209 protein-coding genes, 1 tRNA gene, 1 other RNA gene and 2 pseudogenes are annotated in these 210,426 nt (G+C 66.3%); 98 read left to right on the top strand and 115 right to left on the bottom strand.

Translation table 11 applies throughout. The annotated features are described in order from the left end of the window. The first annotated feature begins 558 nt into the window (after positions 1-558). The 3 genes from J0I99_RS10645 (at position 559) to J0I99_RS10635 (ending at position 1,440) form a co-directional block, all read left to right on the top strand. The gene (locus tag J0I99_RS10645) at positions 559-765 is read left to right on the top strand and encodes a cold-shock protein (protein WP_291397493.1); all 207 of its coding nucleotides are present in this window, start codon (positions 559-561) and stop codon (positions 763-765) included. A gap of 81 nt (positions 766-846) precedes the next feature. Further along, a complete protein-coding gene (locus tag J0I99_RS10640) occupies positions 847-1,101 on the top strand; it encodes a hypothetical protein (RefSeq protein ID WP_291389958.1) in 255 nt (84 codons plus the stop codon). 96 nt (positions 1,102-1,197) lie between these two features. After that, entirely contained in the window at positions 1,198-1,440 is a 243-nt protein-coding gene (locus J0I99_RS10635) for a DUF465 domain-containing protein (RefSeq protein WP_291397492.1), read from the top strand. Positions 1,441-1,449: 9 nt separating this feature from the next. Here the strand turns inward: J0I99_RS10635 and J0I99_RS10630 are convergent, their stop codons facing one another. Next, entirely contained in the window at positions 1,450-1,908 is a 459-nt protein-coding gene (locus J0I99_RS10630) for an NUDIX domain-containing protein (RefSeq protein WP_291397490.1), read from the bottom strand. A 152-nt stretch (positions 1,909-2,060) separates the two neighbouring features. Between J0I99_RS10630 and J0I99_RS10625 the strand changes: the two genes are divergently transcribed. Together J0I99_RS10625 and J0I99_RS10620 are read left to right on the top strand one after the other, a co-directional pair. Continuing rightward, positions 2,061-2,513, top strand: coding sequence for a hypothetical protein (locus J0I99_RS10625; protein WP_291397488.1), 453 nt, complete (start codon positions 2,061-2,063; stop codon positions 2,511-2,513). A gap of 88 nt (positions 2,514-2,601) precedes the next feature. Further along, positions 2,602-3,306, top strand: coding sequence for a gamma-glutamylcyclotransferase (locus J0I99_RS10620; RefSeq protein WP_291397486.1), 705 nt, complete (start codon positions 2,602-2,604; stop codon positions 3,304-3,306). Positions 3,307-3,309: 3 nt separating this feature from the next. Here J0I99_RS10620 and J0I99_RS10615 read toward each other — a convergent pair whose 3' ends face one another. Next, positions 3,310-3,618, bottom strand: a complete 309-nt coding sequence (locus tag J0I99_RS10615; protein ID WP_291389578.1) for a DUF1905 domain-containing protein — start codon at positions 3,616-3,618, stop codon at positions 3,310-3,312. A gap of 102 nt (positions 3,619-3,720) precedes the next feature. On the opposite strand from J0I99_RS10615, the gene J0I99_RS10610 reads away from it, so the two are divergent. Further along, positions 3,721-4,140: a VOC family protein gene (locus J0I99_RS10610; protein ID WP_291397484.1), complete on the top strand. Its 420-nt coding sequence runs from the start codon at positions 3,721-3,723 to the stop codon at positions 4,138-4,140. 239 nt (positions 4,141-4,379) lie between these two features. Next, positions 4,380-5,606, top strand: a complete 1,227-nt coding sequence (locus J0I99_RS10605; protein WP_291397481.1) for an MFS transporter — start codon at positions 4,380-4,382, stop codon at positions 5,604-5,606. A gap of 50 nt (positions 5,607-5,656) precedes the next feature. On the opposite strand, the gene J0I99_RS10600 is transcribed toward J0I99_RS10605, so the two are convergent. Then, entirely contained in the window at positions 5,657-6,481 is an 825-nt protein-coding gene (locus J0I99_RS10600) for a metallophosphoesterase (RefSeq protein ID WP_291397480.1), read from the bottom strand. A 150-nt stretch (positions 6,482-6,631) separates the two neighbouring features. Between J0I99_RS10600 and J0I99_RS10595 the strand changes: the two genes are divergently transcribed. Together J0I99_RS10595 and J0I99_RS10590 are read left to right on the top strand one after the other, a co-directional pair. Continuing rightward, a complete protein-coding gene (locus J0I99_RS10595) occupies positions 6,632-7,654 on the top strand; it encodes an LLM class flavin-dependent oxidoreductase (protein ID WP_291397478.1) in 1,023 nt (340 codons plus the stop codon). A gap of 67 nt (positions 7,655-7,721) precedes the next feature. Continuing rightward, complete coding sequence (locus J0I99_RS10590) at positions 7,722-8,300, top strand: SOS response-associated peptidase (RefSeq protein ID WP_291397476.1); 579 nt, start codon at positions 7,722-7,724, stop codon at positions 8,298-8,300. Here J0I99_RS10590 and J0I99_RS10585 read toward each other — a convergent pair. From J0I99_RS10585 to J0I99_RS10575, 3 genes are all read right to left on the bottom strand, one after another. Then, positions 8,297-9,316 carry a TerC family protein gene (locus tag J0I99_RS10585; protein WP_291397474.1) on the bottom strand — a complete coding sequence of 340 codons (1,020 nt, stop codon included), beginning with the start codon at positions 9,314-9,316 and terminating at the stop codon, positions 8,297-8,299. The two genes, J0I99_RS10590 and J0I99_RS10585, sit on opposite strands and share 4 nt — an antisense overlap. A gap of 144 nt (positions 9,317-9,460) precedes the next feature. Beyond that, positions 9,461-10,714 carry an FAD-binding oxidoreductase gene (locus J0I99_RS10580; protein WP_291397472.1) on the bottom strand — a complete coding sequence of 418 codons (1,254 nt, stop codon included), beginning with the start codon at positions 10,712-10,714 and terminating at the stop codon, positions 9,461-9,463. Positions 10,715-10,774: 60 nt separating this feature from the next. Then, a complete protein-coding gene (locus J0I99_RS10575) occupies positions 10,775-11,251 on the bottom strand; it encodes an Lrp/AsnC family transcriptional regulator (RefSeq protein ID WP_291390587.1) in 477 nt (158 codons plus the stop codon). Positions 11,252-11,374: 123 nt separating this feature from the next. Between J0I99_RS10575 and J0I99_RS10570 the strand changes: the two genes are divergently transcribed. From J0I99_RS10570 to J0I99_RS10535, 8 genes are all read left to right on the top strand, one after another. Further along, on the top strand, positions 11,375-13,738 hold the full coding sequence (locus J0I99_RS10570) for a transketolase (protein WP_291397470.1): 2,364 nt from the start codon (positions 11,375-11,377) through the stop codon (positions 13,736-13,738). A 277-nt stretch (positions 13,739-14,015) separates the two neighbouring features. Next, entirely contained in the window at positions 14,016-15,626 is a 1,611-nt protein-coding gene (locus J0I99_RS10565) for an ABC transporter substrate-binding protein (protein ID WP_291390585.1), read from the top strand. Between the two features lie 340 nt (positions 15,627-15,966). Then, entirely contained in the window at positions 15,967-17,562 is a 1,596-nt protein-coding gene (locus J0I99_RS10560; RefSeq protein ID WP_291397468.1) for an ABC transporter substrate-binding protein, read from the top strand. Positions 17,563-17,620: 58 nt separating this feature from the next. Then, positions 17,621-19,390 (top strand): ABC transporter ATP-binding protein, encoded by a 1,770-nt coding sequence (locus J0I99_RS10555; RefSeq protein ID WP_291397466.1) that lies wholly within the window; start codon positions 17,621-17,623, stop codon positions 19,388-19,390. Positions 19,391-19,403: 13 nt separating this feature from the next. Beyond that, on the top strand, positions 19,404-20,336 hold the full coding sequence (locus J0I99_RS10550; protein ID WP_291390582.1) for an ABC transporter permease: 933 nt from the start codon (positions 19,404-19,406) through the stop codon (positions 20,334-20,336). Further along, positions 20,333-21,232, top strand: a complete 900-nt coding sequence (locus tag J0I99_RS10545; RefSeq protein WP_291397464.1) for an ABC transporter permease — start codon at positions 20,333-20,335, stop codon at positions 21,230-21,232. Before J0I99_RS10550 ends, J0I99_RS10545 begins: the two co-directional genes overlap by 4 nt. 1 nt (position 21,233) lies before the next feature. Then, a complete protein-coding gene (locus J0I99_RS10540; protein WP_291397463.1) occupies positions 21,234-22,439 on the top strand; it encodes an aminotransferase class V-fold PLP-dependent enzyme in 1,206 nt (401 codons plus the stop codon). A gap of 51 nt (positions 22,440-22,490) precedes the next feature. Next, the gene (locus tag J0I99_RS10535; protein WP_291397462.1) at positions 22,491-23,207 is read left to right on the top strand and encodes a FadR/GntR family transcriptional regulator; all 717 of its coding nucleotides are present in this window, start codon (positions 22,491-22,493) and stop codon (positions 23,205-23,207) included. Positions 23,208-23,210: 3 nt separating this feature from the next. Here the strand turns inward: J0I99_RS10535 and J0I99_RS10530 are convergent, their stop codons facing one another. Then, entirely contained in the window at positions 23,211-23,672 is a 462-nt protein-coding gene (locus tag J0I99_RS10530; RefSeq protein ID WP_291397506.1) for a YaiI/YqxD family protein, read from the bottom strand. A gap of 566 nt (positions 23,673-24,238) precedes the next feature. Between J0I99_RS10530 and J0I99_RS10525 the strand changes: the two genes are divergently transcribed. Then, positions 24,239-24,700 (top strand): L-2-amino-thiazoline-4-carboxylic acid hydrolase, encoded by a 462-nt coding sequence (locus J0I99_RS10525; RefSeq protein ID WP_291397459.1) that lies wholly within the window; start codon positions 24,239-24,241, stop codon positions 24,698-24,700. 113 nt (positions 24,701-24,813) lie between these two features. Here the strand turns inward: J0I99_RS10525 and J0I99_RS10520 are convergent, their stop codons facing one another. Both J0I99_RS10520 and J0I99_RS10515 read right to left on the bottom strand, forming a co-directional pair. Beyond that, complete coding sequence (locus J0I99_RS10520) at positions 24,814-25,821, bottom strand: P1 family peptidase (protein ID WP_291397457.1); 1,008 nt, start codon at positions 25,819-25,821, stop codon at positions 24,814-24,816. Between the two features lie 30 nt (positions 25,822-25,851). Beyond that, on the bottom strand, positions 25,852-27,144 hold the full coding sequence (locus tag J0I99_RS10515; protein ID WP_291397455.1) for a tetratricopeptide repeat protein: 1,293 nt from the start codon (positions 27,142-27,144) through the stop codon (positions 25,852-25,854). Between the two features lie 120 nt (positions 27,145-27,264). Here J0I99_RS10515 and J0I99_RS10510 point away from each other — a divergent pair, with 120 nt between their 5' ends. Then, positions 27,265-28,071 (top strand): alpha/beta hydrolase, encoded by an 807-nt coding sequence (locus J0I99_RS10510; RefSeq protein WP_291397454.1) that lies wholly within the window; start codon positions 27,265-27,267, stop codon positions 28,069-28,071. On the opposite strand, the gene J0I99_RS10505 is transcribed toward J0I99_RS10510, so the two are convergent. The 8 genes from J0I99_RS10505 to J0I99_RS10470 all read right to left on the bottom strand — a co-directional run bounded on the left by J0I99_RS10505 (position 28,028) and on the right by J0I99_RS10470 (position 37,383). After that, a complete protein-coding gene (locus tag J0I99_RS10505) occupies positions 28,028-28,768 on the bottom strand; it encodes an SDR family oxidoreductase (protein ID WP_291397505.1) in 741 nt (246 codons plus the stop codon). The genes J0I99_RS10510 and J0I99_RS10505 overlap by 44 nt on opposite strands. A 4-nt stretch (positions 28,769-28,772) precedes the next feature. Next, positions 28,773-30,227, bottom strand: a complete 1,455-nt coding sequence (locus tag J0I99_RS10500) for an aldehyde dehydrogenase family protein (protein ID WP_291397453.1) — start codon at positions 30,225-30,227, stop codon at positions 28,773-28,775. Between the two features lie 152 nt (positions 30,228-30,379). Next, entirely contained in the window at positions 30,380-32,002 is a 1,623-nt protein-coding gene (locus J0I99_RS10495; protein WP_291397452.1) for an ABC transporter ATP-binding protein, read from the bottom strand. After that, positions 32,002-32,859: an ABC transporter permease gene (locus tag J0I99_RS10490; RefSeq protein ID WP_291397503.1), complete on the bottom strand. Its 858-nt coding sequence runs from the start codon at positions 32,857-32,859 to the stop codon at positions 32,002-32,004. The genes J0I99_RS10495 and J0I99_RS10490 overlap by 1 nt, the downstream gene beginning before the upstream one ends. A 5-nt stretch (positions 32,860-32,864) precedes the next feature. Then, complete coding sequence (locus J0I99_RS10485; protein WP_291397451.1) at positions 32,865-33,812, bottom strand: ABC transporter permease; 948 nt, start codon at positions 33,810-33,812, stop codon at positions 32,865-32,867. Between the two features lie 186 nt (positions 33,813-33,998). Then, entirely contained in the window at positions 33,999-35,489 is a 1,491-nt protein-coding gene (locus J0I99_RS10480) for an ABC transporter substrate-binding protein (protein WP_291397450.1), read from the bottom strand. Positions 35,490-35,628: 139 nt separating this feature from the next. After that, a complete protein-coding gene (locus J0I99_RS10475) occupies positions 35,629-36,945 on the bottom strand; it encodes an acetylornithine deacetylase/succinyl-diaminopimelate desuccinylase family protein (protein ID WP_291397449.1) in 1,317 nt (438 codons plus the stop codon). Between the two features lie 54 nt (positions 36,946-36,999). Next, on the bottom strand, positions 37,000-37,383 hold the full coding sequence (locus J0I99_RS10470; protein ID WP_291397447.1) for a VOC family protein: 384 nt from the start codon (positions 37,381-37,383) through the stop codon (positions 37,000-37,002). An 81-nt stretch (positions 37,384-37,464) separates the two neighbouring features. Between J0I99_RS10470 and J0I99_RS10465 the strand changes: the two genes are divergently transcribed. After that, positions 37,465-38,100 (top strand): 5'-methylthioadenosine/S-adenosylhomocysteine nucleosidase, encoded by a 636-nt coding sequence (locus J0I99_RS10465; protein WP_291397446.1) that lies wholly within the window; start codon positions 37,465-37,467, stop codon positions 38,098-38,100. Positions 38,101-38,103: 3 nt separating this feature from the next. Here J0I99_RS10465 and J0I99_RS10460 read toward each other — a convergent pair whose 3' ends face one another. After that, on the bottom strand, positions 38,104-38,421 hold the full coding sequence (locus tag J0I99_RS10460; protein WP_291394195.1) for a hypothetical protein: 318 nt from the start codon (positions 38,419-38,421) through the stop codon (positions 38,104-38,106). A gap of 220 nt (positions 38,422-38,641) precedes the next feature. Between J0I99_RS10460 and J0I99_RS10455 the strand changes: the two genes are divergently transcribed. The 3 genes and pseudogenes from J0I99_RS10455 to J0I99_RS10445 form a co-directional block, all read left to right on the top strand. Then, positions 38,642-39,451 carry a DUF2189 domain-containing protein gene (locus J0I99_RS10455; RefSeq protein ID WP_291397445.1) on the top strand — a complete coding sequence of 270 codons (810 nt, stop codon included), beginning with the start codon at positions 38,642-38,644 and terminating at the stop codon, positions 39,449-39,451. A 153-nt stretch (positions 39,452-39,604) separates the two neighbouring features. Then, positions 39,605-39,934 (top strand): hypothetical protein, encoded by a 330-nt coding sequence (locus tag J0I99_RS10450; protein WP_291394193.1) that lies wholly within the window; start codon positions 39,605-39,607, stop codon positions 39,932-39,934. A 179-nt stretch (positions 39,935-40,113) separates the two neighbouring features. Then, positions 40,114-40,473, top strand: a pseudogene (locus J0I99_RS10445) (cell wall hydrolase); the annotation flags it as partial. A 54-nt stretch (positions 40,474-40,527) separates the two neighbouring features. Here the strand turns inward: J0I99_RS10445 and J0I99_RS10440 are convergent. Continuing rightward, the gene (locus tag J0I99_RS10440; RefSeq protein WP_291397444.1) at positions 40,528-41,181 is read right to left on the bottom strand and encodes an exopolysaccharide biosynthesis protein; all 654 of its coding nucleotides are present in this window, start codon (positions 41,179-41,181) and stop codon (positions 40,528-40,530) included. 51 nt (positions 41,182-41,232) lie between these two features. Beyond that, a complete protein-coding gene (locus J0I99_RS10435; RefSeq protein WP_291397443.1) occupies positions 41,233-41,817 on the bottom strand; it encodes a DUF2076 family protein in 585 nt (194 codons plus the stop codon). Positions 41,818-41,979: 162 nt separating this feature from the next. Between J0I99_RS10435 and J0I99_RS10430 the strand changes: the two genes are divergently transcribed. Further along, positions 41,980-42,636 carry a sulfite oxidase-like oxidoreductase gene (locus tag J0I99_RS10430; protein ID WP_291397442.1) on the top strand — a complete coding sequence of 219 codons (657 nt, stop codon included), beginning with the start codon at positions 41,980-41,982 and terminating at the stop codon, positions 42,634-42,636. Positions 42,637-42,640: 4 nt separating this feature from the next. On the opposite strand, the gene J0I99_RS10425 is transcribed toward J0I99_RS10430, so the two are convergent. Together J0I99_RS10425 and J0I99_RS10420 are read right to left on the bottom strand one after the other, a co-directional pair. After that, positions 42,641-43,144, bottom strand: a complete 504-nt coding sequence (locus tag J0I99_RS10425; RefSeq protein ID WP_291397441.1) for a DUF1993 family protein — start codon at positions 43,142-43,144, stop codon at positions 42,641-42,643. Positions 43,145-43,177: 33 nt separating this feature from the next. Next, entirely contained in the window at positions 43,178-43,711 is a 534-nt protein-coding gene (locus tag J0I99_RS10420; RefSeq protein WP_291397440.1) for a hypothetical protein, read from the bottom strand. A 390-nt stretch (positions 43,712-44,101) separates the two neighbouring features. Here J0I99_RS10420 and J0I99_RS10415 point away from each other — a divergent pair, with 390 nt between their 5' ends. After that, positions 44,102-45,577: an AMP nucleosidase gene (locus tag J0I99_RS10415; RefSeq protein ID WP_291397438.1), complete on the top strand. Its 1,476-nt coding sequence runs from the start codon at positions 44,102-44,104 to the stop codon at positions 45,575-45,577. A gap of 229 nt (positions 45,578-45,806) precedes the next feature. Here J0I99_RS10415 and J0I99_RS10410 read toward each other — a convergent pair whose 3' ends face one another. The 5 genes from J0I99_RS10410 to aspS form a co-directional block, all read right to left on the bottom strand. Then, positions 45,807-46,010: a type II toxin-antitoxin system HicB family antitoxin gene (locus J0I99_RS10410; RefSeq protein WP_291397436.1), complete on the bottom strand. Its 204-nt coding sequence runs from the start codon at positions 46,008-46,010 to the stop codon at positions 45,807-45,809. A 59-nt stretch (positions 46,011-46,069) separates the two neighbouring features. Further along, positions 46,070-46,360, bottom strand: coding sequence for a Dabb family protein (locus J0I99_RS10405; protein WP_291391506.1), 291 nt, complete (start codon positions 46,358-46,360; stop codon positions 46,070-46,072). Further along, positions 46,360-48,654 carry an NADP-dependent malic enzyme gene (locus tag J0I99_RS10400; RefSeq protein WP_291397434.1) on the bottom strand — a complete coding sequence of 765 codons (2,295 nt, stop codon included), beginning with the start codon at positions 48,652-48,654 and terminating at the stop codon, positions 46,360-46,362. The genes J0I99_RS10405 and J0I99_RS10400 overlap by 1 nt, the downstream gene beginning before the upstream one ends. 198 nt (positions 48,655-48,852) lie before the next feature. Further along, positions 48,853-50,448 (bottom strand): EAL domain-containing protein, encoded by a 1,596-nt coding sequence (locus J0I99_RS10395; RefSeq protein ID WP_291391504.1) that lies wholly within the window; start codon positions 50,446-50,448, stop codon positions 48,853-48,855. A 219-nt stretch (positions 50,449-50,667) separates the two neighbouring features. Continuing rightward, positions 50,668-52,437, bottom strand: coding sequence for an aspartate--tRNA ligase (gene aspS, locus J0I99_RS10390; RefSeq protein ID WP_291397501.1), 1,770 nt, complete (start codon positions 52,435-52,437; stop codon positions 50,668-50,670). Between the two features lie 234 nt (positions 52,438-52,671). Here aspS and rnd point away from each other — a divergent pair, with 234 nt between their 5' ends. After that, on the top strand, positions 52,672-53,838 hold the full coding sequence (gene rnd / locus J0I99_RS10385; protein ID WP_291397432.1) for a ribonuclease D: 1,167 nt from the start codon (positions 52,672-52,674) through the stop codon (positions 53,836-53,838). Positions 53,839-54,118: 280 nt separating this feature from the next. On the opposite strand, the gene gndA is transcribed toward rnd, so the two are convergent. Then, positions 54,119-55,537 (bottom strand): NADP-dependent phosphogluconate dehydrogenase, encoded by a 1,419-nt coding sequence (gndA, locus tag J0I99_RS10380; RefSeq protein WP_291397431.1) that lies wholly within the window; start codon positions 55,535-55,537, stop codon positions 54,119-54,121. A 179-nt stretch (positions 55,538-55,716) separates the two neighbouring features. Here gndA and J0I99_RS10375 point away from each other — a divergent pair, with 179 nt between their 5' ends. Beyond that, complete coding sequence (locus tag J0I99_RS10375; RefSeq protein WP_291391501.1) at positions 55,717-56,487, top strand: glucose 1-dehydrogenase; 771 nt, start codon at positions 55,717-55,719, stop codon at positions 56,485-56,487. Beyond that, positions 56,456-57,016 carry a gluconokinase gene (locus J0I99_RS10370; protein WP_291397429.1) on the top strand — a complete coding sequence of 187 codons (561 nt, stop codon included), beginning with the start codon at positions 56,456-56,458 and terminating at the stop codon, positions 57,014-57,016. The genes J0I99_RS10375 and J0I99_RS10370 overlap by 32 nt, the downstream gene beginning before the upstream one ends. 28 nt (positions 57,017-57,044) lie before the next feature. Here J0I99_RS10370 and J0I99_RS10365 read toward each other — a convergent pair whose 3' ends face one another. Both J0I99_RS10365 and J0I99_RS10360 read right to left on the bottom strand, forming a co-directional pair. Continuing rightward, positions 57,045-57,533, bottom strand: coding sequence for a methylated-DNA--[protein]-cysteine S-methyltransferase (locus J0I99_RS10365; protein WP_291397427.1), 489 nt, complete (start codon positions 57,531-57,533; stop codon positions 57,045-57,047). A gap of 94 nt (positions 57,534-57,627) precedes the next feature. After that, positions 57,628-58,191 (bottom strand): TetR/AcrR family transcriptional regulator, encoded by a 564-nt coding sequence (locus J0I99_RS10360; protein WP_291397425.1) that lies wholly within the window; start codon positions 58,189-58,191, stop codon positions 57,628-57,630. Between the two features lie 67 nt (positions 58,192-58,258). Between J0I99_RS10360 and J0I99_RS10355 the strand changes: the two genes are divergently transcribed. After that, positions 58,259-58,786, top strand: a complete 528-nt coding sequence (locus J0I99_RS10355; protein ID WP_291397423.1) for a dihydrofolate reductase family protein — start codon at positions 58,259-58,261, stop codon at positions 58,784-58,786. A gap of 112 nt (positions 58,787-58,898) precedes the next feature. Here J0I99_RS10355 and J0I99_RS10350 read toward each other — a convergent pair whose 3' ends face one another. From J0I99_RS10350 to J0I99_RS10315, 8 genes are all read right to left on the bottom strand, one after another. After that, entirely contained in the window at positions 58,899-59,204 is a 306-nt protein-coding gene (locus J0I99_RS10350; RefSeq protein ID WP_291391514.1) for a hypothetical protein, read from the bottom strand. Positions 59,205-59,615: 411 nt separating this feature from the next. Beyond that, complete coding sequence (locus tag J0I99_RS10345; RefSeq protein ID WP_291397421.1) at positions 59,616-59,966, bottom strand: DUF1304 domain-containing protein; 351 nt, start codon at positions 59,964-59,966, stop codon at positions 59,616-59,618. 107 nt (positions 59,967-60,073) lie between these two features. Next, the gene (locus J0I99_RS10340; RefSeq protein ID WP_291391496.1) at positions 60,074-60,256 is read right to left on the bottom strand and encodes a CsbD family protein; all 183 of its coding nucleotides are present in this window, start codon (positions 60,254-60,256) and stop codon (positions 60,074-60,076) included. 151 nt (positions 60,257-60,407) lie between these two features. Next, complete coding sequence (locus J0I99_RS10335; RefSeq protein ID WP_291397419.1) at positions 60,408-60,911, bottom strand: hypothetical protein; 504 nt, start codon at positions 60,909-60,911, stop codon at positions 60,408-60,410. Continuing rightward, positions 60,908-61,195, bottom strand: a complete 288-nt coding sequence (locus tag J0I99_RS10330) for a hypothetical protein (protein ID WP_291397417.1) — start codon at positions 61,193-61,195, stop codon at positions 60,908-60,910. The genes J0I99_RS10335 and J0I99_RS10330 overlap by 4 nt, the downstream gene beginning before the upstream one ends. A 16-nt stretch (positions 61,196-61,211) precedes the next feature. Beyond that, positions 61,212-61,297 (bottom strand) — tRNA-Leu (locus J0I99_RS10325). Positions 61,298-61,390: 93 nt separating this feature from the next. Beyond that, positions 61,391-61,885 carry a xanthine phosphoribosyltransferase gene (gene gpt / locus J0I99_RS10320; RefSeq protein WP_291391491.1) on the bottom strand — a complete coding sequence of 165 codons (495 nt, stop codon included), beginning with the start codon at positions 61,883-61,885 and terminating at the stop codon, positions 61,391-61,393. 61 nt (positions 61,886-61,946) lie between these two features. Then, positions 61,947-62,720 carry a molybdopterin-binding protein gene (locus tag J0I99_RS10315; protein WP_291397415.1) on the bottom strand — a complete coding sequence of 258 codons (774 nt, stop codon included), beginning with the start codon at positions 62,718-62,720 and terminating at the stop codon, positions 61,947-61,949. A gap of 158 nt (positions 62,721-62,878) precedes the next feature. Here J0I99_RS10315 and map point away from each other — a divergent pair, with 158 nt between their 5' ends. Continuing rightward, positions 62,879-63,706 carry a type I methionyl aminopeptidase gene (map, locus tag J0I99_RS10310; protein ID WP_291397499.1) on the top strand — a complete coding sequence of 276 codons (828 nt, stop codon included), beginning with the start codon at positions 62,879-62,881 and terminating at the stop codon, positions 63,704-63,706. 3 nt (positions 63,707-63,709) lie between these two features. Continuing rightward, a complete protein-coding gene (radC, locus tag J0I99_RS10305) occupies positions 63,710-64,432 on the top strand; it encodes a DNA repair protein RadC (RefSeq protein ID WP_291397413.1) in 723 nt (240 codons plus the stop codon). 59 nt (positions 64,433-64,491) lie between these two features. On the opposite strand, the gene J0I99_RS10300 is transcribed toward radC, so the two are convergent. Together J0I99_RS10300 and J0I99_RS10295 are read right to left on the bottom strand one after the other, a co-directional pair. Beyond that, a complete protein-coding gene (locus J0I99_RS10300; protein WP_291397411.1) occupies positions 64,492-64,767 on the bottom strand; it encodes a hypothetical protein in 276 nt (91 codons plus the stop codon). A gap of 106 nt (positions 64,768-64,873) precedes the next feature. After that, entirely contained in the window at positions 64,874-65,611 is a 738-nt protein-coding gene (locus tag J0I99_RS10295) for a cytochrome c biogenesis protein CcdA (RefSeq protein WP_291397409.1), read from the bottom strand. 236 nt (positions 65,612-65,847) lie between these two features. Here J0I99_RS10295 and rpe point away from each other — a divergent pair, with 236 nt between their 5' ends. The 4 genes from rpe (at position 65,848) to J0I99_RS10275 (ending at position 68,742) form a co-directional block, all read left to right on the top strand. Beyond that, the gene (rpe, locus tag J0I99_RS10290) at positions 65,848-66,525 is read left to right on the top strand and encodes a ribulose-phosphate 3-epimerase (protein WP_291397408.1); all 678 of its coding nucleotides are present in this window, start codon (positions 65,848-65,850) and stop codon (positions 66,523-66,525) included. A gap of 34 nt (positions 66,526-66,559) precedes the next feature. After that, positions 66,560-67,882: an adenylosuccinate lyase gene (purB, locus tag J0I99_RS10285; RefSeq protein WP_291397406.1), complete on the top strand. Its 1,323-nt coding sequence runs from the start codon at positions 66,560-66,562 to the stop codon at positions 67,880-67,882. After that, positions 67,882-68,430, top strand: a complete 549-nt coding sequence (locus tag J0I99_RS10280) for an alpha/beta hydrolase (protein WP_291397404.1) — start codon at positions 67,882-67,884, stop codon at positions 68,428-68,430. Before purB ends, J0I99_RS10280 begins: the two co-directional genes overlap by 1 nt. 69 nt (positions 68,431-68,499) lie before the next feature. Then, the gene (locus J0I99_RS10275; RefSeq protein WP_291397402.1) at positions 68,500-68,742 is read left to right on the top strand and encodes a hypothetical protein; all 243 of its coding nucleotides are present in this window, start codon (positions 68,500-68,502) and stop codon (positions 68,740-68,742) included. Between the two features lie 4 nt (positions 68,743-68,746). Here the strand turns inward: J0I99_RS10275 and J0I99_RS10270 are convergent, their stop codons facing one another. Next, positions 68,747-69,073 carry a DUF1476 domain-containing protein gene (locus J0I99_RS10270; protein ID WP_291393256.1) on the bottom strand — a complete coding sequence of 109 codons (327 nt, stop codon included), beginning with the start codon at positions 69,071-69,073 and terminating at the stop codon, positions 68,747-68,749. 241 nt (positions 69,074-69,314) lie between these two features. Between J0I99_RS10270 and purC the strand changes: the two genes are divergently transcribed. From purC to grxD, 13 genes and pseudogenes are all read left to right on the top strand, one after another. Next, positions 69,315-70,079: a phosphoribosylaminoimidazolesuccinocarboxamide synthase gene (gene purC / locus J0I99_RS10265; RefSeq protein WP_291393258.1), complete on the top strand. Its 765-nt coding sequence runs from the start codon at positions 69,315-69,317 to the stop codon at positions 70,077-70,079. A 43-nt stretch (positions 70,080-70,122) separates the two neighbouring features. Next, positions 70,123-70,365, top strand: a complete 243-nt coding sequence (gene purS, locus J0I99_RS10260; RefSeq protein WP_291393260.1) for a phosphoribosylformylglycinamidine synthase subunit PurS — start codon at positions 70,123-70,125, stop codon at positions 70,363-70,365. A gap of 634 nt (positions 70,366-70,999) precedes the next feature. Next, positions 71,000-72,088, top strand: a complete 1,089-nt coding sequence (locus J0I99_RS10255) for an acyltransferase family protein (RefSeq protein ID WP_291397400.1) — start codon at positions 71,000-71,002, stop codon at positions 72,086-72,088. 86 nt (positions 72,089-72,174) lie between these two features. Further along, positions 72,175-72,837, top strand: coding sequence for a phosphoribosylformylglycinamidine synthase subunit PurQ (gene purQ, locus J0I99_RS10250; protein ID WP_291397398.1), 663 nt, complete (start codon positions 72,175-72,177; stop codon positions 72,835-72,837). 110 nt (positions 72,838-72,947) lie between these two features. Continuing rightward, complete coding sequence (locus J0I99_RS10245) at positions 72,948-73,595, top strand: Pr6Pr family membrane protein (RefSeq protein WP_291397396.1); 648 nt, start codon at positions 72,948-72,950, stop codon at positions 73,593-73,595. Between the two features lie 107 nt (positions 73,596-73,702). Further along, positions 73,703-74,578, top strand: coding sequence for a CHAD domain-containing protein (locus J0I99_RS10240; RefSeq protein WP_291397394.1), 876 nt, complete (start codon positions 73,703-73,705; stop codon positions 74,576-74,578). Then, positions 74,579-75,049, top strand: coding sequence for a CYTH domain-containing protein (locus J0I99_RS10235; protein WP_291393270.1), 471 nt, complete (start codon positions 74,579-74,581; stop codon positions 75,047-75,049). It begins immediately after the preceding gene. A 69-nt stretch (positions 75,050-75,118) separates the two neighbouring features. Continuing rightward, a complete protein-coding gene (gene purL / locus J0I99_RS10230; RefSeq protein WP_291397392.1) occupies positions 75,119-77,350 on the top strand; it encodes a phosphoribosylformylglycinamidine synthase subunit PurL in 2,232 nt (743 codons plus the stop codon). Next, positions 77,347-77,478, top strand: a pseudogene (locus tag J0I99_RS10225) (LysR family transcriptional regulator); the annotation flags it as partial. The gene purL and the pseudogene J0I99_RS10225, both read left to right, overlap by 4 nt. Before the next feature lie 83 nt (positions 77,479-77,561). Continuing rightward, complete coding sequence (gene msrA, locus J0I99_RS10220; RefSeq protein ID WP_291393501.1) at positions 77,562-78,074, top strand: peptide-methionine (S)-S-oxide reductase MsrA; 513 nt, start codon at positions 77,562-77,564, stop codon at positions 78,072-78,074. Between the two features lie 110 nt (positions 78,075-78,184). Next, complete coding sequence (locus J0I99_RS10215; RefSeq protein ID WP_291393500.1) at positions 78,185-78,418, top strand: BolA family transcriptional regulator; 234 nt, start codon at positions 78,185-78,187, stop codon at positions 78,416-78,418. Positions 78,419-78,469: 51 nt separating this feature from the next. Beyond that, positions 78,470-79,096 (top strand): HAD family hydrolase, encoded by a 627-nt coding sequence (locus J0I99_RS10210; protein ID WP_291397391.1) that lies wholly within the window; start codon positions 78,470-78,472, stop codon positions 79,094-79,096. Between the two features lie 121 nt (positions 79,097-79,217). Then, positions 79,218-79,553, top strand: a complete 336-nt coding sequence (grxD, locus tag J0I99_RS10205; RefSeq protein ID WP_291393498.1) for a Grx4 family monothiol glutaredoxin — start codon at positions 79,218-79,220, stop codon at positions 79,551-79,553. Here grxD and J0I99_RS10200 read toward each other — a convergent pair. Beyond that, positions 79,537-79,848 carry a Dabb family protein gene (locus J0I99_RS10200; protein WP_291393497.1) on the bottom strand — a complete coding sequence of 104 codons (312 nt, stop codon included), beginning with the start codon at positions 79,846-79,848 and terminating at the stop codon, positions 79,537-79,539. The genes grxD and J0I99_RS10200 overlap by 17 nt on opposite strands. Positions 79,849-80,011: 163 nt before the next feature. Here J0I99_RS10200 and J0I99_RS10195 point away from each other — a divergent pair, with 163 nt between their 5' ends. Together J0I99_RS10195 and J0I99_RS10190 are read left to right on the top strand one after the other, a co-directional pair. Beyond that, on the top strand, positions 80,012-81,241 hold the full coding sequence (locus tag J0I99_RS10195; protein WP_291397389.1) for an MFS transporter: 1,230 nt from the start codon (positions 80,012-80,014) through the stop codon (positions 81,239-81,241). Positions 81,242-81,347: 106 nt separating this feature from the next. Continuing rightward, entirely contained in the window at positions 81,348-82,604 is a 1,257-nt protein-coding gene (locus J0I99_RS10190; protein WP_291397387.1) for a multidrug effflux MFS transporter, read from the top strand. 8 nt (positions 82,605-82,612) lie between these two features. On the opposite strand, the gene J0I99_RS10185 is transcribed toward J0I99_RS10190, so the two are convergent. The 3 genes from J0I99_RS10185 to ttcA all read right to left on the bottom strand — a co-directional run bounded on the left by J0I99_RS10185 (position 82,613) and on the right by ttcA (position 85,218). Further along, positions 82,613-83,332 carry a cyclopropane-fatty-acyl-phospholipid synthase family protein gene (locus tag J0I99_RS10185; RefSeq protein ID WP_291397384.1) on the bottom strand — a complete coding sequence of 240 codons (720 nt, stop codon included), beginning with the start codon at positions 83,330-83,332 and terminating at the stop codon, positions 82,613-82,615. A gap of 32 nt (positions 83,333-83,364) precedes the next feature. Then, a complete protein-coding gene (locus tag J0I99_RS10180) occupies positions 83,365-84,186 on the bottom strand; it encodes an inositol monophosphatase family protein (RefSeq protein WP_291397383.1) in 822 nt (273 codons plus the stop codon). 171 nt (positions 84,187-84,357) lie between these two features. Continuing rightward, on the bottom strand, positions 84,358-85,218 hold the full coding sequence (ttcA, locus tag J0I99_RS10175; RefSeq protein ID WP_291397381.1) for a tRNA 2-thiocytidine(32) synthetase TtcA: 861 nt from the start codon (positions 85,216-85,218) through the stop codon (positions 84,358-84,360). A gap of 139 nt (positions 85,219-85,357) precedes the next feature. On the opposite strand from ttcA, the gene J0I99_RS10170 reads away from it, so the two are divergent. Next, on the top strand, positions 85,358-86,731 hold the full coding sequence (locus J0I99_RS10170) for a putative transporter (RefSeq protein WP_291393488.1): 1,374 nt from the start codon (positions 85,358-85,360) through the stop codon (positions 86,729-86,731). 27 nt (positions 86,732-86,758) lie between these two features. Here the strand turns inward: J0I99_RS10170 and J0I99_RS10165 are convergent, their stop codons facing one another. From J0I99_RS10165 to J0I99_RS10120, 10 genes are all read right to left on the bottom strand, one after another. Continuing rightward, on the bottom strand, positions 86,759-87,643 hold the full coding sequence (locus J0I99_RS10165) for a hypothetical protein (protein WP_291397379.1): 885 nt from the start codon (positions 87,641-87,643) through the stop codon (positions 86,759-86,761). A 16-nt stretch (positions 87,644-87,659) separates the two neighbouring features. Beyond that, entirely contained in the window at positions 87,660-87,929 is a 270-nt protein-coding gene (locus J0I99_RS10160; RefSeq protein WP_291393486.1) for an acyl carrier protein, read from the bottom strand. After that, a complete protein-coding gene (locus tag J0I99_RS10155) occupies positions 87,926-89,362 on the bottom strand; it encodes a class I adenylate-forming enzyme family protein (RefSeq protein ID WP_291397377.1) in 1,437 nt (478 codons plus the stop codon). The genes J0I99_RS10160 and J0I99_RS10155 overlap by 4 nt, the downstream gene beginning before the upstream one ends. Further along, positions 89,359-90,732, bottom strand: a complete 1,374-nt coding sequence (locus tag J0I99_RS10150; protein WP_291397375.1) for a class I adenylate-forming enzyme family protein — start codon at positions 90,730-90,732, stop codon at positions 89,359-89,361. The genes J0I99_RS10155 and J0I99_RS10150 overlap by 4 nt, the downstream gene beginning before the upstream one ends. A gap of 130 nt (positions 90,733-90,862) precedes the next feature. After that, positions 90,863-91,480: a 30S ribosomal protein S4 gene (rpsD, locus tag J0I99_RS10145; protein WP_291392328.1), complete on the bottom strand. Its 618-nt coding sequence runs from the start codon at positions 91,478-91,480 to the stop codon at positions 90,863-90,865. Positions 91,481-91,661: 181 nt separating this feature from the next. Next, positions 91,662-92,906, bottom strand: coding sequence for an MFS transporter (locus J0I99_RS10140; RefSeq protein ID WP_291397373.1), 1,245 nt, complete (start codon positions 92,904-92,906; stop codon positions 91,662-91,664). 118 nt (positions 92,907-93,024) lie between these two features. Then, positions 93,025-93,435 carry a c-type cytochrome gene (locus J0I99_RS10135; protein ID WP_291392331.1) on the bottom strand — a complete coding sequence of 137 codons (411 nt, stop codon included), beginning with the start codon at positions 93,433-93,435 and terminating at the stop codon, positions 93,025-93,027. Between the two features lie 121 nt (positions 93,436-93,556). After that, entirely contained in the window at positions 93,557-94,360 is an 804-nt protein-coding gene (locus tag J0I99_RS10130; RefSeq protein ID WP_291392332.1) for an RNA methyltransferase, read from the bottom strand. A 169-nt stretch (positions 94,361-94,529) separates the two neighbouring features. Then, on the bottom strand, positions 94,530-95,123 hold the full coding sequence (locus tag J0I99_RS10125) for a GNAT family protein (protein WP_291397371.1): 594 nt from the start codon (positions 95,121-95,123) through the stop codon (positions 94,530-94,532). Between the two features lie 92 nt (positions 95,124-95,215). Continuing rightward, complete coding sequence (locus J0I99_RS10120) at positions 95,216-95,785, bottom strand: GNAT family protein (protein WP_291397369.1); 570 nt, start codon at positions 95,783-95,785, stop codon at positions 95,216-95,218. 71 nt (positions 95,786-95,856) lie between these two features. On the opposite strand from J0I99_RS10120, the gene J0I99_RS10115 reads away from it, so the two are divergent. Beyond that, on the top strand, positions 95,857-96,294 hold the full coding sequence (locus J0I99_RS10115) for a GFA family protein (protein WP_291397368.1): 438 nt from the start codon (positions 95,857-95,859) through the stop codon (positions 96,292-96,294). Beyond that, positions 96,294-96,638 (top strand): TfoX/Sxy family protein, encoded by a 345-nt coding sequence (locus J0I99_RS10110; RefSeq protein WP_291397366.1) that lies wholly within the window; start codon positions 96,294-96,296, stop codon positions 96,636-96,638. Before J0I99_RS10115 ends, J0I99_RS10110 begins: the two co-directional genes overlap by 1 nt. 98 nt (positions 96,639-96,736) lie before the next feature. On the opposite strand, the gene fabF is transcribed toward J0I99_RS10110, so the two are convergent. Continuing rightward, positions 96,737-98,026 (bottom strand): beta-ketoacyl-ACP synthase II, encoded by a 1,290-nt coding sequence (gene fabF / locus J0I99_RS10105; RefSeq protein ID WP_291392340.1) that lies wholly within the window; start codon positions 98,024-98,026, stop codon positions 96,737-96,739. A gap of 63 nt (positions 98,027-98,089) precedes the next feature. Continuing rightward, positions 98,090-98,506 carry a MarR family winged helix-turn-helix transcriptional regulator gene (locus J0I99_RS10100; RefSeq protein ID WP_291397364.1) on the bottom strand — a complete coding sequence of 139 codons (417 nt, stop codon included), beginning with the start codon at positions 98,504-98,506 and terminating at the stop codon, positions 98,090-98,092. A 160-nt stretch (positions 98,507-98,666) separates the two neighbouring features. Between J0I99_RS10100 and J0I99_RS10095 the strand changes: the two genes are divergently transcribed. From J0I99_RS10095 to J0I99_RS10075, 5 genes are all read left to right on the top strand, one after another. Next, on the top strand, positions 98,667-99,353 hold the full coding sequence (locus J0I99_RS10095) for an outer membrane beta-barrel protein (RefSeq protein ID WP_291397362.1): 687 nt from the start codon (positions 98,667-98,669) through the stop codon (positions 99,351-99,353). A gap of 149 nt (positions 99,354-99,502) precedes the next feature. Next, entirely contained in the window at positions 99,503-100,717 is a 1,215-nt protein-coding gene (locus tag J0I99_RS10090; protein WP_291397360.1) for an NADP-dependent isocitrate dehydrogenase, read from the top strand. Positions 100,718-100,884: 167 nt separating this feature from the next. Further along, a complete protein-coding gene (locus J0I99_RS10085) occupies positions 100,885-102,426 on the top strand; it encodes a hypothetical protein (protein WP_291397358.1) in 1,542 nt (513 codons plus the stop codon). A gap of 218 nt (positions 102,427-102,644) precedes the next feature. Next, positions 102,645-103,613, top strand: a complete 969-nt coding sequence (locus J0I99_RS10080; RefSeq protein WP_291392347.1) for a DMT family transporter — start codon at positions 102,645-102,647, stop codon at positions 103,611-103,613. Further along, positions 103,614-104,573 carry a DMT family transporter gene (locus J0I99_RS10075; RefSeq protein WP_291397356.1) on the top strand — a complete coding sequence of 320 codons (960 nt, stop codon included), beginning with the start codon at positions 103,614-103,616 and terminating at the stop codon, positions 104,571-104,573. A gap of 9 nt (positions 104,574-104,582) precedes the next feature. Here J0I99_RS10075 and alaS read toward each other — a convergent pair whose 3' ends face one another. Then, positions 104,583-107,222 (bottom strand): alanine--tRNA ligase, encoded by a 2,640-nt coding sequence (gene alaS, locus J0I99_RS10070; protein ID WP_291397354.1) that lies wholly within the window; start codon positions 107,220-107,222, stop codon positions 104,583-104,585. 499 nt (positions 107,223-107,721) lie between these two features. Further along, the gene (gene recA, locus J0I99_RS10065; RefSeq protein WP_291390093.1) at positions 107,722-108,798 is read right to left on the bottom strand and encodes a recombinase RecA; all 1,077 of its coding nucleotides are present in this window, start codon (positions 108,796-108,798) and stop codon (positions 107,722-107,724) included. Between the two features lie 269 nt (positions 108,799-109,067). Between recA and araD1 the strand changes: the two genes are divergently transcribed. Both araD1 and J0I99_RS10055 read left to right on the top strand, forming a co-directional pair. Further along, positions 109,068-110,060: an AraD1 family protein gene (gene araD1 / locus J0I99_RS10060; RefSeq protein WP_291397351.1), complete on the top strand. Its 993-nt coding sequence runs from the start codon at positions 109,068-109,070 to the stop codon at positions 110,058-110,060. A gap of 135 nt (positions 110,061-110,195) precedes the next feature. After that, the gene (locus J0I99_RS10055; protein WP_291397349.1) at positions 110,196-111,227 is read left to right on the top strand and encodes an aldo/keto reductase; all 1,032 of its coding nucleotides are present in this window, start codon (positions 110,196-110,198) and stop codon (positions 111,225-111,227) included. A 155-nt stretch (positions 111,228-111,382) separates the two neighbouring features. Here the strand turns inward: J0I99_RS10055 and J0I99_RS10050 are convergent, their stop codons facing one another. After that, complete coding sequence (locus J0I99_RS10050; RefSeq protein WP_291397347.1) at positions 111,383-112,612, bottom strand: SAM-dependent methyltransferase; 1,230 nt, start codon at positions 112,610-112,612, stop codon at positions 111,383-111,385. Positions 112,613-112,704: 92 nt separating this feature from the next. Here J0I99_RS10050 and J0I99_RS10045 point away from each other — a divergent pair, with 92 nt between their 5' ends. Next, on the top strand, positions 112,705-113,445 hold the full coding sequence (locus J0I99_RS10045; protein WP_291393638.1) for a copper homeostasis protein CutC: 741 nt from the start codon (positions 112,705-112,707) through the stop codon (positions 113,443-113,445). Here the strand turns inward: J0I99_RS10045 and cckA are convergent, their stop codons facing one another. The 7 genes from cckA to flgB form a co-directional block, all read right to left on the bottom strand. After that, complete coding sequence (gene cckA / locus J0I99_RS10040) at positions 113,446-116,004, bottom strand: cell cycle histidine kinase CckA (protein ID WP_291393640.1); 2,559 nt, start codon at positions 116,002-116,004, stop codon at positions 113,446-113,448. 130 nt (positions 116,005-116,134) lie between these two features. Beyond that, the gene (gene flhB / locus J0I99_RS10035) at positions 116,135-117,220 is read right to left on the bottom strand and encodes a flagellar biosynthesis protein FlhB (protein WP_291397345.1); all 1,086 of its coding nucleotides are present in this window, start codon (positions 117,218-117,220) and stop codon (positions 116,135-116,137) included. After that, the gene (gene fliR / locus J0I99_RS10030; protein WP_291397343.1) at positions 117,221-117,988 is read right to left on the bottom strand and encodes a flagellar biosynthetic protein FliR; all 768 of its coding nucleotides are present in this window, start codon (positions 117,986-117,988) and stop codon (positions 117,221-117,223) included. Between the two features lie 2 nt (positions 117,989-117,990). Beyond that, positions 117,991-118,257 carry a flagellar biosynthesis protein FliQ gene (gene fliQ, locus J0I99_RS10025; RefSeq protein ID WP_291393646.1) on the bottom strand — a complete coding sequence of 89 codons (267 nt, stop codon included), beginning with the start codon at positions 118,255-118,257 and terminating at the stop codon, positions 117,991-117,993. A 236-nt stretch (positions 118,258-118,493) separates the two neighbouring features. Next, the gene (fliE, locus tag J0I99_RS10020; RefSeq protein WP_291393648.1) at positions 118,494-118,820 is read right to left on the bottom strand and encodes a flagellar hook-basal body complex protein FliE; all 327 of its coding nucleotides are present in this window, start codon (positions 118,818-118,820) and stop codon (positions 118,494-118,496) included. Between the two features lie 16 nt (positions 118,821-118,836). Further along, positions 118,837-119,250: a flagellar basal body rod protein FlgC gene (gene flgC / locus J0I99_RS10015; protein ID WP_291397326.1), complete on the bottom strand. Its 414-nt coding sequence runs from the start codon at positions 119,248-119,250 to the stop codon at positions 118,837-118,839. 4 nt (positions 119,251-119,254) lie between these two features. Further along, positions 119,255-119,653, bottom strand: a complete 399-nt coding sequence (flgB, locus tag J0I99_RS10010; RefSeq protein WP_291397323.1) for a flagellar basal body rod protein FlgB — start codon at positions 119,651-119,653, stop codon at positions 119,255-119,257. A 194-nt stretch (positions 119,654-119,847) separates the two neighbouring features. Here flgB and J0I99_RS10005 point away from each other — a divergent pair, with 194 nt between their 5' ends. Together J0I99_RS10005 and fliP are read left to right on the top strand one after the other, a co-directional pair. Further along, positions 119,848-120,456, top strand: a complete 609-nt coding sequence (locus J0I99_RS10005; protein ID WP_291393654.1) for a flagellar biosynthetic protein FliO — start codon at positions 119,848-119,850, stop codon at positions 120,454-120,456. A gap of 55 nt (positions 120,457-120,511) precedes the next feature. Continuing rightward, positions 120,512-121,201 (top strand): flagellar type III secretion system pore protein FliP, encoded by a 690-nt coding sequence (fliP, locus tag J0I99_RS10000; RefSeq protein WP_291397498.1) that lies wholly within the window; start codon positions 120,512-120,514, stop codon positions 121,199-121,201. A gap of 206 nt (positions 121,202-121,407) precedes the next feature. Here fliP and J0I99_RS09995 read toward each other — a convergent pair whose 3' ends face one another. The 5 genes from J0I99_RS09995 to J0I99_RS09975 all read right to left on the bottom strand — a co-directional run bounded on the left by J0I99_RS09995 (position 121,408) and on the right by J0I99_RS09975 (position 128,190). Beyond that, positions 121,408-124,740, bottom strand: coding sequence for a hypothetical protein (locus J0I99_RS09995; RefSeq protein ID WP_291397321.1), 3,333 nt, complete (start codon positions 124,738-124,740; stop codon positions 121,408-121,410). Positions 124,741-125,139: 399 nt separating this feature from the next. Then, on the bottom strand, positions 125,140-126,126 hold the full coding sequence (locus J0I99_RS09990) for a hypothetical protein (protein ID WP_291397319.1): 987 nt from the start codon (positions 126,124-126,126) through the stop codon (positions 125,140-125,142). Then, complete coding sequence (locus tag J0I99_RS09985; RefSeq protein WP_291397317.1) at positions 126,126-126,557, bottom strand: DUF6468 domain-containing protein; 432 nt, start codon at positions 126,555-126,557, stop codon at positions 126,126-126,128. The genes J0I99_RS09990 and J0I99_RS09985 overlap by 1 nt, the downstream gene beginning before the upstream one ends. After that, the gene (gene fliM, locus J0I99_RS09980) at positions 126,557-127,597 is read right to left on the bottom strand and encodes a flagellar motor switch protein FliM (protein WP_291397497.1); all 1,041 of its coding nucleotides are present in this window, start codon (positions 127,595-127,597) and stop codon (positions 126,557-126,559) included. The genes J0I99_RS09985 and fliM overlap by 1 nt, the downstream gene beginning before the upstream one ends. A gap of 107 nt (positions 127,598-127,704) precedes the next feature. After that, positions 127,705-128,190, bottom strand: coding sequence for a flagellar basal body-associated FliL family protein (locus J0I99_RS09975; protein ID WP_291397315.1), 486 nt, complete (start codon positions 128,188-128,190; stop codon positions 127,705-127,707). 275 nt (positions 128,191-128,465) lie between these two features. On the opposite strand from J0I99_RS09975, the gene flgF reads away from it, so the two are divergent. From flgF to flgH, 4 genes are read left to right on the top strand one after another with little or no spacing between them, the layout of a single operon-like run. Further along, on the top strand, positions 128,466-129,203 hold the full coding sequence (gene flgF / locus J0I99_RS09970; protein WP_291397313.1) for a flagellar basal-body rod protein FlgF: 738 nt from the start codon (positions 128,466-128,468) through the stop codon (positions 129,201-129,203). An 11-nt stretch (positions 129,204-129,214) separates the two neighbouring features. Next, positions 129,215-130,000: a flagellar basal-body rod protein FlgG gene (gene flgG, locus J0I99_RS09965; protein ID WP_291391773.1), complete on the top strand. Its 786-nt coding sequence runs from the start codon at positions 129,215-129,217 to the stop codon at positions 129,998-130,000. Between the two features lie 14 nt (positions 130,001-130,014). Next, positions 130,015-130,959, top strand: a complete 945-nt coding sequence (gene flgA / locus J0I99_RS09960) for a flagellar basal body P-ring formation chaperone FlgA (RefSeq protein WP_291397311.1) — start codon at positions 130,015-130,017, stop codon at positions 130,957-130,959. 20 nt (positions 130,960-130,979) lie between these two features. Beyond that, positions 130,980-131,720, top strand: coding sequence for a flagellar basal body L-ring protein FlgH (gene flgH / locus J0I99_RS09955; protein WP_291391775.1), 741 nt, complete (start codon positions 130,980-130,982; stop codon positions 131,718-131,720). 233 nt (positions 131,721-131,953) lie between these two features. Here flgH and J0I99_RS09950 read toward each other — a convergent pair whose 3' ends face one another. Further along, the gene (locus J0I99_RS09950) at positions 131,954-132,643 is read right to left on the bottom strand and encodes a hypothetical protein (RefSeq protein WP_291397309.1); all 690 of its coding nucleotides are present in this window, start codon (positions 132,641-132,643) and stop codon (positions 131,954-131,956) included. A 476-nt stretch (positions 132,644-133,119) separates the two neighbouring features. Here J0I99_RS09950 and J0I99_RS09945 point away from each other — a divergent pair, with 476 nt between their 5' ends. Both J0I99_RS09945 and J0I99_RS09940 read left to right on the top strand, forming a co-directional pair. Next, positions 133,120-134,226, top strand: a complete 1,107-nt coding sequence (locus J0I99_RS09945; RefSeq protein WP_291397307.1) for an aminotransferase class V-fold PLP-dependent enzyme — start codon at positions 133,120-133,122, stop codon at positions 134,224-134,226. 15 nt (positions 134,227-134,241) lie between these two features. Then, positions 134,242-134,766, top strand: coding sequence for a hypothetical protein (locus J0I99_RS09940; RefSeq protein WP_291397305.1), 525 nt, complete (start codon positions 134,242-134,244; stop codon positions 134,764-134,766). Between the two features lie 71 nt (positions 134,767-134,837). On the opposite strand, the gene J0I99_RS09935 is transcribed toward J0I99_RS09940, so the two are convergent. Continuing rightward, positions 134,838-135,140, bottom strand: coding sequence for an alkylphosphonate utilization protein (locus J0I99_RS09935; RefSeq protein WP_291397303.1), 303 nt, complete (start codon positions 135,138-135,140; stop codon positions 134,838-134,840). A gap of 136 nt (positions 135,141-135,276) precedes the next feature. Here J0I99_RS09935 and J0I99_RS09930 point away from each other — a divergent pair, with 136 nt between their 5' ends. Beyond that, positions 135,277-136,899 (top strand): ABC-F family ATP-binding cassette domain-containing protein, encoded by a 1,623-nt coding sequence (locus tag J0I99_RS09930; RefSeq protein WP_291397301.1) that lies wholly within the window; start codon positions 135,277-135,279, stop codon positions 136,897-136,899. Between the two features lie 7 nt (positions 136,900-136,906). Here J0I99_RS09930 and J0I99_RS09925 read toward each other — a convergent pair whose 3' ends face one another. Both J0I99_RS09925 and gyrA read right to left on the bottom strand, forming a co-directional pair. Then, positions 136,907-137,278 carry a hypothetical protein gene (locus J0I99_RS09925; RefSeq protein ID WP_291391781.1) on the bottom strand — a complete coding sequence of 124 codons (372 nt, stop codon included), beginning with the start codon at positions 137,276-137,278 and terminating at the stop codon, positions 136,907-136,909. A gap of 204 nt (positions 137,279-137,482) precedes the next feature. Beyond that, positions 137,483-140,242, bottom strand: a complete 2,760-nt coding sequence (gene gyrA / locus J0I99_RS09920; RefSeq protein WP_291397299.1) for a DNA gyrase subunit A — start codon at positions 140,240-140,242, stop codon at positions 137,483-137,485. A 283-nt stretch (positions 140,243-140,525) separates the two neighbouring features. Between gyrA and J0I99_RS09915 the strand changes: the two genes are divergently transcribed. The 3 genes from J0I99_RS09915 (at position 140,526) to J0I99_RS09905 (ending at position 145,400) form a co-directional block, all read left to right on the top strand. Further along, the gene (locus J0I99_RS09915) at positions 140,526-142,823 is read left to right on the top strand and encodes an MMPL family transporter (RefSeq protein ID WP_291397297.1); all 2,298 of its coding nucleotides are present in this window, start codon (positions 140,526-140,528) and stop codon (positions 142,821-142,823) included. Then, positions 142,820-143,353 carry a hypothetical protein gene (locus tag J0I99_RS09910; protein WP_291391784.1) on the top strand — a complete coding sequence of 178 codons (534 nt, stop codon included), beginning with the start codon at positions 142,820-142,822 and terminating at the stop codon, positions 143,351-143,353. Before J0I99_RS09915 ends, J0I99_RS09910 begins: the two co-directional genes overlap by 4 nt. Before the next feature lie 163 nt (positions 143,354-143,516). Continuing rightward, positions 143,517-145,400 carry a diguanylate cyclase gene (locus tag J0I99_RS09905; RefSeq protein WP_291397295.1) on the top strand — a complete coding sequence of 628 codons (1,884 nt, stop codon included), beginning with the start codon at positions 143,517-143,519 and terminating at the stop codon, positions 145,398-145,400. Between the two features lie 74 nt (positions 145,401-145,474). On the opposite strand, the gene ssb is transcribed toward J0I99_RS09905, so the two are convergent. Next, positions 145,475-145,966 (bottom strand): single-stranded DNA-binding protein, encoded by a 492-nt coding sequence (gene ssb / locus J0I99_RS09900; protein WP_291391788.1) that lies wholly within the window; start codon positions 145,964-145,966, stop codon positions 145,475-145,477. A 176-nt stretch (positions 145,967-146,142) separates the two neighbouring features. Next, entirely contained in the window at positions 146,143-146,451 is a 309-nt protein-coding gene (locus J0I99_RS09895) for an antibiotic biosynthesis monooxygenase (protein ID WP_291397293.1), read from the bottom strand. 263 nt (positions 146,452-146,714) lie between these two features. Between J0I99_RS09895 and uvrA the strand changes: the two genes are divergently transcribed. The 5 genes from uvrA to trmFO all read left to right on the top strand — a co-directional run bounded on the left by uvrA (position 146,715) and on the right by trmFO (position 153,012). Then, positions 146,715-149,603 carry an excinuclease ABC subunit UvrA gene (gene uvrA, locus J0I99_RS09890; RefSeq protein WP_291397291.1) on the top strand — a complete coding sequence of 963 codons (2,889 nt, stop codon included), beginning with the start codon at positions 146,715-146,717 and terminating at the stop codon, positions 149,601-149,603. Positions 149,604-149,726: 123 nt separating this feature from the next. Beyond that, positions 149,727-150,779 carry a dipeptidase gene (locus J0I99_RS09885; protein ID WP_291397289.1) on the top strand — a complete coding sequence of 351 codons (1,053 nt, stop codon included), beginning with the start codon at positions 149,727-149,729 and terminating at the stop codon, positions 150,777-150,779. Positions 150,780-150,983: 204 nt separating this feature from the next. Beyond that, positions 150,984-151,130 (top strand): hypothetical protein, encoded by a 147-nt coding sequence (locus J0I99_RS09880; RefSeq protein ID WP_291397287.1) that lies wholly within the window; start codon positions 150,984-150,986, stop codon positions 151,128-151,130. A gap of 189 nt (positions 151,131-151,319) precedes the next feature. After that, the gene (locus tag J0I99_RS09875) at positions 151,320-151,469 is read left to right on the top strand and encodes a DUF1127 domain-containing protein (protein ID WP_291397285.1); all 150 of its coding nucleotides are present in this window, start codon (positions 151,320-151,322) and stop codon (positions 151,467-151,469) included. A 157-nt stretch (positions 151,470-151,626) separates the two neighbouring features. After that, complete coding sequence (gene trmFO / locus J0I99_RS09870) at positions 151,627-153,012, top strand: methylenetetrahydrofolate--tRNA-(uracil(54)-C(5))-methyltransferase (FADH(2)-oxidizing) TrmFO (RefSeq protein WP_291397284.1); 1,386 nt, start codon at positions 151,627-151,629, stop codon at positions 153,010-153,012. A gap of 175 nt (positions 153,013-153,187) precedes the next feature. On the opposite strand, the gene J0I99_RS09865 is transcribed toward trmFO, so the two are convergent. From J0I99_RS09865 to yajC, 4 genes are all read right to left on the bottom strand, one after another. Next, complete coding sequence (locus J0I99_RS09865; RefSeq protein ID WP_291397283.1) at positions 153,188-154,036, bottom strand: phytoene/squalene synthase family protein; 849 nt, start codon at positions 154,034-154,036, stop codon at positions 153,188-153,190. Then, positions 154,033-154,422, bottom strand: coding sequence for an MTH938/NDUFAF3 family protein (locus tag J0I99_RS09860; protein ID WP_291397281.1), 390 nt, complete (start codon positions 154,420-154,422; stop codon positions 154,033-154,035). Before J0I99_RS09860 ends, J0I99_RS09865 begins: the two co-directional genes overlap by 4 nt. Before the next feature lies 1 nt (position 154,423). After that, positions 154,424-156,982, bottom strand: coding sequence for a protein translocase subunit SecD (gene secD / locus J0I99_RS09855; RefSeq protein WP_291397279.1), 2,559 nt, complete (start codon positions 156,980-156,982; stop codon positions 154,424-154,426). Positions 156,983-157,096: 114 nt separating this feature from the next. Next, a complete protein-coding gene (yajC, locus tag J0I99_RS09850) occupies positions 157,097-157,450 on the bottom strand; it encodes a preprotein translocase subunit YajC (RefSeq protein ID WP_291397277.1) in 354 nt (117 codons plus the stop codon). Positions 157,451-157,636: 186 nt separating this feature from the next. Here yajC and J0I99_RS09845 point away from each other — a divergent pair, with 186 nt between their 5' ends. Together J0I99_RS09845 and J0I99_RS09840 are read left to right on the top strand one after the other, a co-directional pair. Continuing rightward, positions 157,637-158,512 carry an ATP-binding protein gene (locus tag J0I99_RS09845; RefSeq protein ID WP_291397276.1) on the top strand — a complete coding sequence of 292 codons (876 nt, stop codon included), beginning with the start codon at positions 157,637-157,639 and terminating at the stop codon, positions 158,510-158,512. Positions 158,513-158,793: 281 nt separating this feature from the next. Further along, positions 158,794-159,774 carry a hypothetical protein gene (locus tag J0I99_RS09840; protein ID WP_291397275.1) on the top strand — a complete coding sequence of 327 codons (981 nt, stop codon included), beginning with the start codon at positions 158,794-158,796 and terminating at the stop codon, positions 159,772-159,774. Between the two features lie 200 nt (positions 159,775-159,974). On the opposite strand, the gene J0I99_RS09835 is transcribed toward J0I99_RS09840, so the two are convergent. The 9 genes from J0I99_RS09835 to J0I99_RS09795 form a co-directional block, all read right to left on the bottom strand. After that, positions 159,975-160,826, bottom strand: coding sequence for a M23 family metallopeptidase (locus J0I99_RS09835; RefSeq protein ID WP_291391391.1), 852 nt, complete (start codon positions 160,824-160,826; stop codon positions 159,975-159,977). An 896-nt stretch (positions 160,827-161,722) separates the two neighbouring features. Continuing rightward, positions 161,723-162,487: a 5'/3'-nucleotidase SurE gene (gene surE, locus J0I99_RS09830; protein WP_291391392.1), complete on the bottom strand. Its 765-nt coding sequence runs from the start codon at positions 162,485-162,487 to the stop codon at positions 161,723-161,725. Further along, positions 162,484-163,956: a serine--tRNA ligase gene (gene serS / locus J0I99_RS09825; RefSeq protein ID WP_291397274.1), complete on the bottom strand. Its 1,473-nt coding sequence runs from the start codon at positions 163,954-163,956 to the stop codon at positions 162,484-162,486. The genes surE and serS overlap by 4 nt, the downstream gene beginning before the upstream one ends. A 280-nt stretch (positions 163,957-164,236) precedes the next feature. Beyond that, complete coding sequence (locus tag J0I99_RS09820) at positions 164,237-164,995, bottom strand: pyridoxine 5'-phosphate synthase (protein ID WP_291397273.1); 759 nt, start codon at positions 164,993-164,995, stop codon at positions 164,237-164,239. A 162-nt stretch (positions 164,996-165,157) separates the two neighbouring features. Then, positions 165,158-166,045, bottom strand: a complete 888-nt coding sequence (locus J0I99_RS09815; RefSeq protein WP_291397272.1) for a DMT family transporter — start codon at positions 166,043-166,045, stop codon at positions 165,158-165,160. 47 nt (positions 166,046-166,092) lie between these two features. Beyond that, entirely contained in the window at positions 166,093-166,647 is a 555-nt protein-coding gene (gene ilvN, locus J0I99_RS09810) for an acetolactate synthase small subunit (RefSeq protein WP_291391396.1), read from the bottom strand. Positions 166,648-166,658: 11 nt separating this feature from the next. Further along, positions 166,659-168,428, bottom strand: a complete 1,770-nt coding sequence (locus J0I99_RS09805; RefSeq protein ID WP_291397271.1) for an acetolactate synthase 3 large subunit — start codon at positions 168,426-168,428, stop codon at positions 166,659-166,661. Positions 168,429-168,660: 232 nt separating this feature from the next. Further along, positions 168,661-169,038, bottom strand: coding sequence for a DUF2200 domain-containing protein (locus J0I99_RS09800; RefSeq protein WP_291397270.1), 378 nt, complete (start codon positions 169,036-169,038; stop codon positions 168,661-168,663). A gap of 57 nt (positions 169,039-169,095) precedes the next feature. Beyond that, a complete protein-coding gene (locus tag J0I99_RS09795; RefSeq protein ID WP_291397269.1) occupies positions 169,096-169,434 on the bottom strand; it encodes a YciI family protein in 339 nt (112 codons plus the stop codon). Positions 169,435-169,643: 209 nt separating this feature from the next. Here J0I99_RS09795 and J0I99_RS09790 point away from each other — a divergent pair, with 209 nt between their 5' ends. The 4 genes from J0I99_RS09790 to J0I99_RS09775 all read left to right on the top strand — a co-directional run bounded on the left by J0I99_RS09790 (position 169,644) and on the right by J0I99_RS09775 (position 173,524). Further along, complete coding sequence (locus J0I99_RS09790; protein ID WP_291391400.1) at positions 169,644-170,522, top strand: phytanoyl-CoA dioxygenase family protein; 879 nt, start codon at positions 169,644-169,646, stop codon at positions 170,520-170,522. Between the two features lie 52 nt (positions 170,523-170,574). Continuing rightward, positions 170,575-171,453, top strand: coding sequence for a sugar phosphate isomerase/epimerase (locus J0I99_RS09785; protein WP_291397268.1), 879 nt, complete (start codon positions 170,575-170,577; stop codon positions 171,451-171,453). Beyond that, the gene (locus J0I99_RS09780; protein ID WP_291397267.1) at positions 171,450-172,205 is read left to right on the top strand and encodes an NAD(P)-dependent oxidoreductase; all 756 of its coding nucleotides are present in this window, start codon (positions 171,450-171,452) and stop codon (positions 172,203-172,205) included. Before J0I99_RS09785 ends, J0I99_RS09780 begins: the two co-directional genes overlap by 4 nt. 104 nt (positions 172,206-172,309) lie before the next feature. Then, on the top strand, positions 172,310-173,524 hold the full coding sequence (locus J0I99_RS09775) for an enolase C-terminal domain-like protein (protein ID WP_291397266.1): 1,215 nt from the start codon (positions 172,310-172,312) through the stop codon (positions 173,522-173,524). Between the two features lie 138 nt (positions 173,525-173,662). On the opposite strand, the gene J0I99_RS09770 is transcribed toward J0I99_RS09775, so the two are convergent. The 3 genes from J0I99_RS09770 to J0I99_RS09760 form a co-directional block, all read right to left on the bottom strand. After that, positions 173,663-174,445 carry an orotidine 5'-phosphate decarboxylase / HUMPS family protein gene (locus J0I99_RS09770; RefSeq protein ID WP_291397265.1) on the bottom strand — a complete coding sequence of 261 codons (783 nt, stop codon included), beginning with the start codon at positions 174,443-174,445 and terminating at the stop codon, positions 173,663-173,665. 126 nt (positions 174,446-174,571) lie between these two features. After that, positions 174,572-175,846: an aminotransferase class I/II-fold pyridoxal phosphate-dependent enzyme gene (locus J0I99_RS09765; RefSeq protein WP_291397264.1), complete on the bottom strand. Its 1,275-nt coding sequence runs from the start codon at positions 175,844-175,846 to the stop codon at positions 174,572-174,574. Positions 175,847-175,995: 149 nt separating this feature from the next. Continuing rightward, complete coding sequence (locus J0I99_RS09760; RefSeq protein ID WP_291397263.1) at positions 175,996-176,901, bottom strand: S1C family serine protease; 906 nt, start codon at positions 176,899-176,901, stop codon at positions 175,996-175,998. Positions 176,902-177,276: 375 nt separating this feature from the next. On the opposite strand from J0I99_RS09760, the gene motA reads away from it, so the two are divergent. Both motA and J0I99_RS09750 read left to right on the top strand, forming a co-directional pair. Next, on the top strand, positions 177,277-178,140 hold the full coding sequence (gene motA / locus J0I99_RS09755; RefSeq protein WP_291391407.1) for a flagellar motor stator protein MotA: 864 nt from the start codon (positions 177,277-177,279) through the stop codon (positions 178,138-178,140). A 10-nt stretch (positions 178,141-178,150) separates the two neighbouring features. Further along, positions 178,151-179,065, top strand: coding sequence for a flagellar motor protein MotB (locus J0I99_RS09750; protein ID WP_291391408.1), 915 nt, complete (start codon positions 178,151-178,153; stop codon positions 179,063-179,065). Positions 179,066-179,129: 64 nt separating this feature from the next. Here the strand turns inward: J0I99_RS09750 and J0I99_RS09745 are convergent, their stop codons facing one another. After that, entirely contained in the window at positions 179,130-179,414 is a 285-nt protein-coding gene (locus J0I99_RS09745; protein ID WP_291397262.1) for a YMGG-like glycine zipper-containing protein, read from the bottom strand. 129 nt (positions 179,415-179,543) lie between these two features. On the opposite strand from J0I99_RS09745, the gene J0I99_RS09740 reads away from it, so the two are divergent. Further along, positions 179,544-180,959, top strand: a complete 1,416-nt coding sequence (locus tag J0I99_RS09740) for an MATE family efflux transporter (RefSeq protein WP_291391410.1) — start codon at positions 179,544-179,546, stop codon at positions 180,957-180,959. A 4-nt stretch (positions 180,960-180,963) separates the two neighbouring features. Here the strand turns inward: J0I99_RS09740 and miaA are convergent, their stop codons facing one another. Then, positions 180,964-181,845 carry a tRNA (adenosine(37)-N6)-dimethylallyltransferase MiaA gene (miaA, locus tag J0I99_RS09735; protein WP_291397261.1) on the bottom strand — a complete coding sequence of 294 codons (882 nt, stop codon included), beginning with the start codon at positions 181,843-181,845 and terminating at the stop codon, positions 180,964-180,966. 25 nt (positions 181,846-181,870) lie between these two features. Between miaA and serB the strand changes: the two genes are divergently transcribed. Further along, positions 181,871-182,743 carry a phosphoserine phosphatase SerB gene (serB, locus tag J0I99_RS09730; protein ID WP_291397260.1) on the top strand — a complete coding sequence of 291 codons (873 nt, stop codon included), beginning with the start codon at positions 181,871-181,873 and terminating at the stop codon, positions 182,741-182,743. Then, a complete protein-coding gene (locus J0I99_RS09725) occupies positions 182,740-183,285 on the top strand; it encodes a GNAT family N-acetyltransferase (protein ID WP_291397259.1) in 546 nt (181 codons plus the stop codon). The genes serB and J0I99_RS09725 overlap by 4 nt, the downstream gene beginning before the upstream one ends. Here J0I99_RS09725 and J0I99_RS09720 read toward each other — a convergent pair. From J0I99_RS09720 to J0I99_RS09685, 8 genes are all read right to left on the bottom strand, one after another. Beyond that, the gene (locus tag J0I99_RS09720) at positions 183,272-184,774 is read right to left on the bottom strand and encodes a Do family serine endopeptidase (protein ID WP_291391414.1); all 1,503 of its coding nucleotides are present in this window, start codon (positions 184,772-184,774) and stop codon (positions 183,272-183,274) included. The two genes, J0I99_RS09725 and J0I99_RS09720, sit on opposite strands and share 14 nt — an antisense overlap. A gap of 189 nt (positions 184,775-184,963) precedes the next feature. Further along, a complete protein-coding gene (gene hflC, locus J0I99_RS09715; RefSeq protein WP_291397258.1) occupies positions 184,964-185,977 on the bottom strand; it encodes a protease modulator HflC in 1,014 nt (337 codons plus the stop codon). A gap of 3 nt (positions 185,978-185,980) precedes the next feature. After that, positions 185,981-187,102: an FtsH protease activity modulator HflK gene (gene hflK, locus J0I99_RS09710; RefSeq protein WP_291397257.1), complete on the bottom strand. Its 1,122-nt coding sequence runs from the start codon at positions 187,100-187,102 to the stop codon at positions 185,981-185,983. A 61-nt stretch (positions 187,103-187,163) separates the two neighbouring features. Further along, positions 187,164-187,688: a dihydrofolate reductase gene (locus J0I99_RS09705; RefSeq protein ID WP_291397256.1), complete on the bottom strand. Its 525-nt coding sequence runs from the start codon at positions 187,686-187,688 to the stop codon at positions 187,164-187,166. Next, positions 187,685-188,164, bottom strand: coding sequence for a GNAT family N-acetyltransferase (locus J0I99_RS09700; RefSeq protein ID WP_291397255.1), 480 nt, complete (start codon positions 188,162-188,164; stop codon positions 187,685-187,687). The genes J0I99_RS09705 and J0I99_RS09700 overlap by 4 nt, the downstream gene beginning before the upstream one ends. A 4-nt stretch (positions 188,165-188,168) precedes the next feature. Beyond that, complete coding sequence (locus J0I99_RS09695) at positions 188,169-189,197, bottom strand: DUF4424 domain-containing protein (protein ID WP_291397254.1); 1,029 nt, start codon at positions 189,195-189,197, stop codon at positions 188,169-188,171. Then, positions 189,194-189,988, bottom strand: a complete 795-nt coding sequence (locus J0I99_RS09690) for a thymidylate synthase (RefSeq protein ID WP_291397253.1) — start codon at positions 189,986-189,988, stop codon at positions 189,194-189,196. Before J0I99_RS09690 ends, J0I99_RS09695 begins: the two co-directional genes overlap by 4 nt. A 68-nt stretch (positions 189,989-190,056) precedes the next feature. Beyond that, positions 190,057-190,761, bottom strand: coding sequence for a TIGR02594 family protein (locus J0I99_RS09685; RefSeq protein ID WP_291397252.1), 705 nt, complete (start codon positions 190,759-190,761; stop codon positions 190,057-190,059). A gap of 110 nt (positions 190,762-190,871) precedes the next feature. Here J0I99_RS09685 and ssrA point away from each other — a divergent pair. From ssrA to J0I99_RS09670, 3 genes are all read left to right on the top strand, one after another. Beyond that, positions 190,872-191,225, top strand: a transfer-messenger RNA (tmRNA) gene (gene ssrA / locus J0I99_RS09680). 92 nt (positions 191,226-191,317) lie between these two features. Beyond that, positions 191,318-191,806 carry an SspB family protein gene (locus tag J0I99_RS09675; RefSeq protein ID WP_291397251.1) on the top strand — a complete coding sequence of 163 codons (489 nt, stop codon included), beginning with the start codon at positions 191,318-191,320 and terminating at the stop codon, positions 191,804-191,806. Positions 191,807-191,813: 7 nt separating this feature from the next. After that, the gene (locus J0I99_RS09670; RefSeq protein WP_291397250.1) at positions 191,814-192,023 is read left to right on the top strand and encodes a ribbon-helix-helix domain-containing protein; all 210 of its coding nucleotides are present in this window, start codon (positions 191,814-191,816) and stop codon (positions 192,021-192,023) included. Positions 192,024-192,221: 198 nt separating this feature from the next. Here J0I99_RS09670 and J0I99_RS09665 read toward each other — a convergent pair whose 3' ends face one another. Continuing rightward, entirely contained in the window at positions 192,222-195,884 is a 3,663-nt protein-coding gene (locus J0I99_RS09665) for an AsmA-like C-terminal region-containing protein (RefSeq protein ID WP_291397249.1), read from the bottom strand. Positions 195,885-196,096: 212 nt separating this feature from the next. Here J0I99_RS09665 and J0I99_RS09660 point away from each other — a divergent pair, with 212 nt between their 5' ends. After that, positions 196,097-196,261, top strand: a complete 165-nt coding sequence (locus tag J0I99_RS09660; protein ID WP_291390340.1) for a DUF1127 domain-containing protein — start codon at positions 196,097-196,099, stop codon at positions 196,259-196,261. Between the two features lie 165 nt (positions 196,262-196,426). On the opposite strand, the gene J0I99_RS09655 is transcribed toward J0I99_RS09660, so the two are convergent. Together J0I99_RS09655 and J0I99_RS09650 are read right to left on the bottom strand one after the other, a co-directional pair. Continuing rightward, entirely contained in the window at positions 196,427-196,624 is a 198-nt protein-coding gene (locus J0I99_RS09655) for a hypothetical protein (protein WP_291397248.1), read from the bottom strand. Then, the gene (locus tag J0I99_RS09650) at positions 196,624-197,433 is read right to left on the bottom strand and encodes an MBL fold metallo-hydrolase (RefSeq protein ID WP_291397247.1); all 810 of its coding nucleotides are present in this window, start codon (positions 197,431-197,433) and stop codon (positions 196,624-196,626) included. The genes J0I99_RS09655 and J0I99_RS09650 overlap by 1 nt, the downstream gene beginning before the upstream one ends. A 97-nt stretch (positions 197,434-197,530) precedes the next feature. Between J0I99_RS09650 and J0I99_RS09645 the strand changes: the two genes are divergently transcribed. Both J0I99_RS09645 and J0I99_RS09640 read left to right on the top strand, forming a co-directional pair. Then, a complete protein-coding gene (locus J0I99_RS09645) occupies positions 197,531-198,148 on the top strand; it encodes a TetR/AcrR family transcriptional regulator (protein ID WP_291397246.1) in 618 nt (205 codons plus the stop codon). Between the two features lie 30 nt (positions 198,149-198,178). After that, a complete protein-coding gene (locus tag J0I99_RS09640; protein ID WP_291397245.1) occupies positions 198,179-198,670 on the top strand; it encodes a DUF1003 domain-containing protein in 492 nt (163 codons plus the stop codon). A 37-nt stretch (positions 198,671-198,707) separates the two neighbouring features. Here the strand turns inward: J0I99_RS09640 and ilvC are convergent, their stop codons facing one another. The 5 genes from ilvC to J0I99_RS09615 form a co-directional block, all read right to left on the bottom strand. Further along, positions 198,708-199,727, bottom strand: a complete 1,020-nt coding sequence (ilvC, locus tag J0I99_RS09635; RefSeq protein ID WP_291397244.1) for a ketol-acid reductoisomerase — start codon at positions 199,725-199,727, stop codon at positions 198,708-198,710. Between the two features lie 175 nt (positions 199,728-199,902). After that, on the bottom strand, positions 199,903-200,550 hold the full coding sequence (locus J0I99_RS09630; RefSeq protein ID WP_291397495.1) for a TetR/AcrR family transcriptional regulator C-terminal domain-containing protein: 648 nt from the start codon (positions 200,548-200,550) through the stop codon (positions 199,903-199,905). A gap of 467 nt (positions 200,551-201,017) precedes the next feature. Continuing rightward, positions 201,018-201,557 carry a hypoxanthine phosphoribosyltransferase gene (gene hpt, locus J0I99_RS09625; RefSeq protein ID WP_363278490.1) on the bottom strand — a complete coding sequence of 180 codons (540 nt, stop codon included), beginning with the start codon at positions 201,555-201,557 and terminating at the stop codon, positions 201,018-201,020. A gap of 2 nt (positions 201,558-201,559) precedes the next feature. After that, entirely contained in the window at positions 201,560-202,435 is an 876-nt protein-coding gene (locus J0I99_RS09620) for a carbohydrate ABC transporter permease (protein WP_291393545.1), read from the bottom strand. Beyond that, entirely contained in the window at positions 202,432-203,394 is a 963-nt protein-coding gene (locus tag J0I99_RS09615; protein ID WP_291397243.1) for an acetylxylan esterase, read from the bottom strand. The genes J0I99_RS09620 and J0I99_RS09615 overlap by 4 nt, the downstream gene beginning before the upstream one ends. A 169-nt stretch (positions 203,395-203,563) precedes the next feature. On the opposite strand from J0I99_RS09615, the gene J0I99_RS09610 reads away from it, so the two are divergent. The 3 genes from J0I99_RS09610 (at position 203,564) to J0I99_RS09600 (ending at position 206,799) form a co-directional block, all read left to right on the top strand. Next, entirely contained in the window at positions 203,564-205,027 is a 1,464-nt protein-coding gene (locus tag J0I99_RS09610) for a DHA2 family efflux MFS transporter permease subunit (RefSeq protein WP_367115377.1), read from the top strand. Positions 205,028-205,116: 89 nt separating this feature from the next. Further along, positions 205,117-206,241: an NADH:flavin oxidoreductase/NADH oxidase gene (locus tag J0I99_RS09605; RefSeq protein WP_291397242.1), complete on the top strand. Its 1,125-nt coding sequence runs from the start codon at positions 205,117-205,119 to the stop codon at positions 206,239-206,241. A gap of 135 nt (positions 206,242-206,376) precedes the next feature. After that, on the top strand, positions 206,377-206,799 hold the full coding sequence (locus J0I99_RS09600; RefSeq protein WP_291397241.1) for a hypothetical protein: 423 nt from the start codon (positions 206,377-206,379) through the stop codon (positions 206,797-206,799). A 21-nt stretch (positions 206,800-206,820) separates the two neighbouring features. Here the strand turns inward: J0I99_RS09600 and J0I99_RS09595 are convergent, their stop codons facing one another. The 3 genes from J0I99_RS09595 to J0I99_RS09585 form a co-directional block, all read right to left on the bottom strand. Continuing rightward, a complete protein-coding gene (locus J0I99_RS09595) occupies positions 206,821-208,737 on the bottom strand; it encodes a potassium transporter Kup (protein WP_291397240.1) in 1,917 nt (638 codons plus the stop codon). Positions 208,738-208,952: 215 nt separating this feature from the next. Beyond that, complete coding sequence (locus tag J0I99_RS09590) at positions 208,953-209,561, bottom strand: NADPH-dependent FMN reductase (protein ID WP_291397239.1); 609 nt, start codon at positions 209,559-209,561, stop codon at positions 208,953-208,955. 253 nt (positions 209,562-209,814) lie between these two features. Then, complete coding sequence (locus J0I99_RS09585) at positions 209,815-210,186, bottom strand: hypothetical protein (protein ID WP_291393556.1); 372 nt, start codon at positions 210,184-210,186, stop codon at positions 209,815-209,817. Between the last annotated feature and the right edge of the window lie 240 nt (positions 210,187-210,426).

Genomic DNA, 210,426 nt, shown 5'->3' with positions numbered 1-210,426 from the left:
AGGCCCAAAACCCCGATCGGCCGGCGAGGCGTGAGCCTCATTCATTCTGCGGACTACCGCGAGGGGCAAAGGCCCCGCCGGCCCGTTCGCTTCATCCCCCGCAAAGGGGATGGCTCTTTGACAAACTCCGAAGCCGCAGGGCTGTCGGATGCATCGGCACGTCCGGCGCTTGCCGAGGGATGGGTCCGCGGATCAAGTCCGCTGATGACGGCGCTTCAACGCGCGGCCGGAGCCCTTGGCGAACAGAGATCAGCCAGGACACTGCCCGAGCCCCCGTCCACCGTCATCCGCGGACTTGATCCGCGGACCCATGCGAGGATGCCGTTCACGCCGGCGCGCAAACATGCATGGCACCTTCGCGCGCCCCGGCCTTGCAAATGGCGCCGCGAACGTGCATATTCCCATTCCACGCTTCGCTGACATCTCGCGATACCCCTCGGGCTAAGTCCCCCGGCTACTCCTTGATATTGTGAACGTTTAGGCCGGGTTGGCATGTTGCCAGCCGGGAACGGGCGTTTGCACTCGTGCTCTCGCCACATATCAAGAAAGGCGCCTCAAATGATCGAGGGCACCGTGAAATTCTTCAACACCACCAAGGGCTTCGGCTTCATCCAGCCGAACGACGGCAGCAAGGACGCGTTCGTCCACATCTCCGCTGTCGAGCGCTCGGGCCTGTCGACGCTGAACGAAGGCCAGAAGGTCAGCTATGACCTCGAGAAGGGCCGCGACGGCAAGGTCTCCGCGACCAACCTGTCACTGCTCTAAGCTCGCCCCCGACCCGTCGGGACCGACATTCAGGGGCCACGGATCCCAGGTCCGTGGCCTCATTCTCATGAGAGGCACGACATGACTCATCGCTTTCGCGTCGGCCAGATCGTCGAACTGCGCGCCGCCCCCCGCACCAGCAACCGGCGCGCCGGCCCGTGCGAGGTGCTGTTCTGCCTCCCCCACGATCGCGGCCCCCTGCTCTATCGCGTCCGCCCCCTCGACGAGGGCAGCGAGCGGGTCGTCGACGAAGCCGACCTGTCGCCGAGCGAGGCCACCAAGCCCGATGCCGGCGCCGATGGCAAGCCGTTCAGCATCGCCATCACCCGGCGCTGACCCCGTCCCGCCTCCCCGGCGGCGGAAGATTGATCGAAATCAAAGACATCCGGTGTGCGCCGGCCGATGCTAGCCCCATTAGGCAAGGAACCACGAATGTCCAATACTCCGCATACCCTCGGCGACGAATTCCCCGGCCAGCTCGATGCCATCCACGCGCTCAAGGCGCGCGACCCGGCCTTTGCGACGCTGCTGCGCGACTATGACGACGTCAACGACAAGGTCCACCGCGCCGAAACGCGCCTCGATACCGTGAGCGAAGCGACCGAGCAGGCCCTGCGCAAGCAGCGCCTCGCCATCAAGGATGCTATCGCCGCCGCCCTCGCCCGCGCCGGCTGACCGCCACGCCTAGCCAATCGCCCTGACCAGCGCATCGACCAGCACCCGCTGGCCGATGTGCAGCTTGCTGCGCGCCGCCTCGAGCCCGAACCAGCCGGCCCGGTCCACCTCGACGAAGCTCTGCCGGCGCCCCGAGTGCGGCGGCCATTCCATCTCGAACACGTTCGACCTGAGCGTCGCCGGATCGAAGTCGCCCTCAAGCGCAAACGCCGCGAGGAGCTTGCCGCTCGAGATGCGGAACTCCCCCAGCGGCACCAGTTCGCCCTCCGGCACGGCTCCCACCTCCTCGGCGAACTCCCGCCGCGCCGCCGCCTCCCGCACCTCGCCGGGGTCGATCAGCCCCTTGGGGATCGACCACGCCGCCTCGTCCCGCTTGGCCCAGAACGGTCCGCCCGGGTGGACCAGCAGCACTTCGCGCCCCCCCGGACCGAGGCGATGCAGCACGATCCCGGCGGAGATTTCAGGCATGGCGGGCCCCGGAACGTCGTCGACGGCACCACCCTAGCGCCGTTTCCTCAGCCGCCGAAGCGACATGCACCATCGGCGGACGCCACCAGCGAGGGATTGCCCGACCGGCGCGATCCCCATATTCCTGCCGCCCTTGCCACCGGGGCTCCGCCGTGCGCCTGATTCTCCTCGCCGCCACCCTGCTTGTCGCCTGTGCCGGCCATGCCGTCGCCGCCCCTCGCCTCGGCGGCCAGACGCAACTGAGCTTCGCGCCCGGACAGGGCATGCAGGTCGAGTACCTCGGCACCGATGGCCATAGCTGGCTCTGGCATCCCGGCAACCAGGCGGTGCTGGCCGGCACCTGGAAATTCGAGGAAGCCGACATCTGCTTCCGCTACGGCGCCGGCAGCTACGACCCGGCGGCGGGCGAGCGCGGCGGCAGCTGGAATTGCGTGCCCTACGAGCTCTACCGCATCACCATCGTCGAAAGCCGCAGAGGCGATACCTTCGCCCTCCGGGACCGCAAGCAGGTTCCCTTCGCGCTGCCCCGCAAGCGCCTGTCGCACGATCAGCTGCAGATCCTCGCCCGCGGCGGCAACGGCGTCGCCAGCCGCACCGGCAGCTGAACTTCCGCACCATCGGTACACTTGATCCGCGCCTGCTGCTCCCGCATATCCCGTCCATCCTCGCGGGGGGCGCCGCAGGAGATGGACGATGCCGCCGCGTCCCCAGCTGGAACTGACCGCCGATCTCGTCGCGCTGGTCGAGCGCTCCGAACCCGATCCGGGGCCCCTGCCAGGCACCCGCGAGCCGAGCGAGGCCGAACTGCGCGCCATGGCAGCGCGCGTCCTGGCCCACCGGCCTCCCGGCCCGCTCTGGCTATTCGCCTACGGCTCGCTGATCTGGAAGCCCGAACTTGCGCACCTCGAGGCCCGCCGCGCCCGCGCCCATGGCTGGCATCGCCGCTTCTGCATGCGCCTCACCCGCTGGCGCGGCACCCGCGAGGTCCCCGGGCTGATGATGGCGCTTGAGCGCGGCGGCTCCTGCTCAGGCCTCGCCTACCGCCTCGCCGATGCCGATCCGTTCGACCAGGTGCTGCGGCTGCTCGCTCGCGAGACCGATGACGTGCGCCCCACCAACGTGCCGCGCTGGCTCGATCTTGCGACCCCTACGGGCCCGCTCCGCGCCCTCGCCTTCGTCGCCTCACCCTCGGGCGTCAACTACGCCGGCCGTCTTGCACCCCAGGTCGTCGCGCAGACCCTGGCCCGCGCTGCCGGCCACTGGGGCTCGGGCGCGCAATACCTGCACAACACGGTCGTGCAACTGGATGCCCACGGCATCCGCGACCGCAACCTGTGGGTGCTGCAGGCGCTGGTCGCCGGCGAGATCCGCAGCCTCGCCCTGCCCCGCGCCGCCTGAGACTCACAAGTCCGGCTCGCGGGGAGGGCGCCCGACCACCATGGCCACGGCCACGCGGTCGTCGACCGTCACCCCGATCCGCCGACGCACCACATCACGGAGCGGCAGCAGGTACGTGCCGTCCTTCGGGAACAGCGACGTCCTGAAGGTGACGCCATTGATCGTCGCCTCCACCGGAATGACGCCCCAGCCATAGGTCACGGCCTTCCGGACCCGACTGATTGCCGCCCCTGCCTCCTCGGGAATGCGGGCGTAGAAGAACGGCGCCGGTCCGCGCCAATGGATCACTTCCGCAGTGAACTCGAGTTCCATCCCCGCACCCTTGCGGCTGGCGTATCCTGCCTGACGGCCAGGTAGTCTTGTTCCGGTCACCCTGTGTAGCTAGCGTCGGCCCGTCAAGAAGGAGGAGTTACCATGCCTACGCGCCTCAACCCCTACCTGAACTTCAACGGCAATGCCCGCGAGGCCATCCAGTTCTATCACTCCGTGTTTGGCGGCGAGCTCACCATGAGCACCTTCGCCGAGGGTGGCATGCCGCACGAGCCCGCCGACAAGGACAAGATCATGCATGCCCAGTTGGTCTCTCCGTCCGGCTACTGGATCATGGCCTCCGACACCCCGCCCGGCGTCCAGTCCAACCCGGGAAACACCATCACCGTCTCGCTGAGCGGCGACGCGGAGGATGAGCTTCGCGGCTACTGGAACAAGTTGGCCGACGGCGGCACCGTTATGATGCCGCTCGCCAAGGCGCCATGGGGCGACAGCTTCGGCATGCTCACCGACAGGTTCGGCACCCCCTGGATGGTCAATATCGGTGCCGCCGGGAACGGCTGAACCACTCGGGCGAGGGGCACCGCTCCCTCCCCCCGATCGGGAGTGCAGTGGGTCCGGGCCGCGGCCGCAGCATCGTGGCCCGACGTACCACAAGTGTGCGGGCGCAAATAGTAAAGCATTTACTTAAGCATTGGCAGCCTGTACGGATCGCGCAGGCAATCTATCCTGCGGGCCGTCTGTCGAAATGCTCGCCTCTCGTTCGTCTAGGACACAGAATGCCGAAGGGGAGGAAGAGCAAAATGGGAAACCGCTACGGCTGGGTGGTCGTCGCCGCCGGCGCCATCATCACCTGTGTTGCCATGGGAGCGATGTTCGCGCTGCCCGTCTATCTGCAGCCGATCGCCGAGGAGACTGGCTGGACCCGTGCCGGCATCTCCGGCGCGATGACGGTCGGCTTCATCGTCATGGGGTTTGCCGGTTTCGGCTGGGGCACGCTGAGTGACCGCATCGGGGCCAGGCCGGTGGTGCTGATGGCCGCCGCCCTGCTCGGCGCAGGCCTTGTTCTCGCGAGCCAGACGCGCGATCTCGTCGTCTTCCAGTTCGCCTATGGCGGCCTCGTCGGTGCCTCGGGCGGCGCGTTCTTCGCGCCCATCATCTCGGCAACCCTGGGCTGGTTCGACAAGAACCGCAGCCTTGCGGTTTCGCTCGTCTCGGTCGGCGGCGGCATCGCGCCGATGACGATGAGTCCGCTGGCGGGCTATCTGATCGAGACAATCGGCTGGCGCGCCGCGATGTTCTGGATCGCTGTCGGCGCCATGGTCGTAGTGGTCCCCGTCGCGCTCCTCATCCGCCGCGCTCCCGGCGCTACCGATGTTCCGGCCCCTGCCGCCGGCGCTGCTGCGCCCGTCGCCGGGGAGCAGTCCGGCTTTGCCGTTCTGCGGACCCCGCAGTTCCTCGTCCTCGCCGGTACCTTCTTTCTCTGCTGCGCCGCCCACTCCGGCCCGATCTTCCACACCGTCAGCTACGCCATGATCTGCGGCGCGACGCTGACCGCCGCCACCGGCATCTACGCCATCGAAGGCGTCGCCGGCTTGTTCGGCCGCATCCTGTTCGGCACGCTCGCCGACCGGATCGGCGTGCGCAAGGTGATCGTCGCCGGCCTCGCGCTGCAGGCGGTGGGCATCTACGCCTACATCTATCTCAGCGAGATCACGCAGTTCTACATGCTGGCCTCGGTACTCGGGCTCGCGTACGGGGGGGTCATGCCGCTCTATGCGGTGCTGGCGCGGGAGTATTTCCCGCCCCGCCTGCTCGGCACCGTGCTCGGCGCCGCTACCATGACCTCTAGCATCGGCATGGCGTTCGGACCAGTCGGTGGGGGCTGGCTCTACGACACGTTCGGCACGTATCACTGGCTCTACATCGCCTCGGCGGCGGTCGGTATCGCGGCGGCCGCCATGGCCCTCGCCTTCCCGCCAGCCACGCGCGACGAAGGCGATCGGCCCAGCCAGATGCAGCCCGCCTGATCCAGTGAAGCTCCCGGGGACAGATCCGGGAGCTTCGCGATTTTCGTTGGCTACGCCGCCTCGAAGTCTTCCGCCCGCTTCCGCGGCGCCAGCGCGATTTCGGCGTTGCCGTCGATGAAGTCCTCGAACAGCACCGTGGTCCGGTCCTCGGTGCCGATGATGACAGCCATCTGGCCCGGCCCGGTCAGGCGGCGGAAGGGCGCCGTGGGTTGGTCGACGTTGAAGCCGACCGAGTAGTGCCCGCCCGCCAGCGTCGTGAACGGCAAGCCGCGATAGTTCGCCGTCGAGGTCAGGTGGACGTGCCCAGCGATGACCTGGCGGATATCGGGATGTGTCTTCAGCGCCTCGATGAACGCGTCGGGTTCCAGGATGCGGATGTCGTCCGACGCGATGTGCAGGGCGTTGGCGTTGTGATGCAGCACCACGATCACCGGACGGTCCGCGGCTTCGGCCAGGCGTGCCTTGAGCCAGTCGATCTGCTCGGCCTCGAGCACGCCATCGACGCGGCCAGGCTCGGCGCTGTCGAGCACGATGACCCGATAGCCCTTGCTGTCGATCACCTTGTCGACCTTGCCCGTATCGGCCGCATGGCCGGCGCCGAACACGTCGAGGAAGGTCGACCGGTCGTCATGGTTGCCGAGCGTGATGTGCACGGGGATCGGCATCCGCTCGATGATACGCTGCAGCCGCTCATAGGCCGCCGTCTGCCCCAGGTCCGCCAGGTCGCCGGCGACAATGCAGAAGTCGGCATCACCATAGCGCGCGATCACGTTGTCGACAGCCGCTTCAAGCCGCGCACCGGCATCGAGCGTCATCGACAGTTCGCCCTCGGGCACCAGGTGCAGGTCGCTCATCACGATGAATTTCAGTGTCATTTTCGCCTCTAGCAGGAATTTGCATGTGACTAGCGACCATGCATGACCCGTGGATGACAGCAGCCCAGCCATCCTCGAACGCGGGTGGCGGATGGCCGGGAAAAGGAGTACCGCCATCGCTTTCCCGCAACCAATCTCCAGGCGATCGCCATGAAAAAGATCGGCTTCCTCTCCTTCGGCCACTGGACCCCCTCGCCGCATTCCGAGACCCGCTCGGCCTCTGACACCCTGCTGCAGTCCATCGACCTGGCCGTTGCCGCTGAAGAACTCGGTGCAGATGGAGCCTACTTTCGCGTCCACCACTTCGCGCGGCAGCTCGGCTCGCCCTTCCCGTTGCTTGCCGCGGTCGGCGCACGGACCAGCCGCATCGAGATCGGTACCGCGGTCATCGACATGCGCTACGAGAACCCGCTCTACATGGCCGAGGATGCCGGCTCGGCTGACCTCATCTCCGGTGGCCGGCTCCAGCTCGGCATCAGCCGCGGTTCGCCGGAACAAGTGATCGATGGCTGGCGCCATTTCGGCTACGCCCCCGCCGAAGGTGAGACTGATGCGGACATGGCGCGTCGACATGCCGAGGTTTTCCTCGACGTCATCCAGGGCAAGGGCTTTGCCCAGCCCAATCCGCGTCCGATGTTCCCCAATCCGCCCGGCCTGTTGCGCCTCGAGCCGTATTCGGCCGGCCTGCGCGACCGCATCTGGTGGGGCGCTGCGACAACCCCCACGGCAGAGTGGGCCGCCAGGCTTGGCGTCAACCTGCAAAGCTCGACCCTTGTCATGGCCGAGTCCGACAAGCCGTTCCACATCCAGCAGGCCGAGCAGATCGCAGCCTATCGCAAGGCTTGGGCCGATGCCGGCCACGAGCGGACGCCGCGCGTGTCCGTGAGCCGCAGCATCTTCGCCATCGTCAACGAGCTCGACCGCAGGTACTTCGGCGGCCCGGGCGACAGCCAGGACCACTTCGGCTATATCGAGCCGGGCAAGCAGGCCGTCTTCGGCCGCAGCTACGCGGCCGAGCCGGACGAACTGATCAAGCAGCTGGCGGATGACGAGGCTATCAAGGCGGCGGACACGCTGCTGCTCACCGTGCCGAACCAATTGGGCGTCGCCTACAACGCCCATGTCATCGAGAGCATCCTCAAGCACGTGGCCCCGGCACTCGGCTGGCGCTGAGCCGCCCTCGCCATGGTTCGAAGGGTTGCCGTTCGACCATCGGCGTTCAACCGGCTAGGCTGGCGGCATGTGCAACGCCTACGAGCAGCAGGTGACCTACGCGCAGTACCGCGACGCCATTCGCGCCGCGGAACTGGTGACACCCGACTCGGAGTCCGAATCCGACCTGCCGAGAGCCGAAATCCGCATCGGCGACATGGGCCCGGTGCTGCGCGCCGCCGGCAACGGCGCGAAACTTGTGCTGATGCGCTTCGGCTGGCCGGCCTCGCGTCCCAAGGCGCCACCCGTCTTCAACTTCCGCTCGGACAACCGCCACTTCGACGAGTCGAGGCGCTGCGTCATTGTCCTCTCCGGTTTCTTCGAGTTCACCGGCTCGAAATCGCCCAAGACCAAGCACCGCTTCCGCCTCAAGGATTCGCCGGTGATGGGGATCGCGGGGCTATGGAGCGAGGACGACGAGGGCGCCCTAAGCTTTACCCTGCTCACCACCGCCCCCGGGCCTGACATCGCTCCGATCCACGACCGCCAGGTCTGCGTCCTGCGCCCGGAGCAATGGGCTCATTGGTTGTTCCTGACGAAGCCGGAAGCGGAACTGCTCGTCCCGCTCCCCGAAGGCACTCTCACCGTCGAGATCGTCCGGCCCTAGGGCTCGAGCCGTCCCTGCTCGGGATGCTCGGCGGCGCTGATGTCCCGCTCACCGCGCGTCTTCCACAGCGAGTACAGCACGCCGCCAGCCAGTACGCCCAGTGTCACCAGCAGCGACAGCAGCGTGTCGATCTTCACGCCGAACGGCACCAGCGCCACCTTGAGTCCGATCAGCACCAGCACGATTGCCAGCGAAATCTGCAGGTAGCGGAACCGGTTCATCGCCGCGGCCAGCGCGAAGTAGAGCGCACGCAGGCCCAGGATCGCGAAGATGTTGGAGGTGTAGACGATGAACGTATCCTGCGTCACCGCGAACACGGCGGGGACCGAGTCGACCGCGAAGATCAGGTCGACTGTCTCTACCATGATCAGCGCCACGCCCAGTGGCGTGAGAACCGTCACCAGCTTGCCCGTCTTGCTGTCCATCATCCGCGTCAGGAATCGCCGGCCGTCCAGATTGGGCGAGATGCGGAAATGCTTGCGCAGGAACATGAAGATCGGATTGGCCTCGATATCGGCCTGTTCGTCCTTGTGCGAAAACATCCTGACGCCAGTGAAGATCAGGAAGCCGCCGAACAGCACCAGCACCCAGTTGAACGAGTGGACCAGCGCCGCGCCCAGGCCGATCAGGATGGCCCGGAATACGATCACGCCCAGGATGCCCCAGAACAGCACGCGGTGCTGGTAGAGCCGGGGGATCGCGAGGAAGCCGAAGATCGTCGCGATGACGAACATGTTGTCCATCGCGAGGCTCTGCTCGATCAGGTAGCCGGTGTAGAATTCGAGGCCGGCCTCGGCGCCTCGGCTGAACCACACCCAGACACCGAACAACGCCGCCACGAGCACGTAGCCGGCATAGAGCGTCAGGCTCTCCTTGGTGGAGATTTCGTGCTCGTTGCGGTTGAGGATGCCCAGGTCGAAGACCAGCAATCCGACCACGATGGTCAGGAACGCCACCCAGAAATAGACAGGGGTACCGAGAAAATCGCCGGTCAGGGCACTAAGCAGCATATCCATGCCGGACCTCTCCATGTGAACATTGGAGCAGTTCCGACATCACGGGGCATTGTCGCCGCCGTCAGAGGGGCCCGGTAACCGCGCAGCTAAAATAGCGCTTCCGTTGCCGCCTTCAAGCCCTGGTCGAGCGGCAAAATGCTGCGACTAGAGGAATCGCGTCGCCGAGAATGCCCCGGGATCGATGAAGGGCGTTTCTCCGCTCATCATCTCTGCGATCAGCCGTCCGGTGGCCGGCCCGAGCGTCATGCCGTGATGCGCGTGTCCGAAGGCGAACCACAGGTCCTTGTGACGCGGCGCCGGGCCGATGATGGGCATCATGTCCGGCGTCGCGGGCCGCGCCCCGCGCCACGGCTCGGCCTCGACGCGGCCGCCAAGGCCAGGAAACAGCTCCCTGGCGAAGACCTCGTCGCGATCGACCTGCACCGGGGTCGAGGGCGCATCGCGCAGCGCAAACTCGGCCCCGCTGGTCAGCCTGATCCCCTTCACCATCGGCGTCAGCAGGTAGCCGTACTCTGCATCGAGGATCCAGTTGCTCAATGGCCGTGCCGCCGGCTGCCCATAGTGCATGTGGTAGCCCCGCTTCACCCCTAGCGGCAGCCGATATCCCAGCTGCTCCGTAAGGTCACCGGCCCACGGCCCGAGCGCGATCACCACATCCCTGGCTTCCACGACTCCATCGGCGACCGGCAACCGCCATCCGGCCCCCGAAGCTCGCGCCGTCAGGCGCATCGCATCGGCATTGACGAAGGTCCCGCCTAGAGATTCGAACAGCTTGAGATACCGCTTCACCAGCCCGCCCGGATCGCGGATGCTCCACGGATCGGTCCAGTGCAGCGCTCCCGCGAGGTCGATCCCGAGCCCCGGCTCCCTCGCGCGCATCGCCGCATTCTCGACCTTCTCGTGCCCAACGCCGAAATCCCGCTGCAGCCATTCGGCCTCGGCAAAGGCCTCGTCGCGATCCTTCGCGTTCCGATAGAGCAGGTACCACCCCTTCCGCTCGATGAGGTCGTCCGCCCCTGCCCGCTCGATCAGCGGCGCATGCTCGCTGACCGCGGCCGCGATCAGCGGCGCGTAGGCCGTAACGATCCGGCGGTAGCTGTCCGGCCGCGAATGCCACCAGTACTGCGCCAGGAACGGCGCGATCCGCGGCAGCGCCGCCAGATGGTAGTGCATGTCCGTCCGGTTGCTCAGGCCGTAGCGGAACAGGGCGCCGAGCCCTTGCGGAAACGAATGCGGCAGCACGCCCTCGCGCTGGATCAGCCCGGCATTGCCGTAGGACGTCTCCTCCCCGGCGCCGCGCCGGTCGACCAGAACCGTGTTTCGCCCACGCATCTGCAGGTGCAGCGCAACCGACACGCCCACGATGCCCGCGCCAAGAACGATGCTGTCTGCCTGCATGAGAGGAGAATCCGTTTTCGTGACTATAGCTTAGCGGGCGACGACGGGGCCGTCGCTGCGTCAGATGGGCAGGACCCGCGAGAATTTCACCTGTCCCAGCGAGAAGCTGGATTCGATCGAACTAACCCCGGCCACCTGCGTAAGTTTCTGGCGCAGGAACTGCTCGTAGGCAGCAAGGTCCGCGCACACCACGCGCAACAGGAAGTCGAACTGCCCCGTCATCAGGTAGCACTCCATCACCTCGGGCCAGCCCGCGATGGCTTCGCCGAAGCGATCGAGTTCCTCGGCGCGCTGCCGTTCCAGCTTGATCGAGATGAACACCGACACCGGCAGGCCGACCGAGCGCTGCTCCACCACGGCGCTGTAGCCGGAGATGATCCCGGCCTGCTCCATCTGGCGTATCCTGCGCAGGCATGGTGAGGCCGACAGGCCAACCCGATCGGCCAGCGCCTGGATGGTCATGCGGCCATCCTCCTGCAAGGCACGCAGAATCCGCCGGTCTACTTGGCTCAGGTCCGTCTTGGCAGAAACCGTCATTCCTCAGGCCAAACCATAGGGAAAATTGCGCAGGATGATGTCAATACCGGCACAATAGGCAGGAAACGCCGCCAAGGCTAGCGCAGTCTAAATGTCAGACAACTGGCGCCACGCGGAGGGGAAATGGCGACGGACCGGATAGCGGCGATCGAGGCGCTGGCGACCAAGTCGCTCTGGCTGGCGAGCTGGATGATTCACCACGCCAACCACATCCGCGCGAACCCTGACGGGGTCAAGGTCGGTGGCCACCAAGCCTCCTCGGCCTCCATGGCGCAGATCCTGGCCGCACTCTATTTTGGCGTCCTTCGACCCGAGGACCGCGTCGCCGTCAAGCCGCATGCCGGCCCCGTCTTCCACGCCATCCAGTACCTGTTCGGCAAGCAGACACTCGACAAGCTCGAGGCGTTCCGCGGCTATCACGGCGCGCAGTCCTATCCCTCCCGGACCAAGGACAGCGACGACGTCGACTTCTCCACCGGCTCGGTCGGCCTCGGCGTCGCCTTCACTGCCTTCGCCTCGATGGTCCAGGACTACGTGCGCGCCAAGCCCTGGGCGAGCAAGCGCCCTGAAGGCCGGATGATTGCGCTTGTCGGCGACGCCGAACTCGACGAGGGCAACGTCTACGAGTGCCTGCTCGAGGGGTGGAAGCACAACCTGCGCAATTGCTGGTGGATCATCGACTACAACCGCCAGAGCCTCGACGGCGTCGTCCGCGAGGGCCTGTACGAGCGCATCGAGGCGATCTTCACCGCGTTCGAGTGGAACGTCGTCACGCTCAAGTACGGCGCCAAGCAGCGCCGCGCCTTCGCCGAGCCAGGCGGCGAAAAACTCCGGCAGTGGATCGACGCCTGCCCCAATGCGATCTACTCGGCCCTGATGTTCCGCGGCGGTGCGGCGTGGCGCGAGCGGCTCACCGATGAGATCGGGGACCAGGGCCCGGTCACCGCGCTGCTCGAGCGCCGCACCGACGCCGAGCTGGCCGAGCTGATGGCCAACCTCGGCGGCCACTGCGTCGAGAGCCTGCTCGAGCAGTTCGAGGCGATCACCGACGACCGGCCGACCGTGTTCATTGCCTACACGGTCAAGGGCTGGGGCACCCCGCTCGCCGGCCACAAGGACAACCACGCCGGCCAGATGACGGCGGCACAGATCACCAGCCTCAGAACATCGCTCAAGATTCGCGAAGGTCATGAATGGGACCGCTTCGAGGGCCTTGGCCACTCCCGCGAAGAACTCGAGGCCTTCCTGGCCGCCGTGCCATTCAACACCGCTCAGCCGCGTCGCCTGGCTTCGCCGGCAGTGCCCGCCATTGGCCCGCAATATGTCGGCTCCGCCCCGACCTCGACCCAGACTGCCTTCGGCAAGATCCTCGACGCACTCGCCAAGACCGACAGCGAATTGGCGCGCCGCATCGTCACCACCTCGCCCGACGTTACCGTCTCGACCAATCTCGGTACCTGGGTCAACCGTCGCCACCTGTTCGGCCGCGAGATGCCGGATATCTTTCAGAAAGAGCGCATCCCGAGCGCGCAGAAGTGGCAGTTCACCCCGGAGGGGCAGCACATCGAGCTGGGCATCGCCGAAATGAACCTGTTCCTGCTGCTCGGCGCGGCAGGGCTCAGCCACTCGCTGTTCGGCGAACGCCTGCTCCCGATCGGCACCCTCTACGACCCGTTCATCGCCCGCGGACTCGATGCGCTGAACTACGCCTGCTACCAAGATGCCCGCTTCCTCCTCGTCGCCACGCCCTCGGGAGTCTCGCTGGCCGGCGAAGGGGGCGCGCATCAGTCGATCGGCACGCCCTTGATCGGCATGGCCCAGGACGGACTCGCCGCCTTCGAGCCCGCTTTCGCCGACGAGCTCGCCGTCATCATGGACTGGGGCTTCGACTACATGCAGCGCGACGGCAGCGATCGCGCCGACCTTGCCGCCTGGCCCCGCGATGTCTCGGGCGGTTCGGTCTACCTGAGGCTCTCCACCCGCGTCATCGATCAGCCGCCTCGTCCCGTCACGCCCGCCCTCGCCGATGACATCATCCGCGGCGCCTACTGGCTCGTGCCACCCACCCCGAACTGCGAAGCGATCCTCGCCTACCAGGGCGTTGTCGCCAGCGAGGCTGTCGCTGCCGCCGGTATGGTCGGTGGCGACCGCCGCAATGTCGCGGTGCTGGCTGTGACCTCGGCCGATCGCCTCAATGCCGGCTGGCACGGCGCCCAGCGAGCCCGTCTGCACGGCGCGGCCGATGCGACCTGCCATGTCGAGACTCTCCTGGCTGCCGCCCCCGATACCGCCGCCCTCGTCACAGTCATCGACGGCCATCCGGCGACGCTCGGCTGGCTCGGCAGCGTCCGTGGCCACCGCGCCATAACGCTCGGCGTGGAGCACTTCGGCCAGACCGGCACGGTCAGCGATCTCTACCGCCACTTCGGTATCGACGCCGAGGCCATCGCAACCGCCGCGCGGAGCCTGTTCGGTGGTCGCCGATGAGCCAACCGAGCCTGTTTGTCCCACACCCGGCGGGATGCAGCAGTCTTTGCCGAGCAACCCGCGAAAACGTCTTGCCAAGCCAAATCGGAGTTGTCAGACATATGTCATATAGCAGCGTTTCTTCGAGGGATGACGCTGCTTGAAATCGGCTTCCGGGCTCGGGCGTCTCGAGTCCGGCCGCCGCTTTCTGCCCCGCAAGGAACCTTCTTCATGCGTTGGTTCCGAGCGGCAAGAGGGGACGCCAAGGCAAACCGGCTCTGCATCAAGGAGGGAGCATATGAACGCGTTGCTGAAATTCGTCGGCGCGGTTGCGCTGGCTGCGGGATTGACCGCAGTTCCAGCGCTCGCCGAGTCTAAACTGACGGTACCGGGTGGTTCGACCACCGGCACCTACATGGACTACATGAAGACCGTCTATGCACGAGCCTCGGGTGCCGAGCTTCTGCAAGTCCCGCTGACCAGCTTTGACAACGAGTACCAGTTGACGCCGCTCGCGGCGGAAAGCTGGGAACAGTCGGCTGACGGGCTCACCTGGACCTTCCACCTGCGCGATGGCCTCAAGTGGAGCGACGGCGTGCCGCTCACGGCAAGCGACTTTGCGTTTGCCCTGCAGCATGCAGCGACGTCCGGCTACGACTTCGCCTGGTACTGGGGCTTTGCCGGCGGCATCAAGAACTGGGACGAGGTGACGAGCGGCAAGGCCGACGTCTCGACCCTCGGCGTCGGTGCCCCCGACGACAAGACCCTGACCATCACGACCAACGCGCCCAAGCCCTATCTGCCCGGCGTGGTTTCGCTGTGGTACCCGGTACCCAAGCACCAGTTCGACAAGTTCGGTGACGACTGGTCGACCAATGTCGCCAACGTCCTGTCGTCCGGCCCCTTCCTGCTCAAGTCCTGGGAAAAGTCGAACAACTCGGCCGTTCTGACCAAGAATCCGGACTACACCGGCCCCTGGCCGGCGGAAGTCGATGAACTGACCATCGATCCGTCCGTTGGTTCGCCGGAAGTGGGCATGCCTGCATTCCTCGCCGGTGACCTGGCCTTCACGTGGCTGAACGCCGGCCAGATCCCGGTGGTCAAGCAGCGCTTCCCGGACTCGATCCGCACCAACACGGTCTTTGCCACATCCTATCTGGCGTTCGACCTGGAGAAGGCGCCGTTCGACAATGTCGACGTCCGGCGCGCCCTCTATTACGCCGTCAATCGTGACGAACTGACCCAGACCGTGCTCAAGGACATCGCCATCCCGGCGCACTCGATCCTGGCGCCCGGCTATCCTGGGTACAGCGAGAAGATCGCCTCCGAGGCGGTGTTCGATCCGCAGAAGGCCAAGGACTTCATGGCCAAGGCCGGCTACCCGGACGGCAAGGGCTTCCCCACGGTTGAAGTCTGGTTCCGTGAGGAAGGTGGCTACAACGGCGCCATCCTGCCCCCGATGGCCCAGTACCTGCAGGCCCAGTTCAAGGACATCCTTGGCATTACCATGAACATCAAGGTCATGCCGGGTAAGGACTGGATGGAAGGCATGCTCGCCCGCAAGAACAACCTCTATCTTGCGCCCTACGAGTACGACTATCTCGACCCGTCCAACTTCTACGGCCTGTTCTACAATGGTGGGCGTCACAGCTACCATGTGGCCGAGTACGACAAGCTCGTCGCCGAAGCCGACAAGGCGCCCAAGTGGGAAGACCGTGTGGCCCTCTACGAGCAGGCCGAGCAGGTCATGATCGACCAGGGCCTGATCGTGCCGCTGGTGCATCCGATCATCATGGCTGCTGTCAGCGACAACATCAGCGGCCCAGGCGTGTCGCCCAACTCCAAGGGCTTCACCCCGCTCGATCGTATCGGCAACTTCCTCTACTCGCACATCACCGTGAAGCAGTAGTCCGCATCGGTTCCCCGCCCTCTCGGCGGGGAACCACTCCCAACCCTCGCGGCGACTGGCGCGATGCGCACCAGCCTCCTCGTGGGTTGGCCGGATCGTGTCCGGCAGCAGCAAATGCCCCGAATCCGGGGAGACGTGTCGAAGACGGCCCCCAGCTTTCGTCTTGCTAACGCAGGAGAGAATTGTCGGAAATAATAGGAAGGTGCGCGGCGGACTGGACAATCAACATCCCGAACAACGGGAGCGCAGGGGAAATCGCACTTTCTTGGCACGAGCTATCACATCGGGACGTTGCCCGAAACGACATCGCTTTTCGACGCGATAATCAGGAGGAAAATATATGCATAGACTACTGAAATGGGTCGGCGCCTTGGCGCTGGCCGCCAGCGTGAGTTCGCCCGGACTTGCGCAGACTGTGACCGTGCCCGGTCAGTCTACTACGGGCACCTACATGGACTACATGAAGACGGTCTACGCCCGCGCCGCCGGCTCGGACATGATCCAGATCGGCCTCACTGCCTTCGACAAGGACTTCAACCTCACGCCGATCGCGGCGGAGAGCTGGTCGCAGTCGGCCGACGGCCTCACCTGGACTTTCAAGATTCGCCCCGAACTGACCTGGAGTGATGGCGAGCCATTGACCGCCGAAGACTTCGTGTTCGCGCTGCAGCATGCTGCCACGACGGGGTACGATTTCGCCTGGTACTGGGGCTTCGCCGGCGGCATCAAGAACTGGGATGACGTGACGGCCGGCAAGGCCGATGTCTCCACGCTTGGCCTCAAGGCGGTCGATGACAAGACGCTCGAGGTCACCACGAACGCGCCCAAGCCGTACCTGCCGAGCGTCGTCTCGCTCTGGTACCCGGTGCCCAAGCACCAGTTCGACAAGTATGGCGATGAGTGGTCGACCAACGTCGACACGATCGTTTCGTCGGGCCCCTGGGTGGTCAAGGACTGGGTGAAGTCGAACAACACCGTTACGCTCGAGAAGAACCCGACCTACAAGGGGCCGTGGATTCCGCAGATCGACGAAGTCGTAATGGACTCCTCGCTCGGCCTGCCGGAAGTGGGTGTCCCCGCCTTCCTCGCCGGGGACGTCGACATGACCTCGCTGAATACCGGGCAGGTCGCGTCAATGCGCCAGCGCTTCGCCGACCAGATCCACACCAACCCGGTGTTCGCGACCGCCTACATCGCCTACGACCTGGAGAAGGCGCCGTTCGACAATGTCGACGTGCGCAGGGCGTTCTACTACGCCGTCAACCGTGACGAGTTGACCTCGACGGTGCTCAGGGACATCGCCATCCCGGCCCACTCGATCCTGCCGCCCGGCTTCCCTGGGTACAGCGAGAAGATCGCGGCCGAGGCAGTGTTCGATCCGCAGAAGGCCAAGGACTACATGGCCAAGGCCGGCTATCCGGACGGCAAGGGCTTTCCGACCGTCGAGATCTGGTTCCGTGAGGAAGGCGGCTACAATGGCGCCATCCTGCCCCCGATGGCCCAGTACCTGCAGCAGCAGTTCAAGGACATCCTGGGAATCACCATGAATATCAAGGTGATGCCGGGCAAGGACTGGATGGAGGGCATGCTCCAGCACAAGAACAACCTGTACCTGGCGCCCTACGAGTACGACTATCTCGACCCGTCGAACTTCTACGGCATCTTCTACAATGGCGGCCGTCACAGCTACCATATCGCCGAGTACGACAGGCTGGTTGCCGAGGCCGACAAGGCGCCCAGCTGGGATGAGCGCGTGAAGCTCTACGAGCAGGCGGAACAGGTCATGATCGACCAGGGCTTGATCGTGCCGCTGACCCATCCGGTCACCATGAACGTCGTTTCCGACAAGCTCGGCGGCGATGCCATGACGCCCAACAAGCAGGGCTTCTACCCCAACTGGTCGGGTTACGTTTTCACCCACCTGACCAAGAACTAGTCGCACCACCAATCCCGCACCTCCGGCCCGGCCGGGGGTGCACAGTCCGGGGCAGCGTATGACTCTCGTAGATATCAGGGGCCTGAAGGTCAGCTTCCGCCAGCATGGCGGCCAGATCGAAGCCGTTCGCGGCGTCGACATCCAGCTCGCCGACGGCGAAAGTCTCGGCATCGTCGGCGAGTCCGGCTCTGGCAAGTCCGTGACCTGTCTGGCGCTGATGCGCCTTCTCGCCAACACTGCAACCATCACCGCCGACCGGCTCGAGCTTGACGGCGTCGACGTACTCAAGGCCAAGCCTCGTCAACTCGCCTCGTTGCGCGGCAAGGTCGCGGCGATGATCTTCCAGGATCCGGCCACCGCGTTCGACCCGGTGTTCACCATCGGCCACCAGATCTCCGAGACCATCCGGATGCACCGCGATGTGAGCAAGGCGGCGGCAATGACCGAGTCCGAGCAGCTGTTGCTCAAGGTCGAGATCAAGAACGCCAAGGACGTGCTGGGCTACTACCCGCACCAGCTTTCCGGCGGCATGCTTCAGCGCGCGATGATCGCAATGGCGCTGTCGTGCCGGCCCAAGCTGCTGATCGCCGACGAGCCGACCACGGCGCTCGACGTGACGATCCAGGCTCAGATTCTCCAGCTCATCAAGGGCCTGCAGGCCGAGATGGGCATGGCGATGATCATGATCACCCACGATCTCGGTGTCATCGCCGAAACCGTCGACCGCGTCGTCGTCATGTACGGCGGCCGGGTGATGGAGGAAGGCCCGGTTGGCGAGATCTTCGACAACCCCAAGCACAGCTACACCCAGTCGCTGCTCGCCAGCCTCAGGGCGGGTGAGGCGCGCCAGCCCGAGCCCGCGTCGGCCGAGCCCATCGCCCCTGCCCTCGAGTTGCGCAACCTGTCGAAGGTCTACAAGCTCCGCCGCCGCGGCAAGGTATTCTCGCGCTACATCGACTTCCCGGCCGTGCGCGGCGTCGACCTCGTGCTGCCGCGCAACAAGATCGTCGGTCTCGTTGGCGAGTCCGGATCGGGCAAGAGCACGACGGGCATGATGGCGATGCGGCTGCTCGACCCGACCTCGGGTCAGATCCTCGTTGACGGCACCGACATTTCGGGCCTTGACGTCGCCAGCCTCAAGACCTTCCGCCGGCGCATGCAGGTGGTGTTCCAGGACAGCTACTCGGCACTCGATCCGATGATGACGCTCGCCCAGATCATCGCCGAGCCCCTGCACATCCACGGGGTGAAGTCATCGCGCGAGCAGACCGAGGAAGCCCTCTCCTGGCTCGAACGCGTCGGCATGGACCGCAGCTTCGGCAACCGCTACCCGCACGAACTGTCGGGCGGCCAGCGCCAGCGCGTGGCCATCGCTCGGGCCCTGATCCTGGGCCCCTCCGTTCTGGTCGCGGACGAGCCCACCTCCGCGCTCGACGTGTCGGTCAAGGCGCAGATCATCACGCTGCTCAAGCAACTGCAGCAGGAGATGGGATTGTCCATGCTGTTCATCAGCCACGACCTCGGCGTGGTGCGCTCGCTGACCGACAGCGTGGTGGTGATGTATCGCGGCCGCGTCGTCGAACAGGCGCCGACAGCCAACATCTTCGCCAATCCGCAGCATCCGTACACACGCTCGCTGCTCGACGCGATACCGGTCACCAATCCGAACGACCGGCGGCAGCGCAGCTTCATTACGGCCGAGCAGATCGAGGCGAACACGCCTCGGCTCTCGCGCTCTGGCCTCGCGGCCGATGTGCCCGTGGCCGACGTGCCGCAGCTTATCAGCGTTGCACCGGGCCATCTCGTCGAAGCGATCGTCACGAACTGAGGGAGCGAGCGCCATGATCGTCTACATTCTCAAACGCCTGATCTCGGTCGCGGTGACGTTCTTCATCGTCTCGCTGGTCGTGTTCCTGATGATGCACGCCGTTCCCGGCGGCCCTTTCGACGGCAACGACATGCCGGTGTCCGAGGCGGTGCGCGCCAAGCTGATGGCCCGGCTCGGGCTCGATCAGCCGCTCTGGGTGCAATACGTCAACTACATGGCGGGCGTGCTGACCTTCGACTTCGGCGTGCCCTACCAGAGCCCGGGTGAAACGGTGGTGAGCCTGCTCGGACAGGCCTGGCTGCCAAGCCTAATCCTCGGCGGCTCGGGCGTGATCATCGGCGCCACGCTTGGCATCCTGCTCGGCATGGCGGCCGCGCTCAACCGCAACAGCTGGATCGACTACCTCGCCTCGACCCTGTCGGTGCTGGGGCTCACCATCCCGGTTTTCGTCATCTCGATGCTGCTGATCCTGATCTTCGCAGTCGGGCTCAACTGGCTGCCTGCGAGCGGCTGGGGCAAGCCGGAGCGATGGATCCTGCCGATCATCGCCTACTCCGCGATCCCGCTGGCAACCTATGCGCGCTACACCCGCTCGGCGATGCTGGACAACCTCAACCGTCCGTTCGTTACGGCGCTGCGCGCCAAGGGCCTGAGCGAAAGCAAGATCATCTTCCAGCATGTGTTGCGGAACTCGGCGATCCCGATGGTCACGGTGTTCCTGCCCATGTTCATCGGCACGGCGACCGGCTCGATCTTCGTCGAGGCGATGTTCCGCATCCCGGGGCTGGGCTCGTATTTCGTGTCCTCGATCACCAACCGTGACTATCCGCTGGAGATGGCGCTGGTGTTGATGGTGACCGTCGGCATCTGCCTCGCCTACCTCATTTCCGACATTGCCTACGCGTGGCTCAATCCCCGCATCCGCCTTGGAGACGACGAGCAATGACCACCCAGATCGAAGCCGCTCCGCTCGCCGTTCCGCCGGCCCATACTCAGCGCAGTCCCGCCTATTTCGCCTGGCGCCGCTTCGTTGCCAACAAGGCGGCGGTTGCCGGCGGTGCGGTGCTGGCCATCATCGTGCTGGCCGCGATCCTGGCGCCGCTTTTCACCAAGACCGACCCGTCGGCGCAGGCCTATCTGACCCAGTCGCTGGCCTTCCCGTCGGCCGAGTTCTGGTTCGGCGTCGACGACCTCGGACGCGACTTCTTCACGCGCGTCGTCTATGGCGCGCGGGTGTCGCTCTCGATCGGCTTTGCCGCCGCCACCTGCAGCCTGCTGATCGGCATTCCGATCGGCGCGGTCGCAGGCTATTTCGGCGGCAAGATCGACTGGTTCATCATGCGCATCATCGAGATCTTCTCGGTGGTGCCGCCGCTACTCGCAGCGATGCTGCTCGGCGCACTGACCGGTGGTGGCTATTTCACCATCATCATCATCGCGTCGGCTTTCGGCTGGTTCGGCGTATGCCTGCTCGTCCGGGCGCAAGTGAAGGCGTTCCGCGAGAAGGAGTTCGTGCGGGCGGCGCGGGCGCTGGGCGCCTCACCGTGGTACATCCTCCGCCGACACCTGATCCCCAATTCGCTGTCGCCGATCATCGTGGGCTTCGTGCTCTCCATGCCCGGCGCCATGATGCTCGAGGCCTCGCTCAGCTTCCTCGGCATCGGCGTTGCGCCGCCGACCCCGAGCTGGGGCCAGATGATCAACGTGGGCATCAACTTCATGTTCTTCTATTGGCACATGGCCGTGTTCCCCACGGCAGCGCTCGCCATCACCGTGCTCGCGACCACGCTCTTCGGCGACGGCCTCCGCGATGCCCTCGATCCCACCCTGAAAGGCCGTTGACGTGTCCTCGAACCTAGCCAAGCACTTCCTCCTGCGTGAGGATGTGACCTTCCTGAACCACGGCTCGTTCGGTGCCTGTCCGCGCCCTGTGTTTGAGACCTATCAGCGTTTCCAGCGCGAGCTCGAGAGCGAGCCCGTCGACTTCCTCGGCCGCCGGCTTACCGAGCTGATGAAGCCGCCGCGCGAGGCGCTGGGCATGTTCCTCGGCACCACTGCCGACAACGTCGTCGGCGTGGTCAATGCCACAAGCGGCCTCAATATCGTCGCCCAGTCGCTGCCGCTGCAGGAAGGCGACGAGATCCTCACCACCGACCACGAGTACTCGGCGCTCGAAAAGACCTGGGCGTATGTAACCCGCCGAACCGGCGCGAAGGTCGTCGTCGTGACGGTTCCCATGCCGTTTGTCTCCGAAGTGGCGTTCACCGACGCCATCGTCGCGGGCATGACCGAGCGCACCAAGGTGCTGTTCCTCAGCCACATCACCTCCCCCACGGCGCTGGTCTTTCCCATCGAGCGACCGATCGCCGAGGCCAGGAAGCGCGGCATCTGGACCGTCATCGACGGCGCCCACACGCCGGGCCACATCCCGCTCGACCTGCCCGGGCTCGACGTCGATTTCTACTCGGGCAACTGCCACAAGTGGATGATGACGCCCAAGGGCTCGGCGTTCCTCTATGCGCGCCCGGAACTGCAAGTGATGCTGAATCCGCTCGTGATCAGCCACGGCTGGACCGCCGACAACAAGGAGCCCGGCGTGCAGGGCCCGTTCGGCAACTCGCCGTTCATCGACGAGATCGAGATGCAGGGCACGCGCGATCCCTCCGCCATGCTCGCCATTCCCTCCGCGATTGCCTTCCGCGACGAGCATGACTGGGCCTCGGTGCAGCGTGCCTGCACGGCGCTGGCGCAGGAAACCGCGCGCCGCCTCGGCGAGCTCACCGGCCTGCCGCCGCTTTCGGCCCCCGAGTTCTCGGCGCCGCAGATGGTTGCCATGCCCATTCCCGAATGCGATCCGCAGGAGATCCACAAGCAGTTGTGGGAGCGCTTCAAGATCGAGATCCCGGTCTTCAAGTGGCAGGACCACTACATCGCCCGCCTGTCGGTTCAGGGCTACAACAGCAAGCCGCAGACGGACTATCTGCTGGAAGCCCTTGCAGAACTGCTGAATTTGGGCGCAGAGCCAGCGCGAAAGCGTCAGCATGGCTGACAAACTCGTGGAACTGTGGTGAAGCTGCGTCGAAGACCTTGAGGTGCCGGCGTGGGACGTGACGGAGCACTGAACTATCTCGAGCCCATCGAGACCCGCACGCGCGGCGTGGCGGTGCTGGATGCGCTTGCCGACATGATCGAGCGCGCCGGCCTGACGGTCGGCGACAGGCTGCCGCCTGAGATCTCGCTCGCCTCCACCCTTGGCGTCGGCCGCTCCACCATCCGTGAAGCCCTGAACCGCTGGGAAGGGCTCGGTATCATCAAGCGCCGCCGGGGCGATGGCACCTACCTCGCGGCACGTGTCCAGACCTCCAAGGGGCTTGTCCCCACGATGATCCGGCTCGAGGGTGAGGCTCTGCTGCGCCTGATCGAGGTTCGCCGGGCTCTGGAAAAGGACGTGGTCCGCAAGGCCACGGTCAATGCTACGCCGTCCCAGCGCGCCGCGATCTCGCGCCTGTGCGACATCCTGATCGCGGACGTCGACGCGCGCCGCAACTGGCATCAGGCCGACCACGCCTTTCATGGCGCCATCTACGAGGCGTCCGGCAATCCAATGTTTGGGCAGATCCTGCACCGGCTGGACGATGCGCTGGAGCGCTCGAACGAATCCCCGTTTGGCCGGGACGATTTCGGCCTCGATTCGTTTCCGCCGCACCGCGAACTCGCCGACGCGATCGTTGCCGCCGATCCGGAAGCTGCCGTTCGCGCCATCAACAAGATCCTCGACCTGGTCGAGGCCGACGTCCGCACTATCATTACCGGCTGAACGCTAACCGGCCTTGTGCTTCGCCCTCTGCACTGCAGCATCGAACACCTGCAGGAAGGCGCTGCGTTCCCTGCTCGTGAACCCCGCGTTGTAGCCCTTGCTCTCGCCTGTCTCCCGCAGATGCTGGTTCAGGTCTCGCATCGCCAGCGCCATGCCAATGGACTGCTCGGTGAAAGGCTTGCCCGTCGGGCCGATCACTGTTGCCCCCTTCTTGAGCGCGCGGCCGGCCAGGGGAATATCCGACGTCACCACCAGATCGCCGGCATCGACCTGCTCGACGATCCAGTCATCCGCCGCATCGGCGCCCTGCGGCACCATCACGCTGCGGACCATCGGATCGCGCGACGGCCTGAGCCCGAAATTGGCGACGAACGTCACCACCAGCCCATGCCGCTCGGCGACGCGGACCACCTCATCCTTCACTGGACACGCATCGGCATCCACGTAGATTTGCGGTACAGGCACGCCGCGACACTCCCCTTGCACAATCGCGCCGCAAATGGGGCGCAACCCTGCCGACACAATAGCAACGACACCGGATTCGCCGATGCGCCTTTCGACACTCAGCCTGCTCCTCGCCCTGCCGCTTCTCGCTGCCTGCGACAGCAGCACCCCAAAGGCACCCGCCAGCAGCTCCACGACCCCGGCTGCAACCACCACGGCTGCCGCCTCCCCGCCACCAGCCGTTCCTGCGACTTTCCCGATCGGCGCCCGCCCCATGCTCGGCACCTGGGCCGCAGACTTGGCCAGTTGCGGTGACGCTGCAAAGGTCACGACGATATCGGCCACGAGTTACCTCGTTGGTGGCAAGTCCTGCGATCTCACCCTCAAGGACAACAAGGACGGCTCGTTCACCGCAACCTGCGGTAAGCAGGCGATGACGATGACACCCATCTTCGGGCCGACTGGCGAAGGTATCCGCATCAAGGCAGGCGACGCCAAGCCCACCAACGTCTTCCGCTGCCGGCGTTGACCGGGGTTTCCGATTTCGGCCTATCCTGCCATCATCGCGCCCTCTAGGAGACCGGCCGATGACCCCGTTTGAGCGCATTACTATCCAGGTCCAGGCCCAGATTCCGCTGGTTCGCGCCATGGAATCTGCCTTGGGCAAGGAAGCAGCCCACAAGCTGGTGCGCGACGCGCTCGACAAGGCCAACCGGGCCCTTGTCGCCCAGCGCGGCTCGCTGCTCGACATCCCGACACTCGCCGCCGAATTCGCCGGCTTCGGTGAAGGCATCCGCTACGAGTTCGAAACCCTCGAGCAGACGGACACCCTGCTTCGCAATCAGGTCAACCATTGCGACTATGCCGAGTTCATGGAGCAGATCGGCGCCAGGGACCTGGGCGAACTGCTCATATGCAACTCCGACTTCGCCATGGCCGACGAACTTGGCCTCAGGCTCGAGCGCAACAAGACCTGCATGAACGGCGATGGCATGTGCAACTTCTGCTACCACCTCAAGGCCGAGCGGCAGGCAAGCACGGCACCCTAGACACTGCCCTGCCCGTCCCCACCGAATCATTCCCGCACCAGCGGGAATCTCCAATTTTCGCCGCATGGACGCGGATTCCACGGTGCGAGTGACCGACCCTTGGGGCGGGGCTGCTACTTCCCCCCCCATTTCTCCTGCCAGGTCGGCACGATGTCGTTCGCGGCCGGCGTCGCCAGGTAGATTGCCCGCGCTATGGCGCGGCTGAGGCACACCGCCGCCGCATGCCCCAGCTGCAGGGCGTTCAGCACCGGCGTCTCGATCGGCTTGGCACCCGTTGACACCGAGAAGATCAGGTCGCCATCGACCTGCGTGTGCGCGGGGCTGGCGCCGCGGCCGATCCCGTCCTGCGCCGCCACGGCCAGCCGCTTGAGCTGCGCCTTCGTCAGGTCCGCATCCGTCGCGACAATGGCGATCGTCGTGTTCGAGATCGGTGTGACCCAGTCGCGCTTCGACCGCGATGTCTGCTCGAACGTCATGGGCGTCGGTAGCGGTCCGAGGCCGCCGAACTCGTCGCCGACCTCGAACGGCGCCGCCCAGAAATGCCGGGTATCACCCATTGTCACGCTGCCGGTCGGGTTGGCCACCACCAGCGCACCAACGGTATAGCCGCCGGGAATGACCAGCGAGGCCGAGCCGAGCCCACCCTTGAGATTGGCCGTCAGCGCCCCGACGCCCGCCCCGGCCGTGCCCAGCGCGAAGTCCGTGCTCGCGTTCGCCAGCGCAGCTGCCCCCAATGCACGATAGGGGTTCTCCTGCCAGTCTTTGTCCCCCTGGTTGAGAAGATCGAAGATGATCGCTCCCGGCACGATCGGGACCGTCGCCGTTTCGACCTTGAAGCCGCGGCCGAGCCTTCTCAGTCCGTCCGAGACTCCGGATGCGGCATCCAGGCCGAAGGCCGACCCGCCGGAGAGCACCAGCGCATCGACATCCTCCACCAGCTTGTCCGGCGCCAGCAGTTCGGTCTCACGCGAGCCGGGCGACCCTCCCATTACGTCGACCGAGGCCCGGAACGGCTTGTCCGCCACGAGCACCGTGGCTCCGGTCTTGATCCGGTGGTCCTCGGAATTGCCGACGCGAAGCCCTTCGACATCGGTGATCAGATTGCGCGGTCCGGTTCGCATCCGGGCTCCCTTTTCTCGTTCCGTTTCCGTTCAGGCAGCGTTCAGCTTCTTGTCAACCAGCGCTAATGCACGGTTCAGGGGAACCCCGTCGGGGTCCCAGATACGCCGCATTTCCAGCATCCGCCGGGCCACGGCCCAGTTGCCGAGCTTGAGGTGTGCATCGAGCAGCAACTGCCCGAACAGGTCGCGCTGCGCGTGGCTGCCGCCGATCTCCGTCATCCGCGGATTCGCCACCGAAAGCCACTTCGCCGCCGCGGCGTACTCTCCGCGCGCATGCGCGAGCACCCCCCGCGCTGCCGGAAGGGCCACCTCTTGCCACACCAGCCTGTCCCAACCCTTTGTTGTTGCGGCACGATCCTCAACTGCCTGCATCAGGTGGTCGGCCTCCGCCCGCTCCGCCCGCGCTAGCCCGTAGAGGTACTGCAGCGTCAGGAACGGCAGCGTCGTGTCGTGCGCCCTGCCCTTCATGTGCTCGGCGACATCCTCCCAGCGATGGCCGACATCCATGCCCGCCACCTCCATCCGCGCCAGCAGCGACACGGCGCCGATCTGGTCCTGCGGCAGGTCGGGCTCGATCCCCCAGACGTGGTTGTCATAGGCGTCGAACACCGCGGCGTTGTCGCCCGCGCTGATATGGAATAGCGCCTTGTGCCACCAGTTGTGCGTGTACATGAACGAGTTGAGGTCGACCCAGGTCCTCTGCGCTTCGCCCAGGAACGCGACGCCCTCAGCCACACGTCCCTGTCCCAGCATCACATGCGCAAGCGCATGCTGCGCCCAGGGCTCCTTTGTCTTGAGCTTCAGCGCCCGTCGCGCTTCTCGTTCGGCCGCCTCGAGCTCGTGCATCTGCTCGTAGCCGAATGCCAGCATGCCGTGGATATGCGGATTGTCGGCGTTTTCCCGCTCCACCGCCCGGGCGATCCGCAACATGTTCTTGGCATCGCCGCGGTTGAAGCTGAAATACTGGTGCAGCTTCACCGACGCGAGGTCGCGCGGATAGCGCGCCGCAATCTCGTCGCCGATCGCCTGCGCCCCGGGGACATCATCGGCAATCCAGCGCTCGAGCTGCGCGAGGATCATCCGCTCCCTCTCGTTCGCACCCGCCTCCGCGGACTTTGCCCGATTCAGGTAGGCCGAGGCCACTTGCGTCGCGCCCTCGGCCTCCAGCATCATCCACAGGACACCGGCATAGGCATTGGCCAGCACCGAGTCCGGTTCGGCGTCGGCGGCAGCGATGATATTGCTGGCCCGCTTCTCGTAGCCGAGAAACCCGCCGACGAAATCGTCGATCCCCTTGAGCGTCGCATCCGACGCCCGGCTCACTTCATTTCCGAGGGCATCCTGTGCCATGGTCGAAACGCCATTTTGTCCGATCGGTCAAACATATACCCGCCATCGTGTGAGTCCACGCCGCGGCTGAGCAATTGCGTTGAGGATACCGACATGCCGCAGTTCCAGAACGGCGCCGCCAGCGTGCACTACGAAATCGTCGGCTCGGGCCGCCCGATTCTGCTGATTGCCGGTACCGCCAGCGATGGCGCCAGCTGGGGACCTCTGCTGCCCCTGCTTCCCAACCGCCAACTGATCCTGATCGACAATCGCGGTGCCGGTCAGACCAGGGTCGACGGCCCCATCGAGCTCGACGAGATGATCGAGGATTGCTCCGCGCTGACCGAGCACCTCGGGCTCGGTGCCGTCGATATCGTGGGCCACTCCCTCGGCGGCCACCTCGGCCTCGGCGTTGCTGCGGCGCACCCGGACAAGGTCAACCGCCTCGTCACGCTCGGCACCGGCATCATCGATGCCAAGGCGCGCGTCCTGTTCCGCGACCTCTCACGGCTCTACTTCACCATTCCGCCCGAGGATTGGTTCCGCCTGTTGTACCAGTGGCTGTTCTCGGCCCCGTTCTTCAGGAGCGAAGAGACCGTGGCCAATGCCGCGGCGGCCTCCGCGGCTTATCCCCACCGCCAGTCGCCCGGCGACTTCGCCCGCCAGGTCGCCGCGCTGGATCATGCGACGCCAACCGATCTCTCGACCGTGTGCTCGCCATTTCCGGCGATCTCGACCTTCTCGCCCCGCCCGGTGCCGTCGAGGGCTATCACGTCAGGCTGCCAAGCCTCACCCAGGCGATCATCCCCAACGCCGCCCATTCCCTCCACTGGGAAGCGCCGCAAGCCGTGGCCAGGGAGATCACTGGCTTCCTCCGCTAGATCACCCGACCGCCATCGACTTCCAGCGCCACGCCAGTGATCATCGAGGCCTCGTCCGAGCACAGGAAGCACGCTGCGTTGCCCATGTCCTCGGGGGTCGAGAAGCGGCCGAGCGGAATCGTCGACAGGAACTTGGCCCGCATCTCCGGCGTGTCTTCGCCCATGAACGTCTTAAGCAGCGGCGTCTCGCCTGCCACCGGGTTGATCGCGTTGACCCGCACGCCCATCGGCGCCAGCTCCACCGCCATCGACTTGGTCGCCGTCACCATCCAGCCCTTGGACGCATTGTACCAGCTGAGCCGCGGCCGCGGGCTCACCGCCGCCGTCGACGCCACGTTGAGGATCGCCCCGGTCTTCCGCGCCTTGAAATGCGGCACGAGATGGCGCGCGGTCAGGTAGACCGACTTCATGTTCACATTGAACACCCGGTCGAAATCCGCCTCGGAAATCTCGTCCAGCGGCGCCGGCAGGTGCGAAACGCCGGCATTGTTCACGAGAATGTCGACCTTGCCGAAGGCCATCAGTGCCGCCGCCGCCAACTGATTGACGCTCGCGTCCTTGCTGACATCGACATGCCCGGCCTTCTGCCCAAGCTCGCGCGCCAGCGCTTCGGCCCCTTCGAGGTTGATGTCCGCGATCAGCACCCGTGCACCCTCGGCCGCGAACTTGCGCACAATGCCTGCGCCGAACCCCGATGCGCCGCCCGTCACAATGGCGACCTTGCCTGCCAGTCTCATCATCTCACCCATGCCACGCGGCCACTGTCTTCAACACCGAGAAGCCGTAGAGCGCCTCGAACCCTTTCTCGCGGCCGTGCCCGGATTTCCCCACGCCGCCGAACGGCAGCTCCACGCCGCCACCGGCACCGTAGTTGTTGAGGAACACCTGCCCGGTCTTGATAGCCTTGGCCATCCGCATCTGTCGACCGCCGTCGCGGGTCCAGACGCCGGCGACGAGACCGAAGTCGGTGCCGTTCGCGATCGCCACGGCGTCAGCTTCATCCTCGAACGGGATCACCACCTGCACCGGCCCGAAAATCTCGTCCTGCGCCAGCCGGTTGTCCGGCCGCACGTTGGCGACCAGCGTCGGCGCCTGGTAGTGGCCGCCTCGCGGCGCCTCAGCGACGATGTCTCCCTGCCCGACGATCTCTCCACCGCCCAGATCGCCGAGGAATCCGCCCACGATCTCCTTCTGGCGTTCCGAGACCAGCGGCCCGAGATCGAGATCGGCCACTGCCGGCCCCACCTTTAGCGCGTTGTATCGCGCAGCCATCCGCTCCAGCACCTGATCGTGGATCGACCGATGCACGAGGATACGCGAGCTGGCCGAACAAGTCTGCCCGGCATTCTGGATGCCGGCGTTGACGAGGAACGGCAGCGCCCGCTCGAGATCGGCATCCTCGAACACCAGTTGCGGCGACTTTCCGCCCAGCTCCAGCGTCACCGGCACGACATTCTCGGCCGCGGCATGCTGGATAAGCCGGCCCACGCCCACCGAGCCGGTGAACGAGATGTGGTTCACTCCCGGATGCGCCGTCAGCGCGGCGCCGGCTTCCTCGCCCAGCCCCGGCACGACGTTCAGCGCCCCGGCGGGCAGCCCGGCCTCTTCTGCGATCTTGGCAAACGCGATCGCCGTCAGGCACGCCTCCTCGGCCGGCTTCAGCACGGCGGCATTGCCCATTGCCAGAGCGCCCGTCACCGAACGCCCGATGATCTGCATGGGGTAGTTCCAGGGGATGACATGGGCAGTAACCCCATGTGGCTCGCGCAGCGTGTAGACCGTGTAGCCGTCGAGATAGGGGATCGTCTCGCCGTGGATCTTGTCGCAGGCGCCACCGTAGAATTCGAGGTAGCGCGCCAGCGCCAGCGCATCGGCTTTGGCCTGCTTGAGCGGCTTGCCGACATCCATCGCCTCGATGCGGGCCAGGTCATCGACGCGCTCCAGCACCTTCTGGCCGATGCGGGACAGGATGCGCCCGCGCTCGGCCGCCGGGGTGCGGCCCCACTCGCCGGCCAGCGCCGCCTGCGCCGCCGCCACGGCGGCATCGACATCGGCCGCACGCCCACCCGGGATCCGGCCGATCACCTCGCCGGTCGAGGGGTTCTCGATCGGCAGGTAGTCGCCCCCCGCCGGCGCCATCCAGCGGCCCCCGATGAAGCATTTGGTGGGATCGAAGAAGAGCTTCTGGTCGGTCATATCGTGTCCCGTCGCACCACCCCCACCCTCAGTCCCTCCCCTCAAGGGAAAGGGAGGCGCAGGAGCTGAGGATGCGGTCTATATGGAAAGGCGGTGAGGGTGCAACATCGCCTCCCTCCCCCTTGAGGGGAGGGATCGAGGGAGGGGGGCCATCAATTTGCCGCCATCCTCTCCCGCGCCGCCAGCGCCGCCTCGAGGTTCGGCGTCGCCGCCAGCAACTCCCGCGTGTAGGGATGCTGCGGGTTGCGGAAAAGCTCTTCGGTCGGCCCTGCCTCAACGATCTTGCCGGCCCGCATCACCAGCACCCGGTCGGTGATCGAGCGCACGACCGCCAGATCGTGCGAGATGAACAGGTAGCTCAGTTGCAGCCGATCGGAGAGGTCGGCGAGCAGGTCCAGCACCTGCGCGCGCACCGAGACGTCAAGCGCCGATACCGCCTCGTCGAGAATGATCAGGCTGGGCTCGATGATCAACGCCCGCGCGATCGCGATGCGCTGCCGCTGCCCGCCTGAGAACTCGTGCACGTATTTGCTAGCGTCAGAAGCCGCGAGTCCGACCTCGGTCAGCGCCCGCGCCACCCGCTTCTCGCGCTCGGCTCCGGTCGGCGCCGACGCGCCGAGCAGGTGGAACGGTTCGCTCACCAACCGGTCGACGCGGTGTCGCGGGTTGAACGACCCGTACGGATCCTGGAACACCACCTGCAGGTGCCGACGCGTCGCGAATGTCGCCCCGCGCCTGGGGTCGATCGGCTCACCCGAAATGGCAATTCCCCCGCCCTGCACCGGCTCCAGCGCCATGATCGCCCGGGCCAGCGTAGACTTGCCGCAGCCGCTTTCGCCCACGAGCCCGACATTTTCGCCGCGCTCGATCCTGAGGCTCACGCCATCGACCGCTCGCAGTACCTTGCGCTTTTCGAACAGGCCGCGCCGCGGCAACGGATACTCCCGAACGACCTCGTCCACTGCGAGCACCGGTACCCCGCTGGTCACCGCCGGCGGATTGCGCGGCGGAATATGCGACGAGGCCTCGAACAAGGCCTTCGAATACGGATGCTGCAAGTTGCGGAACAGCGCAACGGTCTCGCCGGCTTCCACGACTTCGCCCCGGCGCATGATCGCGACCTTGTCGGCGATGCCGGCGATCACCCCGAGGTCGTGGGTGATGAACATCATCCCCATCCCATCCTCGTCCACCAGCCGCTGCAGCAGCGTCAGGATCTGCGCCTGCGTCGTCACATCAAGCGCTGTCGTCGGCTCGTCGGCGATCAGCAGCCTGGGCCGCATCGCGATCGCCATGGCGATGACGACGCGCTGCCGCTGCCCGCCGCTCAGCTCATGCGGATAGCGGTCGAGCGGGAAGCGGTCGGCCGGCAGCTCCACCCGGTCCAGCGTCCGGCGCGCCACCTTCATCGCCTCGGCGCGTCGCATCCCGCCATGCACCATTGCGGTCTCGGCGACCTGGTCTCCGATCGTCTTGACCGGGTTCAGCGCCGTCATCGGCTCCTGGAACACCATGCCGATCGTGCCGCCGCGGATCTTGCGCATCTCGGCATCGGGCAAGCCCAGCACCTCGCGCCCCTCGAGCTTCACCGAGCCCCTGGTTGATGCCCCCACCGGAATGAGCTGCATCACGGCGAGCGCGGTCATCGACTTGCCCGAGCCGCTCTCACCGATCACCCCCACGATCTCGCCGGCATCGACCGAAAGATCGATATCCCTGAGGATGCCGAACGGCCCGATGCTGAGCGACAGGTCCTTGATCTCGAGCAGAGCCATCAGCGGGCCCGTCTCAAGCGTGGATCAAGCACGTCGCGCAGGCCATCCCCCAGCAGGTTCACGCCCAGCACCATCAGCACGATGGTAATGCCGGGCACCAGCGCCACATGCGGTGCGAGCGAAATCATCGTCTGGCTGTCGGCGAGCATCTTGCCCCAACTTGGCGTCGGGGGCTGCACGCCCAGCCCCACATAGGCCAGCGCTGCCTCGGCAAGGATGCCGAGCGCGAACTGGATCGTCGCCTGCACCACCAGCGTGTTAAGGATGTTGGGCAGGATGTGCTCGAACGAAATCCGCGCCGCGCCCTTGCCCGCCACCCGTGCGGCCATGATGAACTCGCGGTTCCACAGGCTCAGCGCCCCGGCCCGCGCCAACCGCGCGAACACCGGCATGTTGTAGAGCCCGACGGCGATGATGGCGTTGATCGCCCCCGGCCCGAACACCGCCGTGATCAGGATGGCGATCAGCAGTGCCGGAAAGGCGAACACCAGATCGTTGGCCCGCATCAGCACGTCATCGAGCAGCGTTCCCCGCCGCGCCGCCGCCCAGAGCCCGATCGGAACACCGATCACCATGGCGACGGTCACAGCAATGAATGCGACCGCGATGGAGGTCCGCGCGCCGACCATGATCATCGAGAAGATGTCCCGGCCGAAATGGTCCGTGCCCAGCCAATGGTCCCCCGACGGCGGCTTCAGCTTGTTGGGTATGTTCTGCAGCCCCACGTCGTAGGGCGTCCACACGAACGACACCAGCGCCAGCAGCACGAACACCAGCGTGATTATCGCGCCGACAAGGAAGTTCGGCGACCTCAGGGCTGCCTGCACAAGGCTGTCGCGCTGGCTCGTCGCCACCACCACGCTCACCGCACTGCCCTCCGCAATCGCGGGTCGACAAGGGCATAGGTCACGTCGACAAGGAAGGTAACGAGGATCACCGCGAACACGAGCAGCATCACGACTGACTTGACCACGATGAGGTCTCGGGAGGTGATGCCCTGGAACACCAGCCGCCCCAGCCCAGGCAGGAAGAAGACGTTCTCGATGATGATGGCCCCGGCCAGAAGGAACGAGAACTGCAGGCCGATGATGGTCAGCACCGGGATAAGGGCGTTGCGCAGCGCATGCCGCCACAGCGTCTGCCCTTGGCTCAATCCCTTGGCCCGCGCCGAGCGGATATAGTCCTCGCCCAGCGTGTCGAGCAACGAAGAGCGCATGACGCGCGCGAGGATCGAAGCCTGCGGCAAGGCCAGCGCTACCGCCGGCAGGGTCAAAGCCTTGAGCGCCATCAGCGGGTCGTGCCAACCGGGGAATCCGCCCGCCGAGAACCACCGCAGCGTCACTGCAAACAGTAGGACGAGGAGCATGGCGAACCAGAAGTTGGGCACCGCGACCCCAATTTGGGTGGCACCCATGATGGTGACGTCGGCCGGCGAGTTGCGCTTGACCGCGGCGATGATCCCGACTGGAAAGGCGATCAGCGTCGACAGCGCCAATGCGTAGAGCGCCAGCGGCAACGAAATCCAGATGCGGTCGGCGATCAGGCCGGCCACCGGCACCTTGTAGGTGTAGCTGATGCCGAAATCGCCGCGCAGCAGCCCGAAAATCCAGCTGAAGTACCGTTCGAGCAACGGCCCGTCGAGCCCCAGGGTCTGTCGCAATGTCGCCACCGCTTCCGGTGTCGCATTCAGCCCCAGCATGAACTGTGCAGGGTCTCCCGGCACCACCTCCAGCACGAGAAAAATGACGACGGAGGCCGCGATGAGGCTCAGCACGAGCGAGATACCGCGACCAAGCAGGAATGAGGGCATCAGGCGCGCCCTCCACTCGCGGCCGCTCCACACGCGCTGTCATCCCTGCGCAAGCAGGGATCCAGCTCGCAGCCCGCTCGGGAGGCGAAATGGATCCCTGCTTGCGCAGGGATGACACCGAGTGTGTTGCGGGAGCTGACGGTCAATCGCAAGAATCGGGGCGGGTCTTCACCCGCCCCTCGTACCCTATTCCGCCCACGAGACCGCGGTGATGTCGGTCGCCTGCGTCGGGGCGTTCGCCCACATGCCCTGTAGCTTCGCATTCTCGACGCCGACCTTGGCGAGCTCGAACAGGAAGCCCACCGCGTAGTTGTCGGCGAGGTTCTTCTCGGCCGCCTTGAGCAGTTCGGAGCGCTTGGCCGGATCGGACGTTACCGACAGGTCCGCAATGATCTTGTCGAAGTCGGCGTTGTGGTACTGGAAGTAGTACTCCGGCCGGGCAAAGATCCCGATGTCGTTCGGCTCGGTGTGCGAGATGATCGTGAGGTCGTAGTTCTTGTCGGTGAACACCTCGCTCAGCCATTGCGCCCATTCGAGATTGGTCGTCTCGGTCTTGATGCCCACGGCCGCCAGCTGGTTGGCGATGATTTCGCCACCCCGGCGCGCATAGCCCTCGACCGGCGGCAGCTTCAGCGACAGGGTGAGGTCCTTGATCCCGGCCTCGGCAAGCAGTGCCTTCGACTTCTCGGGGTCGTAGTTCGACTGCGCGGTCAGGTCGACATAATCCGGATTGGCCGGCGACATGAACGTGCCGATCGGCGTACCGAAGCCGAACATCGCCCCGTCGATGATCGCCTGCCGGTCGATCGCGTGCGCGATGGCCTCGCGGACCTTGACGTTGTCGAGCGGCGGCTTGCCGTTGTTCATCGCCAGGATGGTCTCGCCTTCGGTCGAGCCGATCACCACGCGGAAGCGCGGATCGTTCTGGAACTGCGCCACTGTCTCCGGTGCCGGATAGTTCGGGAAACTGTCGACGTCGCCTGCCTGCAGCGCCGCAAAAGCGGCCGTCGGGTCCGCGATGAAGCGGAACGTCGCGCCTTCCAGCTTGGCCGGAGTGCCCCAGTAGGACTGGTTCTTCTCGAGGGTGATGTGGTCGCCTTCGACACGGTCCTTAAACGTGAACGGACCGGTCCCGATCGGGTTGGTCTTGTTGTTGTCGGCGCTCTCAGGCGCAACGATCACCGCGTCGCCCCAGGCGAGGTTGTAGATCAGGTTGCCGTCCGGCTGCTTCAGCGTCACCTTTACGGTCGCCGGGTCGACGACCTCGACCGAGGCGATCGAGGTGTAGAGCGCCTTCTGGGCGTTCAGCGACCCCTCGGCATTGATGCGATCGAGCGAGAACTTCACGTCGTCGGCATTGAAGTCCGTGCCATCGTGGAACTTGGCGCCCTCGACCAGATGGAACGTGTAGGTCAGCCCGTCCGCGGAAATATCCCAGCTCTTGGCCAGCCCCGGCACGATCGAGCCGTCGGCGGCGAACTTGGTGAGACCCTCGAACACATTGGAATAGACCACCTCGTCCACGGCCGCGGCCGCCTCGGCGGTCGGGTCGAGGCTCGGCGGCTCGAGCACGAGGCCGATCTTGACGTCGGTGCGCGCCTGCGCGAAGGCCGGCGTCATCGCGGTAGTCAGAGCCAGGGCGCCGGCGAGAGCCAGCACGACCAGTGATTTGCGCATGATTATCCCTTCTGTGTGAGCCGCTTACCCCCGCGGCCTTGCATTGATCCTAGGCTGCTTCCACTTGCTCGTGAACCGGCTGCGTGAGGGGATTGTCGTCACCTTCCATCGCACCGGGAAACACCTTCCCATCAAACGCCTATGCCGCGCGATCGGCCCCCAGCAGGTCGTTCAGCGTCAGCGCCATCACCTTTGCTGAATCCAGCATGTCGTCGACCGATACCCACTCGTCGGGCTGGTGCGCCAGGTCTAGAATCCCCGGCCCGTATGCGATGCAGTTCTTCAGCCGTCCGATCCGGTCGATGTGCTTCTGGTCGTACGTCCCCGGCGACACCACGTATTCCGGTGCTACCCCCATCACCTCGCCGATGGACTTCGCCACGGAGCGCACCACCGGAGCATCCCGATCCGTCATCGTCGGCGAGATCGTCCACAGGTCGCGGATCTCGTAACTGAAGCCCTGCCGTTCAGCCTTGAGCCGCTCGAGCAGGTCGATCACCTCCTGCCGCACCGCCGCCGGGCTCTCCTCGATCAGGTAGCGCCTGTCGATCACGATGCGCGCTGAGTGCGCAACCACCGGTGCCGGAAACCCCGTGAACCCATCCGTTGGCTCCGCTTGTCCGCCATGGATCGAATTGATGTTCATCGTCGACTGGCGCGCCCCCGGCGGTACGACCGGCATCGCGGTGCGCTTGCTGCCGAGCGCCGGATAGAGCACGTCCTCGAACTCGCGCAACACCGCCGCCATATGGCGGATGGCGCTGTCGCCGAGGAACGGCATGGAACCATGTGCGATCCGCCCGAACGTCTCGATCTCGGCCCACCACACGCCGCGGTGGCCAAGGCAGATCCGGTCCTTGTTCAACGGTTCGGGGATGATGACGTGCTGCACCCGCGTCGGCGAGAAGTACCCCCGCTCAGCGAGATACGCCACGCCGCCGAAGCCGCCCGTCTCCTCGTCGGCCGTCCCGGAAATCTCGATCGCCCCGCGATAGTCCGGCACCGCAGCTGCGAACGCCTCGGCGGCGATGATCGACGCCGCCAGTCCGCCCTTCATGTCGCAGGCGCCACGCCCGTAGATCCGGCCGTCCTGCAATTCGCCGCCAAATGGATCGAAAGTCCAGCCGCGCCCCACCTCGACCACGTCGTGATGCGAATTGAAATGCACCGTGTCGCCGGCGTGAGTCCCTTCGCGCCGCGCCACGACGTTCCATCGTGGATGCCTGTCGCTGTCTCCTGGCTTGCCCTCAGCCCGCACGAGTTCAATGGCATAGCCAATCTTCTTCAGGCGACGCGCGAGGTATTCGCAAATCTCGAGATAGCAATCACCCGGCGGGTTCACCGTCGGGATGCGGATAAGGTCCTGGGTCAGGGCGATGAGGTCATCGCGGCGCGCATCGACCTCGGCGACGAGGCGCGACTTCACGTCCTGCGCGGCGGAAACAAGGGTGGTCATGGCGCGGCAGGTTGTTGCCCGCCGCGTCGCCTGTCAATCCGGAGAACCGGCTGATCAGTTCGGTTCGTCGCCGATGGCGAGGATGTTCCCCTCGGAATCCTTGAACCAGGCCCCGTGGTACGATCCCATCGTCGCCATGCCGTTCTCGGTCTTCAGTTCCGGCATGTTGTACTCCTCGAACTTGACGCCACGCTCGCGCAGCTTCTTCATGTCCGAGACGACATCTCTGGAGCTGAAGCCCATGGCCGTGTTCTGGGCCGTTCCGGCAAATTGCGATGGGTACAACTGAAAGCGCGTTCCGTCAGCCATGCGATAGATGACCCCGAACGGGTTTTCTTCCGTGGGCACAAGGCCCAGCTTGTCCTTGTACCATGCTTTGGCCCTGCCGATGTCGGCAGCGGGGATGGTTGGATAGGCACGATGGTCGGAAAGAAGCATCATATCCTCCATTGCCCGAGCCCACGGGGCAGTCTACGCCTCCTGTGAGACGCTGAAAATCCCGCTCTGACAGCCATGCCCATGCCCCTACCCCGCCGCACGGCCGGCTCCGCCGACGTCCTCTACGTCATGGCCCTCGACAACGAGTACGGTCCGCACCTCCGGTCACGAATTACGCCGTTGATGACCGGCGTCGGCCCGGTCGAGGCGGCTGTCGCCGTCACCCATGCGCTGGCACGGCTTGACCTGGCGAACCGGCTTCCCACCCTCGTCGTCTCCCTGGGCTCAGCCGGGTCGGCCAGGCTGGAGCAGACCGGCGTCTACCAGGCGTCATCGGTCAGCTATCGCGACATGGACGCCTCCCCGCTCGGTTTCGAGCCGGGCATGACGCCAATGCTCGATCAGCCGGCGACGATCCCGCTCGGTCCATTTGTCCCCGGGTTGGCCCGGGCTACGCTTTCGACCGGCGCCGATATCGTGTCTGGCGACGCCTACGACCGCATCCCGGCCGAGATGGTGGACATGGAGACCTACGCGGTGCTGCGCGCTTGCCAGTGCTTCCACGTGCCCCTCATCGCGCTACGCGGTATTTCCGATGGCGATGAGCAGCTTGGCCACTTCGACGACTGGACGCACTACCTTCACATCGTCGACGAAAAACTCGCGCACGCCGTCGACCTGCTGGAGGCCGCCATCGCCAACGGCGCGCTGCAATAGTCCTCAGTCGCCCTTGCGGGCCTTCCGGCCCCTGCGCCAGGCGGTCCACTTCCGTTGCGCCCAGAAGCTCACCCGGTTGATCGGGCCCTGCAGGAACGGCAGGTCCAGCGCGATGAGGAACAGGCCGAGTGGCAGCATCCATGCGCCAAGGATCGGCAGGAAGCTGAAAACGCCCCCGAGGATGAGCAGGATACCGAGCGGTATGCGCACCAGCCGCGACGAGGGTTGCCGTATCCAGTTCAGGAAGCCCGAACTGGCAGGCACGGCGCGGCCGATCCGGTCGAACTGACGGTGTAGCCTCGCTTCTTCCTTGCTCATCATCTCTCCTTGCGTGTCCCTGGGGGATTTGGGTACAGCCGGCCAGCATTCAAGCCCGTCCCGGTCGGCACATCACCGCTCCCACGGTCCCGACCTCGCTGAACCTGGCGCCACCCTTCGACTTCAGTGTCGAACAGCGCTACAATGCCACTACGACGCAGAGGCGATGACCGCCCGGCGTTCCAACGCCCGCGGCGACGTTCCGCCTCCAAAGGAGGAAGGAATGAGTAGTTTTCATGTGCTCACGAATCCGGGCCAGCAGCTCGACATCCCGGAGGTTCGATCGATCGGACCGGCAGACCTCGTCGATGCCCTTCGCCTGGGTTGGCGCGACTTTTGGCAGAGGCCCTCGCACCTGGCCTTCCTCGGCTTGATCTATCCGCTCTGCGGCGCCGCCCTCGCCCTGTGGAGTTCAGGCAACAATTCCTGGCCGCTGCTGTTCCCGCTCATTTCCGGCTTTGCTCTGGTCGGCCCCTTCCTCGCCCTCCCGATCTACGAGATGAGCCGGCGCGAGGAACTGGGCCTCGACACCCACTGGCGCGCCGCGTTTGACGTGTTCCGCAGTCCCGCCTTTGCCTCCATCGCGGCGGTAGGCGTGATGATGCTGATCGCCTTCACCGTCTGGCTGATGGTGGCTCAGTTCATCTATGAATCGACTTTCGGCCCGGGCTCCCCTGCCACACTCGCCGTCTTCCTGTCCGAGCTGTTCAACACGCCCCAGGGCACTTCCCTGATGATCTGGGGCAACCTCATCGGTCTGCTGTTCGCCGCGGCCGTCCTTGCCACCATGGTCGTCTCGATCCCATTGGTGCTCGATCGCGACGTGGGGGCGGCCGTAGCCATCTTCACGTCGCTGCGCGTGACCATCAGGAACCCCCTTACCATCGCGCTCTGGGGGATCATTGTGGCGGCGCTGCTGGTCACCGGCGTCATTCCGCTGCTGGTTGGGCTGGCCGTCGTCGTTCCCGTCCTCGGACACGCGACCTGGCATCTCTATAGGAAGGCTGTCGTCCCGCCCGGGGGCGCCCGTTAACGTTTCACTAACGGATTGAGCCCAACTTGATCGGGCTTAAGTAGAGGGCAGGATGACGTCACCTCCTGGTGACCCTGCCCTCGACCAGTCCACGGAACCCTCGAAATCACTGCTGCGTTAGCTTCCCGACACAGCATCGAGGAGCGTAAGTTCATGGCCCATTCCCGCGGTTTCGACCTCTCCCACCTCGCCGACGGCACACAGGAGCGGTTCGGCCGCCAGTTCGCCAGCCTGGCAAGCGAGGCCCGACATCTTTCCGAAGCACTCGCCAGGTACACCGAAAGCGCCCGCCACGACCTCGGCCATGTTGCACACGACTTGGCCGACCAAGCGGTGCAGAAGGGTGCGGTGGCCGCCCGCGTGATGGGCAGGCAGGCGTGGAAGGCCGGCAAGGCGGTCCGAAACGATCCGGTTCCGGTCGTTGTCGCGCTGGTGGGGTTGGCGTGCCTGCTCAGCCTTGTCGTCTCATCTGGCCGCCGCTGACTCCTCAACGTCGTCTTAACGCTAGGCGTGCATTTTAGGGAGCACGGGCATCATCAGCCCGGCTCCCTAGTTGTATCCGCGTTCTGGAGTCATCGTTGGCAGGATCCCTCAAGCTGCTGCTGGCGGCGCCATTGCTGGCGAGCCTCGCGGGCTGCGCTACCTTCTCGCCCTTCGGCCTCTCCTCGCGCGACTGCCTTGCGCGTGCGATGTATTTCGAGTCCAACCGCTCCAGTGACGAAGGCATGCTCGCCGTCGGCACCGTGGTGATGAACCGCGTCGCAGACCCGAAATATCCGAAATCCATCTGCGCCGTCGTCGGCCAGAAGAACCAGTTCGCGCCCGGCGTCCTCTCCAAGCCGATGAGCGAGAAGCGCTCGGCCGCCATGGCCTACAGCGTCGCCGATCGAGTGCTGCGGGGTGAACGGCATCCCAATCTGGGCCGGGAAGTGAAGCACTTCCACACCGCCGGCTACCGCTACTCCTACAACAACATGTTCTATGTGCTCGAAGCGGGCGGGAACAACTTCTACGAGAAGCGCAAGGCCGGTACGTTCACCAACGACCCGTTTGCCGCCCTCGCCTACTGGTAGGCATCAAAAGCCGAATCCGAACCAGGTCGAGGCCACGAACAGCGTGCCGAAGATGATCGCCCAGAACACGCCCCAGACGACGGCGATGGCGACCAGGCCCAGCACGAACCCGATCGTCATCCACAGCCCATCGCGCGCCAACAGCCCGAGCGAGATCACGCTGACCGCGAAGGCCGGCAACATATTGCCGAGTGGGATGGGCAGGAACAGGATGATCGACAGGATCAGGCACATCGCCCCCAACAGGTAGACGAACGGCGACTGCCCGACGAACTGCCCGCGGGGTTTCATCACGCTTTCCGCACGGTGCAACCAGGGCGCCACGGCGGATACGATCCGGCCAAACTCGCGTCGGGTCAGTGACCTGTTGGTGATCAGCTTGGGCAGCCAGGGCTGCATCCCCAGCATCAGCTGCGCGGTCAGGAACAGCAGCGGGGCCCCGAAGATCGTCGACACTCCGGGCGGCAGCGGCAGCGCCACCGGAACGGCAAAAATGAAGATCATCGCGCCGAGCGCGCGGCGCTGCATCGCGGCCAACAGGTCGCCGATCGTTATGCGCTCCTCGTGGCTGCCCTGCGCAAGATCGGCGAGAAGGGTGGAGAGGCGGAAGTCCGTCTCACTGTCTCCACTCTTGGGGTCGAACTCGGTGTCTGTCATCGCTCCCGATCATGCAGCGATTCCGCGCCACGGCAAGCGCCGAGGGCTGCGTCAAAAATCTCCGCCCATATCGAAGCCGCCGCCATCGTCGCCGCCGAACCCACCCCAGTTGCCACCGTCGCCGCCCGCGTCATGGTCGGCACCTTGGTCCTGGGGCTCGGCGTTGTCGGCCTGGTTCTGCGCCCCGTCGCCCGCCTGAGTCTCGGAAGCATGCGCTCCGCCGGCGCCAAAAAGCGATCCGATGGCGCTGCCGAGCAGTACGCCGCCCGCGACGCCCAGGGCAGTCTGCATCGCCCCGCCCAGGAAGCCGCCACCGCCGAATCCGCTCGCGAAATTGTTATCGCGCTGCCGCCGATCATAGCCGTCCTCGCCACGATCCCATGGGCTGCGCTGGCGCTGCTCGTCCCGCTGCGCCAGCTGTGCCTCGAGGTCCCTGATGCGGGCATCGGCGGCTTCGAGGCCTTGCTGCTGCACGACGATGGTCTGGGCCATGTAGTACGGCGCGCTGGGTAGGCGCCGCAACTCGGCACCGATCAGCGCCTCTGCCTCGGGATCGCGTTCCGGCGTCCGCCGCTCGGCTTCCCCGAGCCGGTCGAACAGGCCCTCGATGGCACGGCGCTCTTCACGGTTCAGCATCTCGGTCTCCACTATTGAGCATTCGGTCCGAAATGGGGACCAGGTCGCAGCGCGGCAATGGTTCCGGCGGTCAAAATCGCCCGGCGGCAACCTGCCCTGCACCGAGGCCCGGTTGACTTGCGGTGCAGAAGGTTCACCCTCGCAGCAACTCACGAGGCCAGGATGCCTGACGACGACCTCCCCGAAGACAGCAAGCTCACGAAGACAAAGTCCCGCTGGGCCGAGCTTGGCAAGTTCCTCACCGGCCAGCTGTCGCGACCCGAAGACGCGCGGCTGCCGCCCGGTCAGCACCTGGTAAAGAACTGGCCCATCCTAGATCTCGGCCAGACTCCGAATGTGCCGAAGGACGTCTGGCGCCTCGACATCGCCGGCGAGGTCGAACATCCCCAGACCTGGAGCTTCGATGACCTGATGGCCCTGCCGCAGGTAGAAAAGCTGAGCGACATCCATTGCGTGACCAGCTGGTCACGCTACGATAACCACTGGAAGGGCGTCTCCACTCACCAGCTCATGGATGAGGTCGGGGTGAAGCCAGAGGCCAGGTTCGTGCTGTTCACCTCGAACGACGGCTACACCACCAACATGGCGATCGAGGATTTCGCCTCCACCGAGGCTCTCATCGTTCACACCTGGGAGAACGAGCCGCTCTCGCGCGATCATGGCGGGCCGGTGCGGCTCGTGGTGCCGCACCTCTACTTCTGGAAGAGCCCGAAATGGCTGAAGCGCATCGAGTTCTCGGAGCGCGATCACCGCGGCTTCTGGGAAGTCCGCGGCTATCACAATCACGCCGATCCGTGGAAGGAAGAGCGCTACTCCTGATCGTTCAGGCGCCCACGAAGTCGCGCTTGCCGATCGGCACGCCGTTGTGCCGCAGCAGGGCGTAGGCAGTGGTGAGGTGGAAGAATATCTGCGGCACGGCATTGAGCGTGATGTGCTCGACCGCCGGCACTTGCGTATCTTCGCCGCGCACCTTCAGCGTCACCATCCTGTTCTCGGCGCCCGCAAGGTCGGCCTCGCTGAAGCTCGACACGAAGTCGAGGCCCTTCTTCACGCGCGCCCTGAGGTCCGCAAGCGTAACCTCGGTGTCCTGCCAGCTCGGCGCTTCGCGTCCGGTCAGGCGGCACAGCGCGAACTTCACCCGGTCGGTCGTCGACTGCACCTGGAAGGTCAGGGGCAGCATGTCGGGGGCGAGCCGCGATTGACCCAGCACCTCCGGCTTGATCTTGCGCTCTTCAACGAACTTCTCCGCGGTCGCCAGCACCGCATCCAGATTATTGAGATAGCGCGTGAACACCGGAACGGTGATCGCGTACATCGAAATCGGCATAAGAATCCTCGGGTTAGTCGATGGTAGGGAACGCTACCAGCTGTGATCCACGCTGCGTTCGCGGGGTCCGGGCTGGGCGATCGGCGGCCAGTAGTAGTCTTCGGGCAGCACGACCGTGAAGTCGAATCTTGTGAGTGGCACCCCATCCACCGCGATGGCAATGGCATGATCGCCTGTGGGGTCTCCGGCAGCCACGCACCAGGCGTGGCTGAACCAGCCTTCGGCGTCGGGTTCGGGTGTGAAGGTTCGGGTCGCAACGCTGCTGTCCGCCGAGATATCGATCCCATCATCGGGGTTGGTCGCAACGCTTCCCCAGTCGGCGAGCGGCACGGGTAGCGTCAGCACTTCGGTTGCGGTCTTGGGCGCCGTAGCCTGACCGAGGCGCACATACCATGTGTAGCAGGCGTTGTCGGGCAGCAGCGGTACGACCGTGTCGTTCAGGACCTCTTCGGAGCCGGCATAGCGGAAGGTCACCTGGAACACGGAATCGACCAGCTCAACCGCCAGCGTCGGCGCACTGGCCAACAATCCGCCCGATAGCGCAGCGATTGCCGCTAGCCGCCTCATGAACCCCTCCCCGCCGTTGCCCCGGACCATAGCCGCTGCTCAACGGGGCCGGAAGTGGAACGAAGGACAATTCGGCGCGTCATCGCCAGCCTGAAACAAAGAGGGCCACGAACCATGTCTGGTCCGTGGCCCTGAAGAGTCGCCCGCCGCACTGTTGAGGGCTTGGGGGCAGCGGCGGCAACTCCTCGCGGTTCACCGGGTGCATGGGTCGTTTGCAGTATTCCAGTGAACTGAGCCTAACATGGTGCAACAAATCGTCGGAAACACCCCCCTCACCGGAACTTGAACTTCATGAACGACCGGTAATCTCTGCCGGTTGCCCAAAGCCCTGGGCTCCCCTAAGGATGGCCTGCAAGCGGCGCCGGGCGCCGCCTCGCCAACGAGAAGAGCATGGACACGATCAGCCCCGCGCCGATGCCGCAGAAGGCATTCACCGATCCCCACGCTGCCTGGGCCTATGTCGCCGAGATCTACCACCGCAACACGGGCTTCATCCGCGAGCAACTGGTCGCCCTGACGCGCGGCCATGTTCCCAAGGGCCGCGTGCGCGCCTTCTACCCGGAGGTCCAGGTCACCTCGCGCAGCTACGGCAAGACCACCAGCACCCTGCCCTATGGTTATCTCCATACGCCCGGCATCTACCGCACCACGGTGACGGCCCCGGACCTGTTCAGATCCTATCTGATCGAGCAGTTCGACGTGATCCTGCGCAATCACGGCGGGGCGATCGAGGTCGGCGAGTCCGCGACCCGCATCCCGTTGCACTTCGCCATTCCGACCACCGAGCGTATCGACGGCGAAGCGATCAATGCCCTCCCGATCCCGCTGCGCGACCTGTTCGACGTCCCGGACCTGCAGGACACCGACGACGAGATCGCCAACGGCACGTTCGTCCCCCCGCCCGGCGGCCCTTACCCGCTGGCGCACTTCACCGCCCCGCGGGTCGACTATTCGCTCCAGCGTCTGGCGCACTACACCGGCACCGAGCCCGATCACTTCCAGAATTTCGTGATCTTCACCAACTACGGCTTCTACATGGACGAGTTCGCCCGCGTGGCGCAGCGCTACATGGAGGAAGGCCACCCCGACTACGAGAGCTTCGTCGAACCCGGCGGCTTCGTGACCCGCAACACCCGCCTCCGTGGCGGGACCAGCGGCGTCCGTGCCACCCGTGTCCCGCAAATGCCGGCGCTCCACCTCACCATGCCGCGTAATCGCGGCATCACCATCGTGAATATCGGCGTCGGCCCCTCGAACGCGAAGACGATCACCGATCACATCGCAGTGCTGCGCCCGCACGCCTGGATCATGCTCGGCCACTGCGCCGGACTGAGGAACAGCCAGGAGCTTGGCGACTACGTTCTGGCCCACGCCTACCTGCGCGAGGACCACGTGCTCGACGCCGACCTGCCGGTGACCGTGCCCATCCCGGCGCTCGCCGAAGTGCAGGTGGCGCTGGAGCAGGCGGTGGCCGAGATCACGCATCTCCACGGCATGGAAACCAAGCGCATCATGCGCACCGGCACCGTGGCCACCTTCGACAACCGCAACTGGGAACTGCGCGACCAGGCCGAGATTACCCGCCAGCTCTCACAGAGCCGCGCCGTCGCCCTCGACATGGAATCGGCCACCATCGCCGCCAACGGCTTCCGCTTCCGTGTCCCCTACGGCACCCTGCTCTGCGTCTCCGACAAGCCGCTGCATGGCGAGCTGAAGCTGCCCGGCATGGCCTCCGACTTCTACCGCACGCAGGTGGCGCGGCACTTCCAGATCGGGCTCAGGGCGATGGAGATTCTGAGGGACCAGCCGCCGGAGCGGCTCCATTCGCGCAAGCTCAGAAGCTTCGCGGAGACGGCGTTCCAGTAGGGCTTACTTCATTCATGACAGCCTAAAGGTCGTCCGGACTGGGGCCAGTATGCTTGGCAATCCTTGCCAGCATCTTTGGACCAACTCCTCACTTCGTGAAAGGCAAATACATAGTCCGCCCACCCATCGCGCGACAGTGTACGATGTGAACCGGCCTGCCGCTTGGTAACCCAGCCGATACGAAGAGGAGCTCGCAGTACACGGGACGCTCTGGCCGACGGCCAGTCGCTCATGCAGCGAAGAGCTGGTGAGCCTCTGGCGGCACAGGCTCCCCCTGCTCAAGCCGATCGGCGATGACGCGGAGCGCTAGTGCCTCCGCCTTGGCGCGGGCTTCCTGCTCGGTATCAGCGTACACTACGACGCCCGGGAGGCCCGGCACTTCGGCGATCCAGCGTCCATCATCCTCGAGCTCGACCTCAACGCGCACGGTCATGTTCCTTTCGGCACCGCAAGAGTCCATGTGCTGGCCAGTCATCCGTCCAGCCTTACGCCTCAAACCGGCACGTAGTCGATCTCGAGGAACCGCTCCACCTCGCGCTCCCAGCGTTCCTTGACGAACTTCACGTGCTTGGGATGCTCGTTGTAGGCGTCGTAGGCGTCCTGGTCGGCAAACTCCATTGAGAAGCCGAACTCGTAGTCGTTCTTCTTCGAAACCTGGCGCAGTTGTTCGAACTTCTTCACGCCCGGAATTTCCTTGAGCACCATCGCGTCGCGCAGGAATGCCTTTTCTTGCAGCGAACCGTGCGCATGCTTCAGGTTGAATACGACCGTATGCCGGATCATCAGGCCCTCTCTCCCAATGCAACCGCTTCACTGGCGGCAATTGCCGTCATATTGACGATTCCGCGGCTGGTGGTCGAGGGGGCAAGGATGTGGGCCGGCGCGCGCGGCCCCATCAGGATCGGACCGACGGCCAGCGCGTTGTTCATTTCCTTGAGCAGCGTCATGGAGAGGTTGGCGCTGTCGAGGTTGGGGAACAGCAACAGGTTCGCCTCGCCCTGCAGCACCGAGTCCGGGATGTAGCGGCTGCGCAGGTCCTCGTTGAGGGCCACGTCGCCCTGCATCTCGCCCTCGAGGATCATGTCCGGGGCCGCCGCCTTCAGCTTGCGATAGGCCTCGCGCATCTTGAACGCCGTGTCGCCGTCGCGCGAACCGAAGTTCGAATAGCTGAGCAGCGCTGCCCGTGCCTCGATGTTGAAGCGCTTGAGGTGATCGCGCGCCTGCAGCGCGATCGACACCAGTTCGTCCGGCGTCGGATCCATGTTCACGTAGGTATCGGCGAGGAAGAACGCGCCGCGCGGCATGATCAGCATGGACAGCGCCGAAACTTCCTGCACCCCGTCCTGCAGTCCGATGATCGAGCGGATATCGCGCACGTGCTTGATGTAGCGGCCCTGGAAGCCGCAGAGCATCGCGTCGGCGTCGCCGCGCTTCACCGCGAGCGCCGCGATGACCGTGGTGTTGGTGCGCACGATCGTGCGGGCGATATCGGGCGTGACCCCGTTCCTGCCCACCAGCGCGTGGAACAACGAGACATAATCACGATAGCGCGGGTCGTCCTCGGGGTTGATGATCTCGAAGTCGCGCCCTGGCCTGATGGTCAGGCCGAAGCGTTGCAGCCGGCTCTCGATCACCTGCGGCCGCCCGATCAGGATCGGCTGAGCCATGCGATCCTCGATCAGCACCTGGGCGGCACGCAGCACCCGCTCGTCCTCGCCGTCGGCGAAGGCAACACGCTTGCCCTGCCCCACCACGCGGTCAATGACCGGCTTCATGACGAGGCCGGAGCGGAACACGAACCGGTTGAGGCTGTCGTGGTAGGCCTGGAAATCCGCGATCGGACGCTTGGCCACCCCACTGTCCATCGCCGCCTTGGCCACCGCCGGCGCGATGCGCAGGATCAGCCGCTGGTCGAACGGATTGGGGATGATGTGGTCCGGACCGTACACCGCCGGCTGCCCCGACGGCGACACCTCGAGCCCGGGGTCATGCGCCAGCTTGGCGATCGCAGCCGCTGCCGCCAGCTTCATCTCCTCATTGATCGTCGTCGCACCCACGTCCAGCGCGCCGCGGAAGATGAACGGGAAGCAGAGGACGTTGTTGACCTGGTTCGGATAGTCCGACCGCCCCGTACAGACCATCGCGTCGGGCCGGATCTCCTTGGCCACCTCCGGCATGATCTCCGGAACCGGATTAGCCAGCGCCAGGATCAGCGGCTTCGGACCCATCTTCTGCAGCATCTCGGGCTTCAACGCGCCCGGCGCCGACAGCCCCAGGAACACATCCGCCCCGTCGAACACCTCGGCCAGCGTCGTTGCCTCGCTGTCGTGCCGGCAGAACTTGCCGCGCCACTTGTCGTTGACGTCATTGCGCCGATAGGTGAGCAGCCCGTCCTTGTCCGCTACCCAGATGTTCTCGATCCTGGCCCCCAGCGCCAAGAGGATGTTGAGGCAGGCGATGGCCGCCGCGCCCGCGCCGGACGTACAGATCTTCACCTCTTCGATCTTCTTGCCGGCCAGTTCCAGCCCGTTGAGGACCGCTGCGCCGACGATGATCGCCGTGCCGTGCTGGTCGTCATGGAACACCGGAATCTTCATGCGCTCGCGCAACGCTTCCTCGATCGCGAAGCACTCCGGCGCCTTGATATCCTCGAGGTTGATGCCGCCGAAGGTAGGCTCCAGGGGCCGGACCACCTCCACGAACTTTGCCGGGTCGGTCTCGTCGACCTCGATGTCGAACACATCGATCCCCGCGAACTTCTTGAACAGGACGGCCTTGCCCTCCATCACCGGCTTGGACGCCAGCGCGCCGATATTGCCCAACCCGAGCACGGCGGTGCCGTTGGAGATGACGGCGACGAGGTTGCCGCGCGAGGTGTACCTGGTGACCGTCTCCGGATCGTTCGCGATTTCCTCGCATGGCGCAGCCACGCCGGGCGAGTAGGCAAGGGAAAGGTCGCGCTGGTTGCCCAGCGGCTTGGTCGCCTGGATTTCCAGTTTTCCGGGCTTTGGATACTGATGGAAATGGAGCGCCGCCTCGCGCAGCGCCTTCTTCTGTTCAGTCATGTCGGACGACATAGCACTCTCCGGAAACGGAGTTTGTGAGTGCCACTAATCGCGGCCGATGAAAAGCAGGATTGATGGCTGGGGAGCCTGCGCCCCTCACCGGGTCATCCCCGCGAAAGCGGGGATCTCCGTTTGGACCTCGCCGATGACACCAGGACAGAGGTCTCCGTTTTCGCGGGAAATGACGCGGTGGCGGAAGCAACCAAGCGGTCAGGCCGCCGCGACCTCCAGCTCGATCGCCCTTTCGGCCTTGGCCGTCCCGTTCAGGGCCCGCGCCAGTTCCTTGAACGCGCCCGCCTTGAGCGCCGGCGCAAACAGATAGCCCTGCGCGTGCACCACCCCCCGGCCGCGCAGGTACAGTGCCTGCGCCTCGGTCTCGACACCCTCGGCGACCACCTCGGTGCCGAGGTCCTGTGCCATCGCGATGAGTCCATCCAGCACCGGCACATGGTCGGTCTCGGGCCTGATCATGTCCACGAAGACCCGGTCGATCTTCACGATGTCGACGCCCAGCGTCTGCAGATAGGCGAGGTTAGAGTGCCCGGTGCCCGTGTCATCCATGGCGATCCGGCAGCCCAGCGCATGCAGCCCCGCGATAACGCTCTGCGCCTGCTGCATCTTCTCGATCGGCTTGCGCTCGGTCACTTCGAACACCAGTTGCCGGAAGGCTATCGACGAGTTCGAGAAGATCGTGTGCACATCGTCCACGACGTTGCCGTCGCGGAAGTGTCCCTCGAACAGGTTGATCGAGATCTTCAGCTCCGGCATGTCGCTGCAGAGACCGTTCAGGTCCGTCTTCACCTGCTGCATCAGGCTGACCGTCATTGGCAACGCGAGACCTGTAACCTCGGCGTAGTCGATGAAGGCACCCGGCGGAACCACCTCGCCGTTACGCTTCTCCCAGCGACACAGCACCTCGCACCCGGCCAGGGCGCCCGTCCTGAGGTTGATGACCGGCTGGTAGTAGGGCTTCAGTTCGCCGGCCGAGATCGCTCGTTCGAGGTCGAAGGCCGGCAGTTCGGAGCGCCGCACATATTGCAGCGCCAGTACCAGGAAGGCCCCTGCCATGAGGGCGGCAACGACCGTGAAGGTCGCGTCGAGGTCGCTGTAGTCGGCGCGCACCATCGCAAACGGCACCGCCGCCGTCACGCGTATGGGCAACTCCCCGGCAAAGCTCTCGGCCACGACGAATTCGGTCCTGCCGTGCTGATCGTAGGGTTTGGGATCGCCCGCCGTGACGATCTCGGTGCCGTCGGTCAACGCCACGCGCACCATCGATGTTGACTTCAAGCCATTGAGCAGGCTCGCCGTCTCTGCCGCCAGCACCGGAACGAAGGCCGACACCCTGCGCGACGACCCGAACGCCTGCGTCACCTTCAGCACAGGTGCCCTCAAGTCGGCGTACTGCACCACTTCGATCGTCTCGGTATGGTTCGGCACCGTCAGCGGCCGGGTCAGCGGGGCGTATCTAACGTCCTTGCCGATCGCGTCGCAGTACTGCACACCGTCGCCGTTCTCCACCAGCACCTGCTTGAGGTAGAGGCTCTGCTCCATCTGCCTGTGCACGTTGGCCACAAAACTCGGCGTGCAAAGCGACGGGCTGTCCGCCAGCACCCGCCTCAGGGCGGCGATGGCCTCGTAGGCCGTCGCCTGCACCCGCGAGGCCACGGCATCGGCCGATTGCTGCAGCGTCGCCCGCTCTCGCACCCGCACATAGGAATCGAGCACAAGGTCCACCGCCAGCACCGGCAGGAACGCCGCGATGGCCGCAAGCAGCATCAGTGCATGCGAGTACTTGGACTTCACGGAGCGAATCCGAACCTCACGGAACTAGGCAACATCTGCCTAGCTGGCGCATGGTTACCGGAGTGTTAACGGCAGGACCTGCCGGGCCGGATCAGGGCGGAAAGGGCGGCTACACCCACTGGGTCATTCCCGCGAAAGCGGGAACCTCCGTTTGCGCTGCCAGCCAAAAACGGAGATCCCCGCTTTCGCGGGGATGACACCGCGACCAGTGGCCAACTCTTACGACTGGACGTTGAGGCGGATGCTGAGTTCGCGCAACTGCTTGGCCGAAGCCGGGCTGGGAGCGCCCATCAGCAGGTCTTCCGCCTGCTGGTTCATCGGGAACAGCGTGACCTCGCGCAGGTTCTGCGCGCCGCACAGCAGCATCACGATACGATCGATGCCGAAGGCCGCGCCACCATGCGGGGGCGCACCGAACTGGAACGCACGATACATGCCGCCGAACTGCTCCTCGACCTCGGCGCGCGACTTGCCGGTGATCTCGAACGCGCGCACCATGGTCTCGGGCAGCTGGTTGCGGATCGAGCCCGAGGCGATCTCGAAGCCGTTGCAGACGGCGTCGTACTGGTAGGCCTTGATCGTCAGCGGATCCTGGCTGTTCAGCGCATCGATCCCGCCCTGCGGCATCGAGAACGGGTTGTGTGCGAAGTCGACGCGCTTTTCTTCCTCGCTCCACTCGTAGAACGGGAAGTCGACGATCCAGCACAGCTTGAACTGGTCGAGTTGGGTAAGGTTCAGGTCGAGACCGACCTTCACCCGCGCCTCGCCGGCGAACTTGTACATCTTGTCCGGACGACCGAGCACGAAGAACACGGCGTCGCCATCGCCGAGGCCGAGTTGCTCGCGGATCGCGGCCGTGCGCTCCTCGCCGATATTCTTGGCGATCGGGCCCGAACCGGCGCCATCCTTGAAGAAGATGTAGCCGAGGCCCGGCTGGCCCTGCGCCTGCGCCCAGGCATTCATGCGGTCGCAGAAAGCGCGGCTGCCGCCGGTCTTGGCCGGGATGGCCCAGACCTCGACCTTGTCGTCGTTGGCGATCTGGTTGGCGAACACGCCGAAGCCCGAGCCGCGGAAGTGGTCGGTGACGGCCTGCATCTCGATCGGGTTGCGCAGGTCCGGCTTGTCCGAGCCATACTTGCGCACGGCCACGTCATACGGAATGCGCGGCCAATCCTTGGTCACCGGCTTGCCTTCGCCGAACTCCTCGAAGATCGAGGTGATCACCGGCTGCATCGTGTCCCAGATCTCTTCCTGGGTGACGAAGCTCATCTCGAGGTCGAGCTGGTAGAACTCGCCCGGCAGGCGGTCGGCGCGCGGATCCTCGTCGCGGAAGCACGGCGCGATCTGGAAGTAGCGGTCGAAGCCGGCCACCATCAGCAGCTGCTTGTACTGCTGCGGCGCCTGCGGCAGGGCGAAGAACTTGCCCGGATGGATACGGCTCGGCACGAGGAAGTCGCGCGCGCCCTCCGGCGACGAGGCCGTCAGGATCGGCGTCGCGTACTCGCCAAAGCCGATCTCGCCCATGCGGCGGCGCATCGACGAGATCACCTTGGTGCGCTTGACGATATTGGCGTGCAGCGTCTCGCGGCGCAGGTCGAGGAACCGGTACCTGAGCCGGATGTCCTCCGGATAGTCGGGCTCGCCGAACACCGGCAACGGCAGCTCGTTGGCCTCGCTCAGCACCTCGAGCTCGCGGATGAAAACTTCCACCTCACCCGTCGGCTGCTTGGCGTTCACGGTCTCGGGCGTCCGCTGCTTCACCTCGCCGTCGACGCGGATCACCCACTCGGCGCGTACCCGCTCAGCGGCGCCGAACGCGGCGGAGTCGGGATCGACCACCAGCTGGGTCAGTCCGTAATGGTCGCGCAGGTCGATGAACAGCAGCCCACCGTGGTCGCGCACGCGGTGCACCCAGCCGGAGAGGCGCACATTATTGCCCACGTCACCCTGGCGAAGGGCGGCGCAGGTATGTGTGCGATAGCGGTGCATCTTGCTCATCTCTCGTTGTTTTAGGCAGGCGGATTCAGGGGCCGGACAAGCGCATGCAAGGCCCCGATTGTCAAGATTGGGCCCAGTGCGCCGCCAATAGCGGATGGCAGGCAGCGAACAGGGTCCGCCCGGCGCCGGCACCATGGCCGCCGGTTCCCTATTCGCTACTGGCTACTCGCCATTCGCTTTCTCCCCTGTTATTCAGAAATCAAAGCCTTGTGACGAAAGAGTCTTATGGAGCTCATCACTTCGACCGACGTGCTCGCCGCGTTCTGCAAGCGTGCCGCCGGCTTTGATTATGTTACGGTCGACACCGAGTTTCTGCGCGAGACGACCTACTGGCCCAAGCTGTGCCTGCTGCAGGCAGCAACCGATGACGAAGCGGTCCTGATCGACCCACTCGCCCCCGGCCTGGATCTGGCGCCCTTCTTCACGCTCCTCGCCAACGACAAGGTGCGCAAGGTCTTCCATGCCGCCCGGCAGGACATCGAAATCTTCGTCAAGCTGACCGGCAAGGTTCCCGCCAACATCTTCGATACCCAGGTCGCGGCCTCCGTCTGCGGCTTCGGCGACAGCGTCAGCTACGACAACCTCGTGCGCTCGATCACCAAGGTCGAACTCGACAAGTCCTCGCGCTTCACCGACTGGTCGGCGCGCCCGCTCAGCGAGAAGCAGAAGATCTACGCCCTGGCCGACGTTACCCACCTGCGCGACGTCTACAAGTCGCTGCTGAAGCAGGTCGACGATGCCGGCCGCTGGGACTGGGTCGAGGACGAGCTCGCCATCCTCGAGTCGATCCACACCTACGTCGTCCAGCCCGAGCACGCCTGGGAGCGGCTCAAGGCCAAGCTGAACAAGCCGCGCGATGTCGCCGCGCTGAAGGCGCTGGCCGCCTGGCGCGAGCAACGCGCGCAGGATACGGACCAGCCGCGCAGCCGCATCCTCAAGGACGACGCGCTCATCGAGCTCGCCATGCAGCACCCGTTGACCCCCGAGGCCTTCGAAAAGCTGCGCGCCGTGCAGCGCGGCTACGGCCGCTCGTCGGCCGCCGCCGAAGTGATCTCGATCCTCAAGGACGTCGAGGCGCTGCCCAAGAGCGAGCTGCCCAAACTGCCCGACCGCGTACGTGGCCCCTCCCCCAAGGGAGCCGTCGGCGACCTGCTGCGTGTGCTGCTCAAGGCGGTCTCCGAAGACAACGGCGTCGCCTCGCGCATCATCGCCACCTCCGACGATATCGACGCCATCGTCCTCGACGACGATGCCGACGTGGCCGCCCTCAAGGGCTGGCGCCGCAAACTCTTCGGCGACAAGGCGCTCGCCATCAAGCACGGCAAGCTCGGCCTCGCCGCTGGCAAGAAGGGCGTCATCGAGATCGAGATCATCGACGACGACGAAGACTGACCTTGGCTACGATCGAGTTGGTGAGTGGGGCACGTTGTCGTCCCACGTCCGGAGTCATCCCGGCGGGTGACTTGGGAGCTTGCGTCACGCTCGGTCGTCATCCCGGCGAAAGCCGGGACCCAGTGCCCTGGGAGCGCCACATGCGCTTTGTTGCCGACCCATCTGCGCAGGGCGGGCGCTGTCGGCGCTCAGCCTGACCGCTCGAGCCGTGGGTCCCGGCTTTCGCCGGGATGACGGCTGGTGGGAAGGATGACGGCCGGCGGCTACGCGAAAGCCCCCCTTACTTCCCCAGCGTCGACGGCCAGGTGCCGTGCTGCTCGCCTTCGCGGTCGGTGAGGATGAAGCCGTGCGCGCCGAAGAAGTCGCGCTGGCCCTGGGTCAGGTTGGCGGTTCCCTGCGCCTGGCGGTAGCTGTCGAAATAGGCGAGCGAGGCCGAAAGGCAGATCAGGGGGAATTCGCCCAGGGCGGCGGCCGCGACGACCTTGCGCAGCGACTTGTTGGCCGTCTTCATGATGGCAACGAAGTCCGGCACCATCAGCAGGTTGGTCGCCTCGCCCTTGGCATAGGCCGCCGACATCTGGTCGAGGAAGCGCGAGCGGATGATGCAGCCGGCGCGCCAGATCTTGGCGATGGTCGCGAGCGGCAGCTTCCAGCCGAACTCCTCCGATGCCTTCGACAGCACGGCGAACCCCTGGGCATAGGAGACGATCTTGCCGGCCAGCAGCGCCTGCTCGAGATCGGAGAGCGACACGTCGGCCTTGCCGGCCGATGGTTTGCCGTAGATCGCCTCGGCCGCCACGCGCTCCTCCTTGCGGGATGAGATCGAGCGGGCCGCGACCGCGCCTTCGATCGCAGTGGCCGGCACGGCGAGCTGCTGCGCCGCGATCGCGGACCAGGTACCCGTGCCCTTCTGGCCCGCCTTGTCGAGGATCAGGTCAACCAGCGGCTTGCCCGTCCTGGGCTCGACCGCCTCGAGCACCAGCCCGGTGATCTCGATGAGGTAGGAGTTGAGCGGGCCCTTGTCCCAGTCCTTGAACACCTTGCTCGAGGCTGCCGGGTTCATCCCCAACCCGTCGCGCATAACGCCATAAACCTCGGCGATCATCTGCATGTCGCCGTACTCGATGCCGTTGTGGATCATCTTGACGAAGTGGCCTGCGCCGCCCTCGCCGAGATAGGCGCAGCACGGCTCGCCGTTGAACTTGGCCGAAATCGCCTCGAGGATCGGCTGCGCGTTCTTCCACTGCTCTTCCGGGCCGCCGACCATGATCGAGGGACCATGGCGCGCCCCTTCCTCCCCACCGGACACACCGATGCCGAGGAAGCCGATGCCCTGGTCGCGCAGGTACTCGAAGCGGCGCTGGCTGTCGGTGTAGAGCGAGTTGCCGCATTCGAGGATGGCGTCGCCCTTGTCGAGATGCGGCAGCAGTTGCTCGATCATCTCGTCCACCGGCTTGCCGGCTTTCACCATGATGATGATCGAGCGCGGGCGCTTCACCGACTGGATGAACTGCACCAGGTCCGCTTCCGGCACGACCCGGCCGTCGAGCCCCTGCTCCTTCGCCGTTGCGACGAAGTCATCGATCCTGGCGGCCGTGCGGTTGTGGACGGCGACGGTATAGCCCTTGTCGGCAATATTGAGAGCCAGGTTGGACCCCATGACCGCAAGCCCGATCAGGCCGATATCGGCGGACGCCATCGTTTTCTCCATTGGGAGTTATTAGGATTTCGTGGGCGGCTTTTTGACATGGCGGGCCGGCGAAAGCCACCCCTGGGCGGCGCCGACGGGTGTCGCCTGTGCACGTACCTTTTGCTGCCTTACCAAGCGCTCGCGTATCCACTAGTCTCCGCCCCTCTACGCTCGGGAGGGGCACAAGTTTGGACTCGATTTCCCTGTTCAGCCTGCGCGGCAAGCGGGCCCTCGTCACAGGTTCCAGCCGCGGTATCGGCTACGGCATCGCCGAGGCGCTCGCCGGGGCCGGCGCCGAGATCATCATCAATTCGCGCAATCCGGAGGCGCTCGGCGCTGCCGCCGCGCAACTCGCCGAGGGTGGCGCCCGCGTGAAGGCTCTGGCGTTCGACGTTGCCAGCGAGGAGAGCGTCGAGGACGCCATCGCCCATGCCGAGAACGAGATCGGCCCTGTCGACATCCTGGTCAACAATGCCGGCATGCAGCATCGCCAGCCGCTCGAGGAATGGACGCTCGACAAGTTCCACCAGGTCATGGACACGAACGTCACCTCGGCCTTCCTGGTCAGCCGGGCCGTGGTGCGCGGCATGATCGCCCGGAAGTCGGGCAAGATCATCAACATCTGCTCGGTGCTGAGCAATTTCGCGCGCGCTTCGGTGGCGCCCTATTCGGCGTCGAAGGCAGCGATCGCGAACCTGACGCGCGGCATGGCGGTCGACTGGGCCAGGCACGGACTCAACGTCAACGGCATCGCGCCGGGCTACATCGCGACGGAACTCAACGAGGCGCTGCTTCAGAACCAGGAATTCAACGCCTGGGTCGAGAAGCGTACCCCGATGGGCCGCTGGGGCATGCCCGCCGAACTGGGCGGCGCCGCCGTCTTTCTCGCCTCCGAGGCCTCCTCCTTCGTCAACGGACACATCCTCTATGTCGACGGCGCCTTCACAGCCACGGTTTAAGCCCGCCCGCATCATCATCGTGATGGGCGTCTCGTCCTCGGGCAAATCGGCCGTCGGCGCGGCCCTCGGCCGGCGCCTGCACGCGCCCTTCCTCGACGGCGACGGCTACCACCCGCCCGCCAACAAGGAAAAGATGCGCGCCGGCATCCCGCTGGTCGACGAGGACCGCTGGCCCTGGCTCGAGACGCTGGCCAGGGCGCTCGCCGAGGCAGCGGACCAGAAAGGCGTCGCCGTCGGCGCCTGCTCGGCGCTCAAGCGCGCCTACCGCGACTATCTCATCGAGAAGGCCGAGGAGCCGATCCTGTTCGTCTTCCTCGACGGCGACATCGAGGTCATCCGCAAGCGCATCGAGGCCCGCCATCACGAGTTCATGAGCCCCAAGCTGCTGGACAGCCAGTTCGCCACGCTCGAGCGGCCCGGCGATGACGAGAACGTCCTGCGCGTCGATGTCGCCGATCCGGTCGAGACCATCGCTACGAGAGTGGCGAAGGAACTGACGCACCTCAAGGTGTTCAAGCGCGGCCAGTAGCCCACCCGTTTCGAGACCGGCGACCCAACTAGAAGCCGAACGAGAACTGCCCGTTCGGGGATGCCGCCTTCTCCAGGGCCAGCATTTCCATCTTCGCCCTGACGCCCCTCGGCGACGAAAACCCGCCCGTGCGCCCGTCGGCTGCGAGGACGCGATGGCACGGCACGATCAGCGGAATTGGGTTCGCGCCCATCGCTGCGCCGACCGCCCGGGACATGGCGACATCGCCCAGCCAGCGCGCAATGGCCCCGTAGGTCGTCGTCTCGCCCCACTCCAGTTCACGGATGTGCCGGTAGATGCGCCGGTTCATCTCGGGCACGCCATCAAGGTCCAGGGTGATGTCCCGGAAGCTGTCGCGCGCCCCTTCCGAATAGGCGGCGATGCGCGCCGCGAGCTCGGGCTGCCCGTCGTGCTTCTCGCTTCCTCCAGCCTGTCCCAATCGCTGGCGCATGTCCGCCGGGGTGTCACCGGGCAGCAGGAGGCGTGCAATCCCCGCGTCGGTCCAGCCGATCGCCATTGGCCCAAGCCCGGTCTCAAGTACGCGATAGTGCATGGGCACAGGATAGACGCGCCCGAGCAACGGGAGAAACCGATTCTGCCGGGGATTGACCTCAGGCCACGCCGACGGCCGCAACCCATTCCCGCAACTCGCGTCGAAGCCGGCCGCGCAACGTTCCCTCGCGCGAGAACCCCCACCACAGCACGGCTCCCTGCCACTGGCTGGCCATCAGCCTCCCGAGCCGCTCCCGTGCTTCGGGGACGTCGCTGAGGCGCCGCCCCAGCGCCGAGATCAGCGCCCTGTTCCAGGCCACGCCGCGGGCTCGGAGGACCGGATCGCGAAGATCCTCGCGCAGCAGCAACAGGCCCTGCGCCGCCTCCTCGCCCGACACGTAATCGGCGGACAGGCGGACGAGGAGCGCAACCGCCCCCTCCGGGTCGAGCGGGTGGGCCGCATCGGCACGTTGCGTCTCGGCATCGAGTTGGTCCCACATCCACAGCAGGGTCGCCCGCAGCAGCGCCTCGCGGTTGCCGTAGCGCTGCACCAGCGTGGCCGGCGACAGGCCGGTCGCCGCCGCTGCCGAGGCGAAGGTCAATGCGCCCGGCCCCTCCCGGGCGATCAGGCCCGCAACCGCTTCCACAACTTCCTCGTCGGTGATCTTTCGGGGTCTGGACATGGCTTCCAATATAAACGAATGTTCGTTTATATTAATCTACCACGTTCTGAACACAGGGGAAACCGCCATGGCCCGCATCATCGGCTATATCGCCTCCAGCCTCGACGGCTTCGTGGCCGATCCCGGCGAATCGCTCGACTGGCTGACCCGGCGCACCGACATGCAGCTTGGCGAATACGACTACAACCTGTTCATCAAGCGCATCCGGACTGTGGTCATGGGACGCGGCACCTACGACTGGCTGGTCCGCGAGAACATCCCCTGGCCCTATGCCGAACAGCGCTGCATCGTCGTCACCTCGCGCCCCCTGCCCGACCCGATCGGCCGGCTGGAAACCCGTACCGACGTGGACGCGCTGATCGCCGAACTCCGTGCCCTCGATGACGGCAACGTGTGGATGCTCGGTGGCGGGCAATTGCAGATGGCCTTCATCGAGCGTGGCGCGCTCGACGAAATCGAGATCTACGTGATCTCGCAGTTGCTCGGCGGCGGTCATCCGCTGTTCCCGCCCACCGGCTTCAGCAAGGCCATACGACTGCTGTCCGCCACCTCGCTCGGCACCGGCTGTGCCCGCCTGCACTACAGCTTCGACTGACGGCTGCGCCTAACCGCAAAAGCGGGAATCTCTGCGTGCGGGGCGGTGCCAGTACTGGAACTCCCGCGTTCGCGAAGATGGCCTTGTGCGATGCCAGGGCCGGCCCAACAGCCTAGATCGACTGGCTCTCGACCACGATCTGCCAGCGATCGCCCAGCGCGACCTGCAATTCCGAAACGACAAACGGCAACAGCGCGTTGAACTCGCTCCGGTCTCGCTCGGACATGCGCCAGCCGGGATCGGTCGGATCGTCCCAGTTGATCTGCCGGTCGTACAACTCGTTCAGCCGCCTGAGCCTCCGGACGATGTCGCTGGACAACCCCCAGAACTCCAGTTCGGTGGCGTGCCCGTCGACGAACAGCGGCGCCAGCCCGTGGCTTACCATGCCGTAGTCGACCCGGAAGATCACCTGCTTCACCGCGGGCCCGCCTCCATTCGGCCGAGACGCCCACCCCTCCTGCGGCGTTGTTTCCGTCCACGGCGTGGACAGTCGCCTCATCAAACTCATTCAATCCGCGCGATACGCCAGAATTGCGACCGGAATCGCTCCAGCCCGCGACCCTGGCCTCTGGCCGCGCTGGAACTGGCCCACCCCTCGCGGGCCAAAGCTGCCGAGTCCACGCCGCAACTCGCGGGCTCGTCTGGTTTGCGCCGGCGACTGCACATCGGAACCCTCTCCGCCACGGCCGCACCGCCGCGAACAGGACTTCTGATCGACTGAGAACTCCCGCATCGGGCTGCCCTCGGATCACATCGCCGTGAGTAGGTTAGCCAAGATGTTCCAGCACCGCAATCGCTGTCGGGACGCGTGCGCGCCCTGTGCACAAGCTCAGGCCAGCCACACGGCAAGCAACGCCAGCGCGGCGGGAATCGTCTGCACATAGAGGATCTTGCGGCTGACGGTCAGCGCCCCGTAGAGCCCGGCCGCCATGACGCAGAGCAGGAAGAATACCTTCACCGGATCACCGGCCGGGCCCAGCCAGATGCCCCAGCACAGCCCGGCCGCGAGGAACCCGTTGTAGAGTCCCTGGTTCGCCGCGAGGACCTTCGAGGCCCGCGCGAACTCGGCCGTGGTCCCGAACGCCTTCATCCCCGGCGGCTTGTCCCACAGGAACATCTCGAGCACCAGGATACAGAAGTGGATGAGCGCCACCGCGCCGGTGAGAATGCTGCCGATCATCGCCGCCTCCATGGGCGGCCATGCTAGCGCAAGAAGGCCGCCCTGGGGCGACCTTCCGTTCTCCTGACAACGTCGGACCGGGAGCCGGTCCGGACGACAGTGATCGTTCAGTGCTTGAGGGCGTCGCGCGCCGCGCCCTTCATCTTGCCGACGGCCTTCTGCGCCCGGCCCTCGAGCTTGTCTGCGGCACCGTCGGCGCGCAGCTTGGCATCGCCGGTGACCTTGCCGATGGCGTCCTTCACGTTGCCACGGGCCTCCTTGGCAGCGCCCTTCATTTCGTCCTTGTGCATTTGAGGCACCTCATCATGGTTCGCGGGACACTCAATGCGCCAGCCGCAAGGACGTTCCATCGCCGCCTTCCGCAGCGCGCACGGGTGCACCATGTACACCGCCAGCGGCCACCGACGGTCCGCCCGGCCCCGCCTTCCCGCGCCCGCGGGCCTACCTGCAGCGCGCCAGCAGCGCCTTGAGCGCCGAGGCCGACCCGGCCAGTCGGAACGTATGCTCGGGATAGATCCCGGCGCCGTCGGCTATGCGCAGGACCTCGCCGGAGGCCATCAGCGCCACCAGCGGTCCGGCGGCCGGCACCCGAGCGGCGAACATCCCGTCCATCTCCTCATGCTGCATCGCCACCCGCTGGGTCGACACGCCGATAGTAAAGTCCACCCCGGCCGACTCCCCGGGCCCGGGAGACCGCTCCGCCCCGGCGGCAAGGTCGTAGCGCATGAAGATCGTGCCCGCCGAGCAGGTCATCAGCAGGTATGCATCCGGCCGGTCGCTGGCGCAGGCCGCGGCGGTGAATACTGCGCCGCCCTCGTCCTCCCGAAACTGCGCCGACCACGCGGTGCAGGCCGGCAACGCGTCGACCTCGTCCTCGGATAGACCCTGCGCAGATGCCGGCACTGGCGCGAGCAGAAGCGCAGCCGCCAGCAGGAGCCGGATCACTCCGCCTCTCCCAGGTAGCTGACCTCGATCCGCTGGAACAATGGCCCCTGCTTCATCGTATCGAGCCAGCGGCGGAACTCGGCCACGTCCCTGAACCCCGCCTTGCGTGCGTCGGCCTCGCCGACATCGTCGGGCGACATGTCGTCGATCCGCCCGATCCGGAGCAGCCCGACCTTGGTCTTCAGCGTCCCGCCCGGCTTTACCGTCGGCCGCGTCCAGCGCCGGAACTGCAGCGTGACCTCGCCACGCTTGATTGCTTCCAGAACCTCGAGCTTGAGCAGCATGAACGGCCTCGATCCATGGTGCGGGCGGTGGGACTCGAACCCACACGGGTGTACACCCTCGGGATTTTAAGTCCCGTATGTCTACCATTCCATCACGCCCGCGCGCCACGCCGTTTCCCACAGATGTGGCAAAAACTCAAACGGTTGCGGGGGTGTGGCCCCTCTCGCGGCTGGCGTCCTGAGCCCGCTTGGCTGCTAGTCCGTGGCACCCGAGATCGGCGGCACGTAGGCGACGTCCAGGTCCCACGGGAAGAAGATCCAGGTGTCCTGGCTGACTTCGGTGATGAAGGTGTCGACCATCTCGCGGCCCTTGGGCTTGGCATAGACGGTGGCGAAATGCGCGCCCGGCAGCATGTCGCGGACCACGCGGGCCGTTGCGCCGGTGTCCACCAGGTCGTCCACGATCAGGATCTTGCCGCCCGACTTCGCCTTCTGCAGCAGCTCTTCGGTGATCGGCTTCAGCACTTTGACGCCGCCCTGGTTCTGGTGATCGTAGCTCTTGACCGCCACGCTCTCGACCACGCGGATGTTGAGCTCGCGCGCCACGATCGCCGCTGGCACGAGGCCGCCGCGGGTGATCGCCACCAACGCATCGAACGGCCCGAGCGACTGCAGCCGCCAGGCAAGTGCGCGGCTGTCGCGGTGGAACTGGTCCCAGGTCACGGGGAAGGATTTCTGCGGGCTGGTCACTTCATTCTCCTGTCGCGGCGGCGCCGCTTCGTCTTGTTGGGGGCCAACCGGCCCGGAAACCTCAATAAACCTCGACCTCGAGCGGCAGCCCGGCGGCGCGATGCGCTTCGGTGACCATCTCGCGGACGCGCGCGGCTGCCTGTTCGAGGCGCGCCTCGTCCGGCGAGCGGAGCACCAGTTCCGTCATCACGGCCGTTTGCCCCATCTGGGGGTAGCTCCCCATCTTCACGTCGGGAAATTCGCCCTGGATACGGCCGAAATCCCCGCCGATCGTGCCTTCTCCGACCCGGCAGCGAATGGTGATCGACTTCACCTTGCGGCCGCCCTTGAGGGTCGGCGCGATCGATTCGAGCATGGCCAGCATGATCTTGGGTACGCCCGCCATCACGTGCACATTGCCGATGCGGAAGCCCGGCGCCGCACTGACCGAGTTGACGATCAGCGCCGCGCCCTCGGGAATGCGGGCCATGCGGAGCCGCGCCTCGTTGACTTCCGTCCCGGTCTGCTGCCAGCGCGCTTCCAGCATGGCGCGCGCTTCGGCATTGATCGGCAAGCCCACGCCAAACGCCTTGGCGACCGCGTCTGCGGTGATGTCGTCATGCGTGGGGCCGATCCCGCCGGTGGTGAAAACGTAGGTGTAGCGGGATCTTACAGCGTTCACCGCGGCGATGATCTCGTCCTCGATGTCGGGAACGACACGCACTTCGCTCAGCTCGATGCCAAGCTCGGTGCAGAAGTCGGCCGTGGCGCCGATGTTCACGTCCTTGGTCCGGCCGGAGAGGATTTCATCGCCGATGACGACGAGGGCGGCGGTGACGGGTTCTGGCGACGGCATGGGTGCCCCGGAAATGCGAGGCATAATGCATTGCCTCACCAGGGCCCGAATGGTCAAGCAATCCGGGGCGAATGCCACAGCCTGGCTGACCTTGCGAACGCCCTTTTCTTGCGCGCGATGAACGCCTACTTTCGGCAGCCTGAACGGAGCCTGTGATGATCACCTTTGTCGATGCCGAGACCAAGAGCCGCCGCACGCAGGGAGTCATCCCGCTGCATGGCGAGGCCGGGTTCGCCGGCATGCGCAAGGCCGGCCGGCTGACCGCCGAAGCGCTGGACCTGCTCGTCGATGCGGTTCGGCCCGGCGTCACGACCGCCGCGCTCGACAGGCTGGCCTATGAGTTCGCGCGCGACCACAACGCCATTCCCGCGACCCTGTTCTACAAGGGCTACCGCCACTCGACCTGTACCTCGATCAACCACGTCGTCTGCCACGGCATCCCCGACGAACGGCCCCTGCGCGAGGGCGACATCGTCAACATCGACCTCACCCTGATCGTCGACGGCTGGTACGGGGACAGCTCGCGCATGTATCCGGTGGGCGAGATCAGCCGGAAGGCCGAGCGCCTGATCGAGGTCACCTACCAGAGCCTCGAGGCCGGCGTAGCCGCCGCCAGGCCGGGCAACACGACGGGCGATATCGGCGCGGCCATCCAGGTGCTGGCGGAGGCCGAGCGGATGAGCGTGGTGCGCGATTTCGTCGGCCACGGCGTCGGCCAGCTCTTTCATGACGAGCCCAACATAATGCATTTCGGCGTGCCAGGCACCGGCGTGCCGCTGAAGCCCGGCATGATCTTCACCATCGAGCCGATGATCAACCTCGGCCGTCCGCACGTGAAGATCCTCGCCGACGGCTGGACCGCCGTCACCCGCGACCGCACGCTCTCCGCCCAGGCCGAGCACTCGATCGGCATTACCGAGACCGGCGCCGAAATCTTCACGCGCTCGCCACGCGGCCTCTTCAACCCGCTCGAAGCCCGACGCTAGCGCATGACCAGGGGGGCAAAGCCATCGCCGGACGGACTCGGCGAAGCTGTCGCCCCCCACTATGCCGGCCATCGCGAGCGTGCCCGCCAGCGCTTCCTGCAATTGGGCGAACAGCACATCGAGGACTACGAGCTGCTCGAGCTGGTCCTGCAGATCGTCATCCCGCGCAAGGACACCAAGCCGCTCGCCAAGGAACTGATCGCCAGGTTCGGCTCGTTCTCGGGCGTCTTCTCGGCGACGCCGCAGCAGCTCGACGACGTCAGGGGCCTAGGCCTCGTCTCGGCCGCAAACCTCAAGGTCATCCAGGCCGCCGCGCAGCGCTTCGCGCGTGATCGCATGGCCCCGGACAAGCCCATCCTCAGCTCATGGTCGGCGCTGATCGACTACTGCACGACCCAGATGCCCTTCAACAACATCGAACAGTTCCGCATCCTCTTCCTCGACAAGAAGAACCGGCTGATCGCCGACGAGGTGCAGCAGACCGGCACCGTCGACCACACCCCGGTCTATCCGCGCGAGGTGATCAAGCGCACGCTGGAACTCTCGGCGACGGCGCTCATCCTCGTGCACAACCACCCCTCGGGCGACCCATCGCCCTCCTCCGCCGACGTGCAGATGACGCGGCAGATCAACGACGTGGCCCGCCCGCTCGGGATCACCCTGCACGATCACCTGATCATCGGAAAGTCCGGGCACGTCTCGATGCGGGGACTGAAGCTGATCTAGGCAAAGCAAACCGCCGCGGCAGGGCGCGGCAGCGGTTTGTTTGGACTACGCGTTTGCGCCTAGCTCCTGTAGGGCTCGCGGCTCACGGTGCACGAGCCGTTGGCATTGCAGGTCTGGATCGTCCAGCCGGAGCCGGTGTCCATCTTGCAGCTCCAGCCCCCGCCGCTGGTGTAGCGGAACGTCCCGTCCATCACCGCGCATGTCGTCTTCGCCGTGGTCGAGTCGATCTTGACCGGCCTGTTTCCGATCGCCGGCTTCGCCATCGCCGGCTGCATGCCCGCGATGAAAGCCAGTTCGGCCAGCGCCAGAATGAGCAGTTTGGTCTTGGTGTTCATTCAATACTCGCATTCCTTGGCGACGCCCCGCCTGTGTCGATGCGACCGGTCGGGGCGACGTACACCAGGTAGTGCCGGCGGCCTGAACCGGGATTGAATGCTGTCTTCAGCCGAACTGCTGCAGGACCGGGAAGGTCTCGAGGAACCAGTACGAGATGCGGGTGAACTGGCCGGTAAGGAACAGCAGCCCCGTAACCACCAGCAGCGAGCCCATCACCTTCTCGACCGTGCCCAGATGTTTCTTGAACCCCGAAAAGAAGCTGAGGAACGGACCGATGGCGATGCCGGCGAGCAGGAACGGTACGCCGAGCCCGAGGGAATAGAGCCCGAGCAGGGCTGCGCCATCCATTGCCGTCTGCTTGCTCGACGCGACCGCCAGGATCGCCGCCAGCACGGGGCCGATGCAGGGCGTCCAGCCGATGGCGAAGGCAAGGCCGAGCAGGAAGCCGCCGAGCGGGCCGCTGGCGACGCCCGGTCCGTTGTGCCGCAGCTGCCGGTCAAGGAACCCGATGCGGAAGATGCCGAGGAAGTGCAGCCCCATCGCGATGATGAAGACGCCGGCAAGCGGCGTCAGCACCGGCAGCGCCTGCCGGAACGCCTGGCCCAGCGCCGTCGCGGTGATGCCGAACAGGATGAAGACGATCGAGAAGCCGGCGATGAAGAACAGCGAGGTGAACACGCTCTTGCGCCACAGCGTGCCGGCCGTCGCGCCGTCGGCGCGCAGCTGGTCGAAGCTCGCACCGCTCATATAGGTTAGATAGGGCGGCACGAGCGGCAGCACGCACGGGCTGAGAAAGCTCAGCACCCCTGCCCCGAACACCAGCCAAAGCGAAATCTGATCCATTGCGCGCGAAGTCATATCGGGTTTGCCGCCGAAGGCAATGTGGCGCTCTGGCGCTCGCCGGGATGTGAAGGTGGCTCCGTTCAACCGGCGGTCCAACCACCAGCTGTCATCCCCGCGAAAGCAGGGATCCAACTCACAGCTTGCGCGGGCGGAGAGATGGATCCCTGCTTTCGCAGGGATGACATCGCGGTTGGGGCGCTGTATCAGCCACTGAACAACTGCAGAGGCGTCTGCCCATGCCCCGTCCGATCCGTATCGCCCCATCCATCCTCTCCGCCGACTTCTCCCGGCTCGGCGAGGAAATCCGCGCCATCGACGACGGGGGCGCCGACTACATCCATGTCGACGTGATGGACGGGCATTTCGTCCCCAACATCACCATCGGGCCGCTGATCGTCTCGGCCATCCGCCCGTTGACCAGGAAGGTCATCGACGTCCACCTGATGATCGCACCGGTCGATCCGTATCTGGCGGCTTTCGCCAGGGCGGGCGCCGACATCATCACTGTGCACGCCGAGGCCGGTCCGCACCTCCACCGCTCGCTGCAGGCCATCCGCGCCGAAGGCAAGCGCGCCGGCGTCGCCATCAATCCGGCCACCCCCGTTTCCGCCATCGAGCAGGTGATCGATGATGTCGACCTTGTGCTGGTGATGAGCGTCAACCCCGGATTCGGGGGCCAAAAGTTCATAGAAGAAAGCTTCAGAAAGCTGCGCCAGGCCCGGGCTTTGATTGGAGCAAGACCCATAGATCTAGAGGTGGACGGCGGCGTCACCGTCGACAACGCCAGGGCCCTCGCCGAGGCCGGCGCCGATCTCTATGTCGCTGGTACATCTGTGTTTTCCGGCAACGATCCGACCACCTATGCCGGGCGTATCGCGGCTATTCGCAACGCCGCCACCACCCTCACGGCGTAACGCATCCGTTACGCGAACAACGAGCGATAAGCCTATGATTCCGCGCTACTCCCGCCCCGAGATGGTCGCCGTCTGGTCGCCGGAAACCCGCTTCCGCATCTGGTTCGAAATCGAGGCCCACGCCACCACTAGGCTCGCCGAGCTCGGCGTCGTCCCCAGGGAGGCCGCCGACACGATCTGGGCTAAGGGCAAGGACGCCACTTTCGACGTCGCGCGCATCGACGAGATCGAGCGCACCACCAAGCACGACGTCATCGCCTTCCTTACCCACGTCGCCGAGATCGTCGGCCCCGAGGCCCGCTTCCTGCACCAGGGCATGACGTCGTCAGACGTGCTCGACACCTGCCTCGCGGTGCAGCTGGCGCGGGCGTCGGACATCCTGCTGGGCGACATCGACCGCCTGCTGGTGGCGCTCAGGACGCGCGCCAAGGAGCACAAGTACACCATCACCATCGGCCGCAGCCACGGCATCCACGCCGAGCCGACGACCTTCGGCATCAAGCTGGCCGAGGCCTATGCCGAGTTCGCCCGCAACCGCGCCCGGCTCGTCGCGGCCCGCGCCGAGATCGCTACCGCGGCCATCTCGGGCGCCATCGGCACGTTCGCCAACATCGATCCGCGCGTCGAGGCCTATGTCGCCGAGAAGATGGGCCTCACCCCCGAGCCGATCTCGACCCAGGTGATTCCGCGCGACCGGCACGCGATGTTCTTCGCAACGCTCGGCGTCATCGCCTCGTCGATCGAGCGCCTCGCCACCGAGATCCGCCACCTGCAGCGGACGGAAGTGCTTGAGGCTGAGGAATTCTTCTCGCCCGGCCAGAAGGGCTCCTCGGCCATGCCGCACAAGCGCAATCCGGTGCTGAGCGAGAACCTCACGGGCCTGGCCCGCATCGTGCGCGGCATGGTCACCCCGGCGCTCGAGAACGTCGCCCTCTGGCACGAGCGTGACATCTCGCACTCCTCGGTCGAGCGCATGATCGGGCCGGATGGCACGATCACGCTCGATTTCGCGCTCAACCGCCTCACCGGGCTGATCGAGAACCTGCTGGTCTACCCCGAGAACATGAAGCGCAACCTCGACCTGCTCGGTGGTCTGCACAACAGCCAGCGCGTGCTGCTGGCGCTGACCCAGGCCGGCATGAGCCGCGAGGAGTCCTATGCCGCCGTGCAGCGCAACGCCATGCAGGTCTGGCAGCATCGCGGCGACCGCGCCGGGCTGTTCGCCAGCCTGCTCAAGGCCGATCCGGAGGTCTCGGCCAGGCTGTCGGTGAGCGAGATCGACGCCATGTTCGACGATTTCTACCACCTGAAGCATGTCGATACGCTGTTCGAGCGCGTGTTCAGGCCCGAAGCCTGATGCGGATCGCCGACGCCGACATCCTTGTCCTGCCCGGCCTCGGCAACTCCGGCGCCGGTCACTGGCAGCGGCGCTGGGCCGAGCGCTTCTCAACCGGCAGGATCGTCGAGCAGGATGACTGGGACAATCCCGACATACGCGACTGGACGGCGGCCATAGTCGAGGCCGTGGAGATGGCCGAGCGACCCGTGGTGCTGATTGCCCATTCGCTGGCGGTGTCGGCGCTCGTGCACGCCGCGCCACGCTTTCCCAAGGGCAAGGTCAAGGGCGCGTTCCTCGTCTCGCCGCCCGATCACGAGGGCAAGGCCGTGCCGCGCGAGGCGCAGAGCTTCGCCGGCGTGCCGCTCGACCCCCTGCCCTTCCCCTCGTTGCTCGTCGTCTCCAACACGGACCCGATGGTGTCGCTCGAGCGCGCCGCCCATATGGCCGCGGCCTGGGGCTCGGAGCTGCACTTCGCCGGCGACGCCGGCCACATCAATCTGCAGTCCGGGCACGGCCCCTGGCCCGAGGGCCTGCTGATGTTCACAAGGCTGATGCAACGGATTTGAGGGCCTGCCAGAATGATGCCCAGGAAAATGGCACTGCCAATGGCGATAGTCGCCCTAGTTGCCAGCACGATGAGCGCCCACGCTCAGACTTATTGCAGCGAGCCGAGGAAGCCCTACTGCATCGACGGCTACGGCACCTTCGACGACGAATACTCGTTTCAAAGCTGCCGCTCCGACATGGAGCGCTTCAAGCGGCAGACCAACGACTACGTTGAGTGCCTCTCGACGGCACAAGACGACGCCATTCGGGCGTACAACAAGGCCGTCGAAAGCTTCAACTGCCACGCAAGCGGCAAATCTTATTGCTTCTGAGGGCTTAGCCCTCGGTAAGGACCTGCTCACGGGCCACGGCGACCAGTTCGGCCATCTTCTGGCGAATCATGTCGTCGGAGACCGAGGCGCCCTTGGCCTTGAGGTCGCCCGAAATCTTGCGGAACACGTCCTCGTCGCCGGCTTCCTCGAAGTCGGAGGCCACGACTTCGGCGGCATACTGCCTGGCGTGCTCCTCGGAGAGGCCCATGTGCTCGGCAGCCCACAGGCCGAGCAGCTTGTTGCGGCGCGCCTCGGCCTTGAAGCGCAACTCCGAGTCGTGGGCGAACTTGGCTTCCTGGCCTTTTTCGCGATCGCTGAAACCCGACATCATGCTCTCCGCTATTCGGCCCGCTGCCGGGCGCCCTCGATTGGCTTCGACATAAGCCGGCACGGCGGCCAAATCAACGGGGTCGCCCGCGCGGCAAATGGTCAATCCGCACAACGCGGGAGCCGGCCGCCGGATGCATGGCGCCGGCCCGCGCCGCGGCGGGCGCGGCAAAAGAACTTGCTTTTTGCGACTGTTCTGGCGCATTAGCCGCAATTCCCCACATTGTCCGAGAGGCAGGGCTCATATGAACCGTCGCCGCAAGATCTATGACGGCAAGGCCAAGACCCTCTATGAGGGCCCGGAGCCCGGCACGCTGATCCAGTATTTCAAGGACGACGCCACGGCCGGGAACGGCGCGCGGCACGAGATCATCGACGGCAAGGGCGTCCTCAACAACCGCATCTCCGAGTTCATCTTCTCCAAGCTGAACGGCCTCGGCATCCCGACCCACTTCATCCGCCGGCTCAACATGCGCGAGCAGCTGATCAAGGAAGTCGAGATCATCCCGCTCGAGGTGGTGGTGCGCAATGTCGCGGCCGGCTCGCTGACCAAGCGCCTCGGCCTCGAGCCCGGCACGCAGTTGCCCCGCTCCATCATCGAGTTCTACTACAAGGACGATGCGCTCGGCGACCCGATGGTCTCCGAGGAGCACATCACAGCCTTCGGCTGGGCCACCCCGCAGGAACTCGACGACATCATGGCGCTCGCCATCCGGGTCAACGATTTCCTCACCGGCCTGTTCATGGGCGTCGGCATCCAGCTCGTCGATTTCAAGATCGAGTGCGGCCGGCTCTATGACGGCGACCTGATGCGCATCGTGCTCGCCGACGAGATCAGCCCGGACAACTGCCGGTTGTGGGACATCAAGACCCGCAACAAGCTCGACAAGGACCGCTTCCGCGAGAACCTCGGCGGCCTCGTCGATGCCTACCGCGAAGTGGCTCAGCGCCTAGGGATCCTTGTGGAAACCGACAACGCGTTGACCACCGGTCCGCGACTCGTGCAATAGGCCAGCGCGGGACCGCAGGGTCCCGCTTCTTTCGGGAAATTCGATGAAAGCGCGCGTCACCGTCACGCTCAAGGCCGGCGTCCTCGACCCGCAGGGTCAGGCGATCCAGGGTTCGCTCAAGGGCCTCGGCTTCTCCGGCGTCGGCGCCGTGCGGCAGGGCAAGGTGTTCGACCTCGAGATCGGTGACGTGGATGCGTCGCAGGCCGAGGCCAATGTCCGCGCGATGTGCGAGAAGCTGCTCGCCAACACCGTCATCGAAAACTACACGATCGAAATCACGCCTTAACATTCACCGACTATGGTACCGGCCGCTCGCGTAACTGAGCCAGTGCCAAGCAAAGACGCCCCCGATGCTCAAGACCTTTTCGCTGTCGATCGCCTTCTTCCTCGCGCTCGGGTTGCTGTTCGCGGCTTACGCCTCGGTTCCCGTCTGAGGCGACCCTTTCCCGCCTGACATCCCCTTGCGTGGCATCTGAGCCACTGAGCGTCGCCGCCTGAAACAGGGCGAGGGCGCTGCAGCCGCTCGGCCACCAATTCGCCGCATGGCTGCATCAGACGCTGCGATTAACCGTGCCGGTTCAGACTCCGTTCAGGCATCGGGGCGCATTGGAGCCATGCACCGGCGCGGACTGCTCCGCCCCGGCAAATCGCCCTAGAGACACGAACACCAACGCGCCACTGGCGCAGACTCGACTATTGAGATGATCAAGACTTTCTCCCTCTCCGCGCTGTTCTTCATGACCGTCGGCCTCCTGCTGGCCTCGCACGCGGCTCTGCCGTTCTGATCGGCCCGTGTCCCGTCGGCCAGCCGACGGTACGTCCCGGCACCGTTAACCACGGCGCTTAAGCCTGAATTCACCATTCCGACTCCCCCGGCTACAGGTCCGCTACGATGACCGCAGTGCCGCTGGAGTCTCGCCTTGACCTCGACTACCCCCCACGACCGCCTCGATTGGGTCGACGCCGCCAAGGGTCTGTCGATCCTCCTGGTCGTCATGATGCACTCCGCCTATGGCGTGGGTGAGGACCTCAACGGCACCGGCATCCTGCACTACATCATCGGCTGGGCGACGCCGTTCCGCATGCCGGAGTTCTTCCTGATCTCCGGCCTTTTCCTGGGACCGGTGATCTCGCGGCCGTGGGCACGCTACGTCGACCGTCGCGTCGTGCACTACCTCTATTTCTACTTCCTCTGGGCCGCGCTGCAGATCGCGTTCAAGGTCGGCCTTGGGACGGGCGACCTGGATAGCGCCGTGAGCCAGATGGCCTGGGCCGTCGTGGAGCCCTATGGCGTGCTGTGGTTCATCTACATGCTCGCGGCCTACTCGCTGGCGGCCCGGGCTCTCCACGCCGCACGGGTGCCGCACTGGGTCGCCGTCGGGGCCGGCGTGGCGCTGCAGGTGCTGCCGATCCGGACGGGCCTCGGGCTCGTCGACCACTTCGCCATGTATTTCGTGTACTTCTATGCCGGCTACGCCTTTGCCCCAGTCGTGTTCCGCATCGTCGCCACGACCCGGCACCACGCTTTCGCTGTCGTCCTGGCGCTGGTCGGCTACGCCATACTCGAGGGTGTGCTGGTTTTTGCCGGCGGCTCCGAGATGCATCCCCGGGGCATCACCATGGGATACGCCGCCCTGCCCTTCGTGCACCTGGCCCTCGGCCTCGCCGGCTCGCTGGCGGTCTGCCTGACCGCCGCGTTGCTCATCAGGCTGCCGCGCATGGACTGGCTGCGCTGGCTCGGCGAGCACTCGATCGTGGTCTACCTGAGCTTCTCCATCCCGATGGCCGCGGCACGGACGCTCATCGTCAGGACCGGCGCCATCACCGATGTCAGCGTCGTCTCGGTCATGGTCATGGCGATCGCGCTCGTTGTGCCGCTGCTCCTCTACTGGCTGATCCGGAAGACGGGCTACGGCCGGTTCCTGTTCGAGCGTCCAGCCTGGGCCCATGTTCCCGGCACGCCCGGCGGCCGCGACTATCCCCGCCCGACCGCCATGCCGGCGGAATAGCCCCCCCTCGGGCCCCGGGCAAGGTCCTGCTTGCATTTGCCGCAAAGACTCACCAAAGGATCGGCATCCCCTCAGTGGAGCTGCCGATGAAAGCCGCCGTTGTCGTGTTCCCCGGTCTCAACCGCGATCGCGACATGATCGCTGCCCTCACCAAGATCGGTGGCGAGGCTCCGGCCGTGGTCTGGCACAAGGATGCCGAGATCCCCAAGGTCGACCTGATCGTCATCCCCGGTGGCTTCTCCTATGGCGACTACCTGCGCGTCGGCGCCATCGCCGCCCGCTCGCCGGTGATGCAGACCATCCGCGAACGCGCCGCCCAGGGCGTCAAGGTGATGGGCGTCTGCAACGGCTTCCAGATTCTCAGCGAGTCGGGACTGGTGCCCGGCGTGCTGATGCGCAATGCCTCGCTGCGGTTCGTGTGCCGCGAGGTCAAGCTCTCGGTCGAGAACGCCGACACCGACTTCACCCGTGGCTATGCCCAGGGCCAGATCATCCGCTGCCCCGTCGCCCATCATGACGGCAACTATTTCGCCGACGCGGAGACGCTCAGGGCGGTCGAAGGCAATGGCCAGGTGGCCTTCCGCTACGCCGAGGGCACCAACCCCAACGGCTCGATCAACGACATTGCCGGCGTCTTCAACGCGAGCAGGAACGTGCTGGGACTGATGCCGCATCCCGAGAACCTGATCGAGGCGGCGCATGGCGGCACCGACGGCCGGGCCCTGTTCGCAACGCTGCTGGCCGCGTAGCGGCCGCCACCGACCGTTGCCGCAGGCCTTGAATGGGCAGCGGGCCATGGCCGAGGCAGCGCGAAGCGAATAGTGTCGCGGCCAGTGCAACTGGTTGCCGGGATTCTGCCTTGCGGATTCTGCTCGCCCTCGCCGGCATTGCCGTCGGCTGTGTCGGTCTTGCCCTCGATTTCTGGGTCATCTTCCCATCGGTGACGACGGCTACGGCCGACAATCCCGTGGCGCGATCGCTGCCGGACACGCTCATCTACTTCTGGACCTTCTTCACCCACCTGACCAACCTGTGGCTGGTCCTCACCTACCTCGCGGCGATGAGCGGAGTGCGCTGGCTCGGTTGGTTCCGCCGCCCGGTGGTGATGGGCTCGGCGGCCGCCTTCATCACGCTGGTCATGCTGTACTACCACTTCATGCTGGCGCCGACGCTCAGGATGGAAGGCGCGCTGCTGGTCGCGACCTGGCTGCTCCATTACGTCGCGCCGCTCCTCTACCTCGGCTGGTGGGCCCTGGGCGCGCCGCATGGGATCCTGCGGTTCAGGCACATCCCGCTGATGCTGCTGCCCGGCATCGGCTACGTGGGCTGGGTCCTGCTGCGCGGGGCCGTTGTGCACGAGTACCCATACGCCATCCTCGACGCGGACAAGTCCGGCTACGGCGGGGTGGCGATCGGCGTGGGAGCGCTGCTCGTGGCGGTGGCGCTCTTCTCGCTGCTCGTCGTCGCGGCGGACCGCAGGCTGGGTCGAGGCAAGACCGCGGCCTGAGGTCTCCGCGGCGGCAATCGATCGCACCCGGTCCGCATCGTCCGGCTTGTTTGTGACACAACCCCGCACATAAGGTCGCCGAGTGGCAACAGGCCCGCAGGATCGTCATGGGGTTTCATTGGTCCCGCACCGATAGCGACATCGGCGCGGGCTTTGTCCGGATTGCGCGTGAGCAGATCGCCAAGGCGATCGACGGCGCCCGGAACGAGACGGAAACGTCGGAGCGACGGGTGCACGAGGCCCGTCGCCGGTGCAAGAAGCTTCGTGCCCTGTTTCTCCTGGTCAGGCCCGATTTCGACGCCTTGCGGGACGAGAACAGGTTCGTCCGCGACTGCGCGCGCGGGCTGTCCGCGGCACGCGACATCCGCGTGGCCAGCAGCACCTTTGCCGACCTGATGCGCTGGGCCGGCCGGCCGGTGGCTACGGCACCTCGGGAGGCCGGCAATGCCGCCGGCGAGGCCGAAGCGCTCCAGCGGTTCGTCGACCGCATGCACGAGCTGCAGGCGCGCACCGACACCTGGAAGGTCGGCAGGATCAGCCTCGACAGCCTCACCTCGGGTCTGGCGCACACATATCGCCGGGCGCGGCGCAGCCGCCGCCTGGCTGAAAAGCACCGGACCGACGAAGCCTTCCACGAGTGGCGAAAGTACGCCAAGTACCACTGGAACCAGCTCGGCCTGCTCGAGGAGTGCGCCGAAGATATCCTCCCTTCCGCCTACAAGTCGGCCGGGGATCTTGGCGAGGTCCTGGGACTTCACCACGACCTGGCCGTACTGGAGGCGGTCATCGCCAGGTCGCCGGCCGACCTGCACGCCGAGGTCGATGCCGGGTTCCTCGCCGATGCCATCGAGCGGCGCCGGGCGGAGCTGGAACGTCGCATCGCCACTCTCGGCCGGCAGGTGTTTGCAGAGCGCCCCGAGGCGCTGAAGGCAAGGTTCGACGCGTATCTGGAGACCTGGCCCGCGAGAGAGGCAGCTGAGTAGATGGCGATCGAGATCGAGCGAAAGTTCCTGGTTGCCTCGGACGGCTGGCGACCGCTTGTCGCAAGTAGCCACACCCTGCGCCAGGGCTACCTGAGTACTGGCGGCTCCGGCGTCACCGTCCGCGTCCGCACCGTCGACGACCGCCAGGGCTTCATCACCATCAAGAGCGGCGGCTCGGCCCTGGCTCGCGCGGAGTTCGAATACGAGGTGCCGATAGCCGACGCCCGCCAGCTGCTCGGCCTCAGCCGCGGGGCGCAGATCGACAAGACCCGACACCGCCTCGACCTTCCCGGCGGGGAATGGGTGGTGGACGAGTTCGGCGGTCGCCACCGTGGACTGGTCATCGCCGAAGTGGAGCTCGAGAGCCCCACCGGCCAGCTCGCCCTGCCCGACTGGCTGGGCAACGAAGTGACCGGCAATCCGCAATACTACAATTCCAGCCTCGCCATGCTGGTAGGCGGTGACATCTAGGGCATTTTTGGTGACGTTCGGCTGTCCCTTCCGCTATAGCGGCAGCAAGCGGATCGAGGCCGGAATCGCATGACCTTCAACAACCACATTGCCATCACTCCCGAGCTCGTTGCCGACCACGGGCTGAAGCTCGACGAGTACCAGAAGATCCTGCAGCTGATCGGTCGGCCGCCGACCTACACCGAGCTCGGCATCTTTTCGGCGATGTGGAACGAGCACTGCTCGTACAAGAGCTCCAAGAAGTGGCTGCGCACCCTGCCAACCAGTGGTGAGCGCGTGATCCAGGGGCCGGGCGAGAATGCCGGCGTCGTCGACATCGGCGACGGCCAGGCGATTGTGTTCAAGATGGAATCGCACAACCACCCGAGCTACATCGAGCCCTACCAGGGCGCGGCGACCGGCGTGGGCGGCATCCTGCGCGACGTCTTCACCATGGGCGCCCGCCCGGTGGCGGCGATGAACGCCCTGCGCTTCGGCGCGCCCGAGCACGAGAAGACCAGGCACCTCGTCGCCGGCGTCGTCGCCGGCATCGGCGGCTACGGCAACTCCTTCGGCGTGCCTACGGTGGGCGGCGAGGTCGAGTTCGACGAGCGCTACAACGGCAATATCCTGGTCAACGCCTTCGCGGCCGGCCTCGCCGATACCGACAAGATCTTCTACTCCAAGGCGAGGGGCGTCGGCCTGCCGGTCGTCTACCTCGGCGCCAAGACGGGACGCGACGGCGTCGGCGGCGCCACCATGGCTTCGGCCGAGTTCGGCGACGACATCGAGGAGAAGCGCCCTACCGTGCAGGTCGGCGACCCCTTCACCGAGAAGCGCTTGCTGGAAGCCTGCCTGGAGCTGATGGCCACCGGCGCCGTGATCGCCATCCAGGACATGGGGGCCGCCGGCCTGACCAGCTCATCGGTGGAAATGGGGGCCAAGGGCGACCTGGGCATCGAGCTCAACCTCGACATGGTGCCCACCCGCGAAGAGGGCATGACGCCCTACGAGATGATGCTGTCCGAGAGCCAGGAGCGCATGCTCATGGTGCTGAACCCGGACAAGGAGGCGATTGCCCGCGCGATGTTCGACAAGTGGGAACTCGACTTCGCCACCGTCGGCCACACGACCGACGACCTGCGCTTCCGCGTCATCTGGAAGGGCGAAGAGGTGGCGAACCTCCCGATCAAGGACCTGGGCGACCAGGCACCCGAATACGACCGGCCGTGGATCGCGCCCGTTCCGCCCAGGCCGCTGGCCGCCGACGACATTCCGCAGATGGACGTGGCCGATGCCCTGCTCCGCCTGCTCGGCTCGCCGAACCTGAGTTCGCGCCGCTGGGTCTATGAGCAGTACGATACCCTGATCCAGGGCAACTCGCTGCAGCGTCCGGGCGGCGATGCCGGCGTGATCCGCGTCGAAGGCCACCCGACCAAGGCCCTCGCCTTCACCTCCGACGTCACCCCGCGCTACTGCGAGGCGGACGCCTACGAGGGCGGCAAGCAGGCCGTTGCCGAGTGCTGGCGTAACCTGACGGCTACCGGTGCCGATCCACTGGCGGCGACCGACAACCTCAATTTCGGCAATCCCGAGCGCCCGGAAATCATGGGGCAGCTGGTGCATGCTATCAAGGGTATCGGCGACGCCTGCCGGGCGCTGGGCTTCCCGATCGTTTCGGGCAACGTCTCGCTCTACAACGAGACCAACGGGCGCGGCATCATGCCGACCCCGACCATCGGCGGCGTCGGCCTGATTCCCGATTGGTCGAAGATGGTCCGCGCCGGGTTTGCCGGCGAGGACCAGCCGATCTTGCTTTTCGGCGCCCCCGACTGGTGGGGCACCCATCTCGGCCAGTCGGTCTACCTGCGCGAGATTTTCGGCCGCAAGGACGGCACGCCCCCGCCGGTGAACCTCGAACATGAGAAGAAGGTCGGCGACCTCGTCCGCATCCTCATCCGCGACGGCATCGCCACCGCCGTGCACGACCTGTCGGACGGCGGTCTCGCCATCGGCCTCGCCGAGATGGCGCTGGCCGGCGGCATCGGCGCCACGGTCAACCAGCTCGACGACGGCGATCCGATCCCGCTGTTCTTCGGCGAGGACCAGGGCCGCTACCTCGTCACCATGACGCGCGACAACCTCGAGAAGTTCTACGCCGACATCTACCCCTATGCCGGCGTCTTCGCGCCGTGGATCGGGACAACCGGCGGCGACAGCCTGACGCTCGGCGAGGCCCGTCCGGTGCCGGTCAGCGAGCTGCGCGCCGCGCACGAAGGCTGGTTCCCGACCTTCATGGCCGGCGAGATCACCGAAGTCTGACGCCCGTGGCGTTTGACTGGAACGATGCCCGCTACCTGATCGCGGTTGCCCGCGCGGGCTCGACGCTCGCCGCCGCCCGCAGCCTCGGCGTCAACCAGACCACCGTCGCCCGCCGGATCGAGGCACTCGCAGATGCCAAATCCGTGAGCCGATGTAACATTTCGCGCCCGGACTGCGTATATAGGGCGTGTTCCAACCTGGAGAGCTCATCATGACGACCAATACCGAGCGGGCGGTCCTCGCTGGCGGGTGCTTCTGGGGCGTGCAGGAGCTGCTGCGCCACAAGGACGGGGTGATCTCGACCCGCGTCGGCTACTCGGGCGGCGACGTTCCCAATGCCACCTACCGCAACCATGGCACGCATGCCGAAGCGGTCGAGATCGTCTTCGATCCCAGCCGCATCAGCTACCGCGATATCCTCGAGTTCTTCTTCCAGATCCACGATCCTTCGACAAAGAACCGCCAGGGCAACGACATCGGGACGAGCTATCGCTCGGCGATCTACTACACCTCGCCGGAGCAGAAGGCCGTTGCCGAGGAGACCATCAGGGACGTCGACGCCTCCGGCATCTGGCCGGGCAAGGTCGTGACGGAAATCCAGCCGGTCGGCCCGTTCTGGGAGGCCGAGCCGGAGCATCAGGACTACCTGCAGCGCATCCCGAACGGCTACACCTGTCACTTCCCGCGCCCCAACTGGAAGCTGCCCAGGCGGCAGGCGGCCTGATCGCAGCAAGGACTGCGGCGGGCGTCGGGGGACCGGCGCCCGCTTGCGTTGAAGCGCCCCGCCTCGCGTGCCATATCTCGGCACAGTGACTCACCCCGGGGGACCCCACCATGGCAATGGCTGCAAACGAAATCGAAAAGCGCATCCTCAAGGCGCTTCCAGACGCCAAGGTCGAGATCCGTGATCTCGCCGGCGACGGCGATCACTACGCGGCGACCGTGATCTCCGAACAGTTTCGCGGCAAGACCCGCGTCCAGCAGCACCAGATGGTGAACGCCGCGTTCGGGGCCGACATGGGCACCGTGCTGCACTCGCTAGCCCTGCAGACCAAGGCGCCCGATTGACCTTTCCTTGTCCTCCCCGCCCCGCGAGGGAGGACAAGAAGGAGCATCCGATTGAGAACAGTCCTGTTCGACGTCGATGGCGTGCTCGTGCACGGCTATCACGCCAGGCCAGAAAAGCAGGTGAAGTGGGATGCGACGCTGCTCGCGGACATGGGCGTCGATCCGGATCGCTTCCGCGAGGAGTTCATCTACGACATCTTCATCAAGAAGGTGATCGTGGGACAGATCTCGCTGCTCGAGGCGCTGGACCGTACCCTGCCCCGGCTCGGCTATCGCGGCCCCTCCATGGCCTTTGTCGGCTACTGGTTGGGCAAGGACAGCAACGTCAACCGCCCGCTGCTCGACATCGTCGGCCAGCTGAAGGCCCGGGGCGACAGCCGGCTGTACATCGCCACCAACCAGGAGCACATGCGCGCCCAGTGGCTATGGCAGCAATTGCAGTTCGGCGAGGTCTTCGAGGACATCTTCCACTCCGCCCGCATCGGCCACATCAAGCCGCACAAGCCGTATTTCGAGTGGATCAGCAATCGCATCGGGCCGCAGCACGAGCCGCCCCTGTTCTTCGACGATCGCGAAGACGTGGTGAAGGGCGCGCGCCAGCACGGCTGGGAGGCGGTGCAGTATGACGACCTGGCGGATGTCACGAGCCATCCGTGGGTGGCGGAACGGCTGGGTTGACCACTCCACAGGCCTGTCCATCGTCAAATACCGATGGCAGGCACTCGACAGCGCGGGGACACGGGATTATCTACGTCACTGACGCGCCGGCGTTCTGCCCGGCGGCATGAAAGGCATTCACATGAGCGACATCAACGCGCTGATCGACGAGCAGGTGAAGAACAACGACGTCTTCCTGTACATGAAGGGCACGCCGGACTTCCCGATGTGCGGTTTCTCCGGCCGCGTCGTCCAGATCCTCAACTACCTCGGCGTCGAGTATGACAGCGCCAACGTGCTGGAAAGCCAGGAGTTGCGCGAAGGCATCAAGGCCTACACCAACTGGCCAACCATTCCGCAGCTCTACGTCAAGGGCGAGTTCGTCGGCGGCGCCGACATCATCACCGAGATGTTCCAGGCCGGCGAACTGCAGTCGCACCTCGCCGACAAGGGCATTGCCGTCAAGCAGACCGCTTGAGCGCCAGCTTCTCCCGCGCTTTGAAATCGGCCGCATAGCGGAGCTCCCGCAGCGGCCGAACGCGTTTGGTGGCCTCGGCATAGAGTGGGTGCGCCTTGTAGGCCGCCAGTGCCGCCTCGTCGGCGAACTCGGCATAGACCACCACATCGACCTCGTTGGCGATCTGGTCCACCTTGGCGTTACGTGTCACCTCGAAATGCTGGGAGTGCGGAATCTGGCCCAGCAACTGCAGGCCCTCGACCACGGCGTCGACACGCTCAGGCCTGGCGGTGAAGAAGACGATGTGGCGGATCACGGCACGACTCCGGTTTGCCCTCTAGATAGTCTACCTGCCGCGGCGATCAACTGCGGCAATCAGGCCCGCCATCGTTTGTCGTGATCGCAGCCATCACGCAAATGCATTTCCCGCGCCCCGGGACGGGGTGTAGACACACGGCCCAATCACCGAGTCCCCCGTCATGTCGTCGATCGCCGTCACCCGCAACTCCGTTGCCGTACCGCTGCTGGCGTTGATCGTGTGCGGCTGCCTCATTGCGGCGGCGACCAACGGCATCCGTACCAGCTTTGGCCTGCTGACGCTGCCGGTGACCGGCGACCTTGGGCTGACGCGGGAGGCATGGGGCATGGCCATGGCCATCCAGAACCTAGCCTGGGGCGTGGCCCAGCCTTTCGCCGGCGCGCTTGCCGACCGTTACGGCACCGCCCGTGTGATCGTTGGCGGCCTCGTCATCTACGCCATCGGCCTCGCGCTGATGGTCGTTTCGCCCACCGGTACCCTGCTCAACCTCAGTGCCGGCATCGTCACCGGCGTCGGCATCGCGACGTCGTCGTTCTCCATCGTCATGGTGGCCTTCGGCCGCTCGGTGCCGCAGGAGAAGCGCACCCTGATCTTCGGCATTGCCACCGCGGCATCGTCGTTCGGCCAGTTCCTGTTCGCCCCGATCGGCCAGGCCCTGATCTCCGGCTTCGGCTGGCAGAGCACCTTGCTCTATGCCGGTGCGCTGCTGGTCCTGATCATCCCGCTGGCCTATGCGCTGCGCGGACGGTCGGAACGGGCGGGCGGGCACGTCGAGATGCCATTCCGCGAGGCGCTGCGCCGGGCCTGGGGCTTCAGCTCGTACCGGCTCCTGGTCGTCGGCTTCTTCGTCTGCGGCTTCCACCTCGCCTTCATCAACGTGCACATGCCAGCCTTCCTCGTGCAGTGCGGCCTGCCGCCCGAGGCCGGCAGCTGGTCCATCGCGGTGATCGGGCTGTTCAACATCGTGGGATCGCTGCTGTCGGGCTGGCTCGGCGGCCGCGTGCCCAAGCAGATGCTGCTGGCGACGATCTACTTCACCCGCGCCGTCGCCATCGCGCTCTTCGTCTTCCTGCCGGTGACCGAGGTTACCGCCTACGCCTTCGCCGGCGTAATGGGGCTGCTCTGGCTCTCCACCGTGCCGCCCACGGCTGGCCTCGTGACGCAGTTCTTCGGCGCCCGCTACATGGGCATGCTTTACGGCGTCGCCTTCCTCAGCCATCAGGTCGGCTCGTTCATCGGCGTATGGCTGGGTGGCTTCGTGTTCGACCACACTGGCTCGTACAGCCTCGTGTGGTACCTCGGCATCCTGCTCGGCCTCGCCTCGGCCGCCGTCCATCTGCCGATCCGCGAGCGCGGCGCGCCCTCGTTCCAGCTGAGACCGGCCGCATAGGGCCCGCCCTCCGATAACATTATGCGGGGGCGGGTTGCCAAAGCACCCCGGCAGGGAGCATGTTGCCGCCCTTTCCGGCCTCCCTCCCGGCCTTTTCGAGCTTCACATGTCCGATACCGTCATTGCCACGCGGGACCTGTCCCGCGTCGAGTTCATTGCCCTTGTCGCAGCGCTGATGGCGCTGAATGCACTCGCCATCGACGTCATGCTCCCCGCCCTGCCCTACATGGGCGAGGCACTCGGGATCGCGCACGAGAACGAGCGCCAGCTCGTCGTCGGCGTCTACATGTTCGGCTTCGGCATCGCGCAGCTGGCCTTCGGCCCGCTCACCGATCGCTTCGGACGCCGTGCCCCGCTTCTGGTCGGGCTGGCTGTCTACCTGGTTTGCGCGTTTGCAGCGACCTTCGCGCCGAACTTCACCGTTCTGCTCGCGCTGCGCTTCGTGCAGGGCCTCGGGGCCGCCGGAACCCGCGTCATCGCCACGGCGGTGGTGCGCGACAAGTACTCGGGCCGCGCCATGGCGGAGGTCATGTCGCTGACCTTCATGGTGTTCATGGCCATACCGATCCTGGCGCCCGGCATCGGCCAGCTGATCCTGCTGGCCGGGCCCTGGCAGTACATCTTCCTGTTCATGACCGGCCTCGCGCTGATGATCTCGCTCTGGGCCTATGTCCGGCTGCCCGAGACCCTGCATCCGGAGTACCGGCGGCCGCTCAGCCTGGCCTCGGTGGTCGATGGCTTCCGCATTGTCGTCACCAACCGCCAGGCCCTGTTCTATGGCCTCGCCGGCACTTTCCTGTTCGGCGCCATGTTCGGCTTCATTTCGGCGAGCCAGCAGATCTTCGTCGAGATCTACGGCCTCGGCCCCTATTTCCCCGTCGCCTTCGCCGTCATGGCCGGTGCCATTGCCATCGCCCAGTTCGTGAACTCCCGAGTCGTGCGCACGTTCGGCATGCGCCGCATCAGCCACACCGCCATCCTGATCTACCTTGGCGGCGCCATCGTCTGGCTGTCGCTTGCACTGATGGGACCGGTGCCGTTCCCGCTGTTCTTCGGCCTGTTCGTCGTCATCCAGTGGATGTTCGGCTGGGCCGCCTCGAACATGAACTCGCTGTCGATGGAGCCGCTCGGCCAGGTCGCCGGCACGGCGGCCTCGGTGTTCGGCTTCACCCAGACGGTGGGCGGGGCCCTGATCGGCACCTTCATCGGCCAGCACTACGATGGCACGCTGGTCCCCAATGCGATGGGCTACACGCTGATGGGCGCCGCCGTGCTCGCCTGCATCCTCGTGGCCGAGAAGGGCAGACTGTTCGGCGTCAGCCCGCAATATGCCCACCCCGGACACGGTGACGGCGGGCACTGAGCCCGCTGCTACCCCTTCTTGCGCCCGACCAGGATCGTCCAGCCCAGCATGGGCCGGATGGTGCGCTGGTAATGGATCCAGTCCTCGCGGCTCTTCTTCAGCACTTCGGCATGGTCCGGATGGTCGGGATTGGCCCGGGCCCAGGTGAGCGTCGCGTGCCGATGGTGGCTGGCATAGCGCTCGAAATCGGCCTCCGAGGCGCTGATCGTCGCCGACACCTCGGCGCCGTGGCGCTCCATCACGCCGATCATGCCGAGCGTATCGGGCGGCAAGATATCGCCCTTGGGCACCGCCGGCGCGTGCCTCAGCACCATGTCCCCGAGCACCATGGTGCCGCCGGGCCTGGTGGCCGCCGCCATCCACTCGAGCGCCTCGGGTGCCTCCCCGATGGCGAACGCGGCGCCGAGGCACAGCACGATGTCGTAGCTTTCGCGCCCCGCCGGAAAGCCTTTCGCGGCCATGTTGTGGAACGTCAGGGGTCCGCGCGCCGGGGCCTTGCGCCGCGCCACTTCGAGAAAGCGCGCATTGACGTCGACGCCGACGCCCTCGATGGCGAACTTGTCCGCCCATTGGCGCATCAGCCACGCCTTGCCGCAGCCGATGTCGAGTACGCTCAGGCCGTCGCGGATGTCGCAATAGTCATCGAGCAGCCGGAGCTTGCGATCGGTGATCGGGTTCTGGATTTCGATGTCGCGCTCGGCGATCGCCCAATAGTTCAACTGATCCAAACCGCGTCTCCCCTCGCCGGTTGAGACCTCGACTATACCGTAAACACTTCCCGGCGCAGCAAGTCCCACGTGTCCTTGTCCGTGGCCACGATCAGGCCGCCGGTCCGGTGACTGGGCAGGTACGCGCTGCCGTCGAAGCGGGCGACATGGCCGCCGGCCTCCTGGCTGATGAGGGTGCCGACCAGATGGTCCCAGGGCATCAGCTTGTTGTAGCAGATGAAGTGCGCGTGGCCGGCCGCGAAGGTCCGGTATTCATGGCCGGCGACGCGATAGTTCGCGACCACGCGGACCTTGGCGAAGTTGGCCAGCACCTGCGGCTTGGTGGCGGACGGCAGGAAGGCGATCGAGCTGTACCCGACCATCTGGTCCAGACTCGGCGGCGTTGCGACCTGCAGCCTCCAGGACGAGCCGTCCGGCCGCTTCTGCCACGCCCCGGCGCCCTTCTCGGCCAGCACCCAGTCGTCGCCCATCGGGTCGTAGATGATGCCCGCGACAGTTTCCCCCTTCACCACCACGCTGGCCATCGTGGCATAGAGCGGCAGCCCCGCCGCGAAGTTCGCCGTGCCGTCCACCGGATCGACGACAATGGCAAAGTCGGCAGCGTCCAGCCGATCGAGCAATGCCGGATCGGCCGCCACCGACTCCTCGCCCACGAACAACGCCTCCGGCCACGCCGCAGCGACATCGGCCTTGATGCGCCGCTCCGCCGCCTCGTCGGCTTCGGTCACGAGGTCGATCGCCTCGGACTTGACTCGGACCTGCCCACTGTCCAGCCGACGGAAGCGCGTGAGCGTCTCCTTGCGCGAGGCGTCACGGAGGATGTCGGCAAGGCGGGCGATATCGAAGCTGGTCATGGTGCGTCCGGATCGTCGGTGTTTGGGCGACAACTATAGCCGGAGGAACGGGGATTCCGAGCCCCGCAACCGGTCATCCCCGCGGAAGCGGGAATCTGCGTTTGGCCACACGCGCCGAAACAGAGGTTCCCGCTTTCGCGGGAATGACCCGGTGTCCAGCGCCGCCTGTCCTTAGCTCTTGGTGAGCCCCATGAAATCGAACAGCCTGGGATCGAGCAGGTGGCTGGCATTCACATTGCCGAGCGCGCGGATCATCACGTCCTTGCGGCCCGGCATGCGTTTCTCGATGTCGTTGAGCATCGCCTTCATGGCGTTGCGCTCGAGCCCCTCCTGCGAGCCGCACAGGTCGCACGGGATGATCGGGAAGGCCATGTGCTCGGCAAACTTCTCGAGGTCGGGCTCGGCACAGTAGATCATCGGGCGCAGCACCTCGACGTCGCCGTCGTCATTCATCAGGCGCGGCGGCATGGCGGCGAGCTTGCCGCCGTGGAACAGGTTCATGAAGAACGTCTCGAGGCTGTCCTCGCGGTGGTGTCCGAGGACCAGCGCCGAGCACCCCTCCTCCCGCGCTATGCGGTAGAGATTGCCGCGCCTCAGCCGCGAGCACAGCGAGCAGTAGGTCGCGCCCTCGGGCAGCTTGTCGGTGACGATGGAGTAGGTGTCCTGGTACTCGATCCGGTGCGCGATGCCGTTGGTTGCCAGCCACTCGGGCAGGATGTGCTTGGGAAAGTTCGGCTGCCCCTGGTCGAGGTTGCAGGCGAGCAGTTCGACCGGCAGCAGCCCGCGCCACTTGAGGTCGAGCAGCAGCGCCAGCATGCCGTAGCTGTCCTTGCCGCCCGAGATCGCGACCAGCCAGCGTTCCCCGGCCCGCGCCATGCCGAACTTCTCGATCGCCTCGCGCATGTTGCGGATGAGGCGCTTCCTGAGCTTGTTGAACTCGACCGACCGCGGCGCGCTGGTGAACAGCGGATGGGCGCCGGACAGGTCGTCGGCGTCTGCTTCGATCTTGGTCTGCGGCACGATCTGGTTCATGGGGTGGCTTTAGCAAACCGCGCGCCCTGCCGGAAGCTTGCAACATTACTTCGCCGCAAGGATCGCTCGGATTCCTTGCCGGTCCCGAACTTAGTCAGTTAGATGACGGCGAGTTTCCGGAACCCCAAGGAGTCGCCGCGTGTTCCGCTCGTTCTTCCCCGAACCGAAGTTGTTCTTCCCGTCGGCCGTAGTGCTGCTGCTGATCGCGATCGTGCTGTTCTTCGGCGGCGGTGCGCCCTTGCGTTCGGCGATCAGCATCGACCGCTTCCTCGCTCCCGCGATCTGCGCGCCGGACCAGGTCCCGGCCGGCGCCACCGACGCGGGCGCCCCTCCGGCAACCGATCAGGCCAACCCCAACGCGCCGGCCAGCACCGCAAGTCCCGCCCCCGCGCAGACGGCGGCTCCCGCCAACTGCGTCGTCGAGGACCGCAACTTCCTCAACGGCGGCAAGATCTGGGAATATCAGTTCATCCTGATGTTCGCCGTGATCTTCTGCGTGTTCTGGTACTTCTACCGTCGCAACGAATGGTACTGGTGGAGCGTGGTCGGCACCACCGCGCTGATGCTCTCGGTCTACGGCCAGGTGCAGATCGACGCCTGGGTCAACGACTGGCAGGGCGGCTTCTTCAACGTCGTCCAGCAGGCCCTGTCGCAGCCCAGATCCGTGCCGCCCGAGCAGTACTGGCCCTATGTGATCAACATCATGGCCGTGCTGCTGCCCAACATCATCTTCCTGGTGCTGCTGGCCTTCTTCACCTCGCACTACGTCTTCCGCTGGCGCAAGGCGATGACCTCCTACTACATGGCCTACTGGCCTTCGCTGCGTACCGTCGAGGGTTCGGCCCAGCGCGTGCAGGAGGACACCATGCGCTTTGCCTCGATCGTCGAGGACCTGGGCACGAGCTTTGTCTCCTCGCTCATCACCCTCGTGGTCTTCCTCCCCATCCTCTGGGAGCTTTCCAAGCACGTTTCGGAGCTGCCGCTGATCGGCGCGGTCCCCGGCAGCCTGGTCTGGGTGTCGCTGGTTGTCGCCGCCTTCGGCACGGTCCTGCTGTGGGTCGTCGGCATCAAGCTGCCAGGGCTCAATTTCGAGAACCAGAAGGTCGAGGCGGCCCTGCGCAAGGAGCTGGTATATGGCGAGGACGACCCCACGCGCGCCGACCCACCCACGTTCCGGCAGCTGTTCGCCAACGTGCAGCGGAACTACTTCCGGCTCTACTTCCACTACACGTACTTCAACCTGGCCCGCTACGCCTACCTGCAGGTTGCGGCCTACGTGCCGCTGCTGACGCTGTCGCCTTCGATCCTCGCCGGCACCCTGACGCTGGGCATCTACCAGCAGGTGCAGAACGCCTTCGGCCAGGTCGCCTCGAGCTTCCAGTTCTTCGCCCGCGCCTGGACCACGATCGTGGAACTGATGTCGATCTACCAGCGCCTGCAGCGCTTCGAGAGTTTCATCCCCGCCGACCAGGCTCCGATCAAGGAGTCCGTCTCGCAGGCCGCGACCTCGTGACCTCCGAGCGGCCGCCCCGGTGGCCGCTCACAACCCCAGGCGATCGGCAAGGAAAGCCGGGAGAAGCCCGTCCAGCGCGAGCGGATGCAGGATGTTGTGCCTGACCTCTTCGCTTCGGCTCGAGACCTCAAGCGGCTCGATGCCGAGGCAAGCGCAGATATCCCGGGCCGAGGCGCGGTCGGGATCGGAGTGGGTGCCGAACGCGATGGTCAGTTTCGCATCGATCCCGCGTTCGGCAGCCGCGCGCAGGGTATCGGCGGGCAATGCCTGGCCGGGCCGGACCCATCGCGGATCGTTGGGACTGCCGCCGCCGCAGACCAGCACAGCGCCGGAGCCCATCTGCAGGCCCAGCAGCAGGCTCGGCAGCCCGCCGGCGCTGACACCGAGGCCTGCAAGGCGTCGGTAGCGCGAGATGTCGATGAGCCGGGGAATCGCCGGACCTAGCGTATCTATCGACGACGCCAGCCCCTCGAGGCCCTGGCGATAGCCTGACCGCGTGCCATCGCGAATGAACAGGACGTCGGCCCGATCTGCCGGCAGGGCCTGCAACAGCGACGGAATCGGCATCATCAGTCGATGGTTCGCGCCCGGAAGGGCGATGATCAGGGTCTTGTCGTCCGGGTCCCCGCCATCACTGTACAGCGTGACGCTCTTGCGGACGTCGCGCCGCAGGAACGGCTCGGCCTCGGCCTTCCTCATCAACTTGAGGTGTGTGAGCGTCTGCTCGATCCATTCGCGGGCGGCGACCATCAGTTCCCTGTCGTTGAACGTGCGATCGTCCCGCATGGGCGGCAGGGTGTAGTCGCCGACGAACAGGCTCTCCTCGAGCTCTACGACTTCCTGCGGCGTCATGGTGTTGCCGAAGGCGATGTTGATGCGGTGGATGTCGTTGAGCGAGCGGGACTGGCTCACAAGCCCATTGTAGGTCTCAAGTAGCAAGCGCCCTCTCCACGCGCTCGGCCAGGGCTCCGAGGGACGCGACCTCGGCGAGTTCGCCCGGCGCGATCGAGACACCCGAGTTGGTCTCGATCGCGATGCACAATTCCATCGCGGCGAGACTGTCGATCTCGAGGTCGGCCATCCGAATATCGCGCCTGCCGGCAACGAAATCGGCCTGCTCGGCGCTGTCCCTGAACCGCGGGACCGACGCATAGACAAGCGCGTCTGCGATCACCACGCGAATATCTGCTCCCGTCAACGTTCGCTCCCCGGATTCGAGAACTTCGCAGCTATCTCCCGCCGTAGGATCTTGCCCTGGCTGTTCCTTGGCAACTGGTCAAGGACGACGATGCGCCGTGGCGCCCGCAACGCAAGATGTTCCCGCGCATATGCCACGAGTTCACGATCGGTGACTACCCCACCGGGACGAAGTTCAACAGCCGCGACCGGAATTTGTCCGTGGATACTGGAGACCAACGGGAGTGCAGCGGCGCCGGCCACGTCCGGATGCGCCTCCAGGACTTGCTCGATCTCGGCTGGAAAGATGTTGATCCCGTTGAGATTGATCATGTCGTCGGCCCGGCCACCGATCGTCAGCCGGCCGCCTTCGTCGAGACTGCCCATGTCGCCGGGCCAGAACCAGCCGTCACGGAACCGCTTGGCGGTCTGCTCGGCCCCATCGACATAGCCCTGCGCGATGCCTGCGCCCCGCATCCGGACATGTCCCACCTCGCCGGCCGGCAGGGCGGCCCCTGCGGCATCGACGATCTCGACCGCGAGGCCGGGAGCCACCCGCCCCACCGATCCCGTTTCGTCGTGTTCGCCGGGACCGGCAATGGAGATCGTCCCCGACTCGGTCGAGCCGTAGCGGACATAGAGTCGCCGGGCGAGGTTCTGCTCGATCCGTCGGCGCAACGCGTATGGCACTGCCGAACCGCTGACCCTGACGGCGGTATCGCCGAGCGCTCCGGACGTCGAGCCTGCCGCCAGGTCGGCCGCCTGCATCAGCGACAGGTCGAGCGTCGTCACGGCATGCCGCCGGCAATAGGCGATGGTGTCGAACGGGCCGGCGGGCCGGCACACGTTGGTCCCGCCCATGGCCAGGCAGTACAGCCGGTGCCGCTTGGAGTTGTTGTGCTCGATCGCAGCCGGCTTGAAGAGGCGACCGCTTGCGTACTCGGAGTTCCGCGCTGCCTGGATCAGCAGCTCGTGGCTGCTGAGTGGGACCAGGTTTGCTGCTCCCGTCGTGCCTGATGTCAGGAGCAGGACTCCCCCTTCGGCGACGTCGGTGACCTTTGCGCCGCCCGACACGGGCCAGGCGATGCTGCGGATACCCGGCAGTGCATCGGCCGCGTCAGCCGCGATGACCTGCGTTACCCCCACGCGCTCGGCGATGTGCTGGCGTGAGCGGACCGGATCATGCGTCGCCAGGGTGACCTGCCAGGCTCCGACCCGGACAGCGGCAAGGGCGACGATGAGGTGCTGAAGATCATCGGCTATGGAAATGCCGACGGTGCTTCCGCCGCCGATGCCCGCCGCCGCAAGCCCGCCTGCCGCAGCCTCGACGCGCTCGAGCAACTCCGCGTAGCCGATCGATACCCCGTCCCCGCTCGCGGCCTCCCTCCCCTCCAAGGCGAAGGCACGCAGCCGGGCAAGCAGGGGCGTCTCCTCGGTCCCTGTCGCGTCTGTCATGTCCGCGGCAGCGCCTTCTGGAAGGCACTTGCGATCTCGCGGCGAAGGATCTTGCCCTGGCTGTTGCGCGGCAGCGCGTCGAGCACCAGGACCTTGCGCGGCGCCCGCAAGGCCAGTTGTCCTCGCGCATAGTCCTGCAGTTCCCGTGCGGTGACCTGGGCCCCCGGCCGGAGTTCAACCGCCGCTACGGGGATCTGCCCGTGCACCGTCGAGGCAAGAGGGAGCGCTGCCGCGACGCTGACGGCCGGGTGACGCTCGAGCACCCTCTCGATCTCGCTGGGAAAGATATTGAGGCCGTTGAGGATCATCATGTCGTCCTGCCGTCCCTGCACGACCAGACGGCCGTCCGAACGCAACAGGCCAACGTCGCCCGGCCAGAACCAGCCGTCGCGGAAGCGTGCTGCGGACTGCTCGCCGCCACCCAGGTAGCCCGTGGCCATGCCGGCGGCCCGGAGCCGGATCCGCCCCGTGGTTCCCGGCGGCACGGGCCTGTTGTCGGCATCGACGACCTCGAGCTCGACGCCGGGCAAAGGACGGCCCACGCTCTCGTCCTCGTCGTGCTCGCCCGGCCCAGCCATGGCGATCGCGCCGCTCTCGGTCGAGGCGTATCTCACGAACAGCAACGGGGTCACGCGCTGCTCGATGGCCCGCCTGACATCGATCGGGATGGCAGAACCTCCCGTTCTCAGCTTCACACCCTCGAAACGCCCAATGCCGCCGCGGTTGGCCAGGTCCGAGGCATGCATGCGCGAGATGTCGAGGCAGGTGACCGCATGGCGGCGGCAGAAGTCGGCCACGTCGAACTCGCCGTGGGGGCGAAACACGTTCACCCCGCCCATGAAGGCACAGTACAGCCGGTGGCGCGTGGAGTTGTTGTGCTCGATGGATGCGAGACGAAGCAGGCGCTCGCCGGCGTATTCGGGGTGCCGGCCGGACTGCTCGCCGATCTGCGTCTCGGTAAAGGCGACGATGTTCATGTCGCCGGTGGTGCCGGAGGTCTTCAGGTAGACAACTCCTTCAAGAGGCGGCTGCGCGGGCCCGGCGCCTCCCCGGGCCGTCACCTGGCCCGCCGCAACATGGTGGGTCATCCCCGACCGCGCCGCCAGCGTTTGCTTGACCGCAACCGGGTCATGCGTCGCAAGCGTCATGTGACTGGCGCCCGCCGCAAGAAGCGCCAGCGAGAAGACCAGGTGCTCGACCTCGTCTTCGATCTCGAGCCCGACCACGCTGGTCGGTCCGATGCCGGCAGCCGCGAGTTCATCGTGGCGCGCGCCCACGAGCCCCAGGAGAGCCTCGTAATCGAGTTCACCGGCATCCGTAACGACGGCCGGCTTTCGGCCGTGCGAGGCCAATCTCGCCAGAAAACGCACCGAATTTGCCTTTCGAGACTTCCCTTCGATGGAAAATAACCATGCAACCCGGTCGCCTGTCACGAAAAGTCAAAGCGAAAGGGCCGCCCATGCGGACGGCCCTTTGCGAATTCGGCGGATTGTTGCGCGCTTAGCGCGAATAGAATTCGACGACGAGATTCGGTTCCATCTGGACCGGATAGGGAACGTCGGCGAGGGCCGGGACGCGCACGTAGGTCGCGGTCTGCTTGGAGTGATCGGCCTCGATGTACTCGGGCACGTCGCGCTCGGCCAGCTGGTTGGCTTCGAGCACGATGCCGAGCTGCTTGGAGCGCTCGCGAATCTCGACCTTGTCGCCAACCTTCACCTGGTACGACGGAATGTTGACGCGCTTGCCGTTGACCATGATGTGGCCGTGCGACACGAACTGGCGCGCCGCGAACACGGTCGGCACGAACTTGGCGCGATAGACGATGGCGTCGAGACGGCTCTCGAGCAGGCCGATCAGGTTCTCGCCGGTATCACCCTTCACGCGGGCGGCCTCGGCGTAGAGCTTCTTGAAGCTCTTCTCGGTGATCGAGCCGTAGTAGCCCTTGAGCTTCTGCTTGGCGCGCAGCTGCAGGCCGTAGTCCGAAGTCTTGCCCTTGCGACGCTGGCCGTGCTGGCCGGGGCCGTAGGCGCGGTTGTTCAGCGGCGAGGCCGGACGGCCCCACAGGTTCTCGCCAAGGCGACGGTCGATCTTGTGCTTGGCTTCAATGCGCTTCGACATCGTAATCCTTTCAGGTTGTCGAAAGTGATTGCGCCCTCCTCTGCCCGTCCTTGCGGATCGGACCGACAGATTCCACGACTGTTGGGAATCCCGGGTGCGCTCGTAGGGTCCGGAGGCCCGACAAGTGGGCGCGTGATAGTTGTGTGAAGCCAGGAAGTCAAGCGGCACGACTGTCCAGGCGCTAGCCCTCGACCATCCGCCGATTCAGCGTGCGCTGCTGGCGCAGGCCGGTGAACAGCTGGCTCCAGATGACGGCGATCGCGATCGAGCCGACGCCGCCCATCACCACGGCGGGCACCGGCCCGATCAGGTGCGCCACCGTGCCGGCCCGGAACTCGCCGAGCTCGTTGGAGGCGCCGATGAATACCGAATTCACCGCGTTTACCCTTCCGCGCACTTCCTCAGGCGTCCACAGCTGCATGATGGTCTCGCGGATGGTGACGCTCACCATGTCGGACGCGCCCACCAGCGCCAGCGCGACCACCGACAGCCAGATGCTGGTCGAGAGCCCGAACAGCACCGTGAACGCACCGAACAGGCCCACGAACAGGAACAGCAGCCGACCCGCGTGGTCACGGATCGGAAAGCGCGTGAGCAGCAGCGCCATCAGGATCGCGCCCACCCCCGGCGCCGCCCGCAGGTAGCCGAGTTCGGCCGGACCGGCATGCAGGATGTCCTTGGCGTATACGGGCAGCAGCGCCACCGCGCCGCCCATCAACACCGCGAACATGTCGAGCGAGATCGCGCCCAGCACCACCTTGTTCGAAAAGATGTAGCGGAAGCCCGCCAGCATCGTCGCCAGGCTCGCCGCCTGGTGTGCGCCCCGCTGGGGCGGCCTGGAGATCATCAGCACGGCGCCGATCGCGATGATCAGCAGGACCCCGCCGGTCCCGAACGCCACCGACGGCGAAATGCCATAGAGCAGCCCGCCGGTCGCCGGCCCCACGATCGAGGCGAACTGCCAGGCCGAGGCATTGACGGTGATCGCGTTGGAAAGCGCCTCCGGCGGCACCAGGTTCGGCGCCAGCGACTGCGCTGCCGGGCCCCAGAAAGCGCGTGCCGTGCCCAGCACCGCGAGAATGCCGAAGATCGGCCACACCTCGTGCTCCTGCGCATTGGCGAAGGCCAGGAACCCCAGCGCGCACAGCAGTTCCACGGTGAGGCAGATGGCCATGATGCGCCGCCGGTTGAAGCGGTCGGCGGCCAGCCCGGTCACGAGGATCAGCAGCAGCGCCGGCAGGAACAGGCACAGCCCCACCAGCCCGAGCAGGAACGGCTCGCCGGTCACGTCGTAGATCTGCCAGGCGATCGACACCGACATGATCTGCACCGCGAAGCTGACCAGCAGCGTCGTCGCCCAGAAGAAGCGGAAGTTGCGGTAGGTGAAGGCGAGCTTGGATGGCTCGGATGGGCGGTGCTCGGTCATGGCGACGCCATGTCGCACGGCCGACCGGCCCCGTCAAAGGAGATCGCCGCTCATTCGTCCTGTCACCGCCGCGAACGCCGGTGGGGCCGCGGGAACCGGTCCGCGCCCCCTGCCCGTCTTACCGCTGCAGCGACTCGACGTAGTCGACGAGCGCGACGATCCTCGCCCGGACGAGCAGCTCGGAGCCGAACGGACCTGCCGCCTGCCCGATCTCCCTCGTGAACGTGTCGCCCCAGATCGGCATGATCGCTGTCCCGTGGGCCTTGACGGACGCCCGTCCATCAATCGTCTGGAACACCTTGAGGTACGGGAAGACGCCGTCGTTCCTGGCGCTGAGCCTGGTCAGATCGGGCGGCCTGACGGTGAGGACGCTGGCGAACTCGCCATCCCCCTGCCCGGACGATCCGTGACACACCGCACAGGCGACGCGGTAAGTGTCGGCTCCCAGCTGGTTGTCCTGGGCGATGCCCGGTGTGGCAAGGCTCATGGCAACCAGGGCACCGACGATAAGGCTACAGTTGTTGGGCAACTTCTCCTCCTGTATCGCCGCCGGGTCGGCGCCTTTGCCGGCAACCGATTTCGGGGCAATTCACTATCCGCCGCGCCGCAGCGGGAGAGGTTGACCTACGTCAATCGTGCCGGGTCGCGACCTATTCCGTTGACCGGTCGCCTTTCCTGGCGAGCCGTCCCTGCCTCAAGTGGGCGCGGTCGATCGACGAGATCACCCCGCGCAGGGTGCGGATTTCCTGCGTCGAGAGCTGCGCCCGGGTGAAGGCGTTGCGCAGGTTGTCGACCATGGTCGGCCGCTTGTCGTCGGTCTTGAAGAAGCCGGTGCGATCGAGCGTCTGCTCGAGGTGGTGAAAGAGCCCGATCAGTTCCTCACGCGGCGCGGCCGGATCCAGCCCCCCCTCGAAAGGCAGCACCTCGCCCTTGTCGAACTGCCGGCGCCATTCATAGGCCATCAGCAGCACCGCCTGCGCGATGTTCAGCGAGGCAAACGCCGCCTCGACGGGGAAGGTCACTATCGCGTCCGACAGCGCGACCTCCTCATTATACAGGCCCCACCGCTCGCGCCCGAACAGCAGGCCCGCCTTCGCCCCACCGGCGATATGCGAGATGAGGCGCTGCGCCCCCTCCTCCGGCCCATACACCACCTTCTGCATGTCGCGACGGCGCGCCGTGGTGGCGAACACCAGCGACAGGTCGGCAATCGCCTCCTCCACCGTCGCGAACACGCGTACCTTTTCGATCACGTGGTCGGCGCGGGAAGCGGCCGCGATGGCGCGCTCGTTGGGCCAGCCGTCGCGCGGATTGACCAGCCGCAGGTCCCACAGGCCGAAATTGGCCATGGCTCGGGCCGTCGTGCCGACATTCTCGCCCAGTTGCGGCTCGCACAGGATGATCGCCGGGCTCGGCCGATAGGTGAACTCCAGCGATTTGTCGGTGCCGGCCATGGCGCGAGGGGCCTTTCGAAAGAGCCTCTGTTATGCGCGCTGGAGCCACCGGCCGTGATCCGGTTGCGCTCCGCGCGCCTGGCCTCATACATCGGGCGGTCGGCGAGCGAAACTGTTTCGGCACCCGCCGACTTGGCCGATGCTGCCTGCCCGCCCGAGCCGCGCCGGCTCAGGCGACCATGTTCCGGTGGATTTCCTTCACCTTGCTGCCACGCAGCCACTCGCGGTCGAGGATGGCGAAATGCAGTTCCTCGTCCCACTCGCCCTGGAACAGGGCATGCTCGCGATAGTGCGCCTCGAGCCGCATGCCGACGCTGCGCAGCAGGTTGGCGGACGCCTGGTTGCGCGCCGAGCAGCGCGCGAACACCCGATGCAGGCCGAGCTGCTCGAAGCCGAGGTCGAGCATCTCGCGCACCGCTTCGCGCGCATACCCCTGCCGCCGCTGTGCCGGCCCGACGATGAAGCGCAGTTCGGCCTGACCGGCCGTGGCATCGACCCAGCGCAGCGAGGCCTGCCCGATGAGTGCATTGTCCGCCCTGCGCACCAGCGCCAGGATCACCGCATCGCCCGGCCGCTGGAACCGGTGCTGCTGCACCATCGCCTCAAGCGCCGACTTCACCTCCACGCGATCCCGCGCCTTCCAGTCGAGGTAGCGCTGGACCTCCGGCAGGGCGTGATACTGCATCACGGCCTCGAGGTCCGACTTCAGGAAGGGCCTGAGGACGAGCCGTTTCGTCTCGATCGGAAAGTCTGGCACAGTCATGCTTTGCTCCTTCCCTCGCCCACACCATGCGACGAGAACGCGACGGTTGGATGGCAGTTCCGGCAAAGCGGGTGGAATATCTTGCCCCGGCGTCAGCGCCCCGCGCCCGCGCGCCATTCGCCTTCGAGCACGGCATAGACGAACTCCTCGTCCCACGCGCCCCTGACGAAGATGTGCTCCCGGAAGTGCGCTTCGCGCCGCATGCCGAGCCGCTCCATCACCTTCCACGAGGCCGTGTTGGCCGCGGCGCACCGGGCATAGATTCGGTGCAGCCCGGCTCCGGCGAAGCCCATCTCCAGCAGTGCGCGCGCCGCCTCGGTCGCGAAACCGTGACCGTGGTGGTCGGGATGGAAGATGTAGCCGATCTCGCCCTGCCGGTTCGCCGCATCGCGCAGGATCAGCGACACCTCGCCGATGAGCCGATGCGTCACCTTGTGCTCCACCGCGAGAAAGATCTTGGAGCCATCGCCGTCGAGCGTGTCGTGCCCGACCCGCGCCTGCAGCGCCTCCGCGACACTCTCGTGCGACATCGGCCCGTCGAACAGGTAGCGCGCCACGTCCTCGCGTCGCCGATAGTCGAACACGGCGTCGACATCGCCCCGGGTGAACGGCCGCAGCCGCAGGCGCTCGGTCTCGACCGGAAGGTGGGGGGCATAGGCCATGGCATCCTCCTAGTGGGGGCGGCCCCCCGGATCAAGCTTGCGGATCTGGTCGAGCTGTTGTCAGCTCAGTCATGGCCTCCTTGGACAAGCCACAGATCGACGTCAGCGCCCGCTGCGCTTGCGGGCAGGTGACGCTCGCCGTGGCCGGGCGGGTCCGCTCGATGTTCCTGTGCTCCTGCGAGGACTGCCAGCGGTCCACCGGCACCGGCCACGCCAGCGTGGCCCTCGTCGCCATGGGTGACCTTACGGTTACCGGACCGACGGCCAGCTTCGGGCGGGTGGCTCACTCGGGCGCCACGCTCACCCGCTGGTTCTGCCCCACCTGCGGCACCCCGCTCTATGCGCGCTCCAGCCGCGCTCCCGAACTCGCCATGCTGCCGGTCGGCCTGTTCGGCCCCGACAGCGGCTGGTTCGCGCCCAACCAGATGATCTTCGCGCGCAGCCACCGGGCCTGGGATCATGTCGACCCGGACCTGCCCTGGCACGACACCTATCGGGAGCCGCGCTGATGTCCGCTACCTCCACCGCCATGGCGTATCTGGCCGACCGCATCCGCGACATCCTCGACGGCGATCCGCGCATCACCGAGAAGACCATGTTCGGCGGCCTGACCTTCCTGCTCAACGGCCACATCCTGGTCGGCTGCAGGAAGGATGGCCGCATCCTGCTCAGCGTCGGCAAGGACAACAACGAGGCTGCCCTCGCCCGCCCCGGCGCCACCCAGATGATCCATGGCGAGAAGGTGATGCGCGGCTTCATCTGGGTCGACGCCGAAGCCATCGAGGAAGACGACCACCTTCGCGACTGGCTCACAACCGCCGAACGCTGGGTCGCCGCGCTACCGCCGAAATAGTCCGACAGCCGCCGCAGCCAGCGCCTCCCTCCCCCTTGAGGGGAGGGATTGAGGGAGGGGGTGGTGCGGCGATCACCGATGGCCCCCACCCCCTCCCCTCAAGGGGAGGAGCGCACCGAGATCGCCGAAAACACCAGGGAGGCATTCACCCCACCGAAGCCGAAGGCGTTCGACAGTGCGTGCCGCACCGTCTTGTGCTTGGCCACCTTCGGCACGAGGTCGAAGCGCTCGCCCACATCGGGATCCTCGAGGTTGCGGGTGGGCGGCACGATGCCGTTGCGGATCGCCAGCACCGAGAACACCGCCTCGATCGCGCCGGCCGCGCCCATCAGGTGGCCGGTGGCCGACTTGGTCGACGAGATCGCTAGATCCTTGCCGCGATTGGCGAACACCGCGCCGATCCCGGCCAGTTCCGCCGCGTCGCCGACGCTGGTCGAGGTTGAGTGCGCATTGATGTAGTCGATCTCGCCCGGCGAGATACCGGCCATCCTGAGCGCGTTGCGCATCGCCACCTGCGCCCCGGCCCCGGTCGGCTCGCCTGCCGTCAGGTGATAGGCATCGGCCGAGGTCCCGTAACCGGAGAGTATCGCGAGCGGGGTTGCACCGCGGGCCTGCGCGTGGCTCAGCCGCTCGATCACCATGATCGCCGCCCCCTCTGCCAGGACGAACCCATCGCGCCGGCGATCGAACGGACGCGACGCGGCTTCGGGGTCATCGTTGAACGCCGTCGCCAAGGCCCGCGCCGCGCCGAACCCGCCCACCGAGATCGGATCGATCGAGCCCTCGGCGCCGCCCACCACGGCAACCTCGGCCTCGCCGGTGAGGATCAGCCGCATGCCGTCGCCGATCGCCTGCCCGGACGCCGCGCAGGCCGTGACCGGCGCCCCGATCGGGCCCTTGAAGCCGTACTTGATCGAGACCCATCCGGCCGCGAGGTTGGCAAGGAAGGCCGGCACGGTGAACGGCGACAGCCGGCGCGGTCCCTTCTCGATGATCGTCTGCACCGCTTCGGCCATCACCGGCGATCCACCGACGCCAGTGCCGATGATCGTCGCCGTCGCCGCCTGGTCCGCTTCGCTCTCGGGGAACCAGTTGGCCTGCTGCAGCGCCTCCTGTGCCGCGACGAGGCCGTACTGGATGAACAGGTCCATCTTCTTCAGATCCTTGGGGTCGATCGCGACCAGCGGATCGAACCCCTCCGGGTCGGTTTCCCTGGTCGGGACCAGTCCGGCGATCTTGGCGGAGAAGTTCGTCACGTCGAAGCGGGTGTTCCTGACGATCCCGCTCTTGCCCGCGATCAGGCGCGACCACACGGTCTCGACGCCCGTACCCAGCGGGCTGACGACCCCCATTCCCGTGACAACGATCGGATCGGATTGTGCGGACATCGGTCTCTCCATGCTGTGTAGCTACACGGTCCCGGGCGGAGATCGTCCGTCGCGGGCCGGGGTTCAAAGGGCAGCGATGCGCTGCAGGGTATTGATGGTGTCGCTGAAGTCGTCGAGGCCGAGTTCGGCCCGGACGTCGGCCTGCGCCTGCCGCCAGCGCGGCAGCATCTCGTCGACCAGCGTCCTGCCTTTGTCTGTGAGGCTGCAGATGCGGCCATTGCCATGGTCCGCCGGTTGCGAGGCGATCAGCCCCATCTTCTGCAGCCGGTCGAGGTTGCGGGTAAGCGTGGTGCGTTCGAAGCCGCGCGCCTCCGCCAGTTCGCTGACATTGCGCTCTCCCGAGGCCACGATCAGTCCCATCACCGAGAACTGCGTCGAGGTGATTCCGAACGGCCGCGCAAACGCATCGTAGCGCCGGGTGATCGCCCGCGCCGCCATGCGGGTGTTGGAGACCATGCAGAGGCTGAAGTCATCACGCATCGGGCATAGATGGCTGTGTATATGCACAGTGTCAACTCCAGGACCTCCTGTATGATCGACGTCGGTACGTGCTTGACCGGTCCGGCGACCGCCCGTAGCTGACGGACAACGTTATCACACGAATCGTGCATTCGGGGCGGGCATGACTATCCACGCATCAATGAGACTTGCCGCACTGTCGGTCCTTGCCGTGATGTCGGCCACGGCGCTGGCTCGAGCCGAAGGGCCCTCCGTAGAGCGATCCTGGACGGGCGCCTATGTCGGAGCCGGGCTCGATGTCGGCTACCTGTCGACCGACCAGTACTCGCCGCCCCAGCAGGGCTATGGCGGTTATGAGGCTGCCGCCTATGCCGGCTGGCATCCCTATCCCAGCCTCCAGGCGGGCTTCGACCTGCAACTGGACCAGGCCGTGCTCGGCCTCAGGCTGCAGCATTCGGTCACCAATTCCGACGGCGATTCGTTCATGAAGGTGGACGAGCTGGTGTCGTCCAACGCCACTGCGCTCACCAGCCTGTCGGCCCGCGCCGGTTACCTGTTCCAGTCGCAACTGCTCGGCTATGTCAGCGCCGGCGTGGTGGCTGGCCAGTTCAACTATGGCAGCGTCGACGAGCGCTGGGGTCTCGTCGCCGACAGCGTCGATGCCATCCGTAACGGCTGGAGCATCGGCGCCGGCCTCGAACACCGCCTGACCGACACCGTCTCGGTGTTCACCGAATACACCCATGTGCAGTTCCAGACCGCCAGCACCAGCTTCGACTACGGCCCCGACGCCCTGCCGCCGGGCTGGACCTACGACTATACGCATAGCCTGGGGACGGTGCAGGCGGGACTGAACTTCCGGTTCTAGGGCCGCGCGCCCGCGTCTGGGCCCGGAGGCCCCAGCGCCCCGCATCTTGGGCTGCGCCGCCCCGGCGCGGCCCTTCGCCGGCTTCCGCGCGGCCGATTTCATGCTATTAGCCGGCGCGTCACATTGTCCCCGCCGGCAAGGAGTTCCGCATGGCCAAGATCGTAGTCCAGAATCCCGTCGTCGACCTCGATGGCGACGAAATGACCCGCATCATCTGGCAGGCCATCAAGGACAAGCTGATCCTCCCCTACCTCGACCTGAAGATCGAGTACTACGACCTGAGCGTCCAGAACCGCGACGCCACCAATGACCAGGTGACGATCGACGCCGCCAACGCCATCAAGACGCATGGCGTCGGCATCAAGTGCGCGACCATCACGCCGGACGAGGCGCGCGTCGAGGAGTTCAAGCTCAAGAAGATGTGGAAGTCGCCTAACGGCACCATCCGCAACATCCTGGGCGGCGTGATCTTCCGCGAGCCGATCATCTGCAAGAACGTGCCGCGCCTGGTGCCCGGCTGGACCCAGCCGATCATCGTCGGCCGCCATGCCTTCGGCGACCAGTACAAGGCCACCGACTTCACCTTCCCCGGCAAGGGCACGCTGACCATCAAGTTCGCCGGCGAAGACGGCAAGGTCATCGAGCACGAAGTGTTCCAGGCCCCCGGCGCCGGCGTCGCGATGGCCATGTACAACCTCGACGAGTCGATCCGCGATTTCGCCCACGCCTCGTTCAACTACGCCATCAACCGCAAGGTGCCGTGCTACCTCTCGACCAAGAACACCATCCTCAAGGCCTATGACGGTCGCTTCAAGGACATCTTCCAGGAGATCTTCGAGCGCGACTACAAGGCCAAGTTCGACGAACTGAAGATCTGGTACGAGCACCGCCTGATCGACGACATGGTCGCCTCGGCGCTGAAGTGGTCGGGCGGCTACGTCTGGGCCTGCAAGAACTACGACGGCGACGTGCAGTCCGACATCGTCGCGCAGGGCTTCGGCTCGCTCGGCCTGATGACCTCGGTGCTGATGACCCCCGATGGCAAGATCGTCGAGGCCGAGGCGGCGCATGGCACCGTGACCCGCCACTACCGCCAGCACCAGCAGGGCAAGGAGACCTCGACCAACTCCATCGCCTCGATCTTCGCCTGGACTCGTGGCCTCGCACACCGCGCCAAGCTCGATGGCAATGCCGAACTGGCGAAGTTCGCCGCGACGCTCGAGAAGGTCTGCATCGACACCGTCGAGGCCGGGCAGATGACCAAGGACCTCGCGCTCCTCGTCGGCCCCGACCAGACGTGGCTGTCGACGCTCGGCTTCCTCGATGCCGTCGACGCCAACCTGCAGAAGGCTATGGCGGCCTGATCGCTCCAGCCGATCCTCCTCGAGGGGCCGCGCCAGTCGCGGCCCTTTTCATTTGCCCTCCGCCGAGACCGGGCGGGCGGCGCGCGCTGCGCCATCCGACCCAAGGAGCCTTGCCCGGCGATCGTCAAACCCCGTAGAACTTCGGATGAATTCAGGGGGACTGCCGCATGCGCCTGTTGACGAGCGCGATCGCCATACTGTCGATCGCCATGGTTCCTGCCCTTCCGGCGGTCGCCGCCGAAATATCCATCGTTTCGATGCACTATTCGGCCACGCATCCGGTGCCTCATCTGCACTATGAGGGCGAGACGGTGGCCGGCGACGCCGCGGCGCTCGAGGGCCTCTACAACAGCTTCGTCAACTGCCGCGAAAGCTGCAGTGGGCCCGACGGCATGCCCACCGCCGTGCTGACCATGAACGGCCCCGGCGGCAGCTATGTCGAAGGGCTCGCGCTCGCCGACTTCCTGCGCGAGCACCACATCGCCACGGTCGTCGAACGCGGCGCATACTGTTACTCCGCCTGCGCCTTCGCCTTCCTCGGCGGCTCCGCCTGGTCGAGCCAGGAGGGCATGGGCACCTATATCGACCGCATGGTGGAGCCGGGTTCCACCGTCGGCTTCCACGCCCCCTATGCGGACGAGGACTCCTTCCGCGCCGCCGTGGAGGAAAGGGGCGGCATGGCCGCCCAGGGCCAGACCCGTGACGCGCTCTCGCTCATGGTCAAGGAACTGGTGAAGTGGAACGTCGACCCCGAGGTCATCTTCAGGATGGTCGGCATGGGTCCCGACGAGACCTATGACCTCAGGACCGCCGAGGACCTCTACCTCGCCCGCGTCGCCCTGCCGCCCACGCCCACCTCCGGCTGGGTCAACGACATTCCGGCCGCCGTGCGCAATGCCTGCATGCGCCTGCTCGCCATCGACGAGCGTGGCGATCCGGCCGACATGAACTGGCGCTTCCTCTCCGAATTCACCCCGAACATCGGCAAGGCCGAATACGCCGGTGCCCTATCCGGCTACCTGCTGGGCGAGCGCCTGCTCGATATCGGCAACTGCTCGGTTACCGAAGAATCCCTTGCCACCAATGGCGACTACGAGATCGCGCTGTATTTCACCCCCGGCATCGACGGCCTGAACGGCGCCGCCACGTCGATGTTCAACCGGCAGGCGGGCTGGTCCACCGCCGGCCAGGGCCGCAATCCGACCAAGCGTATCCTCGTCAAGGGCCCGCTCAACAGCTACTTCCTGCCGCTCGACCAGGACATCGACAGCCTCGACCTGCCCGGCGAGGCCGATATCGACGCCAACCGCTTCAACCGCGCGGCGCCACCGCCTCTGCCGGTCATGCCCGGCGACTTCGCGCTCGACGCGACCACCTCGACCTCGCGCGTCTCGCACAAGGACAATGTCTTCGTGTTCGAGCGCGTCGGCCCCCGCAGCCTGTTCGAGAGCGCCCGCGACAAGCCCCTGCTCGGCCGGACCATAGGCAGCGAGGCCAGCAACGACATCAGCTTCGTCCGCTCCGGCACCTATGACGATACCGGCATCAGCTTCAGCTGGTACGGCATCCTCGACGGCGACAATGCCCTCGTCGTCGAAGCTCTCGCCCTGCCCTCGGACGGCGCCGCGGCATCCGACGATGACCTCGCGACGCTGCGCCGTGTCGGCTGCGAGTTCGATTTCAACGGCCTGAAGCTCGGCTGCGACTGAGCCCGGGGAAAAGTACTTTGCGCGGGCCGCCGACAACTTGCCGGCGGCGGCAGCCCCCCAGACTCACTGCGCTCAGCCTGCCGGCGCGCCAAAAGATCGAAATAGAGACGAAATAACTACGGGGTGTGGCCGGCGCGCCCATCGACGCGGCGCAACGCCAAGCGTATACGATTCAACTAACATACCAGTTTGCCCCCTTCCTTCGGATTTCCATTCAGATGCCCGTTGGCGTCGCGTTTTCGCTTATAGCCTACCTGCTCTACTCGTGTTGTGACGCCATCATCAAAGGCCTCGGCAGCGGCCTCAGCGTCTTCGAGATCGCGTTCTGGACGGCGCTCTTCTCCTTCATCCCGGCGATCTTCACCAAGCCCCGGGGCGAGCATTGGCGCCAGCTGCACCACATGCGCCACCCCTGGCTGGTGAACCTGCGCAGTCTCACCGGCGTCGTCGGCAATCTCTGCATTATCTACGCATTCACCCACATTCCGATGGCCGAGGCCTATTCGATCGCCTTCCTCGCGCCGATCTTCGTCGTCGCTCTGTCGCGCTTCATCCTGCATGAGGACGTCACCTGGCAGCGCTGGTTCTTCCTCGCCGCCAGCTTCTGCGGCGTGCTGCTCGTCGTGCGCCCCGGCTTCCGCGAATTGCAGCTTGGGCATCTCTTCGCGCTCGGCGCCGCGCTCATGGGCGGCATCACCACCACCACGCTGCGCAAGGTCGCCCCGGTCGAGAAGCGCGTCAGCCTGCTCGGGCTGCCGCTCGGCTACATCGTCATCGTCAACGGCATCCTGATGCTGCCGACGTTCCACTGGCCGTCGCTGCAGCAATTCGCGCTGCTGCTGGCCATCGGCGGCCTTGGCGGCACCGGCAACATCATCTTCATCGCCGCCACCCGCCGCGCCCCGATCAGCCGGATCGCGCCGGCGCAGTACAGCCAGATCCTGTGGGCCATCGTGTTCGGCGCGCTGTTCTTCCACGAGTACCCCGACGCCGTGGCCTATTGCGGCCTCGTCGTCGTGGCCTTCGGCGGCATCCTCAACGTCGTGTCGGACGAGACGCGCATCCGCATCTTCTCGCGCCTGTCGGTGTTCGGCCCGGCCAGCGCGGCCGCCGAGGTCAGCGCGCCATTGGGCAAGGACGTGCGCACCGCCAAGCCGCCTCAGCACCAGGTGGCGGCCGGCAAGTAGATGTTCCGCTCCCTCTCACCCACCTCGCTCGGCGTACTCTGTGCGCTGGGCGCCATGGCCGCCTTCTCCACCGGCGACGCGCTGGTGAAAGCGCTGGGCGGCTCGCTCAGCATCTTCGAGATCGGCTTTTTCACCACCGTCTTCTCGTTCCTGCCGGCCCTGTTCTCCAAGCCGCGGGAGGAACGCTGGCGCGATACGTTCAAGCTGAACCGCCCGGCGCTGATGCTCCTCGTCGCCGTCTGCCGGACGCTGAGCGCGATGCTGATCACCTATTCCTTCGTCACCATCCCGCTCGCCGAGGCCTATTGCCTCGTCTTCCTGATCCCGGTGCTGGCGACCATCCTGTCGGTGGTCGTGCTCAAGGAGCAGGTCTCGCTCGATCGCTGGGTTCTGGTTGTGGTGAGCTTCCTCGGCGTGCTGCTCGTCGTCCGACCGGGCTTCCGCGAGATCGAGCTCGGCCACGTCACGGCGTTCATCTGCGCCCTTGCCGCCGCCGTATCGCTGACCACCATCCGGCTGATCTCCGGCGCCGAGCGCCGCGTCACCCTGTTCGCTCTGCCCGGCCTGCTGACCCTTGCCGCCAACCTCGTCGGACTGCTGATCATCGGCGCCAGCCTGCCGAGCCTGCCAATGGTCGGGGGCCTGATCGCCTGCGGCGTGCTGGGCGGCATCGGCTACCTGCTGCAGCTCAAGGGCGTGGCCCTGGCGCCGGCCAGCCGCGTGGCGCCGATGCAGTACAGCCAGATCATCTGGGCGCTGCTGTTCGGGGCGCTGTTCTTTGCCGAACTGCCCGACGCCGTCAGCCTTGCCGGACTTGGCGTCATCGTGGCTGCCGGGCTTGCCAACATCTTCGCCGACGGCGCCCGCGCCCGCATCGCCGGGCGCTGGGCCGAGTATCGCGCCCGGCATGACAATCCATCGCCGGACGACTTCAAGGGCCCCGGCCCCGATCCGGTCTAGGGGCGGCGCCTAGAGGGCGCCGCGCACCGCCGCGATCGCCTCGGCGCCCCTGGCGCCATCCGGACCGCCGCCCTGCGCCATGTCGGGACGGCCGCCGCCGCCCTGCCCGCCCAATGCCGCGGTCGCGAGCTTGATCAGGTCGCCGGCCGAGTACTTGCCGGTCAGGTCGTCGGTGACGCCCACGGCCACCGTGCCGCGCCCGTCCTCGCCCTTCAGCACGACGGTGACCACGCCCGAGCCGATGCGCTTCTTTTCCGCATCGACGAGGCCCTTCACGTCCTTGGCCGAAATGCCCTCGACGGCGCGCCCGACATAGGTGACGCCGTTGACGGTCTCGTCGGCCGCCGCCGGGGCCGAACCACCGCCGCCCAGCGCCAGCTTCTTGTTGGCATCGCTGAGCGAACGCTCGGCCTTCTTGAGGTTTTCCTGCAGCGCCTCGATGCGGGAGACCACCTCATGCGCGCCGACATGCAGCACGTCCGCCGCGCTGGCGACGATATTGGTGTTGGCGCGGGCATGGTGGCGCGCGCCCTTGGCGGTCAACGCCTCGATGCGGCGCACGCCGGCCGCAACGCCGGAATCGCCGAGCACCGTGATCAGCCCGATATCGCCGGTGCGGCGCACATGCGTGCCGCCGCAGAGCTCGACCGACCAGCCGACCGCATTGCCGGTCGGATCGCCCATCGAGACGACGCGCACTTCGTCGCCATATTTCTCGCCGAACAGCGCCCGCGCACCGGACTCCTTGGCCTCCTCGACGCCCATCAGGCGCGTCTCGACCGGGGAGTTCTGCAGCACGATGTCGTTGGCGATCTCCTCAACCTGCGCCAGCTCCTGCGGGGTGATCGGCTTGGTGTGCACGAAGTCGAAGCGCAGCCGATCGGCCGAGACGAGCGAGCCCTTCTGCGCCACGTGATCGCCCAGCACCAGCCGCAGCGCCTCGTGCAGCAGGTGCGTCGCCGAGTGGTTGGCGCGGATGGCCGAGCGGCGCTCGTGGTCGACGATCAGCGCCAGCGGGGTGCCGACCTTGATGGTGCCCTCGGTGACCTTCACCTTGTGGCCGAACACGCCACTGTTCTTCACCGTGTCGAGCACCGTCGCCGCGATGCCTTCGCCGGTCAGCGTGCCAGTGTCTCCCACCTGGCCGCCGCTCTCGCCGTAGAACGGCGTCTGGTTGAGGACGACATAGCCCTCGTCTCCGGCCTTCAGTTCTTCGACGACCGCGCCGCCCTTGACGAGTGCGGTCACCGCGCCTTCGGCGGTCTCGGTCTCGTAGCCGAGGAACTCGGTCGGGCCGACCTGGTCGGCCACGGCGAACCACACCTTGTCCTCGCTCGCCTCGCCCGAACCGGCCCAGTTCTTGCGCGCCTCGGCGCGCTGCCGCGCCATGGCGTCCTCGAAGCCGGAGAGGTCGACATTGATGCCGCGCGTGCGCAGCGCGTCCTGCGTCAGGTCGAGCGGAAAGCCGTAGGTGTCGTAGAGCTTGAAGGCCGTGACGCCCTCGAGCATGTCGCCCTCCTTGAGCGAAGCGGTCGCCTCGTCGAGGATCACGAGGCCGCGGCTCAGCGTCTTGAGGAACCGCTGTTCCTCGAGCCGCACCGTCTCCTCGATCATCTGCTCGCCGCGCACCAGTTCGGGATAGGCCTGGCCCATCTCCTTGACCAGCGTCGGCACGATCTTGTGGATCACCGGATCGGTGGCGCCGAGCAGCGTCGCATGGCGCATGGCGCGGCGCATGATGCGGCGCAGCACGTAGCCGCGGCCCTCGTTCGACGGCAGCACGCCCTCGGCGATGAGGAAGCTCATGGCGCGCACATGGTCAGAGATGACGCGCAGGCTCGGCGTCGTCGGGTCGCCGTTGAAGCCGGTCGCTTGCATGGTCGAGCCGACCAGCGAGCGGAACAGGTCGATCTCGTAGTTGTTGTTCGTGCCCTGCATCACGGCCGCGACGCGCTCGAGCCCCGAGCCGGTGTCGACCGAGGGCTTGGGCAGCTTGGTGCGCGAGCCGTCCGCGAACTGCTCGTACTGCATGAACACGAGGTTCCAGATCTCGACGAAGCGGTCGCCGTCTTCCTCGGGCGAGCCCGGCGGGCCGCCCCAGTACTTCTCGCCGTGGTCGTAGAAGATTTCCGAGCACGGGCCGCACGGGCCGGTATCGCCCATCTGCCAGAAGTTCGACTTGGCGCCGAGCCGCACGATGCGATCCTCGGGCAGGCCGGCGATCTTCTTCCACAACTCGAACGCTTCGTCGTCGTCCTGGTAGATCGTCGCGGTCAGCTTGGCCTTGGGCAGGCCCCACTCCTTGGTGAGCAGGTTCCAGGCCAGCTCGATCGCGTGCTCCTTGAAGTAGTCGCCGAACGAGAAATTGCCCAGCATCTCGAAGAAGGTGTGGTGCCGGGCCGTGAAGCCGACATTGTCGAGGTCGTTGTGCTTGCCGCCGGCGCGCACGCATTTCTGCGAGGTCGTCGCCCGCACGTAATCGCGCTTCTCGACACCGGTGAAGACGTTCTTGAACTGCACCATGCCGGCATTGGTGAACATCAGCGTCGGATCGTTCCGCGGCACCAGCGGACTGGAGGCGACCTGCTCGTGGCCGTTCTTCTCGAAGTAACCGAGGAAGCTCGACCGGATATCGTTCACGCTCGTCATGACGGGTCTCTTAACAGGCAAAAGGCGAGGCCTCGGCCCCGCCAGCAACAACAGGAAACGCCTTCTATCGCGGGGCTTGCATTCGTGTCCAGCACAGCAGCCACGCGAGCGTCACATTTGCCGCGCAGTGCGCGTCGCACCCACGCGAGGACTGGCGGATGGGCGTGGCGACGCCCCCCCCCCCCCGCAGCGCTCGCCACCCGACGCCGCTGCGCGTGCCCGCCCCACCCAGCTTTGCTGGTGCCGCTCTCAGAAGCGCCGCGGCCCTCCCCACAAGGCGGAGGGGGAGACCCCTGATTGACCACCCGATCCACCGGTCTCCCTCCCCCTCGTGGGGAGGGTAGCGCAGCTAGGGCCGGAGGCCCGTAGCGAAGCTAGGGTGGGGGCGGCAACGCGCGCCGATACGTGCGGCAGGTGGGGCAACCCGCAGCCGGCCCTGCCAAACGATAAAGGGCGCCCTCGCGGACGCCCTTCAAGCTCGCAACCGTCGCCGAACCGATCACGGTTCGCCTTCGTCGCCCTCGTCGCCTTCCGGACCGGTGAGCAGCGCCTCGGCGAGCACGCCGGAGCTTTCGCGGACGCTCTTCTCGATCTGGTCGGCGATCTGCGGATTGTCCTTGAGGAACTGGCGGGAATTCTCGCGGCCCTGCCCCAGGCGCTGGCTGTCGTAGGAGAACCAGGCGCCGGATTTCTCGACGATGCCGGACTTGACGCCCAGGTCGAGCAGTTCGCCGGTCTTGGAGATGCCCTCGCCATACATTATGTCGAACTCGACTTGCCGGAACGGCGGGGCCAGCTTGTTCTTGACCACCTTGACGCGCGTCTGGTTGCCGATGACTTCCTCGCGCTCCTTGATCGCGCCGATGCGGCGGATGTCGAGGCGGACCGAGGAGTAGAACTTCAGCGCATTGCCGCCCGTCGTCGTCTCGGGCGAGCCGTACATCACGCCGATCTTCATGCGGATCTGGTTGATGAAGATCACCATCGCCTTCGACTTGGAAATCGAACCGGTCAGCTTGCGCATCGCCTGGCTCATCAGGCGGGCCTGCAGACCGGGCATGGAATCGCCCATCTCGCCCTCGAGTTCGGCCTTGGGCGTCAGCGCTGCCACCGAATCGACCACCAGCACGTCGATGGCGCCCGAGCGCACCAGCGTGTCGGCGATCTCGAGCGCCTGCTCGCCGGTATCGGGCTGCGAGATCAGCAACTCGTCGACCTTCACGCCGAGCTTGCGGGCATAGACCGGGTCGAGCGCGTGCTCGGCGTCGATGAAGGCGGCGATGCCGCCGTTCTTCTGCGCCTCGGCCACCACGTGCAGCGCCAGCGTCGTCTTGCCCGAGCTTTCCGGCCCGAACACTTCGATGATGCGGCCGCGCGGCAAGCCGCCGATGCCCAGCGCGATATCAAGGCCGAGCGAGCCGGTGGAGATCGCCTCGACCTGCTGGATCGCATTGTCGGCGAACCGCATCACGGAACCCTTGCCGAAGTTCCGCTCGATCTGGCTCAGCGCTGCCGCCAGCGCCTTGTCCTTGTCCATCGATCCCTCAATCACGCGAAGTGGTGCCGCAGCAGCCATGACGATGTCCCCTTATTCCACTTCGGTCGGCGCAGCGCAAACCGATTGATGTCCATCTAATGTGCTTACTTTGTTCTCATTTCGTTTCCAAAACGTCAAGGGGGTAAATTCGCTGTGCCTTGCTCTCTGGCAGTGCCCTGATTCGTCCGCGGGCGGCGTGCTGCCGGCCATAAGTCGTACTAATGAAGACTTGCCTTTTGCCTGCCCTTCAGTTCAATGCGCGCGCCACGGCCGAGGCCGGCGTTTCGCATTCGAGGGGGACATCGCTCATGCATCTCATCCAGTTCACCGATGACCGGGGCACGAAGGCCGTTGGCGTGACCGAGGGCGGCATCACCAGCGTCGTCACCGGGGCCGGGAGCGTCTATGCGCTGGCCGCCGAGGCGGCCGAGCGCGGCCTCGGCCTGCGCGAGGTGGTGATCGAGAAGGGGCTCGGCGGCAAGATCGACAAGGCGGCGCTCGCCGCCGAAGGCCGCCTGCTGTCGCCGGTCGACCATCCCGACGCCGCCCACCTCTACGTCACCGGCACCGGCCTCACACACCTCGGCTCCGCCTCCACCCGCGACGCCATGCACAAGTCGAACCAGCAGGCCGCCGAGGCGCCGCTGACCGACAGCATGAAGATGTTCCGCATGGGCCTCGAGGGCGGCAAGCCCGCGCCCGGCCAGGTCGGCGTGCAGCCAGAATGGTTCTACAAGGGCAACGGCAACATCGTCGCTGCCCCCGGCAAGCCGATCCCATCGCCGGCCTTCGCCAGGGACGCGGGCGAGGAGCCCGAGATCGCCGGCATCTACTATATCGGCAAGGACGGCACGCCGTTCCGCCTCGGCTTTGCGCTCGGCAACGAGTTCTCCGACCATGTGACCGAGCGGGTGAACTACCTGTTCCTCGCCCATTCGAAACTCCGCTTCTGCTCGTTCGGGCCGGAACTGCGGGTCGGCGAGCTGCCGCGCAATGTCTCGGGCATGTCGCGCATCCTGCGCGCCGGCAAGGTGCTGTGGGAAAAGCCGTTCCTCTCCGGCGAGGACAACATGAGCCACACCATTGCCAACCTCGAGCACCACCACTTCAAGTACGATCTGTTCCGCCAGCCCGGCGACATCCACGTGCACATGTTCGGCACCGCGACGCTGAGCTTTGCCGATGGCATCAAGACCGAACCGGGCGACGTCTTCGAGATCGAGGAAAGCCAGTTCGGCCTGCCGCTGCGCAACGCCGTGGCGTGGGATGCCGAACGCCCGGTGGTGATCCGGCAGCTCTGAGACGAACATGTGAGCCGGGCCCCTGCCCGGCTCATGTGCACTTGCCCTGGGACCCTCGGCTGGTTTACCCCGTGGCACTGACATGTCAGTGTCCGCCGCCATCGCGGACCAAGGTCCACAGGGAGAGTTCCAGCAATGAGCGCCACAGCCTTCAACACCCGCCGCGTGGGCCGCACCGACCTCGAACTGACCGAGCTCGGCCTCGGCGGCGCGACCCTCGCCGGCATCTTCCAGGACGTGCCCGACCAGCAGGCGCGCGACACCGTCACCGCCGCGCTCAATGCCGGCATCCGCTACTTCGACACGGCGCCGCAATATGGCTACGGCCGCTCCGAGCACCTGATGGGCGACGGCCTGCGCTACCACACCCATGGCGTCGCGCTCTCCACCAAGGTCGGCCGCCTGCTCCGCCCGATCCAGTCCGAGGCCGAGCGCGACTATCCGCACGCCTGGGCCCGGCCGTTCCCGTTCGAGCAGGTCTACGACTACACCTATGCCGGCGTCATGCGCTCCTACGAGGCGAGCCTGCAGCGCCTCGGCCTCAGCAAGGTCGACATCCTGTTCGTGCACGATATCGGCGTCGTCACCCATGGCGCCGAGCAGAACGCCATCTACTGGAAGCAGCTGGCGGAGGAAGGCGGCTACAAGGCGCTGACCGAGCTCAAGGCCTCCGGCAAGGTCAAGGCCATCGGGCTCGGCGTCAACGAGTGGGAAGTGCTGATGGACGCCTTCAAGCTCGGCGAGTGGGACGTGTTCCTGCTCGCCGGCCGCTACACCCTGCTCGAGCAGACCTCGCTTGCGCCGTTCCTCACCACCTGCCTCGAGCGCGGCGCCTCGGTGGTCTGCGGCGGCCCGTTCAACGGCGGCGCGCTGATGGGCACCGGCAAGTGGAACTACGCCGCCGCGCCCGCGCACATCATCCAGCGGGTCGCCGAACTCGAGGCGCTGTGCAAGGAGTTCGGCACCCCGATCGGCGCCGCCGCCCTGCAGTTTCCGCTGGCCCACAAGGCCATCTGCAACATCCTGCCCGGCCCCAAGTCGCCCGCCGAACTCGCCGGCATCATCGACTGGTGGAACACCAAGGTGCCGGACGCCCTCTGGGATGCCCTCGCCGACCGCAAGCTCGCCGCCCCGGGCACCCCGCTGCCGAACGGGCGGGTGGCTTAAGCACTGGCCTCACCGCCTTCCTTCTCCCCTTGAGGGGAGAAGGTGGCGCGAAGCGCCGGATGAGGGGTGGCGCAGCGTAGCGTAGCCCGTTTCGAGCGGCAGCGAGGAGCGACCTTCCCCTCACCCGTCTCGGCTTCACCGAGCCACCCTCTCCCTCAAGGGGAGAGGGAAGAAAGCCCCACCGCGCCCTCGAGATAGTGCCGGCGGATGCCGAAAAACTCCTTCGCTTCCGCGAGCTTCTTCAGCGCCCCCGCGTCCTTGCCGCGCTTCGTCTTCGTCGCGACGATCAGCACGTTCTTGGGCGTATGAACGTCCGAGACGAACTCGAACACCTTGGTCGAATAGCCGAAATGCTCGAGGATCATGGCCCGCATCGCGTCGGTGACCATCTCGGCCTGCCGCTCGAGGAAGATGCCGTGCCGGGTGACGAAATCGAGCGCGTTGGGGTGGTTCGAGGTCTCCATCTCGCGCCGGATCTGCTTGTGGCAGCACGGTGCGACGACGATCAGCTCGGAACCGGCGGCGATCCCTTTGGCGATCGCGTCGTCGGTCGCCGTGTCGCAGGCATGCAGCGCGATCAGCGCGTCGGCCCCGGTTGAGTCGAAACTCTCGATCGTCCCCTGGGCAAAGCTCAGGTTGTCCGTGCCGGTCTCGTCCGCCGTCTCGTTGCAGAACGCGACGAGGTCAGGCCGGAACTCGACACCCACCACCTCGGTCGGCCGGTGCAGCACCTGCTTGAGATAGTCGGCCACCGCGAAGGTCAGGTAGCCCTTGCCGGCGCCCATGTCGACGACCTTGTGCAGCCGCTCCGCCGGGATGGCCTTGAGCAGCGGCCCCAGGATTTCGACATAGCGGTTGATCTGACGGAACTTGTCGCCGGACGCCTTCAGCACCTGCCCGTCGGCGCCGGTCACGCCGAGGGCCGTCAGCCACGGCGTTCCCTCGGCCTTGATCGAGCGGGTCTTCTCCCGGTCGTGGGCCAGCGTCGCCGGGGCCTTGCTGGTCGCCACCGACTGCTTCAGCCGCGGCGACTTGCCCTGCGCGTCATAGCTGAGGTCGAAAGCGGTGGTGTAGAGGAAGGCCTGCCGGAAATCCTTCTCCACCAGCTTCCTGAGCTGCCCGATCGCCCCGGCCGGCGGATGGTTCTGCGTCAGGTCGCGGGTCTGGTGGTGGAAGGTGAAACTCAGCTTGAGCTGGTCGCGGATCGTCGCCGGCTTGACGTCGATGCTCTTCAGCGTCTCGTCCGCGCCGCACGGCATCCGCAAGGCCAGCCGCACGAAACTGCCGTCGGCGACCGAGGCGTCGAGTGCGGCGAGGAACTGGTCGATCTTGGCAAGGGTGCTGTCCATGCCAGCGATATAGGCTCCCGCCGCCGCTTTTGCCACGCCGTTCGCAAGTTCCTCCCGACGGAACGGCAGCGCATCGCCGCACCGCCCGCCCGACGCTAACGGTAGGTCCTCGTACCTGTGAGGCCCCCATGCGCTACCTGCTCGAAGTCTGCTGCGGTTCGGTCGACGACGCCATCGAAGCCGAGGCGGGTGGCGCCGACCGGGTAGAGCTGAACTCGGCGATCTTCCTCGGCGGCCTGACGCCGACGCTCGGCAGCCTCATCGAAGCTAGGAAACGGCTGTCGATCCCGGTGATCACCATGATCCGCCCGCGCGGCGCCGGCTTCTGCTACAGCGAAGTCGAAATCGAGGCCATGCTGCACGACGCCCGCCTCGCGGTCGAGCACGGCACCGACGGCATCGTCTTCGGCATCCTCAAGCCCGACGGCACCGTCGACGAGAAGGCCTGCGAGCGGGTGATCCGCGCTGCCGGCGACACCGAGATCGTCTTCCACCGCGCCCTCGACGTGACGCCCGATCCGTTCAAGGCCCTCGACAGCCTCATCGAGCTCGGCTTCAAGCGCGTCCTCACCGCCGGCCAGGAGAACTCGGCCGCCGAGGGCATCGAGGTCATCCGCGAGCTGGTCGCCCATGCCAGGGGCCGCATCGAGATCCTGCCGGGCGGCGTCACCCCGCAGACCGCCGCCAACGTCGTCAGCTATACCGGCGCCGACCAGGTGCACATGGCGAGCTTCAAGCCGCAGCCGGACACCTCGACCGCCCACCGCCCGCATGTCTATTTCGGCTTCGCGCTCTATCCGCCCGAGGACCGCTACGACCTGACCAACCGCGACGTCGTACGCAAGGTCAGGGACCGGCTCCCGCGCTGACTATTCCTTGTCGACCTTGCCCAGCACGTCCTTGACCTTGGAATTGATCTGGTCGAGCGAATAGGGCTTGGGCAGGAACTCGACGCTCTGGTTGTCGGCGATGTCCTGGCGCACGCTTTCCTCGGCATAGCCGGAAACGAAGATGACCTTGAGCGTGGGCATGCGCTCGCGCACGTGGTTGAGCAGCGTCGGCCCGTCCATTTCGGGCATCACCACGTCCGAGATCATCAGGTCGATCTGGTAGTCGAGCTCCTCGAGCACATCGAGCGCTTCGTCGCCGCTGTCGGCCTCGAATACCTCGTAGCCGGTCGTCCTCAGCGCCCGCGCCGAGAAGGCCCGCACCGAGTCCTCGTCCTCGACGAGCAGGATGCGCTCGTGCCCGGTCAGGTCCTTGACCTGCGCCACCGCCTGCTTGACCGGTGCTTCGCCCTCGGTCGGCACGTGGCGCGGCAGGAAGATGCGGAAGGTCGTGCCCTTGCCGACCACGGAGTCGACATAGATGAAGCCCGAGCTCTGCTTGACGATGCCATAGACCGTCGAGAGCCCAAGCCCCGTCCCCTTGCCCAGTTCCTTGGTCGAGAAGAACGGCTCGAAGATCTTCTCCATGATCTCCGCCGGCATGCCGGTGCCGGCATCCTCGACCTCGATCAGCACGTAGTCGGCCGGCGGCATGCCCCGATAGGTGAACCCCGCCGCCTCCTGCTCGGTGACATTGCGGGTCCGGATGGAGATGCTGCCGCCGTTCGGCATGGCGTCGCGCGCGTTGACCACGAGGTTGACCACCACCTGCTCGAGCTGCACCAGGTCCGCCTTGACCGGCCAGACATTGGCCGCGTGCTCGACCCCGAGCGTGATCTGCTCGCCGATCAGGCGCTTGAGCAGCACCGTCAGGTCGTCGAGATGCCCCGGCACCTCCAGCACCTGCGGCCGCAGCGTCTGCCGGCGCGAGAACGCCAGCAACTGGCGCGTCAGGCCGGCCGCGCGATTGGCGCTGTTCTTGATCGACATCAGGTCGGCGAAGGACGGATCGCCCGGCTTGTGCTTCAGGAGCAGCAGGTCGGTGAAGCCGATGATGGCGGTCAGCACGTTGTTGAAGTCGTGCGCCACGCCGCCGGCGAGCTGGCCCACCGCCTGCATCTTCTGGCCCTGCGCGAACTGCGCCTCGAGCTTGCGCTGCTCGGTCATGTCGAGCGCATAGACGTTGATCCGCTCGTCGGCCCCCTCGCCGCCCTCCGAGCCGGAAATGTAGAGCCGCACCGCATGGTCGCTCGCCCCGGCGAGGGTCGCGTCCACCGGGTCGATCTCCGAGCGGCTGGCGAGCGCTGCCGACAGTCCCTTCTCGAACGCTTCCCGGTTGGTCTCGGCAAGCAGCTGCACCATCGGCTGCATGTCGATCGACTTGTCGTTGCCGTGCCAGTCGAAGATCCGGCTGAACGGCGCGTTGGTCCTGACGATCCGCCCGGCCTGGTCGAGCGTCGCGATGGCGAACGGGGTGTCGTTGAAGAAGCGCGAGAACCGCACTTCCGAGGCCCTGAGCGCCTCTTCCTTGTCGGCCCCCTGGCGCCGGTCGAGCACCAGCGTGCGCGTCTCGCCCAGTTCGCCGTCGGCCAACCGCGCCGCCCGGTGCATCAGCCGTACCGGAAAGCTCGTGCCGTTGCGCCGCACCAGGTCGATGTCGATGATTTCCGTGCGAATCTCGCCGTCGGCCCGGCCGCGCATCAACAGGCTGGCGCCGTCGCCGCGCACGATGTCCTCGAGCCGGATCGCCGACGATTCGAACTCGGCCAGGTCGTAGCCCAGCCAGTCGGCCAGCGTCGAGTTGAGGTACTGCACCCTGCCCTGCGCATCGGCCGAGAAGAAGCCGGCCGGCGCATGGTCGAGATAATCGATGGCCCGCTGCAGCTCGACGAAGGCATGGTCCTGCCGCTCGCGGTCGCGCGTGATGTCCTCGACCGTCCACAGCACCAGCGGCTTGCCGCCCTCGCCGATCGAGGGCAGCGCCCGCACCGCGACGCGATACCAGAACGGCTTGCTCGAGCCGCCGGCCGAGCCGCCCACGCCACCGATGATGCGGAGGTCCTCCATGGCGGGACGCCCGTCGCGGGCCGCCCGCGCCAGCCGGTAGATCGCCTCGGCCGCCTCCGGCTCGCCGGCGAACAGCCGCGGCACCGACACCGGGACGCCGTCGGTCACCCCGCCGGGAAACTCGCCGTAATGCGCGTTGACGTAGCTGATCTTGCCGAACCGGTCGGTCACCAGCGCCCCGAACGGCAGGCTGTCGACCACCGCCCGGCTCAGCGTCCGGGTATCGTCGCTGGCCGAGAATCGGAACAGGCCCGCCGCGATGGCGAACAGGCAGAACACGCCCACCACGGCCAGCAGGCCCAGGAACACCAGGATCAGGTCGGCGGGGATCTCGTCGCCCAGCGTCGCGATCAGCACCGCGACGGCGATGAAGAACGCCGCCAGCGCCACCACCCGCCACAATCCCGACACCGGCCGGCCCCGGCTCACCAGCGGAGTGGGATAGTTGTCCTCGTCGAGCGGCAGAGGTGCCATGCGCTGGTGGTGCCCCAGGGGAAATCGCGCCGAATCGGCCTTCCTAGAGGTCTAGCAAATGGGTTTGACGCTTGGGTAGCGGCAATGGCGTTATCCCCGGCAGCCGCGGCCCTTTTGGGGCGGCATTGTGCTAGCCGGAGGCTTTCCAGCCCCCGGATCGCTTGAGCCGCATCACGAACCCGATCACTTCGGCCACCGCCTTGAAGTGCTCCCCGGGGATCGTCTGGTCGATGTCGACCGCAGCATAGAGCGCGCGCGCCAGCGGCGGGTTCTCGACGATCGGCACGTCGTTCGCCTTGGCCAGTTCGCGGATGCGGAACGCGATGGCGTCGGCGCCCTTGGCCACGCATTGCGGCGCCGCCATGTCGCGGTCGTACTTGAGCGCCACCGCGAAGTGGGTCGGGTTGGTGATCACCACCGTGGCCTTGGGCACCGCCGCCATCATGCGCTTGCGGCTGCGCTCCATGCGCACCTGCCGGATGCGGCCCTTGACCTTGGGGTCGCCCTCCTGCTGTTTGTACTCGTCGCGCGTCTCCTGCACCGTCATCTTCAGCCGGTTCCACCAGCGGTTGCGCTGGTACAGGTAGTCGGCGATGGCGATGATCGTCACCACCGACAGCACCGCCCCGAAGATCTTCAGGCTCAGGTCCATGAAGTCGCGGACGATCATCCCCGGCTCGAGCCTGATCAGGTTCTCGAGGCTGTCGACCTGCGGCGCCAGCACGAACCACAGCACGGCCGAGACCACGGCCAGCTTGACCAGCCCCTTGGCGAAATTGACCAGCGCCTCGACCCCGAACAGGCGCTTGGCGCCTTCGAGCGGGTTGATCTTGCTGAACTTGGGCTTCAGCGGCTCCAGCGACAGCAGCGGCCGATGCTGGACGAGGTTGGCGGCGACGCCGAACACCGCCAGCACGATCGAGGGCAGCAGCGCGACGAGCAGGATCGAGCCCGCGAGACTGCCCCAGAACGCCTGCAGCGCCTGGCTTCCGACCTCGAACTTCTCGGCATTCTCGAGCAGGACCCTGAGGCTGGAGACCAAACTCTGGCTGGTCGGGCCGGCCATCATGGCGAACACCAGCGCCGAGCCGGACAGGATGAACCAGGTATTGACCTCCTGGCTCTTGACCACATTGCCCTTCTCCTGGGCCTCGCGGAGCTTTCGTTCCGAAGGGTCTTCGGTTTTCTGTTCCTGTTCCGGGGCCTCGTCGCTCACCTAGGCGCCCCGCAGCGTGGCAAGCACGCCTTCGAAATGCGTCAGGTAGAGACCCATCATCATCGTGATGAGCAGCGCCATGAGGATCAGCCCGATGCCGACCGTCGCCGGCATGGCAAGGAAATAGACCTGCAGTTGCGGCATCAGCCGGCTGAGGATGCCCATGCCCAGGTTGAACACCAGCCCGAACACGATGAACGGCGCCGACATCTGCACGCCGACGACGAAAGCCCCGGCGACGGTGTCGATCACCATCTGCGCCGTGTCGCCGAACATCAGCGGCTCGCGCGGCGTGAAGATCATGTAGCTGTCGTGCACCGCCGAGAGCGCCACGTGATGCAGGTCCGTGGCAAAGATCAGCGCGATCCCCAGCATGGACAGGAAGGCGCCGATCAGCACGCCCTGCGTCCCGCCGTTGGTCGGGTCCGCCGCCTGCGCCAGCGCCAGGCCGGAGGCCTGTGCGATCACCGCGCCGGCCGTCTGCGTGCCGGACACGGCGAGCCGCGCAATGCTGCCCAGGATCAGCCCGATGACGATCTCGTGCACGACGATCGCCACCACGCCGAGCAGTTCGCCCGGCAGGGCCGGGATCTGGTCCGAGACCAGCGGATAGAGCACCGCGGCCATGGCCAGCGCGAACCCCAGCCGCATCCGCGCCGGGATGGTCGCCTCGCCCAGCGCCGGGATCAGCATCAGCATCGAGCCGATGCGCGCGAAGATCACCAGGTACACATAGGCCGTGCCGGGCAGCCAGTTGAGCGAGATCATGGTCAGCCGCCGATCATGATCATGTCGACGATCCGGTTCATGTAGCCGCCCAGCACCGCGCCCATGAACGGCAGGGTCAGCAGCATGGTGATGAAGATCGCGAGGATCTTGGGCACGAAGACCAGCGTCTGCTCCTGGATCTGGGTCAGCGCCTGGAACAGCGCGATCACCACGCCCACGACCAGCCCCACGCCCATGACCGGCCCGCCGATCAGGATCATCGCCCAGATGCCCTCGCGGGCGATATCGAGCACTGCCGGCCCGGTCATGCGCCGGCTCTCCGCGCTTCCCCGACCCACCGGGTCATTCCCGCGAAGGCGGGAACCTCGACGCCCTTCATCCCACCCCCGGTGTCATTCCGGCGAAAGCCGGAATCCGTCTCTCCCCACGCGCCTGCGGAAGCCTGGATCCCCGCTTTCGCGGGGATGACAACTGCGGTGAGGAGAGTCTGATGCATTTCAACGGCCCATGCGTGCCGACAGGCTTACCGCGAGTCGCTGCCCGCTCAGATCGGCATCCGCATGATTTCCTCGTATGCCGAGATCACCCGGTCGCGCACCGCGACCATGGTGTCCATGGCCAGCTCGGTCTGGCTGATCGCCGTCACCACGTCGACCATGTCGGCGCGGCCGTTGACCATGTCCATCGCCTTGGCGTCGGCGGCCTTGCCGTTGTCGACCACGCCCTGCACGGCCTGGCCGAGGAGCTTGGCGAAGTCGTTGCCCTGCCCGGCTTCGGCGACCTGGTTCAGGGCCTGCGGCTTAGCCGCCTGGTTGAGCAGCTTGGCCGCGTTGGCATAGGCCGAGGTCGCGGCAGTGAGTGGAATGGCCATCTAGGATTCTCCGGACTCAGCCGCGCAGGATGTCGAGAGTCGATCCCAGCATCTGCCGGGTGACGGTGACGACGTTGAGGTTGGCCTCGTAGCTGCGCTGCGCCTCGCGCATGTCCATCGTCTCGATCAGCGCGTTGACATTGGGGTACTTCACGTAGCCGCTGGCATCCGCCGCCGGGTGCCCCGGCTCGTAGCGCTCGCTGAAATCCGACTGGTCGTAGGCGATGCGGCCGATTTCGACCTTGGTGCCACCCAGTTCATTGTCCATCACCGCTTTGAACGTCGGGATCCTGCGCCGGTACGGGTCGTCGTCCGGCGTCTTGCCGGCGGAATCGACGTTGGCGAGGTTTTCCGCGATCACCCGCATGCGCGCCGACTGCGCATGGAGCCCGGTGGCGGCGATCTTGAGGGAGGAGAGGAAGTCGTTCATCGCATCACGCCTGCTTGCCCAGTGCCGTCTTCAGCAGCTTGATCGAGCGCGTGTAGAGCGCCGTGATCGCCTGGTAGTCCATCTGGTTGCCCGCCACCTTCATCATCTCGTCCTCGAGCGTGACGCCATTGCCCTCCGGCGTGATCTCGAAGCTGTTCATCTGGCGCGCGCCGAACCCGTCGGCACCGACGCCCTGCACCGAGATATGCCCCGGCTGGGTCGCGACGGTCGCGATCCTGACGCCCGAAAGCTGCTGCATGTGCTCCTCGAAACCGAAAGCCTTGAGGTCGCGGCCGCGATAATTGGGCGTGTCGGCATTGGCGACGTTCTCGGCGAGCAGCGTCTGCCGCGCCTGGTGCCAGCGCATCTTTTCGCTCAGCGCATCGAGCAGTCCGATCTTCATGGCGGCAGGAATCCCCCGGCAACTGGGCAAATCCTGCCGGGCAGGTATTAACGAGGCGTTAACCACGACGGTCTGGCTGCTGCAATGTCTCGCATTTTGCACAATCCCGGCGCATTGATAGGCAATAAGTTCCACTGATCTGCGTTCGGATGGCCACCCGGACCGGTTTTTGGGGAGAGGCGGCGATGCAGTTCATGACCAGCTTGCTAGGCGAATCGGCCGGGGCCGTCGTCACATCCGTGCTCGCACTGGGCATCGTGCTCGTGCTGGTCGTGCTCGGCCTGTGGCTCGTCAAGCTGCTGTCCCGCTCGACCAACGCGGTCGGACGCGGCCGCAACCGGCGTCTCAGCGTCATCGATCACATGCAGGTCGACGCCAGGCGCCAGCTGCTGATCGTCCGCCGCGACAATGTCGAGCACCTCATCCTCACCGGCGGCCCGGCCGACCTCGTCATCGAGTCCGGCATCCCGGTCGAACGGCCGCCCGCCGCCGCCCATCGTCCGCCCCAGCACGAAGTCCCGCCCCCGCAGAACCCCTCGCTCACCCGCAACGAGATCGACCGCCTGCGCCAGTTCGTCCGCGGCGGGGCTCCGCGCCAGGGCCCCTCGCTGCGCCATACCGGCCTGCTCCGCCCGGTGAGCACCATGGAGCCCGCCATCATCCCGATGCCGCCGATGGCTGGGGATAACTCCGGCCGGCCCGGAACCGACTCAGCTACAACCCCCCAAGGCGCGGAAAACGGGCGGACGGCGTTTGGGGCTCAACGCAATCTCGGAGACACAGGCACGGCGGACACGCGTTGACCGTCCGGCGCTCCGGCGCCTGCTGACCCTCGCCGGCCTCGTCGCGGCCATCCTCGTGCCGACCCTGGCCTGGGGCCAGGACATCTCCATCGACTTCGGCAGCGATACCACCATCACCGAGCGGGCCGTCCAGCTCATCGGCCTGATCACGCTGCTTTCGCTCGCCCCCTCGATCCTGGTGATGGTGACGAGCTTCACCCGCATCGTCGTGGTGCTGTCGCTGCTGCGCACCGCAATCGGGCTGCAGACCGCGCCGCCCAACTCGGTGATGGTCAGCCTGGCGCTTTTCCTGACGCTGTTCGTCATGGGCCCGACGCTGCAGCAGAGCTACGACAACGGCATTGCCCCGTTGATCGCCGGCACCATCCCGATCGAAGAGGCCTTCACCCGCTCGGCGGCGCCCGTGCACGCCTTCATGGTCGCCAACGTCCGCGAGCAGGACCTGCAGCTGTTCTTCGACATGTCGCGCACCGAGCCGCCCGCCGAACCGACCGCCATCCCGCTGCAGACGCTGATCCCGGCCTTCATGATCTCGGAATTGCGCCGCGCCTTCGAGATCGGCTTCCTGCTCTTCCTGCCATTCGTCATCATCGACATGGTCGTGGCCTCCGTGCTCATGTCGATGGGCATGATGATGCTGCCGCCGGTGGTGATCTCGTTGCCGTTCAAGCTGATCTTCTTCGTGCTGGTCGACGGCTGGCACCTGGTCGCCGGCTCCCTGGTGCGCAGTTTTACGAGCGGGTAGGCAAGCAACGAGTACGTCCGTGGTCCTTGGAGGGAGGACCTTCGTCCCAGGACCAGTCCAGGTCTCTGCAGCAAATCACGGGGTCATTCCCGCGAAAGCGGGAACCTCCGTTTTCGGTGCGTGCGGCAAAACGGAGATCCCCGCTTTCGCGGAGATGACCCGGTGTGTGGGCCCCATCCGCTAGCCTCTCTACACGCCCACACGCCCTACGCGCTCGGCGCGCCGCCCTTGGCCGCGGCCTTTGCCGGGGCCAGTTCCGCCGCCTTGCCATAGAGCTCGCGGTACGAGTTGATGAACGCGTCGAGCGAATCCGCGCTGGCGATGTCCTGCGCGAGCTTGCGGAACTCGTTGGACTGCGGGGCGATGTCGCGCGTCACGTATTCGAACAGCGGCCACTCGGCCGATTGCGCCATCTGCTCGGAGAACTTCGAGCGCAGGCGCGACAGCCCCAGCTTGTCGCCCGCCAGCACGAAGCCGACCGCCGCCTTCACCACGCTCATCCGCGCGTCCTGCCGCATCTGCGGCGCGCCGCTGGCCGGCGTGTTCAGCACCTCGAGCAGTTCCGAGGCCTGGGCGTAGTTCTTGGCCTTCCAGTAGCCGTCCACGCGCAGGTAGTCCGCGTCCTTGCCCTTCAGCTGGGAGATCAGGTCGAGCGCCAGTTCCTCGCGCCCCGCATCGATCAGCGAGCGCGCCTCGAGGATGCGTCGCTGCCGCTCGAGCTGCGGCGGCAGGTCGGCGAGCCGCGTGCGCGCCAGCACCTTGAGGGCCAGCTCGGGATGCCGGTCGGCAATGCGGATCAGCGCCAGGTCCACCGCCACCTGGGCCTGCGCCACCCCGGTCAGCCGGCTGTCGATCTGGTACTCGAGCAGGTCGCCCGCCTGTGCCAGCAGGTCGACCTTCACCAGTCGCCGGGCCAGGTTGCGGATCATCTCGTCGCCGCGCGTTCCCGGCGGGGTCAGCTGGCGGAAATCGTAGTACAGCGCCAGCGCGTCGAGGTCGCTCAGCTTGTCGGCGGCGCCGTTCAGGTACAGGTCCTCGAACGTCGCCTGTGCTTCGCTGAGCAACTCGTCGATCTTCACGTTGTCGGGGAAGCTGGCTGCCGCTTCACGCGTCGCGATGAAACCCTCGCGGTAGGCGTGCCTGGCGAAGTAGAGCTCGGCGAGGAGCTTCTGCATGTCCGCCTCCAGCGCCGTGCCGCGCCAGGTCAGCACCTCTGCCGCCAGCGTCTCGGTCGCCTTGTCGAGATCGACCTTGCCGCTCTTTTTCAGCAGCAGCAGCGTCCGGTACACCGCCTCGGCCCGCGTCGGGCGGAAGTCGGCGGCGATCACCGTGCCATAGCTCTCGAGCGCGTCGTTGTCGTTCCCCCCGAGTTCCGCCATGCGGCCCTGCATCAGCTGGAAGAGGCTGACCTCCTCGGGGTCGAGCTTGGGAAAGGCGACCCGGCCGGCGAGCCGCAGGGCCAGCTGTTGGTCACCCGTCTCCACCGCTGCCCGCATGCCGGCGAACAGGAACTTGGTCTGGATCCACACCGGGTAGGTCGGCACGATCCCCTCGGCCGCGACCGCGTCGCTGCGCGCCCCGCGGAAATCGCCGGCATCGGCCCGGGCGATGGTCCGCCACATCAGCGCATCGCTCTCGTCGGGGAACGTCCCGTTGCTGAGGATGCGCAGCGCCTCCTTCGGCCGCGCCGCCAGCGTGTCGGAAATGGCCCGCACCAGCTGGATCTTCTTGCGCAGGTCGTCGCTCTTGAGCTCGGACTCGAGCACGTCGAGCACCCCGATCGCCTCGTAGGACAGCTGGTTGCCGAGATAGAGCTGCGCCAGCTCGAGCCGCGCCACGTCCCGCAGCCGTCCCTCGGCCGAGGCGGCCTTGGCGATCGCCTCTTCCTTGCGCCGGTTGAACACACCGGGGTTGTCCTCGCGCCACATGCCGAGGTCGAGATAGCTCTCGCGGAAGGCCGGCGCGCTTCCCGCGTCGAGCTTGCGCGACGCGTCGGCCGTGGACAGGGTCAGCCCGGCCCGCGACGAGATCAGCGCCAGCTTGTCCTCGATCTCGACATCGAGCGCATCGGTGCGCGGCTTGATCACGAGGCCATGGGCCGAGCGCAGCGCCTCGAAATCGACGAACTGCAGCGAGCGCGTCAGCCCGCGCGCCGGCGGCATCATGGTGACGACGCGCAGCGTGTCCCCAACCACCGGGTCGCGCAGCACGTGCACCTGTCCCGGCCGTTCGAGGTTCGCCGCCATCTCGTAGCGGCCCTGCTCGTCGCGCCTGCGTTCGAGCGCCATCGGCTCCGTGGCGCCCAGCAGCGTGTCGCCCAGCGACAGCACCCAGGCCCGTCCCTCCGACCCCAGCGTAGCCAGCCGGTCGGCCGCGAGGTCCATGCGGATGACCTTGGTCTCGCCCGCCGCGACGACCTGGAAATTGCTGGCGACCCTGGCGAGCGTGTCCGATGGCGGCGGCGCGGCCACCGGCTGCGCGCTGTCGAACACCATCCACACCACGTCGCCGCGCCGGAACACGGCGGCCGGCGTGTCGGCTTCGAACGGGAAGGCGATGCGAACCGTGGTCCCGACCAGCGAAACCACGGGCGTCACCGGACCATGGCTGGCCGGATCGGCCGCACCATCGCCGCCCGGCTCGAGCCCGAGCTCCGCGGCACGGGCGATCTCCCCTGCCTTGGCCGCGCCTTCGGCTGCGGCACGGGCCTGCCTGAGCTTCTCCTCTTCGGCCAGCGCCGCCTTCAGTCCCTCGGCGGGGGCGATGTCGACGTCGAGGATGAACTGGGTGGGCGACAGCTGGTAGAAGCGCGGGATCACCCCGTCGGCCACCACCAGCTCGACCTTGGAGCCGGCCTTGCCGACGGCGTTCCTGGCGCTCTTTATCTCGGCCGGCAGCTGCGCGTTGAGAGCCGTCAGGTCGAGCGGCGCCGGCCAGTCGAAATCGACGGTCCCCTTGGTGCCCTTGAGCGCGAACGCCCCCTTGGTCTCGACGCTCCAGTCGAACTGCAGCCGCACGAAGGTGGGGTTGCGCCCTACCCGCACCGTGCCGACCGGGTTGATGCGCTTCGCCTCGTCGGCCTTGCGCGCCTCTTCGGCCTCCTGCGCCAGCTTCTTTGATCGCTCGGCCAGCGCCGCGATCACCTCCGGCGGCAGGGCCGGCGGCAGGCCGACCCAGGTCGGCGGCAGCAGGTCGATATAGAGGGCTTCGCCGGCATCCATGCGGTTGATGTTGAACGTCGACCTCAGCCCGATGCGGATGCCGCGGTTGTCGGGATCGACCCGCGCGATCGTCGCATACGCGGGCAGCGCCAGCGCGATGTCGGGCAACAGGATCGAGATCGGTTCGTCGAAACCGATCGCAAGCACGCCGTTCTCGTAGTTCACCCTGTATTTGGGCAGGTCCATCCGGCCCGGGAAGCTCAGCAGGATGCGCGCGAAGCCGTTCTCCTGCGTGGCGATGATCTGGGCCTTGTCCTCGCCCAGCGCCAGCCCGCCGAGCGTCGCCAGCACAAGCAGCGCCAGCGCAATCCTGCGCACCGCGGACACAATGGTCCCGCGCCAATCTGCGACCCGCGCTGACATGCCGGCTTCTGCCCGCCCTACACACTTCTGGTGCATCGAGCATAGGCACGCGGGCTTAACGGGGGCCTAACCCTGCCGGGCAAACCCCGGACAAGTCGAGCGATTTGGGCGCCCACGCCGCCATCGCTCCTGCTGCCGGAGCCCTACCACCGGGTCATCCACGCCAAAGCGGGAACCTCTGTCTTTGTGCCGACGCGGGCCGGCCTTCACCATGCCGTCCCGAACCCAACCCACCGCCTGTCATCCCGGCGAAAGCCGGGACCCATCTCGCAGCCCGCGCGGGGGGATGGCTGGGTCCCTGCTTCCGCAGGGATGACAGCCCGAAGGCGGGAGACAGAATGCGAGCCGAAGACCCTACTGCCCCACGATCTGCGGCAGGCTGGCGAGGTCCTCGATCGCACCCACGTTGGCCGTCGGCTCCGCTTCCTCGCGCGCCAGGCCGGCCGTCAGCGTCTTGGCCTTCGTCGGGTCCATCCGGGCGAGGATGGGCGCCATCTTGCGCGGGTTCATGGCGCGCGCCACGCGCAGCAGCACGTCGTTGTCGAGGGCATTGAACAGCGTCGCCGCCTCCTTGGGCTTCATCGTCTCGTACATCGCGACAATGCCGGCGAACTGCTCCTTGGCGTCGGATTTCTTCTGCTCGACCAGCGCATTGATCTGCGCCTCGAGCGCCTTCAGCGTGGCCGTGCGTTCCTCGAGCCGCTTCTCGGCCGCCTCGACCAGCGCCATGCGCATGTCGAGTTCCTTCTCGCGCGCGTCGAGCTCGCCGCGCCGGTCGCCCAGCCGCGTCAGCAGGTCGGCCTCGCTGCCCTCGTCGGCGGTGATCGGGCTCAGCTTGCCCTCGGCGTCGAGCCCCATGGCGATGGCATCGCCATGCGCGTTGACCGGGATCGGGATGCAGTTCGGCTTCGGCGCCATGGCCGCCGCATCGGCCGGAATCTCGGGGCCTTGCGGGGCCCCAGCTTCCGTCAGGGTCGGCCCCTCCGATGGGCACGCCGCCTGCAGTTGCCCGTCGTCGGCCGCAGCCGGAGCGGCGGGGGCCGGCGTCTCCGCCCCCTGCCCGGCCTCGGCCGGCGCCGCGCCGGCGGCCGCCTCGGCCTGCAGCGGCAGCACCGGCGCCTTGTCGTCGAGCGTCGGGCTCGTATCGGTCATGGTCGCTTCGGGCGGCGTCGTCATCGTCGGATCGACCGCCGCACCACCCTGTCCGGCGCCCCCCGCCGCGCTCGCCGCCGTCGTGCCGACCAGCACATAGCCGCCATTGGTCACCAGCCCGATGCCCTTGAACAGCAGCAGCGCGGTGGCGGCGGCGATGACGACCGGCAGGAGGCGCGGCGTTTTCATCAGGCGGCGTTGCCCCGGATGCGCGGCCGCATGCTGAGCTGCTGCAGCGCCGACTGCACCTTGTTGGGCTCGGGCTCGAGCCGGTCGTCGAGCGGCTGCGCCCGCGCCGCATTGGTGATGCGCGCCAGCCGCTCCATGATCTGCTGGCCGGCGCTGACATGGTTGGCCAGCTCGACGCCGAACTTCTCGGCCTCGCCCAGCCGCGCCTCGAGCACCGTCTCGGCCTCCTGCGCCGTGGCCTTCAGCTCCTGGATCGCCGCGTTGGCGAGGCCGGTGGCCTGCACGAGGTCGGCCACCATCTGCCTGAGCTCGCCGCGATCGGAATGCAGCCGCTTCAGGCGCTGGTTGAGCATCACGCAATAACCAATTGTCGTCGCAAGCAGGATCGCAACCAGCGTCTCCACCACGATCCCCAGCGGCAGCCCGAACATCAGCGTTGCTCCATCTTGTTCTCATCGATGGCTTCGAAGGTGGCCATCGTCACTTTGGGTGGGTTGAGCGGCCGCGCCACGCGCACCGACACGTTGTTGCCGATATGGCCCATCACCGCCTCGGTGAGCTCGACATCGCCGCAGCGCAGCAGCACCGGATCGGACGGCGTGCGGTCGAACATCACGGTCTCGCCGGGCTGCAGGTTCAGCACCCGGTTGAGCGGCAGGTCCATCTCGTGCAGCACCGCCGTGACCTCGACGTCGGCCGCATGGATTTCGGTGGCGAGGTGGCCTTCCCAGATCGGATCGCGGCCGAACTTCTCGCCCATGTACATCTGCAGCAGCTGCTCGCGGATGGGCTCGATCGTGGCATAGGGCAGCAGGATTTCGATCTTGCCGCCGCGATCGTCCATCTCGATCCGGAGTTCGATCAGGATCGCCGCGTTGGCCGGGCGCGAGATCGCGGCGAAGCGCGGATTGGTCTCCAGCCGCTCGATGCGGAAGTTGACGTCGGTCACCGGCTCGAAGGCGCGGTGCGTGTCGTCGAGGATGATCTCGATCATCCGCCGCGCCAGCGCCATCTCGATGGTGGTGTAGGGCCGTCCCTCGACCCGGATCTGCCCGGCCATGCGGCGGCCGCCGAGCAGCACGTCGATCATCGAGTAGATCAGCGAGCTGTCGACGGTCAGCAGCCCGTAATTGTCCCACTCCTCCGCCTTGATCACCGACAGGATGGCCGGCAGCGGAATGGAGTTGAGATAGTCGCCGAAGCGCACCGAGGAGATCGAGTCCATCGCCACCTCGACATTGTCCGAGGTGAAGTTCCTGAGGCTCGTGGTCGCCAGCCGCACCAGCCGGTCGAACACGATCTCGAGCATCGGCAGGCGCTCGTACGAGACCAGCGCCGAGTTGATCAGCGCCTGCACGCCCGACAGCTCGGCGCTGGCCCCGGCATTGGGGTCGAAGCCCAGCAGGCTGTCGATCTCGTCCTGGTTCAGCACCCGGTCGGCGGCCGCGTCGGCGCCGTCCTGCTGCAGCATGGCGGCCCACTCGGCCCCGATGCCGTCGTCGGCGCCGGCCGCCGGCGTGGCGGCCCCGGCCTGGCGGAGGCCCCAGTCGTCGCTGAGCTTGTCCTGTTCGCCGGGCATTATTGCACCAGGATTTCCTTGAACAGGATCGACTCCACCTGGGCGGGGAAGATCGCGATGTTGACGCGCCGGCGCAGCTCTTCCTTCAGCCGGTAGATGCCCGCCGACCCCTCGAGGTCGGATTTCCGCAGTTCGCGCAGGTACACCTGGAAGGCATCGACCACCTTGGCCATGCGCGGCTGGATTTCCGTCATCACCTCTTCATTGGCGACTTCGAGCGCGACGGTCAGCTTCATGAACTGCTCCTTGCCGCCGTCGCCGCGCAGGTTCACCGTCATGGTCGGCAGGTTGAAGATGAAGGTCTGCGGCATCGCGGCAAGGTGGGTGTCCTCCGCCTTCGGCCCCGAGAACAGCAGCAGGTAGGCCGCCGCCCCGCCGCCCAGCAGCACCACCGCCGCGACGACCATGGCGATCAGCATGATGGGCAGCTTCTTCTTTGCGGGCGCGGCGACTTCGCCACCCTCGACCTCGGCCTCGACAGCCATGCCCCAAACCCCTGCCCCGCCGGACGATTCCGGTCACCATCGAGCTAATCGGGCCAGGGTTAACGATTGGTTACCATCTGTGCCAAAGCGGGCAGTTTTTGCCGGGCAGTATTTGCCTTCGTACCGCACCCGGCACATTCACCCCACCCCGCGATGCGCCATAAGTCATTGAAATCTATGCAGTTACGCACCTGGCATGGTTGCTGCAGTGTTAACGACGAGCCCGACGGCCTGGGGAGGTCGGACGGCTCGGGGACTAACGGGGACCGTGCGCCATGGAAAATGCGCAGCTCATTGGCCTGTCGCGGCAGATTGCGCTTCAGCGACAGATGGACGTGGTGGCCAACAACATGGCCAACCTGAACACGACCGGCTTCAAGGCCGAGCGCCTGCTGTTCGAGGAATACCAGATGCCGGTCGCCCGCGACCGCGACTTCTCGTTCGCCGACCAGCCGCTGAGCTACACCAACGACTGGACCACGGTTCACGACCTGTCGAGCGGCCCGCTGCTCGACACCGGCAACCCGCTCGATGTCGCGCTGCAGGGCGAGGGCTTCCTCGTCGTCCAGACGCCGCAGGGCGAGCGCTACACCAAGGCCGGCAGCCTCGGCATCAGCCCGGACGGGGTCCTGGTGGATCCCAGCGGCTACCCGATCCTGGGCAACGCCGGCCCCATCGACTTCGACGCCACCGAGACCGACATCTCGGTCAGCTCCGACGGCACGATCTCGTCGTCCGCCGGCGTCAAGGGCACCCTGCGCCTCGTCGAGTTCGCCGATCCGCAGACGGTGGAGCGCTTCGGCAACAACCTGTGGACCGGCGGCACCCCCGTCCCCGCCACCGCGACCACCGTCGTCCAGGGCTCGATCGAGAAGTCCAACGTCTCGGGCATCCTCGAGATGAGCGACATGATCCGCGTGCAGCGCGCCTACGAGAGCGTCGCCTCGCTGATGCAGAAGCAGGACGACCAGCGCCGCACCGCCATCCAGAAACTCGGCAGCCTCAACGCCTGATCGGAGACACCATGAAAGCCCTCTACATCGCTTCATCGGGAATGGCCGCGCAGGAGCGCAACGTCGAAGTCATTTCCAACAACATCGCCAACATGCGCACCACCGGCTACAAGAAGGCGCGCGCCGAGTTCCAGGACCTGCTCTACCAGGCCTATCGGCAGGCCGGCTCCACCACCTCCGAGAGCGGCACCATGGCGCCGGTCGCCATCGAGATCGGCTCGGGTGTCCGCACCGCCGCGACCCCGCGCATCATGAGCCAGGGCACGCCCGAACTCACCGAGAAGGAACTCGACCTCGCGGTGCGCGGCGAAGGCTTCTTCGTCGTCCAGATGCCCGACGGTCGCACCGGCTACACCCGCGACGGCTCGTTCGAGCGCGGCCCGGATGGCCAGCTGGTGACGGTCGACGGCTATGCCGTGCAACCCGGCATCACCATCCCCGGCAACGCCAACCAGGTCCAGGTCAGCGCCGATGGCGTGGTCGAGGTCTATCTCGACAACGCCACCACGCCGACCCAGGTCGGCCAGCTCCAGCTCGCCCGCTTCGTCAACAAGGCCGGCCTCGCCTCGGCCGGCAACAACCTGTTCGTCGAGACCGCCTCGAGCGGCCCCGCCCAGGTCGGCGCGCCGACCACTGACGGCATCGGCGACCTGCTGCAGGGCTACCTCGAAGCCTCCAACGTCAACTCGGTCACCGAGATTGCCGACCTCATCGCCGCCCAGCGCGCCTACGAGATGAACGCCCGCGTCATCTCCGGCGCCGACGAGATGATGCAGTCGACGACGCAGCTGCGCTGACCGGGAGACCATAGATGCACAAGATCCTGCTCCCCGCCCTGCTCTCGCTCCTCGCTTCGACCGCGCTCGCCGCGCCGGCGCTCAAGCCCGAGGTCTCGGTCAACCATCCGGTCGTCACCGTAGGCGACATGTTCGACGACGCCGGCCTGCTGGCCGAGCGCGCCCTGTTCCGCGCCCCGGCGCCCGGCACCACCGGCATCGTCAGCCTCGAGGCGATCCGCGCCGCCGCGGCCCGCGCCGGCCTCGTCGACTACGCGCAGGACGGCGTGCTCAGCGTACGCGTCGAACGCCAGGCGACGATCGTCGACGCGGCCCTGCTCGGCGACCTCATCCGCGCCGACCTGGAGGCCCGCGGCCTCGTCGCCCCCGGCGTCGAGGTGAGTGCCCGCTTCGCCACCGGCGACCTCGCCTTCAAGGCCGAGAACGTGCCGGTCCCGGCCACCCTCGCCAGCCTGCAGTACCAGCCCGGCGCCAGTGCCTTCTCGGCCCGCTTCCAGATCGCCGGCATCGAGTTGCCCGTCGATGTGAGCGGCCGCATCGACTTGATGGTCGAGGTTCCGCACCTCGCCGCCTCGCTCAAGGCCGGCGACATCATCAGCGCCACCGACCTCGAGATGAAGCGCGTGCCCCTCGATTATGCCGACACCACGGGGATCGAGAACTTCGATCAGCTCGTCGGCAAGCAGCTCCGCCGTGCCGCGCGCGCCGGCGTCATGCTCAAGGCCGCCGACGTCACCGAACCGCTCGCCGTGCGCCGCAACACCCAGGTCACCGTTCTGCTCCGCAACGGTCCGCTGACCCTCACCGTGCTCGGCCAGTCGCTCGGCGATGCCGTCCCCGGCCAGGCGGTCCAGGTGATGAACACCGTCTCGCGCAAGATCCTCAACGGCGTCGCCAGCGCCAACGGCTCGGTGGAGATCACCACCGCCGCCGCCCAGCTCAAGGTCGCCGGCCTGTAAGGGCGAAAAGGACAACTCCCATGAACATGCTCAAGCTCGCCGCCGCCCTCGCCCTGACCGCCCTGCTCGCCGGTTGCGCCACCATGGACAACCTCGCCTCGGTCGGCGAGGCGCCCAGGCTCACCGCCATCGCCGATCCCACCGCCCAGGCCGGCTATCGCCCTGTGCAGATGCCGATGCCCGAGCCGGTCGTCGCCTCCTACCAGCCCAACTCGCTGTTCTCGACCCAGGCCAAGGGCTTCTTCAAGGACCAGCGCGCCCACAAGGTCGGCGACATCCTCACCGTCCTGGTGACCATCGACGACAGCGCCAAGATGAGCAATTCCACCGACCGCTCGCGCACCTCGGAATCCGAGGGCAGCATCGGCGGCGTGCTCGGCTCGATCTTCGGCGGCAAGGTCCCGCTCGCCGATGTCGAGGCCAGCGGCAAGCTGTCGACCAGCGGCAGCCTCGCCGACGGCGGCTCGGGCTCGGTGAACCGCAAGGAAAGCCTCGAGACCCAGGTCGCGGCGGTGGTCGTGCAGGTCCTGCCCAACGGCAACCTCGTCATCGAGGGCCGTTCGGAAGTGCGCGTCAACTTCGAGGTCCGCGAGCTGATCGTCGCCGGCATCGTCCGCCCCGAGGACATCGGCGCCGAGAACACCATCGCCTCCACCAAGATCGCCGAAGCCCGCATCTCCTACGGCGGCCGCGGCCAGATCACCCAGATGCAGCAGCCGCGCTACGGCCAGCAGATCGCCGACGCCATCCTGCCCTTCTGATCCGGACCAACGAAACAACAGGAGCGGCTCCCCGCCGCTCCGACCTTCCCCAGCCGCCGGCACATTCCCCCAATCGGTGCCGTCGGCTCCCCGGCCGGTTCCAGAACAGAACCCGCCCAAGGGCGCAGTCTCCCCGGCTGCGCCCTTTCCCCTTTTGGGGCCTATCATTCGGCAGGAGGACGAGACCACCCGCACGACCGCTTCTGGCACGAAGCGGCCGCCAGTCTTGCGGGTTACTCGGTGAACTTCTCGGGGAAGGCGGCGATCAGGCCATTGGTCAGCGCATCGGCCAGCATCATCATATGTGCTTCAGCCTTGCCGTATTCGGCGATGCCGTCGGCATACTGGCCCTGCAGCAGCGCGGTCGCATAGACCAGCGTCGTATCGATGTGCCCCTTGAGCATGTCGCGGACGGTCGCCTGCGGCCAGTTGTCGTTTGCCTTGGCGAGGAAATCGGCGATCTCCTGGGCGTTGGCGTAGGCCGCGCTGACCGCCTTGTCGGTGGCAGGTTTGTCGCCCGCCTTGGCGGCCTTCACCACCTCGACGGCGTCGGTGATATGCTGCTCGAGCAGCTTGGTCAGTGCATCGCCGGCAGCATCACCATAGAAAGGCTTGATGGCGTTGCCGATATCAGCCTGGTTCTGCATCAGGCGGGCGGCGGTGGCCTCGAAGGCGGGGGAATTGGTCGCGTAGGCCGTTACCGCTGCATAGGTCCATTCCATATGCTGGGCCCAGAGTTCGCGCATCGCGTTGTTGAGTGCGAGTCCCTGCGGGCCGCAGACGGTCTGGGCAACGTCGTGCGAGCCGGAATGGGCAAAGGTCGCCGTCGCGGTGAGCATGGGGGTAGCCACCAGGGCGGCAGCGACACCCGCAAGGGCGAGACGGCGGGTCAGGGCCAGACGGAATATCTGCGAGTGCGACATGATATTCTCCGTGGTCGGATCGGGTTGAGGAACCGGATGCTGCGGCCGCTGGATCGGCCTCATCATTTCCGTCCTGGCTATTGGATGCGACTGCGGCTCGCCGCGTTCCCGCGAGAGGGACAAAATCGGCGGGGTGCGGACCTTGGTCTGTGACCCCGTGGCCTCTCAGTCGTAAAGCAGAAGACTCCGTCAGCCGAAGGTTGGTGTCCACTTCTGGCCCGAAGCGGCCGGAACGCTGAGCTTTCCGCTGGACAATTGAGCATGTCGTCGAGGGGATGCTGCCTACGGGCATGATGCCCGTGCCGTGATCGCTCCAAGGCTTCATGAGACGCCCCCGCGCGCAGCCAGATCAACTGGTTACAATCGCCTTTGTGTTCAAGCACATGACCAGAATCCGTGAATGCAGCAGCCGTCCGGAATGGGTAGGCTGACGCCCAACGAATGGATTCGCCAGTTTCGCGAGGGGGGTTCTGCGGGTGGGCATCTACGAAGACCTCGGCATCAAGCCGATCATCAACGCGTCAGCAACACTCACCAAACTTGGTGGGTCGCGCATGCCCGGGGAAGTCCTCGAGGCGATGAATGCGGCGGCTGGCTCGTTTATCGATCTGCCACTCTTTCAAACGCGGGTCGGCGACCGAATTGCCGAACTCACCCGGAATGAGGCGGCATTCGTTTCCTCGGGTGCAGCAGGTGGGATCGTGCTCGCGGTCGCAACTCTCATGGCAGCGCCGAACGAACCTGATCCGATGGCGTATCCAATGCTCAAGGGCATCACCAGGAACGAAGCCATCGTCTTCGCTTCGCAGCGTAACGGCTACGACTTCGCGATTCTCCAGACCGGCGCCTCAATCGTCGAGTGCGACGACACCCTCAAATCGTTCGAGGCGGCCATAACCGGGCATACCGCATGCCTGGTCTGGTTTGCTGGTGCGCTGGCAGTGAAATCTCCGCCGATCGAGGATGTCATCGCGATCGCCAAGAGGCACAACGTCCCGGTTCTGGTTGATGCCGCTGCCCAGATTCCGCCGGTTTCGAACCTGTGGCACTACACAAAGGTCCTCGGTTGCGAGGGTGTCCTCTTCAGCGGCGGCAAAGGTATCCGCGGGCCGCAATCTGCCGGTCTGGTCCTTGGGGCCAGGGAACTGATCGCAGGTTGCCGCCGACTTTCACCGCCAACGCAGGGCATCGGTCGACCGTTGAAAGTCGGAAAGGAAGAACTCGCCGGGATGCTCGCCGCCGTGCAGTACACACTGGATCAGGACGAAGCCGCGATCCTCGAAGGTTACGAAACGATCGTCCAGAGCTGGATCGAAGGCCTCGGCAACATAGCTGGAGTGACACCGGAACGCGGCTTCCCAAGTGAAGCTGGCCAACCGCACGCCCGCGCAATCGTCCGTCTCAATGCCGGATTCAGGAAGACGCGCGACCAGGTCGTTGACGCGCTCAAGAACGGCGATGTGTGGATTGAGGTTGGTGCAATGGCCGATGACCCCAACGCCATCGCATTGAATCCGCAGACGCTGACGCGCGACGAGGCCGATGTCGTTGCCGCCCGGCTGCGACAGGTTCTGACAAGCTAATCCAGGAAATTATCGATGGCATTCAATGTCAGGAAGCGCGGCAAACTCACCTATTACTACGAAGGCGATCGACCTGTTCTCTCGGCGCTGGTCACCGAGGAACAGGCGGATGGCGACCTCAAGATTCATTTCGCTGGCCTGACGGGTGGCTACTCGGCAAAGGGCGTCCTGGGACTCGACAAACTCGTGTCGATGGATCCGCATCAGGAAGTCGCTCTGGTCTTCAGGTGCTGGGAGAAGTGGCTGGTCGAGGCGGGAATCTGCTCGTCCTTGCGGGAAATCGACTTCATCGAGATGCACGCGTTCGGTGCCCAACCGAAGACCCCGAACATCCTCGCCGACCCCGCCGGATATGCCGCTGAGCAGGATCGCCTTCGGCAAGCCTATGCCGAGGCATACTCATCCTTCTTTGCCGATAACCTTCCCGAAAATGGAGTTCCCTGCCGCTTCACAGTCCATCTGATCGATTTCCCGGATAAGGCGGCCTCGTACGAGTTCTATTCAACCGCGCTCCTCCAACGCGCATTGCAGAAAGGTTAGTCATGCTCGCGCAGCAGTCCGTGCCACGGGCAACCAGCCCAAGTAGGTCCCCCGCCAGCCCGCCCCCTCGCCTAGCGCCTTCGCACGAACTCGGTGCGCAGGACGAGGCCCTTGATCGCGTCGTGCCGGCAATCGATCTCGTCGGGGTTGTCTGTCAGCCGGATCGACTTGATGACCGTGCCCTGCTTCAGGGTCTGGCCGGCCCCCTTGACCTTCAGGTCCTTGATAAGCACCACGGAGTCGCCATCGGCCAGGAGGGTCCCGGAGGCGTCGCGCACCTCGATCGCCTGGGTCGGCGCGCCTGCAACCTCTGAAGCCGGGCGCCATTCGCCGGTCGCTTCGTCGTACACGTAGTCGTCATCGGAGTTCGTCATGGCGTCCCTATTGCAGGGAACGGGCGGCTTGCCAATCCCGTGAGCGGGGCTGGATTGCATCGATCGCGATGGCTTCCGCTGCGCGCCGATCTTCTGTAGGTGTCCCGCTCCACTGTCTCCGGGACCCCGACCGCCCATGATCCGCCTCGAAAATATCTCCAAGCAGAACGGCAGGCAGATCGTCTTCATCGAGGCGTCCGCTTCGCTGCTCCGCGGCGAGAAGGCCGGGCTGGTCGGGCCCAACGGCGCCGGCAAGACCACGCTGTTCCGCATGATCATCGGCGACGAGCAGCCCGACGAGGGCCAGGTCTCCGTCGATCGCGGCGTGTCCATCGGCTATTTCAGCCAGGATGTCGGCGAGATGAGCGGTCGCTCGGTGGTTGCCGAGGTGATGGACGGCGCCGGCCCGGTCAGCGAGCTGATGGCCGAGATGGCCGGGCTCGAGGCGGCTATGGCCGACCCCGGCGAGGCCGACCGCATGGACGAGATCATCGCCCGCTACGGCGAGGTGCAGGGGCGCTTCCAGGAGCTCGACGGCTATTCCCTCGATGGCCGCGCCCGCGAGGTGCTCGACGGCCTCGGCTTTTCCCAGGAGATGATGGACGGCGACGTCGGCGCCCTCTCGGGTGGCTGGAAGATGCGCGTCGCCCTCGCCCGCATCCTGCTGATGGCGCCCGACGTGCTGCTGCTCGACGAGCCCTCCAACCATCTCGACCTCGAAAGCCTGATCTGGCTCGAGAGCTTCCTCAAGGGCTACCAGGGCGCCATCCTGATGACCTCGCACGACCGCGAGTTCATGAACCGCATCGTCAACAAGATCGTCGAGATCGACGGCGGCTCCCTGACCACCTACACCGGCGACTACGATTTCTACACCCAGCAGCGCGCCCTGTCGGACAAGCAGCAGCAGGCCCAGTTCGAGCGCCAGCAGGCCATGCTGGCCAAGGAAATCGCCTTCATCGAGCGTTTCAAGGCGCGCGCCAGCCATGCCGCCCAGGTGCAGAGCAGGGTCAAGAAGCTCGACAAGATCGACCGCGTCGAGCCGCCCCGGCGCCAGCAGACCATCGCCTTCGAATTCCGCCCGGCGCCACGCTCGGGCGAGGACGTGGTGATGCTCAAGAGCGTCGCCAAGCGCTATGGCAGCCGGACCATCTACGACGGCTTCGACTTCCACATCCGCCGCCAGGAGCGCTGGTGCATCATGGGCATCAACGGCGCCGGCAAGTCGACGCTGCTGAAGCTCGTCGCCGGCGCCGCCGAGCCCGACGCCGGCACCGTCGCGCGCGGCCCGAGCGTCAAGCTGGGCTATTTCGCCCAGCACGCCATGGACGTGCTCGATGGCGACCGCACCGTGTTCGAAACCCTGCAGGACGCCTTCCCCCAGGCCGGCCAGGCCCCGCTCCGCGCCCTCGCCGGCTGCTTCGGCTTCCCCGGCGACGACATCGACAAGAAGTGCCGCGTCCTCTCCGGCGGCGAGAAGGCGCGCCTCGTCATGGCCCTGCTGCTGTTCGATCCGCCGAACCTGCTGGTCCTCGACGAGCCGACCAACCACCTCGACATCGCCACCAAGCAGATGCTCATCGCGGCGCTGGCCGCCTACGAAGGCACCATGCTGTTCGTCTCGCACGACCGCCACTTCCTCGCCGCGCTGAGCAACCGCGTGCTGGAACTGACGCCCGAGGGCATCCACAAGTATGGCGGCGGCTACACCGAATACGTGCAGAGCACCGGCCAGGAAGCACCCGGGCTCAGGAGCTAGGGCAGCCCTATTCCGGCCGGATCGCGATGATCTGGAACGTATGCAGCCTGCCGTCGTCCTCGCGGATCGACAGGTACTCGCCGGGCAGGAACGTCTCCTCGCGCAGCCGGAAGCCGTGCTCGTCATCGGCATCGGTCCGCTCGTCGTAGTCGAAGCGCCACTGCCCGCCCGGCCCGCGCAGGATGCGGCCATGCTTCTCCTCTTCGCCGGGCCGGAAGCGGCGCACGCGGCAGGCATGCTGGAAGCGATGCCAGGCGTCGCCATCGACGCGGCCGTCGGCGGTCAGCGGCAGGTACAGGTGATAGCCATGGCCGCGGTCGCCATGCGGATGCCCCGGCTCACGCGCCAGTTCCAGGGTGATGTGTGACATGGCGGCCATCGCCTCGACTCCTTCGGTGGTTCGAGGCGGAACGAACCGCATCCGCGCCGGCACGTCCTTGACCCAGATCAAGCCCCTGGCGGCGCCCCGCAATGCCGGCCATGGGCGCAGCCGATCACCCGCTCCCGTTACGCCGGCACAAAGCAAAACGAGGCACCGTGGAGGTCACGGCGCCTCGTCGAAATCGGCCACAAACGACGACGATCACGCCTCCGGCGTCACCTCGGGCTCGTCCGCGCCGTCTTCGTCCTCGCCTTCCGGCTCGGAGATCCGTTCCACCGACACCACCTTCTCGTCCTCGGCGGTGTTGAACACCGTGACGCCCTGCGACGAGCGGCCGACGATGCGGATGCGGTTGTCGGAGCCGGCATCGACCGGCACGCGGATCACCTGGCCGCCATTGGTCACCAGCATGATCTGGTCGCCGTCCTCCACCGGGAAGGAGCCGACCAGCGGGCCGTTGCGCTTGTTCACCGCCATGGCGACGATGCCTTTGCCGCCGCGCCCGGTAATCCGGTACTCGTGGCTGGACGTGCGCTTGCCGTAGCCGTTTTCCGAGATCGTCAGGATGAACTGCTCGGCCGCCGACATCGCGGCATAGCGCTCCTGGCTGAGCTCGCCGGCCGGCACCGCATCCTCGGCGTCCTCGGACACGTCCTCGGCTTCACCTTCGCCGCGCACCGCCCGGCTCATCTTGAGGTAGGCCGCACGTTCCGCCGAGTCCGCGTCGAAGTGGTGGATGATCGCCATCGAGATGACGCGGTCGCCCTCGGCGAGGCTGATGCCGCGCACGCCGGTCGAGTCGCGGCCCTTGAACACGCGCACCTCGTCGACCTGGAAGCGGATCGCCTGCCCCAGCGCCGTGGTCAGCAGCACGTCGTCATTGGCCGTGCAGGTGGCGACATCGACGATGCCGTCCCCCTCGTCCAGCTTCATGGCGATCTTGCCGTTCTTGTTGATCTCGACGAAATCGGCCAGCGAGTTGCGCCGCACCGTGCCGCGGATGGTCGAGAACATCACGTCGAGCTGCTGCCAGCTGCCCTCGTCCTCGGGCAGCGGCATGATCGAGGTGATGCGCTCGTCGGCCTCGAGCGGCAGCATGTTGATCAACGCCCGGCCGCGCGCCTGCGGCTCGCCGATCGGCAGGCGCCAGACCTTCATCTTGTAGACCTGCCCGGCCGACGAGAAGAACAGCACCGGCGTGTGCGTATTGGCCACGAACAGCCGCGAGACGAAATCCTCGTCGCGCGTCGCCATGCCCGAGCGGCCCTTGCCGCCGCGCCGCTGCGCCCGGTAGGCCGAGAGCGGCACGCGCTTGATGTAGCCGCCATGCGTGACGGTCACCACCATGTCTTCGCGCGCGATCAGGTCCTCGTCCTCGAAGTCGCCCGCCGCCTCGTCGATGGTGGTCAGGCGCGGCGTGTTGAACTGGTCCTTGATCGCAGTCAGTTCGTCGCGGACGATCTGCATCACCCGCTCCCGCGAGCGCAGGATGTCGAGATATTCGGAGATGTCGGCGCCCAGCCCGTTGAGCTCCTCGCCGATCTCGGTGACGCCCAGTGCGGTGAGCCGGCTCAACGTCAGCGCCAGGATGGCGCGCGCCTGCTCGTCGCTCAGCTTGAACGTGCCGTCCTCGTTCATCCGGTGGCGCGGGTCGTCGATCAGCGCGATCAGCGGCGCCACGTCGCGCGCCGGCCAGTCCCGTTCCATCAGCCGTTCGCGCGCCGTGGTCGGATCGGGCGAGGTGCGGATCAGGCGGATCACTTCGTCGACGTTGGCCACCGCCACCGCGAGGCCGACGAGGATATGGGCGCGGTCGCGCGCCTTGTTGAGCAGGAAGCGGGTCCGGCGCGTCACCACGACTTCGCGGAAGTCGATGAACGCGGTGAGCATCGTCTTGAGGCTCATCAGCTCCGGCTTGCCGCCGTTGAGCGCCACGAAGTTGCAGCCGAACGAGCTCTGCAGCGGCGTGAAGCGGTAGAGCTGGTTCAGCACCACCTCCGGCACGGCGTCGCGCCTGAGTTCGATCACCACGCGCATGCCATGGCGGTCGGATTCGTCGCGAACGTCGGAAATGCCCTCGATCCGCTTGTCGCGCACCAGCTCGGCGATCTTCTCGATCATCACCGCCTTGTTCACCTGGTACGGGATCTCGGTGATGATGATGGCCTCGCGGCTGCCGCGCATCTCCTCGGTGTGCGAGCGCCCGCGGATCAGGATGCTGCCGCGACCGGTCTCGTAGGCCTGGCGGATGCCCGAGCGGCCGAGAATGATGGCGGCGGTCGGGAAATCCGGCCCGGGCAGCACGGTCATCAGGTCTTCGGTAATCGCGCCGGGGTTGTCCATCAGCATCAGCAGCGCGTCGATCACCTCGCCCAGGTTGTGGGTCGGGATATTGGTCGCCATGCCCACGGCGATGCCCTGCCCGCCGTTGACCAGCAGGTTCGGGAAGCGAGCCGGCAACACTGTCGGCTCCCTCTCGGAAGCGTCGTAGTTGTCCTTGAAGTCGACCGTGTCCTTGTCGATGTCCTCGAGCAGGCTCTCGGTCACCTTCTCCATGCGCACTTCGGTGTAGCGCATGGCCGCCGGCATATCGCCATCGACCGAGCCGAAATTGCCCTGGCCGTCGATCAGCGTGACGCGCAGCGAGAATTCCTGCGCCATGCGGACCAGCGAGAAGTACACCGCGTCGTTGGAGTGCGGGTGGTATTTACCGATCACGTCGCCGACCACGCGGGCCGACTTGCGATACGGGCGGTTCCACGAATAACCCTGCTCGTTCATCGAATGCAGGATGCGCCGGTGCACCGGTTTCAGCCCGTCGCGCACGTCCGGCAGGGCCCGGCTCACGATCACGCTCATAGCGTAATCGAGATAGGACTTGCGCATCTCGTCGGTCAGCGAAATCGGGGCGATGTCGGACGGCGCGGGAGCGCCGGTCTCGTCTTGGTTATTGTCTGCCACGGAGCCGTTTTCGAACTAGGGAAACCAAAGCGAAGCTTTAGGCGATTCCCGCGGCGGAAACCAACGGACACTGGCGTATCCGGGCCGGATGTCCACCGCCATCGGGGCGCTGCACGTCGCCTCATGCCACCCTGCCGTGGGTTTGCGGCAACTTTGCGCCAGAATCCGGCAGGATGGGCGAGATTCAGGCCGAATCCCGAAGATCAAACGGCTGGACGCGTGCACCGGCAGACCGTAGTAATCCGCGCCTGACGCGGGGGTCGCCGTCTAGGGGAAGATTCTTTTGAATAAGGATTCACTGCCGGGCCGCATCTGGAACTGGCTCTTCGGGCATGACCGGTCGATCGGTTTCGGCCTCGAATATCTCGGGCACCTGACGCTGCGCTGGCCGCTCGTGGTCGGCATTTTCGTCATGGTCATGTCGGTCTTCTGCGCGGTGCAGATTCCGCGCGCCAGCGTCGACGGCGACCTGCTGCGCGTGTTTGCCCACTCGGGCGAGGAATACGACGCCTACGACCGCCTCGCCGACACCTTCGGGACCTTCGAGAACGACATCTACCTGCTGGTCCGTTCTCCCGACCTGGCCAACCCCCAGACCATCGAGACCATCCGCGAGATGGCGCTCGATCTGTCCAACAGCGAATATATCAGCGGCACCATGTCGGCCTTCACGCTGCGCGTGCCGACCGCCGATGGCACCACCCTGCCCGCCGTGCCCGAAGGCATGCAGACGCCCGAGGAAGTCCGCGCTGCGCTGACCAACCTGCAGCAGACCGACCCGATGATGCGCAACCTGATCAACCCGGACCTCTCCGGGGTGGTCATCATCGTCTTCCCCAACCCCGAGATGACCAGGGGCAAGGGCACCAAGGCGATGATCGCCGACCTGCGCGCCCTGGTCGCCGACTACCAGTCCGACCAGGTGCAGGTCGAACTCACCGGCCCGCCGATCTGGACCGGCGAAATGCTCAGCGCCGCGGTCGACGACCAGATCAAGTTCACCATCTACGGCTTCACCCTCGGCGCGCTCATCGCGCTGTTCTCGCTGCGCTCGTTCTGGGGCGCCATCCTCGTCGCCGCCACGCCCTTCGTCGCCGTGATGTGGGTGATGGGCACGATCATCGCGCTGTTCGGCTCGTTCTCGTTCCTCACCATCATCGTCACCACGATCATCCTGGTGATCGCCTTCGCCGAGAGCCTGTTCTTCATCTTCAACTGGCTCGCCTACTGGCGCGAGGGCATGGATCCGTACAAGGCCGTGGACGAGACGGTGCGCGTCGTCGGTCCGGCCAGCGCGCTGACCATGCTGACCACGCTCATCTCCTTCGCCTCGCTGTCGCTGACCGCCGGCCAGGGCATCCAGGAATTCTCCTACGCCGGCACCATCGCCTCGCTGACGAATTTCATCTGCCTGATGACGTTCCTGCCGCTGCTGCTCAAGCTCGCCGTGCGCCTGGGCTTCAAGGCGCCCAAGCCGAGCTTCGCCATCACCGCGCCGATCCCGGTCGCCTGGTGGGTGGCCAAGCGCTTCGGCCGCCCTCTGGCCGTCCTTGCCATTGTCACCACCGGCCTGCTGCTCATCCCCTACGGCCTGATCCAGCCGCACTTCTCGTTCGAGGACTTCATGGCCAAGGGCTCGACCGCCCTGACGGCCGCCGAGCAGATCGACCAGGGCGTCGGCGGCGTCGCCCCGCTCTATGTCAACGTGCCGCTCGACGAGGGCATCGCCGACGTGGGCGACAAGGACTTCGAGAAGGTCAAAAAGGTCCACGAGATCGTCGAGAAGTACCTGGGCAAGAACAAGGTCATCTCGGCTGCCGCCTTCACCCACTACGCCGACAGCGGCTTCACCCGCGAGCAGATCTTCAACGCCGTGGGCGACCTGAAGCGCCGCTTCGTCACCGACGACGGCAGCCGCGCGCTGGTCACCGGCTTCATGCCGACCATCATCGATTCCGAGGAGCTGGTCCGGCTCAAGGAGGGCATCGAGGCCGACGTCAAGGCGGCCGGCATCGACGGCATCGAGGTCGGCGGCTTCCGCGTCATGACCACCTATGCCACCGACAACATCGTGCGCGGCCTGCAGCTCGACCTCACCATCTCGGTGATCGTCAACCTGTTCCTGATCGGCTGGGCCTTCCGCTCCCTGCGCGTCGCCGTGGCGACGGCCATCCCGAACCTGTTCCCGATCCTGGGCACCGAGGCCTGGCTGTGGTGGTCCGGTGCCGGCCTGCAGCTCACCACCGTGCTGTCGCTCACCATCGCCTTCGGTATCGCCGTCGACGACACCACGCACTTCCTCTCGCACTACCTGCACGCCCGCCGCGAAGAAGGGCGCAACCACCTCGACGCCATCCACCACACGATGGAGCGGATCGGTGGCGCCATCATCGCGGCGACGCTGATCCTCTGCTCGGGAACGGCGATCGTCATGTTCTCCGAACTGCCGCAAGTCGCCTTGTTTGGCACCCTGTTTGTGATAACTCTCGGCTTTGCACTGATCGGCGATGTGTTCATCCTGCCGGCTCTGCTGGTCGCCGGGGGGCGATTCTTTCATCCGCTTGGAGGCGTTAAGAAATGAAGCTGTTGGGACCCCTGACGCGCATTGCCGCGCTCGCTGGTCTGCTTGCCGTTACCCCCCTGGCCGCCATGCCGGCGCTGGCCGCCCCCGCCGACGTCGCGCTGATCAAGTCCTACATCGGAGCGTGGAAGGGCCGCGGCCAGCTGATCGGCGCCGAGAGCGAGTCCGTTGTCTGCCGCCTGACGCTCAGCGAAGGGAACGCCGACAAGGTCAACTATTCCGGCCGCTGCTCGCTCGCCGGCACCAGCCTCGCCGTCAACGGCACGCTCGCCTACAGCGACCAGAACAGCCGCTACGAGGCCGCGATGACCTCCAACGTCACCTTCTCCGGCCTCGCCGTCGGCAAGAAGTCCGGTGACGGCATCATCTTCAACCTCAAGGAGCGGAACAAGGACGAGGAAGGCAACGACCTCACCGTGACCGCCGCCATCGCGCTCAAGGGCAAGGGCGCGGCCATCCAGGTCGATTTCAACGTCGTGTTCAACGCGACCGGCGATACGCTCAAGGCCTCGGTGCCGTTCACGAAGTAAGCGCCGCGCACGGCGATCCAGGTGTTCCCGACGGGCGGCCAGCGAGCCGCCCGTTCGATTCTTGGTAAACGCATCCGGGACGATGCGAGGGTGTCGCTTGGCCCGATGTTAACGGAACCATGCGACACAGCCCGATGAATTCCGAACCGGAAGTTACCGGATCATGGCCAGCCCGGCGCCGAAATCGCTGAGCCTGAAGGCCCTTGCCTATGTGCTGGCCATCTGCGCTGCCATCCTGGCCTTCGAAGGCTGGCGCGAATGGTCCGCCCACGATGCCGCGCTCGCCAAGGCCCGGCACGAGGCGCGGAACCTCGCCCGCTCCATGCGCCAGCACGCCGAGGACACCTACGAGATCGCCGAGCAGGCCGTCGGCATGGTGGCCTACGAACTCGGCACCACCGGCACCGATGCTGCCGGACTGGGCCGGGCGGAAGCGTTCATGCTCCATCTGCTGGAAGGCTCCCCCCGCCTCGCCGAGCTGACCGTCTACGACGCCACCGGCCGCTGGCTGGTCAGCACCGCCGCCTCGGGCCCCGAGGTCGAGGATCGTTCCGCCGACGACGTCTTTGCCCGGCATCGCGACAGCGACACACTCGCCGCCGCCTTCGCGGAGCCCGTCCCCAACGCCGCCGGCGACGCGCTGCTGACCACGGTCAGCCGGCGGCTCGAAGGGCCGTCGCGGCGCTTCGCCGGCATCGTCGTCGCCACCATCGACTCGCGCTACTTCAATGCCGTGCACGGCAAGGTCGATGTCGGGCCCCGGGGCGCCATCACGCTTTACGATCACGCCGGGCACACCCTGACCGGCGAGCCCTTCACCTCGCCGATCGCCAGTTCGAGCGTCGCCCTGTTCGGCCCCCGCCCCGGCTCCGGCAGCAGCGGCGACTACGAGTTCATCCCCGCCGCGGACGGCGTTGCCCGCATCGCCGGCTTCGACCGCGGCGCGCGCTATCCGGTCACCGCCGTCGTCGCCGTCTCGCGCGACGAGGCCCTGGCCGACTGGCGGCACGGCGCCCTGCTGCGCGGCATCGCCACGCTCGTGTTCACGCTCGCCATCGCCGGGCTCGGCCTGCGCGCCACCGACCAGTTCCGCCGCCGCCTGCACAGCGACGCCGTGCTGAAGCAGAAGGAGGGCGAGTTCCGCCTGCTCGCCGAAAGCGCCAGCGACCTCGTCGAGCGCTTCGCCGCCGACGGGACGCGCACCTACATCTCCCCGGCCGTGGAGCGACTGACCGGCGAAACCCCGGGCGAGCTGCTCGGCAGGAATGCCTTCGACGTCATCAATGACGAGGATCGTCCCGCGGTCGAGGCCGCCGCCGAACGACTCCGCCAGGGGGAAAGCGAGCAGGAGACCGTGGCTTTCCGCCGGCTGCGCCGCGATGGTCGCGAGATCTGGCTCGAGACCTCCCTGCGCGTCGCCGCCGAGCCGTCCGGCCAGTTCTCGGTCGTCGGCGTCACCCGCGACATCACCGACCGCAAGGAGCTGGAGCTGCGGCTCGAGGGCATGGCGCTGCGCGACGGCCTGACCGAGCTGGCCAACCGCCGCGCCTTCGACACGGCCCTGGCGCGCGAGGTCGCCCTGGCGCGCCGCACCGGCACACCGCTGTCGCTGCTGATGATCGATGCCGACCGCTTCAAGCGTTTCAACGACGACCACGGCCATCTGGCCGGCGATGCATGCCTCAAGTCCATTGCGGTGCTGATGGCGCGCGCCGCCCGCCGCCCGGCCGATGTCGCGGCCCGCTTCGGCGGCGAGGAACTGGCGCTGCTGCTGCCCGCCACCGACCTTGCGGCGGCCCGCGCCATCGGCGTCGATCTCTGCCGCCAGGTCGAGGCGCTCGCCATTCCGCATCCGCGCAACCTGCCGTGGGCCGTCGCCACCGTCAGCATCGGCGTCGCCACCCTCGATCCGCGCCGGGAGGACGCCGTGCCCGAGGCCACCTGGCTGCTCGGCACCGCCGACCTCGCCCTCTACGACGCCAAGGCGCAGGGCCGCAACCAGTGCATCGCGGGCCCCCGCCGCTTCAGGTCGAGGCTGGTTGGCTGATCGAGCCCGCAGGGTTCACTTTCAGCGCCGCCGGCGCGATGCCATGGGGCATCGGCTCGCCAGCGCTCCCCCGCTCAGAACGGGATGTCGTCGTCCATCGCGCCGCCCTCGAAGGCCGGGGCCGAGCTCGGCCGCCGCGCTTCCTGGCGGCCGCCGCCGAAGGACGAGCTTTCGCGCGGGCCCGAGAACCCGCCCGGGGCGCCCTCGCCCTCGCCGCGCCCGTCGAGCATGGTCAGCGTCGAGTTGAAGCCCTGCAGCACGACCTCGGTGGAGTACTTGTCCTGGCCGCTCTGGTCCTGCCACTTGCGGGTCTGCAGCGCGCCCTCGATGTACACCTTGGAGCCCTTGTGCAGATACTGCTCGGCGACGCGCACGAGGCCTTCCGAGAAGATCACGACGCGGTGCCACTCGGTGCGCTCCTTGCGCTCGCCGGTGTTCTTGTCGCGCCACTGGTCCGACGTCGCCACGCTCAGGTTCACCACCTTGCCACCTGACGGCAGGTTGCGCACCTCGGGCTCGGCGCCCAGATTGCCCACGAGGATCACCTTGTTCACGCTGCCTGCCATGGCACATTCCTTTCAACTTTCCCGGACACGCACCGGGCTGAAAACTCAAGCGCGTATCCTACCGCTATCGTTCCGGCAGCGCGCGCCCAATGCGCGCCCACCCACAGCTTTGCGGCTGCGTTCTCTATATGTTCTATTTCGCACGCGGCTTGTCAAGCACATGCCCGGCCTGCCCCCTAGAACGTGAGGTCGTGCGTATCGGTCCGCTCGGGATAGATATGGTGGAAGCGCCCGCCGATCCCCATCAGCGCAATGTCCGCCAGCAGCGCGTCGTGTTCCGGTGTCGCGAGGTGCCGCTGGTGCACAGCCTCGCTCTCATAGCACTCGACGAACGTCACCACGTCGGCTTCGGCATCGCTCGGGTTGACCTCGAAGAAGATCACGCCCTCCTCCTCGCGCGACGCCGCCGCGAACGGCCTTATGCGGGCCAGCAGGTCGTCCCGCCGACCCGGCTTCATGCGCAACCACCCGATCACGTATTTCATGCCCATGTCCTCCGCCAACGAGCCTAGCACGCGCCTTCGGATCGTGCCGCTTGACTCGAATCCACAATGTTCCGCTTATGTTCTCGATCAGTTGATCGCGCCGCGGCGCCGCCGGTGATGACAGGGACCGGCTGCGCGTGGTTAGGTTGCAAGTCCGGCGCCCTATCCCCAAATGAGCAGCCGACCCCTCATTTTTGAAACCCTGACACGATTTGGCACACAGTGGCTCCATGGTCGCGTGCCTCGTGAGGTGAAGAGTCCAGATGGCCGACAAGCGCAACCCGAACCGTGATCTCGTCATCCGTGGCGCCAGGGAGCACAACCTCAAGAACGTCGACCTGCGACTGCCCCGCGACAGCCTGGTGGTGATGACAGGGCTGAGCGGCTCCGGAAAATCCTCGCTCGCTTTCGACACCATCTATGCCGAGGGCCAGCGCCGCTACGTCGAGTCGCTCTCGGCCTATGCCCGCCAGTTCCTCGAGATGATGCAGAAGCCCGATGTCGACAGCATCGAGGGCCTGTCGCCGGCCATCTCGATCGAGCAGAAGACGACGAGCCGCAACCCGCGCTCCACCGTCGGCACCGTCACCGAGATCTACGACTACCTGCGCCTGCTGTTCGCGCGCGTCGGCATCCCCTATTCGCCTGTCACCGGCCTGCCGATCGAGAGCCAGACCGTCAGCCAGATGGTCGACAAGGTCATGGCCCTGCCCGAGGAAACCCGGCTCTACCTGCTCGCGCCCATCGCCCGCGGCCGCAAGGGCGAGTACAAGCGCGAGCTCAACGAGCTGATGCGCAAGGGCTTCCAGCGCGTCAAGATCGACGGCGAGTTCCACGACATCGAGGACGCGCCCAGCCTCGACAAGAAGCTCAAGCACGACATCGAGGTGGTGGTCGATCGCGTCGTCACCGGCCCCGATATCGCCGGCCGCCTCGCCGAAAGCTTCGAGACTGCGCTCAAGCTCGCCGACGGCATCGCCTTCGCCGAGTTCGCCGACGAGGTCGACGACAAGGGCGCGCCCCGGCGCCTGATCTTTTCCGAGAAGTTCGCCGATCCCATCTCCGGCTTCACCATCCCCGAGATCGAGCCGCGCCTGTTCTCGTTCAACAATCCGTTCGGCGCCTGCCCGGTCTGCGATGGCCTGGGCACCGAGCAGAAGATCGATCCCAACCTGATCGTCCCCGATGTCACCCTTTCGCTGAAGGACGGCGCTATCCTGCCATGGTCCAAGACCAGCGCGCCCTACTATCTGCAGACCCTGCAGGCCGTGGTGAAGCATTTCGGAGCCTCGACCGGTACCGCCTGGGAGGACCTGCCCTTCGAAGTCCAGCACGCCGTGCTGTTCGGCACCGGCTCGACCCCGATCAACTTCGTCTATGACGATGGCTTGCGCACCTACAAGTCGACCAAGCCGTTCGAGGGCGTCATCGGCAATCTCGAACGCCGCTACAAGGAGACCGAGAGCGCCGGCATGCGCGAGGAGATCGAGCGCTACATGTCGCAGGCGCCCTGTCTCGCCTGCAACGGTTATCGCCTGAAGCCGGAAGCCCTCGCCGTCAAGGTCGATGGCCTGCACATCGGCCAGGTCTCGGAGAAGTCGATCCGAGCCGCCAAGGCCTGGTTCGACGCGCTGCCCGGCAAGCTCAGCGCGCAGCAGAACCAGATCGGCGAGCGCATCTTCAAGGAGATCAAGGAGCGGCTCGGCTTCCTCAACGATGTCGGCCTCGACTACCTGACCCTCGCCCGCAATTCCGGCACCCTGTCGGGCGGCGAGAGCCAGCGCATCCGCTTGGCATCGCAGATCGGCTCCGGCCTCACCGGCGTGCTCTACGTGCTAGACGAGCCCTCCATCGGCCTCCACCAGCGCGACAACGAGCGCCTGCTCGAAACCCTGCAGCGCCTGCGCGACATCGGCAACACCGTGATCGTCGTCGAGCACGACGAGGACGCCATCCTCACCGCCGACTATGTCGTCGACATCGGCCCCGGCGCCGGCGTCCATGGCGGCCACATCGTCGCCGAGGGCACGCCGCGCGACATCATGGCCAATCCCAACTCGATCACCGGCAAGTACCTGACCGGCGAGCTGGCCATCCCGCTCCCCGTCGAGCGCCGCAAGCAGAGCAAGACCAGGAAGCTCCACATCGACGGCGCCACCGGCAACAATCTGAAGAACGTCTCGGTCGACGTGCCGCTCGGCAACTTCGTCGCCATCACCGGCGTCTCCGGCGGCGGCAAGTCGACGCTGATGATCGACACCATGTACCAGGCCATCGCCCGCCGGCTGAACGGGGCGCGCGTCAACCCGGCGCCGCACAACCACCTGACCGGTCTCGAGCACCTCGACAAGGTCATCGACATCGACCAGTCGCCGATCGGCCGCACGCCGCGCTCGAACCCTGCCACCTACACCGGCGCCTTCGGCCCGATGCGCGAGTGGTTCGCCGGCCTGCCGGAAGCAAAGGCGCGCGGCTACGGCCCGGGCCGCTTCTCGTTCAACGTCAAGGGCGGCCGCTGCGAGAAGTGCGAGGGCGACGGCGTCATCAAGATCGAGATGCACTTCCTGCCCGACGTCTACGTCACCTGCGAGGTGTGCAAGGGCCATCGCTACAACCGCGAGACGCTCGAGGTGCAGTTCAAGGGCAAGTCGATCGCCGACGTGCTCGACATGACCATCGACGAGGCGGTCGAGTTCTTCGCCGCCGTGCCCTCGATCCGCGAGAAGTTCGTGACGCTGCAGCGCGTCGGCCTCGGCTATGTCAAGGTCGGCCAGCCCGCCACCACCCTGTCGGGCGGCGAAGCCCAGCGCGTGAAACTGTCGAAGGAACTGAGCCGCCGCGCCACCGGCCGCACGCTCTACATGCTGGACGAGCCGACAACCGGCCTGCATTTCCACGATATAGCCAAGCTTCTTGAAGTGCTGCACGAGTTGGTCGACAGCGGCAATACGGTGGTGGTGATCGAGCACAACCTCGAGGTCATCAAGACCGCCGACTGGGTCATCGACATGGGCCCGGAGGGCGGCGACGGCGGCGGCGAGGTCGTCGGCATCGGCACCCCCGAGGACATCGCCGCGAACCCCCGCTCCTACACCGGCCGCTTCCTCAAGGAAGTCATGCAGCGCCGGCCGCAGCGGACGGCGGCGGAATAAGGCCGGCACGCGGGCAGGCCACCCTGCCCGTCCGGCTCGCCGGTTCAACCCACCCCCGTCGTCGTGCAGCCGCGGCGCCGCCCCTGCCGCTTCAACCCTTTAACCGATAGCCTGAGACAGCCCTTGCCCACGCCCCCCATCTTCGACGGCCACAACGACGTCCTCCTCCGCCTGATGAAGGACACCTCGCCCGATCCGGTGGCGCGCTTCCTCGAGGGCGGCGGGCCCGGCCATATCGACCTGCCCAAGGCGCGGGCCGGCAATCTCGCTGGCGGCATGTTCGCCGTGTTCTGCCCCTCGCCCGACGAGCGGGCCGATTTCACCACCGCCCGTGACATGTCCAACACGCCGCTCCCGCCCGAGCTGCCGATGGACCTCGCGCGCCGCATGACCACGCACCAGGTTGCCCTGCTGCTCCGCCTCGAGGCGGCCTCGAACGGCGCCGTCACCGTCTGCCGCAGCGCCGCCGACATCCGCGCCGCCATGGCGCGCGGCTCGCTTGCCGCCGTCCTCCACATCGAGGGCGCCGAAGCCATCGACGCAGACCTGCACTTCCTCGACGTGCTCTACGCCGCCGGGCTCCGCTCCATTGGGCCGGTCTGGAGCCGCACCAACGTCTTCGGCTACGGCGTGCCCTTCCGCTTCCCGCACTCGCCCGACCTCGGCCCGGGCCTCACCGATGCCGGCAAGCGATTGGTGCGCGCCTGCAACGAAAAGCGCATTCTCGTCGACCTCTCGCACATCACCGAAAAGGGCTTCTGGGACGTGGCGGCGCTCTCGACCGCGCCGCTCGTCGCTACCCACTCCAACGTCCACGCGCTCACCCAGGCGCCGCGCAACCTCACCGCCGACCAGCTGCGCGCCATCCGCGACAGCGACGGCATGGTCGGCCTCAACTTCGCCACCGGCTTCCTGCGCGCCGACGGCCAGATGCGCGCCGATACCCCCATCGACGACATGGTCCGCCATCTCGACGGGCTGATCGAAGCGCTGGGCGAGACCCGGGTCGGCATGGGCTCCGACTTCGATGGCGCCCTGGTCCCGGCCGACATCGGCGACGCCTCCGGCCTGCCCCGCCTGTTCGAAGCCCTGGAGCGCCATGGCTACGACGCCCCGCTGCTCGAAAAGCTGGCCCACGGCAACTGGCTCAGCCTGCTCGAGCGCACCATCGGCTGAAGTCTGGCGGACTTTCATCGGCGACCGTTGGATCATCGCTGCAACTTCGCCGGTGCGAGCAGCGGAGTTCCAGGCCCGTCCAAGATGACAGTAGAATGAATTTGCCATGCGTTCGGCGCATGCCGGCAGTGACATATCACTGCGTGCACCCCAGGTGAAATGGGCGCATCCTGCTGTCGTCGTGATCCGAACGAGGAGTGCACGATGTTCGTACGTGCGGTCTGGCGCCAACGGCGCCTGGTCGACCTCAGGCAGACGCTGCGGGAGACCGATGTCCCGACAAGCCGCGACGCTCTGGGGGTTTCAGGCCCGGACTTCCGGAGAATGACCTGCGGCCTGTTCGATCGCTGAGCCTCCGCGATCGCCGGTCCTGCCGGTTTTGCCCCCAGCTTGCCGGCCTTTTGCCACCAGTCTGAATCAAACGTGAACAACTCCGCCGGAAGCCATGCGTAAATCGCATAACGGCACTGAGACATCCCCCACTGCTCATCCCGCGCCAACCATCCTATCTCTCACCCTGTAGACGAAAGGAGACTTCCAATGGGCATCCGCACTACGCTGAAGAAGTGGGCCGCTTACCAGCAGACCGTCCGTGAGCTGACCGCTCTCGACAACCGCCAGCTGAGCGACCTGGGTATCACCCGCACCGACATCCAGCGCATCGCTCGCGACCATGCGCGCACCATCTAACGGTACGCCGACTGGTCCCTGCGCTTCGCCGGCATCCTAGAACGCCCGCTTCCTGATCGAAGCGGGCGTTCTGCCTTTCCTGGGGCCGGGCGCCGCTCCACTGCGGCGAAAGTCCACGAACATTGCGTCGCCTGCCCCTGCTTGCTATCTGGCGCGCATGTCCACTCAACCCATCCACGTCATCGGCGGCGGGCTCGCCGGATCCGAAGCTGCCTGGCAGGCTGCCGAGGCCGGCGCCAAGGTCGTCCTCCACGAAATGCGTCCGGTGCAGCAGACCGACGCGCACCAGACCGAGAGCTTCGCCGAGCTGGTCTGCTCCAACAGCTTCCGCTCCGACGATCACCGGCACAACGCCGTCGGGCTCCTGCACGAGGAAATGCGGCGCTGCGGCTCGCTGATCATGCGCGCGGCCGATGCCTACAAGCTGCCGGCTGGCGGCGCGTTGGCCGTCGACCGCGACGCCTTCGCCGAGGCAGTGACCGCGGCCATCCAGAACCACCCCAACATCTCCATCGAGCGCGGCGAGGTTGCCGGCTTGCCGCCCGACGACTGGCAGAACGTCATCGTCGCCACCGGCCCGCTGACCTCCCCGGCCCTCGCCGAAGCGATCCAGGGACTGACCGGCGAGGACTCGCTCGCCTTCTTCGATGCCATCGCGCCGATCGTCCACAAGGACTCGATCGACATGGACATCGTCTGGGCCCAGTCGCGCTACGACAAGGTCGGGCCGATGGGCGACGGGCGCGACTACCTCAACTGCCCGATGGACGAGGCGCAGTACAACCGCTTCGTCGATGCCCTGCTCTCGGCCCCGCTGCACCAGTTCAAGGACTGGGAAAAGGTCCCCTACTTCGACGGCTGCCTGCCCATCGAGGTGATGGCCGAGCGCGGCCGCGACACCCTGCGCTGGGGCCCGATGAAGCCGGTCGGCCTCACCAACCCGCGCAACCCCACGGTGAAGCCCCATGCCATCGTCCAGCTGCGCCAGGACAATGCGCTGGGCACGCTGTGGAACATGGTCGGTTTCCAGACCAAGATGCGCTACGGCGTTCAGACCGAGATCTTCCGCTTGATCCCCGGCCTTGAGAACGCCCAGTTCGCCCGCCTCGGCGGCCTGCACCGCAATACCTTCCTCAACTCGCCCAAGGTGCTCGGCCCCGATCTGAAGCTCAAGGCCATGCCGCGCCTGCGCTTTGCCGGCCAGGTCACCGGCGTCGAGGGCTATGTTGAGAGCGCCGCCGTCGGCCTGATGGCCGGCCGCCTTGCCGCCGCCGACGCGCGTGGCGAAACCCTCGCCATCCCGCCCGCCACCACGGCCATGGGCGCGCTGATCAACCACATCACCGGCGGTCATCTCGAGGCCGAAGCCTATTCCGGCGCCCGCAGCTTCCAGCCCATGAATGTCAACTTCGGCCTCTTCCCGCCCGTCTCGATCACCAGGCCCGAAGGCCACGTCGGCCGCTGGAAGTCGACCGAGAAGAGCATCGCCAAGAAGGAAGCGATCACCTCCCGGGCGCTCGAAGACATCATGGCCTGGGCGTAGGGCACCCTCTTCCTTCTCCCCTTGAGGGAGAAGGTGGCGCGTAGCGCCGGATGAGGGGTTCCGCAGACGAAGTCTGCGCGGTCGGAGCAAAGCGACGAGCGACCAGGAGGGCTGGCGCCCCCCCTCATCCGCGCTTCGGGTGCCTCACACATGGGCGACGGCCACCAGCTGGCGCTCAGGCCCTCGCCGCCCACCACCCCATCAGCGCGATCTTCCGCCAGTCGCTGAGGTCCGCCCCCGCCGCATACGGCGCCTGCGCCTGCACGGCCAATGTCGCCTGCCGCCCGACGATCGCCACCGGCGCGAACGCCGGCCTTAGCTGCCTTGGCAGCGCCTTGATCGCCGCCCGCGCCTTGCCCACGTGTTCCTGCGCCAGCTCGCCGATCTGCGCCAGCGCCGCGAACAGCCCCTCGCTCTCCTGCCCCGCAAGAATCTCGCCGTCCGTCACGCCGTTGGCAGCGAAGATGTTCATGGGCAGGAAGATTCGCCCGGTCGAGGCGTTGTAGCCGAACGCGCGCAGATGCCCGGCCAGCGCCTGCGCCACGCCCAGATGCCCCGCCGCATCCCCCGTCTCCACCTCGGCGCCGCCGTTGAGCACCATCGCCGCCAGCTGGTAGAGCACCGACACGGTCTCGCCCGCATAGCCCTCGAAGCTTGCAACGTCCGGCATCGGGTCGTGATAGAGGTCGAACCGCCGCGCCGCGATCAGCCGCAGCAACGGCCCCGCCGGCAGGCCGTACCGCTCCATCGCATCGAGCACCGCCGCCGCCAGCGGGTTCTGGCGCACATCGCCGTGCCCCGCGCCATTCAAGGCATCGGCCCACCACTGCAGCCTGATCTCGCCGGCCGCCGGCTCGCGAGCCCGATCGCGGATGGAAGCGACATCGGCGGCAAAGGCATACAGCGCCTGCACCGCCTTCTGCTCGGGCTGGCGCAGCATCAGCGCGGCGAAAAAGCGGTCTCGATCCGCCTCCCGAAGGAAGCTCGCCACATAGTCGCCCTGCCCGCCGGCAGCGCCGCTCATCTGGCGTTCTCGACCGCGATCAGCGCCGCACCCACGGCGCGATCCTCGGCCAGCAGCACGTTGTAGGTGCGCACGGCTCCACCCGTGGCGATCGCCTCGACGATCACGCCCCGGGCCTTCAGCGCGGCCCGGATCGCGGGATCGAGCCCGACGATGTCCGCCCCCAGCCCGATCAGCAGCACGTCGAGCTGCTCGGCCACGTCGAGCACCGGTTGCAGGCTGTCGAGCGTCAGTTGCCCCACCGCGTCGACCGGCCAGGCCTGCATACCCGTCGGCAGGCACAGCAGCGAGCCGCGGTGGCTCATGCCGGCGAAGCGGAAGCCGCCGTTGCCATAGGCGTCGATCTGCACCTGCTGGGGGTAGAACCCCGCCCCCGGCTCCGCCATGTCAGACCGCGGCGCCGTCGGCGCGCTTGGCTGCCTTGGCCTTCTGCTCCTTGGCCTCCTCGGCTTCGCTGCGCGGCTTGAGCCCGAAATAGATCAGGATCGGGCCGCCGATGAACACCGACGAGTACATGCCGAAGATCGAGCCGAAGGTCATCGCGATGGTGAAGCCACGGATCGACTCGCCGCCGAAGAACACCAGCGGGAACAGCGCCAGCAGCACCGTGAACTGCGTCAGCGACGTCCGCACGATGGTCTGGTTGATCGACAGGTTGATAATCTCGGGGATCGTCATCTTCTTGTATTTGCGCAGGTTTTCGCGCACGCGGTCCGAGATGACGACGGTTTCGTTGAGCGACAGGCCAACGAGGGTCAGCACCGCCGCGATCGAGCTCAGGTTGAACTCCAGCCCGGTCAGCGAGAACAGGCCCACCGTCATGATCACGTCGTGCGCCGTCGTCGTCACCGCCGCCAGGCCGAACTGCCACTCGAAGCGGAACCACACGTACATCAGGATGGCGACCAGCGACACCAGCACGGCGATGGTGCCGTGCAGGCCCAGTTCTCCCGACACCGTGCCGCTCACGGCCTCGGTGCGCCGCACTTCGTAGTTGTCGGTCGCCAGTACCTGCGTGACCTTCTGCACCGCGACCTGCTGCTCGGCATCGCCGCCGGGCTGCAGCTGGATGCGGACCAGCAGGTCCTGCGGCGTGCCGAAGCTCTGCACCTGGACTTCGCCGAGGCCCAGCGGATCGAGCAGTTCGCGCACCTTCGCCGGGTCCGCATCCCCCGCCGCCGTATGCTGCACCTCGATGGCCGACCCGCCGATGAAGTCGATGCCGAGGTTGAAGCCCTTGGTGAAGGCAAGCCCGATCGCCCCGATGGTCAGCACCACCGAGAGCACGATCGCGTAGCGCGACATCTTCATGAAGTCGATCTTGGTGCCGTCCGGGATGAACCGGAAATGCTGGATGCGCAGCGTCTTCGGGCGGCGCCAGCGGTACCAGAGCGAGATGAACAGGCGCGTCACCGTGTAGGCGGTGAACAGCGACGTCAGGATGCCGAGCGCCAGCGTCACGGCAAAGCCCTGGATCGGACCGGAGCCGAGGAAATAGAGCACGATGGCCGCGATCAGCTGCGTCAGGTGCGAGTCGATGATGGTGCCCCAGGCGCGGTGGAAGCCCGCATCCAGCGAGGCGATGATCGACTTGCCCGCCCGTTGCTCCTCGCGCATGCGCTCGTAGATCAGCACGTTGGCGTCCACCGCCACGCCGATCGTCAGCACGATGCCAGCGATGCCCGGCAGGGTCAGCGTCGCCCCCAGCGCAGACAGCGAGCCCAGGATGAGGATGACGTTGAGCCCTAGCGCCACGTTGGCGAACACGCCGAACATGCCGTAGGCGATCACCATGAACGCCACCACCAGAACCGAGGCCACGAGGCCCGCGGTGATGCCGGCATGGATCGAGTCGGCGCCCAGGCTCGGACCCACCGAGCGCTCTTCCACCACATCGAGCGTCGCCGGCAAGGCGCCGGCGCGCAGCAGCACCGCGAGGTCGTTGGCCGATTGCGGCGTGAAGTTGCCGCTGATCTGGCCCGAGCCGCCGGTGATCGCCTGCTGGATGACCGGCGCCGTGATCACCTGGTTGTCGAGCACGATCGCGAAGCGCTTGCCGACATTCTTGGAGGTGATCTCGCCGAACGTGATCGCCCCGCGCGTGTCGAACTGGAAGCTCACCACCGACCGGCCGGTCTGCTGGTCGAAGCCCGGCTGCGCATTGGTCAGCGACTCGCCGCCCAGCTCGATGTTCTCGTTGAGCAGTTCGCTGCCGCCGTCGGCGCTCGGCACGACCACGTAGCCGGCCGGCACGCCCTGCGCTTCGGCCTGCGCCGCCGTCATCGACGGATGCACCAGATGGAACGTCAGCCGTGCCGTCTTGGCGATCAGCTCCTTGAGCCGGGTCGAGTCCTCGAAGCCCGGCACCTGCACGAGCACGCGATTGTCACCCTGGCGCTGGATCGTCGGCTCGGTCGTGCCGACCGCGTCGACGCGGTTGCGGATGACCTCCATCGACTGCGCCACGAGCTGCGACATGCGCGCCGTCACGCCATCGGGGGTCAGCGCCACCACGATCTTGCCGTCCGGCGTCTCCGAGAAGGCCAGCTCGTTCACGCCGCCCACGCCGAACGAGCCCGAAACGCTGGATTGCAGCTTCTGGATCGCCGCCATCGCGGCATCCTTCTGCGTCGGATCCGTCAGCTCGACGGTGACCGAATCCGTACCGGTCGTAATCAGGTTGCCGATGCCGTTCTGGTTGGCCAGCGTCGTGCGCACGTCTCGCCGGAGCGTCTTGATACGCTCGGTGATGATCGAGTCCTTGTTCACCTGCAGCAGCAGGTGCGAGCCGCCCTGCAGGTCGAGGCCGAGCACCACCGTGTTCTTTGGCAGGAAGCCCGGCCACCCCGACAGCACATCCTTGGGCAGGAAGCTCGGAATCGTGAACAAGATGCCAAGCACCGCGACGATGACGATGATGGCTGTGCGCAGGGGCGAGAACTGCATGTCGAGCGTCGGTCCTTGAAGGGCCCAATGGGCTAGCGGAGCCCCGTAAGGGCTCCGCATCTATGTCACAAATGCGTCGGCCGGCCCACGAAGGTGGACCGGCTGCAAGAAGGATCAGGCCTTGTTGTCGTTGACCGGAGCGGACTTCGACCGCACGTCGGTGATGCCGCCACGGGTGATCTTGACGCGCGTGCCCTGGGCGATCTCAACTTCGAGGTCTTCGCCGTCCACCGCCTTGGTCACCTTGCCGACGAGACCGCCGGACGTAACCACGGTGTCGCCGCGGGTGATCGCCGAGAGCATCGCCTGGTGCGCCTTCATGCGCTTCTGCTGGGGGCGGAAGATCAGCAGCCAGAAGATCACGACCAGCAGCAGGATCGGCGCAAACTGGATCAGCAGATCGGCTCCGCCGACGCCGGCGGGGGCGGCACCGGTTGCGGCTTGCGCGAAAGCGGGGGTCACGAACATCAAGAGGCTCCTTGCTCAGTTGGTCTTCGGCCCGTCGGATCGGCCGTGTTGGCCCATATAGGGCAGGTTTCCGGCGATGGGCAGTCCAACCCGGCAAAAATCGCGCGGAATATAGTGGTGGGCGTCAAGGATTGCAAAGCCAATCGGGGTGGTTCAAAAGAGAGGCGTACCCGGGAGTACTGCCTTATGACTGAAGACAATTCCGCCGCCATCGCAGCGGCTCTCGCTCGCATAGCGGATTCGCTCGACGCGCTGCGGCCCGGCGCGAACGCTGCGGCGCCGGCGCTGACCGATGCCGATGCCTATCACTGGGACGCCGCCGCCGGCCTGCTCGTCCCCGTCGCAAGGGTCTCCCGCGTGCCGCTCGCCATGCTCCAGGGCATCGATGATGTCCGCGAGATCCTGTTGCAGAATACCCTGCAGTTCGCGCGCGGCTTTGCCGCCAACAACGCGCTGCTCTGGGGCGCGCGCGGCATGGGCAAGAGCTCGCTGGTCAAGGCCATCCACGCCCATATCAACGCCCTCGGCGAACCCGGCCTCAAGCGCCTCATCCTCATCGAGATCGCCCGCGAGGACATTGAGGCCCTGCCCCGGCTGATGCGCGTCATCTCCCGCGAGGACGCCCGCTTCATCGTCTTCTGCGACGACCTGAGCTTCGACAAGGACGAAACCAGCTACAAGTCGCTGAAGACCATCCTCGATGGCGGCCTCGAGGGCCGGCCCGAGAATGTGCTGTTCTACGCCACCTCCAACCGCCGCCACCTCATGCCACGCGACATGGTCGAGAACGAGCGCTCCACCGCCATCTCCCCCGGCGAGGCCGTGGACGAGAAGGTGTCGCTCTCCGACCGCTTCGGACTTTGGTTGGGCTTCCACAACTGCGACCAGCCGACCTACCTTGCCATGATCCGCGGCTACTGCGACGAGTACGGCATCGTGATCGACGACGAGACCCTGCGTGCCCGCGCCGTAGAATGGTCAATGACCCGCGGCGCCCGCTCCGGTCGCGTCGCCATCCAGTTCGTGAGGGCCCTGGCAGGAGAGCAGGGCAAGGCGATCTAGTTTGTCTGGTGCCAAACCCACCGGCTGTCATCCCTGCGAAAGCAGGGACCCATCCCGCAGCCGGCGCGGACTTCAAGTTGGGCCCCTGCTTTCGCAGGGGTGATACCGAGGCAGGGGCCAGGAAAGCGGAACAAACCGCACCTGCCCTTCCATCCACCGTCATCCCCGGGCGAAGACCCGGGGACCCAGCGATGGTGCGACATCCAATGGGTCCGCGGGTCAAGCCCGCGGATGACGACTGAGAGACTGAGCAAGAGCGAATAATTCCCGAGGGGGGAGCATTGAGTTCGACGCATAGACTGAGGTGGTCGCACGGCGACGCGACCATCGTCACCACCGCCGCCATGCTGACCGACGCCACGTTCAGCCTGCCCAACGGCCCGTTCAAGCCCTTCGCCCGCGCCCCCTGGGTCGGCACCGTCAGCGATCCCGCGATCGTCGGGCACCTGCGCGTCCTCGCCGGCGATTTCGTCGGCCTCCCGTTCGGCACCGGCGGGCGAGAGGCCCCCACCCTGCCCGAATGGTCCGAACTGATGACCCAGCCGGCCAACGGCACCATCCACGGCCCGGCCGCGCACGAGGAATGGACCATCGTCTCCGCCGACGAGCGCTCCGTCACCCTGAGCCTTGACTACGAGCCGCATTCGGTTGTCCGGCGCCTCGAGCGCACCATCTCGGCCCGCGACGGCAGCCCGGCCCTCGATTTCAGCCTGCGCATCTTCGCCCGCCACCAGGCCTCGATCTCGGCCGGCCTCCACCCCAACTTCCGCCTGCCCGAAAAACCCGGTCGGCTCGAATTGAAGGTCGATTTCCAGTTCGGCCTCACCCACCCCGGCCAGACCGCCGTCGGCGACCCGCAGGAGTTCACCAGCCTCGCCTCCGTGCCCATGAATGGCGGCCGCGTCGACATGGGCCATATCCCGCTCACGCCGCGCACCGACAGGAACATCCAGCTCTGCGGGGTCACCAGCCCGCTCACCGGCACCTATCTCGACGAAGGCGCCGGCTTCGAGCTCGATTGGGACCGCAACCTGCTCCCCACGCTGATGTTCTGGCACACCGACGGCGGCATCGGCGGCGAACCCTGGCGCAACCAGTTCCGCGCCATCGGCCTTGAGCCTCTCGCCTCCGCCTTCGACCTGCACACCGACGTCTCGACCGGCCCCAACCCGATCAACAAGCGCGGCATCCGCACCTCGATCGACATCGACCCGCAGAAGCCGCTCGAGATCAAGCACTCGGTCCGGGCGTTCGTCACCTGATCCAGGCGCGAAGCGGCGTACACCCACCGGCTGTCATCCCTGCGAAAGCAGGGATCCATGCATCAGCGAGCGCGGGCTGCGAAATGGATCCCTGCCTTCGCAGGGATGACACCTGTTGATGTGGGCCCCACGATGCCCCCAAAGCAAAAGGCCCCGGTTCTCCGGGGCCCTTCAAATTTCTACCTTCTAATTCCTGCTTCCTACGACGCCAGCAGCGGCACCGGGTCCACCGGGGTTGCGCCCTTGCGCAGTTCGAAGTGGAGCTGCGACTTGGCCACGCCGCCGGTCTTGCCGGCCGTGCCGATATTGTCGCCGCGGTTGACCACCGTGCCCTTGGCCACGTTCATGTCCTTGAGGTGGGCGTAGGCCGACACGTAGCCGTTCGGATGGCGGATGAGGATCAGGTTGCCGTAGCCCTCGACGCCCGAGCCGGCATAGATCACCTGCCCGTTCTCGGCGGCCCGCACCGCGGTGCCTTCCGGCGCCTCGATATTGATGCCGGTGCCCTTGGAATTGGCGAAGTCAGTGATCACGCGGCCCGAGACCGGCCAGCGGAACTTGTCGGCGCCGGACAGCACCGGCTCGGACTTGGGCTGCTCGAGCGGCTTGGCCTCGGCGACCGGGGCGGCCGGAGCGGCATCCGACACCGGGGCGAGCGGCTTCACCGTCGCGGCCGGGGTCTTGGCCTGGGTGTCGAGCGAAGCCACGGCCGTTGGCTTGGCCAGAGGCTGGGCGGCCGGAGCGAGGGTATCGACCGCCTGCGAGGCGCTCGGCTTCGGCCCGAGGGCGGCGAGCGTGGAAGCCTTGCCCGGAATGACGATCTTCTGGCCGACAAAGATCTTGTCCGGCGAGGAGAAGCCGTTCGCCTGGATGATCGCCTGCGCCGTCACGTTGTAGCGGCGTGCCACGGTATAGAGGCTCTCGCCGCTTTCGATCACGTGCACATAGGCGTCCGACGGGACGGAGACGAGCGTATTCGACTGTGGAGCGGGAGCCGACGCCAACTGGGTGGTCGCCGGAACCGGGCTCAGGGGCTGGGCAGCAGGCATCATCGGTTTGCTTCCGTTGGCTGACGAGGTGAGCACAGGCAAGTCTTCGGTCGATACTGAGCCCAGCGGCTGGCTGGAGGCGGATGGCATGGCACTGGACCCGACCATCATCGCGCCGGGGCTGCCATTGCCGCCAATATCTGCGGGGGGGACGAAACGACTCTCGGCCAGCTTGCTGGGCATGGGCTGGGACGCGGGCATCGATGCGGCAGAGTTGACCGAACCGGTCACTGTTCTGTCGAAGCCGAGCCCACCCAGCGAACTGCACCCAGAAAGCGCCGTGGCGCCCACGAGGAGGCCCACAATCGCGGCGGTTTTGAACGCCCTTCCGGTCACGCGGTTACTCATCAGTCCACTCTACGCAGGTACTCAATGGACTGGAGGTTAGGCCGTTAAGGTAAAGAGTGATTTAAATGCGAGGCAATTTGCATGATGCCCCGAACACGGATTCAGGAACCGGTAGGGATACGGCGTCGCCATCCCGGCTGAGCCGTCACAGGTGCGGCCCCATTCCTTGTCGGAGCGGGGCGCCCGAAGGGCAGATGAGGGGGCGTGGAGTACTGCGTTGCCCATCAGGCAGCCCAGGATGAACAACGGTTCAGAGCCCGTTCATCAACATGGTGGGCAGGCGGCCCGAGCAGGGCAGCACCCTCCCCACCTTCGACTGAATGTCCGGGAACCGCCGAGCCGTGACCCGTGGCGAGCCCGCATTCACGACCACCGCCCATGCCGGCAATCCCTGGGATTCCCGGCATCTTCTTCCCTGGGCCGCCAACTTGTCCCCGTCCGCTCCAGCCATGCGACAATCCCCTTCGAACTGAAGCGAGGGGGCAAGGCAATTGTGGCAATCAAGCACGAAGCAGGCGTCAGCAGCGAGCCGCACGAACCGGCTCGCTCGCTCAGAGCCCCACGGCTCCGTCCAGCCGCGCCACCAGGTCGTGATGCGTATGCTGCAACATCAGTGGGGTCACCGTGATGGCATTGCCGTGCATCATCAGCCCGAAGTCGTTCTCCGGATCGATCGGCATGGGCGTCTCGGGAATGGCGATGAAGAACTTCCCGGCGTTGTCGCTCGGGTAGTAGGCCATGGGCGAACGCGAGAAGCGCTGGAACGGCACCACCCGCACGCCGCTCACGTCCTCGGGCGCGCAATAAGGCAGGTTCACGTTGAAATAGGCGTCGCCCCGCGTCTTCACCTCGGCCAGCAGCTGCCGGATCACGCGCACCGAGTAGGTCCGCGCGTTGGTCCAGTTCACCTCGTGCCCGAGCTCGTAGTTGACGCCCTGGCTGATGCCGATGCCCAGCGCGCCGTGCAACGCCCCCTCGCGTGCCCCGGCCACCGTGCCCGAGCAGTTGATGATGTCGCCCATATTCTGCCCGTTATTGACCCCGGACAGCACTAGATCAGGCCGTAAGTCCTTGCAAATATGAGTCATTCCGGCGACGACGCAGTCCGCCGGCGACCCGCCGACCACTGCGTAGACCTGATGCTCCCGCTCCTCGAGCCCGAGTTCGCGCCCGAAGGTAAAGCGGTGCGCCGCACCCGACTGGTTGCCGTCCGGCGCCACCACCCAGATGTCGTCGCTCAGCTCCGCCGCGATCTCGCGCATCACCGCGATGCCGGGCGCGTCGACCCCGTCATCATTGGTGATCAGGATTCTCACGAGCGCGCGCCGATCGTCTTCAGCCCCTTCATGTAGGGCTGCAGCACCTCGGGGATCAGCACCGAGCCATCTTCCTGCTGGTAGTTCTCCATCACCGCGATCAGCGCACGCCCCACCGCGACGCCCGAGCCATTGAGCGTATGCACATGCCGCACCTTGCCGTCCTTGTCGCGGTAGCGTGCATCCATGCGCCGCGCCTGGAAGTCGCCGCACACCGACACCGAGCTGATCTCGCGATAGGTATCCTGCCCCGGCAGCCACGCCTCGAGGTCGTAGGTCTTCTGCGCCCCGAAGCCCATGTCGCCGGTCGACAGCATCATCACCCGGTAGTGGATGCCCAGCTGCCTCAGCACGTCCTCGGCATCACTCAGCATCTTCTCATGCTCGTCGCCCGACGCCTCTGGCGTGGTGATCGCCACCATCTCGACCTTGTTGAACTGGTGCTGCCGCAGCATCCCGCGCGTGTCACGGCCAGCCGACCCGGCCTCCGACCGGAAGCACGGCGTCAGCGCCGTCAGCCGCATCGGCAACTGCTCTTCACTGAGAATGCTCTCGCGCACCATGTTCGTGAGGGGGACTTCGGCAGTTGGAATAAGGTACAGCGCGTTGGCCTTCTCGGCCTGCTGCAACCACTCTTCGCTGCGTGCGCGGTCAAATGTCGCGTTTTCGTCTGCGACTAGAGTGCCATCGACCTCCTTCAGCGCGGCAACTTCCTTGAATTGTGACGCCAGCTTCGGGTCTAGGTCAGCGAGGGCTCTGGATTTGTGTGTCTTGAAGAGGTCCTGCTCGAACTTCGGCAACTGGTTAGTGCCGTAAAGCGCATCGTCCTTCACCAGCAGCGGAGGCTGAACCTCCGTGTACCCATGCTCGTCCACATGCAGGTCAAGCATGAACTGCCCGATCGCCCGCTCGAGCCGCGCCAGATGGCTCTTCAGCACCACGAAGCGCGCGCCCGACAGCTTGGCCGCGACCTCGAAATCCATTTGCCCCAGCGCCTCGCCGGTCTCGAAGTGCTCCCTGGGCCTGTAGCCGAAGCTGGGCTTGGCCGGCCGGTTCTTCGCGGCCGTCTCGGGCGACCCATTCCGCCCGAAATACTCGACATTGTCGCTCTCGTCGTTGCCGCGCGGCACTTCGGCGAGCGGCAGGTTCGGGATCACCGACAGCGCCTGCCGGAGCTTGTCCTCGGCTTCCTTGCGCGCCGCCTCGCCCGACTGCACGACGTCCTTGAGGTGGGCCACCTCGTCCATCAGCGCCTGCGCCTTGGCGTCGTCCTTCTGCGCCTTGGCCTGGCCGATCTGCTTTGAAAGCGCGTTGCGCTTCGCCTGCGCCTCCTCGACCGCCGCGATCGCCGTGCGCCGGGACTCGTCCATCTCCAGCAACTGCGCGGCCGTGAACGGCACATTCTTGCGCCCCGCGAGGGCAGCATCGAATGCGGCGGGATTGGCTTTGATCCAGTTGATGTCGAACATTTCGGGCCTGAAAACGGGGAAGGCGTCCTGCATAGCGGATTGGGGTGTGGGATCAAGGGGGCACAACCCCCGAACCATTCACCTCAGCGCGGGAAGAACACTCTCCCCGCCAGGGAGCAACGTGTACTCTGGCTCGCACCACCCACCGGGTCATCCCCGCGAAAGCGGGGATCTCAGTTCTTGCCGCGGGCGCTGCAAACGGAGGTTTCCGCTTTCGCGGGGATGACACCGTGAGTTATGGCAGGCACCGGATGAGACCGTCCGCTTCAGCGACGCACCGTCAGGAGCACGCCAGCTTGTAGTGCCGCACCGTCTCCGCCATCCCATAGATCAGCGCATCCGCCGTGATCGCATGCCCGATCGAGACTTCGGCGAGGTCCGGGATCGCGTGCTTGAGCGGCGGCAGGTTGACGAGGTTGAGGTCGTGTCCGGCGTTGACCAGCAGGCCGCCCTGCCCCGGCCGCGCATTGTGCCCGACCGCTCGCGCCGCGTCCGCGGTCTCCTTCAGCGCCGCGAGGTGCACCGCCTGCACCTCGGGCTTCAGCGCCCCGCCATAGGGTCCGGTGTAGAGCTCCACCCGGTCGGCCCCCACGCTCGCCGCTGCCGCCGGTGCCGAAGCCTCGGCATTGATGAACAGCGACACGCGGATACCTGCCGCTTTCATCCGCTCGATCGCCGGCACCAGCACGGCGCGATTGGCCTCGATGTTCCAGCCGTGGTCCGATGTCGCCTGCATCGGATCGTCGGGCACGAACGTCACCTGGTCGGGCTTTGCCCGCTCGACCAGCGTCAGGAAATCCTCGGTCGGATAGCCCTCGATGTTGAACTCGCGCCCCGGATAGTCCTGCCGCAGCAGCGTCACCAGCTCGAACACGTCGGTCCGCCGGATATGCCGCTCGTCGGGCCGCGGATGCACCGTGATCCCGTCCGCCCCGGCATCGAGGGCAATCCGGGCAATGTCGGTCACGCTCGGCCACGGCACGCTGCGCCGGTTGCGGAGCATGGCGACGGCGTTGAGGTTCACGGAAAGATGCGTCATGGCGGCCCCACCGGAGCGTTGTCAGGAAAGGGTTGAGACTTTTCCGGTTCGACAGCGCGACAATAATAATGACTAGGTTCAGCTGCTTACCGCATCGCGACCCCGCCAGCCAATCGAACGTTGTGATGGCGACCATCGCCTGGCGCGATACCCGCCGTCCGATCATGCGACCGGAGCAAGCCGGCGCCGCCGCTCGTCGAGCAGCACGATGGCGAGCCCGCTTGCCACCACCAGCGCGATCCCGGCCAGAGCCAGCGCGTTCGGCAATTGCCCGAACACCGCCAGCCCCGAGACCACCGCCCAGAAGGTGAAGAAGTAGTAGAACGGCACCACGGCGCTGGTCGGCCCCACCCGGTACGCCATGAAGATGAAGAAGTGCCCGAAGATCAGGAACAGGCCCGATCCTGCCAGCAGCAGCAGGTGGTGCGCCTGCGGCATCACCCAGCTCTCGGTCGCCACATGCATCGCCGCGGCCCCGACCAGCACCACGATCACCGCTGACATGGCGACGATCATGCCCGGCACCTCGTGCCCGATGCGCCGCCCGGCGATGTCGCGCACCGCGCACAGCACCGCGTTGGCGAGGGCCAGCAAGGCGTACACCGAAATGCCCTGCATGGTCGGTTGCGCCACCATCAGCGCGCCGACGAAGCCCAGCCCGATCAGCCCCATCCGGACCGCCCCGATCCTCTCGCCGAACAGGATCGACGCGCCCAGCAGCACGAGCAGCGGCGTGATCTGCCCGAGCGCCGAGGCGTCGGCGATCGGCATGTTGGCGAGCGCCACGATGTAGCACAGGATGGCGCCTGTCTCGGCGAGGTTGCGCGCCAGGACGCGCCGCTCGAACAGTTGCGGCAGGTTCCGCCCATAGCCGAGCGCGAACAGCAGCGGCATGCCCCACAGCGCCGCCGCGATGCCGCGCATCGTCAGCACCTGGTATGGCGGCAGCCCCTCCGTCGCGAGCTTCATCAGCGTGTCGTTGATGACATACGACCCGGTCGCGATGACCATGAACAACGGCCCGCGGAACGGGTGGCTGGCAAACGACACGACTATCCCCTCATGACAGGGCCGGGATCGCTCCCGGCCGCAACGTCTTACATGCGCTCGGCGCCGCGCGATATCGCGGCCAGCCCGGTCCGCACAACTTCCACCAGCCCGAGCGGCACCATGAGCGAGATGAAGCTATCGATCTTGGAAGGCTTGCCGGTCACCTCGAACACGAAGCTCTCCGTCGTCGCATCGACGATCTGCGCCCGGAACGCATCGGCGAGCCGCAGCGCTTCGGCGCGCAACTCGCCGGTGCCGCCCACCTTGATCAGCGCCAGTTCGCGCTCCAGCGCCTTGCCCTCGGCCGTCAGGTCGTGAACCCGGTGCACCGGCACCAGCCGCTCGAGCTGCAGCTTGATCTGCGCCAGCACCTTGGGCGTCGCAACCGTAACCACGGTGATACGGCTCAACCCCTTCTCGTGCTCGGTCTCTGAGACCGTGAGGCTGTCGATATTGTAGCCCCGCGCCGAGAACAGCCCGACCACGCGGGCGAGGATGCCCGGCTCGTTGTCGACCAGCACCGAGAGCGTATGCCGCTCGGCGGTCTGCGTTTCCGCGGCGAGGAAATAGGCCGAACCGCTCGGCTGAAGATGTGCGTTCATGTGTTCTCTCCTCAAACCAGCTGGCGACCCTTGGCGTCTATGACGGCACCAATGTCTTCGGCAAAGTCGGGCAGGATCATTTCGTTGTGCGGCTTGCCCGACGGAATCATCGGCAGGCAGTTCTCGTGCTTTTCGACCAGGCAGTCGAAGATCACCGGGCCGTCGTAGTCGAGCATCTCGGCGATTGCCGCATCCAGCTTCTTCGGATCGTCGCACTTGATGCCCTTGGCGCCATAGGCTTCCGCGAGCTTCACGAAGTCCGGCAGGCTCTCCGAATAGCTGTGGGCGTAGCGGCCGCCATGCAGCAGGTCCTGCCACTGCCGGACCATGCCCATGCGCTCGTTGTTGAGAATGAAGATCTTGATCGGCAGGCGGTACTGCACCGCCGTCGAGATCTCCTGCATGGTCATCTGCACCGACGCCTCGCCGGCGATGTCGACCACCAGCGCGTCCGGATGCGCCACCTGCACGCCGACCGCGGCCGGCAGGCCGTAGCCCATCGTCCCAAGGCCACCGGAGGTCATCCAGTGGTTCGGCTTGTCGAAGTGGAAGTGCTGCGCCGCCCACATCTGGTGCTGCCCCACCTCGGTGGTGATGAAGACCTCGCGCTCCCTGGTCGCCTCGTAGAGGCGCTGGATCGCGTATTGCGGCTTGATCGTCGTACTGGAGTTCTTGAACCCCAGCGAGTTGACGGCCCGCCACTGCTCGATCTGTTTCCACCACGGCGCGATCGCCTCGGTGCGCGGCTGGTTGGTCTTGCTCCGCCAGATCCGCACCATCTCCTCGAGCACCAGCCCGCAGTCCCCCACGATCGGCAGGTCGATGCGGACGTTCTTGTTGATCGAAGACGGGTCGATATCGACGTGGATCTTGGTCGAGCCCGGCGAGAAAGCGTCGATGCGGCCGGTGATGCGGTCGTCGAAGCGCGCGCCGATGTTGATCATCAGGTCGCAGTCATGCATCGCCATGTTGGCTTCGTAGGTACCGTGCATGCCCAGCATGCCCATCCACTGCGGATTGGAGCCGGGGAAGGAACCCAGCCCCATCAGCGTCGAGGTCACCGGGAAGCCGGTGAGTTCGGCCAGTTCGCGCAGCTTCTCGCTCGCTTCCGGGCCGGAATTCACGACGCCGCCGCCGGTATAGAAGATCGGCCGCTCGGCGCGCAGCATCAGGTCCACCGCCTGCTCGATGGCGGCGAGGTCGCCGCCGGTCGCCGGGTGGTAGCTCTTGTGGCGCGTCGCAGAGATCTCGTCGGCGCTGTAATAGGTGCCGAGGGCGAACTGCACGTCCTTCGGAATGTCGATCAGCACCGGACCGGGCCGGCCGGTGCGGGCGATATGGAACGCCTCATGCAGCACGCGCGGCAGGTCGGCGACCGACTTCACCAGGTAGTTGTGCTTCGTGCACGAGCGGGTGATGCCGACCGTGTCGCACTCCTGGAAGGCATCCGAGCCGATCAGCGCCGTCGGCACCTGCGCGGTGAGCACGACGATCGGGATCGAATCCATCAGCGCGTCGGTGAGCGGGGTGACGACATTGGTCGCGCCCGGCCCGGACGTCACCAGCACGACGCCGACCTTGCCGGTCGAACGGGCATAGCCCTCGGCCATGTGACCGGCGCCCTGCTCGTGCCGCACCAGGATGTGCTGCACCTTGTCCTGCTGGAACAGCGCATCATAGATCGGCAACGCCGCGCCGCCCGGGTAGCCGAAGATGTGCTCGACCCCCTGATCCGTGAGCGCCTGGATCACCATCTCCGCGCCCGTCATTTGCTCGGCCATTTGTAACTCCCACTCCGGCTTCGCCGGCCTCTATTCGCTTCACTGCGCCGCCAGCGGCGGAAAATCGGCAACAAAAAAGGCCCCGCTAGGGACCTTCGATCGAGCGCACCGAACCCTCGCGGGTACTCTGTGTCACCCCGCGCGCCCGATGCGCCCCACTACTACGATAAGCTTCTGCACGGATGTGCTCCAAATTCAGGTTCGGCTTTATGGGCGCGGCGGCGGTGGGGTGTCAAGGGGCTGCGGCATGCGTCCCGCCCGGCGCGCGCAATATCTTCTCCATCGCCTTCCCCTTCGCCAGTTCGTCGATCAGCTTGTCGAGATAGCGGATCTCCCGCATCGTCGACTCCTCGATCTGCTCGACCCGCACCCCGCAGACCACGCCCGTGATCAGCGTGCGCGACGGATTCATCCGCGGCGCTCCAGCGAAGAAGTCCTCGAAGCTGGTCCCCTTCGCCAGCTCGTCCTCCAGCGTCGCCTGGCTGTGCCCTGTCAGCCAGCGGATGATCTCGTCGACCTCAGCCTTCGTGCGCCCCTTCCGCTCGGCCTTGGCCACATAGTGCGGGTACACGCTCGCGACGCTCATAGAATAGATGCGGTGCCTGTCCATGGGGCCTCCTTGGGTCCGCGAGCGATCCTCCGACCCGGGCTGGCCAAGATCAACCCCTCAGTTGAACCCCCGCACCTCGACCGATGCCCGGCATGCCACCGCGGCCTTGCGCCCCCACTCCAGCGCCTCGTCCAGGCTGACCGCCTCGAGCACCCAGAACCCGCCGATATGCTCCTTGGTCTCGATGTAGGGTCCGTCGGTAACGCTCAGCCCCCCGTCCGGCTGCCGCCGCACCGCCTTGGCCGCGCGCACCGGCTGCAGCCCGCCGACGAAGACCCGTACGCCGGCGGCCACCATTTCTTCGTTGAGCGCGTCAATGTCGCGGCCCATTGCTTCGTCCTCGAGGGCGGCGTCGTAGTCCTCCGGATGGTGGATGGCGATCAGGTACCGGCTCATGGCTATCTCCTCGAATGCTCCTCAGGCGGAATTTCTCGTCCAGCCTGCAAGCCTAGTCGAACGACCAGCGTGACGTTCGACAAACGTGGTTGGAGTGCACCACTACGACATCGCGCGCTATCCCCACCTGTGCATTCGACCAATGGCAGGCTCCACCGGCCCCCGCTTCCGTGCTTGTCTGACATTTCACAGCACGAGGAGGGTGTTACGTGACGAGGCAGTTCCAGGTGCTTACGCCTGAGCAGGCGCAGCATTTCATCGAGAGGGGCTATGTCCGTATCAAGGGCTGCCTCGACCCGGCCCTGGCCAGGAAGTGGACCGACCAGGCCTACGGCCGCCTCGGCTACGACCCCGTGGACCGCTCCACCTGGACCAAGGACATCGTCTGGATGGATCGCCACAACATCGCGTCGATCAAGGATATCTCGCCCAAGGGCTGGGCCGCGCTGTGCGACGTCACCGGCGGCGCGGACCGCATCGATCACCGCGTCATGGAGATCGAGTCCCAGCACTTCACCACCATCGATTCAACCGAGTGGTCCGACGCCTTTGTGGTCAACTTCCGCCGCGGCGCCGACAAGCCGTGGGTCAAGCCCTCGGTCGAGGCCGGCGGCTGGCATAAGGACGGCAGCTTCTTCCGCCACTTCCTCGACAGCCGCGAACAGGGCCTTCTGACCATCGTCTACTGGTCCGACGTGGTCCACAAGGGCGGTGGCACCTTCGTTGCGCCCGACTCGATCAAGGTGGTGGCGCAGTACCTCGCCGAGCACCCCGAGGGGGTCGATGATGGCGATGCCTTCGGCAAGCTGATCGAGCAGTGCCACGAATTCGAGGAGATCACCGGCGAGACCGGCGACTTCATCATCCTCCACCCTTTCATGCTGCACGCCTCGTCCAACAACCACTCGGGCAATGTGCGTTTCATGACCAACCCTCCGGTGGTGCTGAAGGAACCGATGAACCTCAACCGGGACGACCCCGCGGACTTCTCGCTGATCGAGCTGGCTACGCTCCATGCCCTGGGCAAGGAGCGCTACGATTTCCGACCCACCATGCCGCGCGAGGAGCGCTGGAAGGTCATCGGCTGACGACCGCCACAGAGCGGTCACCGGAAGGACAGGACATCAAATGCGACTAGGAATGAGCGGGTGTTTTCTGCCCGCCAATATGAACGACATCGATTCCGCCATGTGCCAGCGGGTCCGTGCCCTTGGCTTCAGTGGCATCTTCACCCGCTTCCGCGACAACGACCCGTTGACCACCCCGCGCGCCGACGCGGAACGTCTGAAGTCGCTGCTGTCCGGAGAAGGCGTGCAGCTGTTCCAGACCACCGGCTACTGGCAGAACCTCGTCACCTCCGACGAAGCCGCCCGCGCGCAATCGGTGCGCGTCCTCCAGGCCGCGCTGAAGCTGGCGGGCTGGATGGGCGCCCGCGGCATCGACACCGGCCCCGGCTCGATGAACCCCGCCGGCCCCTGGTTCCCGCACCCGGACAACTGGACGGCCAGGGCCGAGGCGCAGCTCATCCGGTCGCTCAAGGAATGTGCGAAGGCCGCTGAAGATGCCGGCGTGTTCCTCAGCCTCGAGTCGCATTCGCTGGTGACACCCCGCACACCCGAGATCGCCGCCCGCATCCTCGATGCTGTCGATAGTCCCTGGGTCCGCTGCGACTACGATTCCGCCAACTGGATCACGCTCGAGACGATCTACGACACCACCGGAGCCCTGAACGCCCATTTCGACCTCCTCGGCAGGCATATCTGCAGTGCCCACGCCAAGGACATCTGGGTCGAGAACCGCCTCGCCATCCACCTGCAGGACGGCTGCCCGGGCAAGGGCCTGATGGATTTCGAAACCTTGTTTACCCGGTTGGAGGGGCTCGATCCGGATTACCCCATGATCGCCGAAGGCAACTCGACCGAGGAACTGCCCGAAGTCAGCGCGCTCTTCCATGCGACGGCCAGCAAGCTCGGCATCCGTGTCCTCGATACCGACGAGCGCCCGGAGATCGCCAAGTGAAGCTCCTTCTTATCGGCGGCGCCGGCCACGTCGGCAAGCTCATCACGCCCTACCTCAAGCGCCACCACACCCTGCGCGTCCTCGATCTCGCCGACCCCGCCGACCCGGATGTAGAGCACATCTACGGCTCGGTCCTCGATCCCGACATCATCCGTCACGCCCTCGATGGCGTCGATGCCTTCATCTGGCTCGCCATGCGCAGTGCCCAAGGCGGCATGGTCACCGACCAGGACGTCGAGACCATCGTCAACAACTACGACCTCAACACCAAGGCGCTGCACCTGTTCCTGTTCCTCGCGCAGGAAGCGGGGGTGAAACGCGGCGTCTATACGAGTTCGATGAGCGTCCACTATCGCGCCCGCGAGTTTTACCCCACCGAGGACACCGTTCCACTCGACTCCCCCTCCGTCTACGGGCTGTCGAAAGGTTTCGGCGAGCAGATCTGCGCCTACTTCGCCCGCTGGTTCGGCATGGACATCCTCGGGCTCCGCATCAGCGGCCCGCGCACCCGCGCCGACTTCCTCGCCCAGCGCCGAAACCCGCAGCGCGCCGGCGACGGCAGCTTTGTCTACCCGCTCGACGAGGAAGACATGGCCAACGCCTATCTCGGCGCCCTCGCCGCGCTCGGCGACGAGCCGCGCTACGAGTCCATCTTCATCGTTGGCGACGAGGCGGGCGAGGAACACAATCTGTCAAAGGCGGAGCGCCTGATCGGCTGGCGCCCGCAGTCGCAGCATTTGCTCGAGGGCTAGGACCACGCGGCGCCCGGCGGGCCCCTGATTTGGAGCCTTGCCACCGGCGTCCCGCGAAAGCGGGAATCTCTGTTCGACACGACATCATTGCTGAGGGGAATTTGATGACCAGGATCACCGGGATCGAGACGATCCGCACGCGCGCCGACGGCACCTGGCTGTTCGTCAAGGTGCTCACCGACCAGCCCGGCCTTTACGGCATCGGCTCGGCCTCGGATCACTATCGCGCCAGGGTCGTCCAGACCGCCGTGGAAACCGTGGCGCCGCTGATCATCGGCCGCGATGCCAGCCGCATCGAGGACATCTGGCAGTCGATCTACACCTGCGGCTACTGGCGTAACGACGCGATCATGAACACCGTGCAGGCCGGCATCGACATGGCCCTGTGGGACATCAAGGGCAAGGAAGCCGGCATGCCGGTCTACCAGCTGCTCGGTGGCAAGACGCGCAGCGCCGTCGCCGCCTACGCCCACGCGCAGGGCGATACCCTCACCGAGCTCGAGGACGACGTCCGCCGCTACTGGGAGGAAGGCTACACCGTCATCCGCTGCCAGCTCGGCAACTACGGCGGCGGCGGCTTCCTCGATCGCGCCGATGCCCGCGGTCCGAAGAACCACTGGCCGCAGGACAAGGCCTTCGACGACGACGCCTACCTAAAGGCCATCCCCGAGATGTTCGCCCACCTGCGCGACAAGCTCGGCTGGGGCCCGAAATTCACCCACGACGTGCACGAGCACCTCGCCCCGCACAATGCCGTCCAGCTCGCCAAGCTGCTCGAGCCCTACCGCCTCTTCTTCCTCGAGGATCTGCTCTCGCCCGAGCAGGTGCAATGGTATCGCCTCGTCCGCCAGCAATGCGCCACGCCGCAGGCCATGGGCGAACTGTTCATCAACCCGCACGAATACCTGCCGCTGATCACCGAGCGGCTGATCGATTTCGTCCGCATCCGCGTCAGCAAGGGCGGCGGCATCACCCCGGCCCGCAAGGTCGCGACCCTGTGCGAGTGGTTCGGCGTCCAGACCGCCTGGCAGGAGGGCGGCGACAACGACCCGGTCAACCAGATGGCCGCCATGCATGTCGACCTCGCCTCGACCGCCTTCGGCATCCAGGAGGAGAACCACTTCAAGCCCGAGGAATACGACCTGTTCCCCGGCCACGCCCTGCTCGAGGGCGGCTACCTTTACGGCAATGACCAGCCCGGACTCGGCATCGACATCGATGTGAAGAAGGCCGAGGCCCTGCTCGACCCCGACAAGGCCGCGAAGTCCTACTACATGGCCGAAGACCGCCGCCGCGACGGCTCGATCGTCCGGCCGTAGGGAAACCGGCCGCGCCACATCGCCCCCTCTCCCTTGGGGGGTTGGGGTGAGGGGGCCTTGCCGCCTGCACCGAGGGGCGAGGAAGGCCCCTTACCCGGCCCTGCGCCGACCTCTCCCAAGGGAGAGGTGAGGCCAGGGCTATCCCGCCGCCGACACCTTCGCGATGAACGTCCGCACCAACTCGGTGATCTCGGCCGGAGGCAGTCCGTAGCGCGACCCCGAATCCGCCACGCCCATGTTGCCACTGATCACGAATGCCCGCAGCCCCGCCTTCGCCAGTCCCTCCGCCTGCTCGATGCTCAGCCCGCCAACCACCTGCACCGACGCCACCTTGCCGACCCGCTCGAATACCGCCTGCGCCGTGTCGGCCAGGTAGCTTGACGCCCACAGCTCCGGATCTGCCCGCCGTGCGTCGAGTTGCAGGTGCAGCCCCACGCCGTCGATCCCGGCTTCCACCATCCGCTCCGCCACATCCACAGCGACCGACGCTGGGCCCTGCAGCGGCAGCAGGATGTCCGCGAAGGCCAGCCGCGGCAGTTCCGGGTCGCGCTCGCGAAACTCGTCGCGCACCGCGCAGACCGCCTTGGCGCTGGGCACCCCGGCCGCCGCGAGGAAGTCGATGATGTTCCCGCCGCCCTCGTAGACGGTGCGCGCCTCGAACCCGCCGCCGTCCATCGTCTTCATGTCGGCCAGCAGCAGCGCCTCCGGAAAGCGCTGCCGGAACACCGGCACCACGTTCCGCACGCCCTCGTACTTGCACAGCGGCGTGCCGATCTCGACCAGCGTGATCCCCGCATTGAGCGCCGCCCGCGCCACCATCAGTCCCTGCGGGATATTGTCGACATCCACCGAGATCTGGAACGTGAACTGGGTGCGCAACAGCTCCAGCACGCGCGCAGACGCGGGATGGGAGACAGTCATGGCGGTGAATCCTCCGGCGCGGCAGGCGTCATTGTTATGGCCGCGCGCGGACGGTGCCTTCCCTGTCCGGGACCGTCAAGGAGACGAAGGGCGAATCCGCCCTCCGTCCGATCGATCGCCAAGAGCTCAGCTGACCTTGGCCAGCGCCTGCTCCACGTCGGCGATGATGTCGTCGATATGCTCGATACCCACCGAGATGCGCACCAGGTCCTCGGACACGCCGGCCTTCGCCAGTTCCTCCGGCGACAACTGCCGATGCGTGGTCGAAGCGGGATGGCAGGCGAGCGACTTGGCGTCGCCGATATTCACCAGCCGGTAGATCATCTGCAGCGCGTCGATGAACTGCCCGCCGGCGACCGCCCCGCCCTTGATGCCGAAGCTGATGATGCCCGAGGCCTTGCCCTTGCTGATCTTCTTGGCCGTGGCGTTGTACTTGCTGTCGGGCAGCGCGGCGTAGTTCACCCACGCGACCTTGGGGTGCTTCTTCAGCCAGGCGGCCAGCGCCTCGGCATTCTCGCAGTGCCGCTCCATGCGCAGGCCCAGCGTCTCGAGGCCCATCAGGAACAGGAAGGCACTATGCGGCGAGAGCGCGGCGCCGGTATTGCGCAGCGGCACAACGCGGGCGCGGCCGATGAACGCTGCCGGCCCGAGCGCCTCGGTATAGACGACGCCGTGATAGGACGGATCCGGCTCGTTGAGCAGCGGGAAGCGATCCTTGTTTGCCTTCCAGTCGAACTTGCCCGAGTCGACGATGAGGCCGCCGATCGAGTTGCCGTGCCCGCCGATATACTTGGTCAGCGCGTGCACCACGATGTCGGCGCCGAAATCGATCGGCCGGCACAGGTAGGGAGTCGCCACCGTGTTGTCGACGATCAGCGGCACGCCGTGCCTGTGCGCAATCTCGGCGAGGCGCTGGATGTCGACGACGTTGCCCGCCGGGTTGCCGATCGACTCGCAGAACACCGCCTTGGTGTTCTTGTCGATCAGCTTCTCGAGCCCGTCGAAATCGCCCTGGTCGGCTAGCCGGACCTCGATGCCCTGGCGCGGGAAGGTATGGACGAACAGGTTGTAGGTGCCGCCATAGAGCTGGCTGACCGACACGATGTTGTCGCCGGCCTGCGCAATGGTCTGGATCGCGTAGGTGATCGCCGCCATGCCCGACGCAAGCGCGAGACCGGCAATGCCGCCCTCCATCTCGGCCACCCGCGCCTCGAGCACGGCGGTCGTCGGGTTCATGATGCGCGTGTAGATGTTACCCGGCACGGCCAGGTTGAACAGGTCTGCGCCGTGCTGCGTGTCGTCGAATGTGTACGACGTCGTCTGGTAGATCGGCACCGCGGCGGCCTTGGTCGTCGCCTCCGGCGTATAGCCGTGGTGCAGTGCGATGGATTCGAGCTTCATTGTTCTTCCTTCCCTTCTTGGTCCCGCGCCAGTCTGCTAGCACCCAAAGGAAGAAATGGCACGCCTTGTCCGTGGGCCGGCATTCTCCGATACGCGCCCGAACTGAAACATCGTTTCAGCCGTAAGTGGCACCGGGAGATGCCGCTGCCTCACTGCAGCATGGGCTTCTTCAGATAGGCGTTGCGGTCTGCCGACTTCACCCGCACCCAGTTCTCGCGGCCATCGCGCACGATGCGCATCGGCACCTCCGCACCGGCCGGACCGACTTCCCATAGCTTGCGGTAGAAGTCCGCCAGCCCCTCGACCGCGCCGTCCCGCACGTCGGAGATGACGTCGCCGCGCCTGAGCCCGGCCCGGTCGGCCGGCCCGTTGTCGGCTACGCTCATCACCACCACCTCGCCGTCGCTTTCGGCGGAAAAGACACCGAGCCACGGACGCGGCGGCTTGTCGACGCTGCCCCGAGCCAGCAGCTCATCGAGGATCGGCGGCAGCAGGTCGATCGGCACCGCCATGTTGATATCGGCAACCTCGCCGTTACGCGACATCTGCAGCCTGAGCGAACCGATGCCGAGGAGCTTGCCGTCGGCGCCCATCAGGCCGGCCCCACCCCATGAGGGATGGGCCGGGGCGATGAAGATCGCCTCGTCGAGCAGGTACTCCCAGTAGCCGGCGAACTCCTGCTTGGCGACGATGGTCGCCCGTACGGAACGCCCCTGCCCGTCGGCAAAGATCACGGCGTCGCCCAGCTGCGACTTCGAGGAATTGCCCAGTTCCAGCGCCGGCAGCTCGAGCGGCATCAGCGCCTGCACCAGCCCGAAGCCCGTCGTCTGGTCGTAGGCGACCGGGTGCGCCGGGATCTGCCGCCCGTCATGCGTCCCCAGCCAGACCTCCTCCGCCTCGGTGATGAGATAGCCGATGGTCAGCACCAGCCCGCTTTCGCGGATGACTACGCCGCTCCCTTCGCGAATCGTGCCCAGTGTCGGGGCCGTGAAGGCGTCGTCGGGAATGGTCGCGCGCAACGTGACGATGGAGGGCAGGATGGGATCGAAGGTCATGGGGTCCTCCTGTGCCTGAGAGTTATGGCCCCCAGCAGGGGCAGGTCCAGCGGCGGGTTTGATCTCCCATCAGGTAGGACGCCGCCGGGCTCCACACAAGGCGACCTTCGCGGCTCCAGCGCATGCATGGGATCGTTCCGCCCCGGTCTGCTTGCAGCATGTTGCAGGCCGCCGATTAGCCGAACCTTAACCGGGGCATAGGACAGTGCTCCGGCGCGTATCTCACCCGACACCTGCCACGTGGCAGCAGCGTCCGGAGCGATGTTGAAGGTGCCTCGCAGAAGCGAGTTTTGAGTTGCGGGCTCCCTGCCCCTGGCCGCGTCGCGAACGGCCAGTCTGTCGGGAACCCGCCTTTGGTTCGGGGCTTGGCGCCGCATGCGTGTCGTAATCGGTATTGTTGTCATCTTCGCCAGCGTATTGGGCGGCTACGTGGCCATGGGCGGCCACATCGAAGTGCTGATCCAGCCGTTCGAGGCGCTCATCATCCTCGGAGCGGCCTTCGGCGCCTACATCATCGGTAACACCGGGCCGGTCCTGAAGCAGACCGGCTCCATCTTCGGCATCCTGTTCCGCGGTCCCCGCTACAACAAGGAAGCCTACGTCGAACTGCTCGGTCTGCAGTACACCCTATTCAAGCTGGTGCAGGCCAAGGGCGTGCTCGCCCTCGAGCAGCACATCGAGAATCCCGAGCAGTCCTCGATCTTCGAGCGCTTCCCCACCTTCATGAAGAACCATCACGCCGTCGTCTTCATGTGCGACTACCTGCGCATGGTGACGCTGGGCACCAACGTCGTGCACGAGATGGAGTCCCTCATGGACGAGGAACTCGAGACCCACCACCAGGAGAACGAGCGCCTCGTAAACGCCGTCCAGGCGCTCGCCGACGGCACGCCCGCCCTGGGCATCGTGGCTGCCGTGCTCGGCGTGATCAAGACCATGGGCGCCATCAGCGAGCCCCCCGAAGTGCTCGGCCACATGATCGGCGGCGCTCTCGTCGGCACCTTTCTCGGCGTGTTCGTCGCCTATGGCTTCTTCGGCCCCATGGCGCAGTCGCTGAGAAACATCTTCGAGGCCGAGTCCAAATACTTCCTGTCGATGAAGGTCGGCCTGCTCGCCCACATGTCGGGCTACGCCCCGTCCATCGCCATCGAGTTCGCCAGGAAGGCGCTGATGAGCGAAGTGCGTCCGAGCTTCGCCGAGATCGATGAAGCCACCGCCAACCTGCCCGCACTGACCTAGGTCCGTCGCCATGGCCAACGGAAACCTTCAGCCCATCATCATCAAGAAGGTCGTCAAGGCGGGCCACGGCCACCACGGCGGAGCCTGGAAGATCGCCTACGCCGACTTCGTGACGGCCATGATGGCCTTCTTCCTGCTGCTGTGGCTCATCAGCATGACCACGCCCGAGCAGAAGAAGGGCCTCGCGGACTACTTCGCCCCGCCCAACGTCAGCGAGAATTCGAGCGGCGCCGGCGGCGTTATGGGCGGTCAGGCGATGTCCGAGGACGGTGCGAAGATCCGCCTGGAGGCCACCAAGGATGCCCTGACGGCTCCGGAAAGCAGCGAGGCCGGTCCGCAGGCCGAGGCGCGCGGGGGAACCGACGAGAACGGTGGCAATGACAAGGCGGCCCTCCTCGCTTCCACCGTCGCGATGAACTCAGCGCAGAACAAGGACTTCCATGCCGCAGCCGCGAGCATTCGGCAGGCCTGGCAGGCCAATCCCGACCTGACGACGGTCGCCGACAACCTGCTCGTCGAGGAGACTCAGGAAGGGCTGAACATCGAGATCATCGACCAGGAGGGCAGGCCGATGTTCCCGGAGGGGTCGAAGTACCCCTACGAAACGACCCGCAAGGCCATCGCCACGCTCGCACCGATCCTGCAGAAGCTGTCGAGCCAGATCACCATCGCCGGCCACACCGCGGCCGGGGCTGCCTATCCCAACCCGCGCTATGGCGCCTGGGAACTGTCCTCCGACCGCGCCAACGCCGTGCGCTCGATCCTGGGGGAATTCGGCCTGTCGGACGATCGGGTCCGCTCCGTGGTCGGCCGGGCTGCTGCCGATCCCCTCTTCCCCAACGACCCCTATCTGGCGGGCAACGGTCGCGTCGAGATCGTGGTCAACTACGAAGCGCCGCCGGTTCCCGCCGGACTGAAGCCCTGATCTGCAAAAGAAGATGGCCCGGTTATGTACCGGGCCACCTGTCTTCTCTTTCTCGTGGCCGCGTTCAGCCGCGCGGCGCGCACGCCGCCACATACCGGCGGCCATAACGGTCTTCCCACACGCACTTGGTGGGATCGCGGTCATAGCGGCCGATCAGTTCGCCGGCCACGGCACCGGTGATACCGCCCGCGGCGGCGCCGACGAGTGCTCCGCCCACAGTGCCGGTGGTGACACCGCCGATGACGGCGCCGGTGACGGCACCAACGCTCGCCCCCTTTTCGGTGGTCGAGCACGCCGCCAGCGACAGCGAAGCAGTGAGCACGACGGCAATGGACAGGATCTTGCGCATGAATAACCCTCCGGGTGGTTCTTGTTTGGACGAGCCCGGAGCGGGAATGCCCGGCACGCCCATTGGTTCCCCGGCTTGAGACATTTCCGCGATTGGGTTAAGGCTCGCCCGCGATTGGAACTACCGAACATGGCTACGACTGGAACGGTGCCGGCTTCCGGCATCGATAGCGCTGATTCCTCTTCGAGCTGGGGGCACGAACTCCGGGCCAGCTTCGCGCTGGCCTGGCCACTGATCGTCGCGCAGCTGGCGCAGAACCTGCTTTTCACTACCGATGTCGTGCTGATGGGCTGGTTGGGCCCCAAGTATCTTGCTGCCGGCACGCTCGCGGGCGCCTTCCTCATCCCGTTCCAGTTGACCGGTATCGGCATCGTCGGCGCGGTGGCGCCGCTGGTCGCCCAGGCCAGGGGGCGCGGCGACACCAAGGCCGTTCGGCGCATCGTGCGCCAGGGCTTCTGGGTCGCATTGGTTATTGCCACCCTCCTTATCCCCATCGTCCTGAGCATCCGGCCGATCTATCTGGCCCTCGGTCAGGATCCCGAAGTCACGGCCCTGGCCGAGTCCTACATGTTCGCCGGCTTCTGGATGCTCTACCCCACGCTGGGCATCATGGTGGTGCGCTCGTTCCTGTCGGCCTTCTCGGCAACTCGTGTCATTCTCGTCGTCACGGTCATCGGCGTGCTGGTCAATGGCCTCGTCGCCTACACCCTGATCTTCGGTCACTTCGGCTTTCCGCGCCTTGAACTGCGCGGCGCGGCCATCGCGACGGGCCTCGTGAACGTGGTGATGTTCCTGGCGCTGCTCGGCTACATACTGACGCATCGAAGGCTCAAGCGCTTCCACGTCCTTGCCCGCTTCTTCAAGCCGGACTGGCCGCGCTTCTTCGAGATCCTGCGCATCGGCCTGCCGATCGGCCTGACCGTCGCCGCGGAAGTCGGCCTGTTCTCGGTCGCCGCCATGCTGATGGGCCGGCTCGGCACCGACGAGACGGCGGCACACGCGGTGGCGCTGCAACTGGCTTCGATGGCCTTCATGGTCCCGCTCGGGCTCGGCATGGCCGCGACCGTCCGGGTCGGGCTCGCCTACGGCCGTCGCGACCAGGAAGCGGTGCGCAAGGCAGCCTGGACCGCGATCGTCCTGGGCGTTGGCTTCATGACGCTTACGGCATCGCTGTTCCTCGCGCTGCCCCACGCCCTGGTCGCCATCTTCCTCGACAGCAACGATCCGGCGAACGCCACGGCGCTGGCCCTGGCTGCCGGATACCTCGCCATCGCGGGCCTGTTCCAGATCGCCGACGGCGCGCAGGTCGTCGCGGCACATTCGCTGCGCGGCCTCAGCGACACGCGCGTGCCGAGCCTGTTGGCCATCTTCGGTTACTGGTTCGTCGGCCTGCCGACCGCCTATGTGCTCGGCTTCGTGGTGGGCTGGCGCGGCACCGGGGTGTGGCTCGGTCTCGCCGCCGGCCTCGCCTTCGTCGCCGTCCTGCTGCTCGTCCGTTTCGCCATGCGCCGGCGGCTCGGACTGCTGAAGGCCATTGCCGCATAGCCGGTCAGGGCACGATCCAGTTCCAGTCGGCCATGCGGTTGCGGAACCAGGTCCGTTGCCGCTTGGCATATTGGCGGGTTGCGATAACCGCCCGTTCGATCGCTTCGTCCTGTTCGATCTCGCCCCGCAGCATCGCCGCGATCTCCGGTACGCCGATCGCCTTCATGGCGGGCAGGCTCGGATCGAGATCGAGGGAGAGCAGCGCCTCGACCTCCTCCACGGCGCCGTGCGCAAACATCGCCTCGAACCGCTGCGCGATCCGACGCCGCAAGACCTCGCGGTCCGGGTTGAGCACGATGCGCTCGATCTCGAAGCCGTCGAGCAGCCCCCGCTGTGCATCATCCTGGAAGCTGGCCAGCGATCGCCCCGTGGCGTTGAGTACCGCCAAGGCGCGGATCACGCGCTGCGGGTCCGGCGCCTTGAGCCTTGCTGCCACCAGCGGATCGCGCGACGCGATCAATCGCGCGCGCCCGTCCCGGTCCAGACCCGCGACCTCCGCCTCCGCCGCCGCCAGCGCCTCCGGAGAGACTTCGGGCACATCGGCGAACCCCACCGTCAACGCCTCGAAATAGAGTCCCGTGCCGCCCACGAAGACCAGCGGCCGCCCCGCCGCCTCGCCGATGATCCGCTCCGCCGCCCGCGCCCATTCACCCGTCGAGAACCGCACCGCCGGCGACACCACGCCGTAGAGCCGGTGCGGCACATCGCCCATCTCGATGTCGGATGGCCGCGCGGTGAGCAGGCGCAGGACCCTGTAGACCTGCAGCGCGTCGGTGTTGACGATCACCCCGCCCTGTTCGCGCGCCACCTCGAGCGCCAGCGCCGACTTGCCGCTGGCAGTCGGACCCGCTATCAACACCGCTCGTTTTTCAGGGCTTTGGCCCATCCCTCAGGCTTCTCCGACGCTTCCGATGACCATTCTCTGCCTCATCGCCAACCCGGCCGACCCTGCGCTTGACTCGACCCTGGTGGCGGCGATCCAGCACGAGACGGGCGGCGAGATCAACTGGCTGCACCAGCGCATCGCCTGCGAGATTCACGCCCCAAGGGGCGCCGATCCCGAGGCGGCGGCCCGTGCCGTCATCGGCCCACGGCCTGTGGATGTCGCGGTCGTTGCCGCGACGGGCCGTCGCAAGAGCATCCTCGTCGCCGACATGGACTCGACCATGATCGAGCAGGAGTGCATCGACGAGTTGGCCGACGCCGTCGGAATCAAGGGCGAGGTCGCGCGCATAACCGAGCTCGCCATGAACGGCGAACTCGATTTCGAGCAGGCCCTGCGCACCCGCGTCAGCCTGATCGAGGGTCTGGAGCGCAGCGTGATCGAGGAAATCCGCCGCGAGCGCATCACCTTGGCGCCGGGCGGCCGCGCCCTCGTCCACACCATGAAGGCCTACGGGGCCTACACCTCTCTCGTTTCGGGCGGCTTCACGCTGTTTGCCGAGTATTTTGCCAGGCGCATCGGTTTCGACGAGGCCATCGCCAACGTGCTCGAGTTCAACGGCGACCGCCTGACCGGCACCGTCACCAGCCCCATCGTCGACAAGTCGACCAAGCTCGAGCGCCTCCTCGCACTTGCCAGGGAACGCGGCCTGCCGACGTCGGCCGCCATGGCGGTCGGCGACGGCGCCAACGATCTCGACATGATCAAGGCTGCCGGCATGGGCGTGGCCCTCCACGCCAAGCCTCACGTCGCCGCCGAGGCCAGCATTCGCATCGATCACGGCGACCTGACCGCCCTGCTCTACCTGCAGGGCTACGAGGAAGAGGACATCGTCCGGTGAGGCTCGAGACGGAGCGGCTGACGCTTCGTTCGTGGGAAGAGCGCGACCGTGCCCCGCTCGCCTCGATCCTCGGCGATCCCGAGGTGCGCCGCTTCTACCCCTCGGCGCTGACTCCCGAGCAGGCTGGCGCCCAGCTCGATTTCGCCATGGAACGCCAGGCCGCGGTGGGCGTGCATTTCGGCGCCGCCGAGCTCCGGTCCACCGGCAGGCTCGTCGGCCTGATCGGCCTCGCTTGGATCCCCGACGAAACCCGCGACGCCATCCCTGGCCGTCCGGCGGTGGAGATCGGCTGGCAGTTCGACAAGTCCCTGTGGGGCCAGGGCCTCGCCCCCGAAGGCGCACGGGCCTGGCTGGAGCATGGCTTTGACGCCCTCGGCCTCTCCGAAATCGTTGCCTTCACCTTTCGCGGCAATCTCCCCAGCCAGCGGGTCATGACCAAGATCGGCATGACGCGCGATCCGGCCAGCGACTTCGAGCATCCCCGGCTCCCGCCGGGCCATCCCTTGCGCCCGCACGTGCTCTACAGGATCAGCCGAGCCTGACGGCGATGAACCGGGCCGCGCCGGACGGATCCACGACCTTGAACAGGACCGCCGGACGTCCCGCTTCGCTCGACGCCCCCACGAGTTCGTTCAGCTGATCCACCGTGGCGATCTCCTGCTGGTTCACCTCCGTCACGATGAGCCCGGCCGTGACCCCCTTGCGATCGGCGTCGCTGCCGGCCCTCACTTCGGTGACGACAATGCCCGTCTGCTCCGGCGCAATGCCATACTGCGAGCGCTTGGCGTCATCGAGGGGCGCCACGTCGAAGCCCACGATGTCGGACAGCGTGCGCGCCGCCGCCTCATCGGCAGTCTCGTCCACTGCTGGGTCGTTCGGAGGCGGGGCGGCCTGGGGGGCCGGCGTCGTCCCCTGGTTCGCGATCATTTGCTCACCGACCTCGAGCCGGCCCAACGTGATGTCCAGCGTCTGCTCCTTGCCGTCGCGCAGGATCTTCACCGGCACGGCCTTGCCGACGGCGGTTTCCGCCACCACGCGCGGCAGGTCGCGCATGCGCGCGATCGGCTTGCCGTCGAACTCAAGGATGATGTCGCCTTCGAGCACCTTGCCCTCAGATGGGCCGCCCTTGGTCACGTCGATCACCAGCGCCCCGGCCGTGCTGGCGAGGCCGAGGCTCGATGCGATGTCCTCGCTGACTTCCTGGATGCCTACGCCCAACCAGCCTCGCCGCGTCTCGCCGAACTGGGCCAGTTGGTCGATCACCGGCTTGGCGAGGTTCCCCGGCACGGCGAAACCGATACCGAGCGATGAACCACCGCGCGCGATGATCGCCGTGTTGATCCCGATCACCTTGCCGTTCATGTCGAACAGCGGCCCGCCGGAATTGCCCTGGTTGATCGCGGCATCAGTCTGGATGAACTGGTCGTAGGGTCCCGACTGGATGTCGCGATTGCGCGCCGAGACGATCCCCAACGTCACCGAGCCTCCCAGCCCGAACGGATTGCCGATCGCCATCACCCAGTCGCCCACCACCGCCGTGTCGCTGTCGCCGAACTGGACGAAGGGCAGGTCACGCCCCGCCTCGACCTTAAGCACCGCAAGGTCCGTCTTGCTGTCCGCGCCGACGATCTTGGCCGGCAGCCGCGTACCGTCGGTCAGGTAGACCTCGATCTCCTCGGCGCCTTCGATCACGTGGTTGTTGGTGACGATCGTTCCGTCGGCGCCGATGATGAAACCGGAGCCGAGGCTGCGCGCCTCCTGCATCTGCTGCTCGCCCAGCCCGTCGTTGGGGTTGTGCTCGTTGAAGAACTCCTCGAGCGGCGAGCCGTCGGGAAGGTCGGGGAACGGGACCCCGCCGCCACCCGGCACGCGCCGGGAGGTGCCGATGTTCACCACCGCGGGAGAGAGTTGCTCGGCCAGCGCAGCCACCGACTCGGGTCCTGCCGCATTTGCCGGGGCCGCCATCACCGGCAAAGCCAGCAGTCCAGCAACCACCAGGACCTGCCCCAACCGTCTGGCAACACGCCGCATCGACTTCTCCGCACCGACTCAACCGCAGCGCTCCGACCTCCGGCCAGCCACGGAGCCACCACAAGAGAACAAGTCCGACCGGCGCGCAAGCAGCGCGGCCGCACGAATGGTTGATGCCGGCGTCGCGGGACGCCGGCATCGGGATTTCAGGTGATTAACCAGGCGGCGTGAGCCGATCCTGGAGCCCGCCTACTGCCCGGCGGGGGCAGCCGGGGCCGGCTCCGGCGCCGGTGTCGCAGGCGCCGTGGCCGCAGGCACATCGGTCGGAGGCGCCTCGATCAGGGCCGGCGGAGGCGTTGTCTGGGTCGCGGCTCCCGGCGGCGGCGTGGCGTTGTCCGGGTTTTCCTTGCTGAAGTAGCGGAAGAACTCGGAATTCGGCGACAGCACCATCGTCGTCCCCTGTGCGGCCAGGGCCGCGCGGTAGGACTGCAGCGAGCGGTAGAACTCGAAGAACTCCGGATCGCGATTGTACGCATCGGCAAAGATCTGGCTGCGCTGCGCCTCGCCCTCACCACGGAGGATTTCGCTGTCGCGCTGGGCGGACGCCACGATCTCCACGGCCTGGCGATCGGCGATGGCACGCAGCGACTGCGCCGCCTGCTGGCCGCCGGCGCGGATGCGAGCCGCTTCCGCGTTACGCTCGGCCGACATGCGTTCGAACGTCTGCTTGGAGACGTCCTCCATCAGGTCGGTCCGCTGGATGCGCACGTCGGTCACGTCGATGCCAAGCTCGGCCATGCCCGGCCGGATCAGGTCGCGGGCCTCGCGCATCATCGCCGGACGCTCGGTGGAGAGTGCCGCGTCGAAACGACGGAGACCATAGACCTGGCGCAACGCCGCATCGAAACGAGTGGCGATCCGCTGCTCGGCAAGGCCGATTTCACCCTGCGCACGCTCGCGGAACTTGACCGGATCGGTGATGCGGTAGGTCAGGAACGCATCCACCACGTAGGTCGCGCCATCGCTGACCTGCAGTTGCATGTTGGCGATATCGTAGCGCAGCAGGCGGTCGTCGATGACCTGCACGGTGTCGACGAAGTTGGTCGGCAGCTTGAAGTAGAGACCCGGGTCCTTGCGCACCTCGGTGATCTGGCCGAAGCGCAGGACGATGGCCTGCTCGCGCACGTTGACCACGTAGATCGACGAGACGAGCAGGTAGATGGCGATGACGGCAACGATGCCAAGCGCAATAAGGCGGTTCATGTTTTAGTTGCCCCCGGCCGGAGTTGCAGTCGACGTAGCGGCTGGCGCCGCGCTCTGCAGTGCAGGCAGCGGCAGGTACGGCAGCACTCCAGAAGTGCCGCTCGCGCTGGGATCGATGATCACCTTGCTCGAGTTGCCGATCACGGTCTCCATGGTTTCGAGGTACAGACGCTTGCGCGTCACCTCCGGCGCCTTGGCGTATTGCTCGTAGACGGAGATGAAGCGTGCCGCCTCGCCTTCGGCCTCCTGCACCACGCGGTTCTTGTACGCGGCCGCGTCTTCCCGGATCGCCGCGGCCTCGCCGTTGGCGCTGCCGAGCTTGGTGTTGGCGTAGTTGCGCGCGTCCTCCTGGTACTTCTGCTGGTCCTGCTGGGCACGCTGTACCTCGGCGAACGCGTCTGCGACTTCAGCCGGCGGCGCCACGTTCTCGATCGTCACCTGGTCGACGTTGACCCCGACCTGGTAGGTGTCGAGGATCGTCTGGATAATCTGCCGCACTTCGGTCTGGATGCCGGCACGATCGGAACGGAAGATTTCCTGGGCCGGGCTGCGACCCACGACCTCGCGCATCGCACTCTCGCCGACGGCGCGCACCATGTCGTCCGGGTTCTTGACGGTGAACAGGTATGCCTTGGGATCGCGGACCGTCCACAGCACCGCAAACTTGACGCTCACGATGTTCTGGTCGGCGGTCAGCATGACGCCGTCGTCGGCGCGGCCGGTCCGGCCGGTCGATGTGCCGATCTCGGTCTTGTTCTCGGTGACGGTCACGCGCTCGACCGACTGGATCGGCCACAGCAGGAAGTGCAGGCCCGGCGTGCTGAGCTGGTCGCTCGGCTTGCCGAACGTCGTCTCGACGCCGACTTCCTGCGGGTCGATCGTGTAGACCGAGTTGGTGCCCCAGAAGACCAGCAGGGCAAGCGCCACGCCGATCAGCGTCCAGCGCCCGCCGGGGATGCCGCCCTGGAAACGATCGCGCCCACGAGACAACAGGTCTTCAAGATTGGGCGTGCCGCCACCGCGGCGATTGCCTCCACTCCCCCCGCCGCCTTGCGGTGCCTGCCCCCATGGACCGCCACTGTTCGAGTTGCGGCCTCCCCCGCCCGTATTGTTGTCCCAGGGCATAAGCCACCTTTCCTGCCGGGTTATCGATTGCCGACCTATATAGGGAACGGCTCCGCAGCGATCAACGTACCCGCCCTTGGCGGCGGCGATAGACTTTGACGCTGAATTCGGCGCTGTCCCGTTCGCTCCGTTGCAGCTCCAGCACGGATTCTACTTCCCAGATACTCGGATCGATGGCGGGAAAGTAAGCATCGCCGTCCGGCGCCGCGTGTACGTGTGTGACGTAAAGCCGCTGCGCCAGCGGCATCGCCTCCCGGTAGATTTCCCCGCCGCCGCCGATCATTACTTCTTCGGCGTGTTCGGCGGCAGCTACCTGCTGTGCCGTCTCGAGGGCCCCGGCGAGGCTCGGCGCAACCACTACGCCCTCCGGCCGATAGTCCGGCCGTCGCGTCACCACGATATTGGCGCGCCCCGGCAACGGCCTGCCGATGCTCTCGAAGGTCTTGCGTCCCATGATCAACGGCTTGCCCAGGGTCGTGCGCTTGAAATGCGCGAAGTCGGTCGGCAGTCTCCACGGGATCTCGCTACCCGACCCGATCACGCCGTTCGCGCCCACCGCGGCGATCATCGCTACCGGCACCGTCATGGCATACCCAGCTCGAGCAGCGCATGGCCGTCGACGCGCACCTTCGTCCATTCGTCCTGCATGACCCCGCCCTGCGCCTTGTAGAACCGGATCGAGGGTTCGTTCCAGTCTAGCACCCACCACTCGAGCCGGCCCAGTCCCTCCCGCACGCACCGCTGCGCAAGGTTGACCAGCAGCGCCTTGCCGGCCCCCAGCCCCCGCGCCTCCGGATCGACGAACAGGTCCTCCAGCCAGATGCCATGCCGGCCCTGGAAGGTCGAATAGGTGTAGAACCAGAGCGCGAAGCCGACCGGCCGGCCGTCGACCTCCGCGATCTCGCAGAACACCTTCGGATCCGCCCCGAACAGATCACGCAGGATATCGGCCTCGCTCGCCTTGGCTTCGTGCGACAGCTTCTCGTACGCCGCCAGCGCCTCGATGAAGCGGATGATCAGCGCGGCGTCTGCCGGCACCGCGCTGCGGATTGAAAGGGTCACGCCGTCAGCCCGCCGCCGGTTCCTGATCCTGCTTGTTCAGGATCAGCACTTCGAGCTCGCGGCCGTAGGGCGGATACCAGTCCTTGGCCTCCATCTCGAACGTCGTCGGGCCCGTCTTCTTCACCTCGCCATCCCAGCAGAACGAAACGAGGTTCTCCGGCCGCCCCTTGTCGATCGTGAGGTGGAACGTGCCGATCGGTCCGCCCCAGTTCGCGCCGGTCGACCAGATGTAGCTGAGCCAGCTCTCGGTGAACGGCGCACCATAGGGCTCGTCCGGGTTCGGCAAGGTCTTCTTCACCGCGTTGATGAAGCTGTCGTCCGTGCAGTACTTCTTCTTGTACTCGGTGGCCGGGTCATAGTCCTCGTAGGGCGGCGCAAGGAAGGTCACGCCCACGGTCCCACCCACGCTGGGCCTGTAGCTGTGCTCGACGCTCACCGTCTTCCCGGCCGGGAAATGCGCCTGCCAGCTGTACGTCGAGCGCAGCGTCCACACCGGCACGTAGTCGGTCTGCATCCCCTGGCCGGCGTCGTATTCCATCGGAATGACCAGCCCCCGGTGCAGCAGCTCCTTCTTGGTCGCGTCATCGAGCGCGTTGATCGCCGTCTGCGTCGCCTCGCCGTATGGCGTCAGCGGGACCCCCAGGTCGGTTAGATACTGCGTGTAGTCGATATTGGTCGCGAACGCGTACTGATGCAGCGTCGCCCCCACCGGCTCGCCGTTCACCAGCGTTTCAAACCCGAAGATGTTGTCCGGATCCTCCGTCGGAATGGCGACCATGAAGTCGCCGTCGCCGGTGATGTCCGGCATCGGAAACGCCACCAGCGCGTCGGAGTCGTGGTTGGTATCGTTGCGGAACTCGTACTTCACCCGCACCAGGTCGGGCGAGACATAGAGATCCTCGCCGACCATGCGCACGTCGTCGGTCTCGACGAAGATCAGCCCCCCGGCGCCCAGCGTCGACATGGTGTCGTTGGCCGATGCCTGGGAAGCCAGCAGGAGGGCGCCGGCGAGCGCAAGGGCGGTTCGTCTCATACGGCTACCTCGGCCTTGATGTGGGCGTGCGGATCATACCCCGTGATCATGAAGTCTTCGAAGACGAAGTCGAAGATGTCGGACTTGTCCGGATTGATGGTCAGGTGCGGCAGCGGCCGTGGTTCACGCGTCATCTGCAGCCGGGCCTGCTCGAAGTGGTTGTGGTAGAGATGCAGGTCGCCGAACGAGTGGACGAACTCGCCCGCCTGCAGCCCTGTCACCTGCGCCATCATCTGCAGCAGCAGTGCATAGGAGCCGATGTTGAACGGCACGCCGAGGAAGATGTCGGCCGATCGCTGGTAGAGCTGGCAGCTGAGCTTGCCCTCCGCGACATAGAACTGGAACAGGCAATGGCATGGCGGCAGGGCCATGTCGTCCACTTCCGCCGGATTCCAGGCCGTGACGATATGCCGGCGCGAGTCGGGTTTCATCCGGATCGACTTCACCACGTTGGCGATCTGGTCGATCGTCCCGCCGTGCCCGTCGGGCCAGCTGCGCCACTGCGAACCATAGACCGGCCCGAGATCGCCGTTCTCATCGGCCCACTCGTCCCAGATCTTGACGCCGTGCTCCTGCAGCCAGCGTACGTTCGTATCCCCGCGCAGGAACCACAGCAACTCGTAGACGATCGACTTGATGTGCAGCTTCTTGGTCGTCAGCAGCGGAAAGCCCTGCGCCAGATCGAACCGGATCTGCCGGCCGAACACGGACCGCGTGCCCGTGCCGGTCCGGTCAGGCCGGTCGGTGCCGTTGTCGAGGACATCGCGAAGAAGGGTGAGATACTGCTGCATGCGCCGGTCGAATCTGCGGGGTGAGGACCCCGCAGTCTAGTGCCACGCGCGACGGCGATACAGCCTCGTCACGCCTCGTTTGTGGAAACCGGCTTGCCGTCGGCTGCGACGACGAGCGCCTTCCCGTTGGCCGCGGGCACGGTCGAGGGCCACCGGGCGTGCAGGAACCGGTCGCGCGCGACCTTGGTGACGCAGACCTTGTCCATCTGGTTGCCGCCAAGGATGTGGTACGGCCCGCCCTTCTCCTCGCCGGCATAGAAGCCGACATGGCCCTTGAATCCATCCTTGCTGCCGCGCCAGAACACCATCACGGCGCCGGGCTGCGGCTTGACTTCGTTGCCGAAGCGGCCCCAGCTGCGGGCGCCCAGCGGCCCTGTTGGCAGTGGCTCGTTCGTGAGTTGCGAGCCGATGCAATGCGCGACGAACAGCCCGCACCAGGGGATCTCGTCGTCCCCATATGGGATGCCCAGGTCCCTGGCCCAGGCGAGAATCTGCTGGTTGCTCCCCGCGCTGCCATCCTCGGTCACGCCCACAAGCCGCCAGGCTTCGGCATACCAGGGCAGTTCGACGCCGACCACGGGCTTTGCCGACGGCTTGAACGTGGTGAACAGCACTTTCGCGGTGACCGGTCCGACGATCCCGTCGACCACCAGCCCGTTGGCCGCCTGGAACCGCATGATGGCGTCGATCGTCCGCCGCCCCCGGATGCCGTCATGCGGCCCGGGGTCGAACCCCTTGGCATGCAGTGCCTGTTGAATCTCCAGAACGTTCATCCTCGTCTCCCCTTGAACGCCGCCCGCGGCCGCCAATTCTAGCGGCAGCGCCGGCGATGGGGATTGGGACGAAAGCGGTTGGGAGAACACCGGTTGGGAACGCTGCGGCCGGGTTTGCATCCGGCCGCCGCCACCCCTATATAGGTCTTGCCGGCAACGGCTATGGCGATAAACGGCTATCGTAATAAACCCATTGGACCCGGGGGCAGTGCCCGGCGCCTCCACCAGAACTCCCCGTCGTGGCGGGCTCATGGGGGCGAAACAGGATCGACAAGGGCGTAAAGGGTAGACTTTTGCTCGGCATGGTACCACCGATATCGGGCCATCCTAATAGTTGCCAACGACAACTATGCTCCGGTCGCTCTCGCTGCGTAATGCGGCGCTAGCACTGGGAATCAAAGTCCTCCGCTCCTAGCAGGGCGTCAGGCGGGGTCCGCAGGCACCTGGCAACAGAAGCCTGCACCTTCGCTTCGGATCGTGCCCTTTGTCCTTGAATTGTCGCCCTCTGCGCGGTGATACTGGACCCGTGGGGATTCCCCTGATTTCTGGAACGCATATGGCCGAAGACCTCATCCGCTACGACATCCTGGCCCAGGAGGCCCTGCGCGGCGTCGTCCGCAAGGTGCTGTCCGAAGTGGCGCGAACGGGTCTGCCCGGCGACCACCACTTCTTCATCTCCTTCGTCACCAGGGCGCCCGGCGTGCGCATGAGCCAGCGTCTGCTGGAGCAGTACGACAAGGAAATGACCATCGTGCTGCAGAACCAGTTCGGCGGGCTGAAGGTCACCGAAACCGGCTTCGAGGTCGAGCTTTCATTCGACGGGCGGCCCGAACTGCTCGGTATCCCCTTCTCGGCCATCAAGGGCTTCTTCGATCCTTCGGTGCAGTTCGGCCTGCAGTTCGACGTCGAGCGGGCCGAGCCGGCCGAAGCCGGGCCCGAGGTCGAAGCCGCCGCCGAGGACGTGCCGGCCTCCCCCAAGCCCACCCCCACAGCGGAGCCGCAGGGCGAGAAAGTCGTGAGCCTCGACAGTTTCCGCAAGAAGTGACGTCCCGGTGGAGAAGCGCTCGCTGACCATCGCGGGGCACCGCACCAGCATCGCCATCGAGCGTGAGTTCTGGGACGGGCTCGAAGCCATGGCCGCCGCGCACGGCAAGTCCATCGCCGCCATCATCGGCGAGATCGACCAGGCCCGCGATGCCCCCAACCTCAGTTCGGCCGTCCGCCTCGCGGTCCTCGCCTGGTACAGGGATCGCGCGGGCTGATCCGGACTGTCCGATAGAACACTAGAGCTGCTTCCCCTCCCGTCCGTGTCTACTTTGCCCGCCCCCAACCACCGGGGTCATCCCCGCGAAAGCGGGGATCTCCGTTTGGCCACGGGCGCTGAAACAGAGGTTCCCGCTTTCGCGGGAATAATACCGTGAGCTACCGCAGGCGCCGGAAACCGGCCGGGCGCGCCCGCCTCAGTTCCCGAACCCGATATCCATCGGCTTGTTCAGTTCCTCGAGCGCCTTCTTGATCGCCAGTTGCTGGGCTGCGGCGTCGTCGGCTGCCTTCTTTGCCGCGGCCTCGTCGGCGGCCTTCTTCGCCGCCTCGGCTTCGGCAGCCTTCTTCGCAGCTTCTTCTGCAGCAAGCTTCTCGGCCGCCGCTTCATCCGCCGCACGTATGGCCGCGGCGTCGTCCGCCGCCTTCACTGCCGCCGCTTCGGCCGCGAGCCTGGCCTTTTCGGCCTCCTCCGCCTGCTTGCGCGCCTCGTCCTCGGCCCTGAGCTTTTCGAGTCGCGCCACCTCCGCCTCGTAGGCCTTGACCATGATCGCGTCGACCAGCCCACTGACGTCGAAGGTCCGCTCCGGCGCCACGAGCGTGCCGCCCAGCCGCGCCACCACGCGCGCCGAACCGGCGTCGACCAGCGCTGCCGGCGTGATCGAGGTCGGCGTCAGGGTGTAGTCGCCACCGATGCCCAGGTCGACGAGCCGGATCGACCCGCTGCCGAACAGTTGCCCGCCGTCCCCCTCCATCGGTACATTCGGGCTCCGCAGCACGCCGCCTGCGATGGTGAAACTGCCGGCCACCTTGGGGCTGGCGAACGGCCCATCCTCGAGGCGCTCCTCGATCAGGGCGGTCAATTGCTCGGGCTGCATCGCGAGCAGGTCTTCGACCGCCGCAATGGTGCTCGGTGCCTGCGGATCGAACCGCTCGATTCTGAGCCCCGACACGCTGTAGGTCCCCTCGCCCGTCATCGCCCCCAGCACGCCGGCAATGCTGTCGCCGGTGCCGTCGAAGCGCCCCGATGCATCAATGGTCCCCTCCAGCGCAGCCGCCACGGCTGTCGGCACGATGCGATCGAGCGGGACGCCGGCGAGCGCAATCCGCCCGCTCACCTGCTTGTCGGACAGGGGCCCCGCGCAACAGACGCTGAGTTCCAGCGAAGCGCTGCCCTGCCCGATGCTGGCGCCGGCGTTGCGCAGCCGCGTGTTGGTTGCATCCCAGTCGAGATCGAAGTGCAGGTCGGTCGCCACCTCGGCCCCCGCCACCTCCAGGCCCGAGGCCGTCACTCCGATCCGCCCGACGGTCGACCGCGCGACGTCGCCGGTCGCCAAGGGGCCATCCGGCCAGGCACCCGGGCCCGGTAGTTGTGATGCCGGGCCGAGCAAGGTGCGCATCAGCGCCCCCACCTCCACCTTCCCCAGGTCCAGGGTGCCGGTGATCGATCGGTTCGTGCCCCGCTGGGAAAGGTTGAGCTTGCCCTTGAAGGACTGTTCGCCGGAGGTGCCGGTGATGTCGCTCACCGCGACCGCCTGCGTCCCATCGAAGGTCAGCGTCCCCGATGCCGAGAGTGCCGGCAACGAGATGCCCCCCGCCCCCAGCCACGCGACCAGCCCCGAGGCGTCAGCGAACTTGGCCTTCACTGTCCCTTTGCCGCTGAACGCATCCGGGTTGGTAACCACCATGTTGCCGGAAAAACCCAGCGCATCGCCGCCACCTTCGAGCAGCATTGTCGCCTCGAGGCTGTTGGCGACGTTGCCGTCGACCACCCCGACCAGGTGCAGCGGCACGCCGTCGATGAACACCGCAGCAGTGCCGAAGCCCAACTGCGCCGTCATGGCTGCAGTATCGTTCGACTTGAGGTCGAGCCGGACCTTCACCGGGCCCGACAGCGCCCTGAGAAAGCCGGCTCCGACCTGCGCCTCGGCCGATATGGCCGACGACGCCAGCCTGCCGCTCAGCGTCAGGCTCTGTGCCCCGTCCCCCGTCGGCGCATCCAGCTGCAGCCTCAGCTCCGCCGGCAGCGACCGGCTCAGGAACGCGACCATCGCAGGCGATGTCCGCAAGGCTCCGTACAGCGCCTTGAGCGCTGGCGCGTCGGCCGACGCGACCGATATTGTCGCGCCCCCGGATACTTCCGGCCTGGCCAACGAGCCAAACGCCGTGAGCTTGGCGTCGAAGGCAGCGCCGCCCAGGTCGGCCGCCGCGAGTCTGTCCAGCGCCAGCACCCCGCCGTCCCATGAGCCCGCAGCCTCGAGCGACCGCCCCTCAAGCCCGCCGATCGTCATCGCCTCCGCCGCGAGCTTGAACTCGCCCTTCGTGAAGCTGGCGGCGAACGATGCGTCACTGCCGAGGTCGGGCAGCAGGGCCAGCAGCGCCGCGCTGCGCGCCGCATCGAGTGTGCCCAGGTTCGCGGTCAGGTGCAGGTCGCGCGCTCCCAGCCCGATCTGCGCCGAGAAACTGCGCCTCTCGCTGTCGAGATCCAGCGTTGCATCGCTGATCGAGAGCGTGTCGCCCACCAGGTCGATCCGCGCATCGATTCCGCCCGGCATGCCGAACAGCGGGTTGCCCGCCGCCGGCTTGCGCCACAACGTGCTCAATGCGTCGAGCCGCTGCGAGACCACCGACAGCCGGCCTGCGAATTCAGGGCGGCCGGTCGTTGTGCTGACCTCGCCGGACAGCATGACCGACGTGTCACCCGGTAGCGCACCGGCGAAGCGGGTCACCGTCCAGTTGCCGTCATGCGCCCGCGCATCGAGGCGCACGTTCCGCAGCGAGAATGCCCGCAGGTTGAGCTCGGCAATATCCACGCCGATCGTTCCGGGGATGCCGGGAACGGTCGGCAAGGGCAACTCCCTGAGCAGTCGCAGCAGTTCGTACGGCTCGACCGCCGCCTCTGCCGTTGCGTCGCGCGGGGGCAGCGCCAGCACCCCGCCGGAGATCACGGCGTTGAAGGACATGTCCGGCCCAAGCGTCACCTCCGCAGCCCCAAGCAGCCGGGTTGCCGCCCGGTTCTCGTCGGGCACGACGACATAGTCCGACAAAAGCAGGCGGGAGGGCGTCGCCACGACCTTGCTGGTCATCACCAGGTCGCCCTGCCCGGCATCCGCCTCCGTCGCGCTTTCCGTCTTGCGGGGCGGCTGCCGCCACGTGGCGGTGCCGGCAAAATCAGGCTTGAGACCCGGAGTGATGGTGCCCTCGGCCGACAAGGTGAATGAGCCGTCCGCCGGACGCAGGTTGAGGGTCAGCGCGCCTCCTCCGGCCGCATCGAGCGGGCCGGTGGCGACCCGGAGCGCATATCCCGCGCCGTCCACGGTCCCCGAACCCTGGAACGAGAACGGCCCATGCAACGCCTCGAGCTTCACGTCGCCCGTCACGTCCGTGGCCTGGTAGGTCTGCCCGGTGCGATGGTCGTTGAGCTCGACCCGACCACCGCTGATCGCCGCATTGGCGATCGCGATGTTGCTCTCGACCGCTTTGGCCAGCGCCAGCCCCGTGTCGATCGAACCGTCCTCGCCGACATTGATCGTGACTGTCGGATGACCCAGCACCAGCCGCGTGACGTTGTAGCGATCGCGCAGGAAGTCGATCAGCGAGAAATCCGCTTCGACGCTCTCCACCTTCAGGTTCGGGGCCTGTTCGGGTCCGGCGCTGACATCGGCGAGCTTCAGCCGGGGCTGCGGCAGCAGCGAGAACGACACCTCGCCCTTGATCCGCACCGGCGTCCCGAGCGCTTCCGCCGCGATGGTCGCCAGTCGGTCCCGATACGCCCCCCAGGGGATGAAGCTGGGCACGACAAAGGCCGCGACGATGGCAAGGATCGCGACGACTCCGACGATGATGAAGAGCCGGTTGAGCACGAGCCCGATGAATCTCCGCAGAACGCACGCGAGTGTAGGCAAACACTCCTGTCGCGTCACGGGTAGATCAGCCGCTACCTTCGCATTTCGTGTTGTTCGCGCAACAGGACACGACGACGTTCGGCGAGCAGGGAGCGCCGGTTCATCGCCGGTTCATTCCACTCTGGCAATAAGCCGCCCCCTGCCAGCCGAGGCAATCCAGGAGCAACGACATGTTCGATCTGACGTCCTTCTTCCGGCGCGCCGAACGCAAGCGCGTCATCACCGACCTGATGAAGTTCGATGACCACCTGTTGCGCGATATCGGGCTCACCCGGGGCGACCTTGCCCTGATGCGCGCCAACCGTCGCGGCTCGCCTTCTCGCGGCCATGAATGATCTCGTGGCCTGTGACAGGCGAGACTGAGGGCCCCGAGCGACCAGCGCCGGGGCCCTCTGCATTTCGGGCGCTTCATCTCGCCCGCAGGCCGCACTCCCAGTGTGCGTCGCGCCCCCGGGCAGCCACTAAGAAAGGCCCACGCAGGGGGCCCTCTCCGGTACGGCTCAGGCAGAGGCCGCAAGCCCGCCGGGGTATCCCCCGACCACCTGCTCGTCCTGGCTGCGACGTGTCTCGCACCGCCCCTGGCAGACCGCGAAGGCCGGGCAGGTCACTCCCCTGCAGCCCTGCCTCGTGGTGATGGGCATGCTGATCAACCCGGCATTGTCCCTGCTCATGCGCGGCCGTTCGATCATGGTGGCCATCAGAACACCCCCTGCGGAGAGGCAAACAGGCCCTCGATGGTCTCGCGGTCCGGTCCGGCGATCCGCGTCGCTACCCCGCCCAGCATGTTGCGGAACAACCGCTGCGTGACGGCGCGATCGGCGACGGGCAGGTGCCCGGAGATGATCGCCGCCGGGTCGAGCCGCTCGATGTCGGCGAGCAGATGCCCGAACTTGGCCTTGTCGACCATGCCCAGCCATGGCGCGTCGATGCCGGACCACGTGGCCATGCCGTCGCGCAGCGTCGCCTCGGGCACCGCCGCAAGTTCCTCGTATGGCGCATCCATCAGAGCACCGAACGAGTCGACGCTGAACAGCACGCGCGTCCGGGTATCGAAGAAGCCGGTCGTCTCCGGCGCGTCATAGGTCGGTGGCTTGAGCAGCACCAGTTCGCGGTCGCCGAGGTCGAGCCGCTGGCCGTGATCCATCGGCTGCACCCGGCTCATGTCGAAACCCTCGCGCAGGCCGAGCTTGGCCGCGCCCAGGCCCGGAACGACGATCTTGGCGTTCGGCGCCAGCCGCATCACCGCCTCGAGGTTGCCGATATGATCGAGGTCGGTGTGGCTGACATAGATCCACTTGAGGTCCTCGGGGTCGATGACCTTGGTCAGCTCATCGATGAACTGTTCGCGGAACGCCACGCCGCTCGTATCCACCAGGATCGGCTCCCTGGCGTGGATGAAGTGGGCGTTTGCCGGCAGGATGCCGAGCGGCCCGATGGGGAAGAAGCCCGCGAAGGTCGTCACGTCGGGCGCCACTTTCCTTGCGCCCACGAAGGTCGGAAAGTCCATTTTCAGCTCCTCTGGAACTCCGTTGCATTTCGGAGTACATGTATGTGCAACAGAATATGAACCGCAGCTGAATGGCTGCACACGTGTGTGCATTGGAATGTCAAGAAGCTACACCAAGGGCAAGCGGGCTGTGCAGGAGGCCGAGACGCGGCAGCGGATCGTCGAGGCCGCCCTGGCCCTGCATGGTGAGATCGGCCCGTCGGCCACCACCATCAGCATGATCGCCGAACGCGCCGGCGTGCAGCGTCATACCGTCTACGCCCACCTCCCCGACGACCGCGCGATCTTCCTGGCCTGCTCGAGTCTGCATGCCGAGCGGGACGCGCTGCCTTCGCCCGACCAGTGGGCAGCGACGAACGACCCCGAAACGCGGCTGCGACAGGCGCTCGACGCCCTCTACGGCTGGTTCGCCCGCAACGAGCAACTGGTGGCGGCGGTCCTGCGCGATGCCGAAGACAACGCGACCTTGCGGGAGATTTCGGACCTGCGTTTCGGCCAGCCGCTCGGAGCAATCTTCGCGTCTCTGTCGGACGGGCTGTCGCACACGCAGCAGGCGGCCTTGGGGCTGGCACTGAGCTTTCACACCTGGCGTACGCTGGTCCGGAGCGCGGGACTGGCGACCGCGGCGGCCGTGGACCTCATGGTGCGGACAGTGGATGCCGGCGACCGCTCCGTCGTGCCGGAGCCCGAAGACTTGGCAAGGAGCATGCGCTAGGGTCGGGCGTCGTCGTCATGAGGCTGCCAGATGCCAACGTTTGACCCCGCCGACATCGAAACCCATCCCGCGAGGCAGTTCACCCTCCGCAACGTTGAGCCACCCCGGCTCACCGTGGGCGACCGCCTCTCGGATCGCATCGCGGCCACGGTCGGCTCGTGGCGCTTCATCATCATCCAGTCGACGATCCTGGTCCTGTGGATCGCCCTGAACGTGGTGGGCTGGGTCCAGCACTGGGACCCCTACCCCTTCATCCTGCTGAACCTCGCGCTCTCCTTCCAGGCCGCGTTCACCGCGCCCATCCTGATGATGGCGCAGAACCGGCAGGCAGTGATCGACCGGCAGAAGGCCCAGCTCGACTACGACGTCAACCTGCGTGCCGAGCTCGATATCGAGGCCTTGCACCAGAAGCTCGATCTCTTGCGCGAAGAAGACATCGGCCGGCTGATCCGGCTGATCGAGTTGCTCACCCGGGAGCGCCTCGGGGAGGAAACTGTCGCCGCAACGACGAAGGGGCCCTAAAGCCCCTTCGCACAACTCGACGGACCCTGCGGACGGTTTAGTTCTTCGCCTTGTCGACCAGCGCGCCGGCCTTGATCCACGGCATCATGCCGCGCAGCTTCTCGCCCACTTCCTCGATCTGGTGCTCGTCGGCGAGGCGACGGGTCGCCTTGAAGCGCGAAGCGCCGCCCTTGTATTCCTGCATCCACTCGGAGGTGAACTTGCCGGTCTGGATGTCGTGCAGCACACGCTTCATCTCGGCCTTCGTCTCCGAGGTGATGATGCGCGGGCCCGAGACGTACTCGCCCCACTCGGCGGTGTTCGAGATCGAGTAGTTCATGTTGGCGATGCCGCCCTGGTAGATCAGGTCGACGATCAGCTTCACTTCGTGCAGGCACTCGAAATAGGCCATTTCCGGCGCGTAGCCGGCTTCCACCAGCGTCTCGAAGCCAGCGCGGATGAGCTCGACCAGGCCGCCGCACAGCACGACCTGCTCACCGAACAGATCGGTCTCGCATTCCTCGCGGAAGTTGGTCTCGATGATGCCCGACCGGCCGCCGCCAACGCCCGAAGCGTAGGCAAGAGCGATGTCCTGGGCGTTGCCCGAGGCGTCCTGGTGGACGGCGATCAGGCACGGCACGCCGCCACCCTTCTGGTATTCGCCACGCACGGTGTGGCCCGGGCCCTTCGGCGCGATCATGATCACGTCGACGGTCTTCTTGGGTTCGATCAGGTTGAAGTGAACGTTGAGCCCATGCGCGAAAGCGATTGCAGCGCCGTCACGAATGTTCGGCTCGATGTCCTTCTTGTAGATGTCGGCCTGCAGCTCGTCCGGCGTCAGCATCATGATGACGTCGGCCCACTTGGCGGCATCGGCCACCGACATGACCTTCAGGCCCTCGCCTTCGGCCTTCTTGGCCGACGGCGAACCCGGACGGAGGGCAACCACGATGTCCTTCACGCCCGAGTCGCGCAGGTTCAGCGTGTGCGCATGGCCCTGCGAGCCGTAGCCGACGATCGCGACCTTCTTGGATTTGATGATGTTGAGATCGGCATCCCGATCGTAATAGACGCGCATGGTGGTCTCCCTTTTGTGCGTTTGGCCGTAGGGCCGATTTCAAACTCTCGGACGGCCCCTGGCCATCCAGCTAATTCCGGTGTCATCCCTGCGAAAGCAGGGATCCCACTCACGGCCCGCGCCAGCGGATAGATGGATCCCTGCTTTCGCAGGGACGACACCTTGGTGGCTGCAACTAGGCCGTGCCCACCCCGTAGATCTTCAAAAACTGCTCCGTTGCCCGCGCTGCGTCGCGCGAAATCTCAACGTCGCTCGGGCTGTAGGACTCGCCGAGCAGCAGCCGGATCTGTGCGTCGCGCACCACCAGCCCGAAGAAGCTCCGATAGGCCTCCTCCGAACTTTCGAAGCGCAGCAGCCGCGCCTCCCGTCCCGCCTCCAGCACCGGCTTCAGGCGCTTGCGGATGGCGAGCGGGCCGTTCTCGAGCACGATCTGCCCGAGCCCGTGCTTCTCGGCTCCGGCATGCCCGATAGCGAGCCGGTTGAGCGTCACGGAGACCTGCCCGACGATCGTGCCCAACAGGTCATGCGCGAACTGCTCGATGCTCTGGCGCAGCGACCCGGCGTCGAGCCGCCAGCGGTCGACATGGGGCGCCTTCACCTTGGCCGCCTGCCACTGCACGGTGGCGGTCAGCAACCCATCGCGGTCGCCAAACCACTTGTAGAGCGTCTCTTTTGAGCACGAGGCGCGCCGGGCCACGGAGGTCATGGTCAGCCGGTCGCCCTGTTCGACGAGCAGGTCCAGCGCGGCCGTCAGCACTTGCTGCTGGCGCGGCGTGAACGTCTCTTCGCTGTTGGCAACGGCAACTGCCACCGGTCTCTCCATCGAGTAGCGAATGCCGTACCGTAACGTACGGTTCGGATCAAGTACAATGTGCGACAGCATCACTGGCCTTATTCCATCATCAGTCTGTCACCGGTCTGCCTTGCCGATGAACGGATCCTGAACGGGTTTCTGCTGCCCGGATGCGGCATCTCTTCGAAACTTATTCCCCCTCGCTCTACCCGTATTATTCTGCCCCGACCTCACCGATGCGAGGCGCCGACGGGGCGTCGCGGTGGGGGTTGGGTCCAGGGGCGAGCCGTCGCGCCTGGGGTGGGCCGTTCCTGCATCGCTTCGTGGTGCGGATCACCAAAAATCCCTTCGCGATGGGCGGGGCGAGAGTCCCAACCTTTGTACAGTTTGGCGGACGACCGCCACAGGGACGAAGTCCCGCCCATGCCGCACCTTCGGGAGCGGCAGAACTGCAGCGAAACCCGAAGCCGCGCGGCTGTCGGGCCTTCGGCGCATCCTCAGTCGGTGAAGCGCACCGCCCCGATATGACCGAGGTTGCGGTTGCGCTGCGCATAATCGATCCCGTAGCCGACCACGAACTTGTCCGGGATCTCGAAGCCGATCCAGCGCGCCTTCACGTCCACCTCGCGCCGCGATGGCTTGTCGAGCAGTGCGCACACCTCGATCCGCTTGGGATGGCGCGTATTGAGGATCTCGAGCACGTGCTTCAGCGTGTAGCCGGTATCGACGATGTCCTCGACCAGCAGCACGTCCCTGCCCTCGATCTCGCCGCGCAGATCCTTGAGGATGCGCACCTCCCGGCTCGACTCCGTCGCGTTGCCGTAGCTCGACACCTCGAGGAAATCGACCTCCACCGGCAGGTCGAGCTCGCGCACGAGGTCGGCGATGAACACGAACGAGCCGCGCAGCAGGCCAACAACCACCAGCTTGTCCGTACCGGCGTAGTAGGTCGAGATCTCCTTGGCCAGCGCCTCGACCCTGGCCGCGATGGCCTTGGCCGAGATCATCTCGTCGATCACGTAGTTCCTGGTCGTCATGCCTACTTCAGCGCCCCTTGGGTGAGTCCGCGCACAAAATACTTGCCGCCGATCAGATACACCAGCAGCGGCGGCACCGCCGCCATCATCACCGTGGCCGCCGATCCGCCGGCCCGCACCCCCATGATCGCAGCCGTGATCGGCTGCTGCGCCCCGGAGGTGAACACCACGCCGTAGAGGTACTCGTTCCAGATCGAGGTGAACTGCCAGATCACCGTGACGGCGAGGATCGGCCCGGACAGCGGCAGCACGACGCGGGTGAAGATGCGCCAGAACCCGGCCCCGTCGATCTGCGCCGCTTTCACGATCTCGTCCGGCAGGCCGGCGTAGAAGTTGCGACAGAACAGCGTCGCGAACGAAATGCCCTGCACGGTGTGGATCAGCAACAGGCCCATCACATTGTTGGACAGGCCGAGCTTGCCGATGATCCAGGCCCAGGGGAGCAGCGACACCTGGCTGGGCAGGAAGATGCCGAGAAAGATCATCACGAAGACGAACTCGGAACCCGGAAACTTCCACTTGCTCAGCACGTAGCCGTTCATTGCCCCGATGATCGTCGTCGCGATCGTCGCTGGAATGGTAATGATCAGCGAGTTGATGAAGTTGGGTGCCAGCCCTCGGCACATGCCGCTGACGCAGGCCTGCGTCCAGGCCCGGACATAATTGTCGAACGAGAAGCTCATCGGGATGGCGATGAGGCCGTTGCGGCTGACTTCGGCGCCATCGCGGAAGGAGTTGAGAAACACCAGCAGCGCCGGCGCGAGATAGACCAGCGCGAACAGCGACAGTACCGCGTAGATGGCGACGCGCGACATCACCCACCGACGACGGGCGATCGCCCCGTCGCGGTCGGCGTAGTCGAGGGCGAGCGTGGTCAAGCCAGCGTTCCGTCTAGCCAGGCGACCTGCCGGCGCTCCTGCCAGGTGCCGCCACCCTCGTGATTGTTGAACGTGTAGGTTTCGATCGTCTTCGGTCCCGCCCAGGCATTGTAGGCGCCGTAGACCGTTGAAGGCGGGCACACGTCATCCATCAGCGCCACCGAGAACAATGCCGCGGCCTTGCTGCGGGCCGCAAAGTGGACGCCGTCGAAGTAGTTGATCGTGTTGTAGGCCGTCGCCGCCTTCTCCCGATGTACCGCGAGGTAGCGCACGATCTCGCCATAGGGATCGCGGGTCGTCAGCCCCACCGCCCGCGGGAAGTCGCACAGGAACGGCACGTCGGGCATCGCTGCCTTCACGCCCGGGTGGAGGCCCGCCACGGCGATCGAGATGCCGCCCCCCTGGCTACCGCCCACCACCGCCAGCTTGTTGGGATCGGTCTCGGAACGGCCGAGGGCCACGTCCACCGCCCGTACGCCGTCGGTGTAGACGCGACGGTAATAGTAGTCGTGCGGATCGTTGATGCCGCGCGTCATGAAGCCGGGATGGGCGGGATGGGCGCCGGACGGATCGGGCGTGTCGCCGCGTGACCAGCTGCTGCCCTGCCCTCGCGTGTCCATCACCAGCACGGCGCGCCCGGTGGCAGGCCAGAGCAGGTGTTCCTGCGGCAGCGCGCGGCCGCCGCCGTAGCCGATGAACTTCACCACCGTGCCGCGTGGCGCCTGGCCGGCCGGCTTGATGTACCAGCCCTTGATCTTGTCCCCACCGAACCCGGCGAAGGTAACATCGAAAACGTCGAACAGCCTGAGGCCCGTGTCGACCGGCTCGAACACCGCGTCCAGCGGTTTCGCGCGCGAAGCGCTGAGGGTTTCGGCCCAGAAGGCATCGAAGTCGGCAGGGGCGACGGCGCTCGAGCGGTAGGCTTCGAGCTGGGACTGCGGCAGGTCGAAAAAGGGCATGGCTAGGGGTCTTTGTCCTTGGGGAGGCAATCAATGACTGGAATGGTAGCCCGAGGAAAGTCCTACGAAGGGCGAGACATTGCAAGGTCGCCGCAGCTGCGAGGAGTTGAAGCCACACCCCGGCCGCATCTGTCGGCATCAGCCAAACCGGTGATGGTGGTATGGTAGCATGTTGCGCTATATCGCTACCGTCCCGGTCACCCACTCCCACTCGTCGATGCCCACGCCCCTCAGCCCGCACGCCCGCAATGTCGCCCTCGTCGTCGCGGCAGCCCTGTTCATGCAGTTCCTCGATGGGGTGATCATCGTCACCGCCCTCCCTCGCATGGCGCGCGACTTCGGTGTCGAGACGCTCGAGATGAGCCTTGGCGTCACCATCTACATGCTGGCGGTCGCCATCTGCATTCCGGCGGCGGCGTGGCTCTCAGATCGCTTCGGCGCGCGCCGCGTGTTCCTCGCAGCGCTCGCGGTGTTCACCCTTACCTCCGTCGCCTGCGGCATGGCACAGGATCTCGGGCAGTTCGCCATTGCCCGCGCGCTGCAGGGCGCCGGCAGTTCCGTGTTGTTCCCGGTCGGCCGCATCATCGTGTTGCGGACCGCCGCGAAGTCCGAGATCGTTCCGGCCATCGGCCTGACCATCTGGCCGGCGCTCTTTGCCCCTGTCATCGGCCCCGCCCTCGGCGGCTTCATCACCGAATACATCTCCTGGCACTGGAACTTCTGGATCAACATCCCGCTCGGCATCATCGGGCTTGTGCTGGTCGCCATGATCGTTCCCCGGGATGTCGAGCTGAAGCATCGCCCGTTCGATGCGCCTGGTTTCGCGCTGACCGGCGTGACGCTGGGCTGCCTGCTCTACGGCTTCGACGCCCTGGTGCAGGGTACGCTGCCGACATGGGTGGCGGCTGTGCTGATCGTTGTAGGCTTCGTCGTTGGCGCAGCGGCCGTGACCTGGCTCCTGCGCATCGAACATCCGCTGATCGACCTCAGGACACTGCGGATCGCAACCTTCGCCGCGACCGACGCAAGGGCCGGCGCGATCCTCAGGACCGCCATCAACGCAACGCCGTTCCTGCTGCCGCTGATGTTCCAGGTCGCCTACGGGATGGATGCGCTCAGCTCCGGGGCCCTCGTCGTCATCTACTTCCTGGGCAACCTCGTCATCAAAGCCATCACCACGCCCGCCCTGCGCCGGTTCGGCTTCCGCAGCGTGCTGACGATCAATGGCGTCCTCGCCGGCGTGTCGGTGGCCGCGTGCGGCCTGCTCGGTCCGCAGACTCCGTACCTGCTGACGGTGGTGGTGCTGTTCATCGCCGGTGCGACCCGCTCGATGCAGTTCACGGCGCTGGCCACCCTCGCCTTCGCTGACGTCGACGCCGACCGACGCAGTTCCGCCACCACGATCTCGAGCATGTCGCAGCAGCTCTCCATGGTGTTCGGGGTCGCCGTTGCCGCCGGCACGCTCAACCTCAGCCAGATGTGGCGGGGCGCGCCGGTCCTCGGTGTCATCGATTTCCAGATCACCTATATCGTCATGGGCGCCATCATCATCGCCTGCGCCCTCCAGCTCCTGACACTCGAGCGCAACGCTGGCGCGGAAGTCTCCGGCCACCGCCGCCCGCAAGCCGCCTGAGCCGTCGGCGCACGCCGCTTCATCGGCACTTGCCGATGAAGCATATTCGGGGCAGGATTGCTGCCGTTTCCAACTGCAGCAGAAGCCCAATGTCCCAGCTCTTTTCGCCGTACACACTGCGCGGCCTGACTTTCCGCAATCGCACGGTCGTGGCCCCGATGTGCCAGTACTCGTCGCAGCACGGTCTCGCCAACGACTGGCACTTTGTCCATCTTGGCCGCTTTGCGCTGGGCGGCTTCGGCCTCGTGATCGTCGAAGCCACCGGCGTCACGCCGGACGGACGCATCTCCTACGGCGATCTGGGGCTGTGGAACGACGACCAGATCGCCCCGCTCGCTCACATTGCCCGCTTTCTGAAGTCAGAAGGCGCCGCCACCGGCATCCAGCTCGCCCATGCGGGACGCAAGGCAGCCACCCCGATCTGGTGGCGCGGCAGCTTCAACGAGACGGAGGCGGAGAAGGTCGAGTACGCCTATGAAACCTGGGTGCCCGTCGCTCCCAGTGCCGAACGGCACTCCGACAATCCCGGCTATCAGACCCCTACTGCCCTCGACAAGGCAGGCATTGCGCGCATCGTCCAGGCCTTTGCCGATGCGGCCCGCCGCGCCGATGCGGCGGGGTTCGACACCATCGAGATCCACGGCGCGCACGGCTACCTGATCAACCAGTTCCTCTCGCCCATCTCGAACCATCGCACCGATGAGTACGGCGGCAGCCGCGAAAACCGCATGCGCTTCGCCCTCGAGGTAACGGAGGCGACGCGCGCCGTCTGGCCGGAGCACAAGCCGCTGCTGGTGCGCATCTCGGTCACCGACGGCAGCCCGGGGGGCTGGGGCGTCGAGGACTCGGTGGTGCTGGCCCGCGAGCTCAAGTCACGCGGCGTCGACATGATCCATTGCTCCTCGGGCGGCTTCGATGGCTATGCCCTCAAGGCCGCCCCCCTGTACCAGGTCGAGCTGTCGCGCGCCGTGCGCGGGTCCGGCCTCCCCACCATGGCCGTGGGCCTGATCGACGATCCGGCCGATGCGGAGCGCATCCTCGCCGAGGGCGACGCGGACATGGTCGCCTTTGCCCGCACGGCATTGGAAGACCCCAACTGGCCGGTCCATGCCCGACACATTCTCGAAGGCGGCGGGGACGCATACCAGCTCTGGCCTAAGCAGGCCCGCAACCGCATCCGTGATCGCGACCGCGTGTTGGGTGTGCGCCAGTAGCCGTTCATCCCTCGCTCATCGACGGTTCATGTTGCCTGGCTGTTGATCCGGGTTCCGGCGCAATCACGATGCCTGCTTGCATCGCGGCTGCGCCGTAACCAGCTACAGTCAGCCTCAAACCGGAGATGATGCCGAATGACCAGCAAAGCCGCCCTCTTCGCCTTGCTCGCCATGTGGGGCGTCAGTTCCACGGCCTGCCTCCCCGCCTTCGCCGGGGAATCGGCCCTCGAGACCGCCTCTGGGACGTCCAGGCCCGGCCTTGTCGACAGGGTCTGGACGAAAGCCGATGGCGACTTGCCGGGCGCAATGAAGATCTTCCTCTCGGACGGCACCCTGGTTCAGGATTCGTGCTGGGAGACGCACCGTCTCAGCCCGTGGGAACTGACCTCCGACACCGCCCTCAAGTGGAACGAGGACGGCATGGACATCGCCGCCAACATCGTTTCGCTCTCCGACGCCGAGCTGGTGCTCAGCGTGAAGGTCGGGGGCGGCGCTGTCGAAGAGAGGTACGTAGCCGCCACCGTGCCCTATGTCTGCCCGGACATGCCCAAGGGCTGATCCAGAGCGGAGTGCGGCGAACTAGATCATCACCTGCGTACCGATTTCGACCACGCGCCCGGTGGGGATGTGGAAATACTCGGTCGCATCGGTGGCGTTTCGCGCCAGTGCGATGAACACCCGATCGAGCCATAGCGGCATCCCCCCCTTGGGCGACGGCTTCAGCGACCGCCGCGACAGGAAGAACGACGTGCTCATGATGTCGAACTTCCAGCCGAGCTTGCGTGCCAGCGCCAGCGCCTTGGGAATGTTCGGCGTCTCGATGTAGCCGAAGGTCACGACCACCCGGTAGAACAGGTCGTTATAGGCGTCGATGCGAATCTTGTCCTCGTCGGCCACGCGCGGTCGATCCGAGGTCATGATCGTCAGGATGACGTTGTGCTCGTGCAGAACCTTGTAGTGCTTGAGGCTGTGCAGCAGCGCCGTTGGAGCGCCTTCGATGTCGGAGGTGAGGAACACCGCAGTGCCGGGCACCGTGGTCGGCCGCTTCTTGGACAGGTTCTCCACGAGGAACTCGAGGGGCACCTCGTCGCGTCGGGTCTTCTCGGCGAGGCGACGGCGGCCGACGATCCAGATCACCATCAGGGAGGCAATCGTCGCGGCCACCACCGCCGGCACCCAGCCGCCTTGCGGGAACTTCGCCAGGTTGGCGGCGAAGAAGCCGATGTCGATGACCAGCAGCGGCACGATCACCGCCATGGCGACCACAAGGTTCCATTTCCACAGCCGCCACATCACGATGAACAGCAGCACGGCCGTCACCAGCATCTCGCCGGTCACCGCGATGCCATAGGCAGCGGACAGGGCGCTCGACGAGCGGAAGCCGACCACGAGCAGCAGCACGCAGATCAGCAGCAGGAAATTGACCTGCGGCATGAAGATCTGCCCGGCCACTTCTTCCGAGGTATGCCTGACCTCGAGGCGTGGCAGCAGGTTGAGGTGCATGGCCTGGCGGACCAGCGAATAGGCGCCGGAGATCACGGCCTGGCTCGCAATCACGGTGGCCAGCGTGGCGATCCCGACCATGGGCAGCAGGGCCCATTCGGGCTGCATCTGGAAGAAGGGATTGCTGACCTCGGCCGGGTGGCTGAGGACGAAGGCGCCCTGACCGAAGTAGTTGAGCAGCAGGGCCGGAAACACCAGCGCCAGCCAGGCCAGGATGATCGGGCGCCGGCCGAAATGTCCGAGATCGACGTACAGCGCTTCCGCTCCGGTCACCGCCAGGAACACTGCCCCGAGCACGACGATGGCCAGATGTGCGTGACCATAGAGGAACTCGATGCCGTAACCGGGATTGAGCGCGAGGAGCACCTGCGGTGCGTCAACGATATGGAAGAGGCCGATAACCCCCAGGATGACGAACCATGCCGCCATGACCGGGCCGAACACGGTGGAGACGCGCTGCGTGCCGAAGCGCTGGACCATGAACAGTCCGAACAGGATCACCACGGTCATCGGCACGACCCATGGCGTGAGCCGCGGCTCCACCACTTCGAGACCCTCGACCGCCGACAGCACCGAAATGGCCGGGGTGATGATCGCATCGCCCAGGAACAGCGAACCGCCGACGATGCCCAGCCCGATGACCCAGGCCGGGCGCTTGGTGAACGCATTGGTGGCCAGTGTCATCAGCGAGAGCGTGCCGCCCTCGCCCTTGTTGTCGGCGCGCAGCACGAAGATCACGTACTTGACGGTGACGACGATGGTAAGCGCCCACACGATCAGCGAGAGCAGCCCCAGTACCTCGCGCTCCGATGGCGCGCCGCCGGCGGCATGCAATGCCTCGCGGAAGGCATAGAGCGGGCTGGTCCCGATATCGCCGAACACAACGCCCAGGGCGCCAAGGATGAGGATAGGGAGGTTGCTCGGAACGGCGTGGCCGGCCTGATCGGTCGCCCCAGCGCCGGGCGTCACGCCGGACGAAGTGGTCTGAGTCATATGCCCTTCGCTCACCCTGTTTCGGGTGGGCGGGTGTCTACACCCGCCCGGCGGCGCACTCAACGGCCAAGATTCCGTCAAGCTTAGCATTTGACGCGAGACAGTCATGCGGATTTGTGGCTGCCGCATGAACAAAAAGAAGGCGGCGCGATTGATGCGCCGCCTCCCACCGGGGTGCGAAAGGAGGAGAACCCCGGCGAAACGTCGTCGGAGCCTCAGGCCGCCTTGGTCGCGTCCTTGCTGGCGTCGGCCTCGCGCGCCGCCTTGGTCGCGTTGGTCCACCAGACGAGGTTGTCGAGCAGCTCGGGCACGAACATGTCGAACTTGCCCTTGGCGTCGTCCCAGCTCTGCTGGCCCATCATGATCGGCATGAAGTCCGAGCCACCGATGTGGATGGCATGGCGCACCGGAACCGACTGCAGCTCGACCATGATGTTGCGCAGGTGCTCGACGGCACGCGCGCCGCCGACCGAACCGTAGGCGACGAAGGCAGAGGCCTTCTTGATGAAGGGCTTGTAGGCCCAGTCGATCGCGTTCTTCAGCGCGCCCGGCACCGAGCGATTGTATTCGGCGGTGACGAAGATGTAGCCGTCGAACTCGCTGAGCTTGGCCTGCCACTTGGCAGCCATTTCGTTTGGCGTCGGCATCCAGAAGTCGGACGCGGCCGCGTCGAACAGCGGAAGCGGATAGTCCTTCAGGTCGACGATCTCGACGTCAATGTCGCCGCGGGCGGCGGCGTGATCGGCAATCCACTTGGCCGGCTTGTCGCCGAAACGGGTCGGACGGATGGAACCGACAATCACGGCAATCTTGGGTTTGGTCATCTGCTGCACTCCAGTATCAAAATGTTACTAGAGGCAAATAAGTGCCTGTGGTGCCGCATCGCAAGCAGGCACCATTTTGGCGCAGGGTCACAGCGACAGCACCCGGTCACAACTGTGTTCCTCGAGTATCAGATCTGTAAGCCTAGAGATTCCGGCCATCTGGGCGGCCTTGGGGCGTCGCCCGTCGCTGTCGGATTGATTGGCTTGTGCAAGGGAATGCACTGTTCACCCGGCGTGAACAATCCGCTACGCCTCAGCGCAAGCCGAAAGAATAGGTCCAGGCCAGGGCCTTGAGGCCCGAATCGTCGAGTTCTGGATGCCTCGGCTGGAGTTGCTCGATCGCCCGTTCTGTCAGGCTCTTCCTCGAGCGTACCTCGAGCGCCTCCACGGGTTGCTGCAACTCCTCGAGCAGGTCAAGGATGCGCTGCTTGAGCTCGGCTCCCTTGGCGGAACCGAACCGCTGTACCAGGTGCGGCGTCTTGGCACGCGGGAACGGGGACGTGCCGAAGCCCGTGTACAGTACCAGTGCCTCGTTGATCGGATCGCTCATCGCCTGCTCGTAGGCCAACGCTCTCAAACCCATATGGAACCCTTCCCTGTTCTGGAAGGCCAGAACTTGGGCCATCCACCGTTGCGGCGGGCTAAGCGCCATCGGCGGCAGTTGAACGGCTTTTGCGCGCTCACCGCGCGTTGACCGTTAACCGGTGGTACGAGGACGCCGGACATGCTGATTTGTCCGACAGCCCTGCGGCTTCGGAGTTTGTCAAAGAGCCATCCCCTTTGCGGGGGATGAAGCGAACGGGCCGGCGGGGCCTTTGCCCCTCGCGGTAGTCCGCAGAATGAATGAGGCTCACGCCTCGCCGGC

Origin of the sequence: Devosia sp., assembly GCF_017307495.1 — a bacterium.
GTDB lineage: Bacteria > Pseudomonadota > Alphaproteobacteria > Rhizobiales > Devosiaceae > Devosia_A.
Note: the sequence above shows the minus strand (reverse complement) of the source record. Positions and strands in the feature narration are given on the sequence as shown.

What these genes read in the sequence shown, in the direction of transcription:
- J0I99_RS10645 (WP_291397493.1), top strand. Translation starts at nt 559, where the DNA reads ATGATCGAGGGCACCGTGAAATTCTTCAACACCACCAAGGGCTTCGGC.
- J0I99_RS10640 (WP_291389958.1), top strand. Translation starts at nt 847, where the DNA reads ATGACTCATCGCTTTCGCGTCGGCCAGATCGTCGAACTGCGCGCCGCC.
- J0I99_RS10635 (WP_291397492.1), top strand. Translation starts at nt 1,198, where the DNA reads ATGTCCAATACTCCGCATACCCTCGGCGACGAATTCCCCGGCCAGCTC.
- J0I99_RS10630 (WP_291397490.1), bottom strand. Translation starts at nt 1,908, where the DNA reads ATGCCTGAAATCTCCGCCGGGATCGTGCTGCATCGCCTCGGTCCGGGG.
- J0I99_RS10620 (WP_291397486.1), top strand. Translation starts at nt 2,602, where the DNA reads ATGCCGCCGCGTCCCCAGCTGGAACTGACCGCCGATCTCGTCGCGCTG.
- J0I99_RS10615 (WP_291389578.1), bottom strand. Translation starts at nt 3,618, where the DNA reads ATGGAACTCGAGTTCACTGCGGAAGTGATCCATTGGCGCGGACCGGCG.
- J0I99_RS10610 (WP_291397484.1), top strand. Translation starts at nt 3,721, where the DNA reads ATGCCTACGCGCCTCAACCCCTACCTGAACTTCAACGGCAATGCCCGC.
- J0I99_RS10605 (WP_291397481.1), top strand. Translation starts at nt 4,380, where the DNA reads ATGGGAAACCGCTACGGCTGGGTGGTCGTCGCCGCCGGCGCCATCATC.
- J0I99_RS10600 (WP_291397480.1), bottom strand. Translation starts at nt 6,481, where the DNA reads ATGACACTGAAATTCATCGTGATGAGCGACCTGCACCTGGTGCCCGAG.
- J0I99_RS10595 (WP_291397478.1), top strand. Translation starts at nt 6,632, where the DNA reads ATGAAAAAGATCGGCTTCCTCTCCTTCGGCCACTGGACCCCCTCGCCG.
- J0I99_RS10590 (WP_291397476.1), top strand. Translation starts at nt 7,722, where the DNA reads ATGTGCAACGCCTACGAGCAGCAGGTGACCTACGCGCAGTACCGCGAC.
- J0I99_RS10585 (WP_291397474.1), bottom strand. Translation starts at nt 9,316, where the DNA reads ATGGATATGCTGCTTAGTGCCCTGACCGGCGATTTTCTCGGTACCCCT.
- J0I99_RS10580 (WP_291397472.1), bottom strand. Translation starts at nt 10,714, where the DNA reads ATGCAGGCAGACAGCATCGTTCTTGGCGCGGGCATCGTGGGCGTGTCG.
- J0I99_RS10575 (WP_291390587.1), bottom strand. Translation starts at nt 11,251, where the DNA reads ATGACGGTTTCTGCCAAGACGGACCTGAGCCAAGTAGACCGGCGGATT.
- J0I99_RS10570 (WP_291397470.1), top strand. Translation starts at nt 11,375, where the DNA reads ATGGCGACGGACCGGATAGCGGCGATCGAGGCGCTGGCGACCAAGTCG.
- J0I99_RS10565 (WP_291390585.1), top strand. Translation starts at nt 14,016, where the DNA reads ATGAACGCGTTGCTGAAATTCGTCGGCGCGGTTGCGCTGGCTGCGGGA.
- J0I99_RS10560 (WP_291397468.1), top strand. Translation starts at nt 15,967, where the DNA reads ATGCATAGACTACTGAAATGGGTCGGCGCCTTGGCGCTGGCCGCCAGC.
- J0I99_RS10555 (WP_291397466.1), top strand. Translation starts at nt 17,621, where the DNA reads ATGACTCTCGTAGATATCAGGGGCCTGAAGGTCAGCTTCCGCCAGCAT.
- J0I99_RS10550 (WP_291390582.1), top strand. Translation starts at nt 19,404, where the DNA reads ATGATCGTCTACATTCTCAAACGCCTGATCTCGGTCGCGGTGACGTTC.
- J0I99_RS10545 (WP_291397464.1), top strand. Translation starts at nt 20,333, where the DNA reads ATGACCACCCAGATCGAAGCCGCTCCGCTCGCCGTTCCGCCGGCCCAT.
- J0I99_RS10525 (WP_291397459.1), top strand. Translation starts at nt 24,239, where the DNA reads ATGACCCCGTTTGAGCGCATTACTATCCAGGTCCAGGCCCAGATTCCG.
- J0I99_RS10520 (WP_291397457.1), bottom strand. Translation starts at nt 25,821, where the DNA reads ATGCGAACCGGACCGCGCAATCTGATCACCGATGTCGAAGGGCTTCGC.
- J0I99_RS10510 (WP_291397454.1), top strand. Translation starts at nt 27,265, where the DNA reads ATGCCGCAGTTCCAGAACGGCGCCGCCAGCGTGCACTACGAAATCGTC.
- J0I99_RS10505 (WP_291397505.1), bottom strand. Translation starts at nt 28,768, where the DNA reads ATGAGACTGGCAGGCAAGGTCGCCATTGTGACGGGCGGCGCATCGGGG.
- J0I99_RS10500 (WP_291397453.1), bottom strand. Translation starts at nt 30,227, where the DNA reads ATGACCGACCAGAAGCTCTTCTTCGATCCCACCAAATGCTTCATCGGG.
- J0I99_RS10495 (WP_291397452.1), bottom strand. Translation starts at nt 32,002, where the DNA reads ATGGCTCTGCTCGAGATCAAGGACCTGTCGCTCAGCATCGGGCCGTTC.
- J0I99_RS10485 (WP_291397451.1), bottom strand. Translation starts at nt 33,812, where the DNA reads ATGCCCTCATTCCTGCTTGGTCGCGGTATCTCGCTCGTGCTGAGCCTC.
- J0I99_RS10480 (WP_291397450.1), bottom strand. Translation starts at nt 35,489, where the DNA reads ATGCGCAAATCACTGGTCGTGCTGGCTCTCGCCGGCGCCCTGGCTCTG.
- J0I99_RS10475 (WP_291397449.1), bottom strand. Translation starts at nt 36,945, where the DNA reads ATGACCACCCTTGTTTCCGCCGCGCAGGACGTGAAGTCGCGCCTCGTC.
- J0I99_RS10470 (WP_291397447.1), bottom strand. Translation starts at nt 37,383, where the DNA reads ATGCTTCTTTCCGACCATCGTGCCTATCCAACCATCCCCGCTGCCGAC.
- J0I99_RS10465 (WP_291397446.1), top strand. Translation starts at nt 37,465, where the DNA reads ATGCCCCTACCCCGCCGCACGGCCGGCTCCGCCGACGTCCTCTACGTC.
- J0I99_RS10460 (WP_291394195.1), bottom strand. Translation starts at nt 38,421, where the DNA reads ATGATGAGCAAGGAAGAAGCGAGGCTACACCGTCAGTTCGACCGGATC.
- J0I99_RS10455 (WP_291397445.1), top strand. Translation starts at nt 38,642, where the DNA reads ATGAGTAGTTTTCATGTGCTCACGAATCCGGGCCAGCAGCTCGACATC.
- J0I99_RS10450 (WP_291394193.1), top strand. Translation starts at nt 39,605, where the DNA reads ATGGCCCATTCCCGCGGTTTCGACCTCTCCCACCTCGCCGACGGCACA.
- J0I99_RS10440 (WP_291397444.1), bottom strand. Translation starts at nt 41,181, where the DNA reads ATGACAGACACCGAGTTCGACCCCAAGAGTGGAGACAGTGAGACGGAC.
- J0I99_RS10435 (WP_291397443.1), bottom strand. Translation starts at nt 41,817, where the DNA reads ATGCTGAACCGTGAAGAGCGCCGTGCCATCGAGGGCCTGTTCGACCGG.
- J0I99_RS10430 (WP_291397442.1), top strand. Translation starts at nt 41,980, where the DNA reads ATGCCTGACGACGACCTCCCCGAAGACAGCAAGCTCACGAAGACAAAG.
- J0I99_RS10425 (WP_291397441.1), bottom strand. Translation starts at nt 43,144, where the DNA reads ATGCCGATTTCGATGTACGCGATCACCGTTCCGGTGTTCACGCGCTAT.
- J0I99_RS10420 (WP_291397440.1), bottom strand. Translation starts at nt 43,711, where the DNA reads ATGAGGCGGCTAGCGGCAATCGCTGCGCTATCGGGCGGATTGTTGGCC.
- J0I99_RS10415 (WP_291397438.1), top strand. Translation starts at nt 44,102, where the DNA reads ATGGACACGATCAGCCCCGCGCCGATGCCGCAGAAGGCATTCACCGAT.
- J0I99_RS10410 (WP_291397436.1), bottom strand. Translation starts at nt 46,010, where the DNA reads ATGACCGTGCGCGTTGAGGTCGAGCTCGAGGATGATGGACGCTGGATC.
- J0I99_RS10405 (WP_291391506.1), bottom strand. Translation starts at nt 46,360, where the DNA reads ATGATCCGGCATACGGTCGTATTCAACCTGAAGCATGCGCACGGTTCG.
- J0I99_RS10400 (WP_291397434.1), bottom strand. Translation starts at nt 48,654, where the DNA reads ATGTCGTCCGACATGACTGAACAGAAGAAGGCGCTGCGCGAGGCGGCG.
- aspS (WP_291397501.1), bottom strand. Translation starts at nt 52,437, where the DNA reads ATGCACCGCTATCGCACACATACCTGCGCCGCCCTTCGCCAGGGTGAC.
- rnd (WP_291397432.1), top strand. Translation starts at nt 52,672, where the DNA reads ATGGAGCTCATCACTTCGACCGACGTGCTCGCCGCGTTCTGCAAGCGT.
- gndA (WP_291397431.1), bottom strand. Translation starts at nt 55,537, where the DNA reads ATGGCGTCCGCCGATATCGGCCTGATCGGGCTTGCGGTCATGGGGTCC.
- J0I99_RS10370 (WP_291397429.1), top strand. Translation starts at nt 56,456, where the DNA reads ATGTCGACGGCGCCTTCACAGCCACGGTTTAAGCCCGCCCGCATCATC.
- J0I99_RS10365 (WP_291397427.1), bottom strand. Translation starts at nt 57,533, where the DNA reads ATGGCGATCGGCTGGACCGACGCGGGGATTGCACGCCTCCTGCTGCCC.
- J0I99_RS10360 (WP_291397425.1), bottom strand. Translation starts at nt 58,191, where the DNA reads ATGTCCAGACCCCGAAAGATCACCGACGAGGAAGTTGTGGAAGCGGTT.
- J0I99_RS10355 (WP_291397423.1), top strand. Translation starts at nt 58,259, where the DNA reads ATGGCCCGCATCATCGGCTATATCGCCTCCAGCCTCGACGGCTTCGTG.
- J0I99_RS10345 (WP_291397421.1), bottom strand. Translation starts at nt 59,966, where the DNA reads ATGATCGGCAGCATTCTCACCGGCGCGGTGGCGCTCATCCACTTCTGT.
- J0I99_RS10340 (WP_291391496.1), bottom strand. Translation starts at nt 60,256, where the DNA reads ATGCACAAGGACGAAATGAAGGGCGCTGCCAAGGAGGCCCGTGGCAAC.
- J0I99_RS10330 (WP_291397417.1), bottom strand. Translation starts at nt 61,195, where the DNA reads ATGCTGCTCAAGCTCGAGGTTCTGGAAGCAATCAAGCGTGGCGAGGTC.
- J0I99_RS10315 (WP_291397415.1), bottom strand. Translation starts at nt 62,720, where the DNA reads ATGCCGTCGCCAGAACCCGTCACCGCCGCCCTCGTCGTCATCGGCGAT.
- radC (WP_291397413.1), top strand. Translation starts at nt 63,710, where the DNA reads ATGACCAGGGGGGCAAAGCCATCGCCGGACGGACTCGGCGAAGCTGTC.
- J0I99_RS10300 (WP_291397411.1), bottom strand. Translation starts at nt 64,767, where the DNA reads ATGAACACCAAGACCAAACTGCTCATTCTGGCGCTGGCCGAACTGGCT.
- J0I99_RS10295 (WP_291397409.1), bottom strand. Translation starts at nt 65,611, where the DNA reads ATGGATCAGATTTCGCTTTGGCTGGTGTTCGGGGCAGGGGTGCTGAGC.
- rpe (WP_291397408.1), top strand. Translation starts at nt 65,848, where the DNA reads ATGCCCCGTCCGATCCGTATCGCCCCATCCATCCTCTCCGCCGACTTC.
- purB (WP_291397406.1), top strand. Translation starts at nt 66,560, where the DNA reads ATGATTCCGCGCTACTCCCGCCCCGAGATGGTCGCCGTCTGGTCGCCG.
- J0I99_RS10280 (WP_291397404.1), top strand. Translation starts at nt 67,882, where the DNA reads ATGCGGATCGCCGACGCCGACATCCTTGTCCTGCCCGGCCTCGGCAAC.
- J0I99_RS10275 (WP_291397402.1), top strand. Translation starts at nt 68,500, where the DNA reads ATGAGCGCCCACGCTCAGACTTATTGCAGCGAGCCGAGGAAGCCCTAC.
- J0I99_RS10270 (WP_291393256.1), bottom strand. Translation starts at nt 69,073, where the DNA reads ATGATGTCGGGTTTCAGCGATCGCGAAAAAGGCCAGGAAGCCAAGTTC.
- purC (WP_291393258.1), top strand. Translation starts at nt 69,315, where the DNA reads ATGAACCGTCGCCGCAAGATCTATGACGGCAAGGCCAAGACCCTCTAT.
- purS (WP_291393260.1), top strand. Translation starts at nt 70,123, where the DNA reads ATGAAAGCGCGCGTCACCGTCACGCTCAAGGCCGGCGTCCTCGACCCG.
- purQ (WP_291397398.1), top strand. Translation starts at nt 72,175, where the DNA reads ATGAAAGCCGCCGTTGTCGTGTTCCCCGGTCTCAACCGCGATCGCGAC.
- J0I99_RS10240 (WP_291397394.1), top strand. Translation starts at nt 73,703, where the DNA reads ATGGGGTTTCATTGGTCCCGCACCGATAGCGACATCGGCGCGGGCTTT.
- J0I99_RS10235 (WP_291393270.1), top strand. Translation starts at nt 74,579, where the DNA reads ATGGCGATCGAGATCGAGCGAAAGTTCCTGGTTGCCTCGGACGGCTGG.
- purL (WP_291397392.1), top strand. Translation starts at nt 75,119, where the DNA reads ATGACCTTCAACAACCACATTGCCATCACTCCCGAGCTCGTTGCCGAC.
- msrA (WP_291393501.1), top strand. Translation starts at nt 77,562, where the DNA reads ATGACGACCAATACCGAGCGGGCGGTCCTCGCTGGCGGGTGCTTCTGG.
- J0I99_RS10215 (WP_291393500.1), top strand. Translation starts at nt 78,185, where the DNA reads ATGGCAATGGCTGCAAACGAAATCGAAAAGCGCATCCTCAAGGCGCTT.
- grxD (WP_291393498.1), top strand. Translation starts at nt 79,218, where the DNA reads ATGAGCGACATCAACGCGCTGATCGACGAGCAGGTGAAGAACAACGAC.
- J0I99_RS10195 (WP_291397389.1), top strand. Translation starts at nt 80,012, where the DNA reads ATGTCGTCGATCGCCGTCACCCGCAACTCCGTTGCCGTACCGCTGCTG.
- J0I99_RS10190 (WP_291397387.1), top strand. Translation starts at nt 81,348, where the DNA reads ATGTCCGATACCGTCATTGCCACGCGGGACCTGTCCCGCGTCGAGTTC.
- J0I99_RS10180 (WP_291397383.1), bottom strand. Translation starts at nt 84,186, where the DNA reads ATGACCAGCTTCGATATCGCCCGCCTTGCCGACATCCTCCGTGACGCC.
- ttcA (WP_291397381.1), bottom strand. Translation starts at nt 85,218, where the DNA reads ATGAACCAGATCGTGCCGCAGACCAAGATCGAAGCAGACGCCGACGAC.
- J0I99_RS10155 (WP_291397377.1), bottom strand. Translation starts at nt 89,362, where the DNA reads ATGACAGACGCGACAGGGACCGAGGAGACGCCCCTGCTTGCCCGGCTG.
- rpsD (WP_291392328.1), bottom strand. Translation starts at nt 91,480, where the DNA reads ATGTCGAAGCGCATTGAAGCCAAGCACAAGATCGACCGTCGCCTTGGC.
- J0I99_RS10140 (WP_291397373.1), bottom strand. Translation starts at nt 92,906, where the DNA reads ATGACCGAGCACCGCCCATCCGAGCCATCCAAGCTCGCCTTCACCTAC.
- J0I99_RS10130 (WP_291392332.1), bottom strand. Translation starts at nt 94,360, where the DNA reads ATGGCCGGCACCGACAAATCGCTGGAGTTCACCTATCGGCCGAGCCCG.
- J0I99_RS10125 (WP_291397371.1), bottom strand. Translation starts at nt 95,123, where the DNA reads ATGACTGTGCCAGACTTTCCGATCGAGACGAAACGGCTCGTCCTCAGG.
- J0I99_RS10120 (WP_291397369.1), bottom strand. Translation starts at nt 95,785, where the DNA reads ATGGCCTATGCCCCCCACCTTCCGGTCGAGACCGAGCGCCTGCGGCTG.
- J0I99_RS10115 (WP_291397368.1), top strand. Translation starts at nt 95,857, where the DNA reads ATGGCCTCCTTGGACAAGCCACAGATCGACGTCAGCGCCCGCTGCGCT.
- J0I99_RS10110 (WP_291397366.1), top strand. Translation starts at nt 96,294, where the DNA reads ATGTCCGCTACCTCCACCGCCATGGCGTATCTGGCCGACCGCATCCGC.
- fabF (WP_291392340.1), bottom strand. Translation starts at nt 98,026, where the DNA reads ATGTCCGCACAATCCGATCCGATCGTTGTCACGGGAATGGGGGTCGTC.
- J0I99_RS10100 (WP_291397364.1), bottom strand. Translation starts at nt 98,506, where the DNA reads ATGCGTGATGACTTCAGCCTCTGCATGGTCTCCAACACCCGCATGGCG.
- J0I99_RS10095 (WP_291397362.1), top strand. Translation starts at nt 98,667, where the DNA reads ATGAGACTTGCCGCACTGTCGGTCCTTGCCGTGATGTCGGCCACGGCG.
- J0I99_RS10090 (WP_291397360.1), top strand. Translation starts at nt 99,503, where the DNA reads ATGGCCAAGATCGTAGTCCAGAATCCCGTCGTCGACCTCGATGGCGAC.
- J0I99_RS10085 (WP_291397358.1), top strand. Translation starts at nt 100,885, where the DNA reads ATGCGCCTGTTGACGAGCGCGATCGCCATACTGTCGATCGCCATGGTT.
- J0I99_RS10080 (WP_291392347.1), top strand. Translation starts at nt 102,645, where the DNA reads ATGCCCGTTGGCGTCGCGTTTTCGCTTATAGCCTACCTGCTCTACTCG.
- J0I99_RS10075 (WP_291397356.1), top strand. Translation starts at nt 103,614, where the DNA reads ATGTTCCGCTCCCTCTCACCCACCTCGCTCGGCGTACTCTGTGCGCTG.
- alaS (WP_291397354.1), bottom strand. Translation starts at nt 107,222, where the DNA reads ATGACGAGCGTGAACGATATCCGGTCGAGCTTCCTCGGTTACTTCGAG.
- recA (WP_291390093.1), bottom strand. Translation starts at nt 108,798, where the DNA reads ATGGCTGCTGCGGCACCACTTCGCGTGATTGAGGGATCGATGGACAAG.
- araD1 (WP_291397351.1), top strand. Translation starts at nt 109,068, where the DNA reads ATGCATCTCATCCAGTTCACCGATGACCGGGGCACGAAGGCCGTTGGC.
- J0I99_RS10055 (WP_291397349.1), top strand. Translation starts at nt 110,196, where the DNA reads ATGAGCGCCACAGCCTTCAACACCCGCCGCGTGGGCCGCACCGACCTC.
- J0I99_RS10045 (WP_291393638.1), top strand. Translation starts at nt 112,705, where the DNA reads ATGCGCTACCTGCTCGAAGTCTGCTGCGGTTCGGTCGACGACGCCATC.
- cckA (WP_291393640.1), bottom strand. Translation starts at nt 116,004, where the DNA reads ATGGCACCTCTGCCGCTCGACGAGGACAACTATCCCACTCCGCTGGTG.
- fliR (WP_291397343.1), bottom strand. Translation starts at nt 117,988, where the DNA reads ATGATCTCGCTCAACTGGCTGCCCGGCACGGCCTATGTGTACCTGGTG.
- fliQ (WP_291393646.1), bottom strand. Translation starts at nt 118,257, where the DNA reads ATGACCGGGCCGGCAGTGCTCGATATCGCCCGCGAGGGCATCTGGGCG.
- fliE (WP_291393648.1), bottom strand. Translation starts at nt 118,820, where the DNA reads ATGGCCATTCCACTCACTGCCGCGACCTCGGCCTATGCCAACGCGGCC.
- flgC (WP_291397326.1), bottom strand. Translation starts at nt 119,250, where the DNA reads ATGAACGACTTCCTCTCCTCCCTCAAGATCGCCGCCACCGGGCTCCAT.
- flgB (WP_291397323.1), bottom strand. Translation starts at nt 119,653, where the DNA reads ATGAAGATCGGACTGCTCGATGCGCTGAGCGAAAAGATGCGCTGGCAC.
- J0I99_RS10005 (WP_291393654.1), top strand. Translation starts at nt 119,848, where the DNA reads ATGACCAGCTTGCTAGGCGAATCGGCCGGGGCCGTCGTCACATCCGTG.
- J0I99_RS09990 (WP_291397319.1), bottom strand. Translation starts at nt 126,126, where the DNA reads ATGAAAACGCCGCGCCTCCTGCCGGTCGTCATCGCCGCCGCCACCGCG.
- J0I99_RS09985 (WP_291397317.1), bottom strand. Translation starts at nt 126,557, where the DNA reads ATGTTCGGGCTGCCGCTGGGGATCGTGGTGGAGACGCTGGTTGCGATC.
- fliM (WP_291397497.1), bottom strand. Translation starts at nt 127,597, where the DNA reads ATGCTGCAGCAGGACGGCGCCGACGCGGCCGCCGACCGGGTGCTGAAC.
- J0I99_RS09975 (WP_291397315.1), bottom strand. Translation starts at nt 128,190, where the DNA reads ATGGCTGTCGAGGCCGAGGTCGAGGGTGGCGAAGTCGCCGCGCCCGCA.
- flgF (WP_291397313.1), top strand. Translation starts at nt 128,466, where the DNA reads ATGGAAAATGCGCAGCTCATTGGCCTGTCGCGGCAGATTGCGCTTCAG.
- flgG (WP_291391773.1), top strand. Translation starts at nt 129,215, where the DNA reads ATGAAAGCCCTCTACATCGCTTCATCGGGAATGGCCGCGCAGGAGCGC.
- flgA (WP_291397311.1), top strand. Translation starts at nt 130,015, where the DNA reads ATGCACAAGATCCTGCTCCCCGCCCTGCTCTCGCTCCTCGCTTCGACC.
- flgH (WP_291391775.1), top strand. Translation starts at nt 130,980, where the DNA reads ATGAACATGCTCAAGCTCGCCGCCGCCCTCGCCCTGACCGCCCTGCTC.
- J0I99_RS09950 (WP_291397309.1), bottom strand. Translation starts at nt 132,643, where the DNA reads ATGTCGCACTCGCAGATATTCCGTCTGGCCCTGACCCGCCGTCTCGCC.
- J0I99_RS09940 (WP_291397305.1), top strand. Translation starts at nt 134,242, where the DNA reads ATGGCATTCAATGTCAGGAAGCGCGGCAAACTCACCTATTACTACGAA.
- J0I99_RS09935 (WP_291397303.1), bottom strand. Translation starts at nt 135,140, where the DNA reads ATGACGAACTCCGATGACGACTACGTGTACGACGAAGCGACCGGCGAA.
- J0I99_RS09930 (WP_291397301.1), top strand. Translation starts at nt 135,277, where the DNA reads ATGATCCGCCTCGAAAATATCTCCAAGCAGAACGGCAGGCAGATCGTC.
- J0I99_RS09925 (WP_291391781.1), bottom strand. Translation starts at nt 137,278, where the DNA reads ATGGCCGCCATGTCACACATCACCCTGGAACTGGCGCGTGAGCCGGGG.
- J0I99_RS09910 (WP_291391784.1), top strand. Translation starts at nt 142,820, where the DNA reads ATGAAGCTGTTGGGACCCCTGACGCGCATTGCCGCGCTCGCTGGTCTG.
- J0I99_RS09905 (WP_291397295.1), top strand. Translation starts at nt 143,517, where the DNA reads ATGGCCAGCCCGGCGCCGAAATCGCTGAGCCTGAAGGCCCTTGCCTAT.
- ssb (WP_291391788.1), bottom strand. Translation starts at nt 145,966, where the DNA reads ATGGCAGGCAGCGTGAACAAGGTGATCCTCGTGGGCAATCTGGGCGCC.
- J0I99_RS09895 (WP_291397293.1), bottom strand. Translation starts at nt 146,451, where the DNA reads ATGAAATACGTGATCGGGTGGTTGCGCATGAAGCCGGGTCGGCGGGAC.
- uvrA (WP_291397291.1), top strand. Translation starts at nt 146,715, where the DNA reads ATGGCCGACAAGCGCAACCCGAACCGTGATCTCGTCATCCGTGGCGCC.
- J0I99_RS09880 (WP_291397287.1), top strand. Translation starts at nt 150,984, where the DNA reads ATGTTCGTACGTGCGGTCTGGCGCCAACGGCGCCTGGTCGACCTCAGG.
- J0I99_RS09875 (WP_291397285.1), top strand. Translation starts at nt 151,320, where the DNA reads ATGGGCATCCGCACTACGCTGAAGAAGTGGGCCGCTTACCAGCAGACC.
- trmFO (WP_291397284.1), top strand. Translation starts at nt 151,627, where the DNA reads ATGTCCACTCAACCCATCCACGTCATCGGCGGCGGGCTCGCCGGATCC.
- J0I99_RS09865 (WP_291397283.1), bottom strand. Translation starts at nt 154,036, where the DNA reads ATGAGCGGCGCTGCCGGCGGGCAGGGCGACTATGTGGCGAGCTTCCTT.
- J0I99_RS09860 (WP_291397281.1), bottom strand. Translation starts at nt 154,422, where the DNA reads ATGGCGGAGCCGGGGGCGGGGTTCTACCCCCAGCAGGTGCAGATCGAC.
- secD (WP_291397279.1), bottom strand. Translation starts at nt 156,982, where the DNA reads ATGCAGTTCTCGCCCCTGCGCACAGCCATCATCGTCATCGTCGCGGTG.
- yajC (WP_291397277.1), bottom strand. Translation starts at nt 157,450, where the DNA reads ATGTTCGTGACCCCCGCTTTCGCGCAAGCCGCAACCGGTGCCGCCCCC.
- J0I99_RS09845 (WP_291397276.1), top strand. Translation starts at nt 157,637, where the DNA reads ATGACTGAAGACAATTCCGCCGCCATCGCAGCGGCTCTCGCTCGCATA.
- J0I99_RS09835 (WP_291391391.1), bottom strand. Translation starts at nt 160,826, where the DNA reads ATGATGCCTGCTGCCCAGCCCCTGAGCCCGGTTCCGGCGACCACCCAG.
- serS (WP_291397274.1), bottom strand. Translation starts at nt 163,956, where the DNA reads ATGTTCGACATCAACTGGATCAAAGCCAATCCCGCCGCATTCGATGCT.
- J0I99_RS09820 (WP_291397273.1), bottom strand. Translation starts at nt 164,995, where the DNA reads ATGACGCATCTTTCCGTGAACCTCAACGCCGTCGCCATGCTCCGCAAC.
- ilvN (WP_291391396.1), bottom strand. Translation starts at nt 166,647, where the DNA reads ATGAACGCACATCTTCAGCCGAGCGGTTCGGCCTATTTCCTCGCCGCG.
- J0I99_RS09805 (WP_291397271.1), bottom strand. Translation starts at nt 168,428, where the DNA reads ATGGCCGAGCAAATGACGGGCGCGGAGATGGTGATCCAGGCGCTCACG.
- J0I99_RS09800 (WP_291397270.1), bottom strand. Translation starts at nt 169,038, where the DNA reads ATGGACAGGCACCGCATCTATTCTATGAGCGTCGCGAGCGTGTACCCG.
- J0I99_RS09795 (WP_291397269.1), bottom strand. Translation starts at nt 169,434, where the DNA reads ATGAGCCGGTACCTGATCGCCATCCACCATCCGGAGGACTACGACGCC.
- J0I99_RS09785 (WP_291397268.1), top strand. Translation starts at nt 170,575, where the DNA reads ATGAGCGGGTGTTTTCTGCCCGCCAATATGAACGACATCGATTCCGCC.
- J0I99_RS09775 (WP_291397266.1), top strand. Translation starts at nt 172,310, where the DNA reads ATGACCAGGATCACCGGGATCGAGACGATCCGCACGCGCGCCGACGGC.
- J0I99_RS09770 (WP_291397265.1), bottom strand. Translation starts at nt 174,445, where the DNA reads ATGACTGTCTCCCATCCCGCGTCTGCGCGCGTGCTGGAGCTGTTGCGC.
- J0I99_RS09765 (WP_291397264.1), bottom strand. Translation starts at nt 175,846, where the DNA reads ATGAAGCTCGAATCCATCGCACTGCACCACGGCTATACGCCGGAGGCG.
- J0I99_RS09760 (WP_291397263.1), bottom strand. Translation starts at nt 176,901, where the DNA reads ATGACCTTCGATCCCATCCTGCCCTCCATCGTCACGTTGCGCGCGACC.
- motA (WP_291391407.1), top strand. Translation starts at nt 177,277, where the DNA reads ATGCGTGTCGTAATCGGTATTGTTGTCATCTTCGCCAGCGTATTGGGC.
- J0I99_RS09750 (WP_291391408.1), top strand. Translation starts at nt 178,151, where the DNA reads ATGGCCAACGGAAACCTTCAGCCCATCATCATCAAGAAGGTCGTCAAG.
- J0I99_RS09745 (WP_291397262.1), bottom strand. Translation starts at nt 179,414, where the DNA reads ATGCGCAAGATCCTGTCCATTGCCGTCGTGCTCACTGCTTCGCTGTCG.
- J0I99_RS09740 (WP_291391410.1), top strand. Translation starts at nt 179,544, where the DNA reads ATGGCTACGACTGGAACGGTGCCGGCTTCCGGCATCGATAGCGCTGAT.
- miaA (WP_291397261.1), bottom strand. Translation starts at nt 181,845, where the DNA reads ATGGGCCAAAGCCCTGAAAAACGAGCGGTGTTGATAGCGGGTCCGACT.
- serB (WP_291397260.1), top strand. Translation starts at nt 181,871, where the DNA reads ATGACCATTCTCTGCCTCATCGCCAACCCGGCCGACCCTGCGCTTGAC.
- J0I99_RS09720 (WP_291391414.1), bottom strand. Translation starts at nt 184,774, where the DNA reads ATGCGGCGTGTTGCCAGACGGTTGGGGCAGGTCCTGGTGGTTGCTGGA.
- hflC (WP_291397258.1), bottom strand. Translation starts at nt 185,977, where the DNA reads ATGAACCGCCTTATTGCGCTTGGCATCGTTGCCGTCATCGCCATCTAC.
- hflK (WP_291397257.1), bottom strand. Translation starts at nt 187,102, where the DNA reads ATGCCCTGGGACAACAATACGGGCGGGGGAGGCCGCAACTCGAACAGT.
- J0I99_RS09705 (WP_291397256.1), bottom strand. Translation starts at nt 187,688, where the DNA reads ATGACGGTGCCGGTAGCGATGATCGCCGCGGTGGGCGCGAACGGCGTG.
- J0I99_RS09695 (WP_291397254.1), bottom strand. Translation starts at nt 189,197, where the DNA reads ATGAGACGAACCGCCCTTGCGCTCGCCGGCGCCCTCCTGCTGGCTTCC.
- J0I99_RS09690 (WP_291397253.1), bottom strand. Translation starts at nt 189,988, where the DNA reads ATGCAGCAGTATCTCACCCTTCTTCGCGATGTCCTCGACAACGGCACC.
- J0I99_RS09685 (WP_291397252.1), bottom strand. Translation starts at nt 190,761, where the DNA reads ATGAACGTTCTGGAGATTCAACAGGCACTGCATGCCAAGGGGTTCGAC.
- J0I99_RS09675 (WP_291397251.1), top strand. Translation starts at nt 191,318, where the DNA reads ATGGCCGAAGACCTCATCCGCTACGACATCCTGGCCCAGGAGGCCCTG.
- J0I99_RS09660 (WP_291390340.1), top strand. Translation starts at nt 196,097, where the DNA reads ATGTTCGATCTGACGTCCTTCTTCCGGCGCGCCGAACGCAAGCGCGTC.
- J0I99_RS09655 (WP_291397248.1), bottom strand. Translation starts at nt 196,624, where the DNA reads ATGGCCACCATGATCGAACGGCCGCGCATGAGCAGGGACAATGCCGGG.
- J0I99_RS09650 (WP_291397247.1), bottom strand. Translation starts at nt 197,433, where the DNA reads ATGGACTTTCCGACCTTCGTGGGCGCAAGGAAAGTGGCGCCCGACGTG.
- J0I99_RS09645 (WP_291397246.1), top strand. Translation starts at nt 197,531, where the DNA reads ATGTCAAGAAGCTACACCAAGGGCAAGCGGGCTGTGCAGGAGGCCGAG.
- J0I99_RS09640 (WP_291397245.1), top strand. Translation starts at nt 198,179, where the DNA reads ATGCCAACGTTTGACCCCGCCGACATCGAAACCCATCCCGCGAGGCAG.
- ilvC (WP_291397244.1), bottom strand. Translation starts at nt 199,727, where the DNA reads ATGCGCGTCTATTACGATCGGGATGCCGATCTCAACATCATCAAATCC.
- J0I99_RS09630 (WP_291397495.1), bottom strand. Translation starts at nt 200,550, where the DNA reads ATGGAGAGACCGGTGGCAGTTGCCGTTGCCAACAGCGAAGAGACGTTC.
- hpt (WP_363278490.1), bottom strand. Translation starts at nt 201,557, where the DNA reads ATGACGACCAGGAACTACGTGATCGACGAGATGATCTCGGCCAAGGCC.
- J0I99_RS09615 (WP_291397243.1), bottom strand. Translation starts at nt 203,394, where the DNA reads ATGCCCTTTTTCGACCTGCCGCAGTCCCAGCTCGAAGCCTACCGCTCG.
- J0I99_RS09610 (WP_367115377.1), top strand. Translation starts at nt 203,564, where the DNA reads ATGTTGCGCTATATCGCTACCGTCCCGGTCACCCACTCCCACTCGTCG.
- J0I99_RS09605 (WP_291397242.1), top strand. Translation starts at nt 205,117, where the DNA reads ATGTCCCAGCTCTTTTCGCCGTACACACTGCGCGGCCTGACTTTCCGC.
- J0I99_RS09600 (WP_291397241.1), top strand. Translation starts at nt 206,377, where the DNA reads ATGACCAGCAAAGCCGCCCTCTTCGCCTTGCTCGCCATGTGGGGCGTC.
- J0I99_RS09595 (WP_291397240.1), bottom strand. Translation starts at nt 208,737, where the DNA reads ATGACTCAGACCACTTCGTCCGGCGTGACGCCCGGCGCTGGGGCGACC.
- J0I99_RS09590 (WP_291397239.1), bottom strand. Translation starts at nt 209,561, where the DNA reads ATGACCAAACCCAAGATTGCCGTGATTGTCGGTTCCATCCGTCCGACC.
- J0I99_RS09585 (WP_291393556.1), bottom strand. Translation starts at nt 210,186, where the DNA reads ATGGCCCAAGTTCTGGCCTTCCAGAACAGGGAAGGGTTCCATATGGGT.